The organism is Pedobacter sp. Bi126, assembly GCF_918698245.1.
Taxonomy (GTDB): domain Bacteria; phylum Bacteroidota; class Bacteroidia; order Sphingobacteriales; family Sphingobacteriaceae; genus Pedobacter.
This window is the reverse complement of the sequence record NZ_CAKKMS010000004.1, coordinates 576,030-806,715: the sequence shown is the minus strand read 5'-3', so window position 1 is coordinate 806,715 and position 230,686 is coordinate 576,030. Positions and strand designations below refer to the sequence as shown.

The following is a 230,686-nucleotide window of genomic DNA, read 5'->3' as shown; positions in this document are numbered from 1 at the left end:
CGGGGCTTAAAAATACAATGATTGTTGTTTTGTTTAAATTAATTCGACTTTCTTTACCTGTTAAATTGATTAATTTAATCGCATTTATTTTTGCAGGGGATACTAAATTTTCCTGAGCTTTTATAAAAACAGGAAAAATAACGATAGCGAGTAAAAAACTCAGTCGAATAATAACATTAGCTAATTTCATTGCTTTTAATTAAAAAGAACCCTTAGTAAAATGACTAAGGGTTCTTTTAATTTAGTGATTATTTTTTATCCCACCAAACACGACCAAAAGGATCATTTGGACCGGCACCAAAATCAGGATTTTTAGCCATTTCAGCAATCGCAGTCTGCTGATTTGCATAGTTTAAGTTGGTTGGACTTAATAAATCTATACCTGCTCTACGTGCTAAAGTAAGTGGCGTTCCGTTGGCCTTTAATTCAGACCACGCCAACACCGAGGTGGTATTGGGAAAGCCAGTTCTTTTCCACCAGGCCCAGGCTTCTAAAGGTTGTCTAAAGAAATCAAGGTAAGCCTGACAAGCGATTTGATCAGTTGCTTTAGCCGGATCAAAATTAACTCCAACTTTAGCATAGTAAGCATCAATTGCTGCAGGAGTTACAGCGGTAAAATCTTTTACATTCGCATCAACTGCTCTATCACTATAAAATTGAACAGATGCATATACACCTTTTTTATACCATGTTTCAGCAACGTCTGTAGTAATATTACGGGCCGCAAGATCTGCACGTATAAAGCAATACTCGGCATATGTTAGCACAGGAAAAAAACCTTTGCCTGTACCAGCTTTTAAGCCATCATTATTGTCGAAATTAGGCGTAAACAATCGGTGTTGCAACTGTGATAAATTATCTAATGAAGCATACAACGGCGCATTAGCTGGTAATTTTGCTTCATCAGGACTGGTAAAACTTCCCACGTAATTTCCAGCTGCATTTGGACGATAATATATCGCTAATCTAGGATCCCCTTTTGCAACAAGAAAGTCTAAAACGGGTTTACCTGCTGCAAAGTTCGATGGGCTAAAGTTTCCGCTTGCATCTGCATAAGATGGGCCAACCTTAAGCATCCAGGAATCGTTAACATTTGCCATCTGTACTGGATCTGCTAAAACTTCGGTAGCAATTGCTTTCATTTTAGTTGGATCAACTTTCATTAAGCGAATAGCGATTTTCAGACGTAAAGCGTTTGCTGCTTTAGTCCAAAGTGTTGCATCTCCATTGAAATATGGATCATTTCCACCAAGACTGATCTGACCGGTGGTCGAGCCTTTTAAAGTAGCAACAGCTGCTTTCAATTCTGCATCTACTTTTGCAAATATTTCCTGTTGCGTATCATAACGTGGGGTTTTAGTACCACCATACCTCCCTTGGAAAGCTTCAGTATATGGTATACTTCCATTGATATCGCTCACATAAAATGCATAATATGATAAGAGTATTTGTGAAATTGCTTTCATCTGAACCCTTGCATTTTTATCAGCATCGGGCATTGATTCTATGTTTTTTATCCCATCAATCAAAGCTGGGCCTAATCTGCCATAAAATATTTTACCATAACGCGTATTAAATTGCGAGCCAACATTATTAAAGTTTAGTCCGTTTCCAGTACTTAGTGTGCTATACTGCATCCATAGGTTTGCGGCACGGTACACATCTGCAAAGTACTCGAAATCATCCTGGGACCCTACTGCAGCTCTAAGAAATTGATCTTCAGGCTTAACTTCATATATTGTATTAGGGTTTAAATTTGCTTCTACAAAGCTTTCCTTTTTACAACCGCCCACTACAAGCAAAGCTGAAATTATCAGGAAATATATTTTTGTTTTATTTATAGTCTTCATATCTCTATTATTTAAATAATTAAAACGATGCCCTGATATTAAAACCTAAGCTTCTTACCAAAGGAAAACCGCCATATTCAGCAAAAGCACCTGCCCTGTTGCTAAAAATACTTTCAGGATTTACACCATCTTTAGCTGTTTTATACAAATAGGCTATATTTCTACCGGTTAAATTTAGGCTTAAAGTATTTATTTTTAATTTACTTAAATATTTACTTGGTACAGTGTAGCCTACTGTTACTTCGCGAAGTGCTACCCAAGAATTTTCAAATACTGAATATTCCCTGATACCACTAGACCATTGACTTAAGTTTTCATAATAAGCGTAAGCCGGTACTGGTTTTAACAAACCTTGTTTAACTGCATCTGCATAGGTCATTCCGCCTAAGTCTACTCCATTTGCTTTTAATCCATCATTCAATACACCATCAGGAATAATACCATCATGCTGTACTACACCGTTTGCATCGGTATAAGTTACACCACCTGATGCTTCATCCCTGCCAAAAAGTGAATTGGCAAACGAACCATTAGCTGATCCATATTGATGCGTTCCAGAGGCCATTAAACCACCAATTTTAGCATCAATTTGAAAACTGAATGTAAAGTTTTTATAAGATAATTCTTGTCTGGTACTGGCAAGATAATCCTCCATCATAGTACCCAAATTTTTTCTGGTACCATCATAATCCTGGGATCTTACAAAAGTGTAATAACCACCGGTGGTTCCATAACCCGTATTACCTAATACTTTTTTACCATTACTTGCACTGGCAATTGGATTACCGTTTGCATCTTTCTTTTGATAATATGAATAACCATACCCTGTAATCAAAGAACCATATTGTTCGCCTACTCTGGCTACCGAGGTTATATCATTACCAAAAGCTAGATCTAAGTCATAATTTTCAACCCCTGGTGCCAATTCCAATATTTTGTTCCGGTTACGTGTAAAAGTAACTGAAGCATTCCAATTAAAATCTTTTGACACGATTGGTTTACCAGTTACCAGAACCTCGATACCCTGGTTCTGGATGTTACCGGCATTTAAAGCTTGCGAAGTAACTCCTGATTCCTGTGGTAAAGAAAAGCTTAAAATTTGATTGTAGGAATTTTTCTTATAGTAAGCAAAATCAATGTTTATACGGTTTTTGAAGAAGCCTAAATTGGTACCAATTTCGAGTTCCTTGGTTAACTCATTTTTTAAATTGTCATTTCTAAGAATGTTATCACTAAATCCATAAACCGATTGATTGCCTCCATTAGCATTACTGAAACTACCGTCTTGTAACCTATAGTAGCCGGCTGTATTCGTATATTGTGGCTGAGCCGATAAACCTGTGTAAGAATATGATGCTCTTAACTTACCAAAAGATAATATCGAACTATTTTTGAATGCTGGTAACTCGGTAAATATCCAGGCTAAACCTATGCTTGGATAGAAATATGAATAATTACCGTGCCCATCTCTATAAGTAAGCGCCGATGACCAATCATTTCTTCCGCTAACATTTAAGGTCAACATATTTTTCCAGGTAAGATCGCCATACAAGTAAACTGCGTCTGTACGTTCACCCAAATTTGGATAAGCGGTTGTTGATGAAGGGTTAACGGAATTCGAAATGGAATAAAGATCCGGAACCTTAAGTCCGCCATTGGTAACCGACCTGTTATAAAATGCAGCGTCGCCAAGGTTTTTTTGATAAGTTTCCGCTCCGATTGAAGCATTTAACTCAAAATCACTTGAAAGTTGTTTACTCGCATTTAACAAACCTTGAACACGATAGGATTTATTGGTATTTTGCGTGATCTCGTAATCGCCACCGGCGAAGCCAACACCAGCTCCTCTATTTTTTCTTTCGTAAGCAATATTGTAAAAATTAGTGTTAGCTCTCACCAAAGCCGAAAGCCAAGGAAGAATTTTAATATTTACATCAATATTGGCCAATAAATTATTTTCCTTTTGCGTTCTATTATCATTTTGAAGTCCATATGCAAACGATCCTATACCATAAGGGTCATAAAGATTTCGATTACTAGAACCCAAAGCGCCTCCGGTTACCGGATTGATATTGTTATCAATATAAGCACTTAAATCAACGTTTCTAGGCTTATAATAAGTAAATGCAAATAATGGGTTATTGGCACTTCCCTGTCTTGCCGGATTCAATGAATTCGACATGGTGTAGTTTACACTGGCATCAACTGAAATTGATTTTGAAATTTCTCTGGTTACCCTAAATGCAAATGCATCTCTTTTTAAGCTGTTTCCAGGTTCAACACTTGAATTATTCAAATTGGTATAGGCTAACCGGTAAGTTGTGTTTTCGTTAGCACCTTCAACCGATACGTTTGTATTGATGAACTTTCCAGTATTAAAATAATCTAATGGATTATTGGCTACCCATGGCCTAACAACCCCATCTAAATCTTTAACCATTCTTCCATCCAATTTAGGACCAAAAGAATATCCACCTACGTAATAACTGGCCTGCTGATCAACAACATCCATCCCATTTGCATCTTTTGCAAAAACAGGTGAAATTCCACCTCCATATTCATTCTGAAGATCTACAAATTTATAGGCATTATCAAAAGAGCTGGTTTGCGATACAGTTACGCCCAAGCCTTTGGTAGTTTTACCCTTTTTTGAAGTGATTAATAACACTCCTCCTGCTGCTTTAGAACCGTATAATGCTGATGCAGCAGCCCCTTTTAACACACTAATACTTTCTATATCGTCAGAGTTAATGTTTTTCATAATATTACCAAAATCTGCAGCATCACCCCATGAGTCTGCTCCAGAAGTACCTGGTTCCAACAATATTCCGTCATAAACAACTAAAGGTTGTGTGTTTGTACTTAACGACGAGTTGCCTCTAATTCTAATTCTTGAAGAAGAAGTAGGGCCGCTGGCACCTTGATTAATCATAACACCCGCAACCTTACCCTGCAAAGCATTTACCACATTGGCATTATTTGCTTGCGCTAATTCTGTACCACCAACGGCTGTTGCTGAATAACTTAGCCTTTTGACTTCTTTTTTAACACCAAAGCCAGTAACAATAACTTCGTTTAGTGATTTTGAATCATCAAGCATTACAATAGCCAGATTTGATGAAGCAGCAACTTCTTGAGTGGCTAAACCAATAGATTTAAAAATCAATCTAGCGCCGTCTTTTACCGTAAGGGTAAATCTACCTTCGCCGTTGGTAGAAGTTCCATTTTGAGTTCCCTTTTCGAGAACACTCACCCCAGGAATGGGATCACCGGACGCGTCTTTAACGGTACCAGTAATATTCTTCTGTGCAAAAGCGGTTATTGTTAAAAAACATAACAATAGCACACTTAGACACTTTAAGTACATTTTTTTCATAATTTTATTTGTTTAGTTGATATTAGTTTGAAATAATTCGGGACTTAGTTGAGGGTCATTTCTTTCATTTACGCATACAGTTCGGTTATTAGTTAAAAACTTGTTTAATTCTTTATTCAATTGAAATTAGCTTAATCAAATAAGCTATTTTCGACCATCAAACTGGCAGCAGCCAATAATTCAGCCTCATCACTTAAACTAGAGCATTTAATTTCTGTTTGTTCGGCTACCCGAGGTATACAAAACTCGTTAATTGCCTGTTGTATTGGCGGCAGAAGCATTTTTCCAGCTTTTGCACCACGGCCACTTAATACAATCCGTTCAGGATTCATAATATGGATTAAAGTGGCTAATCCTTTACCAATCTGAAATGCAGCATCAGCTAAAATAGAAATAGCGACAGGATCTTGTTTTACAACTGCATTCAAGAAATGATCTACATGGCTTTTACTTTTATCATTAAAAAGTGTTCTTAAACTTGTTTCTTCTCCATTTTTTACCGCTGCTTCTGCTTTTTGAACCATCACCAAAAGGGACGTTTCCACTTCAAGGCATCCCCGCTTACCACAAGAGCATAAGGTATTGGAATTAGATAAAGGGATATGGCTAAATTCGCCAGCATAACCGCTACTCCCCCGATATAATTTGCCATTAATAATCATCCCTAAACCTGTACCCCAGCCAATATTAACTACGAGTACATCTTTTAAATTTCTTGCTTCACCAAAATTTAATTCAGCTAAGGCAATCAAACTCGAGTCGTTATCTATGTAAACCGGTAAACTTAATTTTTTAGCGAGATAGTCTTGCAGGCTTATATCGTTTTCAACCTGCATAAATGAATAGTTCATTCCCTTCTCTGCATTTACAAAACCCGGCATACCAATACCAATTCCCAATAAATTTTCTTTATCGATTGTTGATTTCTTTATGCAGTGGTCAATAAATTCAATTAAAGTATCAGCACTTTTACTCTCGGTCATGTCTAAATCAATCACCTGCGTGGGTAAAACCTGATGATTTGACAAATCATATATGGTTAATTGACTGGTTAACTGATCCATTGCTACTGCTATTATATACCTTTTGTAATCAGGATTTAATAAAAAATTTAAAGGGCGGCGGCCCCCGGTAGATGGTGCCAATCCTTGCTCTATAATTAAACCATCTTCTATCAAAGCATTTACAGTCGACGTAATTAGAGGCAGGCTCTTTTTAGTACGTTTACTTAAATCGGTAAGCGATGATTTTTTTTTATAATAAAGTAGCTTAATAATGTCGGCCCTTAGTCGTTGTGCTTTCTTAATAGTTGCTGACATTTTTTCAATTTGGTTATATAAAAATATAAAAAAAAACAAAAGAAATGCAATCTTTTTAAAAAAATTAAAAAGAAAGTTGTTTTATATACATATCCACAAAAACATGATACTGGTTTGTTTCATAATCTATTTGGTAATGGTTAGTTAAATTGGCTAGTTACTTTATCAGTATTATTCGATTAGTAGAATTTGAACTGTTTAATCATGGGAAAACTGAACCCATTAATTTTATCAGAAGATGTAAATTGAATATACAGTTAGATTTTTACATGTTTTTTACCAACCGCTGACATAACAAACTTATGAAAAAAAAATATAAATAATGAAAACTTTTTAATTTTTTTAAAAAGGTGATTTTGGCATAAAAAAAAGCCTGCATAAAGCAAGCTTTTTCTAAAAAATATCGTATAAATTAATGGATGCCCATAAACAACCTGCTCCATCTTATTTTATGCAAGAAAGATGCAGTACTATCCCAGCTCATCCAAACAAATAAAGCTTTACCTACAATATGGTCTTCGGGTACAAAACCCCAATAACGCGAATCGGCCGAATTATGGCGGTTATCACCCATCATCCAATAGTAGTCCATTTTAAAAGTATAAGTAATGGCTACTTTATCATTAATATACCAAATACCTGCTTTTTGCTCTACTTTATTTCCTTCGTAAGTTCTAATAGCCCTGTAGTACAGCGGCATGGTATTGCTATCGATTTTAACGGTCCATCCTTTTGAAGGGATTTTAATCGGCCCGAAATTATCCCTGTTCCATACCCTGTTTGGATCGTTCGGAAAAACACCTCCCGGAACAGCGCCTGCAGGATCTGGGCTTAAGGTAACTGATTTCACAAAATCAAATGTTTTTAATTTATCGGCAATTTCTGGCGAGGCATCTACAATGTAGGTCTTATCTGCAACAGCAGGTGTTCCGCCTAAATTAAGTTTAAATTCATCAAGTACAGAATAATTAAAATCCATGGTTTTGAACTCGATGCGATATGGCATCATGCCTGTGTTTTTTAAAGGCTCATTTTTGCCATTTACATTGGCAACGCCATTGCTCATCGAAATTACATCGCCCGGAATCCCAATACATCTTTTAATAAAGTTCTCCCGTTTATCTACCGGGCGGTCTATTATCGTAAATGTGCTTCTAACCTGCTGCCGGCCCATGCTTCTTTCTAATGCATAATAACTTTCTGCCTGGTTTTCTACGGCTACAGTATCTCCTTCGGGAAAGTTGAATACAACAACATCGTTTCTCTTAATTTTGGATAAACCCGGTAAACGATGATATTTCCACTGCACACCATCCCAATAAGCTTTGGTAGAAGTGGTTAAAGGCATAGTATGGTGGGCAAAGGGAAAAGCAACCGGAGTCATCGGGATACGTGCACCGTAATTAACTTTACTCACAAAAAGGAAATCGCCAATAAGCAAAGATCTTTCCATCGAACCAGATGGAATGGTGTAAGCCTCAATAAAAAATACGCGGATGATGGTTGCTGCTACTACTGCAAAAACAATTGCATCAACCCACTCACGGGTTTTAGTTTTTTTCTTCTTTGGGGCATCTTTTTTTCGTTGCCAGAATTTATAATTCATATATCTTATTTTTGGTTTGCGATTTATTAATCGGTTACCTGTTATCCTTCGGTGTGATTTCACAGATTATGTGATTACACAGATTATTATCTGTTTGGTTATTCAGTTAATTGCATAAATCGCTTAACTGAAAACTGCCAATTTTCAACTGAAAACTATTTCCTATTCAAAAATATCAGTAATGCTGAAAAATCCTTTTTTATCTTTCAACCATTCTGCCGCTACAACTGCACCTAAAGCAAAACCAGCTCTATTATGCGCAGTGTGTTTAATTTCTATTTCATCCACTTCACTACTGTAAATTACAGTATGTGTACCTGGAATATTTTCTATCCTATGCGATTCTATCAGCAATTGCTCTGCTTTCGGAAACAATTCAACATCAGTCCCAACCACTTCGTTTAACCACTCCTGTTTTCTATCCAGGTTGTCTACGATCCCTTCCGCAAGGGTAATGGCTGTACCACTTGGTGCATCCAGTTTCTGTGTGTGGTGAATTTCTTCCACCTGAACCTCATAGGCAGGGTAATTATTCATCAGCTTGGCCAAAGTTTGGTTCAGCTTAAAGAATAAATTTACGCCAATACTAAAGTTAGACCCATAAAGCAAGGTATTGTTACTGTTGTTGCAATCGTCTTTTACTTCCTGGAGTTTGCCGTACCAGCCTGTTGTACCTACAACTATGGGCACATTGGCATCAAAGCAGGCATCAATATTTTTTAAAACCGAATCAGGCGTACTAAAATCGATGGCTACATCAGCCGATTTTAAATTTTGTCTGGTTAAATCGTCCTGATTATCGATCGTTATTTTTAAAACAATTTCGTGGCCACGTTCCACTGCAAATTTCTCGATAATCTGCCCCATTTTACCATATCCTAAAAGCGCAATTTTCATGTGTTTATAGTTTAGTTTTAATTGTTATGAAGCTATCAGATTTTTCATTAATGTAGATGTTTTAATGGTGTTTCAAGAAGGCCTGAGCCATTTATTCACCCAAGTTTGGTTTGAAAAATCATGATGGTTTCATCTGTTTATATTTATTTTCAGTTTTTATTCTTGTTGTATCTAACCTTTAGTAGCGGATAAACAATTATGATTTCAAATGTAGTGTCCTATATTGAATATTCATGATGGTTTCTACATTAAAATGTTAGTGATAATTTTAATGCGGGTGTTGCATTGAAACCATACATTGAATTAGTATTAATCATAGATGGCATTACCTTAAAAGAAAGGTTATCATCAATATTAAAGAAATGCAAACGGGCTGCGACATAAGCATCAACTATATTAGCAAAATAAACCAAACCGTAAGAGAACAATACAATTTGCTTATTTCTTCTATAGGTATCTTTACGCTGGGTTATGCCTGTAGTAGAATAACGGCTACCAAAAGGGCCGTTAGGATCAGGCTGATTGTTATGCGAGTCGCGATACTGTAATTCTGTTAGTGCTAAATTATATTGCTTGCTACTTTCGATGTACGACATGGTAAGTACGGTTATACCACCATAAATAGCTGCGATTTTACCACCGGTATATAGCTTTTGAAAAAACTGGCTTTTTCCGGCTCTTGTACCATAACCGTCGTTAAGCAGTTGCATATTGTACAATTGCCCCCACCCTGGTATAATCATCGATCTGAAAACCGCTTTTCTACCGGCAACCTTACCCGGATTAACATACTTGGCTTTCATCGAATCCTTTCTGGTCATCGGTTTTTTAGCCGCAGTATCTAACGATTTAGATAATTTAATTTTCGAAGTATCAGCAGGTTTTAATACCGTATCCTTAACCTGCGCCGAGGCTAAGTTTACAAGAAAAAATGTAAATGCAGCAACCAGTATTAAAAGCTTAGTCTTTTGCATTACCAGTCTAATAACTCTAAAATTCGGTTTAAGTCGTCATCACTCATAAAAGGTATTTCTATAGCGCCTTTACCGTTCTGACTTACTTTTAACTTTACGCGGGTAGCAAATTTAGAGGCCAGATCGTCCTGTAATTTTTGATATTGAAAAGAAACAGCTTTTTCTTTCGATTTTTCGCTGCCTTTTAAAGGTACATGCTGCAAATTACGTACAAGTTCTTCTACCTTACGTACCGATAATCCTTTTTCTAAAATTTCCTGGTGGATAAACAATTGTTTGTCAACACCATCAACATTAATTAAGGCTCTTGCATGCCCCATGCTAATTTTCTGATCTCGGATGGAAGCCTGAATAGCTGGCGGAAGTTTTAACAAACGCAGGTAATTGGTAACCGTTGTACGGTTTTTGCCTACACGTTCGCCTAATTGCTCTTGTTTTAAGCCTACCTCGTCAATCATCCGCTGGAAACTCAAGGCCACCTCAATGGCATTTAAATTTTCGCGCTGAATATTTTCGATCAAGGCCATTTCCAACATCTGTTGGTCGTTGGCACTGCGGATGTAAGCAGGAATCTGTGTTAAACCAGCTAGTTTCGAAGCCCTGAACCTACGTTCACCAGAAATGAGCTGGTATTTGTTGGCGCCAAGTTTTCTAACCGTAATCGGTTGTATTAAACCTTGTATCTTAATCGAATCGGCAAGCTCGTTTAAAGCTACCTGGTCAAATTCGGTACGTGGCTGGTATGGATTGGTTTCAACTTCAGTTAAACTTACGTGACTGATATTGCCAATCTGCTCGGTTTCGCTCACAGCATTTACCTGCTGTTTTGGCGGATGAGAAGATTCGCTATCATCTAAAAGCGCACTTAACCCTCTTCCTAAACCTGTTTTTCGCTGAAAAGATGTCATCTATAGTTTATAAAGTTGCTGTTCCTATGTTTTCTTCTTCCTTTAGAAGGCCGTTTTTCTTTACAATTTCGCGCGCAAGATTAAGGTAGTTAATGGCACCTTTGCAATTGGCATCGTGCATAATTACCGAAACGCCATAACTAGGTGCTTCACTTAAACGTGTATTACGCTGAATAATGGTATCGAAAACCAGTTCGTGGAAATGTGTTCTCACCTCTTCTACCACCTGGTTTGATAAACGTAAACGCACATCGTACATGGTAAGTAAAATACCTTCAATTTCCAGATCAGGGTTTAAACGGTTCTGAACAATTTTTATAGTATTTAATAACTTACCCAAACCTTCTAGCGCGAAATACTCACACTGAACAGGAATAATAACCGAATCGGCCGCTGTTAAAGCATTGATGGTGATTAAACCTAAAGATGGTGAACAATCGATGATAATAAAATCATACTGATCTTTAATTTTCTCCAAAACCGCTTTCATTTTGTACTCGCGGTTGTTCAGGTTAATCATCTCGATTTCTGCACCAACCAGATCGATGTGAGCGGGCAGTAAATCTAAATTTGGTGTATCCGTTTTTTGGATGGCCTGTAAAGGATCGATATCATTAATGATACACTCATAAATACTATCTTTAATATTCCGGGGATCGAAACCGATTCCTGAAGTCGAATTTGCCTGAGGATCAGCATCAACCAGTAAAGTTTTGTATTCTAATACGGCCAAACTCGCAGCCAGGTTTATAGATGAAGTTGTTTTACCAACACCACCTTTTTGATTTGCTAATGCAATAATTTTGCTCATCTATGTATCCGAAATTTACTTAACGTTTATTTGGGCTGTGTTATTTATGCGTTTTAATTGGCAAAAAGTTCTATTTTTGCGTTGTTTACGGCCTTTTTCACAATCAGCTAAGATACAAACTATATGGCAATTTTAGCAAGAAGCGTGTTTGGGTTTTACACATCTTATTAACAATTATCCATGATCACAATTATAGCCGCTACCAACAGGCCCAATAGCAATACGCTAAAAGTTGCTAAATATTACCAAAGGCAACTAAAAGAAAAAGGAGCCGATGCCAGTTTGTTCAGCCTGGAGCACCTGCCTATAGATGTTTTGAATACGGATATGTATGGCAAACGATCAGCAGCTTTTCAAGAAATCCAGAACATGATTAATAACACTGAAAAGTTTTTATTTATCATGCCAGAGTACAATGGAAGCTACCCAGGGGTGTTAAAAGTGTTAATAGATGCCTGTAATTTCCCCGATAGCTTTTATGATAAAAAGGCCGCTTTAGTCGGAATTTCTTCTGGTAAATATGGTAATATCCGCGGTGTAGATCATTTCACAGGCGTTTGTCATTATATTCATCTGCATATTTTACCCTTACGTTTGCACATTCCTAATATTAAAACCGAGTTAGATGCCGAAGGTAATTTCAATCATCCAGATACGATTAAGTTTACAAACGAGCAGATAGATAAGTTTATCAAATTCTAATCGTCATTCATTTTTTCCTGCATCCTGCAACCCTAAATCACGGTACAGACCGCGCCACCTAAACCTGATGGAAGCGGCACGCAGTAAAGCGTACAGCGGGATTGCACCAGCCTAAATGTTACCAAACCTGCTTTCAAAAAAAATAGAGCTCTATTCTTCTTTTGGAAAGCCCAGCCTGCATTTCATAGGAGCGTCAGCCCCGCTTTTCATTCCAAGTCCGCCCCGATGAATCGGGATACCTCGCTTACGGGCTTTCCATTGCAATCAGGTTTAGGGAACAAAAGGCAGCGCCATAACCTTAAAAATCGTTCAGTCTAAATTAAATTTTCATTTTCTGCACCCTACAGCCCCAAATCTTATTACCGGCCGCGCCACCTAAACCTGATGGGAAGCGGCACGCAGTAAAGCGGACAGCGGGGCTGCACCAGCCTAAATGTTACCAAACCTGCTTTCCGAAAAAACAAACTCTATTCTTTTTTTGAAAAGCAAACCCTGTGTTTCATATAGCGTCACTCCTGCTTTCTGTTGCAAGTCCTCTCTGCGCTGCGGGCTTTCCTTTGCAATCAGGTCTAGAAACGTAGAACAGCGCATTAAACCTCCAGAAGCAATGGTTCAAAATGATAAAAACCCTTCCAAAATGAAAAGGTTTTTTGCTTAAAACATTTTTAGAAACACCATAAAATACTATAAAACAACAACTTAAACAATAACCCAATCTACTGGCATAGCTATTGACTACAGGCTAAATGAATAACTATTTATTTAACCTTGGTTATATAATTTAGTTAATCAGGAAACAGATTTAATATAACCTATTTTTACAAAAAAAAGAGAGAAATTGCTTTGCATTAATAGCGAAAATCTCTCCGCCTTTGCGGTTAAACAAAAAAGTCATGAAACCATCAATGATTTTCAAATATCACACAATAAAATAAGCAAATCATGATAGCTTCATCACCATTAAAAAAAAACATAAACAGATGAAAATAAAAACCAAGCTCCGCCTCGGATTCGGGTTTCTCTTTATACTTGTTTTGTCCTTCGGATTAATCGCGCTCTTTTTCTTAAACGAGCTTTCAGATAAATCGAAGGCAATCCTTAAAGACAACTACAAATCACTGAAATACGTTGCTGCTATGCGCAATGTAATCGATCAGAACCAATTTCCATTAAGCAGTACTCAACTGGCTGTATTTAAGGAAAACTTAAAAAACGAAGGGTTAAACATTACCGAACCCGGCGAAAAAGTGGCTTTCCAGAAATTGGAAACGGCTTTTGCCATGCTAAACGGTCCACAATCGTTAAGCATTAAAGAAAATAGCATTAAAAATTTGCGCGTTGCACTACAAAATATCGAACAGGTAAACATGAAGGCCATTTACGATAAGAATGAATTGGCCAATGAAACCTCATCTAGGGCAAACCTCTACATCATGATTGCCGCTACCCTGAGTTTTATTATCCTCTTTACGTTCATTGTAAACTTTCCAGGTTTTGTAGCCAACCCCCTTGCCGAATTTGGTGCAGCGATTAAACAGATCAGTCGTAAAAATTATAAACAGCGCCTGCATTTCGAAAACGAAGATGAGTTTACAGAACTGGCAGATTCCTTTAACGGAATGGTGGTTAAACTAAACGAATGGGAAAACAGCAACTTATCTAAAATTAAATCCGAAAAATCACGTATTGAAGCCATTATTGCACAAATGCAGGATGCCATAATCGGCCTAAATGAAAAAGGTGAAGTACTCTTTCTAAATCATCTGGCGGCAAAACTGATGAGCCTTGATGAAGATAAGGTTATTGGCCAGAACGTGGCCGAACTGATGCAAAAGAACGAGCTGCTTAAACGGATTATTAAACCCGAAACCAATGATAATACCCTAAAAATTTATGCTGATGATAAGGAATCTTATTTCCTGTTGGAAAACCGCGAAATCATCATCCCAAATTATGAAGAACAGGATGAAAACACTTTAATTGCCTCTTCTAAATCTGCAGGAAGCGTTTACACGTTAAAAAATATTACGCAGTTTAAAGAGCTCGATGAAGCCAAAACAAATTTTATCGCTACAGTTTCGCACGAGTTAAAAACACCCCTATCATCTATCAAAATGAGTTTGAAATTGCTAAACGATGAGCGTGTGGGTGCCATGAATGAAGAACAGCATGAACTGCTCAACCATATCAAAGAAGATAGCGACAGACTGCTAAAAATCACCAGCGAACTTTTAGATCTTTCGCAAGTAGAAACCGGTAATTTAAAACTCACTTTTGCCATAACCAAACCAGAAGAAATTGTAAGTTATGCCGTTGATGCTGTTAAATTTCAGGCCGAACAAAAATCGATTCAACTGGTACTTAACTGCAACCAGAACTTGCGGGATGTGAATGCCGATATCCAGAAAACAGCCTGGGTACTGGTTAACTTTTTATCTAATGCATTGCGGTACAGTGCAGAAAAATCGAAGGTAATCATCGATGTTTTCCAAAAAGACAAGTTTATCGAATTTTCTGTGCGCGATTTTGGAAAAGGCATTGACGAAAAATACCAGAAAAGATTATTCGACAGGTACTTTCAGGTACCAACCGATGGACAGAATAAATCGGGCTCCGGATTGGGCCTCGCCATTTCTAAAGATTTTATTGAAGCCGAAAACGGAAAAATATGGGTGGTAAGCGCCATTGGCGAAGGCAGTAAGTTTTGTTTCAGCTTGCCGATTGTAGAATAGATTCCGCTTTTTTTTACCACAGAGGACACCGAGTTTTGCACTGAGGTACACAGAGTATAAAACAAATACAATAGCTATGCGCTTAACTCGGTGTGCTCCGTGGCCTACCCTCTGTTTTCTCTGTGGTTAAGCTGAATCGCCAACCGCTCAACGCCTCACGCTTACACAATATACGGTTCCATTTCTTTATCAATGCTTTTACGCAGTTCCATTAATTTAATGGCGTAGCCATGCATGGCAATTTCTTTTTCGGTTTTTGGCTTAAAGGCTGGGATTCCTTTTGGCTGGCCATCGTCGTCTACCGCAACAAAAACAATAATACAGTGTGTATTCTTAACAAAATCGGTTTGCCCTACTGGTTTTGAAAAAGCATCAACGGCAATATGCATACTGGTTTTACCCGTGTAAATAATGCGTGCTTCCATTTTAACCAAGTGCCCGATATGAACAGGATGAAAAAAACGGATTCCCCCAACATAAACTGTTACACAATAAGTCTGGCTCCACTGTAAAGCACAGGCAAAAGCAGCCTGATCGATCCATTTCATCATCATCCCACCATGTACCTTACCTCCATAATTAACATCAGAGGGTTCACTTAAAAATTGAAGTTCGATATGGTTTTTGGTTCTGGGCATAGTAATATTTTGTTAAGAATTGCTTGGTTTTAATGTCTTTGCTAAGATATTATAAAATAAGATATTTTCCTGCAGTCAGCTGTTATGATCTGTTAAGATAACTCAGCACAATTAACTGCCAATTACAAAAACAGTCCCGCAGGTTTAAGATGATTAACGCAAATTAATTGTTTTTTTTTGCGACTATCAGTAAGATCTGCGGGAAAGAACTCTACTAGGGCCATCATCCTGAGAGGTTAGTTTTAAAAAAACAAAGGAAGGGTGATGACAGGCCTGTAGGATCGTCATTTCGACTGATTTTCTAAACCTGTCACTGGTAGATCAGCTCAGAATCTGACTAACATGATAGATATTGAAATAAATTTTAATCCGTATTTATCTGTGTACATCCGTGGCAAAAAAACAATAAAAAAGTCGCAGCGGGGGCTGCGACTAGAAGAGAAGAGTGTCAGCTGGCAACACTGACATTCACTAACTTAACTTATTTCGCCATAATACTAATCGCGTATCCCCCACCTGGTGCACAATACTGCGATAATGTAGTTTTACTGGTTACCTCCATTTTACGGATGGTATAGGCTTTAGGATTGGTTTCGTAATGGGCATCTTTTGCATCGGCATAAATGGTTGCAGCATATTTTTTACCAGGATCCAAAAAGCTAAAATCAATTTTAGATGTTCGGCCCACTTCATCATTGGTGCGGCCAACAAACCAGTTGTTTTTACCTTTCGCTTTACGCGCAAAAGTGATATAATCGCCAGGTTCTGCTTCTAAAACTTTGGTATCGTCCCAATCTACCGCCACATCTTTAATAAACTGAAAAGCATCCATGTACTTGTTATAAGTTTCAGGCAAATCGGCAGCCATTTGCAGCGGACTATACATGGTAACGTAAAGTGCCAGCTGGCGGGCCAATGTACTGTGCACAAAAGAAGTATTTTCAGGGTTATAAACACTTACTTTAGTCTCGAAAATACCTGGGGTATAATCCATTGGCCCACCTATTAAACGTGTAAAGGGCAAAATAGTGGTATGATCGGCATTATTGCCCCCAAAAGCTTCATATTCTGTTCCCCTTGCCGATTCGTTTCCGATTAAGTTCGGATAAGTACGCGCCAGGCCTGTTGGGCGAACAGCCTCATGTGCATTCACCATAATTTTATATTCCGCTGCTTTTTGGATGGCATACAGGTAATGATTATTTAACCATTGGCCATAATGATGCTCTCCCCTTGGGATTATGTTGCCTACATAACCGCTTTTAACGGCATCGTAACCATTGGCTTTCATAAATTTATAAGCGGTATCTAAATGGCGCTCATAATTACGTACCGACGAAGAAGTTTCATGGTGCATAATCATTTTAACACCTTTACTTGCGGCGTAACGGTGTAATTCTTTTACATCGAAATCGGGATAGGGCGTTACAAAATCAAATACATAATCTTTTGTTTTACCAAACCAATCCTCCCAGCCCTCGTTCCAGCCTTCAACCAAAACAGCATCTAATCCATTTTTAGCTGCAAAATCGATGTATTCTTTTACATGTGCAGTATTTGCAGCATGTTTCCCATTGGGTTTTGTTTTGGCATAATCGGTTACGCCCAATTGCACACTGGTTAAATCATTATAGGCCCAGGTACTTTTACCTGTAATCATTTCCCACCAAACACCTACATACTTGGTTGGTTTTATCCACGATACATCTTTAAATTTTGTTGGCTCGTTTAAGTTATAGGTTAGCTTTGAGGTTAAAATGTCACCTGCTTTATCACTCACAATAATGGTTCTCCAGGGCGATAAACAGGGTGCCTGCAAATAACCTTTATCGCCAACTGCATCTGGCGTTAGCCACGATTCTAAAACCATATTTTTATCGTCGAGATTTAACGACATTAGCGAATAGTTGATCAATGCCGCTTCATGGATATTGATGTACAAACCATCTTTACTCTTCATCATTAAAGGCGTTTGTAAACCTGTTGGCGAAAAAGTAGTTTGCGACGCATTTGGTGTAACCGCAGCTTTCATTTTACTGCGTACTTCTGATAAGTTTGAGGTTACCGTACTGTATTCCTGTGTATCGTAATCGCCAGGAAGCCAAAAAGCTTTATGATCGCCAGCTAAGGCAAACTGGGTTTTCTCTTCTTTAATTACGAAATAATCTAAGTTTTTTTGTTCAGGAAATTCATATCTAAAACCCAAACCATCGTTAAACAAACGTAACCGCACAATGATATAGCGGTTAGTTTCTTTTTGCGTTAAAGTTACCGCCAGTTCGTTGTAATGATTTACAATTTCTTTTACTTCGCCCCAAACCGGTTTCCAGGTTTCGTTAAAAGTATTGGTTTTAGTATCGGTTATGGTAAAACCTTTCATTAAAGATTTACCATCTTTAAGTTCAAGCCCCAGCTTGCTGGCTTTAATAACGTCTTTTCCTTTGTACTTTAAGCTATAGGTAGGTACTCCCCCTTCGGCCAAAGCAAAACTGGCGACTAAATTGCCATCCGGCGACTTCAAATCCTTTTCGGGAACGTTCCCGAAAACATTCCCAAAAAATAGCAAAGTGCCTATTAAAGTAAGGATTTTAAAGCGGTTAAAGGATTGGTTAAGTTTCTTATTCATGTTATCATTTATTTTTTGTTATTACTATTTATATAACTTGCAGGTTTGGTTTCTCTAATATAAAAACGCATTTAATTAAATACAATTTATATTTAATTAGATACTAAGCAGGTATAACCTCATGCGAAAAGTATTTCTAATTACTATGTTTCGGTTCGTGACGACACCAATGCTATTAAGTTAAGCTATTTATATGCTTGGTGCAACCTGCTTTTATTTTGCCGAACTTTAATTCTGGGAAAGCTTCTTGTTGGCTTTACCGCAACTACAGTTTTAGAAATTTGCTCTATTAGCTGTTTAATTATTGTTTTCAGTTTTGATCCCATTACTAACTCAATTAGGCTGTTCCTAACAAATCTGAATGCATTTTGCCAGTTGAAGATATAACCGTATCTTCTTTTATCCATGTTTTTTTCAATCTTGTCCTGTGCGGTAATCCCCAGTAAAGCAACGAGATTCATCATGAAAATATGGGCCTCAAATTCCTGGTTTATGCCTTCTGGCTTACGGCTACCAAACTGCTCGAGTTTCATTTTGGGCTTGAGCTTTTTAAAACCCTCTTCAATCCTCCATCTGAGCGTATAAAGCTGGTTAATATCTGCTAAGCTGATATTCTTAGGCTCAAGTGAGGATATCAATAGTTCGATCTCACCTGTTGTTAGTTTGATTTTCGAAACTCTTACTTTTATGGGTTCGCAATCTTGCCCATGCTCGGCACAGGTCCTTTTTTCCCTTAAACTTGGTTGCCACTCCGTAATAAAATCCTCAGATGGATTATTCATTACCTGTTTGGCAAAGGTAGAATTCGATGAGCTAACCCTGATACAAAAGTCACTTTTCTCTTCGATAAGCCTCTTGAATATATTGAAGTAACCAAATCCCCTGTCTAAGATAAAAATAGCCTTATTGACAGCAAGGTTGTTTAGGCAATCCTTGAAAAGAGTTCTCTCTGAGTTCTTCATCTCGCTTATCCGACTCGCCAATACCGTCTTTGTGTTGATGTCAAAAAGCATAAACAATTGGGCAAGACAACTTTTGGCACCATTTTCATTTTCAGAATAAACGCCAAAGTGTTTTTTTATACCCGGTGATGCAGGCAGCGAGACCGTTGAGCCATCGCCGGCGATCAACTGAAAGCCTTTCCAACGTCTAACATAGTGTCGTTGATGAAAATCCACAAGTATGCTGTTCAGATCCTTAAAAAATGAAATTTCGACCTTATAACGAGCCAGTGAGAAAGCTGCCCCAGTAACTGTTTTGACTTTGAATTTGGGCAATAGAGTTGAAATATTGTACTCAACAGATTCCTTGAATAGATTCAAAATTGAGGTAACTACGATAGGAAAGGTAAGTGAGCGCTTTCTGATGAAAAACTTTGCTTTGGTAATATACTTCGCAGGGGTCGGATTTTTTTGAATAAAATCACATGTTTTTTTTAGGAGAAACGATATGTTTCTCCTTGGAAATATTGCTGGAAATTAAACTCATGTATCTTTTTTGATTGTATATAAATATACTAAAAAAAACTATCTCAAAATCCAAAAACCCTTAACTTAATAGCATTGGTGACGACACGAACCGCAGCGGAGGTTAATATCAATGGGCTCATTGAGCGCTACGCCGTTTAAAACCTGCGAGGTTTAGTCACGCAATATCTCCGCGTTAGGGACTGTAAGGGTCTAGTGCCGATCCTTTATCGGTACTGGAGCGAAGCGTAGCCCTGAAAAGCCCGTCCCCTTTCCCGTTTTTCACGGGATGGGGAACGCCCAAATAACTGGTAGCTTGCAGTTCACACCTGGCGATGAGCAACGTCGGTCATTCAAACACATCCTGAAACAAGTTCAGGATGACAATTAATCGAGGACAGGATGATGATGCAATAAGTTACTCTAAAAGCAAGGTATCATCATCTTCATCGGTTAAGCTCAACTGCACACTATCGCTACCGGCAATACCTTCTATTGAACCGCGGATATGGGTCGCATTTAACAATACTTTTTCTAACTGCTTTTCACGTGCTTTCCATAAACGTTCCATGGCATCACGCTCGCGTTGTATGGATAGTTTCATACTCATAAAACCTTCCCTAATGGCTTTCCATTGTTCTGAGAACTCTGCTCCCATTAAATAATCGTAAAGCATGTGCATTTTTTCGCCGCGGTTTTCCTGCGATTTTACTGCACCTGCCAAGCGCAAAATACCTTCGCGCAACACGTATGCCACAGCATTTACTTCTTCGAAAGAGCAGATCCAAACCCCATCGCGCTGCCCGAAACAATCCATGCCTTTTGGGTAACATTGACTCACGATTACCGCTACATCAATGCCCATACTGCGCATATCTTTTTTCAGTTTTTCGATCCAGTCGCCACCAAAATCTTTGGTACGCTTGCTTTCGTAAATAATTTTACCGCATTCCTGTCCGAATTGATTACGCACTACCTGTACACAATCTGCACCACGCACTCCTTTGCCAACTTCTTCAATTAAATCGAAAGGATAATTGGTACGAAGCAATTCCTCCAAAATCAGTTCCTGAACTTCGCCCTGCAATTGCATACTGCCCTGCTCAGCCTTACGTTTCATTTCTTCAGCCAATTTTTTCTGGTCGTCGAGCTGTTTTTCCAATTCCTTTAAACGCAATTGGTGTTCGGTATCTTTAATACTATTTTTTTCCGCCTCTTGCTTACGGATCTGTTCTACCAACTCGTTACGCTGCTCTTGCATTTTACGTTGAAAGGCAAGTTCCATTTCTTCTTCCTTTACCTTAAGGCTTTCCTCGCGGCGTAAAAACTCCAATTCTTTTTCGCGGGCCAACTTTAGTTTTTCGGCATTATCTTTCGCATTACCTTCCAGCATTTGCAGTTTTGTTTCAAAATCGGCCGAAATGCTTTTACGCAGGTTTTCCTCCAGACTATCCTTAAGCTTGGTTTTCTCTTCAGCAAGTTTGGCATCAAAAGCTTTCAATTGCTGTTGTTTTTCTGATTCGAAAATTTGCAGTTTACGTTGATATTCTTCATCTTTCTGCCTTGCATAAGCAGCCGCTTTCTCACGTAACTCTTTCTTATAATCTTCGGCCATGGCTTCTTCCATCGGAAAAACATGGGCACAGTTGGGGCATTTTATTTCGGTAGGCATTGATTATTGTTTTAACCACCAAGGCGCAAAGCACACCACGGTTTTTTTATTGGTAAAGATATTAAAGCTTTTTATCAATGTACAAACGAGTTTTGCACCGTTAGCATTAAAGTACCTTCGATCTGATTTCGTGACCGGATGCTAAAATCTTACTTACCGGGCATTTTGCGGCAATTTCTTCCAATCTGATTTTTTGTTCCTCGGTAAGTATTCCTGTACATACAATTTCTTCAAAAAATATGGTCTCCCCATTTTCGGTATCAATATTTACTTCTACCTCAATTTTATCAATTGGCCATTCCTTTCTATCGGCATACATTCTTAAGGTAATGGCTACACACGATGCTAAAGAGGCCATTAACAATCCTTTTGGGGCAAAACCTTTATGTGTACCACCCAATTCTAAAGGCTCGTCTACTATAATATCATGAGAACCATTTGTTACAGAACATGCATAATGCTCTTTATTTATTGTCGCTTTTACCATATAATTAGTTTTAGTACCTCAAATATTGTGCTTTAACTTTAAACTTAGGTAAAAGTCTGGTCTTTTTTTGAAAACGATAGAGAAGTTGTACCGCTTTAGCAAAAAACTATAACATTGCTTTCCAAATCAAAAAACATCAAACATTATATCAAGCGAATTGTTCATTTATTAAAACCGCATAATTATGAAATACAGAAAGTTAATCGGAAAATATTTAAAGCACGAATCGGATAACAGTGCAAAAATAGCACTGGCCTTAGTTGCTGGTTTAGCGGCCGGCGCAGTTATTAGTATTTTATTTGCTCCTGATAGCGGCGCAGGTACGCGTGGAAAAATTGTTGGCGGAGCTAAAAATCTACGTTACGGCTTTCAAGACAAATACAACCTTTTAAAAGAGAAGGTTTTTGGCGTAGAAGCCATCGAAGAAGATATTATTGAACATGAAGTGCCTCATTTTAAACATACTGTTGCTAAGAAACGTAAATCAGATGTGAAAGAAATTTTAGAAAGTGCCCATGAAAATGGCCAGGTACAAGAAGGCCAAGGATAAAATGTGGCAAGGTATTAATTGATTATATTTTAATCAATTAATACCTTGCCTCCCCCCCTTTATCATTTAAACAAATTCTTAGTTTTGCAGGATAATATCTGTATATGATTTTTATCCTCTCAAAGATTTTGCTTTTCCTCATTAAACCTATAGTTTGGATTTTTGTGCTTTTGATTTTTGCAATTGCAACAAAACAATCTAAACAAAGGAAAAGGTATTTAATCTGTAGTTTGATTATTTTCTTCTTTTTCTCTAATGGCTTTATTGTTGGAAAAATAATAAACAGTTATGAAGCCGACTATCCAAGGGCAGGTAAATTCGATGTCGGAATAGTGCTTGGGGGCTTCTCTGGCTTAAACAAACGAAACAATGAAATTGCTTTTAATTGGGCAGGAGATAGATTATTCCAAGCAATCGCACTTTATAAAAAAGGACAGATTAAGCAGATACTACTTAGCGGTGGGAGCGCAAATTTAATAGACCGAAAAATTAAAGAAGCTGATTTAGTCATTCAGTACTTAAAACTGATCGGAATTCCTGATTCTGCAATCCTGATTGAAAACCAAAGCAGAAATACCATCGAAAATGCCAGGTACAGCCTGGCACTCATTGCGAAAAACAAGCCTAAAGCTAAAATTTTGGTGATTACCAGTGCATGGCACATCCCAAGGGCAAAACTGATTTTTGATAAACAAGCCAAACAGAAAATTGAATATTACCCAACAAGTTTTTCTGGAGATACTGAATTCGACTTAAGTGATTTTATCATCCCAAATGCCAGTGCATTAGGCGCATGGGAAATGTTATTTAAAGAATGGATTGGTTTGACGGTAGACGGTTTGAGAACCTAGTTTGATTAATAGTTAAGGTTCATTAGTCACGAGTAGAACTAATGAACAACTGACACTATTGAACTGCTTTATCCTTCAATCGCTTTCCAAAGCATATCTTTCAGTTCTAAAATATTTTTTTCAGCTACTGATGAAATGAATATAGATGGAATGTTTGGCAGATCCTGTTTCATTTCTTCCATTAATTCTTCATCTAACATATCTGATTTGGTAATGGCTAAAACATGCGGTTTCTGCATTAATTCAGGATTGTAAGATTCCAGTTCGCTTTTAAGGATTTCGTATTCTTCTTTAATTGAACGGCTTGTATCAGCTGGGACCATGAATAACAATACGGAGTTACGCTCAATGTGGCGTAAGAAACGATAGCCCAAACCTTTACCTTTTGATGCACCTTCAATAATCCCAGGGATATCGGCCATTACAAAAGATTTCCCACCTCTGTAACTTACAATACCCAGATTAGGAACAATGGTAGTAAAAGGATAATCGGCAATTTCTGGCTTAGCAGCCGAAACTACTGAAAGCAATGTAGATTTTCCAGCATTTGGGAAACCAACCAAGCCAACATCGGCCAAAACTTTTAATTCTAAAATGTTCCAAACCTCTTGTCCTTGCTCACCCGGTTGTGCAAAACGCGGTGTTTGCTGAACCGAATTTTTAAAGTGTGCATTACCCAAGCCACCACGGCCACCGGCTGTTAAAATCTTAGTTTCGCCATCTTTGGTAATTTCGAAAAGGATTTCTCCAGTTTCAGCATCTTTAGCAATGGTACCAAGCGGAACCTCCAGGATTTCATCCTTACCTTGTTTACCGAATTTATGGGAACTACCGCCTGCTCCCCCATCTTCAGCAATAATGTGCTTACGGTATTTAAGGTGCAATAATGTCCAGATATGGATACTGCCTTTAACGATAATGTGGCCACCACGACCGCCATCACCACCATCGGGGCCACCCATTGATGTTAAAATATCACGATGTAAATGTGCCGAACCTGCCCCGCCCTTACCAGAACGGCAACAAATTTTTACATAATCTACGAAATTCGAACCCTGTGACATATTTTAATATTGAAATGTTAATACTGGAATGTCAAAACAACAATTCCTTTAAAATTAAAGAGTTATAACGTTTTAACATTATAACTCTTTTTATGTTTTTGAATATTGGATCGGGAATTAATTAAAACCGTCTCTTTTATATCCGCTACTTGAACTTTATACCTTATACTGATCAATTACAGCGCAAAGATCATTATATACTGTTTCTATTTCACCTATTCCGTTTACTTTATTCAACTTTCCTTGCTCCTCATAATAAGGTAATACATGGATGGTTTTATCAAAGTATTCTGAAATCCGTTTTTTTAATTTTTCAGCATCGTCATCAGGACGACCGCTGGTTTTGTGACGTTCGGCAATACGTTTTGTTAACTCGTCCTGGTCAACATCTAAAGCAATAACACCAGCAATTTTACTGCCTTTACGCTCCAAAAATAGATCGAGCTCAATTGCTTGCGGAACGGTACGCGGAAATCCATCAAACACAAATCCTTTAGCATCAGGATTTTTATCTACCTCTTCTTCAAGCATGGCAATTGTAATGACATCTGGAACCAATTCTCCATCAGCTAACAATTGACTTACTTTTTTTCCTAATTCGGTTTCTCCTTTAACGTGTGCTCTAAAAAGATCGCCTGTTGAAACGTGTACCAACTGATATTTTGTAATCAGCTTTTCAGATTGGGTGCCTTTACCCGCCCCTGGAGGGCCAAAGAGAACTAAATTAAGCATTCAAGTTGTTTAGGTTGTCTTCAAAAATTAAAAAAGCCTTATTCCTATGGCTCTGTTAAAAGTAATCTTCAAATCACTGATTAATAGGATTAGACATTGTTACTTTCAAGGCTGCAAATATATAATTATTAATTTAGATGCCATTTAAAATTGATGATTTATTTAAAAATGGGCTATTTTAATGACATTTATCTCCTTCTAAGAAGAATCTTGTGCCATTTTTATATTTAACAGAATTTTCTTCAAATACTAGAGGGCCTAACCAAACAATCCTTTTACATTTTTATTAAATTTTACAAAAAACTTAAGTATCTCTAACCTTACTGGACTGATATTTCCAATATACCTAAATTGCAAAAAACGAAATGCCGTGATGTTGCCATCAACAAAAAAACATTTATCGCTTAGCATAGAAGAACCATTTTTATTGATCCTCATATTTAAAGTCTGTGATATCAAGAGCCCTCTTGCTAAATTTCAGATAAGTAACAATAACTTTCGATCCAATTTTGTAGCGGCTATAATCTTCTTGCTTAACCTCAATCCTTATTTTTTCATTTTTAATTGGACCCGAAAAAGTCAGGTATTCTGCATGCTCTGTTTTGTCCCGACCGATAACTACACTCGTTAATCTGTTTTTTCCGTTTAATTTATCTTTCTTCCAATTGTATTTGCTGTACCTATCTACTAACCAGGCAATGCAGTAACAAAAACTAAACATTAATAATCCTATTGCTGCAAAAGCGATATAGTCGTAATACTTCAGATTGTTGAGCGTTTCCTTTTCTACAGCTAAAGCAGCGATTATCCCAAGAAAGAATATACCAGCAACAAGCGTAATTACAGCGATTCTCATCACTGCTTTTTGCGCTGTTTCCATTTGCGCTATTTCTTCTTCAGTTAATGGAATATTTTCCTGTAACTGTATTTGCATATAGTCTATTTGATGATTCTCCATTTATTCCTTAGATCTGTAGTATATTAAATAATTGTTCTCAACCAATGTCATTATGGAGTAGTGGTTATACCCTCTCAGTTAGATTGCGCTTTTGCCAGCACAAACATTAACATCAGAATAATTAAGTAAAAACATTTTTCATTTGTATTTTTCGACAAAGTAGATGAATTAAATTTTTCCATTTTTATTTCAGAAATTCAATTCCAGGTGATTGACGACCAAAATAAAAACGCGCTCCAATTTCAACAACTGAAAACTATTCTTTCAGCTTCCGGTTTATGGCTAAATTAAAAATTTTAACAATTAATTTCTCTTTCGTTACTGCAATAATTTCCGAAATTGTGGTTTGATATTTATCCAATTAGTTATTTATGAATACCTATCGCTTCCATTTTAATAACGGCAAAAAAAACGCAACTATTCTGTTTTGGTTTTTTACCACCTTGCTGACTATTTCATTAACAGCCATCGTTTTACTGCTACATCCGGATCCGCTTTTCCCCGCCTGGCTATTGCTGATCTCCTTACCGTTAATGTTTATGGCCATTTACAGGTTATTTAAAGTGGCCTCCGAAAGGCGGTCAGGAGAAATTGTTTCACTAAGTAAAGAAGGCTTTACCAGTTCCAGTTTCGGTTCCGTTTTGTTTTCAGAAATACACTCCATTCAGGTTCCCGTAAAGCAAATAGGCCTTTTGGGTGGACTACAGCAGGACTATTACAAAAACACAGACGTAAATATTCCTTACCTGGAATTTTCGATCACCACTCAGAATGGAAAAATGTTAAATTGGAGGTTGAATGAGTGGGGCGGAATTTATAACTCAGAAGAAGAATTTTTAATTTTCTTTAACTTTCTTACAGCGTTAACCAATCAGCTGTATCAACTTTATCACGTTAATGAGCCATATAACAGCTATTTAAAAATTCTTGGCGAGAAAGGTTCTTGGGAAAAGCGGGGTTAAGCTAAAAAAGATCTTTCAAACTGAACAACAAAAAAGGGAGAATTTTTCAATTCTCCCTTCAGGTGCACTTGTAGGGATTCGAACCCCAAACCTTCTCATCCGTAGTGAGATGCTCTATCCAATTGAGCTACAAATGCGTTTCCGTATCGTTAACGGACTGCAAAGGTATAATTTGATATTTTAATTTCCAATTAAATTTTAAAAAAATCTCAAAATAATTCTTTGCAGAATATGCTTTATGCGCTTAATGCATCATTAATTGCTTTAAAATCAGGCAAATCATGTGCATCTTCCAAAACTTCTGCATAAGCTATTTTTCCTTCTTCATTGATCACAAAAGCCGCTCTTTTAGAAACACCTTTCAATCCGAACACAAATTCATCATAAAAAGCACCGTAAGCTGCTGACACTTCTTTGTTAAAATCAGACAATAAAAGGAACTGGTAACTTTGAACTTCTTTAAATTTAGCCAAAGAGAATGGAGAATCAACTGAGATGCCAATTACCTGTGCATCTATCCCTTCGTAATAGCTAAAATTATCGCGCATGGTACATAATTGTTCTGTACACGTCCCGGTAAAAGCCATCGGGAAAAAGTGGATAATTACTTTTTTACCTTTGAAACCAGAAAGCGCGATTTCGGTTAAATCAGAACTGTATAATTTGAAATCAGGGGCGTTATCGCCAACTTGTAATGCCATACTATAATTAATTGGTTAATGTATTGTTAAATTGTTTTATTGCTTAATTGTTTTTAACTCTCAACTCAAGACCGCGGACTCAAAACTAACCTTTTATCTGCTGATCTAAAATTGCTAAGCCTTCTTCAAAACTATGTGGACAGTAATTTAGATCTTTAATGGTCTTATCTAAAACAAAACCAGTTCTAACCGGTCGTTTAGCCGTTTGGTTTAAACTTGTCGAACTTATTTCATTAATAAATGATTGATCAAGACTCCAAAACTCGGCAACTTTTCGCACTAAATCTGCAATACTCATGTAATCTTTACCCGATACATGGTAAATTCCTTTTGCATTTTTTTCTATAGCCAACAAGCAGGCTTCAGCTAAATCCTCAGCTAAAGTGGGCATACGCCATTGATCGTTTACTACATTAATAGGCGATGCTTTTTCCAATGCCTCTTTGGCCCAAAGTACAATATTGCTCCGGCTCATATCACTGCTTATCCCATATACCAATATTGTTCTTAAGATCGCCCAGTTCGCTTTTGAGTTCTTCACCAGCTCTTCCGCCAGTACTTTCGATTCGCCATAATAACTTACCGGATTAACTGCATCCTCTTCTTTATATGGTCCGTTGGCACCATCAAAAACAAAATCGGTACTTAAATGAATAAGCTGAATGTTTTTTTCTTCACATATTGCTATCAGCGTTTGAACTGCATCTACATTTAATTGACGACAGAGCGACTTATTGGCTTCACAAATATCAACATTGGTCATTGCGGCGGTGTGCACAATGGCATCAGGGCTGTATCTTTCGATAACTTCCCTAACCTGAGCAGTATTTAAAATATCCATTTCTGCATATCCATAGCCATTCTTTACGGGATAGCGATTTGTTCCTTTAGCAGTAGCAACAAGCTTTACCCTGCCTTCGGCGAGAATTTTTTCAGTTAATTTCTGCCCTAAAAGACCGTTGCTACCTGTTGTTAAAATGGTTTTCATATGCCTTATTTATGGCTCTAAATTATCTATAAAAACCATGTTGAAAAAATTTATAATATATATTTAAAATTAAGTAAGAAAAACTTAACTTTGCCAACCGAATTGGAGCCCCTTTAAACAGCTTTAATTCATTGACTGTAATAAATTTACTCACAACAGATATGCCTAACTTAGGAAAAATAGCACAAATTATCGGCCCTGTGGTTGACGTTAGCTTTGCTAATGATGCCCATCTACCTAAAATTTTTGATGCGTTAGAGATAACGAAAGAAAATGGACAAAAAATTGTTTTAGAAGTTCAACAGCACTTAGGTGAAGATCGTGTACGCGCAATCTCGATGGACTCTACAGACGGTTTAGTTCGTGGAATGGACGTAGTTGACACTGGTGCTGCAATTAAAATGCCAGTTGGCGACCAAATTAAAGGTCGTTTATTTAATGTAGTTGGTGAAGCGATTGACGGTATCAACACAGTTGATAAAACTGATGGTCGTCCTATCCATGCTACTCCTCCTAAGTTTGAAGATTTATCAACTGAAACTGAGGTACTTTTTACAGGTATTAAAGTTATCGATTTATTAGAGCCATATGCAAAAGGTGGTAAAATCGGTTTATTCGGTGGTGCTGGTGTAGGTAAAACGGTATTAATTATGGAGTTGGTAAACAACATCGCTAAAGCTTATGCTGGTTTGTCAGTATTCGCAGGTGTTGGTGAGCGTACTCGTGAGGGTAACGATTTACTTCGTGAGTTTATTGAGTCAGGCGTTATCAACTATGGTGACGAATTCTTACACTCAATGGAAAAAGGTGGATGGGATTTGAAAGCTGTTGATACTGAAAAATTAAAAGAATCTAAAGCAACATTGGTTTTCGGACAAATGAACGAGCCTCCTGGTGCACGTGCACGTGTAGCATTATCAGGATTAACAGTTGCAGAATATTTCCGTGATGGAGATGGCGAAGGCGCTGGAAAAGACATCCTTTTCTTCGTTGATAACATCTTCCGTTTTACGCAGGCAGGTTCTGAGGTATCGGCTTTATTAGGTCGTATGCCATCAGCTGTAGGTTACCAACCAACATTGGCAACTGAGATGGGTTTAATGCAAGAGCGTATTACTTCAACAAAACGTGGATCAATTACATCAGTACAAGCGGTATACGTACCAGCGGATGATTTAACTGACCCGGCTCCGGCAACAACTTTTGCCCACTTAGATGCTACTACAGTACTTTCGCGTAAAATTGCTGAGCTAGGTATTTATCCTGCGGTAGATCCATTGGATTCTACTTCACGTATCCTTTCTCCTGCTGTTTTAGGTGACGAGCACTATAACACTGCACAACGTGTTAAAGAAACTTTACAACGTTACAAAGAATTACAAGATATCATCGCGATCTTAGGTATGGACGAATTGTCTGAAGAAGATAAATTAGTTGTATCAAGAGCACGTCGTGTTCAGCGTTTCTTATCTCAACCTTTCCACGTAGCTGAGCAATTTACTGGCTTAAAAGGTGTATTGGTTGACATTAAAGATACCATCAAAGGATTTAACATGATCATGGATGGTGAAGTTGATGAGTATCCAGAAGCTGCATTTAACTTGGTTGGTAGCATTGAAGATGCGATCGAAAAAGGTAAAAAATTATTAGCAGAAGCGAACTAAGAAACGCGACAAGCGTAAGGCGACAAGCGTGTAAACGCCCCACGCCTTACGCTCTACGCTAAACAAAAAAAACATGAATTTAGAAATATTAACTCCAGATAAAAAAGTTTTCGAAGGTGAAGTAACAGCAGTTACGGTGCCTGGTACTTTAGGCTCTTTCCAGATTTTAAAAGACCATGCCCCTATCATCTCTACTTTAGAAGATGGAGAAGTTATTATAAAAGCAAACAAAGCTGATGAGCAGCGCTTTTTTATTAAAGGCGGTGTAGTAGAAGCTATTCACAACAAAATTGTGGTTTTAGCCGAAGGCGTCGCTTAAGCAAAATAATTAACTCATTTAAAAAGCCTCCCGATTTAAAATCAGGGAGGCTTTTTGTTTTATATTATTGTTTAGCAAAATCACAAACTGTTGCCGTAAATTCTTTATTGTTTTCATAATAAAGCATGTGCGAGCCGTTTAACTGTACTACCTTTTGGTTTTTAAACTTATAATTTTTGTAATAGTCCCGTCCAACAGCGTGATCATCTTTACCCGTTATAATCAAGGCAGGTATTTTAATTTCACTGGTAAGTAACGCATAATCTTTAAAATATTCTGGATACTTCTGCACCTTTGTGCTATCCATTAAAGGCATAAAAAGTGTCATTCCGAAATCTGATGTGCGTTTATAGGAATTTTCGATGCTGTCCATTTTGATAACGGTATTTACATCATTGACAATATATTTATATCCAAGATGCACCGTGCTTAACTTTTTTCTAACCAGCGCCGCTCCATTCATTAATTTTTTAAAATCTGTTTCATTTATAGTGGTATCCTTTTTTAGTAACCGATATCCATATTCAATTTGTTCCTTAATCTGATTTGGATTCATGAAGTGGGCTATTGTATTCGCCATGATGATGCCCGATAAATGTTCTGGATACTTCAAGGCATAGTTAATGGCCAGAATACCACCAAATGAATGACTAAGTAAGTACACTTTTTCTACGCCCAATTTCAACCGCAGTTCTTCAACATCTCGAACAATCCGGTTTAAACTATAATTCTTTGCATTTTGCGAATGACCAGATCCTCTTTGATCCAGATAAACCATTGTTAAACATTTCTCCAGATTTGCTCCACCCATTTTTTCAAAGGAAAGAAAGTCCTGACCAGGGCCTCCATGCAAGTAGATACAAACAGGTCCTTTGCCTGCTACCTTAACAGATAACCTTACTGTATCAGAAGTTAAAATGGTCTGGTTCCCCATTTTGAGATGTGAGGTTGAATCTGACGGGGAACAACCACTAAATAATACGATTAAAACAACAAAAAAGATATAAATTGTTTTCATAAGAATAGTTTCTAATATTAAATTACACCACTTTACAATAGCAATCAAGCAAGTTTAATAATACTTTAATATCCACAAAAAAACACTAATAATTCTTCGCATTTTAACATCAAAATCTGACCTGATTTTTAAATTTCATACAGCCTTTAACTCGTTTTAGGCAGAAAAATAGAAAATTTATAATGCAAGCATAACAAACAGACTGTATACCGTTTTGATATTTGGTCTACGGCTATCGGCATTAAATAACTAATCCAACTCTATTTAAGAACAATATTCTGATTATTAATATATTTTCGGAATAATATTCTTATTTAACTTTTTTCTGATTTCTCTTGCATATTAATGAACCAAAAACTAAATTGGTTTTTATAAACAATAAGATAACAATGACTATTCAGAACAACATATTTTCTACCACTACTCCTGCAAAAGCAGCTGGTAATGTAGTGTTGTTACCTGTCATTTTACTTAACCTCCTACTCCTAAACATTTTATGGGGTAATAAGCGGACGCAGTTTAAATAGATTTTAAAAAACTAAATACACCTAAAGCGTCCCGATACAAACGGGACGCTTTTTTTAAATAACAAAAAGACAGTATTATGAACCGTCCATAATAAATAGTCAAAATAAAAAATGGAATGCTTATTTATTGTGGTAAGCTCCATCTGACGGTTAAAAAACAACAAGAATAAACAGATGAAATACTATAATTCTAATACGATTATTTACCTTGATGGACAGTTCGAAAAAGCTGTAAATAGCAGTACTGACCTTTACGGGCAGTCGCTACACTACGGCTATGCTGCTTTCGAGGGTATTAGAGCCTATAAAACACACAACGGCAACCGCATATTCAAAGCCGCGGCCCATTTCAATCGCTTAGAGTGTTCTTGCCAGTTGGCAAACATTCCTTTCCCATGGGATAAACAGGAATTAATTGCAGCAACCTATAAATTACTTCAGTTGAATAAACTGAAAGATGCTTATATCCGTCCCTTGGTATTTTGCCACCCGAACATGAAATTAAACGAGCCGAGTGGGGTTTCGATCTTAATCTGTGCCTGGGAATGGGATGCATATTCTGGCAACAAATTGTTAAAATTAACGGTTTCTGATTATGAAAGGCCAAACCCAAAATCCATTCCAATGGAGGCGAAATTGAGTGGAAACTATGTTAATTCTATTTTAGCTACTACTGCGGCAAATATTAAAGGCTATGACGAGGCTTTGCTTTTGGATATGCACGGTTTTGTTGCCGAGGCATCTGGAGCAAACATCTTTCTTGAAAAAGACGGAAAACTGTTTACACCATCTTTAGGAAATATTTTACCAGGAATTACACGTGCAACCGTAAAAGAACTTTGCACCGTTCTCGATATAGAATGCATTGAGAAAAAATTAACTACAGAAGATTTAAAAAATGCCGACAACGCTTTCTTATGTGGAACAGCAACCGAGATAGCAGGTATAGCATCAATTGATGATATTGTATATCGCCCGTTGTGGAGAGAATCTCTCGGTTATACCATACAGCGAGCTTATAAAAACCTGGTACTGGAAAAAGTGAATTACGAAGTGATTATATAGTCCAAAGTCGAAAAATCAATAAAATAACCTAAACATTAAGTAAAAAGAAGCATCCAAGCAGTAAAAACAGATGACTGAAGAAATCAATCAACACTTCCCGAAGGCCTACCAGCAAATTAATGGTGCAACAAAAGCATCAGGATTTGACATGGCATCTGATGTGCTGACCTGCTCTTTGCTCAGAACACTTGCTTCTACCAAGCCTTCAGGTAAATTTCTGGAACTTGGAACAGGAACAGGTTTATCTACTTCCTGGATATTAGATGGTTTAGATCAAAATAGTAAACTTACCTCGATAGATAACGACGCTAAATTTTTAGCGATTGCCAAAACTTTTCTTGGTGAGGATGAACGCTTAACATTAGTTGATACCGATGGTGCGGAATGGATTGAAAAGAATAAAGACAAAAAGTTCGATTATATTTTTGCTGATACCTGGCATGGAAAATATTTGCTTTTAGATGAGGCGATATCTATGCTTAATACCGGCGGACTTTACATCATCGATGATATGTTGCCACAATCGAATTGGCCTGATGGCCACCAGGATAAGGCTATAAAATTGATCAAAGATTTAGAATCCCGTGATGATCTGCACTTAACCAAGCAGGTTTGGGCAACAGGAATCGTGATCGGAGTAAAAAATAAATAAGATTAAATAGTTCTTTACTTTTTTAAATAGTTAGTATGTTTGTGATTCATCAAAGACATGAATATAAACACAAACATTATTAGCAACCTAATTATTGTCATTTCTCAAAAGAGAGGTGGAAATCGTTGCGTATAATATTAAAAATATACCATATCGAAACCGCCTCCCACAAGAGGCGGTTTTTTTTTGCCTCAAAAAGAAATAATTGAAATACAACAGAATACATACAATTTAAACAATGAGCGAATTAAACAAGTACAGTAAAACATTTACACAAGACCCTACACAACCGGCAGCGCAAGCTATGCTTTATGGAATCGGATTAACTGATGCTGATATGGCTAAAGCGCAGGTCGGTATTGCAAGTATGGGTTACGATGGTAACACCTGCAATATGCACCTTAACGATCTTGCAAAAGACGTCAAAGCTGGGGTCTGGAAAAATGATTTAGTCGGCTTGGTTTTTAATACCATTGGTGTAAGTGATGGGATGAGCAACGGTACTGATGGAATGCGTTATTCGTTGGTAAGCCGTGATGTAATTGCTGATAGTATCGAAACCATTTGTGGTGGCCAATATTACGATGGAATTATCTCTATCCCTGGCTGTGATAAAAACATGCCTGGCGCGATTATGGCCATGGCACGTTTAGATCGCCCTTCAATTATGGTTTATGGTGGTACGATTGCGCCTGGCCATTACAAAGGCGAAGAATTGAACATTGTTTCAGCTTTCGAAGCGCTGGGGCAGAAAATATGTGGTAACCTTTCTGAAGAAGACTATCAGGGCATCATAAAACATACCTGCCCTGGTGCAGGTGCTTGTGGAGGGATGTATACTGCAAACACAATGGCATCAGCAATTGAGGCTTTAGGTATGAGTTTGCCTTATTCATCTTCGAATCCAGCAATCAGCGAGGAGAAAAAACAAGAATGTTTAGATGCAGGTAAATACATCAAAATTTTATTAGAGAAAGATATCAAACCATCAGATATCATGACGAGAAAAGCATTCGAAAATGCCATTCGTTCAATTATTATTTTAGGTGGCAGTACGAATGCAGTATTACATTTTATTGCAATGGGTAAAGCTATCGGTATCGAAATCTCCCAAGATGATTTCCAGCGCATGAGTGATGTAACACCCGTACTTGCCGATTTCAAACCTAGTGGAAAATACTTAATGCAGGATTTACATCAATATGGAGGTATCCCGGCAGTATTGAAATATTTATTAAACGAGGGTTTATTACATGGCGATTGTTTAACTGTTACCGGAAAAACCATGGCTGAGAATTTAGCCGATGTAAAATCGATCATGGATTATGATCAAAAAATCATCCAGAAACTAAGTGAGCCGATTAAAGCCACTGGTCACCTACAGATTCTTTACGGAAACCTGGCTGAAAAAGGTTCTGTTGCAAAAATAAGTGGAAAAGAAGGTGAGAAATTTGAAGGCCCTGCACGTGTATTCGACGGCGAACACGATTTAATTGCCGGAATTTCTAGCGGACGTGTTCAACCTGGCGATGTAATCGTAATTAAAAATTCTGGTCCGGTAGGTGCGCCAGGTATGCCAGAAATGTTAAAACCAACCTCAGCAATTATTGGTGCTGGTTTAGGCAAATCAGTGGCTTTAATTACCGACGGACGTTTCTCTGGTGGTACGCATGGATTTGTGGTTGGTCACATTACACCTGAATCTTACAAAGGTGGCTTAATAGGCTTGGTAGAAGATGAAGACCGGATTTTGATCGATGCGGTAAACAACATCATTAGCCTGCAAGTTAGCGAAGAAGTGATTGCCGAGCGTAGAAAAAACTATGTACAACCAGCATTAAAAGTAACAAAAGGTGTTTTATATAAATATGCTAAAACCGTTTCAGACGCAGCTAGTGGTTGCGTAACTGACGAATACTAAAATCAAAAAATCATCCCCCAGATTAATTGATTACTAATAAAATAGATTATGCAAATAATTAAAAGTATTCAGAATAGGATTTATGAAATCCGGGGAGAAAGAGTAATGCTGGATTTCGATTTGGCATCGCTTTATGAAGTTGAAACGAAGGCACTGAATCAGGCGGTAAAACGTAACATAAAGCGTTTTCCTGAAGATTTTATGTTTCAGTTAACTTCTGCTGAGTTTGAAGAGATAAGACTTCAGATTGATGCAAGTAGTCAAGGTAGATCATCACAAATTGTGATGAAAGGCGGAACCAACTTGAAGTCACAATTTGTGACTTCAAGTTGGGGAGGTACTCGAAAATTGCCCTACGCTTTTACTGAGCAAGGGGTAGCCATGCTGAGTGGTGTTTTGAAAAGTGATAAGGCGATTAATATGAACATTGCCATTATGAGAGCCTTTGTTGATGTTCGTAAAATTTTGCTGAAGCAAAGCAACCTTAACGAACAATTGATAGAAATTAAAGAACGGATTGGTGAACATGATGTTCAGCTCAACGAGCTGTATGATGCAATGGAAAATTTAATAGACGAGAAAGTTGCTCAATTAAAATGGAACGACAGACAAAGAATTGGGTTTAAAATTAAAGAATAGTAGAACCGCAAAAACATAACTATGGAAACTGCACAAGATACAATACAACAAAACGAGGCGAAAGCAGAAACCTCAAAAACCTTATTCAAAGGAACAGGCTCGCAGGTTTTGTTGAATGGATTAATTGAAGAAGGTGTAACCACCATTTTCGGTTATCCGGGAGGAGCAATCATGCCTATTTATGATGCTCTTTATGATTATGCCGATAAATTAGAACACATCTTAGTTCGCCATGAGCAAGGTGGTATCCACGCTGCTCAGGGTTTTGCAAGAGCAAGCGGCGAAGTTGGTGTTGTTTTCGCAACCAGCGGGCCAGGTGCAACCAATTTGGTTACTGGTTTGGCAGATGCACAAATCGATAGTACGCCATTGGTTTGTATCACCGGACAGGTTTTCGCCCACTTATTGGGAACGGATGCTTTTCAGGAAACTGACGTGATTAACATTACTACTCCGGTTACAAAATGGAACTATCAGGTTACTGATGCCAAAGAAATTCAAGAGGTATTGGCTAAAGCTTTTTATATCGCTAAAAGTGGTAGACCAGGTCCTGTTTTAATCGATATTACCAAAAATGCACAATTACAACTGGAGGAATTCCCTGAATATGTAAAGTGCAACCACATCCGCAGTTATCGCCCGAAGCCAAAAGTTAGGGTAGAATATATCGAGCAGGCAGCCGAATTAATCAATTCAGCAAAAAAACCTTTCATTTTATTTGGACAAGGTGTTATTTTGGGAAAAGCTGAAGAAGAATTCAAAGCTTTTATCAATAAATCAGGAATCCCTGCTGCATGGACCATTATGGGCGAAGGTGCTATCCCAACTTCACACCCACTAAATGTAGGTATGTTAGGGATGCATGGTAATTACGGGCCAAACGTATTAACGAACGAAGCTGATGTAATTATTGCCATCGGTATGCGTTTTGATGACCGTGTAACCGGTCGTTTAGATAAATATGCCAAACAAGCTAAAGTTGTACATTTAGATATCGACCCTGCCGAAATTGATAAAAATGTTAAAGCAGAAGTTGGTGTTTGGGGCGACTGTAAAGAAACTTTACCCCTATTAACCAATTTAGTTAACGAAAACAAACACGAAGATTGGTTAGCTAAGTTCAGACAATATAACCAGGAGGAAATAGATCAAGTCATTACTCCCGAACTTTATCCAACTGGTGATGAAATGACCATGGGCGAAGTATTGCGCAACATCAACGAAATCTGTGGTGGTGATGCCGTAATCGTTACCGATGTTGGTCAGCACCAAATGGTAGCCTGTCGCTATGCTAAATTTAACAATACCCGCAGCAACATTACTTCTGGTGGTTTAGGTACAATGGGCTTTGGTTTACCAGCAGCAATTGGCGCTAAATATGGCGCACCTGATAAAACCGTTATCGCTATTATCGGTGATGGTGGTTTCCAGATGACGCCTCAGGAATTGGGTACCATTATGCAATTTGGCGCAGCAGTGAAGATTCTGATCTTGAACAACCGCTTTTTAGGTATGGTTCGTCAATGGCAACAGCTTTTTCATGATAAGCGTTATTCTTTCGTGAATATCACAAGTCCTGACTTTGTTGCTTTAGCAAAATCATATTATATCGAAGCGGGCAAAGTTGATGAGCGTGCAAACTTAAGACAGGCACTAGAAACTATGATCAACCATGAAGGTTCTTACCTATTAGAGGTTATGGTGGGCAGAGAAAATAATGTTTTCCCAATGGTTCCACAAGGAATGAGTGTAAGCGAAATCAGGTTGAAGTAAGGTAGAGGTTTAAGATAAAAAAGAAACTATCATGAGTACTGAAGATAAAATAAAATATACAGAAGACACCGTTGACCTAGAAGGAAAACAGGAATATACCATTACGGTGTACGCCGAAAACCGCATTGGTTTACTCAACAGGATTGCGATTATTTTCTCGAAAAGAAAAATCAATATCGAAAGTTTAAACAGTTCCGCATCTGAAATTGAAGGAATACACCGTTTCAACATCGTCATCCACGAAGGTTACGAAGTAGTGAGGAAGCTGGCCCGTCAGATAGAAAAACAGATTGAGGTATTGAAAGTTTATTTCAACACCAACGAAGAAATTATCTGGCAGGAATTGGCGCTTTACAAAGTTTCTACAGATGAAATTGCAGAAAAAGTAACTGTAGAGCGTTTATTAAGACAATACGGTGCAAGTGCAGTAGTGATCCGTAAAGACTATACCGTTTTTGCAGTAACTGGTCACCGCGAAGAAACTGATGCTTTGGTAAAAGCTTTAGAACCTTACGAATTAATTGAATTTGTACGATCTGCAAGAGTAGCCATTATTAAAGACAGTGCCGGTTTCCACGAAAAACTAAAGGAATTCGAAGCTTTCGAACCAGGTGAAGAATTGGTAGAAAACGAGTTTTTAGAAAAAGGACAGAAGATTTTTACGATGTAAGGTCTATAACAAATCCGTCATTGCGAGGAGGAAAGACGAAGCAATCTTTTAAGAAAAATCGAGAACATGAAATGCAATAAAGCCATACCGATTTTAAGAATTTTCGATTACGATAAAGCAGTAGAGTTTTACGTAAACTGGTTGGGCTTTAAAATAGACTGGGAACACACGTTTGAAGAAAATACCCCTGTTTATATGCAGATTTCATTAGGTGACATCGAACTCCATTTAAGTGAGCACCATGGAGATAGTTCTCCCGGTGCAAATGTATATGTAGATTGTACAGGATTGAAAGCATTTCATAAAGAAATAATAGATAAAAAATATAAGTACAACAGGCCAGGTTTAGAGAAAACTTTTTACGGAACCTGGGCAGTAACAGTAAACGACCCGTTCTTTAACAAGATTACCTTTAACGAAACATTAACCGAAGCTGAAAAACAAAACGATAATTAGATAGATACGAAGTATAATATGATGAACGAGGTATTTGATTTTATAATAAACTCACGCAAGGCATTTATTAAGTTAATAGAAGGTTTAACAATTGAAGAATTAAATAAAATTCCCGATGGTTACAACAATAACATTATCTGGAATTTTGGCCATGTTGTAGTGAGCACACAAACGCTTTGTTATGTTCGCACAGGTGTATTGCAAGATGCTGTTTCGGTAAAATTTAACGAGTATTATAAAAAAGATACGAAGCCAACTTACACCGTAACAGAAGAAGAAGTAGCAGAATTGAAAGTTATAGCATTGGAAAGCATTGAAAAAATAAAGGAAGATTATGCAAACGGAAAATTCTCAAACATCACTCCTTTTACAACAGCTACCTATGGCGTACAGATGAACAGCATTGAAGAAATTCTGATCACAACTATTGGTCATGATAATGTACACCAAGGTTATGCATGGGCACTGAAAAGACAGATATAAAAAGATGTAAGATGGATGAGGGTTTTGAAAAACAGGCCCAACTAAAATAAACCCGATAGCAGTAAAAATTTTAGACTGTGCTTCGACTACGCTCAGCATGACATTCTAAATTTTTTACGGAAAGCGGGACTGAAACAACCGAAAAGCACAGGAACCTGCTTTTCAAATAAAAAACCGGTGAAATCACTATATCTGTGAAATCAAACCGAAGAAAAAAAATGGATGATGGAAACGGATGAGATATGAACCGATAATAAAAAAATCAGTGTAATCACCTCATCTGTGTAATCAATCCGCAGGAAAAAAATGGATGATGGAAACGGATGAGATATGAACCGATAATAAAAAAAATCAGTGTAATCACCTCATCTGTGTAATCAACCTGCAGAAAAAAAGAATATATAACGATAATTAAATAGAAATTAACCAATAAAAAACAATGGCAAATTATTTTAACACATTACCTCTTAGAGAAAAATTAAACCAATTAGGTGTTTGCGACTTCATGGACAGTTCTGAATTTTTAGATGGCGTTAGCGCATTAAAAGGTAAAAAACTGGTAATTGTAGGTTGTGGCGCACAAGGCTTAAACCAAGGTTTAAATTTAAGAGATAGTGGTTTAGATGTAAGCTACACTTTACGTAAGGAAGCAATTGAAGGCAAACGCGATTCGTGGAAAAATGCAACTGAAAACAATTTTACAGTTGGCACTTACGAAGAACTGATTCCAAATGCAGATGTAGTAATTAACCTTACTCCAGATAAACAACATACTGCTGTTGTAAATGCAATTATGCCGTTAATGAAAGAAGGAGCTACTTTGTTATATTCTCACGGTTTCAATATCGTTGAAGAGGGTATGCAGATCCGTAAAGATTTAACCGTTATTATGGTTGCGCCTAAATGCCCAGGTAGCGAAGTTAGAGCAGAATATGTTCGTGGTTTTGGTGTTCCTACCTTAATTGCAGTTCACCCTGAAAACGATCCTCAAGGTAAAGGATTGGCACAGGCAAAAGCATATTGCGCAGGTACAGGCGGTCACAGAGCTGGTGTATTAAAATCATCTTTCGTAGCTGAGGTAAAATCAGATTTAATGGGCGAGCAAACCATCCTTTGTGGTTTATTGCAAACAGGTTCTATCCTATCTTTCGATAAAATGGTAGAAAAAGGAATCGATGCAGGTTACGCTTCTAAATTGGTTCAATATGGTGTTGAGGTAATTACCGAAGCCTTAAAACAAGGTGGTATTACGGCCATGATGGACAGATTAAGCAATGTGGCTAAAATCAAAGCTTTCGAAATTTCGGAAGAATTAAAAGATATTATGCGCCCATTATTCCAAAAACACCAGGATGATATTATGAGTGGCGAATTTAGCCGTACCATGATGGAAGATTGGGCAAACGGAGATAAAAATTTATTAAAATGGAGAGCTGAAACAGGTGAAACTGCTTTCGAAAAAACGCCTGCTGGTGATGTTAAAATCGGTGAGCAGGAATATTTCGATAACTATACTTTAATGGTTGCTTTTGTTCGTGCTGGTGTTGAATTGGCTTTCGAAACCATGGTACAGGCAGGTATCAAACCAGAATCGGCTTACTACGAATCGTTACACGAAACACCACTTATTGCCAACACCATTGCACGTAAGAAGTTGTTCGAAATGAACCGTGTTATTTCTGATACTGCTGAATACGGTTGTTATTTGTTCGATCAGGCTTGTAAACCGCTTTTGGGCGATTTCATGAAAAAAGTAGACACTGATTTAGTTGGTAAAAACTTCAACGAAGGTAAAGATGGCGCTGTTGATAACAGACAATTAATCGATATCAATGAGGCTATCCGTTCTCACCAGGTAGAACAGATTGGAGCAACCTTGCGTAAAGCAATGACTGCAATGAAAGCGATTAAAACAGCATAGAAACAAAAAGAATGTCATCCTGAGCCTGTCGAAGGAACTCATTTTGTTTATAACGAAAAAATCTTCGACAAGTTCGGACTGACAAACATTAAATAATAATAAAATGTCAAAAACATTAGTAGAAAAAATTTGGGATGCTCACGTTGTAAAAAGTGAAGAAGGATTTCCTGATATTTTATACATTGATACACACTTAATACACGAGGTAACCTCTCCGCAGGCATTTGATGGTTTGCGCAAAAGAGGATTACCTGTTTTCCGTCCGAAACAAACTGTAGCAACGGCCGATCATAACGTACCTACATTAAATCAGTTATTGCCAATTAAAGAGGAGCTTTCACGCTATCAGGTGGACATGTTAACCAAAAATTGTGCAGAATTCGGTGTAGAACTGTATGGTTTAGGGCATCCTTTTCAAGGCATTGTACATGTTATCGGCCCTGAGTTGGGTATCACCTTACCTGGTAAAACAATGGTTTGCGGCGATAGCCATACCTCAACCCATGGTGCCTTTGGTGCCATCGCATTTGGTATCGGTACTTCGCAGGTAGAGCAGGTGTTTGCAACGCAATGTTTATTGCAGTCGAAACCTAAAACCATGAAAATTGAGGTAAACGGCGAGCTTGGAAAAGGTGTTGGCGCGAAAGACATTATCTTATACATTATTGCCAAAATCTCTGCCGCAGGCGGTACAGGTTATTTTATAGAATATGCAGGTTCGGCAATCGAAGCTTTAAGTATGGAAGCTCGTATGACGATCTGTAACATGAGTATCGAAATGGGTGCACGCGGTGGATTAATTGCACCTGACCAAACTACTTTCGATTACATTAAAGGAAGAGAATTTGCTCCAGCCGGCGAAGAGTGGGATAAAGCCTTAGCTTATTGGAAAACATTATATAGTGATGCTGATGCAAAATTCGATAGTGTTTTAACTTTTGATGCCGCAGATATTGCACCTATGATTACCTATGGTACAAACCCAGGAATGGGTATGGGTATTCAGGAACATATTCCGGCAACTGGTGCACAACCAGAAAAAGAGAAACTTTCGTACCAGAAAGCGTTAGATTATATGGGCTTTGATGACGACTCTTCATTAATCGGGAAACCGGTTGATTATGTATTCATTGGAAGCTGTACCAACTCACGCATTGAAGATTTACGCGAAGTTGCCGATTTTGTTAAAGATAAACGCAAAGCTGATAATGTTACGGTTTGGATAGTTCCAGGATCAAAACAAGTTGAGCAACAAGCTAAAAACGAAGGTTTGGATAAAATTTTCGAAGCTGCTGGTTTCCAGTTACGCGAACCAGGCTGTAGTGCCTGTTTAGGTATGAACGAAGATAAAATCCCGGCAGGTAAATATTGTGTATCTACATCAAACAGAAACTTTGAAGGCAGACAAGGGCAAAATGCACGTACGTTATTGGCCAGTCCACTTACTGCAGCAGCAGCAGCCGTAACCGGAAAAATTACCGATGTAAGGGATTTGTTGGAGAAGGCTTAAAATAAAGTCATACTGACGAAGGAAGCATCTGCAAGCTAAGAAACAGATTCTTCGTTCCTCAGAATGACAACTTTTAAAATATATGATACTAGAAGTTGCCATACTAAATGTAAAAGCCGGATTATCGGCTGATTTTGAAAAAGCTTTTAGTGAAGCGGAAAAAATCATTTCCTCAATGGAAGGTTATATTTCGCATCAGCTTCAAAAATGTATAGCGGTAGAAAATAAATATATCCTGTTGGTAAACTGGAAAACACTGGAGGCACATACCGAAGGTTTCAGAGGATCAGCAGCATATCAGGATTGGAAAAAGTTATTGCATCACTTTTATGATCCTTTCCCAACAGTTGAACACTTTGAAATGGTAGAGGGTTGTAAGGCTTAAGGTGGAGGGTAAAAACATGGAGCATAAAACTACCACCATTAAGTAAAAGGCTTAAAGAATAAAGATAAAAAGTGGAATACAAGTCTCGCTACTTGATACTCCTTACTTGATACTAATTGACATGAAAAAATTCACAAAATTAACATCGGCAGTAGTGCCATTAAACATAGAGAACATTGATACCGATCAGATTATCCCTGCGAGGTTTCTAAAAGCGACTACCCGCGAGGGTTTTGGCGAAAACTTGTTCCGCGATTGGCGTTATGAAAACGATAACCAGCCTAAAGCTGATTTCGTGATGAACAACCCAACCTATAGCGGTCAGGTTTTAGTAGCAGGAAAAAACTTTGGATGTGGCAGCAGTCGCGAGCACGCTGCATGGGCTATTCAAGATGCTGGTTTTGACGCGGTAATCAGCAGTTTCTTTGCCGATATCTTTAAAGGAAATGCTTTGAACAATGGTTTATTACCCATCCAGGTAAGTGATGAGTTCTTGGCGCAGATTTTCAACGCGGTTGACAACAATCCAAAATCAGCCCTAGAAGTTGATTTAGAAAATCAAACGGTTACCATTGTAGAAACCGGTGCTCAGGAATCATTTGAGATCAATCCTTACAAAAAATCGTGTTTGATAAACGGTTATGATGATATCGATTTCATCTTAGCCCAAAAAGAATTAATCGCAGAATTTGAAGAGGCAAAATAATGCTTAAACCATTTGTCTACATACAAAACCTAAACTTAAGTTACCGCAATAAAGCGGTGCTAAAGGATTTGTATTGGGAAGTAAATGTGTGCCAAAACTGGGTTTTATGGGGTGAAAGTGGGAGCGGAAAAACTTCTTTGGCTAAAGCGATTGCAGGTTTAATTCCTTCACAGGGTAGCATTGAAATCAATTACGACGCCCAAAGTAAATTACCGGCCGAAGTTTTATTTGTAGAAAGCTGGTATCAGTTTAAAAATCTCGAAGGTATTGCAAACTTTTATTATCAGCAACGCTACACCAGTTTACAGGCCAATGATACTTTGACAGTACATGCAGAACTGGTAGCTTACGGCAAAGAAAAAGGACTTCATTTCGATCTGGTTGAACCCATTTTAGAAGCACTGGGCTTTGCTACTTTTGCCAGTTCACAGCTAATCGAATTATCAAGCGGCGAACATAAAAAACTGCAGCTTGTTAAAGCCTTATGGTTAAAACCTCAATTGTTAATTATCGATCAGCCTTATACCGGTTTAGATAAAGCATCGCGAAAAAACCTGAATGTACTTTTAGACCAGATTACAGCAGAAGGTGTACAATTAATTTTAATCTGTAATGATTTAGAATTTCCAGAAAGCATCGATTCTTTTGCGGAGATTATAGACGGGCAGATTGTTAGCTCATTTTCAAGAGAAATTGGAGATCTTCCACCCGAAATACATAAAAGGAAGATCCCCGCTTTTTTAAAGGAGTCGCCAATTTATTCATCAACTGATATGGTAAAGATGGTTGATGTAAACATCAGCTATGGAGAAAAACAGGTGCTAAAAAATATCAACTGGGAAGTTAAGGCTGGCGAAAAATGGTTATTGCAAGGCCCTAATGGCTCAGGAAAGTCCACTTTATTGAGTTTAATCAATGGCGATCACCCCCAATCTTACGCCAACGAGCTTTATTTGTTTGGCAACAGGCGTGGAACAGGCGAAAGCATTTGGGATATTAAGCAGCATATTGGTTTAATATCGCCAGAATTTCATTGGTATTTCGATGCCACTTCAACCGTTTGGAAGTGTATTGCTTCGGGCTTTTACGATACCGTGGGCTTGTTTCAGCAACTACCTTATAGCAAAAGAGCTCAAGTTGATGAGCTGATTGAATATTTTGGATTAACCGATAACAAAAATGAATTATTAACCGCACTTCCACTCGGTAAACAGCGATTGGTATTATTAGCGCGAACGATTATAAAAAATCCGGAACTATTAATTCTGGATGAACCTTGCCAGGGTTTAGACCAACAGCAAACAAGACATTTTAACCAATTGGTTGATGAATTGTGCAGCAACGGGATGACCTTAATTTACGTTGGCCATTTTGAATCGCAGCTGCCAACCTGCATAGAAAAAAGAATATTGTTAGAAAAAGGCGAGGTAAAAGTCGTCGAAAGTTTAAACACAGAAATATTAAGCTGATGCAAGCTTAGCCACGGAAAGACGGTGACCACGGAAACAAAATTTTTCTGTGATTTCTGTGCTTCCGTGGCAACCAATAAGCAATTGTAAAGCAAAAGAGGAGTCAACAATGAAGAAGAACATTTTAGTAATACCTGGAGACGGTATTGGGCCCGAGGTTACCACTTGGGGAAAAGCAGCATTAGAGAAAATTGCCGAAATTTTTGGCCATGAATTTGTGTTCGAGGAAGCTTTAATGGGCCATGCGGCTATTGAAGTTACTGGCGAGCCTTTGCCAGATGAAACCTTAGAAAAAGCAAGACAAAGTGATGCTATCCTTTTTGGCGCAATTGGCCACGCCAAATACGACAACGACCCAAGTTTAAAAGTTAGACCGGAACAAGGCCTGTTAAAAATCCGTAAGGAACTGGGTTTATTCGCTAATCTCCGTCCGATATTACTATTTGATGAACTTCTTCAGGCATCGAGCATCAAACCGGAAATTTTAAGAGGAACCGATATTTTGTTCTTCCGCGAATTAACGGGTGATGTTTACTTTGGTGAAAAAATTCGTTCTGAGGACCGTAATACGGCTTCAGATTTAATGATTTACCACCGTTATGAAGTAGAACGCATTGCACATAAAGCTTACCAGGCTGCACAGCAACGTAACAAAAGATTATGTTCGGTAGATAAAGCCAATGTTTTAGAAAGCTCTCGCTTATGGCGCGAAACTGTTCAGGAAATTGCAAAACAATATCCCGATGTAGAAACAGAGCATATGTTCATCGATAATGCAGCCATGCAGTTGATCAAAAACCCTAAGAAATTCGATGTGGTTTTAACGGCCAATTTATTTGGAGATATTTTGACAGATGAAGCTTCGCAGATTGCAGGTTCAATGGGTATGCTGGCTTCAGCATCTGTTGGCGAAAGCACAGGTTTCTTCGAGCCGATCCACGGTTCTGCACATGATATTGCAGGTAAAGATTTAGCTAATCCATTGGCTTCTATCCTATCGGCAGCATTAATGTTGGAAATTGGCTTCGGACTAAAAGAAGAAGCCAAATTATTGGTTGACACCATCGACCAGGTATTGAAAGAAGGTTTTAGAACACATGACATTGCCGACCAAAATACAAACCGGTTTAAAGTTTTAGGCACAGCCGAAATGGGCAAATTGGTTCTTAAATTCTTATCACAAAAATTAATCACTTCCTAAACTTAAGATTATGATTCACGACCCGAACAAAGTTTATATTTTCGACACGACATTGCGTGACGGGGAGCAGGTTCCAGGCTGCCAGTTAGATACAAACCAAAAAGTAGAAATCGCTAAATCACTTGAGCTTTTAGGTGTTGATGTGATTGAAGCTGGTTTCCCGGTATCTAGTCCAGGAGATTTTAACAGTGTAATTGAATTATCAAAAGCAGTTACCAACCCAATTATCTGCGCGTTAACCCGTGCAAATAAAAATGATATTGATGTTGCTGCAGATGCTTTACGTTATGCAAAAAGACCTCGTATCCATACTGGGATTGGTTCATCCGATTTCCACATTAAACATAAATTTAACAGTACCCGCGAAGAAATTTTAGAACGTGCTGTTGAAGCCGTAAGGTATTCGAAAAAATTTGTGGAAGATGTTGAATTCTACGCAGAGGATGCCGGCCGTGCCGATATCGAATTTTTAGCTAAAATGGTTGAAGCAGTAATTGCTGCCGGTGCTACCGTGGTAAATATTCCAGATACCAACGGTTATTGCTTACCAGATCAATACGGCTCGAAAATTCTTTTTTTGAAAGAGAACGTAAAAAATATCGATAAAGCCATTATCTCTGTGCACTGCCACAATGATTTAGGCTTAGCTACAGCGAATTCTATCGCAGGCTTACAAAATGGTGCCCGTCAGGTAGAATGTACGATAAACGGCATCGGAGAGCGCGCAGGGAATACATCAATGGAAGAAGTCGTCATGATTTTGAAAACCCACAAGATTTTGGGCTTAAATACCCAGATTGATGCTACCCGTTTTTATGAAATGAGCCACATGGTGCGGAACCAGATGAATATGCCGGTACAACCGAATAAAGCAATTGTTGGTGGAAATGCATTTTCTCATAGCTCAGGTATCCACCAGGATGGTTTCTTGAAAAACCGCGAGAACTACGAAATTATTAAACCAGAAGATGTTGGTTTCCCTGATGCAACCATTGTATTAACTGCAAGAAGCGGACGCCATGCTTTAAAACACCATTTAGACCGTTTAGGCCATAAATTGGAAAAAGATCATTTAGATATTGTTTACAAACAATTTTTGGTTTTAGCCGATAGCAAACAAGGTATTAACGATTACGATTTAAACCAATTGGTTGCTTTGCATTTGGCTTAAAAGCTGAAAGGTTAAAGACTAAAGCTAAAAGCAAGCTGAGAATTGCCTTAAAAACTTTGAGGGTGTACCCCTTTGGAGAGTTTATCCCGTCTTTTCGGGAGGGCAAGTGGAGGATTTAAATTTGGAATACAAACTTAGCCCACCTAAACCTGATTGGAATGAACATGAAGCGCAGCGAAATAAAATGTAAAGCAGGACAGCTGCAACCGATGGAACACCAAACCGTGCTTTACAAAAAAATACAAGTGAAATATTAGTCTCGATACTCATATCTCTCTTCTTGATACTAAATTATGAATACTACAACACCGAATACATTAGATTTTTTATCTGCATCGCAAAGGTTAAAAGGGGTGGTAAAACGTACGCCTTTAGAGTTTAACGCCGGACTTTCTGCTCATTACAATGCCAATATTTATTTAAAAAGAGAAGACCTGCAGATTGTACGCTCGTATAAATTGCGTGGTGCCTACAATAAAATTAGCTCCTTGCCACAAGATGCATTAATTAACGGTGTAGTTTGTGCAAGTGCTGGTAACCATGCACAAGGTGTGGCCTATTCATGTAAAAAACTCGGCATTAAAGGGGTGATTTTTATGCCAGAGATTACACCGAAACAAAAGGTTAAACAAACTTACATGTTTGGTGGCGACAATGTTGAAGTGGTTTTAGTAGGCGATACTTTTGATGATTGTTTAAAGGAAGCTTTGGCTTATAGTGCCGAAAAATCAGCTACTTTTATTCCACCTTTCGATGATGAAAAAGTAATTGAAGGACAGGCAACGGTTGGTGTAGAAATTTACGAAGATCTACCTGAACTAGATATGATTGTAATGCCGGTTGGCGGAGGCGGTTTAGCATCGGGTGTAAGCGCTTACATGAAAACCGTTAAACCTGAAGTGAAATTAGTTGGTGTTGAACCACTTGGTGCACCATCAATGGTTACGGCAATGGAATATGGCGGTCCTTTTACTTTAGAAGAAATAGACCGCTTTGTGGATGGTGCAGCTGTAAAAAGAATTGGCCATATCACTTACGAATATTGTAAGGAACTGCTGGATCAGATGCATTTAATCCCTGAAGGAAAAATCTGTACAACCATTTTAAAATTGTATAACGAAGATGCCATTGTGGTTGAGCCTGCAGGAGCACTCTCTGTGGCCGCATTAGATCAGCTTAAAGACCAGATTGCAGGTAAAACGGTAGTTTGTATCGTAAGTGGCGGGAATAACGATATTGAGCGCATGCAAGAGATTAAAGAGAAATCTTTGCTTTTTGAAGGCTTAAAACATTATTTCATTGTACGTTTCCCACAAAGACCAGGTGCTTTAAAGTTATTTGTGAATGAAGTTTTAGGTCCACAGGACGACATTACCCGTTTCGAGTTTATTAAAAAAACAAATAAAGAAAATGGCCCTGCATTGGTTGGTATCGAACTTTCTAATAAAAACGATTATGCAAGTTTATTGCAACGCATGAAAGATTTTAAATTTGAAATTATTGAGCTAAACCAGGACCAGACTTTGTTTGAATATTTGGTTTAAGGTTCTTTAACCGCGAAGGGCGCAAAGTTTTTTCGCTAAGCACACAAAGTATAATTTAATTTCTTTGTCATCCTGAGCCTGTCGAAGGACAATTAAAGTGTTTCGACAAGCTCAACATGACACATCTTAATAGAAAAATGAATTTCAAAGACTTAAACAACAAGGCATTAATTTCTGACAGCGATATTGATTGGGAAGATTTAGGAGCAGGTGTTAAACGCAAAATTATGGCTTACGATGACCAGTTGATGTTGGTTAAAGTAGAATTTGAAAAAGATGCCATTGGTACCATCCACAATCATCCTCATTTACAAATGAGTTATGTAGCAAAAGGAAGTTTTGAAGTAACCATGGGCGATGATAAGAAAATTTTAAATGAAGGTGATGTTTTCTTTGCCCCATCAAACGTATTTCATGGCGTTGTATGTTTAGAAGCCGGATTATTGATCGATATTTTTAATCCGCATAGGGAAGATTTTTTGAAGTAAAACCGATAGCCGTCATTCGAGCGGAGTGCAACGCAGTCGAGAACCACGAAGTGCTCAGCGAAGCTAAATCTATCTCGAGGCAGATCTCTCCACTCCACTGCTTTCCGGTCGAGATGACGACACTATGTGACGATCGCTTAACCCTAAACCCTCCACCTTAAACCCTACTCAAAAGTAAACCTCACATTCTTATAGCCCAAACCTTCTATAATCGGTTTAAGTACCGTTGTAGCATTGGTTTTAGTCTGCGTTAAAATACTCGATTTTTTAACCTCAGCAGTTACTTGTCTTTCGGCTGCTTTATATGCTTCATCTACCAAACCAGCCTCGCGGAAGAAAGCCATTTTGGTATCGTAAACACGCGAGTTTTTATGGTCGATTTTTACATAACATATTTCAGGCTGTGGCAAATTTACTACAGCGGTGTCCGCATCAATATTAATATCTTCACGGGTAATTTTTGTTAAGTCGATACAGCCTACCGCTTCAGCTTTAACAATCAACAAAACACTGGCTTCGGGTAAAAAGTCTGTTTTATTTTTGTGTTCTAAAACATCGCTGATCTGGTACCTTACCAGCTCTAATTTACCAATTGCCTCAATTTTCTCTACCAGAAGCTGATGTTTGCTCTCTACGGAGGTATTAATACTGAACTTTTTGGAAATAAATAAATACCCTGCAACGATTAAAATTAACCAGGGTAAGAGGCGAAAAAAGAACTTCATGTTTAAAAAAATAAGGTACCAACATTTATGTATTTAATCTGTTGCACAATAATTAATCCATTAATCCACAATTATATTTTTTTGGCAACAGATTTGTAATACCAATATCACACACACAAATAAACACTAATCAACATGAAAAAATTTACCATCTTAATGCTTTGCATTGCCACACTAGGTCTGGCTTCTTGCAAAAAAGACACGATTGTTCAACCAGCCAATGCCATTTTAACTGTCGTTAAAGATATATCTCCCAACGCATGGGTATTAAGTAATGATCAAAAAACATTTACTGCAGATATTTCTGTACCTGAAATCGACCAGTATCATGTCGACAATGAAGGAACTTTGGTTTACATTTCCTACAATAGTGGTGCAAGTTATATTGCATTACCATTTGTTTATAATGTTGATGCATACAGCTTCGAAGTATACAAAGGTGGAGTATCTATCGATGTACAAAGTTCAGATTACCAGGCAACAACTCCAATAAAACCTACATCAACAGTAAGGGTAAAAATAGTTCTTGTTGGAAACGATTTATAACTAGTATTTAAAATTCCAAAAAACGACTGATGTTCAATTGAACGTGGTCGTTTTTTTTATGCTCTCCCCTGTTTAGCTGCAAAGCACGGATGTTAACACCATTTCTTTCTAAAAGCAGTTCATCATAAAAACCTTTGTAGTACACATCCTTTACCTCATAGCGCCTGCTGCTCCAACTATTGCTTATTTCAGCCCATTCGGGATAAAACACAACGAATTCTTTTTCCGTTTTTAAACCAATTTTTTCGGCATCAGTTTTCGATAAAACCACGGCATTGCCTAAAATCTGAGCGGTATAAATGTGTTTGGGATGCTGGTAAATGTCAGCTGGTTTTCCAGTTTGCAGCAATTCTCCATTTTTTATTATAAGTAACAGGTCTGCTAAGAATAAACCGTCGGCCGGATCGTGAGAAACCAAAATTACGGTAACCCCAGTTTCGGAGGCTACTCGTTTAATATCGGCACGCAGTTGATTCTTAAGTAACGCATCAACCTGACTAAAAGGTTCATCTAAAAGTAAAACCTGTGTATCGGCAACCATTGCTTTTGCTATGGCCACGCGCTGTTGCTCTCCGCCGCTCAGTTCGATAATTTTTTTGTTCTGCAGTGGCGAAATCCGAAGATGTTCCATAATCTGAAGCGTTTTTTCGGCTTTGGTTTTAAGGTCTGTGTTCGATAGCTGTGAGGCAATATTATCGTAAACCTTCGCATAAATATTTAACGAAAAATCCTGCGTAACCATTTTCATCTGTTTGTGGCCTGGGATGAGTTGTTCATCGGGACCTTTAACCCTTTGATCTTCGAAAAAGATTTCACCCTCATCGGTCTTGAGCAATCCGTAAATGGATTTCAGCAAGGTCGATTTTCCACTGCCACTCTCTCCGATTATGGCCACTATATCGCCTCTTTTGATTTCAAAACTTACATTTTTAATCCCTCCGGCCTGTTCTGCCTGATATTGCTTGGTTAAATTTTTAACGTTGATTATGGTATTGCTCACGTGGTAAAGATAAGAAAAAGGTAGAGGGTTTTAAGGTGGAAGATTTAAGGTGCAAACAAAATTACACGTGTGTTATATTTTATTTTTGCACGTATCCAAGCATCTATGTATCTTTACATCAATACATCTTGACATCAGCAATTATAAGGCCATGAACACTAAACTAACCTTAACTATAGATAAGTCTGTTATTAAACAGGCAAAAGCTTATGCAGAACAGCAAGGCAGAAGCCTATCTGCAGTGGTAGAAAATTATTTAAAAGCTGTTATCAAAAAAGAAGAGATTGTAAGAGACGATGATGAGCTTTCTCCGATCATAAAATCTTTGATGCTCCGCCCGAAAGTAGAACTACCTGATGATTATGATTATAAAAAAGAACTACAGAAAGTCAAGGATGAGAAATATCAAAAATATTTAAATAATAATGAAAGATAACATTCTCATTGATTCTGATGTTTTACTTGATTTTTTTCTGAAACGAGAACCATTTTTTATTGATTCATCAAAAATTCTGAATTTATGTGTCAACCAAAAAATCAATGGTTTTGTTTCGGGTTTAATAATAGCCAACACGTATTATTTGTTGAGAAAACACTTTAGTCATAAAGATATTTTGGCCGACTTTAAGATATTATTTACTTTTTTAGATATTTTAATAATTGACAAAAATGTTATTTTGACTTCAATCGATTCTGAATTCACAGATTTTGAAGATGCACTCCAAAATTTTTCGGCTGAAAACCATGGATCAATTAATGCTATAATTACGCGAAATATTAAAGACTACAAAAGGAGTAAGCTAAGTGTATTAACGCCTACAATGTTTCTAAAAACATTATAAAATAAAAAATCCTGTCTCGCCTAACCGAAACAGGATCTGTTTATTTGTGTGTCAACCTCTCCTTTTCTTTTTGAGAGAATTTTAAGTCCTCCTTCAGGGGGATTTAGGGGCGTTAATTTAATCCAAATGTAACCCCGAAACTCATATTTTTTAAGCCAGCTTGTTGCGAGGTAGTAAACATGTCGTTAAAATAATACTTGGTAAATAATCCTATACCACCATAACCAAATCTAACTGTACCTCCGTAACGAACCGATTGAAAGTGGTAGCTATCATACTGTTTCTCTTTACCACGTTCTTCGCTTATCTGTTTAATTTTTCCGTTTAACAAAAAGCTAACCTCCGGACCTAAAACCAGGTAAAATCTTTTGCTGTTTTTGTTTTCGCTGGTACGGAATTCGAAGTTTAAGGGAATGTGTACATAACTGCTCGAGAATCGGTTTTTTGAAAAATGTACAGGTGCCTGATCGGTATATACAAATTCGTTGGAGTTTTTAGCAATAGTAATGTCTTTTCGCAAGCGGATCAATGTCCAGTCGAAACCACCGGCTACATAAACCTTAAAGTTAGAGTTGAAACGGTAGCCCAATTGCAAAACATCGAAAGAGAAAGTACTGGTTTTGCCACCTTTATAATCCAAAAAATCGTTGTTTGGCGATAAGTTGAAACTGCCATTGTCGATTAATCTGGAGAAACCTAAATCAACTCTGGTAAAAGTAATTCCGCCTACAAAACGGCCTTTTTTAACTGAATCTGTAGATTTGGTTTTAATGATGATACCATGTCCTTCACTGTAATCCATTTTCTTCTTGGTACTATCTTGTTGTGCAAAAGCACCTGGAGCCATAACACCGGCAAGCACGCTTACCAAAAGTGTTGTATAAATTAGACGTTTCATATATGTGTGTGTTATTGAGTTATTGAATGAGTGAATTATTGAATAGTGAGTGAATGACTTAAATGAGTGAATGGTTTGAATCCTAAAATCTGTAAATCCTGATCAATCCTGGCTTACTTCTTATTTCGTTTACCTATTTTAAATGGACCAATATTGATCGATGCCAAAGAAGAATCATCATCATCCGTACGGAACTGGATCAGTTTATCTTTTCTTTTGTCCATTTTATTAACAATGAGGTTTACCACATCGCCAACATTACGGATGCCTTTATTACTTTGTTCGTTATCGTTAATAGGTGCATCCGTTTTAACTGGCGTTGCAACAAGCGCAGTTACAACCTCTTCTTTTGGCTGTAAAATTGCCTCTTCGATTTCTGCTTTAATATCTTTTTTTGGTTCTACAACTTTAGCTACAACTGTTTCTTGCTTTTGCATTTCAGGGGCAGTAACTATCCGCTGTTGCTCCACAGCAGGTTTAACTTCATGTTTCACCTTTGTTTTGGCAATAACACTTACCGCCTTAGGTTGAACTGGCAAAACTGGTGCGATATTTTCAACTGGTGCAACAATTGTAGCCGAAGAATCTTTAATGGTCTGTACCCGCACCGCTGGTTTCTTTTTTTCAATTGTATTATTCGCCAATTTTTTATCTCCGTTAGTACTGTCTTGTTGTTGATAAACCAAAATCCCAATCGTAGCGATCAATAATACAGCGGCTGCCGATAACCAATAAATCGGTATGATTCTTTTTTTCTTAGGTGCTATTTCGCTTTCAATATTGCTCCATAAATCCCTCGAAGGCGTTACTTCCGCATCAGCAAAAGCATCCTTAAATAACTGATCAAAATCCTTATCCCGTATAGGTTGCATAACCAAATCCCTCCATTTTTATAATTTCTTCTTTTAATATTGCTCTTGCCCTCGACAGTTGCGATTTACTCGCGCCTTCTGAGATCCCAAGCGTTTCTCCAATTTCTTTGTGCGAATAGCCTTCAATTACGTACATGTTAAAAACCATGCGGTAACCATCTGCCAATTTTTGTATCACCTTCATTAAATCCTGCATCCCTAAAGTGCCAAAATCAAATCCGGTTGATGGTTGCTCGTAAGCTTCATCTATTTCAACCACATTTAAGCTGCGTAAATTTTTACGGTAACTTTCAATTGCAGTGTTCACCATAACCCTTCTAATCCAGCCTTCAAAAGAACCATCCCCCCTATACTCTTTTATTTTTTGAAAGATTTTGATGTAACCCATCTGCAGCACATCCTCTGCCTCCATCCTATCTTTGGCGTAGCGCATACAAACGGCCAACATCTTCGATGCAGTTTGCTTATAAAGCAGCTCCTGCATCTTCCGGTCGCCAGCTTTGCAGCCTTCCATCAAATCGTTTATCGTATAGCTTCGCGTCAATTTCATTGTGTGTTTGTAAATAGAAGATGGCAGATTACAAACAATGGTTGCATGAGGTGAGAAAAAAAGTTAAATAAAGTTAAAATAAGCATTTTACCTACTGATTATCAGAAAGATATAGCACTGATTTTTTTTCAAGAAAGATATAGATTTTTTATTTGAAAATGAACATTCAGCATTTCATCGGGAGCAGCAGTCCCGTGCCAAAGGCACTCCTTTGGAGCTATCTGCTTCAAAGCCTCGGTTCGTTCCTCACCTTCGTGTTTTCCGCTGCTATCGGGTTTAGAAACATAGGACAGGCTTAAAACAATAAAACCCCGCAGGTTTTAGATACCTACAGGGTTTGTAATGGATTAGTTAAATTACCTTCAACCTTCCTAACTTCTACCTTCCATCCTTTTTCACCTTAAACAATTTAAAATCTTGTTTATAAGTTAAGAAGAATGAGTGGTTAAACTGAAGTTGCTTATCGGTATGATCAAGATCGATATGCGGTTCGAAACGTACATCAAGGTATAAATGTGGAATTAATTCTTTTTGATACGCATAACGCAACGAAACAATGTTTCTAGCACTTTGCTTCAAACCTGGACTGTACAGGTTATCTGAAACCGATTCATAAAGTGGCATTCCTTTAATCGAAATAAAATTGTTGCCTTTCCAGTAAGAAGCCACCAAACTGCCCCATTTACTTTCTACACCCGCATTTAACCATAAACCAAAGCCACCTTGGTAAGCTCTTCTTTTATCAGGAGAAAAATCTTTATACACCGCAATATAGTTGTCGGTATATACCTGTTTAATGTTGGCATTAATTGCTTTGTGCAGTTTTAAACCAGTTGCTCCATTAAACATGGTGGTAATCGGAATTTCTTTAAGTACATCTATTTGCCCACCTTGATGGAAAGCCAAAAATTGGGCAGGCAAACTAAACTTCCAGCCATTACCTTCTGAAATGGTGCTTTCTGTAGATAAACCACCAATAATTTCCTCTTTGGCTGGATCACCCTTATAAATCATTTTCTGCCAGGCAATCCAGGCATCTAAAGTAAATTTCTTGCGCTCTACCAATAACTGTGTTCCATATTCAATTGGCGTGGTTAAGGTTCTTTCAAAATCGTATAATGGCTCGATATACTTATGTTGAATATTGCCCTCTAAACTTCCAAAAATTAAAGTAAGGTTTCTTTTATGATATTTTACGCTAAACAAAGGTTTAGCATCCGAAATTCCGTTTCTACCAAAATCCTTTCTGATAAAAGCACCGGCGGTAATCGCCAGGTTAGGATGCGCATAATAAACGATCTGAGGCTGCAACTGTGTTCCGTACAAAGTATAACCATCATGAAAATCGTTGGTATACTCGTAATTACGGACATAGTTTAAATTGTAAAAATTAAAATGAACCTCATTGGTTAAGCTGCTATCTGGACGGATCCGGTTTTCGAAAGCCGATTGATCAAACTGTGCCGAAGCGAAATAAGCACTAAAAAGAAATGGTATTAAGAGTAAGGTCTTTTTCAGACCTGTATTTGTAAACATGCGCTTTGATTTTATCGCCCAAATTTAGAATAGTTTTTTATTAAATTATCAAGTACAGGGTATCAAGTATAAAGAAGTCGGTGCAAGTTTACGCAAAGGAAACAAAGTTATTTATCCAATCACCATTAAGGCACAAAGGACTCAAAGATTTTGAAACTTAGTATTAAAGAATATTCTTATTGTTTTAGTGTCTTTGTGATACAAAAATTATTCACCTCGCTTTTTACGATAATTTTTATACAGTTTAACCGCAATCATAATGGCCATTGCTATGCCCATTATCCCTATTAAACCGTAAATCCAATTAATGGCACTTTTTAGGATGACCACAAATACAATGGCAATCATAAAAATCGTCGCCAGCTCACGCCATAACCTCAACTGAAAGCTCGTTAGCTTGTATTGGTTATTTTTAAGCTGTTTAACGATGTTTTGACAGATGAAATGATAAATGAGTAAACCGACAACAAAACCTAGCTTAACCCACATCCAATCGGCTTGAAGCAAACCTTGGTTTAAAGTTAGCATAGATACCCCTGCCAAAACAGAAATGATCATGGCCGGCATGGCGATAATTTTCCATAAAGTAGCCTCCATTTTAACAAACTGTTTTTGGAGGATAGTTTTTTCAGGTTCGGGTTTATCTTTAGCCTCGGTATGGTAAATAAAAAGACTCAGGATATAAAACAGTCCTGCCATCCAGCTAATTACAAATACAATGTGTACTGCAAGAAAATAGTGATAATATGGCAATAAGGTTTCTATCATTATTTTATTTTATTCAAAATATAGGTCTCTATCCAATTCGGGATATTCAAAAATTCAAGATTTAAAATTCCACGTTTAATATTTCCAACATAAATATGTTTACCCGCCGAATTATCCCAAAGATAAGTTTCATCAACTTCTTTTAACATATCTATAAGTAAATCCATTGTAAGAAAATAACGCTTCTCTATCCTATCTCCATCAACAAAATGGCCTCCTTTTTTTACCCTATCTTTTACTCGTTCTAAATTTATTATTGGCGTCTCTGTTCCAATGAAATATAAATAAACCTTATAGTTGTTTTGATGTGCAAATTCGATTAGTTCCAATTTCGACGGATGAGAAAAAACCGTTTCGAAAGAAAATGATTTTTTAGACTCAATCAATTTATGGCGAATAAAGTCAGCTATTATTGCGAAATGATAAGAATTATAATTAAGGTAATCATATTCTTCTTTTACAATAACATTTTCTTTTACAACTAAATTCCAGCTTTTTTTTGAGAAACAAGCCTTAGCATATAATCCATTTGAGGTATTGAATTTTTCAAATTCGGCTTGTGAGCAACTTATATCGAACTCTGAAAGATTTAAAAAATTATTCTTCTTAAAATCTGACTCTAAATTATCAGCATTTACAAAAAGTTTAGTAGAAAAATAAATTGGCTTAATTGAATTATAAAGCGTTGTTTTACCAGCCCCATTTGGTCCTGCAAAAATTCTTAGCTTAGGCTTGATGGCCATTATCAAAAAAGTTTAATCTTTTTCTTTTCAACTCTTTTTTTTGAAAAATTTCCAGAAGAAATTTTTACAGTCTCGCCATTATTGAAAGTTCTGTAAACGCCATCGGTTTTCACCTCGGTTCTACCTAAATCCATAGCATCCACTACGCGAAGAACATCATCCATCGTTTTATTTATGGCATTAATTACCTTTTTTATTGGCAATTTATCTTCGTCGCGTAATGATTTAACTGTCATGAATGATAAAATAATTTAAGCTAATATAAGCAAATGAGTTTGAATTTAGGTTTTAATACCTAAACTCCTTTACCACCTCAATTGCATACTTCACATTATCGAAAGGAATATCTGGCATTATACCATGGCCCAAATTGAAGATAAAACCTTCGGTACCACGCATGCGTTCAAATAATTTATGGATCTGTGCTTTAATTACGGCTTTGTCAGCATATAAAATATGTGGATCTAAATTTCCCTGAACGGCAATGCCTGCTGGCAAAGCATTTTTAATGTTCAATAAATCAGCGTTCCAATCAACTGAAATTACATCGGGTTTAGCTTCTGCCATAATCGGAGCAAAAACTGAGCTTCCTTTACAAAAAGAAATCACCGGAATATCTTTTCTGTTTAGGTTAGCAATAATTTCCTGAATATAACGGTGAGAAAACTCCTGATAATCATTCCATGATAAAGCAAGTGCCCAACTGTCGAAAATCTGAACAGCATTAACACCAGCAGCAATCTGAAGATTCAGGTAGTCAGCCGTTACTTTAGCAATTTTAGCCAAAAGTTTGTGTGCCAATTCTGGCTGATTGTGTATAAAGAGCTTGGTTAATTTAAAATCTTTAGATGAACCACCTTCAATTAAATAACTCATTACCGTAAATGGTGCACCTGCAAAACCGATCAATGGAATTCTGCTATCCAATCGTTGTTGAATCACTTTAATCGCATCAGCAACATATTGCAATTCGTCCAGACAATCAACATTTAAGTTTTCGATGTCTTGAGCGGTACGTACGGGGTTTGCAAATTTAGGTCCAACGCCTTGAGTAAAACTCAAATCACCACCCATAGCCTCGCCGGTTACCAAAATATCACAGAATAAAATGGCGGCGTCAATATCCAACAAATCGACAGGTAACATGGTCACATCTGCTGCAATTTCTGGATTTTTACACATCTCTAAAAAAGAGTATTTGTTTTTAATTTCCCAATATTGTGGCATAAAACGACCTGCCTGACGCATCATCCATACTGGTGGGCGTTCGGTTTGTTTTGAAAATGCTGCGTCTAAAAATAAGTTATTCTTCATGATTGTATTTGGTGTTGCACTACGCGTCATGCTGAATTTATTTCAGCATCTTTCTTTAGTTAGATCCAGAACTGAGTTCAGGATGACGGACTGCCTAAAATTTAATTTTGCAAAGGTATAAATAAAAAAAAAACGAAGTACCTTTTTATCCCTAAACTGGTGCTTCGTTATTCAAAATGACAATATTAATATTATAACTTGCTTATTTCTTTTTCAATTTTAACGATAATGTCTTTCGAGCGTTGCGTTTCGGCAAACTCTTTGGCCAATTTCGTATAAGCTTCTGCCCTTTCTCTATCTTTCTTCCGCAAGGCGAGATTAGCCAAATGGATCAGTACATACGATTTCTCATTTTTACCTCCCACCGGAAAGCGGCTTGCCAACTGAAAGTGATACTCTGCCTTATCATAGTCTTCTTCCTTCAAAGCCATATTGCCTTGCATGAATTCGTAATAACCCCTTCGGCTTTTAGCCAAGCGCTCTGGCTTAACCACCTCAGCCAATAAGGCTTTGGTTTTACCGAATTCGTTATTCTTGAAATGTTTTGATGCCATCAAAACCGAACTATGCTTAAAATGGCTCCAAATAACAAAGACAAACAACAGTCCTGAAACAGCGGCCAGCTGATATTGATTGTAAAATACACAAACCAATGCAGCAAGCGCAAAAACTGCCATTAAAGCATATCTGCCTTTATTATTGTACATTAATGACTATCAGTAAATTTATAGCCTACACCACGGATAGAGTGGAAATAAACTGGATTTTTTTGATCTGGTTCGAAATACTTACGGAAAGTTAAAATGAAGTTATCGATTGTTCTTGTTGAAGGATAAACATCATAATTCCAAACAGTTTCTAAAATCTGCTCTCTTGAAACCGCATCGTTTTTACGCTCGATCAATAGCTTCAACAACATCGTTTCCTTTTTGGTTAACGGAGTGATGGTACCATCATCGTGTTTTAATTCGAAAGAGTTAAAATAGATTGTTTTATCACCGATTTTGTAAGAATTCAATTCTTTTAAATCATCAGATTTTAAACTGCGTTTAACCAAAATACCAACACGAAGAATTAATTCTTCTAAGTTGAAAGGTTTAACCAAATAATCGTCAGCTCCTTTTTTCAAACCTAAAACACGGTCTTCCGAAGTGTTTTTAGCTGTTAAAAACATAATCGGAACTTCTGCATTCTCTAAACGGATTGTTTCGCAAACCTGGAAACCATCCATTTCAGGCAACATTACGTCTAAAATAATTAGATTAAAGCGTTCTTCTTTAAAAATTTTAAGAGCGGTTTTGCCATCTTTAACGGCGTGAACTTTATAACCCTCAAGTTCGAGGTTTAATTTGATAGCATCTAACAAGTGATCCTCGTCTTCTACCAATAGAATTCTTAATTTTTGTGACATAATTGAGATTAACTAAATGTTACTTCAAAAATACTTCCTTGAGGCAAATTGTCTTTTACTGTAATATCTGCATCATGGTATTGTAAAACCTCTTTCACAATAAACAAGCCTAAACCTGTTCCTTTCGCTTTTCTGACATTCTCGTTACCAACGCGGTAGAACTTATCAAATATCAACATTTTTTCGGCATCTGAAATACCCGGCCCCTGATCCACCACACTTAATTGAATATGCCCGTCAACTTTGTTTAAATGCACATTTATCTCATCACAAGGGTTCGAATACTTCACCGCATTCTCAATTAAATTGGTTACTACTGACGATAAGGCAAATTTGTCACCCACTAACTGCAAATTTGGCTGAATTTTAGCATTTATAATCTGCTCGCATCCACAAGAATGAACCTGTAACCTATCCGTGATTTTATATACCAGCTCCGAGAAGTTAAATTCTTCCTTCGGAAAAGTATAGGAACGGTTTTCAATTTTGGTGGCCAACAACATATTTTCAACCAGATCATCCAAACGCTCAATATCTTTTAGCGAATTGTTAAGCAATGAAGTTTGGCGTGCCTTATCCAAATCACGTTTAACAATGGTTTGGATAGAAAGTTTTATCGCCGCCAAAGGTGATTTCAGCTCATGTGTAATCGACATCAGAAAGTTTTGCTGCTGTTCCCTCAATTTATCTTCACGTTTTAACGATTGATGAAGGAAATAACCGCCGATACAGAGCAAAAACAAAAACACCGAACCTTCGCCCATAATCATGGTCATGCGGCTTGGCTGCAAACGCACCACCAATGTTCCCCACGAAATGAGCTGAATCAGTGCGTAAAGCAATAATGCGTAAAATATAATTATAGATTTCTTCATACCCCAACCCCTAAAGGGGCTTTTAATTTTAAATATCTTTTCCTTCGGGTTGATTACACAGATAATGTGATTTCACCGATTATTTTATATCGCCATGGTTTGTGTCCTCACGAACCATTTTTCCTCCGGGTTGATTACACAGATTTTTGGATTTCACAGATTGTTTTATTGCCCCACTTTTCCAGGTAGTCCTCATTGAAATTAAGGATGGTACCATTCTCTCAAAGTTTATAGCCCAACTTATTATTTTTTATATGTCTTTTATGGTTAACAACTTCTTACTCTCTATGGAAACTCAGCGTCCTCTGTGGTTAAACAAAAAAGCCTTACTTCTTAAACACTAAATCTAATGCTTCAAAAATAGCACGTTTCGCTTTCTCCAATTCGATCTTAGTATGTGCTGAAGATACGAAACCAACTTCATATCCCGATGGGCCTAAATAAATTCCTCTATTCAATAACTCGCGGTGCATAATTTTGAATTTCTCCATGCTGCTGGCATCAATATCATCAGCCGATTGGATTTTATCTTTATCGGTAAAAGCAAACCAGAAGATAGAACCAATGGTAAATACCTTAAATTTATAGTTACGTGCGGTTGCAAAACGCTGAATACTGGCTACAAATTCTTGCGCTTTGGCATTTAAATCTTTGTAAAAGCTTGATTTGTTCAACTCTGTTAATGTTGCAATGCCTGCTGCCATAGCCACCGGGTTTCCAGACAAGGTACCTGCCTGATACACACCACCATCAGGAGAGATATGTGCCATAATTTCAGCACGTGCACCATACATCCCAACAGGTAAGCCGCCACCAATGATTTTGCCATAAGTAACAATATCAGGTGTAATGCCATAATGTGCAGCAGCTCCTTCAAAACCTACCCTGAAACCGGTAATAACTTCATCAAAAATCAGAAGAGAACCGTTATCCGTACAAATTTTACGTAAAAAATGAATATATTCTTCATCTTGAATAATCAAACCATTATTTGCCGGAATACCCTCAATAATTACCGCAGCAATCTGGTCTTTGAACTGAGCAAAAGCTTGTTCGATAGCTGTTTTATCATTTAGGGGTACAACGATGGTTTCTTCAGCAAAAGATTTTGGCACACCCGCAGAAGAGGTTTCACCAAAAGTAACCAAACCAGAACCTGCTTTAACCAAAAGCGAATCGCTATGACCGTGGTAACAGCCTTCGAACTTTAAAATCTTATCGCGACCGGTAAAACCTCTTGCCAAACGAATGGCCGACATTACCGCTTCGGTACCTGAACTCGTAAAACGGATTTTCTCTACAAAACGGTTGTTTTTAATAATCAGCTCAGCCAATTCATTTTCTAAAGCTGTTGGCGCACCAAAGCTCATTCCGTTCTGCATTACCTCGGCAACTTTCTCGCGGATTTTAGGATTGTTATGTCCCAAAATTAATGGCCCCCAACTGCCACAGAAATCAATAAACTGATTACCATCGGCATCCCATATATAACAGCCATCACCTTTTTCGATAAAAAGTGGTGTACCGTAAACAGATTTAAAAGCCCTAACAGGTGAGTTTACCCCACCTGGGAAATACGTTTTTGATTTTTCGTACAATTCAGCAGATTTTACTCTCGAAATATCAGGTTTACTACCTGTATTTACCGGAATATCGGCTTCGTTGCCTGAAAACATTTTCTTTAATGAATCTAACATTTTTATTAAGCTTAAAGCTGAAAGACTAAAGCTTAAAGCGAAAAGTAAAGCGCTATAAAATGGCTTTGGTCTTTTTGCTTTAAGCTTTCAGCTTATCTAAATCCAGTTGTTATTTAAAATATCTTTAATATGGTAAGTGGTAATAATACTTGCGCCTGCGCGGGCGAAGGCATGCATGGTCTCCATTACTACTTTTTGTTCATCTATCCAACCGCGTTCGGCAGCTGCTTTTACCATGGAGTATTCGCCTGATACATTATAAACCGCAATAGGCAAATTGGTATCCTGTTTTAACCTTTGGATAATATCCAGATAAGCTAAACCTGGTTTCACCATTAACACATCAGCACCCTCTTGTTCATCCAGCTGCGCTTCTCGTAAAGCCTCTAATGGATTTCTGAAGTCCATCTGATATGCTTTCCTATCCCCTTTGCTTGGTGCACAGTCTGCAGCCTCTCTAAAAGGACCATAATATGCAGAAGCAAATTTTGTGGCATGGCTCATAATAGCTGCATTTACAAAGCCATTCTCATCTAAGAGATTACGTATGGCTTCAATCCTTCCGTCCATCATGTCAGACGGCGCAAACATATCAGCACCAGCTTCGGCATGTGTTAAAGCCATTTTAGCGATTACCGCTACTGTTTTATCGTTTTGAACATAATCGTTCTCTAAAATACCGCAATGGCCATGGGTGGTATAAGAACAAACGCAAACATCGGTAATTACATATAAATCATCACCGAACTGTTTTTTTAATTCACGAACAGCAGTTGGAACCAATGAATGATCATGATAAGCAGATTTCGCGTCTTCAGATTTTTCATCGCCCACACCGAAAAGCATAATTTTGTTGAGTCCTTTTTTCAATCCGGCCGCTACATCCTTAACCAGGGTATCAACCGAATAATGGTTCACCCCTGGCATGGCATCAATGGCGTGTGTAACATTGCTGCCTGGCACTATAAAATAAGGGTACACAAACATATCTTTCGATAACCGGGTTTCGGCTACCATCTCTCTCACCAATGGGTTTTTCCTTAATCTACGCGGACGATTTAACATTTTATTAGTATCAAGTATTTAGTATCAAGTATCGAGACTTGAATATCTTTCTATTTTTTCCTTCGGGATGATTGCACAGATTTTTAGATTTAGTATCCAGATTATAGTATCGGGTATCAAGACTTAACTATTTTGAACCTTAAACGCTAAACTTCCCCCCCTAAACCTTCTACCCCAAACCTTACCTAATCTCTATTCCAAACACTGCCTCAGCTAGTCCAATTTCATCAGGCGAATAAGGCAAGGCATACTTCACGCCCATTTCATCAAATTTCTTACCGGTAGAGTTTCCAATGGCAATTACCTGTTGGCCAGGTTCCAATAAATTATCAGCGAAATAGGCATCAACATTTGATGGACTGGTAAAAATCAGCACATCGGCATAACTTTGGTCAATATCATCTTCGATTACCGTTTCGTAAATCGGCAGATCGATTATTTTAGCATCAGCTGGTAATGATTTCTGAATCGATTGTAAAGAATCCTGTGCTCTTGGAAACAGGATTTGCTGACCGCCAACCAATTGCGCAAAATCTTCTGCAACTTCGGTAATATCGCCACTCTCGCCAACAAAATCGGCAATATGGCCAAATTTACGCAGGGCATCTTCTGATCCTCTTCCTACCACGCCAAACCTTGCTTTCTTTGGCAATACCGGTTTTAAGTTGAAAAAATATTCTACACTATTGCGGCTGCTGAAGAAAACCCAGTCTACGTGTCTTAAGATAAACTGATCTAAAACCGTTACTATCGGAAATGTACGGATCAACGAACGTCCTTCTATTTCAATATTATTATTTTCTAATGCTCTACGGAAATAACTGTGTTCGCCAATTTCGCGTGAGATGAAAACCTTCGCTGGTTTCTTTCTTTCTACATTAAACTTGGCCACAATTTTTTCTGCCAAACCTTCGGTACTTTCTGCACGTAAAAACAAACGCTCAGGAAAATGGTCGGCCGTTTCGGCTTTTGAAGTCCATATTTCGAATTTTCCGTTTTCTTTTTTACAATAACAGCCCAATGGCATATGGCAACCGCCTTCGAAAAGGTTTAACACCTTACGCTCTACAGTTACAGTCTCTGCCGTTTCCGGGTCGTGCAATTTTTGCAATGCATCAAAAAGCTCGGTATCATTTTCCCTGATCTGAATAGCCAAAGCCCCCTGAGCGGGTGCCGGGATAAACTCTGTAGTTTCTAATTCTTCTACATGCAAATCGCTCACATCAAGATTTAAGCGTTTAACGCCAGCTTTTGCAATCAGAATGGCATCATAATCTTCATCACGAAGTTTTTGGATACGGGTGGGTACATTTCCGCGTAAATCTTCAACCTCCAAATCGGGACGTAAACCCAATAACTGAGCTTTGCGGCGATTAGATGAAGTGCCAACCATTGCGCCTTTTTTTAACGAAAGCTTTTGCGAAACATCTACACAATCTTTTAAAATCAATAGGTATTCGCTTGCTTCTTCACGTGGTGGTAAAGCGGCAATGATCAATCCTTCAGGGTGTGTAGTAGGTAAATCTTTAAGGCAATGTACAGCCAGATCAATCGTTCCACCCAAAAGCTCTTCTTCCAATTCTTTGGTAAAAAAGCCTTTGCCTTCCAGTTTATCCAATCTTAAATTCAGGATTTTATCGCCCTGCGTTTTAATGATTTTTATTTCTGCTTCTATTCCAATAGCAGCCAATTCATCTTTTATATGATTTGCTTGCCATAAAGCCAGGTCGCTACCGCGTGTTCCAATGGTTAATTTCTTCACTATAAAGGTTAAATGAGTTGCAAATTTAATTTAATTAGTGGTTTATACCATGAATTGTTTAAAAATGAGACAGTGAGGTTACAGAAGGGATAATTTAAAGGATTTCTATGACATTACGGAATCGGTATCACATTTTTTAGTCATTCGGAAAGTTTATTGGAGTGATAAGCGAATCTAAATCGGTCTATAAAGATCTCTCCATTTCGCTGCGCTTCAGTCGAGATGACGATTTTTCTATTGGGCCTCCACTAAATATTGAGGAAGCGAATGACAGAAAAAAATGATGGAAACGAGACTTAGCGTTTTTAGCGCCTGCCCTTAGCAATCTTTGCGGGATAATTAAGGTTGATTTACCAGGATTTCTTTTGCCATTACCATTGGAACGCTGATGTATTTTTTCTCCATGTAGTTCATTACACGTTCTAAAACTTCGCGTGAGGCTTCATCCATCTGACTAATTTCATCGGCAAATACACCATTTATGGCTGTATTTTTGATCTCTTTAATCTTTCTTGGCACTTCCTGCATCGCTAATTCGATACGGCGTTGTTTTAAAACAGAGAAAAATTCGGTAATGTTATTGCTTATAATTTCTTCGGCATGTACCAGTTCGTTGTAACGTTCCTGGATATTTTTGCGCGCTACCTCTTTTAGCGATTCTACCTCAATATAATGTACAGGGTTGTTATGGATCACAGCAGGCGTAACATCATTCGGAATGGCTAAATCTACAATTACCTTTTTACCCTGATCGCCATTTAAAAGTTTGGCGTATAAGGCTTCGTTAATAATTGCCTCGGTTGAGCCGGTACAGGTAATGATCACATCAAATCCTTCATTAAAATCTTCAAGGGCTGCTAAAGGATAAGCCTTACCACCTAGTTCTTGTGCCAAAGATTCAGCCTTAGAAAACGTACGGTTGAAAATCGAGAAATTGGAGTATTTATGTTTGTTGAGGTATTTTGCAATGTTCTGATTGGTTTCGCCGGCGCCAATAATCAAGATACGTGAGTTGCCACACATATTTAATTCCTTTAGCTTACGGTAGGCCAATGAAACAACAGAAACCGGATTTTTTGAAATATTGGTGTGCGTATAAACTTCTTTTGCGGTTTTAACCACACGGTCCATAATCATACGCATGTAATCGCCAGTAAAACCTGCATCGCGGCAGTTTTCGTAAGCTTTACGGATCTGGGCAAGAATTTCCTTTTCACCAACCACTAAACTCTCTAAAGAGCACGATGTTCTGAGCAAATGGTTAAAAGCTTCTTCGTTTTCGTATACTGTAACATTATCAAGAAAACGCTCCATAAATTCAGGAGGCAGTCCCATGTCTAAAACAGTTAGGAATCTGGTTACAAATTCTTTGTCGGTTTTCTCTTTGGTAAGGAAAACAAACTCCACACGGTTACAGGTTCCAATATAGAAGATTTCACTAACGGGAAGTTCTGCTTGAACATTCTTCAACCTGCTATCTAAACTCTGATCACAAATAACTAATTTCCCTAAAGATTTCAGGTCGATGTGGTGATGCGTAAAAGCTATTACTTTTAAATATTCCAAGTGCTTCCGTTATTAACTATTATCGGGATACAAAAGTAACAGGGTGAACGCATGTGACTGTCATTAACCTGTAATTTACATCAATTTAGAACGGTTTTAAATAAAGAACTTAAAGATTAATCAAAGCATATTGATTTATATGAACAAACCAATCGTAAAATTTTTCTCTGAATTTACGCCCTCTTCTACGCCCTGACTGAATGTAACCACTTTTTATCCACTGCAGTATATTACGTGAATATGCCAAAATGGTTGCCTTCACCTGGCTTTTAATTTATTTTTATGGAATATTAGAAATTGTTTTTGGAGTTTTATTGTTGGTTAAGAAGACGAGAAAGCTTGCAGTAGTGTTAATTTCCTGATGGAATATATGCTCCATTTTTGAAGCGCAGTCCCAGTGCCGATGGGAAAGGTTCTCTCCTGCTGTACATTTCAATCCTTTTGGATAAAATTTATAAACGACAATTCAACTGTTCCAAAAGGGATTTCCATTTTCATCAGGGCTATTTAATAGGGGTTGTGATTAATATTCCTCTGATCTAAACACCAAACATCACAACAAAATTAGATTTCGTAGGTTTATATTTTATACCAATTCCTTTAAATTATGATTACACAAAGCAATTTTAGCCTTAGCGGTTCTGACGGAAAATTAATTATTGGTGATATCACTTTCGATGAGAAAAACCCTAATACGCCCATTGTACTTTTTGTTCATGGCTTTAAAGGTTTTAAAGATTGGGGTGCTCACAATTTAGTGGCCAGGCATTTTGCCAGCAATGGTTACCGTTACATTAAGTTCAATTTATCGCATAGCGGTGTGCCAGTTAATGACCCAAAAGATGTAACCGATATTGATACTTTTGCCAATAATACCGTATCAAAAGAACTTTTTGATTTAAATGCGGTACTAGATTTTATCGAAAAAGCATACGGTAAGGATACAAAGGTAAACCTGATAGGTCATAGCCGCGGTGGCGGATTATCAATTATTGAGGCTGCGAATGATTTAAGGATCAACAAACTGGTAACCTGGAGTGCCATTGGCGATTTTGCCAGTCTGTGGAAAAAAGAACAGGAAGCCGAATGGAAAAAAAATGGCAGAATCTTCGTTACTAATGCCCGTACCAAAGAGCAAATGCCTTTAAATGTTGGTTTATTGGAAGATCTGGAAGAGAATGCTGCAGCATTGAATATTTTAGATGCTGCAAAACGGGTAAACATCCCCTGGTTGATTATCCATGGCAATGATGATGTAAATGTTCCTTTTGAAACCGCACAGACTTTGGCGGAGGCCAATCCGAATAGCAGATTAGTTAAAATTGAAGGCGCTAACCATGTTTACGGCGCTACGCAACCTTATACCAATGAAACTTTGCCACCGCTGTTGTTTAAGGTTTGTGAAAAGGTTTTGTTATTTTTGGATGAAGGATAATTATTACCCAAGCGGTCGTCACCCTGAATTTATTTCAGGGTCTATATTGCAGGAAACATGTATAAATAAATCCAGGGTGACGACCACCTAAATTGATTGCCATCAAACCCTAATTATCTAATCATCCCCTCTCCTTACAAAATTTCGCATATCGCTGCCACTAGGGCTTTGGAAAATTTCGAGGTCGAAGTATGGTACTGCTGCCAACAAATGATCAAAAATATCTGCGGCAACTTCTTCAAAACGTTTTAAGCCTTTTTCTTTCGAGAAAACATAAATTTCGATCGGCAATCCGTTTTCTGTAGCCTGTAACTGGCGCACCATAAACGTTAAATCGGTATTGATATAAGGGTTACTCTCCAGGTATTTCTCTGCATAAACCCTAAAAGTGCCAATATTGGTCATGTGGCGGCCGTTAACCAGATTATTGGGATTTACTGTATTTTCGGCATTATACCTCTCTATAAAAGCCTGCGTTTCTTTAAGGTAATCTTTCAAAAAATCGATGCTCTGCAACCTTCCAATCAGCTCTTCATCGCAGAATTTAATACTTGAAATCTTGATATTTATGTGGCGTTTAATCCTTCGCCCCTCACTTTCTTCCATCGCACGCCAGTTCTTAAACGACTCACTAACAATGGCATAACTCGGCACAATGGTTACCGTTTTATCCCAATTACGCACTTTAATGGTTGTTAAATTTATTTCAGTTACTTCACCATCTGCACCATATTTCTCTACGGTAATCCAATCGCCTACCCTAACCAGGTCAATGGCGCTCATTTGTACAGAAGCTACAAAACCTAAAATCGGATCTCTGAAAACCAAAATAAAAACAGCGGTAACTGCGCCAAAACCACCGAAAACATACAGCGGTGATTCGCCAAGAATAATGGACAGGATGAGCACAAAACCAACAATATAAAATACAATTTTGGCTACCTGTTTATAACTTCTAATGGGTTTATCGGCATATTTCTTTGATGATTCCATGATGGATACCAAAGCATTCAGAAATGCATTTACAGCAAACATCACAGCTAAAACCATGTAGATTTTAGCGAATATTAACGCATAAAATAACCCGTTTTTAAAATCGATAAAAAGATAAGGAACAACATTATAGATGATATAGGCCCCAAATATTAAAGCAAATGCCCTGAAAACCCTAAATTCGAATAAAGCTTTTTGCCAGTCTGACTTTGTTTTTGCACTTTTTACCACACCAATAAAAAGCTGTCGGGTTAAAAATATGGTGATGAACAGAAATAGAATAACGCCAAGCAGCCCAATAAAAAAGTAAGAATAAACGAGTTCGCCATCAGCAAGGCCTTTGCCAGCAAGCCAGTTTCTAAGTTCGTTAAACAGGGGTTGAAACTCCGGGATGTTCATTAAGGCAATTTAGGATTTATTGGTTAGAAAATTAAATGGTGCTCTAGCCTTTGTCATTCTGAATGCAATGAAGAATCTGCTGTGAGCATATTGTTGCTGTTAAAACTATGCTGGTATTGATAATGGCGCAGTAGTTTGTAATTCTGTGCACCAGCATATAGATTCTTCGCTGCGCTCAGAATGACAGTATAGTGGTTTGTGGGGACACAAACCACGGTGCACAGTATTAATTATTAAACCTTCTCTACCCAGTTGCCATCATCTTTAATGATGTCGATCAGTTCATCAAGCGCATAGGCAGTAGTTACATTTTTCTTTACCACTTCTTTGCCACGGTACAGGGTAATTTTATCTGGCCCGGTGCCCACATAACCGTAATCTGCATCGGCCATTTCGCCTGGCCCATTAACAATACAGCCCATGATACCGATTTTTATTCCTTTTAAATGGTCGGTGCGTGAACGGATCAACTGCGTGGTTTCTTGTAAATCGAAAAGTGTTCTGCCACAGCTTGGGCAAGATATATATTCTGTTTTACTGATGCGTGTGCGTGTAGCCTGTAAAATCCCAAAACTGGTAGAATTAATCAACGAAAGATTTTGACCTTCTGCATCAATCCATACCCCATCTCCAAAGCCATCCGTAAATAAAGCGCCAATATCGGTTGCAGCATAAAGCATTAGATGATCTGCGTCAGCATCCTGATAAGTTCTCTTAATAATTACAGGGGTCTGAATATTTTTCTCCTGCAAAGCAACAAAAAATGCCCTTTGCTCGGCCATTCCGTGTGTTGCATCGGTTTCGAGGATTAGAACAACGGTGTTATCCAATTGTGCAATTGTTGTATTGCTAAATTGTTTTGAATTAATCTGTACGAAATTCAAAAATTCATCTTTAACATCCGCAGAAACATATTCAGTAAGCGTATATAAAGGATGACAGTTGTTTTTATTTTTAAGCTTTAACCAGGTTTTGTAATTGTAAATTTGCTTTAAATTCCCAGGGAAAGAGAACGATGGCAAATTATCACCTAAAAAGGCTAAATCGCAAGCCTGATCGGCCAGATTATATTTATCTAAACCTGCACTGTAGTTATAACCAATTGAACTTAAAAAGTAAGGATCTTTTAAGTTTTCTTTCGAAACGTCGATCATCACTACCGGATGGTGATGACCACCAATATGCTGTACAGTAGTGGTAATACGGCGATTGTACTCGTAGGGATTGTAAGTTGAGCGTAGGGCGTGGGGCGTAGAGCGTAATGTAATCGACTCGAGACTTCCGACTTCAAACTTCGGACTCCTTAAAGCATAACGGTCTGCCAGGGCTTTAGCAACCGGTGCTTCAAATTCAGGGTCTTCGGTTAAGGAAACACGAATGGTATCGCCCAAACCATCTTCTAATAAGGTTCCAATACCAACGGCTGATTTAATGCGGCCATCTTCTCCATCACCTGCTTCGGTAACGCCTAAATGCAAAGGATAATTCATCCCTTCTTTAGCCATAGTTTCTACCAGCAAACGGTAAGCCTGAACCATCACCTGGGTATTACTGGCTTTCATTGAGATCACCAGGTTATAATAATTCTGGTCTTCGCACATGCGGATAAACTCCATGGCCGATTCAACCATTCCACGGGGAGTATCGCCGTAATGACTCATAATCCTGTCGGACAGTGATCCATGATTAGTGCCGATACGCATGGCGGTGCCGTACTCTTTACAGATTTTAACTAAAGGAATAAACTTTTTGTAAATCCGGCTTAACTCTGCATTGTAAGCATCCTGTGTATATTCTAGATTTTCGAATTTCTTTTTATCTGCGTAATTGCCTGGGTTAACCCTTACTTTTTCTACAATACGTGCAGCCATTTCGGCAGCATTAGGCGTAAAATGGATATCGGCAATTAATGGCACATTATAACCTCGGAAACGTAGTTCTTTTTTAATATTGGCCAGATTTTCGGCTTCTTTAATGCTCGGTGCGGTAATACGAACATATTCGCAACCAGATTCTACCATACGGATCGTCTGCGCTACAGTACCCAATGTATCCATGGTATCGGTAGTGGTCATCGATTGAATCCGGATTGGATTGTGCCCGCCTAAAGCAATATCACCTATGTTAACTTCTCGGGTTAAATACCTCGAATAAGTTGTTAAACTGTTGCAATATCCGCCTGCCAGATCATGTTTTGCCAATATATTTTCCATCTGTTTGCAAAGATAAGGATTGTTGGAATGTTTTAATGTTGGAATGTTGTAAAAGATAAAGCTAGGGAAAGGCGAATAGCTTAATTGTTTTTTATTCATCCAAAAACAAAAGTACCTTGGTATTAAATTCGGAAACCATTTCTACAGGCACATAATGCGAAGCGCCCTTAAAAATAAACAGTTGTGATTTAGAGATATTAGCCGCAATAAATTTAGTGTGCTTCTCTAAAATCATATCCTTCTCACCTGCCATTACCAAAACTGGTGCTTTAATCTTCTTCAGGTCAAAAGCAGTAATATGCGGTTCGGTAAGCAACATGGTAAATAACCTAACCTGATACTTAGATTTAACATCTTGTCTGGTTTTCAAACTTTCAATTGCTTTGCTAACCTCTTCTAAAGTACTGGCCGAAACTGCTTCATTTGGGTTTGTACATGCTCCGGTAACCGCGAGTTTCTTTATATATGTAGGATATTTAGCCGCCATGATCAACCCCGTATTTCCGCCGTCGCTCCAACCTAAAATATTGGTTTTTCGGATATGTAAAGAGTCAAGTAATGTTTTCATATCCTCAGCGTAGAGGTCATATGAAAGTGGCTGAGTACTAGAATCGGTACTTTTCCCTTGTCCACGGGTATCTACAGCAATAACCTTATAAATTTTTGAGAATGCTTTAATCTGTTTTTTAAAAACGCTGATCGATTGGCTGTTTCCATGCAATAATAACAGGGGTTCGCCTCTTCCATAGGTTTCATAATACAATTCGGCATCCTTTACTTTCACTTTACCTGATGCCGCTGTATTGTTTCCATAATTAATTAGTTGTGGACCATTGGGATTATAATCTGTTTTAATTTTTGCCTGACTGATATCTACACCATCAATCAATATTTGAATATCATCAACCCATAGCTTACCTGTGCCGTAAAGCGCTGGAAAAAGGTAAATTTTTGAGGCCTCTTTATGAAGCGATAATTTCAGGCGGTATAGCTGCCATTCTTTTGTGCCTTTAATTTTGGTGGTCAATAAATTCGTATATTGTAGCATGCCATTGTCCTCGTCTTCAATCCAGAAAGGAAAATCTACATACTTATCTACGTTTTCTAATTTCATATAGAATTTAATTTCGATTTCGCTCCCCTCATATTTCGCCGGAAGAATAAGCTTTGAAAAATCATAAGCCGATTTTATTTTTTCATCAACTTTTGCAATTAACAACGCGTATTTGCCATCATGTTTTTCAGTAGAATCTATTGCGACTTTGTAGCCGCTACCCGAAGTACCTAAACTCCACCCCTCCAGAAGTTTTGTTCCTGGTTTTAACTTTTCAAAACCTAAATTATACTCATCCTTTGCATATTTTAATGAGTCTGATGAGGTTTGGCAAAAAGATATAAGTTGATAAAAAACAAAAAATGTGGTGAGAAGGATACGTAGCATGTTAGATTAATTTTACTAAAACTAATCAATAGAATAATAGCTTAATTCTTATTTAACATCTTTTAACTGAAAGCAGAAATTGAAATTGGTTTATTTTTTAGCGGTAAGTGGGTTTGGCATCATTGCACAGACCCAAGTTTCATAAACGGGATGGCAGCGGCATCCTTTGGCTGTAAGCCTGAGCTTAGTCTAAGGAAAGTCAAAGATATAGCGTACAGCCCGAGTAACAAAAATAGTTGTATTGACTTTGCTTTTCTAACTTATATCAACCTATCCTTTATCACCAACGTATTGGCTGCAATATCGTGCCAACACTGGTTTTTCTTATTGAGGAAACTGTATAAATAGCCAAAGAAAACAGGAATTACAGATAAGATTTTAGAAAAATTCCTCACCAGGGAAATACCAAAAGAAACCCGGCTACCTTCTAAATCGGTTACTTTGATATTGAGCAGCTTTTTACCAATGGTAGCCTGACTTTTAGATGCCTCGGCAATACTGCCATAAATGAGCTTAATGATAAATATGGATGGAAATGGGATTAGAAAAGCCATAATCCGCTGGTCTTTGCCTTCGATAAAAATATAGCTCGTTAAAATAATGATGCTATATATTCCAAAAATAATAAAATGATCAATCACTGATGCCAACAGCCTTTGATCGAAAGCGGCAAAATATTGGGGTGCTGTTTTTTGATAACTAAAACCCAAAAGCTCACGCAATTCGGGAATTGCGTGAGCTTCTTTATAATCGTCCATTCCGGGTTTACGTATAAAAGTATTCGCACTGATGTTTAAATCTTTCAGTCCGGTTAAACTATACGGCCCTTGTGGCTTTCCATTAATTACAACTATATATTCTTTATCAGGATTCATTGGATTATAAGATTTCAAGATCAGTGTTTTATAAAAGTTAGACCGACTAAAGCCTTACACCCTCCACCTTAAAACCTTCTGCCTTATTAATATCTGCTTACTTCAAAGTTACTCAATCCGCCATCTAAATTAATAAAGATTTTTTTGGTTGAGGTTTTATAGTTTGACGTTTCGTAAACACCATCGCTCAATTTCTCAAAACCATCGAAATCTTTAGCTGATAAACCTGTTTTGGTTTTAATTCGGCAGCCTGAATTAGTTGGCACCTTAATTTTAACATCGGCCACGCCAGATTTCACAATTACGTCGGTTATTGGCAATAAATCTCCGAATTTAATATCCAAAGCTGCTGCTCCACCATCAAAGCGGAAGGTACGCACTTTGTAATTGGCAAAATCAAAGTTTGCTTCGCCAGCGCCCAGTTTCATTAAAATATCCCAGTTGGCTTCTTTATTCAATTTAAAGTTAACATCGTTACCACCATCACCAAAATTCCATTTACTCTTTTTATCATCCATTTGGAAAGTAAGTACGGTGGCGCTATCGGTAAGCAACTTCTTTAAAGAGAAGTTACCATGTCTTTTCTTTATGTCGGCATTAATCAACTCGGTTGTTTCACCATCGAGATTAAATGAAATGCCACCTCCGGAAATATTTAGTACTGTTTTTTTGGCATTATCTGCAGCTACAAATGGCTCAGATAAACTTAAGTGATTATATGAGGTATCACTATCGTTATCATCATCGTCGTTGTCGCCATCATTATGGTCGATATTAACATCGATATCTTTTTTGAAATGGTGTCCCCACCAGTTACCACGCTCGGGCACTTGCTGTCCTTTGTAAAAAAGGAACGACAAAGCCACTACTAAAACGCCAATAGAAATGATACTGCCAGTTTGCGAGTTGTTTTTATTGAACAGGATATTTAAACCTGCTATAATTAAGAACACTGGCCAAAAGCTCCAAACGTTGCGCCAATAAAAGTTGATTACACCAAAGTTTTCGAGTAGAAGTACACCGCCAATAAAAAGCAGGATAATACCCCAAATTAATCTATCTAATTTCATTTTATTTATACTTGAGGGTTAGCGGATGTTGAATTGTCATCTTTGTTAACTGGTGCTGTAGGTTCATTTTCTACAATGGTTTCAGAAAAATCAGCTGTTTTTTGTTGTTCAGCCTCCTGTTGGTTCTGAAAAGCAGCCCAGTCATTCTTCCTTTTTGATTTAGCAATGATACTTACACCTAAGGCAATAAATATCAATGGCCACATGTACTTGAATAAATTGTGGATACTAAACCAGTCGGGTATAAAATCCATTTCGCGCATCAGGAAAAAACATCCTATCACTAGCAATACCAATCCGCCTATGGTGCGGCCAGTATCGTTAGATTTATTGAATTTGTCGAAATTCGGCTGTGTTTCGAAAGGTGTTTTTTGTCCACCATCAACAGGTTGTGTCCAATTCTGGTTTCCCTGGTTCGCAGATCCCGCAAAAGGATCGGCAGTCCCAAAGGGTTGTGCATTTGGGTTTTGCTTGCCAAAGTAATCGTTAAATTTAGAAAATCTTGCTGCCGGATCATTATTAACCGGAACAATAATCCACATTATTATATAGGCAACTAAGCCACCCCCAGCCATAAATATAGCCGATAATGCAAACAATAATCTAATTATGGTAACCTCCACCTGCATATAATCTGCAAGTCCCGAAGCTACACCAGCAATCATCTTATCGTGTTCGTTTCTAAAAAGCTTCTTTTCCATAACGTTGTTCATTTTGTGTTTAAAAATCAAGCGGAGTAATCAAAACCTCGTCTACATTTACCCCTTTACTTAAGTTTAAAATGGTAAACAAAGTTTCTGCAATATCTTCAGGCTGTACAAATTTTTCATCCGGAATTGTTGTTCCTTCCCAGGATGAAGTTTTAGTAGAGCCCGGCAAAAATGCAGTTACTTTAACATTGTGAGGCGCTAACTCTTGCCGCAATACATGATTAAGACTTAACATCGCTGCTTTTGTTACACTATAACTGCCTCCATTTTTCACAGGTGCTTTACTGGCCACCGAACAGATGTTGAATATATGGCCTCGCTTGGCTGAACGCATTTTTTTTCCAAAAAATTTACTGATGTAATAACAGGCATTTGTATTTATGTGCTGCTGTTTTTCGAAGGTTTCGTCATCCTCATCGAGCATGCTGCCAGGCAAAAAGATCCCCACATTATTTACTAAAACATCTACTTGATCAAGATTTATAGCAGTCGAATTTAAAAAAGCATACACCTCTTCTTTAACTGAACAATCTGCTACCTGGATAAAAATAGCATTCCCATAAGGAGTTAATTCCTGTCGAAGCCTGTCGAGTTCATCTAAACCCCTTGCTACCAAAACTAAATCGTACCCATTTTGGGCTAATTTAGTCGCAATAGCTCTACCAATTCCTTTAGTTGCTCCGGTTATTACAGCTTTCATTTATTTATGGTTTAATTTTTGTTAACAAAAAACCATATTTATATTCAAAACCACGAATATTTTTACAATTAGCAAAGTGCTCCAAATTTTTATTGTTTCTTTGTAGTAGTATAGAACGATCATTTAAATTAAGCAAATATATACGGAATGAATTTTACCAATTTCGGCAGATACATCCTGCTACTCAAGTCTGTATTCAGAAGGCCGGAAAAACTGAAAATATACCTAAAAGAAATCGCCAAACAAATGGATTATGTTGGTGTAGGCTCTTTAGGTTTAATCGCTATCATCTCTACTTTTATTGGTGCAGTAATGACGCTACAAATTGCTTTCCAGCTGGTTAGTGATTTTATTCCAAAAACAATTATCGGTTCTGTAAACCGCGACTCGAGTATATTAGAGTTAAGCCCAACCATTAGTGCAATTGTACTGGCAGGAAAAATCGGATCGGCCATTTCATCAGAAATTGGTTCGATGCGTGTTACTGAACAGATTGACGCTTTAGAAATTATGGGTATAAATGCACCTGGCTACCTCATCCTTCCTAAAATTATTTCGGGCATAACCATGGTACCCATGCTGGTAATCATTTCTATGTTTTTAAGTATTACCGGTGGATATATTGGCGGTTCTATTTCGGGTGCTGTTACTCCTGCAGAATATATTCAAGGTATAACAACTGATTTTAATCCTTACACCATCACAGTTGCTTTGGTAAAGGCATTTGTATTTGGTTTCATTATTACATCAGTTCCAGCTTACGAAGGTTTTTACGTTCGTGGTGGTGCTTTAGAAGTTTCGCAGGCCAGTACAAGAGCAGTTGTAATTAGCTGTATCTCTATTCTTGTTTGCGATTATTTAGTTACTCAACTTTTATTGTAATGATCGAAATTAAAGATATTTATAAATCTTTCTCCGGAAATGATGTATTACAAGGCATTTCTGGAAAGTTTGAAGAAGGTGTAACCAATTTAATTATCGGTGGTTCCGGATCAGGAAAAACAACTTTATTGAAATGCATGGTTGGTTTGCATCAGCCAGATTCAGGTTCGGTATTGTACGATGGCCGCGATTTTACACCGATGACCTACGAGCAGCGGATTGAGGTGCGTAAAGAAATTGGCATGTTGTTTCAAGGCTCTGCCCTGTTCGATAGTATGACTGTTGAAGAAAACATCATGTTTCCCTTAAACATGTTTACTGATCAGAGCAGAAAAGAAAAGCTTGAAAGAGTTGATTTTTGTTTGGAAAGGGTAAACCTTGCAGGTAAAAACAAATTATTCCCGGCAGAATTATCGGGAGGAATGAAAAAACGTGTAGGTATTGCACGTGCCATTTCTATGAACCCTAAGTATTTATTCTGTGATGAGCCGAACTCAGGTTTAGATCCAAAAACTTCCATTGTAATTGATGAATTGATTCAGGAAATTACCGAAGAATACAAAACCACTACTATTGTAGTAACACACGATATGAACTCAGTTATGGGTATTGGCGATTATATTTTGTTCTTACACGAAGGAAAAAAATTCTGGGAAGGCAGCAACAAAGAAATTGCCCATACTGATATCCAAGAATTGAACGATTTCGTATTTGCCAGCCGCTTCATGAAGGCAGCAAAAGATAAGTTTTAAGAAAATTCTTATATTTGTTTAGTTATGACAACGGCTACAAAAAATATCATTCACAAATTGGAAACCTTACCAGAAAGCATGGTAAATGAGGTAGAAGATTTTATTGATTTTTTAAAAGCTAAACATTCGAAGAGCTTTCCTAAATCAGCAAGTGAAAAAGCAAATGTTGTTGAAGAACCAAAAAGCTTATATGGCGCTGCAAAAGGTTTATTTATCATCCCTAAAGATTTTAATGATCCAATAGACGATTTAAAAGATTATATGTAATGCGTCTTTTACTCGATACGCATATTTTCATTTCATTAATTAATGAAGATCATAATCTTGATCAGTCAACAATAAACAGCATTATTGATTCTGAAAATGAAAAATTTATAAGCATTGCCAGTTTATGGGAAATCATTATAAAGCTTAACATAGGAAAACTGATTGTTACCAGAAACCTAGAAGAGATGTATGAGGTAATAAGCAATTTCAGTATATCAGTATTGAATATCCAAAAACAACATCTTGACGAGTATTTAGCGTTACCGTTGATCCACAGAGACCCATTTGACAGATTGATTATTGCACAGGCATTAGCAGACAAGCTCACTTTGATCACTGACGATCAATACATTATAAATTACCCAAATTTAAAGTTATTTTAAATACATGATACAATTACTTGCCCCAACCCACTGGAAAGATTATGAACTGATTGATTGCGGGGATTTTGAAAAATTAGAACGTTTTGGAAATGTAACCCTTATCCGTCCTGAACCTCAGGCGGTATGGAAAAAAACATATTCAGAGCAAGATTGGAAAAAAACAGCCAACATTACTTTCAGAGGCCGTTCAGCTACTTCTGGCGAATGGGTAAAGAAAAATCAATCTATTCCCGATCGTTGGCATGTAGAATATAAAAATGATGAAGTGGCCATTAAACTCCGCTTAGGTTTAACTTCTTTTAAACACGTGGGCGTATTCCCCGAGCAGGCAGTAAACTGGGATTTCATCTCTTCGTCTATTAAAAAATTTAAAACGCCACAGCCTAAAGTTTTAAATCTTTTCGCCTACACCGGTGCGGCATCACTAATTGCCAATGCAGCAGGTGCTGAAACTACGCACGTAGATTCGATTAAACAGGTAGTTACCTGGGCAAACGAAAACCAGGAGCTTTCAGGCTTGAAGGATACCCGTTGGATGGTAGAGGATGCCTTAAAGTTTGTAAAAAAAGAATTAAAAAGAGGCAAAAAATACAACGGAATCATTTTAGATCCTCCTGCTTACGGCCATGGCCCTAATGGCGAAAAATGGAAATTGGAAGATCATATCCAGGAAATGATGCAGGATGTGGTACAGCTGCTGGATGAAAAAGAACACTTCTTAATCCTAAATACTTATTCATTAGGGTTTTCGTCGGTAATTGTAGAAAACCTTATCCGTACCTCATTCCCATCAGTTAAAAACCTCGAAACTGGAGAACTTTTTCTACAGGCTACTTCGGGCATTAAATTGCCATTGGGGGTTTTTGGCAAATTCTGTAATGTGTAAATGTTGATTACTTTATTTTAAACTACGAGATTTCCACCCTACTTTCATCAAAACAGATTCGGAAACTGTCTAAACTTTAATTATCTATATAATATCTATGAAATTTCCTCAATTAGCAGGCACACTAATACTTGGTTTTGCCGCAATCAGCTTATTTGCCAACTGTAATTCAGACGGTAAGAGCAGTGGCGGTATCGGTAAAATCTTCTCTTCTGATTCAACTAAAAAGAAAACGGACTCGACGGTAAACGTAATGAAACCGGTTGATCCAAAGCTTTACGATTCGTTGGTAAAAAAACTGGCAAACGGAGATACTACCGGAAGATGGCCAGTAAAAAAACAACCATATCCTTTGGCGGGAGCCATTTTACCTTTTAAACGCATAGTTGTTTATTATGGAAACCTGCATTCGAAAAAAATGGGTGCGCTTGGCGAATATGCGCCTAAAGAAATGTGGAAACGTTTAAATGCTGAGGTTAAACATTGGGAAAAGGCTGATCCCTCTACCCCTGTACAACCAGGATTACACTATATTGCTGCAGTAGCAAGTGGAACACCGGGGAAAGATGGAAAATACATCAACAGAATGGGCAATAAACAGATTGATTCTGTTTTGAAAATTGCCAAAATGCAACCCAATACCATTGTATTTTTAGATCTTCAGGTAGCTTTAAGTACCATAAAAGCAGAGTTACCTCACATCGCAAAATACCTGGAATTGCCATACGTTCATTTAGGTATCGACCCTGAATTTTCAATGAAAGACGGAACATTGCCAGGCAAAAAGATAGGCACCTATGATGCTGCCGATATTAATTATGTAACCGGATATTTAGCAGATATTGTTAAAAAACACAATTTACCTCCAAAAGTATTTGTATTGCACCGTTTTACGAAGAAGATGGTAACCAATTCTCCGAGTATCAAATTACGTCCAGAAGTGCAGGTTGTAATGCATATGGATGGATGGGGCGAGCCTGAATTAAAAAAAGGCACCTACCGCCATTTTATACAAGGCGAACCTGTACAGTTTACCGGCTTTAAATTGTTTTACAAAAATGATCTAAAGAAAGATCCGAAGCGTTTGATGACTCCAGAAGAGCTGTTAAAGCTTACACCAAAACCGATATATATTCAATATCAATAAAAGTAGAAGCCTGTAATTACGATTACAGGCTTTTTTGTTTTCATGCTATATAGGATACATTTTGTGATGTATTTATCAATTCCATTTAGTTAAGTTTTTTAATCACAGATACACAAAGATTCTATATCTGTGTGCATCCTTTTTTATCTGCTGTTAATTAAGACTACCTAATCCTAAGGACATTGAAGTATTTACCCTAAAGCGCTGTCTAACAGCATCTCCTTAAAACTTATAGGAATAATCGGTGTCCGACCAATCTTTAATATCAAAAAAATGTCTTTTTTTGATTGATCTAAAAATTGGAATAGATTTTATATACGTAGGATATGCAAACAGCAACATTTGGCGGCGGCTGCTTTTGGTGCACCGAAGCCGTTTTTCAGACGTTAAATGGAGTAAGCCAGGTTACATCAGGCTATATGGGGGGAGATTTAAAGCATCCTACCTATATGGAAATTTGTAACGGCGATACCGGACACGCAGAAGTAATTAGAATCTCATTCGATGAAAGTGTTATTTCGTTCAATGAGCTTTTATTGGTATTCTTTAAAACCCATAATCCAACAACTTTAAATAGACAGGGTAATGATGTTGGCACGCAATACCGCTCGGTGGTTTTTTATGAAAATGAAGATCAGAAAAAACAGACGGAGAAAATGATCGAAGATTTAACCCAACAACATATTTTCGATAAGCCCATTGCGACAGAAGTTTCTCCTATAGCCGAATTTTATGAAGCTGAAGATTATCATCAAAACTATTTTAACAATAATCAGGGGAAACCTTATTGTGCATTTGTGATACAACCTAAACTTAATAAGTTTGCTACTGATTTTAAAGATAAAATTAAACCAGCGCTTTTGGAATAATTAAATTTCGAAAGTAAGTAAAGCGTGTTGGCTCGCTGTATGAATATCTCTCCAAACCCTATTAATTTCTGATTCCTTTTTTGCAGCCTCCAAGCCACAGTATGGGAATAATGTAGCTGCCGATTTCCAACAGGCATGGGCCAATTTACGACTGATTGAACTCACCTCCATTAAGGTATCCTCATCAATTTCGCCATCATCCATTAATTGATTCCAGGACTCCTCAAACGCATGGTAGAATTTTGTACGAAGATTTAGTACTTCTTCTTTACAACGGTTAAGTTCGTTGTTGAAAAACAAAATTTGCGCTTCATTATATCTCCCCAATCCAGAACGTGAATAAAAAGATTGCTCTACCAGTTTAATAAAATGATTGGTCATCCCTAAACTATTTACTGTTAACGTGGTTTCTGCGAGCTGTAAAAAGGGATAATCAAAGCCAGAATCTGCCACTTCGATATGCTGGTTAATTTTAAAGGTCCTATTTTCGTCGACGTTTAAATCACAGACTTCAAAAGCATGACTGCCCGTTGCAATTAAACCAAAGTAAGACCATCCGGGTAAAATATTTACTTCCTCCTTTTTAAGGATAAATGATTTTATTTCAGGTTCTCCATTTTCATCTAAAATATCATCACCATTTTCGTTTTTAAGCGTGCAGTTGGCTGTAAATATAGTGGCGTGCAATGCCCCACTGGCATAGCTCCATTTTCCATTAAGCAGATATCCACTTTGCGTTTTAATGGCCACCCCACCAACGGCACCACTCCCGGCAAAACAAACTTCACGATCAGCAAAAATCTCTGCAGCCAGTTCAGGATTTAGAAACCCGGCAAACCAGCCTGCACCGGCGCAAAGTGTAATGGTCCAACCTAAACTTCCATCAGCTTCAGCCAATTCTTCTTCCAATCTTAAAATTTCAGGAAGTTTTTTGTTTGGTCCGCCATAAATTTCGGGTACAAAAAGCTTAAACCAGTTTTCCTGATAGGCAAGTTCTAAAATTTCGGGATGAAGTTTTCCCATTTCTTCAGAAATTGCTGCATAAGCTTTTACTTTTTCCTGCCAGGTGATGGTTAATGTTTCTTGCATGATTATTTTTTACTTTGTGTAGGAAAGCAACTAAGCCAGTTTGAGTCTGCTTTTGTCAATGATCTTCTTCCAGTCTAAAAACCCAAATATGGCTACAGTGAACAAAAACGTAGTTAAACAGGCCATAAGTGGAAGCTTTTTATGAAACAGCAACGGAATGGCCACAATATTAGAAATGTTCAGGAATATCCAGTTTTCTATTTTACGCTTGGCCAACAGCCACATACCTGCCCATGCCGTTGAAGATACAAAGGCATCAAAAACTGGCACATCCGAATCGGTATAATGCCTCAATACAAGGTAAAGGACACCGAAACCAATCACAGAAATTAAAACAGCAATGGTTAATTCTTTATTGCTCGACCATGAAACCTGATTTTCTCCCTCCTGTTTTCTTTTCTTCCAGATTATCCATCCGTAAACGCTCATCACCAAATAATAAATGCTCAGCAAGGTTTCTGCATACAGCTTTACATTTAAGAGTAGAAACATCGATAACAGGATCGAAATTATTCCTGTTGGATAAAGCCAGATACTATTCTTCTTCGCCAATAAAACTTCAGATACCCCAAAACCCACAGCCAACCATTCGATTAATGAGGTGTGTAAAATCTGCTCCTGAAAAAGCCTAAACCAATCTTGAAAATTCATTTACAATAATTTGCCTTCTGGCCGGTAAAATAATTAGATACCGTTTTCGGGGCGAAACAGTTTTGTAAATTTTAACCTCTTCCTACGGCGGCATTACCCGCATCAGGTTCATTAGAAGGTGTAAGGTTTGAGGTATAGGGTGTAAGGTTAAACCCTATACCTTGAACCTTTTGGCTTAAACCTCTAAATGGGTATAATCTCAGCAAATTGATGGCAACAGACATTGCAACATCAAAAGCACCCCTTTGAGCAAGGCAAATATAGGTTTAAAAATGAAATGTTTTGATTGAAATGTGAAGAGTTGTCAACTTTCTTGCTACCAGGCCATTAAAGTTGACAACTCTCAAATCTATTTAGAACAACCCTAACTGTCCTTTGTCATCAATATCGATATCGTCAGGATTAGTGATCTCGAAATCTATCTTTTTGGCAGGTTTTTCTTCTGCTTCGGGTTTATCTCCGGTTTTAACTTCTTTTTTAACAGGTTCGGCTTCTGGCTTAGACTTTTCTACTAATGGCTTTTCTACAGTAACAGGTTTTTCTTTTACCTCTGGTTTTTCTGGCTTAACCACAGGCACTTCTTGAGGTTCTTCTTTGCGTTCGAATTTTGGTTTTGGCTGCGCTACAACAGGTTTGTCTATTACCTCTTCCGGCACTTCTGGTTCTGTTACGGTTTCCTCGTTCGCAATTGCTTTTTCGTTTGTAACCACCTCATCTAGTGCTTCTTCAGCACCCTCTTCCTCGTCAATTGTTGCTTCCTCAACCGCCTCAATTTCTATCTCAGGCTCTTCTAATACTACTTTTTGAACATCGTGGGGTGACAGTCTATTGCCATTTGCTTTTAGTCCTTTAACGTCAATCAGTTCTGCTAAGGTTAAATCCAATGTTTCCGGAATTTGGGTTTTACCCTTTAAAACATCAACAATAATTTTTGCTCCCGGATTTGATGTAAGGAACAGCAACCTTGATTTCTGCTCCTCACTAATGAAAATGGTTTTCCTACCATTAGCTTGCAGTTCGAATGCAAAACGTTTAATAAAATAATTTTGTGCTTTACCTTCAAAATGGACCGCGGCAAAAATCTTTTCCGGATCAAACTTCTGGATCAAGATCAGGCCATCATCAAAGTGGTTACTCAATTCGAAAGAACTTAACTCATAGAAGCCATCCTTGTGTACCTGTAAAATGCGGTCGTCGCCATCAAATTCGCCCAGGTATTTTCCGCGACCATCAACATTTAAGCGTTTTAATAAATCATCGTACCAGATTTTTAGTCCTGATAAAGTAGAAACTCCTTTGCTCTTCAGAATGATTTTCTTAACCGGATATTTAGAAATGATATTCCCCTGTGAGCCACGTCCTTTAATGGCCACTTCTGCAAAATCCTGATCGAACTGAAGCTTGCGCAATTTAGAATGCGGTTTTAATGCAACATTCACTACTTCAGCCTCACCATTAGGGTTGGCGGTAAAATATAAAACCTTCGAGCCTTTCGATCCCTTGGTTAAATCGTATTCTTTATCACGTGTTACGCCAACTACGGCAAACCTTTTAATATAGGAAGTACCACTTGCACCGTCTTTATAAACCATATTGTAAATGGTGCGCTCATCGTTTTTCTTAAATACCTGTGCGTGTATAATATTTTTACCCACGAAGGTTTTTTCGGCAACTTTGGTGATGATGCATTTACCATCCTCACGGAAAACAATTACCTCATCAATATCCGAACAATCGGCAACATGTTTATCTTTCCTTAATCCTGATCCTGTCCCAATAAAACCATCTTCTGCATTCATGTACAGTTTCACATTCGCCAATGCAACTTTTGAAGCTTCTACGCGATCGAACAAACGGATTTCGGTTTTACGTTCTCTTCCTTTTCCGTATTTATCTTTCAGTTTCTGGTACCAGGCAATGGCATAATCGGTAAGGTGTTTTAAATGATTTTTAACCACTTTAATTTCATCTTCCAGATTTTTCATCTGCTCATCGGCCTTTTTCACATCAAAACGAGTGATGCTACTCATTGGCTTATCAATCAGCTTCTTAAAATCCTCAGGTAAAATTTCGCGGTAAAGCGATGGCTTAAACGGATCAAATAAAATGTGTAATACCTCAACTACGGTATCAAAATTGGTTGAGTTTTCATATTCAGGATTTTTGTACATCCCCTCCTGAATAAATATTTTAAGTAAAGAACTAAAGAAAATCTTTTCCTGCAACTCGTGCAAGCGGATCTCCAACTCTCTTTTTAATAAATTTTTAGTGTGTTTTGTATTTTCAATCAGGATATCGTTTACACTCAAAAAGAGTGGCTTATCCCCTTGAATAATACAGGTATTTGGCGAAATAGACACCTCACAAGCGGTAAAAGCATATAGTGCGTCAATGGTTACATCAGGCGAAATACCTGGTGCCAGGTGCACTACAATTTCTACATTAGCCGCGGTATTATCCTCAATCTTTTTAATCTTGATTTTGCCTTTATCATTGGCCGATAAAATACTATCAATAACAGAGCCCGTTGTGGTACTGAACGGGACTTCGGTAATCACTAAAGTCTTTTTATCCTTCTCGGTTATTTTTGCGCGCACGCGGATTTTACCTCCACGCTGCCCTTCATTATAATTCGAGAAATCGGCCATACCGCCCGTAAAGAAATCGGGCAATATATTCGGCCGCACACCTTTCAGCGCTTCTATCGAGGCATCCAGCAATTCGATAAAATTGTGCGGCATTACCTTGGTAGCCAAACCCACGGCAATCCCCTCAGCACCTTGTGCCAATAACAAAGGGAATTTAACCGGTAAAGTTATTGGCTCGTTATTACGCCCGTCATAACTTAACTGCCACTCGGTCGTATCAGGGTTAAACACCACATCGTTGGCAAATTTTGATAAACGTGCCTCGATATAACGTGGTGCCGCAGCACTATCGCCAGTAATCGGATCGCCCCAGTTACCCTGCATATCAATCAATAAATCTTTTTGACCGATCTGCACCATCGCATCGCCAATAGATGCATCACCGTGCGGGTGATATTTCATGGTGTTACCGATTACATTCGCCGCCTTATTAAAACGTCCATCATCCATCTCCTTAAGCGAGTGCATAATACGCCGTTGAACAGGCTTTAGCCCATCGTTGATGTGCGGAACTGCCCTATCGAGAATTACATAAGACGCATAATCGAGAAACCAGTTTTCGTATAAACCGTTGATTGGGGTTATGGTATGTTTGTGCTCTTCGTTTACGTTTTGATCTAATTCTTCACTCATTTATTTACAAAAATTGGCAGCCGTAAATATAATAAAAATGATTCCATAGAATGAAGAGAGGTTATTCACATTTCGAGATGGGAAATTTGTTTTTAATGACCTGACGATTTATGTATTGGCCACGGAGGCACGGAAATCACGGAGTATATTTCGCCATCTCGACCGTAGCGGAGAGATCTTTAAATTCAAATTAAACAATTTCATCCTATCGGCAGGTGTCTCACCTGCCGAAATCTAAATTTATTTGTGTTGATTTGGAAAGCAGGGTTCCGTAGGTTTTGTTTAATGTTTCCTCCGGCTTTCCGATGCGATCTTTTTTGCCCTCCAGCTCGGCCCAAGGCAGCAAAAAAGGATCTCCTCTTCAATCCGGTTCAGAAAAATAGTTTTGTGGTGCTATTTAGGGTTGCAAGGTGTATAGAATCAAACCATAGACGCTATTTGAAATTAAAAATAAAAAAACCATTATAGGGTCAACCGAGCTTATATTCCCTTATATAATCTTATATGGTAAAAGAGGAAAGAAAAAGATCCTTCACTGCGTTCAGGATGACAGATTGATTAATTATTCAACCCCCAACAACACACCCGAAACATTCCATGCGCTTGAGCTCGAGCCTTCTGGTTTACCCATTGGGATGGTTACTTTTATGGTATGTGCACCGGCTTTTAAATCACCCAAACTTATCCATTCGGGATTGGTAACTGTGCCTGGACACCAGTTAGAACGGCTTAAATCTGACGAGGAAAGACCCGTTTCAAAATTTCCAGAGGCAGGATTCAATAATCGGTATGAACCGCAATCCTGGCGCCATGGTGTAAAAGCGAATGTTTCTTTTTCATCCAGCCAGATGGTGTTTTTCCGTGGCACAAACTCATCGCCATTTCCCCAACCACCGTGCCCGGTTGTAATGTATCGCAGTTTTGCATCTTTTAGGTCTTTTGCTAAGGTAAAAGAGACTTCCAAACCCTTATCACTGCTAAACATGGTTGCATATTCTTGTCCAGCCATTTCCATTACGTTGGTCGAATTAAATAAAGGCAAAATCACTTCTTTGGCTTCTTTTTGTCTTCCTCCAGTATGCAGTGTTATATTTAAAGAAACTTTATGGCCGCCCTTATCATAGTTACCAACAAAAACAGCTATCCAAACTTCTTTTCCATTTATGAGCGGAAACAACTCTGAAACATCCTGCCTGTAATAAACTTTCTCCGCCCAATTTTTATCCTTTAATTTTAAAGTATTGTATTTACCCACACCGAAAGGGGTAAAAAAGCGCATCAATTCTATAACAGGATTATAATTTGCTGTAGCCACAACACCCTGGTATTTCTTTCCATTACCATTGTCGTAAACCGGCAGGTCTTTAACAGAATTTTTAAGTGCATCCATTAAACTGATCTGTTTATCGGTTGGGATGATAAATACAGATCCTGTTCTATCATAGGCATCGCCGTTCGATTGTTCGGTTAAATCGATAAAAACATTGGGGTTGGACTGAAGCTCAGGAAATTTAACTTTCCTGGCAATCACGGTCCCTCCCGCAAAGCGGAATACAGAATCGTTCGATTGTGGTTTATCTATAAAATTGATCGTTTCGTTATTAAAAACACTTAATGTGGTAAACCTGCTTTTCCAAAGCAAATCTTTGTACGTTAATGCATCGGTAAGCTTAGCACTTATTTTTTGCAGATCGATCAATTTCGAATTTTTAACTTCTTCAATTTTTGTAGCCGTTACAAAGCTACCGCCGTTACGCACCTGCTCTAAAACCAAACCAAGGTTCTGGCCCAAATTGGTTGGTGCCGCTTTAATACCTGCTTCAGTAGTGTACCACAGCTCAATTCTATTCGAATTAACTACCGTGGTGGCCTTTTTGCAGGTATAACCCAAAATCACTTTGGTTTCGTTGCTCAACTCAAAAGTTTGCTTGCCAATGGCAAGGCTATCGGCAGTTGAAATCTGCTTATCTACACCTAAATCGGCAACCTGAAATAAAATTTGTGCAGGTTTCGCAACAATGCTTTGTTCGTAAGGATACTTTGCTTTACGATCGAGAATAGCAGCATTGCTAATTAAATTCTGGCTTGCTGAAGCCATTACCACAGTTGGATTACGGTCTTCCTTTGGCTTTCCATCAGCGGAGCGAAAGTAAACTATTTTATAAACCGCATTATTTTTAAGGACGGCCTGCGCATTTGCGCCAAAAGAAATTAAAAGGGAGAAAACGAGGGTGTAGAGTTGCTTCATTATGGTTAAAAAACCAAATATAAGCATAAAAGTCGGAGGTCCGAGGTTGGGCGAAGGAAGGGAGAATTACATTCTAATAGAAATTCGTCATTGCGAGGAGGAATCCCGAATGTTCGGGAAAGCAATCTTACAACTATCGCTATTAGCGACCGCATTAAGATTGCTTCGTCGGCTGAAAAAGCCTTCTCGCAAAGACGACCTGTCGAGAGATGCCTCCCCCGCCTATCTTTCCAACCGATCCTCTACAAAAGCAAAAGGCAGTAAACTCTTCACGCTCGGAACTTTTAATACTTCTCCGTTCAAACAGTAAAAAATCACTTCAATCGGCGTATTTTGCTTGCGCTCAAACTCTGCCATCACCTGCAAACAGCCCCCGCAAGAAGTAACGGGCTTTAAAATCTCAAAATTATCAGTTTGGGCAGTAATAGCCATACTTTCAATAACTGCGTTTGGATAGGTAGCACCAATGGTAAAAAGGGCAACACGCTCTGCACAAAGTCCAGATGGGTAGGCTAAATTTTCCTGGTTGCTGCCTAATATCGTTTCGCCAGAGGCCAAACGGATTGCTGTACCAACCCTGAATTTAGAATAAGGAGAATATGAAGTATTTAAAGCCTCTGCTGCAAGTTCGCAAAGCGTTCTGTCTGCCTCTGTTAATTCTGTAATACTTTCGTATTGTTCAAAAGTTATATTTAGATTTATTGAATTCATTTGTAACTAATTAGGAAACCGCCAATATTAAATTTTTATAGCGGGCGAACAATTTAAGTTATTTTTTGTATTATTTAGTAAAACGTGCCTTAAAATTAATTTTAATGGCATGCTTTTGGCATTTATCAAACACCAAACACGCTTAGCTTTGAATAAATACGTACGCAAAAGTCTAAAAATTTTATTGTGGGTAATTGCTTCCATCATCATTCTGGTTGTTGGTTTGGCGCTATCTTTAAATATTCCGGCAGTTCAGAATTTTGTTAAAGACAAAGCCATAAACTATCTTAAAAACAAAACCAAAACAGAGGTAAGTTTAGAAAGCATTAAAATTGCGCTGCCAAAAGATGTGGTTTTAAATAAATTCTATATCGAAGATCGCAAAGGCGATACCTTATTATATGCTGAAAAACTTGCGGTTGATATCAGCTTATTCAAACTGTTAAAAAACACCATTGAGATCAATAATATTGAACTAAAGAATGTACGCGCCAATGTGAAACGCATTACTCCTGATACTACATTTAATTTTTCATTTCTGGTTGATGCCTTTGCAAGCGATCAGAAAAAACCCGAAGAAAAAATAAAAAAAGATACCACCTCTACCCTCAAATTCTCTGTTGATAAAGTTTCATTTGAAGATATAGGCATTAACTATCGTGATGATGTTGCGGGTAATGATGTGAAATTATACCTGGGTGCCTTTAAAACCAAAATCAAAGATTTCGATTTAGCCAATCAGCACTACGTAATTAAAGAATTAAGTTTAGTGAACACTTCTTTACGTTATCTGCAGCAAAAACCACTAGTCCACCTGGTGCAGCATATTACAAACAGTGTTGATAGCAGCGAGAAAGAACAGGGCAAACTGCCATTAATAGAAGTGCAAAACTTCATTTTTAGTAAGGTAAAGGTAAATTACGACGATCAGTTATCGACCACCAAAGCCGTTGCCGATGTAAACGATCTGGGCCTGGTAAACCTACAAGTAGATTTAACCAACAGTAAGTATGCTGTTGATGATGCCCATTTAAATAAATCGAATATTCTTTTTGCTTTTAAACCAGCGCCAAGTAACGATTTAAAAAAAGTTAAGGATACCGTAGTACCTGAGAAATCTAATTTAGACTTGATCATCAAAAACATCAGTTTGGCCGATAACAATGTACAGTTTGATAATATTGGGGCAAAGCCTGTCCTTAAAGGCATGGATTTTAACCACCTTAAAATTACCCAGCTCAACTTAGGCGCCAGTAATGTAAGTTATAGCGCCGCTGGTATAAAAGCCAATGTTAAAAATGGATCGTTAAAGGAAAAAAGCGGATTTGTACTGGATCAGCTGAGGGGCGATGCGGTATATAACGACAAACAGATCAAACTGAGCAATTTCATTTTAAAAACACCCAATACTTCAATCGAAAATGCTACAGAGCTAAATTTTACGTCAATGGAGGATTTAACCAAACATCCGGAGCGTGTTAAATTGAATTTAGCTTTTAAAAATACAACCATAGGCTTAAAAGATGCTGGCTTTTTCAGCGATGCCATCCCATCAAATTACCGCAACGAAAAAATAAAATTAACAGCAGATGTTAATGGCTATCTGAATAACCTGAATATCCCAAAACTGCAGATCAGTGGGTTAAAAAACACGCAGATAGATATCAGTGGAAAAGCGAAAGGTCTACCTGATATCAAAAAAACCTATCTCGATTTAAATATCAAAAAGTTTCATCTAACCAAAGGAGATATTTTGGTGGTAGTACCCAAAAAATCGCTACCGCCGACGATCGAATTACCAAATGTAGTTGATGCGAAAGGCACATTTAAGGGTTCAATGACCGATTTCAACACTAACCTGAATATCAACACCGATATGGGTGGAGCGATTCTGGTAGCAGGTATGAAAGGGCCAAAAGGTAAGGAAAGTTATAAGGCCGACATTAACTTAAACAATTTTAACGTTGGCAGGCTATTAAAAATGCAACCTAAACTGGGTAGGATTTCGGTTAAGGCAAATGTGGCAGGCACAGGACTCGATCCTAAAAAAATTAATGCAAAGTTTAATGCCAAAGTGATTAGTGCTTATTACAACAAATATACCTACCGTAATTTAAGCCTTGCCGGGAATTACAGCAATCAGAACATCAGTATTAAGAGTAGCATGCCCGATAGCAATGCCAACTTTAATTTAGATGCTAAAGTGAATCTGGCAGGAAAATATTCTGCTATAAAAGCCGACTTAAACTTAAAGCAGGTAAACTTACAGGCACTAAACTTTAGTCCAACGGTATTAAGTGCAGCAGGTATAGTTAAAGTAGACCTCGCTACCGCCGATGCTGATTATTTAAATGGGTCGGTTGATATTACGGGCTTACAATTGGTTAAAGACAAACAAAAAATCAATGTAGATACGATTTCCATTCGGGCTAAATCAACCGCGACAGAAAACGAGCTGACCTTAAAATCTGAAATACTATCAGCAAAAATTGATGGCAAGTACCAGCTCACTAAAGTTGGCGATGCTATTATCAACGAAATTAACAAATACTATGCTTTTGGCACCGTTGCGAAAGTTCCCGACCAAAGGTTAAGGTTTTTTGTACAGGTTTACGATTCTAAATTATTAAAGGAGTTTGTACCCGAGTTAACCGTATTCAAGCAATCGCAGTTTTATGGATTAATCGATACGCAAAAAGATAGCCTGCAGATTAAAGGTAATTTCCCGCAGGTAGTGTATGGCGATTTTAAGGTAGATACTACGGTTTTAAACATCAATAACGATAACAATAAACTGGCTTATAATTTAAGGGTTAAAAGTCTCCAAAGCCCAGCTATTGCACTCTTTAATACGGAAGTAAGTGGCGATGCTTCAAATAATAATTTAGGCGTTAACATCTTCCTGCGCGATAGGCAGCTTAAAAATAAATATGTAATTGGTGGTACCTTTCAATCGATTAATAAGGATTTCAAATTCACTTTAGATCCACAAAAGCTATTGCTCGATTATCAAAAATGGGTGGTCTCGCAGGATAACTATATTCAATTTGGTGCTTCAGGCATATTGGTTAACCAGTTTCAGATTAGTAACAGCGGTCAATCGCTTTCCATCAATAGTAATCCTACCGAACCAAATGCACCCCTGGCAGTAGAATTTAAAGATTTCCAGTTAGAAACTTTAACCAAATTTGCAGAAACCGATACCACTTTGGTTGGTGGCCGTTTAAATGGAACGGCGAATGTTAAAGATTTGGCCAGCACACCAAAATTTGAAGCAAATTTAACCATCGATCAGTTGCGTTATCAAAAAGATCAACTGGGCACTTTACGCCTTGCCGTAAATAACAATACCGAAAATGCTTTCGAAGTAAATGTTGCTTTAACTGGGGTGCACGAGTTAAGGGTTAACGGCTTCTATTATACTGCACCAGAAAGCGCTTTAGATCTTACGGTAAACATCGATAAGATTGAAATGAAAAACATAGAGAGTTTATCTGCCGGTCAGCTTAAACGTGGTACTGGCACCTTAACAGGCGCGTTAACAGTTAAAGGTGCACTAACAGCCCCGAAAATACTGGGCGATTTAACTTTCAATAATGCAGGCTTTAATGTGGCTTATGTAAACTCGTTTTTCCGTATGCCGAATGAGAAAATATCGTTTACAGATGAAGGCATCAGTTTTAACAACTTTACATTGATCGATTCTTTAAATCAAAAAGCAACCGTCAATGGAAAAGTTTATACCACCGATTTTAGAAATTATCGCTTTGGTTTAGATATTCGTACGAACAATTTCAGGGCAATTAATTCGACCGCAGCTGATAATGACATGATTTACGGAACTGTATTCTTAACAAGCAATATTAAAGTACGCGGAGATTTGAACCAGCCAGATGTAAACATGAATGTTAATGTAAATAAGGGTACAAAATTCTTCTTTGCGTTGCCTTCAAGTGATCCGGCGATTATTGATCAGGAAGGTATAGTACAGTTTATTGATGCTGATGCACCTCCGTTTAACGGACAAAAAGCTTTAAAGGTTGATAGCATCAGTAAATCACCGATTAAAGGTTTAAACCTCGTAGCAGCTGTAAAAGTAGACCCCGAAGCAGAACTGAACGTGGTTGTAGATCCATCTACTGGCGATAACTTAAAAGTTAGAGGCGATGCAGACTTAAATGTAACGATGGATCCAAGCGGTAAAATTAGCATGACTGGTCGCTATGAAATAGTTGATGGTTCATACAATTTAACGCTGGCTGTTGTAAAAAAAGAATTTAAACTGGTTAAAGGCAGTACCATTGTCTGGACAGGTGAACCTACTTCAGCTACTGCAAATATTACGGCTTTATACGAAGTTAACGCTGCACCTATCGATCTCTTAAACCAGCCAGATCTTTACGAAGCGAGAACAAAATTGCCTTTTCAGGTTTATTTGATGATAAAAGGGGAATTATTAAAGCCAGCCATTTCATTTAAGCTCGATCTGCCAGAAAATGAGCGCGGCGCTTTAAATGGCCAGGTTTACACCAAATTAATTAATGTAAACCGCGATGAAAGTGAGTTGAACAAACAGGTCCTTTCTTTACTTGCCCTAAACAGGTTTATTGCCAATAATCCTTTTCAAAGTTTGGCCGGCGGTGGTGGCGGCGTTTCTACCCTTGCCCGTTCGAGTGTAAGTAAGCTGTTAACGGAACAATTGAATAATTTAACCTCCGATTTAATCCAGGGTGTTGATCTTAACTTCGGTGTAAATTCTTCTGAAGATTACTCAACAGGTTCGATGCAGCAAAAAACAGATCTGGAGGTTGGCTTATCGAAAAAACTGCTAAACGATAGATTAACCGTTAGCGTAGGAAGCTCTTTTGCTTTAGAAGGACCACAGGCACCGGGGGAAAAATCGACCAATATTGCAGGAAACGTGAACGTAGAATATGCGCTCTCTGCTGATGGACGATACCGTTTAAGGGCTTACCGCCGAAACCAGAACGATATGATTGTACAGGGACAGATTGTTGAAACAGGTTTAGGTTTTACGTTGGTGGTAGATTACAATAAATTTAGAGAGATATTCCAAAAGAAAAGAATAAGAAGAATAAGAAACATTGAACAGAAAGCACAAGATGAGAAAACTAACTAGACCGCTTTTATTTTTACTGGCCTGTTTAGTTTGGGCGGCTTGCAGCAGTACCAAATCCTTAAAACCAGGACAGATTTTGTATACTGGTGCTGATGTAAAAATCAATCCAGACTCATCAGGCAAAATTGACAATGAAAAACAGGTTAAAACCGATCTTGAAGCTAAAACAAGACCGCGCCCCAATAAATCTATACTTGGTATTAAATATAAACTGGGCATCTACAATCTTGCTGGCCAACCTAAAAAGCCAAAGGGTTTTAGAAATTGGCTACGCCGACAAGGAGAAGCACCTGTATTATTAAGCGAGGTAAAGTTGAAATACAACAATGATGTATTATCCAGCTATCTTATTAGCGAAGGATATTTGCAGGCGAATGTTAGCGGCGATACCGTTGTAAAAGGGAAAAAAGGCAAGGCCATTTATACTGCAGTTACTGGGCAACGATATAAAATCAACAAGATTAATTTCCCTCCGGATACCGGGGCGCTCACCAAAATCATCAATGCCAATAAAGATAAAACCTTGTTAAAAGTTGGCGATTATTATGACATCGATACCTACAAAAATGAACGGATCAGGATTGATAACGACTTAAAAGAAAATGGCTATTTCTATTTCAGTCCCGATTATTTAATTATGCAGGTGGATAGCACCATAGGCAAAAACCTGGTTAATGTTTCAGTTAAAGTAAAAGACATCGCTCCCGACGCTGGATTAAAACCTTATACCATTAAAAACATTAACATCTACCCTAATTATTCGTTAAGGAGAGACAGTACATTAAGAAAACTAAAGCCGTTACAATATAACGATTTCAATATTTACGAGGACCGGAACACCTTTAAACCAAGGCTTTTCGACCGCTTGGTATTCTTTCAAAAAGGTGAACCTTATAACCGTAAAGACCATAACCAATCGTTAAACCGAATGGTAAATGTAGGTGCCTTTCAGGATGTAAGGGCTGAATTTTTACCCGTTGATAGTTTCAAAAACAATCAGCTCGATTTAAATATCTATTTAACCCCTTTAAAGAAAAATTCACTTACCTTTTCGGTTGTAGGAACGAGTAAATCGAACAATTTCGTCGGTTCAGAGGTAAAAGTAACGCAAACCACCAGAAACTTATTTAGAAATGCAGAACAATTAGATTTGAGTGTTAGCGGTGGTTTCGAAACGCAAACTAAAGGAACTTCTTTAGGCAAAAACTCCTTGTCGTTAACTGCCGAAGGAAAACTGACTTTCCCCAGGTTTATTGTGCCGTTTTACAAACCGAATAGCACCAATGCTTTTATCCCGAAAACCATTGCCTCGCTCTCTTACCAGATGTTAAACCGTGGTTCTGAATATACTTTACATGCAGTTAAAGGGCAATATGGTTATAACTTTAAAGAGAATTTATACAAAGAGCATAATTTCAATCCTATCTCGATAAGTTATGTTTCTACGAGTTTTCCTGATACAAATACAAGAGATAGTCTGTATACTGCTAATCCACTATTAAGAACCACTTTAGAAAACCAATTTATCATAGGTAGCAATTATAATTTTACTTATACTAACCAGATGGAAGATAGCCGGAGAAATAATATATATTTCTTTGGAGGATTAGAAACCGGAGGTAACGTATGGGGTTTGTTTACCGCTAAGAATAATGAAGGAAAACGCACTATTTTTAATATTCCTTTAACACAGTTTATCAGGGCAGAGGCTGATTTAAGGGATTATTATAAAATTACCAAAAACTTAATCTGGGCAAACAGATTAAACTTAGGTTATGGTTATGCCTATGGAAACTCTACCTCACTGCCATTTGTTAGGCAGTTTTTTGCCGGCGGCAGTAACGACATCAGAGCTTTTCCGGCCAGAACTTTGGGCCCTGGAACTTTTAAGGTTAAAGAAGACGCTATTTTTGCCGATCAGGGTGGTGATATTAAGTTAATGCTCAACTCAGAACTGCGTTTTAAAATAGTAAGCGTACTTTATGGCGCATTGTTTGTTGATGCCGGAAATATTTGGCTGAGAAAGGAGGACCTTGGTGTGCCAGGCATCCCTGACTCTGGAAGACCTGGATCTGGTTTTAAGCTAAAAAATGCTTTTAACGAGCTTGCTGTGGGTACTGGTGCAGGTTTACGGGTAGATGTCAGCATTTTTGTAGTCCGTTTAGATGTGGCTTTTCCGGTACGTAAACCATACCTGCCAGAAGGACAAAGATGGGTGTTCGATGATATTGCCTTCGGTAATAAAGACTGGCGTAAACAGAATTTAATTTTTAACATTGGGATAGGATATCCGTTTTAATTTTTCAATGAGAGTAATTCATAAGGTCAAATATTTCTTTATTGCGCTTTATCATCTTTTTGTTGCTGCCGGAAAAGGTTTTATGGAAGATAGGGTAACTAAATTAAGTGCTTCGCTTGCTTACTACACTATTTTTTCACTTACCCCACTCATCATTATCATGCTATCTGCCGCTACCCTATTTTTTGGCGACAAAAGAAATGAGGAAACAAGAGTTCAGTTTTATGGGCAGGTTACCAAAATGGTTGGCAAAGAGGCAGCTACACAAATCCAAGGTTTTGTAGAACATGCCAACAAATCCGGGCAATCTACCATTGGTTTAATTATCGGGATTGGCACATTGATTATTGGCTCAACTGCTATTTTTATTGAGATACAAGATAGTATCAACATGATCTGGAAAGTGAAGGCTGTGCCCAAAAAAGGCTGGATAAAAATGCTTTCTAACAGGTTATTGTCTTTCTCTTTAATTGTTTCGATGGGCTTTTTGTTGCTTGTTTCACTAGTGGTTAACACTGTAGTAGTAGGTTTGGGTTCTAAATTAGGCCACCTACTTTCACAAAGTAAAATAGATGAAGTAATCCCCGTTGCAAACGATACAATGGCCATTCTAATTTATATTTTAAATAATGTAATAACCCTTGCTGCCGTTACAGCTGTATTTGCCGTTATATTTAAGGTATTGCCCGATGTGATCATCCGATGGAAATCGGCAATAATTGGCGCACTATTTACTGCAGTTCTTTTCAGTCTAGGTAAATACCTGATCGGGATTTATATTGAAAAAGGCAATCCAGGTTCGGCTTTTGGTGCAGCCAGTTCGATCATCGTTATTTTATTGTGGATTTATTATACCTCAATTATACTCTACTTCGGCGCTGAATTTACACAAGCTTATGCAGAGAAGTACGATAATGGCATCTCTCCTAGTAAGTATGCCGTGTTTACCAAAATTACCATTGTAGAGAAAAAGGTAGATGTATTGCCTCCACAACACCCAGAAGATACGGTAAATGTACCTAAAGAATAATGCTGTCGTCATCCTGAACTTGTTTCAGGATCTTCAAAAATGCGGTCTTCATTCTCTCACAGGCGGGAATATTAAGGCCATAAAACGGTTATAACCAAGGAAGTCAAGCTTTAAAAGCTTGACTTCCTTTTATGTTATAGATAAAAGCTGCTTCCTGGAGACATTAACCAAGGCATAACAAGTAGATGCTGAAACAAGTTCAGCAGGACACCGCAATTGATTCACCGCAAGCATCCAAACGCGATTGTCATCCTGAGCGTAGTCGAAGGATCTTTTTTATGCCACTTCTTCAGTAATCACTTTAGGTTCTTCAGTTACCTCATCCTTCTCTACCCTTAGGTTACGGATAATGTGCTGCTGTCTATCAGGCGTATTTTTGCCCATGTAATATTCCAGCAAACTTTTAATTGTTTGATCTTTCAAAATAACGGGGTCTAACCTGATATCTTTCCCGATAAACAAACCGAATTCATCAGGAGAAATTTCGCCCAAACCTTTAAATCGGGTAATTTCTGGTTTATTACCCAGTTTTTCGATCGCATTTTTACGTTCTTCGTCACTGTAACAATAAATCGTTTCTTTCTTGTTTCTTACCCTGAAAAGCGGCGTTTGTAGAATATACACATGGCCTGCTTTTACCAGATCGGGGAAAAACTGAAGGAAGAAAGTCATCATTAACAAACGGATGTGCATACCATCCACATCGGCATCTGTTGCAATTACAATATTGTTATAATGAAGCCCTTCTAAACCATCTTCGATATTTAAAGCATGCTGCAGCAGGTTAAATTCTTCATTTTCGTAAACTACTTTTTTGGTAAGCTCATAACAGTTAAGCGGCTTACCTTTTAAACTAAACACAGCCTGACAATCTACATCGCGCGATTTTGTGATCGAACCCGATGCCGAATCTCCTTCAGTAATGAACAAGGTAGTTTCATATCGTTTCTCGTGCGTGGTATTAAAATGCACCTTACAATCGCGCAGTTTTTTATTGTGTAAAGATGCCTTTTTCGCCCTATCGTTTGCCAGTTTTTTAATCCCCGCAATATCTTTACGTTCCCTTTCTGATTGGAGAATTCTTTTCTCTAGTGCATCAGCAACCTCTTTGTTCTTATGCAGATAATCATCCAATTCTTTTTTAACAAAATCGTTGATAAAAGTAGCTACCGATGGGCCTTCTGGTCCCATATTTTGCGAACCTAGTTTTGTTTTGGTCTGCGATTCGAAAACGGGCTCCTGTACACGCACAGAAATTGCTGCAATAATAGATGAACGAACATCGGCGGCATCAAACTCTTTTTTGAAAAACTCCCTAACGGTTTTCACTACCGCTGCCCTAAAAGCCGCCTGGTGTGTACCACCCTGTGTAGTATGCTGTCCGTTTACAAACGAATGGTAATCTTCGCCATATTGCTGCCCATGGGTCATTGCAATTTCGATATCCGGTCCAATCATATGGATAATTGGGTAACGGATTTCTTCTGGCTTATTAAATTTAGAAAGTAGATCGTACAGCCCTCTTTCCGAAAAATATTTCTGATTATTAAAATTTATGGTTAAACCTGTGTTCAAGAAAACATAGTTCCAAACCATGCTCTCTACAAAATCAGGGATATAATGGTAGTTCCTGAAAATGGTTTCATCTGGGTAAAAAGTAATCGCCGTACCATTGCGTTGAGTGGTATCGATAATTGGCTGCTCATTTACAATTTCCCCTTTGGAAAATTCTACTTTTTTCGTTTTTCCATCACGGTACGACTGCACCATAAAACTGGTAGAAAGTGCATTTACAGCCTTAGTACCTACCCCATTTAAACCAACAGATTTCTGGAAAGCATTGCTATCGTATTTACCACCGGTATTGATCTTGCTTACACAATCGATTACCTTGCCGAGTGGAATACCACGACCGTAATCACGTATATTTACCTTTTGTTCGGAAACAGTAATTTCGATGGTTTTTCCGGTACCCATTACAAACTCATCAATAGAGTTATCTACAATTTCTTTTAGCAAAACGTAAATACCGTCATCCTGCGCAGAACCATCGCCAAGTTTACCAATGTACATCCCCGGACGAAGCCTGATGTGCTCTTTCCAATCTAATGAACGGATACTATCGTCGTTATAAATTACTTCTGCCATACTGTATTTATCTGTTCTTCAATGAAAAACCTTACATTTTTTGGTTGCAAAGCGATGAAGAATTTGTAGAAATAACCCTGATGATTGAAATAAAAATATTTTCAAATACCTTCTTCAGAATTATTATACAATAATAGATTTATTCTGTGAGGCTCGCAAAAGAAAATTTCCACATGTCAACAGTCAGAAGTATAGGGTTGATGACACGTGGTCTATTGCCAATAGCCTGTGGTCAATTAAACCAGGCTATCAACTATGAGCTATCAAACCATCAGCCATTTTTCACCACCTTAGAAACCTAAGCCAATATTATCCATTCAATCATTCTCTCACTCAATCATTCAATCATTCTCTCACTCAACCATTCAAATTTCCCTATCTTCAACCCAATATTCATAATTCTATTTAATGCAACAAAAGAAACAACTTTCGCTATTCGATTTATCCATGATTGTGGTGAGTTTGGTTATTGGCATGGGTGTATTCCGTACACCTGTAAACGTTGCAGCTAAGGCACAAATTCCCGAACTGTTTTATTTGGCCTGGTTTATCGGTGGTTTTGTAGCCTTTTGTGGCGCGTTAACTTATGCCGAAATTGGTTCCCGCTTTCCGGTAACAGGAGGATACTATAAAATATTTTCAGCAGCTTATCACCCATCCATTGCCTTTGCCATTAATTGTATTGTAATCATTTCAAGTGCAGCATCGGTAGCAGCTATTTCGATTATTGGGGCAGAATACCTGAGCAAAATTATTTTACCCATTGATAAACAGAATGAAACCTATCGGGTTGCCATAGCCATTACCACCATTTTGGTGTTTTATTTTATAAATCTGTTAGGTTTAAAAGCGAGTTCTAAAACACAAAATGTGTTAACGGTAATTAAAATCGGAATGATTTTAACACTCATTTGTGCTGTATTTTTCGGCGGACAAACACAAACCGTTACCCCAATTTTTAAAACAGCAACTGGTGCTTTACCAACCTGGTCTGATTATGGAAAAGCCCTGGGCCTGTGTTTAATTGCGGTTTCTTTTTCTTACGCAGGTTATGCGCAAACCATCAACTTTGGTGGCGAAGTTAAAGAAGCCAAAAAAGTAATTCCACGTTCCATTATTATTGGCTTAACTATTATTGTTATTCTTTACCTGTCCATCAACTATGTATATGTAGAGGTGATCGGTTTTGAAGAATTAAAATCGGCAGAAAGCATAGCCGCGATATTGGCGTCGAAGATATTTGGTCCTGCCGGATTTAACGCACTTTCTGTAATCATCTTTTTCTCGGTAATGGGTTATGTAAATGTAAATCTGCTAAGCAACCCAAGGGCCATGTTTGCCATGGGCGAAGAAGGTGCCCTGCCAAAAATATTCAGCAGGATGAACAAAAAAACAGAGGTAATTACCATTAGCTTAACCGTTTTTACATTAATTGCTGTGGTAATTATTTTTTATGCCAAAACCTTCGACAAGATTTTAAACTATACTATTTTCTTAGAAAGCATTAGCATGGCCAGTTCGGCAGCTACGATTTTCATTCTCCGGAAAAGAACAGCACATCTTGATAAAAAAACCATCTATACTGTTCCTTTATATCCTATATTGCCTATTATTTTTATTGCTGCTTATACTTTCGTGGCCTTCAGCATTTATGCCGACGACCCAAATGCGGCACTGAACGGATTATACATTTTTGTTGGCTTTCTGGTAATCTATTTTGTGAGCAGATGGTTTAATAAGAAATAATTTTGATTTGAAAAGCAGTTGCGGTGCTGGTCGGTTTCGATAGTCCCGCCATACGCTACAATCTTTTTGTCATTTTCATCCTGAGCCTGTCGAAGGAACTACAAAAAGTATTTCTGCTACTGTCGGGTTTAAGATAGAAAGGCAGACCGATTAAAATAAACCTGATTGGAATGGACATGAAGCGCAGCGGAATAAAATGGAAAGCAGGGCTGATCTAACCAATTAACACAGAAACCAGCTTTACAAAAAACATAAAAGAACATAAAATAATTAATGAACAAAACTCTCTCCTTAAAACAAGAAATTGCTTACGCTGCTGGTATGATTGGTTGGAGCACGATGACAAACATTATCATCGTAATGCTTCCCTATTTCTATCTTCCCCCAAGCAACGCTGGCCTGCCACCTTTGGTACCACAACTCGTTTTATTGGGTGCGTTTAATATCCTTTCTATTATTGCTGCCTCAGGAAGGCTGGTAGATGCCATTTACGATCCGTTTATTGCGTCTAAAAGTGATGCATGCACCGATAAAAACGGTCGCAGGATGCCCTTTATGAAATGGGCAATTGTTCCTGCTATGCTTTTTTGCGGACTGGTTTTCTACCCGATCCAAAAAACGGAGAGCCTGCATAATGCCTGGTGGTTAACCATAACACTTTGTTTATTTTTTGTATCGGTTACTACCTATATTATTCCTTATAATGCGCTGCTGGCCGAAGTAACCAATACGCCAAAACAAAAAGTTAAATTATCGAGTTATCAGCAGGTTGGTTTTGTAATTGGAATCATTTTATCGGCCTGTACCAACAACTTTGCCGATCTGGTTGAGGCTCATTTTCATGTAGTCAACCGCAGCGAAGCCATCCAGACCGCGATATGGGGTTTGTGTATCTTATCCGGACTGGTGATGTTGTTGCCAATTTTTTTCATCAATGAAAAGGAATTTTCGATTGCGAAGCCTACTCATATCCCTTTATGGCCAGCAATTAAAAGCACCTTTAAAAACAGCAATTTTAAATATTACCTGATATCAGATTTCGCTTTTTATACGGCCCTGAGTATTATTTCAAGCGGTTTATTGTTTTTTTGTACGGTTTTATTGGGTCTACCAGAATCGGAAGGTGGAAAATTTATGGCTGCCATGGTTTTTGCGTCCTTGCTATTTTACCCGTTGGTTAATTTTGGTTCGGCTAAAATCGGCAAAAAACCTTTTGTATTACTTGCCTTTGGCGTGTTGTGTTTAATCTTCGTCACCATTTTCTTTTTAGGAAAATTACCATTTGGTCCACATACACAGATTTACATCCTAGTACTATCCGCTTCGTTTCCATTAGCTGCTCTTGGTATTTTACCAACGGCTATTTTGGCCGACATTGCCCAAAGAGATACCTTAAAAACCGGAGAAAACCACGAAGGCATGTTCTTCGCAGTAAAATACCTTTTTGTAAAACTCGGGCAAACATTGGGTATCGCTATTTTCGCCATGCTTACCATTTACGGGAAGGACCCCGGCAACGATTTCGGATTACGATTGAACGGAATTGTAGGCTTCGCACTTTGTTTGATTGCGCTGCTGTTTTTTAGCAGGTTTAAGGAGGAGAAATAGTTTGGGGTTGGGCGTTTTGAGTTAGGAGTCGACACAATCTAATAGATATGAACGAATTACTTGTACAAAAAGATTTAAGATTTAGATACAAATCATTTTTAATCACTGAAAACGGACTTGAGGTTAAACAGAAGAGTTTACTTAGTTCAAGTGAATATGTGATCGCTTACGAAAACGTAGGCACTAGAACTTATAAAAGCAATAAGGGTATTTATGGCCTCCTATTTTCATCAACAATATTAGGTATGGTGTCTATCCTATTGTATCTGTTAAGAAATGATGGAGAAGGCGTTGAAAGCTCGGTTTACTTCTTCTATTTTGGGTTATCGATAATACTGTTGATTTTGTTTTTAATCACCTATAAACGGATTTTTATTTGGTAAAACATGGGAACGTAGATGCTATTGAATTTTTTCAAAACAAACCATCAAAAGCGGAAGTCAATACCTTTATTGATATTTTAAAAGCAACAAGAAATATATTTTTACTCAATAAATACGGCCAGGTAAATTTTGGCCTCACCCGAGAAGAAAATTATAGAAACTTAGTGTGGCTAGCCAATAATGAGGTAATCAACAATGTAGAATTTAATAATATGGTGAATAAGCTAAATTTAGAAATGCAACAGCAGAATCCAGACAAAATGAACTTTGATTTTAGCTTAAATTAAAACCGATTGTCATTAAAGCCTGCAATAACCAGTTATCTAATTAAGCAAAAAATACATGAACGGAGGTAAGAAACGACCACCATCCCGCTCATGTATCTCATTTATAACCTAATAACCCGGGCTTTGTTTTAGGGTACCGTTACTTCTATCAATCTGATCTTGTGGTAAAGGGAAATAATCATCTCTGGTTTCGATGGTAATGCCTTTTAAGTAATTGAAGTACCCACCTTCAAAAGAAAAATAACTTTCCAGTGTTTGTTTTGCTACACCCCAGCGTACCAAATCGAAGAAGCGATGACCTTCCAATGCCAACTCTAACCTGCGTTCGAAACGCACCGCATTTCTTGCATAGGTATCATTTGGAAATGAGGTGTACTGGCTAACTTTGTAAGCCGCCGCCGGAGTCCCATTTATATCACGAGGGGTAATTTTAGCAGCACGGGCTCTAACTGCATTTACCAGTATTAAAGCTCTGCCCAAATCGCCCTTTTCCACTGCACATTCTGCCGCCATCAGGTAAACATCAGCTAAGCGGATCAGGTTTACGTTTAATCCGGTTACGTTGGAACTTCCTGGAGCTGTTCCGCTCGAAATCTGAGCAGCATCAATGGTATTCTTAACAGCCAGGAAAGGGCCGCCATTGCTGGCATCACGAATCCAGGTGTCACCAGGCATTAAACCCCAATCGCGATATGGAACGCCACGCCTTCCTATTGTCGATTCAATTCGTGGATCTAAAGGTAAAGTCTTATCTACTGCATAATTTGTTTTATCCGCTCCGGTTAATCCATAATCAGATTTATATGGGTTAGTACGATAGCTGCCATCCAATAGCGGCAAACCAAGGGCATCTACTTTAAAGGAGTTGGCCAGATCTATAGTTGGCTGGAAGAAACCACAACAGTTAATCGGTGCATTACCGTACGGAAAGTTAAGCATATCGCCTACATTACCATTATCGCCGCCTGTGCCATCAGTTCCAACCGAATGCTGAACAGACATAATCGTTTCTGGTCCGTCTTCTTTGGTAATGTCAAAATTATCGGTATAAGGCATGTCAACCAAGCTTGGTTTGGCCAATATTACCGCATTTAACAGATCATAAGCCTCTGTATATTTCTTTTGATATAAAAGTACCTTTCCAAGATAAGCCTGAGCAGCATATTTATCTACCCTACCTTTTTGATTCTTTGGTTTGGTTGTACTTAAATTGGCTACGGCGAACTGAAGATCATCTACAATATTAGGATAAATGTCTTTATCATTAGGAACAAAAGTACCACTATTGGCCTCGGTAACATAAGGAACCATTTTAAATATGCGAACCAAAAAGAAATAATAATGTCCACGTAACAATCGGGCTTCACCTTGAATTTCTTTTGCACGGGCATCATCAAATTTGGCCGATCCTGAACCTGCCTGTAAACTGGCAAGAACTTTTAAAGTACGGTTACAGCGTTGAATTCCTTCAAAACACCTGTTCCAAATATTCGATATATTATCATTTGTACTGGTTGGCGAATGCTGTTCAATGGCATTCATAGGCGGCTGATCTCCTGTGCTACTCCCTTTATGGGCATTATCAGATGCAACCTCGCCAAATAACCATTGGCTTGGTGCTGCACCATAATTACCCCATGTTCCGTCTAAATTGCCATTAAGTAAACTATAGGAACCTATTAAAAGTCCTTCAACCCCCTCTTGGCTCATTAACTGTTCCTCGGTGAGTTCACCCTGTGGTTGCAATTCTAAAAATTCTTTCTTGCAGGAAAAAGTACTGCAGATTAATAAGGAAAGAAGAATATATTTTATATGTTTCATTTTGATATTTTTAATTAAAAACCAACATTAATACCGATTAAAAACTGACGTGGTGATGGGTAAACCCCCTGATCTACCCCTGGCGCAGAGAAGCCATCTACAATTTGACTTATTTCCGGATCCAATCCTGTGTATTTAGTGATGGTAAATACATTGGTTGCACTAACATACACCCTAATCTTATTGATGCCAGAATTTGGTCCAAAAGCTTTGGCTGTTGGGATGGAGTAGCCGATTTGCAAATTTTTCAGCCTTAAAAAACTTCCGTTTTGAATATAATAACTCGAAGAAGCAAACTCCAGATCTGAGGCCCCGGCATAAGCAGAAGGAATCAGGCTTGATGTATTGGTTGGGCTCCAGGCATCAAGTAACCTAACACTTTTGGCTCCATCAAAGGAAGGGAAATCTGTAAAATAGCGTGTAGCTTCAAATATATCATTTCCTTTTACACCATATAAGAAAGCTGAGATATCAAAATTCTTGTAAGATGCGTTCAAATTTATACCATAAGTAAAATCAGGATGTGGACTCCCAATAATTGTCCGATCTTTTGGATCAATAATACCATCACCATTAATATCCTGATAACGTAATCCACCAACCCTGGCACCCGAATAAGAAGGGTTATTCTGAATATCAGTAGTACTCTGATAAATTCCTGCCGTTTTATATCCAAAAAATGACCCCAGTGGAGCACCTTCCTGTAAAACGCTGGTTTGTAGGCTTCTATAATTGCCATAAACCTGATTGAGAATACCTGGTGCCAACCTTACGATTTTATTGTTATTTTTTGAGAAATTTGCACCAATATCAAATTTAAAAGGGCTATCAGCGCTTCTTCCATAATGATAAGCGACATTAAATTCGACCCCTTTATTACTCATATCGCCAATATTTACAAAAGGTGAACTTCCCATTCCCACAATGCTTGCTGGCAGCGGTACCGGGTAAAGCATATCAGTCGTTTTCTTGTTATACCAATCTACTGATCCATCAACAGCCCCACCTAACAAAGTAAAATCAAGACCAATATTTAAAGAATTTACAGCTTCCCATTTTATATCAGGGTTTTGATAGGCATTTTGTCGCACACCAGTTGTAAGACCATTACCGCCACCAAGCGCATAAGCTGAATTAACAATAGAACTTTGAAATCTATTGATATATTGATATCCAGGTATCCGTTGATTTCCGGTTTGTCCGTATCCAACACGAAGTTTCAAATCGCTAACCCAATTGAGGCTTTTCATAAACTCCTCTTCAGATAACCTCCATGCAGCACTTGCTGCCGGAAAATTACCATACTTATTAGCAGAACCGAAGTTAGATGAACCATCCCTACGGATAGTAAAACTGGCGAGATAACGATCATTAAAGGAATAATCAAGCTTTGCAAACACGGAGAACAGTGAACCAATTGCTCCGGTACTGGCATTGCTGATATTTGAAGAACCTGTATTTAAATAATAATAATCCGGATTACCCAAAAGAAAAAAATCATTTCTTCCTGCAGTTAATTGTCTGGTCCTGGATCTGATTGCCTCTGTACCGATTAATGCATTTAAGCTGTGTTTTTCAGCAAATTTTTTATTATAATTTAAAGTATTAGTCCAGGTCCATTCTGTATTATACCCTTGGATTTCGCTTAAATTATTTGAATTATTACCTTCAGAGAATTCCAAATTCGGATAACGCATAGATAAGCTATTGTAATTTTCGTAACGTATCCCAAAATTGGTTTTTAATACTAAACCCGGAATAATATCACCCTCACCGAAGATATTCCCAAAAAAGAAGTTGTTTTTATTAACATTATCCTTTGCCCTGAATAGAAATGCGAGTGGGTTCTCTGCATTTCCCAACTGACTACCGCGGCTACCGGCAAAGTTTCCGGCAATGTCATAAACAGGGATAATTGTTGGGATGCGGTATGCCCATCCTAAAGCACTTCCCTGATCCTGATAACCACCGGGAGTATTCGGGTTAACGCCAAATCCGACGCCTTCAGAATAACTGTACTGTGCATTTTCTCCGAAACGCACCCTTTTATTAAAAGCAGATACCGCAGTATTGGATCTAAAACTATAACGTTTAAAACCTGTGTATTTTATCGTTCCTTTTTGGTTCAAGTATCCGGCACTAATAGAATAGGTTGCATTGTCTGAACCTCCCAGTGCACTAATATTATAATTCTGAACCGGTGCAGATTCGGTTATCTCATCAAACCAATTGGTACCTTGCTTATTTGCTTTTGTAATTTGATAAAACAGATTTGGATCACGGCTATAGTTGTACTTAGAAGGATCTGCATCTGCAGCAGTAACATTCTGACCGAGTTTTAAACCTGCCACCAAATATTCAGGTAATACCGGTACTGTGCCCGAACCATAGTTATCTCCAGCAGCAATAGGCTTTCCGGCATTAGTATACCCATTAAATACATATTGTGCATATTGTTGAGGATTCATCATTTGTGGGAAGCTATTTTTTCTTGGCGACTGTGTGCCATAGTAAGAATCGAGCGTAATTTTTGGTAGTCCTGCTGAGCCTTTTTTTGTGGTAATGATAACCACACCATTATTGGCTCTTGAACCATAGATAGAAGCTGAAGAAGCATCTTTCAATACTTGCATGCTTTCGATATCATTCTGGTTAAGCCAGGATAGTTTTCCCTCAAACGGAACCCCATCAATTACATAAAGTGGGTCATTGTTATTAATGGTACTAAAACCCCGGATTCTTATTTGTGGCGTTGAACCAGGAGCCCCGTCATTTACAATTTGTACCCCTGTTGCTTTTCCTTGCAACGCCTCTACAGCACTAGCTGCAGGCTGGGCCTTTAACAGTTCCATACTTACTACAGCTACAGAACCGGTTAAGTCTTTCTTCCGCTGAGAAGAATAACCTGTCACTACAACCTCTGTAAGGTTATTATTGTTGGCTTGTAATACAATTGAAATGTTGGTTTGGGTACCCACTGTTACTTCTTTATTGCCATAGCCAACAAAAGAAATAACCAACACATCAGTAGGTTTTACACTCAGCGAGAAGGCCCCATTTGCATCAGTAGCGGTACCACCACTACCATTTTTAATTTTGATCGTGGCGCCAACCACAGGGAGTTTATCATCACTTGCAATAACTTTACCAGTGATTTTTGATTGGGCCATTGCGCCGAGGGCAAATAACATCCCCAAACACAAGAGAAGAAAACTCCTCTTGATACAAGATAGATTTTGTTTCATAGGTTATAAATGATTAGGTGAATAATGCGTACTCAATACGACTGATGTACTTCTAGGTTAATAAACTTAGCAGTATCAGGTGATCTCCGTCAGTTATGACGAGGTGTTTAAGTGGTTTAGTTTTTTGCTGGATGATGCCAATGCACCAAAAAAGGCAGGCATGCAAGAAGAATGGATTTCTCCTGAAGGGTGGTAGATTTTTTCTCATAAGTAAGTGGTTAGATAGGTTGTTAGGTATTTTTATTGATGATTTACATAATGATATTTTTAATTAAGTAATGAATTAGTGTACAATATACACTTGATTAAAAATAAATATACATATAAAAATAATAATACTACAAAAAAACACATACACAAACAGACTATAAAATACTAACTAAAAGGATTAATGCATTAGATCAATAACAGATGTGAGTAATAGATAACGATTTGAGGTTACGTTTATCAAATAGTAAATTCTCATACATTTTTTGTATCTTTGCCGCCGAAGCAGGAATAAGGGCTTGCCATTCTGAATGGCATATTCTCTCCGCAAGTTAGTCCTTCAACAATTGATTGTTCTAGCTTCTTCGATAAATATTACACAGAAACATACATGTTATTCAAAGAATTAAACCTCATTGAGCCAATTTTAAAGGCCCTTGAGACCGAAGGTTATACACAACCGACACCAATACAGGAGCAATCCATTCCAACGATATTAAAAGGTAAAGATTTATTAGGCTGCGCGCAAACCGGTACCGGAAAAACCGCCGCCTTTGCTATCCCAATGTTGCAGTTATTGCACGAAAAACACATCAATACCAAGGCAACCAAAAACATAAAGGCTTTAATTTTAACGCCAACACGCGAGCTTGCCATCCAGATTGAAGAGAGTTTTAAGGCTTATGGCCGTCATTTAAATTTACGCCATTTAGTAATTTTTGGTGGTGTAAATCAACACTCACAAGTAGAAGCTTTAAGAAAAGGCGTTGACATTTTAGTTGCAACACCAGGCCGTTTATTAGATTTAATGAACCAGGGGTTTATCAGCTTAAATACTATCGAATTGTTCGTATTGGATGAAGCCGACCGTATGCTCGATATGGGCTTTATTCACGATGTGAAAAAAGTAGTGGCTAAATTGCCTGCAAAACGCCAGACTTTATTTTTCTCTGCAACCATGCCAGATGAAATCCAGAAGTTGGCAAATACGATTTTATCTAGTCCGACAAAAGTAGAGGTTACCCCCATTTCTTCTACAGCAGAAACAATTGTTCAATCGGTTTATTTTGTAGACAAACCTGATAAAAAGAAATTATTGATCCACCTTCTTGAGGATAAAAAGATCGAAACTGCTTTGGTTTTTACCCGGACCAAACATGGTGCAGACCGTATTGTTAAGGATTTGGCCCATGCAGGTATTAAAGCTGCTGCCATTCACGGCAATAAATCGCAAAATGCCAGACAACGGGCATTAACTGATTTTAAAGACCGTAAAATCCGCGTTTTGGTAGCTACCGATATTGCTGCACGTGGTATTGATATCGATCAGTTATCGCACGTTTTCAATTTCGAATTGCCGAATATTCCTGAATCTTATGTACACAGAATTGGCCGTACAGGCCGTGCTGGTGCAAACGGGATTGCCATTTCTTTCTGCGATGCAGAGGAAAACGAATACTTATTGGATATCCAGAAACTGATTAAAATTACGCTCCCGGTTGTTGATGATCATCCTTATCCATTAAGCTGGGAAAGTATGCTGGCCAAAAACCAGGTTAAACGTAAACCACAAGCCCAATCTAAAGGCGGTGGAGGCGCTAAAAAAGGCGGTGATGGTAATATGAGCGGCAAACCGCGCAATGCCAGCAACAATAGAAGATTTGGTGGAAACAGAAAAAGAGGGGAAAGATAGAACGCTGAAAGACTAAAGCAGAAAGACTAAAGTTTTCCTGCTTATCGTATAAAAACCCAAGTTGTAAAATACAGCTTGGGTTTTGTTTTTATACCTATCTACAGTTGAGGGGTGGAAAATAAGTAAAAGCAGTCGTCATTGCGATAAGGCTTTCAGCCAACAGAGCAACGACGATAAAACGAGAACCCCCGAATTGATCGTACAACTCGGGGGTTCCTTTTATAAAACTTTGCAGGAAAGCTTTCCGCTTTAGTCTTTAAGCTTTAGACTCCTTAAACCACCACATTAATAATCTTTCCTTTAACGAAAATGATCTTTTTGGTTGGTTTTCCGTCTAAGAATTTCTGGAATTGCTCGTCTGCCAATAAAATGCTTTCTACCTCTGGCTGAGCCAAAGTTAAGCTCAAATTCAGGTTCATTTTCATTTTACCATTGATCGAAACCGGATAGGCAAATTCATCTTCTACCAAATACTCAGGCTTAAATGTCGGGAAAGCCGTGTAGGATAAAGTTCCGGCTTCATTACCCAACAATACCCAAAGCTCTTCGCAGATATGTGGCGCATAAGGTGAAAGGATAATCACCATATCTTCCAAAATCTGACGGTTTTTGCATTTCAGATCGGTTAACTCGTTTACTGCAATCATGAAACTCGATACAGAAGTATTAAACGAGAAACGCTCGATATCATCCTGCACTTTTTTAATGATTTTATGCAACGATTTTAATTCGGCTTTTGTAGGAACAGCATCGTTTACATGGAAAGCCCATTCTTCGTTGTGGAACAAGCGCCAGAATTTACGCAAGAACTTAAATACACCTTCAATACCATTCGTATTCCAGGGTTTACTCTGCTCTAACGGACCTAAGAACATTTCGTACATCCGCAAAGTATCAGCACCATAACGTTCAATCAAATCATCGGGATTAACCACGTTGAATTTTGATTTCGACATTTTCTCTACTTCGACACCACAGATGTACTTCCCGCCTTCAAGAATAAATTCTGCGTTGGCATATTCCTCTCTCCAGGCTTTGAACTTAGCGATGTCTAAAGTGTCATTTTCAACAATGTTCACATCAACGTGCAATGCTGAAGTTTTATATTCTTTTCTTAATCCAGCTGATACATAAGTATTAGTAGGTTTTCCGTTCTCATCGTTAATGCGATAAACAAAATTACTTCTACCCTGAATCATGCCCTGGTTAATCAGTTTCTTGAAAGGTTCTTCTTCTTTGGTGTAACCTAAATCTTTCAAAAATTTATTCCAGAAACGGCTGTACAATAAGTGACCGGTTGCATGCTCAGAGCCACCAATGTATAAATCGACATCTTTCCAATATTCAACAGCTTCTTTTGAAGCAAAATCGTTGTTGTTGTTGGCATCCATGTAACGGTACCAGTACCAGCTGCTTCCAGCCCAACCTGGCATGGTGCTTAATTCGTAATGTCCGCCATCTTTTGGAACCCAGTCTTCAGCCCTCGCCAAAGGTGGTTCTCCCGTTTCTGTCGGTAAATATTTATCAATTTCAGGAAGTAACAATGGCAATTCTTCTTCATTTACCAAATAAGGCAATCCATCTTTAAAGTAAACCGGAATCGGCTCGCCCCAATAACGCTGACGACCAAAAATCGCATCACGTTGGCGGAAGTTTACTTTTGCTTTCCCTACTTTCTGTTCTTCCAACCAGTTATTCAAAAATGGAACAGCTTCTTTGTAAGTCATTCCGTTTATGAAACCAGAATTAATGTATTTTCCTTCTTTGGTTGGATCTGCCTGAACATCAATATCCTTTTGTCCATCCAAAATCTGGATAATCGGTAAATTAAAATGGGTAGCAAATAACCAATCGCGTTGATCGCCACTCGGAACGCCCATTACGGCACCAGTTCCGTAACCTGCCAACACATAATCAGCAATCCACAACTGTACGCGTTCACCACTTACAGGGTTAATTACATAGGTACCCGTAAAAGCACCAGACACCGTTTTGGTATCGGCCATACGGTCTAACTCTGATTTCTTTTTAGTTAAAGCGATGTAGTTTGCAATGTCCTCTTTTTGTTTAGGAGTAGTTAACTCTGCAACCCACTCATGCTCCGGAGCTAAAACCAGGTAAGAAACCCCAAAAATGGTATCTACTCGGGTGGTAAAAACTTCAATTTGTTTATCGTTTCCTTCAACCTGAAACTTTACGGATGCTCCAACACTTTTACCAATCCAGTTGCGTTGCATTTCTTTAATCGGCTCTGGCCAATCGATGGTATCCAAACCCTGCAAAAGTCTGTCAGAATAAGCGGTGATCCGCATGCTCCATTGCATCATTTTCTTTTGCTCAACAGGGAAACCGCCACGTTCCGAGAAACCATCTTTAACTTCATCATTCGCCAAAACGGTTCCTAAAGCAGGGCACCAGTTTACCGTACTCTCGCGAAGATAAGTTAAGCGGTATTTCAACAATTCGATCTGTTTCTCTTCATCGGTAAAGGTTGCCCAATCGCTCGGCATAAATTCTTTAGTATCTTCATCACAAACTGCTTTAACATCAGCAGTCCCAGAAGCATTAAATTTTTCGATCAGCGTGGTGATATCTTCTGCCCTATCGTTTTCGATATTGTACCATGAATTGAACAACTGCATAAAAATCCACTGTGTCCATTTATAATAAGATGGCTCACTGGTGCGTACTTCTCTGCTCCAATCGAAAGAAAAACCAATCTGATCTAACTGGCGGCGGTAGGTTGCAATGTTTGCCTCGGTGGTAATAGCAGGATGCTGCCCCGTTTGTATGGCGTATTGCTCTGCGGGTAATCCGAACGAATCGTATCCCATTGGATGCAATACATTGAAGCCTTTAAGGCGTTTATATCTTGAAAAAATATCTGATGCAATGTAACCCAGTGGGTGACCAACGTGCAGACCTGCTCCTGATGGGTAAGGAAACATATCTAACACATAATATTTTGGTTTATCAGAATTACTTTCGGCTTTAAACGTTTGATGATCTGCCCAAAATTTCTGCCACTTTTGTTCTATTTCTTTGAATTGGTAATCCATTGCAAGTTTTAAATTTTTAAAGGTGCGAAAATACGGAAATTAAGGGGCTTAAAAAAGCAGATTCATGATAATATTTTGCCAGCAGAAATGCAGAATTAGAAGAGGTTAAGGGTAAAACCTCGATGCCTTTGTGTAGTCAGATGTTATCATCTGACTATCGATTACTTAAATAAGGGAATATCTGGTGCCACTACAAAAAAATGCGCCATTGATGTTAAAAACCAATGGCGCAGCAAATAATCGGGGAATTAAGATCTTATCTTGATAAAGAATATACTTTAGTAACGTTTGTTTTATCAATTTTAGCAGTAAACTCTAATTTGTTTGCAGTAATACTGTTTACTTTACAATAGTTCAGCCCATCATTAATATCCATACTGAACTGATCAGAATAAATGATTACATAAGTTCCGATTGTTCTGTTACCTGATAAACTCAGCTCTACCTGATCATCGTTATTTGATTTGTAGTCAACATAATCACTTGTTGTACCATAGGTAACAGTTCCATTAATCTTTTTTGGATCTTTCAATGTTTCTTCAGCAGTATAACCGGAAGTTACAATTTTATTTAACGTCCATCGGCCTAACATCTGGGCTTTTAATGAAGTATCATCTTTTTTGCAAGAAATAATTGTTGAGGCGATAAGTAAGAATAGGCTTAGAAGAGTAACTTGTCTTTTCATAGTTAAATTTAGTTTTAAGATATCCATAATTAACGCCGTTTCAACAAATTTCGTACCGCGTTTTCACAAAAAGTAAATTTAATTAAAGAATTAATGCTCAAACTAAAAGCAAAAGCTTTGCGTTAATATTCATTTAGCAATCATTAATTGGTGTTTATCAGGTATAATTTATATTTTCGCAGAAACAAAAATGAAATACATGGAAGAATTCGAAGTAAGTGATGCATCTAAGAAAACCAAAACCGTTTATATCTCTACTATAATCAGTATTGCTTTGGTTTTATTAATGCTGGGGCTGCTTGGTTTGGTACTTGTACATGCCAAAAATCTGTCTAACTACGTTAAAGAAAACATCGTTTTAAACATTATTGTTGATGAAGGCGCAAAAGAAGCCGATGTTTTGGCCTTTCAGAAAGAATTAAATGCAAATCCTGCGGTAAAGCAAACTCAATATGTAAATAAAGAGCTTGCCGCAAGAAATTTAACGCAGGATTTAGGTGAGGATTTTGTTAACTTTTTAGGTTACAACCCACTAACATCTACTTTCGATGTGTATTTAAAAGCAGAATATGCGAACAATAAAAGCATTGATGCCTTAAAAGCCAGTATTTCTAAAAATCCTGTTGTTAAAGAAGTGGTTTACCAAAGCTCTTTAATTGATATGGTTAACAAAAATATCAGCACCATTGGCTTAATTATTTTAGCCTTTGCTGCACTCCTATTAATCATATCTATCGCACTGATTAACAACACAATAAGACTAGCAATCTACTCACAACGCTTTTTAATTAAAAGTATGCAGCTGGTTGGTGCAACGAAAAACTTTATTCGACGTCCTTTCTTATTATACGCTGCATTACACGGCTTAATTGCTGCATTTATTGCCATCATAATTTTATTGGCAACTTTAATTTACGCCCGCAAAGAGGTACCTGAGATTATTATTTTAAATAACTACCAGGAATTTGGCTTCGTATTTATAGGCCTTTTAATTGTGGGTATTTTTATAACAGGCATTAGTACTTGGTTTGCAGTAAGCAGATATTTACGTTTAAAATCTTATCATCTTTATAGATAATGGCAGAAAAAAAAACAGGTCCGGTTGTAAAGGACGTTAAAAGCGAATTGGTGTTTACCAAAAAAAACTATCAGTTATTGTTAATCAGCATTGCAATTGTAGCAGTTGGTTTTATATTAATGATGGGTACTACTGGCGATATTTATGATTTCAGAAGAACTTTATTGGCTCCGATAGTGGTGCTGGCGGGTTTTGCTTTTGGCATTTATGCTATCCTAAAAAAATAATTTTATCCTAAAGGATTATACTTGAAAACGCTTAATTTATTGATTAAGCGTTTTCTTTATTTCTTATCTTTTCAAAACATATGAACTCTTTTGAAGCCATTGTCCTTGCTATTGTTGAAGGATTAACTGAATTTTTGCCTGTATCGAGTACCGGACACATGATTATTGCATCATCGTTTATGGGCATTGCATCAGAACCATTTGTAAAACTTTTTACCATTGTGATACAATTGGGTGCAATACTTTCTGTTGTTGTACTCTATTTCAAAAGATTTTTCAAATCGATAAATTTCTACATTAAATTACTGGTTGCATTTATCCCAGCTGCCATATTTGGTCTGCTATTGAGCAAAAAAATCGACGAATTATTAGAAAGCCCAATGGCTGTTGGTATTTCGCTGTTAGTTGGCGGTGTGATCTTATTATTTGTAGACAAGTGGTTTAATAAACCAACTATTAATGAAGAGGAGGAAGTAACTTATTTAACAGCGCTGAAAATAGGTTTCTTTCAGTGTATTGCCATGCTACCAGGTGTATCGCGCTCAGGAGCCACTATTGTTGGCGGTATGAGTCAGAAATTAAGCAGAAAAGTTGCTGCAGAATTTTCATTCTTTTTAGCTGTACCTACCATGTTTGCTGCAACAGCAAAAAAACTTTACGATTTTTATAAAGAAGGGCACACCATTACCCACGAGCAGACTAATCTTTTAATTATTGGTAATCTTTTTGCTTTTATAGTGGCACTTTTGGCGATAAAAAGTTTTATCGGATACTTAAACAAACACGGTTTCAAGGTTTTTGGATGGTATAGAATTGCTGCTGGTTTAATCATTATCATCTTATTGCTGAGCGGGCACAACTTACAGATTATATAATTCAGAATATTAACCACAGATTTACACAGAAACACGGATGATTGTTATCTGTGTGCATCCTTTTCAGGGAAATCGCTTTTAAAACATGTGCAAAAATTAATTAGCCACGGAAACACAGAAATCACGGAATAGAATTAAAGTTTTTCCGTGTTTTTCGTGCTTCCGTGACAAACATAATGCAGGCATGCGAAGAAGGAGGAAAAATTACCAGAACAAAGTTAAAAACGATTTCCCTGGCATCCTTTTCATCTGTGTTAAAAAACGACATTGAATCCGTATCTTTGCGCAAAAAAGATTTGTGATTACCGAAAATTCAAAATTTAAAGACTTCAATTTTGCAGAAGGCGAATTGCTCTTAATTAACAAACCATACAAATGGACTTCGTTTGATGTAGTAGGCAAAATCCGTAATTCTTTAAAACCGCTAAAGCTAAAGGTTGGTCATGCCGGCACTTTAGACCCCCTTGCTACAGGCTTGCTAATCATCTGTACAGGCAAACTAACTAAGCAGATAGACACTTTCCAGGCAGAAGAGAAAGAATATACAGGCACCATGATTTTAGGTGCTACTACCCCATCATTCGATATGGAGACTGAAGTAGATCAAACTTTCGACATCAGTAACATCACCGAAGAAGATATATACGCTGCCTGTACACCATTTATTGGCGATATAGAACAATATCCACCAGCACACTCTGCTGTTAAGGTAAATGGAGAGCGTTTATACGTAAAAGCAAGGCTGGGTGAAGAGGTTGAGCTACGTAAACGTTTTGTAAGCGTTCCAGCGTTTGAAATCACGCGGATCGAACTGCCAGAGATCGATTTTAGAATTGTATGCAGTAAAGGCACTTACATCCGTTCATTAATATCCGATTTTGGTAAAACTTTAAACAGTGGTGCTTATCTTTCCAAACTTACCCGTACCCGGAGCGGAAACTTTTTGCTTAAAGATGCGTTTGAAGTATTAGAACTTGTTAATTATATTCGTAGCAAGAAAGAAGAAGCTAAAACTGCAGCAGAGGCATGAACCGCATCAAAAACAGAAACATCAGGTTTATAAAAGAAATTCTTTTAATTATTGCAGGTGTAACTTCGGCATGTTTTGGCTTAAAAAGCTTTTTAATGCCCAGTCATTTTATTGATGGTGGTGTAACGGGTATTTCTCTTTTGCTAAGCACCTTAACAGACTGGAATTTATCGTACCTTATTGTAATTATCAACATTCCCTTTGTAATTTTAGGTTATAGGCAGATTGGTAAAGGCTTTGCCCTTAAAACCGCTATTGCCATTGCTGCGCTCTCGTTGGCCTTAATTTTTCTTCCCTTTCAGCCCATTACCCACGATAAATTGCTCATCGCATTTTTCGGCGGGTTATTTTTAGGCGGTGGGATTGGATTGGCCATGCGCGGTGGCTGTGTTATCGACGGGACAGAGGTTTTGGCACTTTACATCAGTAAAAACAGCATTTTAACCGTTGGAAATATCATCCTGATTTTAAATATTATTATTTTTGCCTTCGCAGCTTATTTCCTAAACATCAATACTGCGTTGTATGCTATTTTAACCTACTTATCAGCATCAAGCACAATCGATTTCATTGTAAACGGTATAGAACAATACACTGGTGTAACCATTATCTCAGAGCACCAGGACGACATAAAAGGGTTCATCATTAACGATATGAAACGCGGGGTGACCGTTTATAAAGGCGAAGGTGGTTACGGAGAAAAGAAAGATATCGATATTATTTTTACCGTGGTTACCAAACTAGAAATGAGCAAATTACAAACCGCAATACGACAGATCGATCCGGATGCCTTTGTAATACAACAACAAATTGCCGATTTAAAAGGTGGGGTAGTGAAACGCCATGCTTTACATTAATAACAATAAATTTGGGCATGTCCCTAAGCTACGCAAAGGGTCGGGCTGTACGCTAAATCCCCGATAGAAAATCGGGGGATACCGCTTCCATCCCTCATGCAAAACCCAGATCAATAAAATAGATTTTACCATTGAAAATATATCATAACCTTTCCGATTTTAAAAAATTAGATAACGCCATTGTAACCATTGGCACTTTTGATGGCGTGCATTTCGGACACCAGAAAATCATTAAACAACTGGTAGAAAAGGCAAAAGCCGATAACGGAGAAAGCGTAATATTAACTTTTTTCCCCCACCCCAGAATGATTATAGATCCTGAAAACCAGGAGCTAAAAATGATCAATACCATTAATGAAAAAGCCGAAATTTTAAAAGGTTTAGGTGTAGATCATTTAATCATCACACCATTTACCAGAGATTTCTCTAATCAGCTGCCTGAAGATTATATAAAAAACACCTTAGTGAATAATATTGGCACTAAGCATATCATTATTGGTTACGACCACCGCTTTGGGAAAGACCGTTCTGGAAATTTAAGCGATTTAAAGGCCGCAGGTTTACATTATGGCTTTAGTGTTGAAGAAATTATGGAGCAGGATATTCATGATGTTGCAGTAAGTTCTACCAAAATCCGACAGGCACTCTTAGCGGGCGATGTAAGCTTGGCCAACGATTATCTGGGTTATCCGTTTTCTATTTTTGGAAGGGTAATTAAAGGCGATAAAATCGGAAGAACAATAGGTTTCCCAACAGCTAATATCTTTATAGAAGAAACTTATAAACTCATTCCGGGCGATGGCATTTATGCGGTTACCGTAGAAATGGACTCCGAAGTCCGAAGTCCGGAGTCCGGAATCCTAAACCCTCTACCCTCAACCTTAAACCCTCAACCATACAAGGGGATGGCCTACATCGGGCAACGCCCAACCATTAACGGAATGACCAGAAACATTGAAGTAAATATTTTCGATTTCAACCAGGAAATTTATGGGCAGGATATTAAGATGAACTTTTTGAAATTCCTTCGTCATGATGTAAAATTTACCGGATTAGAAGCTTTAACTGTTCAGTTACAAAAAGATAAGGAGGCTACTTTAGCTTATTTTGAATTTTTAAGTTAACAGATTTAAATCCAATTTTCCTTTCAAAAAAGCCTCATTTTCGTTATATTAGCGGCAATGAGGCTTTTTTACATCATCTTTTTCCTGTCTATCTCCATTAATTTTGCGGCCTTCGCATCGCTGGAAAAAAGAAATGATGTACCATTAAAAAACACCAGAATAAGTTTCATTTCATGCAAAAAAAATATCAAATCCAATTCCGATTTCAATCAGGATAGTGAAAGTTTGCAAAAAGATTTCATTAACAGTTCAATTATAAAAATATCATCCAGTGCGTTTGTACTGATCACTTTTTTGCTGTTCCATTTTTTCAAGAACAAAACCATCAATATAAAAGTTGTAATCAAGAGATTAAAATATAATTATTGGTGCCTGTTTAAGATGCTCTACCCAAAACATGTTTTTTGGTAAGTAATTTCATTTTTAACCACAAATGTGGAGTTTTCAATAAAATGCCGAGTAACAACACTTGGAAATAAATTATTTAATCATCAATACCCATTTTTTATAGATGCATTTACCTGACTTAATTGCCGATTTGGGATTAATCCTTGCTGCTGCAGGGATAACCACCCTCATATTTAAACGAATTAAACAACCGCTGGTTTTAGGTTATATACTGGCCGGCCTCTTGGTTGGCTCACATTTAGATTTTTTCCCTTCAGTTACCGATACAAAAAGCATCAATATTTGGGGCGAAATAGGCGTAATCTTCCTTTTATTCAGTTTAGGTTTAGAATTCAGTTTTAAAAAACTGGTTAAAGTTGGCGGTTCTGCTTCCATCACGGCGATCGTGAAAGTGCTTTTTATCATTCTGGCGGGCTACTTGGTCGGTAAAGCAATGGGCTGGAAAGACATGGATAGTTTATTTCTGGGGGGAATTTTGTCCATCTCATCAACAATGATTACCATTAAGGCTTTCGAAGAACTTGGTTTAAAACATAAAAAGTTTGCTGGCCTGGTTTTTGGTGTTTTAATTGTTGAAGATCTGGTGGCTATCTTGTTACTGGTATTATTCTCTACCCTGGCGGTTAGTCAGCAATCGGCAGGTACAGAAATGCTGTATTCCATTTTAAAACTGGCTTTTTTCCTGGTACTTTGGTTCTTGGGCGGAATATTCCTGGTTCCTTCGTTTCTTAAAGCAACCAAGAAATTAATGAACGACGAAACCATGTTGGTGGTATCTTTAGCGTTATGTTTGGTAATGGTATTACTGGCCGATAAGGTGGGCTTCTCTCCTGCCTTGGGTGCATTTATTATGGGATCCATTTTGGCAGAAACCACACAGGCAGAAAGAATCGAACATTTAACCAAATCGGTAAAGGATTTATTCGCAGCGGTATTTTTTGTTTCGGTTGGTATGCTGATTGATCCTGCTATGCTGGTTAAGTACGCTGTACCGATTATCGTTGCTACATTAGTGATTATTTTAGGGAAAATTATATTTACCATTTTGGGTGCGTTATTATCTGGTCAGCCGTTAAAAACTTCTGTACAATCGGGCATGAGTTTGGCGCAGATTGGTGAGTTTTCATTCATCATTGCCTCATTAGGCTTAACCCTTAAAGTAACAAGCGATTTCCTTTATCCTATTGCAGTAGCGGCAGCAGCGATCACTACATTTACTACGCCATATCTGATTAAACTATCTGAACCTTTTTACCGGTACTTGAACCGTGTTTTACCTAAAAAATGGTTAGATGGGATCGAAAGATACAGCTCCAGTACAGAAGGAATTACAACATTAAGCGATTGGAAGGTTTTATTGAGGTCTTATATTTTTAATACCATTATTCACTCCGTAATTATCATTGCGATCATCTTTTTAGCCTACAGGTACGTTCAGCCTTTTATTGTGAGCAATATTGCCAATAGTTTAACTTCTATTATTATCAGCGTAGTGGTTTCCTTCATTTTAATGTCGCCTTTTTTATGGGCATTATCTATCCGAAGAATCCAGCGAACAGCCTATTCCCACCTTTGGCTAAACAAAAAATATACCCGGGGCCCGTTAATCGCAATCGAGTTTTTCAGAATTGCCTTAGGCATTTTCTTTGTAGGTTTTTTAATGTATGAGTTTTTTGATACCTGGATTGCCGCTGTGATCGCATTAGCCCTGATTATCTTAGGTATGATCATCTTCTCCAGGAAACTACAGTCTTTTTACGATAAACTGGAAAGACGTTTCATGTTGAATTTAAATGCACGTGAGCATCAAAAACCTAATATTTTACCCTGGGATACCCACTTAACTGAACTCACTGTTTCCCCTGAATCGGAAGTAGTTGGAAAAACACTTACCGAATTAATGATCAGGGAAAAATATGGCGTTAACATTGCTTTAATAGAACGTGGAAGAAATAACATTCCAACACCGGGAAGAGATGAGCGGCTTTATCCAAACGATAAACTGCTATTAATTGGTGCTGATGATCAATTGGCTGCTGTTAAAGTACTTTTAGAAGTTGATGCGCCAGAAACAGCTGAAGAAAGTAATTTTCCGAATAAAGAAATGACCTTGCAAAAGGTGGTTGTGCATGCCGAATCGCCGGTTTATGGGTTAAGTATTAGAAATGCAGGTATCCGCGAAAAAGCACAGGCATTAATTGTCGGCATAGAAAGAGGTACTGATCGGATATTGAATCCTTCCTCAGACTTTGTATTCGATAACGGCGATGTAATTTGGATTGTTGGGAACAATAAGAAAATAAAAGAGGTTATTTAGTTAGTCCGAAGTCCTTAGTCAGCAGTCTTTAGTCGATATAGACTGCTGACTCGGGACTTTTGACTAAGGGCTAAAAAAGCTATCTTCGTATATAACCTAACCTATGAAAGTCGATAGAGAAAAGAGTGAGTTTCTTGATGATATGATTGAGCAATGGCAAAGTGACGGCTTAATTAATAACGAAACCGGCGATAAACTCCGTAAAAGTTATGAAGCCAAAAACTTCGATTGGTTACGCCTGGCACAGTATGCTTTTTGGGTAGCCCTGGCTTGCGGTTTTATTGCACTTGGATCGCTCCTCATTGATAATTCGATCTTAAACTATTTAAAACGGGTTTACAATACACCAAACATCGTAATTGCTATTGTTTCTGGCGGATTGGCAGCATGGCTTTATATCTTAGGTTTTAAGCGAAAAAAGAAACTGGCCCATTTAAAGTTTAGTAATGAAGCTATCGTTTTTTCTGCAATTTTACTCACGGCAAATGCCATTGCTTATTTTGGAAAGGCGCTAGACAATGGATCTGGCAACTTCTCCATCCTGATTTTAGTATCCGTTTTCATTTATGGTGCTTTAGGTTATATCTTCAATTCGCGTTTGATCTGGATTTTTGCTTTGATATCTCTAGGTGCTTGGTTTGGTACTGAAACAGGTTATTTGAGCCGTTGGAATTATTACTTTCTTGGTATGAATTACCCTTTACGCTTTGTGGTTTTTGGCGCTGCATTAACCGCAGCATCGTTTATTATGAAAGCTTTCCCCAAAACACACAACTTCTTTCAGGTTACTTATATTGCCGGAATGGTTTATTTGTTTGTTTCGCTTTGGGCCCTATCCGTATTTGGCAATTTTGCCAGTTTAGAAGAATGGTATAAGGTTAGGCAGTTAAGCTTATTTTATTGGGCATTAATTTCAGGCGCCATTTGTGTAGCGAGTACTTTATTTGGTTTAAAATACCGTGATGACATTGCCCGCGAATTTGGTATTACTTTTCTCTTTATTAACCTCTACACACGCTATTTTGAATACTTCTGGGACAGTTGGCATAAAGCTTTATTCTTTTCGGTACTGGCGGCCTCTTTTTGGCTGATTGGCAGAAAAGCAGAAAAGATATGGAATGTAGAGTTTTTGAAGTAAGGAAGATTATAAGCTCGCATTTAGGCATCGATTTTTAAAGGTTTTTAAAATGAAAATAAACAACCAAAATCTATACAGTAGGGTTGTTGAACTGCTAGTCCAGTCTCGACAAAAGGTATCGCAAACCATTAATAATATAATGGCTATGACCTACTACGAAATCGGTAAGATGATTGTTGAAGAGGAACAGGACGGCAAAGAAAAAGCCGAATATGGCAAACAAATTTTGAGTGAGCTTTCAGAAAAGCTAATTTCAGAGTTTGGCAAGGGCTTTTCTGAAACAAATTTAAAACAAATGAGGTATTTTTACCTTACATATTCAATTCGTCAGACAGTGTCTGACGAATTCGAAAACAATGAAATTTCCAAAACAGCGTCTCCTAAAACTTCAAATTCAATTCAGCAGACACTGTCTGCGCAATTCAAACTTACATGGTCTCACTACCTTAAGTTAATGAGAATAACCGATATAAACGAACGTAATTTTTACGAAATAGAAGCAATAAAAAATAATTGGAGTCTACGCGAGCTGCAGCGTCAATATGATTCAGCATTATATACACGTTTAGCAATAAGCAAAAACAAGGAAGAGATACGATCACTTGGCCAGAAAGGACAAATAATCGAAAAAAATAAGGATTTAATAAAAGACCCCTACGTACTAGAATTCCTAGGCCTACCAGAACAAAGTTTTTATTCAGAAAGCGAGTTAGAGCAAAAATTAATTGATAAACTCGAACATTTCTTATTAGAATTAGGCAATGGCTTTACCTTTGTAGCGCGTCAAAAAAGAATAACTTTCGAAGAAAAACATTTCAAAATAGATTTAGTCTTTTATAACCGTATTTTAAAGTGTTTTGTACTTATCGATTTAAAAATCGGAGAACTAAAACATCAAGACATAGGCCAGATGCAGATGTATGTGAACTACTTTGATAGAGAAGTAAGACTTGAGGATGAAAACAAAACCATCGGTATTATCCTTTGTCAGGATAAAAGTGAATCTGTGGTAAGATATACGCTTCCGGAAAACAATGAACAAATTTTCGCAAGTAAGTATTTAACGGTTTTACCTAGCGAAAAGGATTTCATTAGAATTATTGAGAATTAATTCAAATGAAAATATACCAACAAGCCTTAGCACTGAGAGAACGTAGAAGGGGTTTCCATATCATTACTGATGAGGTTGAGGATGCCCTGCCCCAAATTGACGAAATTAACATTGGCATTTGCCAGGTTTTTATACAGCATACTTCTGCTTCGCTCACCATCAACGAGAATGCAGATCCTACGGTTCGGGTTGATTTTGAAATGTTCTTCAATAAAACTGTAAAAGAAAATGATCCCGATTATAAGCACGACTATGAAGGATCGGACGACATGCCTGCGCATTTAAAGTCAGCACTTTTAGGTAGTTCTGTTACCATTCCGATTAGAAACGGCAGATTGGCGCTTGGTACCTGGCAGGGCATTTATCTTTGCGAACACCGCAACCATGGCGGCCAAAGAAGATTAATCATTACAGCCTGGGGTGAATAAATAATTTTAAGCTTTCTTAACCTCTTTTTTAATTTCGGGATGATTATCCTGAATGGATTTACTCCCCGTTTCTATCTCAATTTCTTTTGTGGTAACCGCATAATGAGAAGGGTAAATTTCAGATCCAAAAGCAACCGCATAAGCCTTGGTAAATTCGGCACCAAAATATAAAATAATAGAAGAATAATAAGTCCATAAAAGCACAACTACCAACGATCCTGTTGCACCATAAGTACTACCAACATTGCTTTGCCCTATATAAAGTGAAATGGCAAATTTACCGATCATAAATAGCAAAGCGGTAACTACTGCACCAGCAATTACATCACGCCATTTTATAATTGCATCAGGTAATACCTTAAATATTACGCCAAATATTAATGAAATAACAGCCAAGGTTACAATTTGATTAAGAACGTAAAATACAATAACAGATATTTCGGCAAAGCGGGCCTGCAAGCGATCACTAAAGGCATCGAGTACAGATGTAACCGCTAACGAAACCAACAGTACAAAACCCAGGCTAATAATTACCGAAAAGGACAAGAACCGGTTCTGGAGCATTTTTACCCATCCTCTTTTCGGCTTCGGTTTTAAACCCCAAATGGTATTAATAGAATCCTGGATATCGCCAAAAACGGTAGTTGCCCCAATTAATAGGGTTATGATACCGATAATTAAAGCGATGGTACTTTTTCCATCCAGATAAGCATTCTTGATTAACTGCTGCAAGGAAACAGCCGATTCTCTACCTAGAAAGCCTTCAAGCTGGGCATAAACCTGTCCTTCGGCTATTTCTCTCCCTAAAAATATACCACACAAAGAAATAATTACCACGAGCAACGGCGCCATAGAAAACACCGTATAATAGGCTAATGAGCCGCTAAGTTTCGTTACTTTATGATCATTAAAACCTGTAAACGATGCTTTTAAAATGCCCCATATTCCTTTTAAAGTGATTTTATGCTTTGCCATAACAAACGATTTAAGATGAGATGCTCTAAACTTAAACCACTCATATTTTGAATTGTTTGTTAATTAATGAGGCGAATACAGGATGTAAAGAAACTAAATGCACAAAAAAAGCTCCGAATTTTGGTCGGAGCTTTTTCTGTATCGATTAGATCATTTTATATTATTTGGCCTTAATCCATGAAGCAATATCGTTAACTAAAGTTTCTGACACACTTACCGCTGCTTGATACTGGGCCATTGTACCCTTTTCGGTTTGAGCACTTAACAGGTGGTTTAAGTCTGGGTAAAATTTAAGAACCACATTTTTCTTTTTACTTAAGGCAGTATTCCATAAATCAAAATCTACTTTACCCACCTGAAAATCATTACCGCCCTGCAATACGTATATTTTAGGTTTCGAAAGGCTTTTTGCTACAGCAACCTGATTGTAGGTATTTAAATCTGTCCAATATTTTGCAGGCAGTCCTAAAATTAAAGAATCAGGTTTTATGGTAGTTCCCAACTGCGAAATTCTGCTTTTATCAATTTCAACATAAGCATCTGCCAGTTGTTTTTTAAAGGCAGCTGTTGTATCGTTAGCCTGATCGAACATATACTTATTCTGATCAACAATAATATCTGTTAATTTTCTTGCAGGTGCTGCTGCCAAAATAATCCCTGCTAAATCAGGTGTAATAGTAGCCATTTTAGGTGCCAGCATTCCGCCCAAACTGTGGCCGAATACATAAACAGCTTTAGGATTAGCGCCAACAACAGTTTTTGCGAGTGCAATAGCTGCAGTTGCATCATCCAGCACTTCTTCTTTTACTGTAAATGCTTTATTAAATTCATTCGGATAGATTAAGGTCCGTTTTACGTAACGAACAGAAGCAATACCTTTGGTTGCTAAACCGCCAGCTAAATCTTTAAAGGGTTTATTCCCACCAACTGATTCATCCATATCTGCCGGACCAGAACCATGCACAAAGACCACTATAGGGAAATTTTTAGCATTTTTTGGCGTGGTGATAATGGCTGCCAACTGTTTTCCTGCCGGCCCAATGTAAACCGACTTTTCTTTGTATAAACTGGTATCAACATAAGTTGGTTTTAAATAAGCGGCTGCTTTTCGAGAAGGCGCGAGGAAGATTCCGACGATTTTCTGTAGTTTATTAAAACCTAAGATAAAGTTCTGATCACCGTTGGCAAATTTGCCTTCTACTGTTACTGCAAAAAACTCGCCCTGAGCTTTACTTTGAACGGCATCTAACGATTCTGCCTTTCCATATTTTGTTCCAATATCTCCCCAAAGTTTCTTTAAACTCTCTTCTGTTAATTTCGTTTTTAAAGTATCATCAAAGAAAGCGTGGGCATCTTTAAATTTCTCTTCCTGCAACAGTTTAAAAAAGTCGTTTGCACCGTTGAACAGCTGGATCACATTTTGAGAAAATGCTGTACTTGTAAATAATAAAGCAATTATAAATAAAAGGCTTTTTTTCATCCGTGTTTTGTTTTAATGGTAATGAGATTCAATGATTAATCCTTTTCTGGATTTAAAAAATCATGATGGTTCATGTATTGTGTTTGGTTGTTTACAATACCCAAAGTTAACAATATTTGGTTCTGAAAAGCCGCAACCTAAACTAGCCGTTTAGTTTTAACTAATTTTAACATTTGATGCCAGTTTCTTCCACAAAATGTATGGGATAAACATAATTACCAGGGCAATAAGTGGAGGGATTAAAAGCGACATGCCATCGCCAACAAATGCCCTGGAGGCAAAGGCGCCAATAAAATTAATCGCAAAACCTGCATAGGCCCATTCTTTAATGGTTGTAAATTTGTTTTGCAAGATGGACACCGCCCCAAGCAGTTTTGCGATACCAACAATGATGAGCAGATACATCGGATAACCGAGGTGTTTAAATACTTCTTTGCCTGCTTCCTGTTGAGTAATTCCGCCAACGCCATCCATAATCATCATTAATGCAAAAATAATGGTGGTAATCCAGTACCACGTTTTTAACTTCTTCATATTTATCTGTTTTTATCGTAATTTATTAACCAATTATTCCCAAAGCGATCTGTTAAATCGCCAAAAAGTGCTCCCCAAAATGTTTCCTGTAGCGGATGGGATGCCTTCCCCCCTGCTGAAAGTTTACGGTAAAAAGCATGGGCCTCTTCTTCCGAATTACAATTCAGCATCATAGAAATCGAATTTCCCTTAATTAACCCGCGTTCTTCTACCATATCTGTTGCCATAATCACCAAATCATCTTTAGCCAAAACAGCATGCATAATACTCCGCTTCATAATATTGGGCATTTTATCAACAATAACCGATTCTCCAATGGTTTCGAAGGTCAATTCTCCTCCCAAACAACCCTGATAGAATGTCATTGCCTCGCGGCAGTTGCCGTTAAAAGTGAGATAGGAATTTATACTTGCCAATTGATTTTATTTTTTGATGCCTACCATTAAGCGCACATCTGTTTCGTTAATATACATTTCAAGGCAATAGCCGTTTGGATCAATGTTGGATTGATTGAGCAGTTTTTCGAAGGTCTTTCCAATCTGGCTAACATCTTTCATAAAATCGGGAACCAGTTCACTAATAAATATTCCTTTCTTTATGGTAAAGGCCTCAATCCCAAATTTCTCAGCTTCGCCATCTGTTATTTCTTCAACGGCAGCCTTATAAATAATCTCCCGTTTTTCGTTAGGCCTGCTTATTCCAAAACACCTGCGTTGCTTATCAAGTGGAAACAGGGCATGAAGTTTTTCGTGCGCCGCTAAAACGCCGTTTGGGAAAGATTCGGCAGTAATGCACATTACCTTAATATCCTCATTTAAAATATACTCTTCCATTGTCATTATCGGCATTACCGCTTTAAAGATTCAATTGTAAACGATTAACAACACAAACATACGGGCAGAAATTAACAAGCTAAATATGTAGAAACGACAATTGCGGGGGTTGTTTACGACAATTAGCCTCGTTATATTTGGATTATGAAACATGTATCTATCTTAATTCCAGAGACTGCCGTGATTGAAGCCATTGCAGATCCCCGCTATCTATTTACCGCTGTTAACGAATTTTTACAGGCGTCGGGCAAGCTCCCACTTTTTAAAGTTGAGCTCGTAGGGATGACGAAAGAGGTGAGGTTGAACAATAGCCTTTTTTCTGTTCATGCCGATAAACTGCTGCACGAGGTTGATCACACCGATCTGATCTTTGTACCGGCCATCAGTGGCAATATTGGTTATGCGATGGAGTCGAATCAAGATCTATTGCCGTGGATTGTAAAACATCATGCAAAAGGTGCAGAAGTGGCTTCGCTCTGTATGGGTGCTTTTTTACTGGCCGCAACCGGTTTGTTAAATGGCAGAAAATGTTCTACGCATTGGCTGTTTGCCAACCAGTTTAGAGAGATGTTTCCCGAAGTAGAGTTGGTTGATGGGAGTATTATTACCGATGCGCAGGGTTTATACTCCAGCGGTGGTGCAAACTCTTACTGGAACTTACTTTTATACCTGGTTGAAAAACATACAGATAGAGATACCGCCATTTTAGCGGCAAAATACTTTGCTATTGATATCGATCGCGAAAGTCAGCTGGCTTTTATGATGTTTCAAGGACAGAAGGGGCATGAAGATGCAAAAATCAAAAAGGCACAGGAATTTATTGATGGCAATTACCAGGATCGGATTACGGTCGATCAACTGGCCGATATGCTGGCGTTGGGTAGAAGAAGTTTTGAGCGGAGATTTAAAAGTGCGACCAAAAACACAGTAATCGAATACATTCAAAGGGTTAAAATTGAGGCTGCCAAGCGGAGTTTCGAATCGAGCAGAAAAAACATAACTGAGGTAATGTTTGATGTAGGTTATACAGACACAAAATCGTTTAGAGATGTTTTCAAAAAAATTACCGGTTTAACACCGATTGAGTACCGGAACAAATACCATAAAGCCGTACCTGTTTTGCAGGTTTAACTCATTTATGGAAAAAAAATAAAAAAAATTAAGCTGCACACAATATATTCTATTTACAGCGTTTATGTATGTGAGAGCGTTAATTTAGATGACGGGGATACTGCCTAAGGGTGGAATCCCCGTTTCTTTTTTGTTTGTCATCCTGAGGGATAATTTATTGTATAAAATCAATACGAATTACAGGAGATTCTTTTCCCAGTAATAGGATGCGAGGAATCGTCATTGCGAGAAGGCTTTTTCAGCCGACGACGCAATCTTACAACGATCGCTATTAGCATGCGCTTTAAGATTCCCGCCTACGCGGGAATGACGATCATTATATTGGAGTCTATCGATAGTAACGTAGTCGAAGGATCTCTTGAACAGATTTCTCCGTTCCGCTTCACTTCAGTCGAAATGACGGTAAAGTTGCGAAATAACCTATCATGCATTTTAGACACATTTATTTCAAATAAAAAAAAGGGGGCATTGTTAAAAAATGTCCCTTTTTAAGATATATGATGGAGTTAAGAATTTTAGCTTTCTTTATCAGTAAAATCAACGGGTTTCTTTTCAAAATACTGATCGAAGTTTTGCACCTTTTTAGGTTTTAGAATTACATATATTCCTAATCCGATTAGTATTAAAGCCGTACTGATTCTTGACAGGTCGAAATCAAAAATGGTTATTGCTTTAAGGGTAAATAAACCACCTATAATTGTTAAGGCTAACCAGCTGCTGCCCTGGAAGTTTTTGCGGTAACCCATCCATAAACCTACGCCTAACATGATGGTATGCCATTTCAATATCCAGTATGGAACATCTATACCAGAATTTCTTAACAAGAACACCGAACCGATTGCTATGATTAAAACACCTAAACCAAATTGTTTATCTGCGTGATTTTTTTTGATTAAATTTTCCATGACTGTTTGTTTTTATAATTCAAATGTATCACGAATACCAATGCCGGGGAATGGCTTTTCCCTCAGTTGTGATGTTTTATCGGTGAGTGAAATAAAACTGTCGGTAAAAAAATTGTAAGACTTTAGGGAAGGAACGATTTATCGGTGAAAATGTTATTAGTCCGAAGTCAGTAGTCCTGAGTCAGAAGTCGATTAATCGATGTAAACAATAAACCAATGGCTAATGAACCAGTGAACCAACTATCATTCGAAAATGATTATATCCGTTCCTTCGCTCATAATTACTTTTGAAGTAATGTTAATGAATAATCCATGAGCCAATAATCCGTTAATCTGGTTCAGGTTAGCAGATAATTTTGCAGGATCATCAATGAGGCCAAAATCGGCGTCGATAATCAGGTTACCATTATCGGTTATAAATGTTTTGTTAGCTACAGATCTCAATATACCCTTTCCACCAAGCTTATTAATCTGATCGGACACATATTGATAGGCCAATGGAATTACTTCGATAGGAACAGTGAAAGCACCCAATTTTTTAACCTTTTTTGAAGCATCGGTAATGATAATGGCATTTTTACTCAGTGAAGCAATTATCTTCTCTCTAAACAATGCCCCGCCTCCACCTTTAATCAGGTCGAGTGATTCTGTAAATTCGTCGGCTCCATCGATACTGATATCAATTTTGCTTAAACGCCCAAGATCAAGAATTTCGATGCCCAGAGATTTCGCGAGTTCTTCTGTTCGGATGGAACTTGCAGCAGCCTTTATCTTAAGCCCTTCTTTTACACGTTTACCTAATTCTTTAATGGCAAAGGTTGTGGTAGATCCCGTACCCAGGCCTACGATATCACCATCTTTAACAAATTTTACTGCAGCCAGGGCAGCCGCTAATTTCTCTGCATCTTGTTGAGTTTTATCTATAGTAGCCATAACGTAAAAATAGATTTAAATGATAAACATCGCAAAAACGAAAAAAAATTTACTACTGATGCAATAAATCGTTTTTATAGCGTTTATGTATATGAGAGCGTTAATTTAGATGATGGGGATTCTGCAATAGTGGAATCCCCATTTCTTTTTTCCATGAATTATGTCATCCTGTCCAAAGGACTCCTACGGAGAGGTTAGTCGAAGGATCTTTTCATTTAATAGACCCCTAAAATAAATTACCTTTGGTGAGCTCGCTTAAGGCTCGGTTTACTGCGTAGCTTTCCGTTTTGCTACAGTTCAGAGGGACGGGCTAACTTGTAGATTTCTCCTCCGAAGGAGTCCCTTTGGAACATTCCGTTGCACTCCAGTCGAAATGACGATATTGTAATCTGTACTGAACTCCCCGCACATATCAAGGCAGAAAAATTTTACGCACAATACATTAAATCTTATTTACAGCGTTTATATATCTGAGAGCGTTAATTTAGATGATGGGGATTCTGCAATAGTGGAATCCCCATTTCTTTATTCCATGAATTATGTCATCCTGAGGAATAATTTATTTTATAAAAATCAATAAATGACAGAGTGCTAGGTGCCGCGAGGAATCGTCATTGCGAGGAGGCCTTTTCAGCCGACAAAGCAATCTTACAACTATCGCTAGTAGCGAGCGCTTTAAGATTGCTTCGTGCCTCGCAATGACGACCATTCTATTGGAGGGCTTGTCAGTGGTAGCGTAGTCGAAATGATGATGACTCACAACGACTCAACTACCTCACACATATCAAGGCAGAAAAATTTTACGCACAATACAATAAATCTTATTTACAGCGTTAATGTAGATGAGAGCGTTAATTTAGATGATGGGGATTCTGCAATAGTGGAATCCCCATTTCTTTTATAACAAAAAAACGGCTGGTATTTCTACCAACCGTTCCCTAACAATTAAACTCACTTATTTATTTAAAGAATTTATCCAGCCTGCAATTTTTAAAGCTTCTGCTTTCGTTACTTGCGGCATTGGAGGCATTTCTGTTGAGTAACCCGGCCAATTTTGTGGCTGTGGGTTGTGGATCAACTGAAATATTTTCTCTGCTGAATACTTACGTTTTGCAATTTCTACGAATGGCGGGCCAATCTGTCTTTTGGTTTGATTGTGGCAGGCCAGACAAGTATTTTTTGTTAATAAACCCTCAACTTCTTTAAAAGTAGGTGCTTTAGCCGTAGCAGCAGGTTTAGCCGGAGTAGCTGTTCCTTTTGCTTCAGGTGCTTTCCCGGTTGTTGCCTTTGGAGCAGTTGTTTTCTTAGCAGGAGCATTTACCGGTGCCGCAGAGTTTTTGGTACTTACTTCACTGGTAGAAAGTTTATTTCCATCAGGAATCTGGTTCAAGGTATAATAAGCTACCGGATGAACTAATGAATAAAAACCATCTTGAGATCTTAAACCATCTAATGTTAAGGTATGGATATAATACTGGCGAAGGTTTTGTACAATAATTCTGGCTTTTAAACCATCTGCCGAAACTTTAACACCAGAGATTTTTAATTTCTCTGTATTTACAGGAGGTGAACCATACACAGGGTGATATTTGTAAATAAAGCTTTCTGCATCATATGAAGCTAAATCTTCGGCCGATTTACGATCAACAGGCATGGTAAACTCCACTTCAAAACCATCGGGCATTGCCCTAACGGCTTTCATTTCAAAAGGGGTTTTATTATTGTATACCAGTCTTTCTAAACCTTCGTTAGCATCACCTGCCGATCCCCAACCACGGTTGGTTTCTCCAACAAACAATGAACCATCAGTTCCCCATTCTAACCTCAATACGCCTGAACGGAAACCTTTACGGAAAAGGAAGGCAGCACCTTGTTCCTCGCCTTTCACCGTTTCCATAAAAATCCTCGAAATGATACTCATTCCCTGATCGCCGACTAAAATCTGACCAGCAAACGGGCCGAATGTATTTGCTGGAATTTTAACAGGTTCTGCAGAAGAGATCCCCAAAATACCATAAGGCAACCAAACCGATGGCAAACGTAATTCAGGGAATACTTTCTTCATTTCGAATAAGGTTTTGAATGTTTCGTTTACCCTATTTTCTGGTTTAATGTATCTTCCTTGTTCGTTTTTGGTTCTACGCTCGTCTATTTGCGAGTAAAAGAAATCTGACTGCAGTTTAACTGGAGAGTTAGGTAAGTTGGTCCATCTTAAACTGGCTGGATGCCCCATAAAATCACCTTTATTTACTTTCCATAAACCACCTGAACCTACCCAGTCGCCCTGGTTTTCGGTATAATAAAACTGGCCATCAATAGTGCCAATCCCCGCTGGCGAACGGAAACCCGCAGCATAAGGACTCATTTTACCATCTTCTGTAATGTTCATGGCCCAACCACGCATCGGCACACGGCTTTCTGCTCTCCACCATTCTTCATCGCCAAAGGCCACGTTTCCGGTAACCATAAAAGTACCATCAGGCATTAACTTCGGCCCAAAACTATATTCATGGTAGTGCCCACTTAATGGCCACGCATAAATGGTTTCGTACACATCGGCTTTGCCATCCTGATCTTTATCAACCAGTTTGGTCAACTCGCCACGCTGTGCCACATATAATGCACCATTTTTATAGGCGATGCCCAAAATTTCGTGCAAACCATAAGCAAACCTGCGCCAGTAAGGCTTGGCACTTGTAGGGTTTTCTACAATGTACACTTCTCCTCTACGGGTAGAAATACCTAAATCGCCATTTGGCAAAGTAATCAGACCCCCAACTTCTAAAATGGGGCCTTCGGGTACGCGTACTTTATTAATTCTGAAAAAATCTTCTTCTTTCGGTGTTTCTTGTGCAAAAACTGTAGTAAAGCTAAAACTTAATGCCAGTATTGCTAATTTTTTAAATGTATTTCTCATTGTCATTCCAATTAAAACAAAATGGTATAATTTAACTTAGTTCCAATAGCTACGATAACTTCTTTCTTGCCATCAACTTCTCTGATTACTGGTTTAGCAGAACCTTCAGCAAGTTGGATATAGTAAGATTTATCATCAATCAGGTATAAACCTTTGGCTACTTCCTCTATATCAGAAGCGGTTGCCAATAAGAAATACAGATCTTTTGATGGTTTATCAACAGCAATCTCCCTCGTTAAACCTTGTCCATTTTCCATCACCTTAACGGCATCTATAACATTTGTTCCATTAATGATGTACTTAAACTCCGGACGGTCTTGTTTATCCATTACATAACCTTTGGTTCTGAAACCAGTACCAGCAGTATCAGCTATCCATTTAGCCTGATCGTTCGCTAATTTTGCAATGGCCAAAATTGGTTTTTTAGTGAAACGGGTAACACTGCCCAATGCACGAGAAGTTCCATTTCCACGGCCATCCCACATTGGTGTAGCATCGATAAAATCGCCATGCCATCCCTGTAATAATGTACCATTATCTAAATCGTAGCTATAGGCAACTTTTTCTGGTCCGCCTACCGAAATAGCATGTACCGAACGTACTCTTGGCGCAACATCAACAAAACTTCTGATCATGTTGTTGCTTGCTGCTTCAATGTAAATTGGATCTGCCCCACCGTTTTGGTTTGGTTTTGGAATTTCTGATAGTTCGTTAATCTGGATATTTCTGAACGCTACCGAACCATGATCGCCCTGTAAACGTAAAGGTCCTTTTGCTTTTTCAGCTCCTGCAGCTCCTCTCGTTGCACCAAATAACTCAACATTTTCGTGAATCACCACCCCGTTTAGTTCTGCACTGATAATTTTAGCATTTTGCGTTTTCTTTCCTGATGCATCAAATTTTGGTGCCTGGAAGATAATTTTAATGTGCTGCCATAAACCTGGCGCTTTACTTGCATTTTGACGGGGAGCAACACCTCCAAACCCTTTTTCGGCTTCAGGTTTGCTATCGTCCCAACGTTGGTAAATACCACCATTGTTTGATGAACTTGGGTTTTTCAGTCCCCATGCGTCATCAATCTGAATTTCGTAATTACCTTGAAGATAAATACCAGAATTTGTTCCTTTTGCAGTTAAATAATCTAATTCTACTGCTACGTCCCCGTATTCGTTTACGGTATATAAGTCAGAACCCGCTTTTTTTGCTGTAGATTGATTAATCAATATCCCTCCACCTTTGGTTGTTTTTAAAACATTTTCGGCGTTTAGGTCGGCCACCACATTTTGAGCGATCGACCATGAATTTGAAGGATTTTTAAAGGCTGAAAGATCTTTGAGATCAATACGCTGGCCAAATGCCAACAGGGTTCCGCAAAGCCAGAAAATGGCTGTAAAACCCGTCTTTGAAATATTCATATACTTGGTTTGTTAGTTTTAGCCCAATCAGGACTAAAGGTTTTTCCTAAATATGAGACTGTATCATAAAGCGTCAACTTAATCCATCCTTCTACAGGCTCTCCGTAGGAGTCCTTTAGACAGGATGAAAATTCTATATTTATGATACAGTCTCTATTGTTTTTTCTATTTTTCTGTTGATAATGAATAAGGGAAATCAGCCGGATTTGAACCTCTGGTTTTATTCGGCGTTGCTGTCATATTGAAGTTTAACACCGCACCTTTTTGCAAACCACTATGGCTGATCCAGTTTTTAGAATATGGTTTACCGTTCATCTGTAACGACTGAACATAACGGTTGTTATCGCTATTGGCAGCTGCATTAATCACCACAGTTTTACCATTTTCTAAAGTAACAGTTACTTTTTTAAACAAAGGAGCACCCAAAACATACTGATCAACTGCAGGTGTTACCGGATAGAAGCCCATTGCCGAGAAAACGTACCAGGCAGAAGTTTGCCCGTTATCTTCGTCACCACAATATCCATCAGGAGTAGGTTTGTACATTCTGTTCATGGTTTCTCTTACCCAATATTGTGTTTTATAAGGCGCACCACCGTAGTTATACAGGTAAATCATGTGCTGGATCGGTTGGTTACCATGTGCATACTGGCCCATGTTTGCAATCTGCATTTCGCGGATTTCGTGAATTACACCACCGTAGGCACTCTCATCAAATACCGGAGGCATAGAGAACACAGAATCCAATTTGGTTACAAATTTACTATGGCCACCCATTAATTTGGCTAAGCCATCAACATCCTGAAAAACAGACCAGGTATAATGCCAGCTGTTGCCTTCGGTAAATGCACCGCCCCATTTAAATGGACTGAATGGGCTTTGGAAAGTTCCATCCTGATTTTTACCGCGCATTAAACCCGAAGCCGGATCGAAAAGATTCTTGTAGTTCATGGCTCTTTTCTTATAAATATCGATCGCCGAAGCCGGTTTGCCTAAAGCTCTTCCCAATTGATAAATGGTAAAGTCATCGTAAGCATACTCCAATGTTTTAGCGGCATTTTCATTCTTTTTCACATCGAAAGGCACATAACCCAATTCATTGTAATATTTAACACCATCGCGACCAACGGCTTCCATAGGGCCCTCGTTGTTTGCGCCATGTTTTAAAGCCTGCCATAACGTTTCAATGTCATAACCGCGCATACCTTTGATATAAGCATCAGAAACTACCGAAGCAGAGTTGTTACCCACCATAATGTTTGCATAACCCGGACTGCTCCACTCTGGCAACCAACCGCCTTCTTTGTAATCGTTGATTAAGCCTTGTTGCATTTCCTTGTTGATTGAAGGATAAACCAGGTTTAAGAATGGATATAATGCCCTAAAAGTGTCCCAGAAACCCGTACCAGCGAACATGTATCCTGGTAAAACCTGTCCGTTGTAAGGACTCCAGTGTACAATCTGGTTTTGTGCATCAATCTCATATAATTTATTCGGGAAGAATAAGGTACGGTACATCGCTGAGTAGAAAGTACGGGTTTGATCAATCGTACCCCCTTCAACCGATATTTTACTTAAAGTTTTGTTCCAAGTTGCTCTGCCTTTTGCTTTCGTGGCATCGAAACCATCGCTAGCTAATTCTCTTTTTAGGTTCAAATCGGCCTGTTCAAAACTGATAAATGAAGAGGCTACTTTTGCAATTACCTGCTCGCCTTTTTGTGTGGCGAAACCAATAACAGCGCCGGCATGATCTACAGTTAATTCTAAATCTTTATCGTTAAGTTTTTTATCATCCCAGGTTTTAGCCAATTTGAAATCTTTGTTGAAATAGATTACAAAGTAATTTTTGAAATTTTTAGGCAGTGGACCGCGGGCATATTTAGTGGTATAACCGATAATTTTTCTTTCTGCCGGTATAATTTTAATGTAAGAACCTTTATTCTGTGCATCTACTACCACATAAGCGCTATCCGTTTTAGGGAAGGTAAACCTGAACTGCGCAGCACGTTCTGTTGGGGTAATTTCGGTGGTTACATCAGCATCGGCTAAATAAACACTGTAATAATATGGCTTAGAAACCTCTGCTTTATGGCTGAACCAACTGGCACGGTCATCATCTGTGAATCTTAATTTGCCAGTAACAGGCATAATTGAAAAAGCGCCGTAATCGTTCATCCAGGGCGAAGGCTGATGTGTTTGTTTAAAGCCGCGGATTTTGTCGGCATCGTAAACATAAGCCCATCCATCGCCACTTTTACCGGTTTGTGGCGTCCACATGTTCATTCCCCATGGCAAACCAATTGCCGGATAGGTGTTTCCGTTAGATAATGATGGCTTGGATGCCGTCCCCATTAAAGGGTTTATCCAATCTACCGGATCTGTAATTTTGCCTATTGTTTGCGCGAAGCTGGTTGACGCCGCAACACTCAATAAAGCGATAAATAATCTTTTCATTTGTTGTGTTTGTGTTTTATATGCTTGTATTTATTTTAAACTTCCGAATTTTTAACGTAATCTGCCCAAAGCGCATCTAAATCTTTACCCGTTAATTTTGTCCAGATATCTTTGGTATAAGTGTGGTCTCTTAAAGAAGCGTCAACCGTTTTGATTATACCCGGTTTTACACTTTTCTCCATCCAGGCAAAAAAACCTGCAGTAATGCGGTAGCTATTTTTATAACTATGTTCTGGTTTTAAAGCAGGTAGCGACCATTTGGCACCTTCATTATCTACGCCAAATTTATAGCGTGCATAATCGGCAATACCTTCTGTTAACCAGCCCGGGCCAACACTTCGGCCATAATCTTGTACAATGTGCATTACCTCATGGGTTACTACATCAATGTCTTCAGGATGTTTCACCATCCAGATCGAACTGAAGGTTACTTTACCATCAGCAGTTGCCGCCACGCCTTTGTAAGCTGTATCTACAAAAAATTTCACTTCTTTTATGGTAGCTGGATTATACGCTTTGGCCAGTTTTGGGTAAACTTCGAAAAAAGTTTTGATTAACCGTTTCTTCAATTGAGGGTCTAATTCCTTAAAATTGCTCTCGAACGATAATGTATAACCACTTTTCTTTGTGATTTCCTGTGCTTTTAAATGAGCTGAAAAAGCCGAAACAAACATTAGGAAGATTGAAAAAGTAAATATTTTTTTCATCTGATTATATTTTTATTGTGATGGATTGTTACTTTGGTTAGCCTGTTTAGTTCTGCAAAATAAATATAATATGTAAAACGATTTAGTAAATGATCAAAAATTTTACTTTAGTGATGATTATTTTTACAAAGCAGAGGTCGTCATTTTCGAGCAACTTGCAACAGAGTCGAGAACCCGAAGGCTCAGCGAAGCTAATCTGTATAGATCGATCTCTCCTCCGAAGGAGTTCCTTTGGAACATTCCACTGCGTTTCATCCGATAGCTATCGGATCGAGATGACGACCGTTCCATCTAGATAAATTTCTTATTTTTTGCTGCTGTAACTAAGGCTTACCTTTTGTGGTTCTTTGCTATAATCTTCCCATAGTTGGTCGATAGTTTTCCCGGTTAAGGCTGCCCAAGATTCTTCCTTGTATTGATGCGCTCTTAACTGTTGATCTAAAGTAGCAATTAAGCCAGGTTTCACATTTTGCTCCAACCATGCAAAAAACCTTGCGGTAATGCGGTAACTATTTTTATAACTCTGCTTTGCATTATAATCCGGCAAACTCCATTTCGAGCCTACATTATCAACACCATATTTATAACGTACATAATCAGCAATACCTTCGGTTAACCAAACCGGGCCAGCACTATAGCCATAACCCTGAACAATGTGCATGGTTTCGTGTGTTACCACATCAATATCGGTTGGATGCGCTTTCATGTAAGCCGCACTAAACAAAATTCTGTTTCCGCTTGCTTCTGCAACTGCTTTGTATGCTGTATCTACCACAAATAACACATCGTGCGTAGATTTATCGTTAAATGTTTTAACCAGGGTTGGATAGATTTCGAAATAAGTAGCAATTAACTTCTTTCTTACCGTTGGATCTAAATTTGGATCTTTGCTAATAAAGGTTAACTCATAACCTTTGTGTTTTTCTTTACTGTAAGAAACCCAGTTTTTTGAAAGTGCATTAAATAGTTCTTTATCGATCTTAGACTGCGATTTACCTTTTACCCAACCGCTGTTAACCTTAATTTCTCCTGCTTTGGCTTTAATGGTTTCGGTTTCGTTGTTGGCAAATGTTAGCTCAACCTTTCTCTTGGTACGATACCCATCGGCCATGGCAAATTTTGGGTAAACGTGGATAAAAGCAGTATCCAATCTGGCTTTGGTTATGGCATCAGCTATATTGCTTTCACCGTTGAAGGTTAATTCATAACCTTTATTCTGTGCAAAAGTACTTATAGCGCTCGCCAGCAACGCGATTATTAAAAACTTCTTAATCATGGTTTGTTGGTGTATTTTATGAAATATTTTAAAAATTTAAACGTGATCTAACGCCATACTAAAACGTTTTATCAAGCAATAATAAGCATAATATCGCAGATGAAAAATTAATTCCATTTTTTTAATAAACTGAGACAAAAAGATCAATAACTAAAATACACGAATGATAAACAGGATTGCCATGAAAAAGGGCATTACGCTGTAGAGAAAGACAAAAGAGGAACAGACTGCAGGTCTAGTTATGTTAAGTCACCTGCAGTCTTCTCCTTATTAAGTTAAGCTTAAATCGCAGCAACTTGCAGCACCAATTAACGCTGCATGTTCTTTAAGTTCGGATATTTTTATTTCCGTGTCGATGTCGTTACCTTTTAAGGTTGCGATCAACTCGGGTGCAAAAGCACTAAAAGATTGCGCAATATTACCACCAACAATCACAGTATCGATTTTGTGTTTCTTAATAATAGGGATCAGGAACTGGGCAAGATTATAACCAAATTCCATAAATACCCGGGTAGCAAAATGATCGGTTTCTACCATTTCCACCAATTCTTTCACGCCATCTACCGTTTTACCGCTAAGCTTGTTAAAACGTTTTACGAACCAGCGCGTAGAAAGGTAATCTTCCGCAATTCCGTCTAAAAATTCGGAGTTCCAGAGGTCAGCATCAAAAGCTTTATCATTGAGACAAAGCGATGATCCCAGGCCCGTACCAAGCGTTAAGCCCAACACACTGGCATTTCCTTTGGCAGCGCCTGCAAAAACCTCACCTTGTAAAAAACCTGCTGCATCGTTTATAAAATGAATATGCGCTGCAGGGATATCCAACCTTTCAGCCAGTTCTTCCTTTACATTGATCTGGTAAAGTGATTTAAACTTATCCTGGTCTTTAATTAATGAAATGCCTTCACTATAATTAAAAGGACCAGGCATGGCAATCCCAACATTCCGGGCACCGTTTTTAATGTTTTTAAAAGCCTTATTGATGATATCGCACCACGCGGATAAAATCACTTCTTTACTCTCCTGCGAATTCACAGGGCTACGTTTGATGGAATCCTTCACCAAAGTTCTCGTTTCTAAATCCACCAATGCGGCCGTAATATGCGAGCCGCCAATATCTACACCTAATGCAACAGGCTTTTCCATTCTATATATATTTCTGTTATCTATTCTTTATAATCTGAATTAATTCGCCAAAAGTAGCTATTTACTAAGTGAAAATGGCTTATCTTCTTCTAATCCCCCCCTATTTAACGAAGGTTTAACATTCATCTCTAATTTTAACACCCCTCCTTTTAACAAATCGCTATGGTTTATAAAATTTTTGGTGTAATTTTTACCATTTAAGCTTGCCGATGTTATATAAACATTGGCAGCATTATTGGCGGGTGCCTCAATCACGAATTTTTTGCCGTTTTCTAAATTAATAGTCGTTTTTTTAAACATTGGGCTTCCTAAAACGTACTCCCCCGTACCTGGAGTTACGCTGTAAAACCCTAACGCGCTTAACACATACCACGATGAAGTTTGCCCCTGGTCTTCGTCTCCAGGATAACCATTTTCTGTGGCATTGTACAGTTCATGCATCACCTTACGGGCATAAAACTGGGCCTTCCAGGGTTGGTCGGCATAATTATACAAATACACCATATGCTGTATCGGTTGATTTCCATGTGCATATTGACCCATATTGGCCATTACCATTTCGGTCATTTCATGGATCATCCCGCCATACGAACCCACATTTACTTTATTAGGTTCGCTGAAAACAGAATCGAGTTTGGCGATAAAATTACTTTTCCCTCCCATCAAATTAATTAAACCTTTGGTATCTTGAAAAACCGACCATTGCCAATGCCAGGCATTTCCTTCGGTGAACGGGCCTCCCCATTCCGTTGGGTCGAAATTTGGCGACCATTTTCCTTCTGCGTTCCTACCCCTCATAAAACGGGTAGAAGGATCATAAACATTTTTATAATTGAACATAGGTTTCTCAAAAACCTTCATATAATGCTTATCTCCAATCATTTCTGCCAAATGGTAAGCGCAATAGTCATCGTAGGCATACTCTAGTGTTTTGGCTGTAGCTTCTCTGTATTTTGGATAAGGTACATAACCTAATTGGTTATATTCTGTTACGCCATCCCTACCATTTGCAGGGCCCCATGGCCCCTTATTCATTGCTTCGTGATAATAAGCATCTAGCGCCTTTTTCGGATCAAACGTTCTGATTCCTTTCGCCCATGCATCGGTTAACAAAGAAATAGCGTGGTTACCAATCATACTTCCAGCTTCGCTGGGAAAAGACCACGATGGCAACCAACCACATTGCTCATAGGCATCGAGCATGGCCTGCATATAGCGACCGTGCATTTCTGGCTGCACCAGTGTGTTTAGTGGAAATTGCGCACGGAAGGTATCCCAGAAACCCGTATCGGTAAACATATATCCATCATGCACTTTACCGTCATACGGACTAAAGTAATATGGTTTTCCGGCTTCATTTATTTCATAAAACTTTCTGGAGAACAGGCTTGCCCTAAAAAAGCAAGAATAAAAAGTTTCCATATCTGCTTTAGATCCGCCTTCTACTTCTATCTTGCCGAGCGATTTATTCCACGCCGCAGCAGCATGGGCTTTGGTATCTTCTAAGGTCTTATCATTGCCCAGTTCTCTTTTTAAATTAAGTTCGGCCTGTTGTAAACTAATATAAGATGAAGCAGTTTTCACCTGCACCTTTGTACCAGATTCGAACTGTACAAATGCACCTTTTCCCAATCCTTCAGCAGAAATAGAATCTTTTGCAATAGTATTACGTTTATTCTCCCAGGTACCGTAAGATTTAATCGGTTGATCGAACTGAATTACAAAATAACTTTTCCAACCTCTTTTAAAACCTTCGCCATTGTTTACCCAACCCGTTATTTTATTTTCTTTAGGATAGATCTGAACACCACTTAATCTGTTGTATCCGTCTAAAATTAAAAAGCTTCTTTTGCCTTTTGGATAGCTGAACCTGAGGTGTGCGCCACGCTCTGACGGTGAAATTTCGGTGGTAATATCATTTTCGAATGTTACCTTATAATAGTTTGGTTTAGCAATCTCGTCCTGATGACTAAATTTAGTTTCGCGTTTATCTTCATTTACTATCAGTTCATCAACCATTGGCATTAAAGAAAATACGGCATAGTCTCTCGTCCACGAACTGCATTGATGCGCTTGCTGAAAGCCTCTGATTTTATCTTTAAAATATTGATATTTCCAACCATCGCCATTTCTACCCGTTTGGGGTGTCCAGGTGTGCATACCAAATGGCAGTGCGGTTGTTGGGTACGTATTCCCCCTGGTAAGTTCGTGCTTGGAGTTTGTGCCCTGAAGTGTGTTAACGTAGTGAACCCAATCTTTCTGCTGCGCCATTAAACTTTTGGCAGCAAGGCAGCATAAAATGGATGCGATTAATTTAAATTTCATTTGTTTGTGTGTTTATTCTTTCCAGCTGATATAACCAAGACCAGTCTGCGTATTTAAAAAATCAGCATTTGTGAGCGCAGTTATGCGCTTACAACCGCTGATTATATGATTATTTAATATTCCATTTATCGGCTAACATCTTGATGAAATAACCGCCAACAACACTTCTCGCCTGAAAGCCTGTCATTTTCCCATTGGTAGTTTCATGCCAGTCGCTCAATGGCACCTTACTCTCCGTTTCGGTTGCAAAACGATATATCGGACTTACAAATTTTTGAAAATCGGCTTGGTTATCAGCCAAAGTGGCTGTCCACATAATCCAATCAGATTTGGTGTAAGTTCTACGGCTGTCCAACGGTAATCCGAAATCTTTTTGTTTGGTTAAATAAAAGTTAATTTCCTTTTTGTATACTTCTTTAGGAAAAAGATCAAGTTTTAAAAGTTTGTCCCAAACGAGGTTGTACTTCTGGCTCCAGGTATTTTTATCATTAAAAGTTAAAGCGTAATGATCGCCATCATCGGCAAGTTTCATCCAGTTCTGGGCCATCTGTAAGGCAGCTGTTCTGTATTTTGTAGCTATATCGGCCTTGCCTAATAATTGCGCCATTTGTGCATAAGCGCCTAAAGCGACAATGGCTTTAACCGATAAATTCGAGTTTCTGGCCAAGTGGCCAGCAAAATCGTCCGTACATAATTGATTGGCCGGATCGAAACCTTCCCTTAGCAGATAGTTTGCCCATACAGACATTACCTCCCAATGTTTCTCGGCATACTTTGCATTTCCTTCAGCTTTGGTTATGGCAGCTGTTAAGATGATCATATTACCCGCCTCTTCTACTGGCATATCTTCACCATAGGTTTGGCCGTTGGCTAAAGGATAAGTACCTAAATCATGTGCGGCAAATGGTTTCTCCCATTTTCCGCTTTCTGAATAATAGAAAATACCATTAAGCATTCCTTTTAACAATTCCGGATTGTACACTAAAAATTGTGGTGCTGACGGATAAGTTACATCCACTGTATTGATTGATCCATTACTAAAATTTTCTTTCGATAGAAACAGAATATCGCCATTTGGTGCGTATACAATTTTGTGCGCCGCAATAGCCTGCCTATAAGCCAGTTTACATAGATCTGCATATTCTTTGCCACCTGCTTTTTCGGCGTCGGTGTATAGTTTGGCATCAAAGATGGCACACTTGGTTTTTAACGAAGGGTATTGGGTATTCGCCTCGGCCAGCTGATCTTCGAATTGCTGTGAACCAGCCTGTCGCCAAACGGGCTGTAGCTTTTCGCCAAAGTATTCAACCGATTTTAGGTCATCATAGCCCAATATCATATATTTATCTACCGGGCTTGAAGAAACCGAACCGAAAGAAATAATACTGCTTAGGTTTAGGTTTTTCGAATTTAAAACCTGTGTTTGTGTTGGATATTTGGAATCGACGAAACTTTTTAAGCTTTCGTTCTGCTTACCTATAAATTGAGTGGCATTAAACTTAGCGGGAACGGCCACATATAAATAGCCCCAATCGATACGCAGATCATCGCCCCGTTTCTTTAATACTGGCTGTTCTACAGTCCCTGTTTTTAAGATGGAGAGATTGTTCTTCGAACGCTTCCAGGCCGATACACTTTGGCTTGGTGTATTTACAGCCAGGTTTGATGACGCGCCAAAGAAAATATCAACATTATGCGGCTTAGCATCAGTAGATTTTACGGTATAGTTGATATAACTGATCGGCCTGGCGGTTAATTTAATATCGTTAAGCAATAATGGGGAGGTAAAAGCTACCTGTAATTCTACATGGCCACAGCTAAAAGTATATTTGGTAGTGGTGGCCTCTATGGATACGTTGGTTTGAGTGGCGGGAGCAATTTTTATCTTGTCTGCAGCTTCTTCTACAAGCCCGGCATCTAAATGCCTGCCACCGGCTGTATTTTTGCAATGGATGGCCAATACATTTTTTCCTGTTTTTAAAATACCATCTTCAATTGGCACATAAATATAATCAGAAACCCATCCATTCTTTTTGTAAATTACTTTACCGTTTAAATAAACAATTACATTATCATCATGATTGAGTTTTAAGTATTTTTTTGCAGCCGATACATTGTCTATATCGAAGGTTCTTCTAAAATAAAGATTGTCGCTATTCCATTTTGTTTTGGCAGAATTATCGTCTCCAAAAGGGGCTTCGGCTTTTTTCCAGGTGTTATCGTTGTAACTATCGCTTTCCCAACCTGCTTCAGGTTTGTCGAAACTGTAACTCGCCTGATATTTTAAAACATCAGCAGCAGGGAGTATTTCTTTGAAGGTTTTGCTTTCTTCGCCTAAAAACCGATAAAACTTACCATCTACTTTAATAACACCTATCAAAGATTGCTCTTTCCCTGTCCAATGTTTAGTTACCGATTGGTTAAGCCCATCACCGAAAGACCAAATACTAAAATATGCATCATGTGTAATTAAGGGATAAGCGGGTGCTTTATCTTGTGCTTTTGTAATTAAATTAAAAAAAAGACAAAGTGCTACTAAGGAAAGTTTTCTCATAAATTAATATTTGGTTCGTTCATAAATCGTTTTACCTAATTTTCCCGGCTAGATTTTCTAATTCTGATCACAGAAAAAACGTAAAAATGACCGTAAATTAAGTGGATTATTGCTGCTCGGTAGTCGATTAAAGTAAAACGTTTTACTAATTCAATATTAATAAAAAAATGTACATCTTTTACCCTTTAAATTCGTAACATATAGGTTACAAAGAGCTTGAGCAAAAATAACAAAAAAAGGTGCCCAAATTGGACACCTTTTTTTGTTATTTTTTATTGATAACCAGGATTTTGTTTTAGATTGGTATTCAATGTTAATTGCCTTAAAGGAATTGGGTAGAGCGCCTTTGTCGCTGTTGATGGCGTATGATCCCACCAGCTACCTGATGCAAATTTGCCAAAGCGGATCAGGTCATCTCTTCTCATGCCTTCAAAAATAAACTCTCTTCCCCTTTCAGCCAAAAGCTCATCTAAAGTTAAACTTGTTGTAGTGTAGGCACGGGTAGCAAAATCTGCCTCACTAAACGCGCGTTTTTTACAATCGTTAATTAACTGAACAGCTTCTGCTGTAGCTACTCCCCCATTTTTACGCATAATTGCTTCTGCTTTAGCAAAATAAATCATAGTTAAACGATAGATATTCCAATCGCCATTGTTGTAATTCACATCAATGGCAGGCACTCCGCCAGGGCCAGGAAACTGATTACCTAATTTATATTTGTTAAAACGTACACCAGAATTTTCTTCACCTTCGCTCATGTTGCTTACAGTAGAGCCCACTTTGTTTTTCCTGATATTATCAACAAATTCCAACTGCGATCCATTGTATTCTTCAGATGCAAGAACTGGTTGGGTTGGAGCAACAAACTGGAACATAGGCCCTTCTAAAAGCCAACCTCTTTTTCTCAAGTCAGCGTCTCCGTAAGTTGTAAAAACACCGGGAATCAACACAATACCATCGTTACCATTTCTACCACCACCATAAATTTGCTGTTGTTTAAAGTGATAGAATTCTGCTGGCCAAGAAGGCTGAAAATTGGCAATTGAATAATTATAAGCAATAGAGAAAATAACCTCTTTAGATAAGTCGTTTGTGGTTTTAAACTGGTCGGTAATGTTAGGATCAAGCGCCATAACGCCGTTCTGTGCTCCTGCTTCGCCAGAGATTAGTTTATTTGCTGCAGCAATGCAATCATCCCAGCGTGGAGTCCCTGTCCATACCTCTGCATTTAGATAAAGTTCTACCAACATGGCATAACCAGCAGCCTGGCTTATCCTGCCCACCATTGCACGTGAAAGTTTAGGTGCTTTATCGATATTGGTTTTGATCTCCGACTCGATAAAGTTGAATACCTCTTTTCTCGGCATGGTTTCAGGCCTTTCAGGAAACCCTACTTTGGTTACTACAGGGATATTTCCAAACAGATCCATTAATTTAAGATAATGAAATGCCCTTAAAAGTTTTAATTCAGCAATATAAGCTTCCTTTTCCACCTGCGTAATGCCCATCTGTCCAATATCACGTTTTTCGATATTTTCAATCGGATCATTACATAAGCCCATTCCCCAGTTCATTAATACCCATGCCTGGTTAATTCCACCTTCATCAACGGTCCAGGTATGGTAATGTAACCTTTTCCATTTACCTCCATCCTCACCATGGCGGCCTTTGGTAGGCCATGCCAGTTGATCACCAGATAATTCGGCAAGGCGCCACCAACCATCCTGGCCAGATGGGGTAACCCATGCATTTGCGTGTGTATAGGGTCTTAACACGGCCGATAATACCTCTGTTTTGTTATTATAAAAATTATCAGTTAATAACTGATCGTATGCATTTTCATCAAGTTTGGTACAAGCACTAATGCTTAATACGCCAGCAAGCATACCATATATAATTGATTTATTTTTCATTTTTAAGTTTTTAGAATCCAACATTTAATCCGATTACAAATGATCTGGTACTTGGGTATGGGCCTCTTGTATCAATACCTAAACTCTTACCATCAATTTCGTTTCCGATACCATTATCCTGTACAAAATCAGGATCATTTCCGGTATAACCCGTAATGGTTCCAAGGTTTTGTCCGGTTGCATAAAGGCGCAGCTTGCGGATGTACTTATTCTTAAATTTAAAGTTGTAACCTAAAGTAACCTCATCAAGTTTAACAAAACTTCCACTTTCTAAATAGTAATCGGAATACATGTAGGTATCGTTAATATCTTTGTATTTATCGAAAGTGCTCCTCAATAAATTACCAGACCATGTTCTGTTGGCGTAGGTTAATGCCGTGGTGTTTAATACATCAAAACCAAATTTACCTCTCAAAAATATACGAAGGTCGAAATTCTTATAGGTAAAGCTATTTGTCCACGAAGCATAGTATTTAGGAATGGCGTTACCGATAACGGCTAAATCTGTTGCATTTAAATCGTTGCGTGAGGTATTGATCTGGCCATTTAAAACCTTTTCGCCGTTTCTGTTATAGAATAACCATTTGCCTTCAGGTGTGAAACCAGCAAACCTTTTCCCATAGAATTCGCCGATTTTTCCGCCTTCAAATATGGTAAAGGCATCACCCAAATCTCCCGCACCGCCAATGCCTCCGCGGGTAATAAATTTAACTTTAAATACATCATTTGAGTAGCTATCCAGCTTATTGCTTAATGTACTTGCTGTAGCATCCATGTTCCAACTGAAGTTATCATTTTTAATTACCATGTAACTTAAGCCCAACTCTATGCCTTTAGAGGAGATCTGACCAACATTGGTTTGCAGATTATCGCGAACGTACGGTGGCTGAGGTGTTGTATAACTATCCAGAAGATCTTTTGTTGTTCTTTTAAATACATCAATCGAACCCGTTAAGCGGCTGTTAAGCAAGGTAAAATCTAAACCGATGTTTGCCTCCTGTTTACGTTCCCATCTTAAATTCGGATTTGGGTTTCTATCTGGTCCATAAGTTTCGTAGTAGTTACCATCAGGATATAGGTATTTACCGCCACCGCCAAGCGTAACACGGGATACGTTATTAACAGTAGGTGAATTACCGGTAACCCCATAACCAGCCCGTAATTTCAGGTAGTTAACAAAAGGAATATTTTTCATAAAACTTTCTTCAGTAATATTCCATCCGGCAGAAACAGCAGGGAAGTTACCCCACTTGTTATTTGCCCCAAACCTTGATGAACCCTCTCTTCTTAAGATAAACTGAACCAGGTATTTATTATCGAAAGCATAGTTTACCCTTCCGAAGAATGCAATTAAAGTATTGTCGTTTTTACCGCTGGCCATTGTTGCTTTACCAACACCCAATGCAGCTCCCTGTGATATATTATCCTCATGAAAAAGGTCGTTGATGAACCCGCGGTTAGACAGGTTTGAGCTCTCTTCCATATAATAACGGTAGCTATAACCTGCCAATGCCGTAATATTATGCTTTTGAGCAAATGTATTGGTATAATTTAAGGTAGGTTCAAGCGCGTAAGCCTGTGAAAGAAAATCTCCTTTGTAAGCATAACCGCCATTAGGGAAATCGGTATTTTCAACAGAGTTCTCACTGGCTTTTAAGCGGTATTGACCATCCACATATGAATTTCGCACTACCGACCCAAAAATTGAAGCCTTTAATCCTTTAATGATATCTAAATCAGCCTTTACGTCACCAGAAGTCGTTTGCTGCTTTCTGTAATTCGTTTCCTGGAATAAACGCGCATACTCGTTGGTACTCGTTAAATCAAAACGATATGAACCATCTGGTTTGAAGTTAGAAAGCGTAGGGTTTTTTGCCGATTCACTTTCCCATCCGCCACCGCCCAATAAATTGGCTTTATTAAAATTGGTAACCAAGTTCATCTGAATATTCAAGCGGTCATCCAATCCTTTCTGGTTTACATTTAATCTTAAGGTGTATTCCTCTCTACCATTCTCTTTAGCAATACCTTCTAAATCGCGATAGTTTAAACTCGCTCTGTAGTTTGTTTTATCGGTTCCCCCGCTGAAAGAAAGATTGTGATTCTGCGAAAGATTATCGTGATTGATCAAATCATTATAAAAGTCGGTTGAACTACCAAAATTCTGCTGTTTAATCTGTCCTGATGTTATTTTTTCGCGATATTCGTCAGCGGTTAAATAATCTGGACGGTTCTGCAGATATTCCTTTCTCAAATAACTAGAATATTCGAACACGCCAGGGCCTGCTTTACCCTTCTTGGTCGTAATCAAAATTACACCGGCATTGGCGCTGGTACCATATATTGCTGCTCCCGAACCATCCTTCAATACATCGATTGAAGCAATATCGTCCTGCTGCAATAAATCTGGGTTACCACCCGGTATGCCATCAATTACAAATAAAGGACTACGACTTCCGGTCACCGTTACGGATCCCCTAAGCTGTACAGAAACACCACTATTTGGATTACTACCACCTGGTCTGGTTAAGTTTAAACCGGCAATTTTGCCCTGGATAAGATCTAAAGGATTTCTTGATCCACTTTGTCTAAAATCTTCAATACCGGCATGGCCTACTGCAGAAGTAGTTTCTTTAATGCCCTGTGTACCATAACCAACAGCAACAACGGTTACCTCCTTTAGGTTTGTATTTTTTGATACTGCAAATTTTACGTTGATAACTGATGATTGGCCAACAGTTATATCTTGGGTATCGTAACCAATATAAGTAAAACGGAGCACCTGCCCCTCACTGGCTTCGATAGCAAATTTACCGTTAGCATCGGTAACAGTTGTTTTACCTGTTGTTTGGTTTTTGATACCTGCCCCTGGAACTGGCAGGCCACTATCATCCACCACTGTTCCGGTAACATTCTTTTGCGCCTGAACCCGCCCATTGAGCTTGTTATCATTCAAGAACCTCCGTGTACCTTCCCACTCCAAATTCATTGAAAACGCCGGACTATTTAGCAATATAATTGCAGCAGACAGCCCCGTGATTTTAAGTAAATTAATTTTCATTAACGGTTTTGTTAAATTATAAATTGATTAGTTATTTTTTTTCCTGGTAATATTTTATCTGCTATGGAAATGACCGGATGGATTAGTTGCCGAACATTTTCAGGTATCTTATCGATTTAAAAGGTTTGATTTGATCATGATAGAAAAAACTCCGGCGACCAAAATCTATTTCTGCGGTTTGGTAAAAACGGTTAAAATCCAGTAAGGAGCTGCTGTAATTCTCATAATAATAGATCGGCTATGCTAAAACGTTTTAGTCGGTCAATTATAAGAATTTTAAATTATAATAAAACGTTTTAGTAAGTAAAAAAAATATTACAATGCAGCGAGGGATGATTTTTTTCCTAGTCTCTGATGACTAAACGGGCGGGGATAATTACCTCTTCAACAGGCGATTTACCTTTTGAAGAAAGCTGATTTAAGATGAGTTTAATAATGGTTTCAGCTATTTCTTCCAGGGGTTGTTGGACAGCAGAAATACGGGGGGTATGCAGTTCGAATGCTTCATGGTCATCATATGCGATAACTCCTAAATCATCTCCTACTTTTTTATTGATTTGTTTTAATGCTTTTAAACCACTAATTGCTAAATAATTGGTTGCAAATAACACTGCATCGATTTTTTTATTTTCGAAGAGTTCTTGAATCTGAGCAATCGTTTCGCGCTCTTCCTGATTAAAGTGGATCTTTAAAACCAGGTTGTCATCATATTTGATTCCATTATCTTCCAGTGCTTTTTTATAACCATCGCATCGCTCTATAATTTGTTCCACATTTATATCAGTGGTAACCAGGGCGATATTCTTTTTACCCTGATCGATAAAACTCTGTATGGATTGGTGCGAGGCATTAAAATGATCTGCGCCAACATAACTGGTATTAATGTCTGACAAATTTCTATCGAACAGGATTACCGGGTTACCATCATCAAGGAGCATTTGTATATCTTCTTCTATTCCTTTTATCGGAGAAATGATATACGCATCAACCTTGCGCGATTTGAACATGTTGATCAGTTCTTTCGCTTTATCTACATTGTTTTCGGTGCTGGAATAAATGATTTTATAGCCTCTTTTATAGGCTTTGTCTTCGATTAACCTTGCAATCCTGGAGAAGAATGAATTGGAGATGTCTTCGATAATTAAACCGATGATATTGGAGTTACCAGTTCTTAAGCTTCTTGCAATCTGATTAGGCTTATAACCGCTTTCTTCGATAATTTTTTCAACTTTCTCTATTACTGCTTCGCTTATTGATTTCTCTTTTGCTTTACCGTTAATAATGAATGAAACTGTGGTAATGGATACATTTGCTTTTACGGCTATATCTTTAATAGAAAGCGATTTCATCTGGTTGGAGTTTCTTTAAGTTAATCAATTCAAAGCTAAATAAAAATTGCAGCTTTTAATTTTTTGCCCATTATAAAGACGCAATTTAACATTTTTTATGTTAATCGTTTTAGAAACACTTGTTAAAGGATGGTACAAGGTAAATATGAAAGCTTAAAACAACAAAAGGCGCCATTAAAGCGTCTTTTGTATCAAAATTAATATCCTGTAAAAGTAAATAAGTTCATCATCAGGCCCCTCTATCCTGTTAAATTGTTTTGTGCAAATAGGTCGTAATCAATCTGGCCGTTTTTGCCGAAGCGCCTGGTTTTCCCATAAGTAAAAGCAGCTCATCATAATGTTTTAACATCTCATTCCTGCCCTCGCCTGTCAAGATAATTTCGAGTTCTCCGTTCACCTTTTGGGTGTTACAATCTTCCTGGATAAGTTCGGTTACAATCTTCTTGTTTACAATAAGATTAACCAGTGAAATAAACTTAATTTTTACCAACATCCTGGCAATGGCAATTGAAATGGTTCCACCCTTATAAATCACCACTTGTGGCACTTTAAACAAAGCAGTTTCTAGCGTAGCTGTTCCTGAAGCAACAATTGCAGCATGCGCATGGTGCAATAAATTATAGGTACTGTTAAAAAGCAAGTGAATTTTTTTATCTCCCGTAAACTGGCGATAATAACTTTCGGTAAAGGTTGGTGCGGCTGCTATGGCGAAAATATAATCGGGATGGTTTTCGGTAACGCTCAACATCACCGAGAGTAAACGTTCTATTTCCTGCTTGCGGCTACCAGGCAGCAGGACGATAATTTTTCCATCTCCCAATTGATGGTTTTCCCGAAAATTTAGATCTGGCGTAAACTGCGCAATTTCGTCTAATAATGGGTTGCCTACATAATCTACCTGCATGCCCCATTCTTTGTAGAAATCTACTTCGAAAGGTAAGATGCAGAACATATGGTCGACAACTTTTTTGATTTTCAGCACCCGTTTTTGGTTCCATGCCCAAACTTTAGGCGAAATATAATAACATACTTTAATGCCGTTGGCCTTTGCAAACTCCGCGATTTTTAAGTTAAACCCCGGAAAATCGATCAGGATCAGTACATCGGGCTTCCATTGTATAATATCGTTCTTGCAGGCTTTAAGATTTTTGAAAATGGTCCTTAAATTTAGAATTACCTCTGTAAAGCCCATAAAAGCCATATCGGCATAGTGTTTAACCAACTCGCCACCCTCGGCCTGCATTTTATCCCCCCCGAAATACCTGAACACAGCTTCGCCGTCCTCCGCTTTTAAGGCTTTCATTAAGTTGGCGCCATGTAAATCGCCTGAGGCTTCTCCGGCTACGAGGTAGTATTTCATATTTTCTTATGTTATAACAAAGTCGTCATTGCGAGGAGGCACGACGAGGCAATCTTTTATGTTATTGTCTATCCTTTAATTCTCCGTTGTTCTGGAAAGATTGCTTCACCCCAGCTCACCATCCCCTTCTTCGGTTCGCAATGACGCCCGTTTTAAAAAACTTTATAAGCAAAAAATACAAAAGCGCATAAAAACGTTGCGGCCAATATACCCCTGCCAATATTTTCTTTATTGTATTTAAAAAAGTATTGCATGGTATAAGCATTTATGGCAATACCACCAATATATAACAAATCTGCTTTGGCGAGAGAAGCTACATGAGCAATAATGTACCAGGCAATGGAACAAAATACTGCTGGCACAAGCAAACCAATACCCAAACCTATCCACACCGAATTATTTAATTTTTTCAACCGATCAATCATAATGGCAAGCGCTTAACCTAAATTAATGCCATCTGGCGCTGAAACTTTAGTGCCGGCGCTTGTAGATTTAGCCGCATTGTTACCAATAAAATCCCAACTGTTTATGGCTTGTATGGCATGGTGCGCCGTTAAATCAAACTTGACCGGAACAATAGAAATATAATTGTTTTCCAATGCCCAAACATCAGTATCTTCTCCTTTGTCGAAATTTTCGAAAACACCGGTTAACCAATAGTATGGCCGCTTGTAAGGATCAGTTCTTTCATCAAATTCTTCCATCCACTTCGCATTGGCCTGGCGGCAAACCTTAACGCCTTTTAGGTGATCGCCTTTTGGGAAATTCACATTTAACAAGGTTCCTTCTGGTAAACCATTCAACAAAACCTGCTCACAGATATTTTTAATGTATTTTTTGGTATGACTAAAATCGGCATCAGCTGCAAAATCATCTAATGAGAAACCAATAGATGGAATTTTTTCAATTGCGCCTTCTACTGCTGCAGACATGGTACCTGAATAAAGTACATTAATCGAATTATTTAGTCCATGGTTAATTCCCGAAACGCATAAATCAGGTTTTTTACCTTTAAAAATCTTATTTACAGCAATTTTAACACAATCAACCGGGGTTCCACTGCATTTATACATTTCTACACCTGCATAAAGATCAACCTTATCAAAACGGATAGGTTTGCCTATGGTAATGGCATGTCCCATTCCGCTCTGCGGACTATCTGGTGCAACCACCACTACATTGCCCAGCTCCTGCATTACTTCCATTAAATTCTTTATGCCCGTAGCTGTAATCCCGTCATCATTTACAACTAAAATATTTGGTTTTGTGCCCTGCTTTGTCATGCCGGTAAAAATACAGATTATAAATTCAAGGCACAATAAGCCATGATTTATATGCTAAAATCATTTATTCCTAGATTTTTAGTTTTGAAATCAAAATTATTTCATTCCCTGCCAGAAAGCATATATATTTGGATAAATAACTTATTAAAAATGAAGGCTGTATTTAAGATCACGCTTAAAGCAACAGCTACACACTCATTATCATAAACCAAAACCAATTCAATGAAATTCAAACTATTTACTTTGGCTTGTTTTCTAATTACAGGTGCTTTAGCGAAGGCGCAAACCACCTATCAATGGAAAACAGGAACATCTGGCGGCTTTAGCTACAGGTATGTAACCAACGATCCGACCAAAACACGTTTTTATACTTTAAAAAACGGTTTGACAGTAATTTTATCTCAGAACAATAAAGAGCCAAATATTACCTATAAAATGGCCGTAAGAGCGGGCAGTAATACCGATCCGCGTACCAATACCGGCCTGGCGCATTATTTAGAACACCTTTTATTTAAAGGAACGGATAAATTTGGAACCTTAAACTACGCCAAAGAAAAACCGCTTTTAGATAAGATCGAAGCACTTTACGAAACGTACAACAAAACTACCGATCCGGCCAAACGTAAAGAGATTTACAAGGAAATTGATAAAACTTCGGGCGAAGCTTCTAATTATTCTATCGCAAACGAATACGATAAAATGATGAAATCGATCGGGAGCAATTCTACCAACGCCCACACCGCGGTAGAAGAAACCGTGTACGAGGAAGATCTTCCATCAAATGCCATTGATAAATTTTTGGCCGTACAGGCAGAACGTTTCCGTGCCCCTGTTTTCCGCATCTTCCATACAGAGTTAGAAGCTGTTTACGAAGAGAAAAACATCGGTATGGATAACGATGGCCGTAAAATGTATGAAAAAATGCTGTATGCTTTGTTCCCGACACATAACTACGGACAACAAACCACCATTGGTACCATCGAGCATTTAAAAAATCCATCCTTAATCGAAATCAGAAAATATTACAACAAATATTATGTGCCCAATAATATGGCCTTAATTATGAGCGGCGATATTAATTATGATGATTTAATTAAAAAAATCGACAAGGACTTCGCTTATATGGCACCTAAACCTTTGTCGCTTTACAACCCGGCACCAGAAAAACCATTAACACAGGTTCAAACAGTTGACATTTATGGCCCAAGTGCCGAAAATTTATATGTTGCTTACAGGGGTTTTGCTCAAAATACACACCAAAGTTTATTGTTAGATTTAATCGGCAGCATTTTAGCCAACGGTAAAGCGGGTTTAATGGATATCAACATCAATAAACAGCAAAAAATGTTGCGGGCAAGCGCTGGTTATAACTCGATGAAAGATTACGGAATCTTCATTTTATCTGGCTCACCTAAAGCCGGCCAAAGTTTAGAAGAAGCACAAAAATTATTGTTAGAACAGGTGGAACTGCTTAAAAAAGGCGAGTTTGATGAAAGCCTGATTAAAGCAACTGTTGCAAACATCAAATTAGCAGAGTTACAAAGTTTCGATAATAACGATGTGCGTGCAGATTTCGCGATGAATGCCTTTATCCAAAACCGTGGTACCGAGTGGGATAAAACCCTGGCATCAACCGATGCAATGGCTAAAGTAACCAAAAAGGAAATTGTAGATTTTGCCAATAAATTTTTCGTCAACAACTATGTTTCTATCTTAAAACATAAAGGCGAAGATAAAAGTATTGTTAAAGTAGAAAAACCAGCCATTACCGCGGTAAAAACCAATGCCAATGAGGTTTCTCCATTTACGAAAGATATTATTGCTGCGCCGGTAAAACCCATAGCCCCTAAGTTTTTAGATTATACCAAAGACCTTAATTTCGGTAAAGCCGGCATTGCTGATGTAATTGCGGTTCAAAACACCGAAAACGGAATTTTCCGTTTAGGCTACCGTTTTGATATGGGCTCGTACAACTATAAATTGTTGCCTTATGCCGCTCAATATTTGGCCTTCTTAAGTACCGATAAATATTCGGCAGAAGATATTAGTAAAGCATTTTACAACATTGCCTGCAGCTATAGCATAAACGTAGGTACCGATGTAACCACAGTTTCCATCAGTGGTTTACAAGAAAACTTTGATAAAGCTGTTGCCCTGGTAGAAGATGTACTGGCCAATTGCAAAGCAAACGAAAAAGCCTTAGAAGATTTAAAAGGCCGTTTGTTAAAATCGAGAGATAACGCAAAATTAAACAAATCATCAATTCTTGGTGGTTTAATGAGTTATGCACAGTACGGTGCAGATAATCCTTTCAATTACGGATTAAGCAATGATGAGATCAAAAATATGAAATCGGCAGATTTGATCTATATCTTGCACAACCTTACCAATTACAAACACACCATTACTTATTATGGCCCTAAAACTTTAACCGCATTTTCTGCTGATATTGTAAAAGCACACCCATTGGCCAAAGCATTTACTGATGCCGCACCAATCAAAAAATTTGTATACACCAAAACCGATTCGACCAAAGTTTACTTTGCCGATTACGATATGGTGCAGGCAGAAATCCGTTGGGTACGCAACGGTGGCTTGTACGATCCGGCCAATGCTGCAAAAATCGCCTTGTTTAACAACTATTTTGGCGGCGGCATGGGCTCAGTAGTATTCCAAACCATCCGAGAATCTAAAGCTTTGGCTTATTCTACTTTTGCAGTATATTCTTCTCCAAATACCAAAGAAAAAGAAAATACCATTATTGCTTATGTAGGTACACAGGCCGATAAAATGAATGAAGCCGTTGCCGGTATGAATGAGTTATTAACCACTTTACCAGAGTCTGATAAATCATTTGCATTATCAAAAACCAACTCGTTAAATGGCCTGGAAACCAGCCGCATCACCAAAGATGGAATTATCTATAGCTATTTGGCCGATAAAAAATTAGGTTTCGATCACGACTCGAGAGCTGATGAATACGCCAACTTAAAACCATTAACTTTTAATGATGTAAAATCATTCCACCAAACCAATCTTTCGGGCAAACCTTACAGTTATTGTATCGTAGCCTCAGAGAAAAAAATCAACATGGCCGATTTAGCAAAATTTGGTCCGGTAACTAAATTAAGCCTGGAGCAGATTTTTGGATACTAATAAGCTGAAAGACCAAAGCTAAAAGTCTAAAGCTGAAAAATCAAAGCGATTCCCGGAACGGGGATCGCTTTTTTTGTTAATTGGTTAATTAGTTCATTGGCCATTGGTTCATTGCCTAGGGGTTATTTAATTTATCTTAACTGTCAGCTTAAGTCTTGGATAATTTAAGTAATGTGAAATAAATGCTCCCCTTAAGCTGGTTTTACAGGGAGCATTTTAATATCCAGGCGAAGACCCGTTTTTCTCATTTGCCAGCAAGCCAGACCCATACCACAACTTGCCCTATGTACATCAAGGTTACTGATTAAGGATCTTCCTTTTACTGCTTTTCTGTTTAACAGGATTTTTTCGCCCTTGCTTCGAAACTATTTTCGGCACTGTAGCGGAATTTCCCCAATAGTGGCATTTAATGTTCAGGTAAACAGCCGTTTTCTTATTAACCAATAAGCCAGGCCAAGTGCCGCCACCAGCCCAATGCACATCGCGGCCCAACGTGGCTTCCTGCTTTTATCTATGTGCTGCAACTTCTTTTTTACCTGTTTGCTTTCAAGGCTGCGCTTTTGGCGCTGAAGCTGGTGGCTCGCTTGCTTTTGCTTATGAAGGGTCTTCCTTTTACCAACTTTCCCGCTTACCAGAACTTTTTCGGCCACTCCTTCGAAACCATTTTCAGCACTGTAGCGGAATTTCCCCACTGGGGTAATTTGTACCACATATTCGCTATTACTGGTATCGAGTAATAAGGTGTTTTCTTTTGCCCAGCTTTGCAGATCGGTATGTTCCTGGTAATCGCTGTTCGATTGAAGGTTTTCCGTATGCAGCGTCTTCTTGCTTTTTAAGCTCCCACAGGCCGAAAGCAGCATATTACAGGCCATCAATAAGATTAACTCAGTTTTCATTGCCCGCTCCTTTCTTGCTGGTCCAATCGGCAAAGTATTTCATGGCTTTTAATGGCCGCCGTTTGCGGTACACCCCATCGCCTTCCCGGCTGCCCGCTATATTGGTATTCCCTTCAATGGTAATGAGCCAATCGCCCTCCTGCCGCTCCACCAGGCCACAATGGGCAATGCGCTTTAGGTGGCTAAAGTAAATGCCGAATACCACTGCAGGGCCTATCTCTTTGGTACGTTTATTTAACGGAAATAAGGCCGGGCTCCAGGGGGTGCGTGGTGCGCGGTACCCGGCCTGGCCAAAAACCCAGCTTACAAAAGCCGCACACCAGGGGCTGCCCTGTTCAACACCTGTATAACGCAGGTACGCAGCTACCCGGGGCCCATCGTTATGGCCTGAAACTTCGCGCACGCCTATTTCGTTTTTTGCAATGCACAACAGTTTGGCCCTATCGGCAAATGCCCGGTTCGGCGCCTGGTTTATGTTATAGCGGCCAGGCAGGCTATCCCCGCTAAAAAGAGCAAAGCAAACGATGCCCAAAAAAATCTTAACTGTTGCCATGATGTAAGTTGTTTAAAGCGTAAAACCATATCTGTTAAATTAAGCAGGCCTAGGCCGAGCCAAAAGCGGTACAAGAGCCACCAGGAAATTTGCAATAAGGCCACATAACACAACAGGCCGAGCATAAGCAACTGCCAGATGCCTGCATCCAGCAGGGCAGCGGTGGGTTCGAAGGTCCTTAATAAATTGGGGAGTGTAAGCCAGCCCAAAACCAAAATGGTGGCCAGCATCAGTTTTTCGAGTATTTGCCTTTTTGGCATCAGTGCCGTTAAAGCCAGTTTTAATGTTTTCATATCTCTTCTTTTTAAAAAAGCCCAAACCTGCGGCTTTGCAAGGTTTGGGCGGGTTAATTAACTAGATAAACTAAGGAATGGTATAAGTGCCCAGGTACTGGCTGCTTGATACCGAAGTGGCATCGCGCTTAACCGCAAAAGCCCATCCGTAAAAAACATCACCCGTAAAGCCGGCACCAATTGCCGCGGTATAAGTAAGCGCGCCGCGCTGCGCTTCTTCGTACACCAGGTACATCTTTTTGGTATCGTTAAAGAGCACTACCGTTAGCAGGTCATCGGTAAAGGCACTGTAGCGGTTTAAAATGCTCTGCCAGTTCAGTACCAGGTCTGCACCCTGCAAACCCGCGTTAAGCCCATGAAAAACCGAAAGCGAACCTTTGCTTAGCACCACCTGCGAAAAATCGATAGTATAATCAGGATAGTCACCTACAATCGCCTGGTTTAAAAAGACCTTAACTGCCGCATTGTAACCTGTAAGTTTGCTCAGCTGTTTATCTTTAAAGCCAATGTTTAAAATGTCTTTAATAGGGCTCAGGTACATCGGTGCCAGGGCAAATTTACTGCGCTGGGCCAATTGCGGTTGGGTACTGGGTTTACTGCTCTTTTTGGGCAGGCCCTTTAGGTAATCTACACTGCGCCAGTTGCTGCCGACTACACTGCCTACTTTGCCCGAGAATGCGCCATTTGCGCCTTTTGAATACGTTGCCATAATTTTTGTTTTTTTAAGTGAAAAAATGTTTCTATAAAAGGATTTCTGTTTATACCGGTATGTTTAAATCCATGTCCAAACCTAGCGGCTTAGCAGCACTGGCGCCCCATTTTGAGCTAAAATGAGCTAAATTGAGCTAAATACGACCGTTTTTGAGCTAAAATGAGCCATTATAATTGTGGCAGGCGGCGCAAAAACCTTGGCGCTTGTGGCGGCACAATACCTTTAAATTAAACCATGGGGCACGAAAAATAATTTAACCGCAGATAGAAAGGATGCACACAGATATAAAAATCTGTGTTTACCTGTGCGCATCTGTGGTTAAAAATTCTCAACTAATTACATTGGGTGGCGCCCTGCTCAAGGGCAGCATAACCATCGGCGGTGGTGCCATTCTGCGAAAGCAGGCGCTGGCTTTACCTTTTAGGTAGAGAAAAGGTGACGCCGGGGTAACCCTGGGGTAACCTTGGGGTTAACTTGGTAGCAACAAAGGGTACAGAACAGGTAATGCAGGGGTAATTAAATACGGCCCTTTTGCTGGCTCTCCAGGTAGGCAGCCAGCAAATCTTTCGCGTAAAAACGATCGCCACCAGGAAGTTTTATAGGCTTTAACGTGCCATCTTTTACCTTACGTTTGTAGGTACTTTCGCTGATGTTCAGGTAGTCTTTAACCTGTTGGCGGGTAAGTTGCGCATTAGGGTCGCCAAGGAGATCGATAAAAGTAAAGGCTAGTTGTTCTTTGTTCAGTACGAGGTAAATGTTGTACATTACCTGTACAAGTGCATCAAGGTTATTCATGGAGCGTAAAATTAAATCATGAAACCGTACTACGAAAAGTTAATGAGGCGTTCCGCAATCCGGATCCGAAAAATGTTTCTGTGCTATAATTCAGGCGGTTAAACCCGTAGTGCTGTAGTGGCTAAAATCGGTTAGAAAGTGTGGTATTCACCTTTAAATTTTTGCGACAAACAACATCAACACGGTTTAACAAGCCTGGTAAAATTCGAGTTAATTGTGGTGTGTATATTGTAATTTATTGCAGGGGCAGCTTGCCCCAAATTTATGGGTAGCCCCGGCTGCTGCAGATGAGCCCCAGGTTGAAAGGAATACAAGCTACCCGTTGGGGGCGGTTTTGCCGTGCACAAATGAGCGGTTTATGCACCGTATTAGATAATTTAATTGATAGGGCTGAAAAAGTAACTGGTGTTAGTTTTTCCATCGAGCGTAAATTTAATCAGTAATTAAAGACGTAGTATTATTACATATTATATCCTGTATAACGACAACTTATTTCAAATCGTATATCAAAAACAGCAATTTATTGCAACCAGGTAGGTTTGTGTCATCAAAAACGGAACATTAAAAACCTGCCCCAAGCGAAAAAACCAAAGTTTGCCATCCCCTCTCAGCAGCTCAATCTAGCTTTCGAGCTGGAAATTAGAGGTATTTGGTACAAGGAATGACCTGATGCTATGTAGAGCCCACTTGCCTGAACCGCCACCGCTGTTTGTTCCTTTTTATAATGGTGATCGGGATGATGACCTGCCATTCTAAATTAGCTATGCTATTTCACAATATGTAATTATCTTATACTCAATTATGAGTAATCGATCCGATATGACTTGACATTTGTCCTATTTGGTTTCGAATAATGGATTTTCTGCTTACCTTGAGCATGCGCTCTCTGACGATCTATTTTCTCTGCCTCCAATAATTTGCCAGGTAAAATGCCAGAAGATTGATTACTAAGCGGCGTTACATAAGCTAACTAAAGACAGGTTTATCCTATAGTCAGTGGGGATTATCCCAAAAATGGTCACTCATTCCTATCTAAAATGGTCACTTATTTCGCTCCAAAATGTGCACTGATTACCGCTTAAAGTGTGCAGTCGACTGATTTTTAGCGTTTTTAAACTTGGTTCTAAGGCTTCCGGAATCTTCGTCTGAGCAATAAAACGCGCCGTAGATGCTTTAAAATTGGCTAAAAAAAGAAAGAGTAGGTTGTTCTGGGTGATATAGTTTTGATGGACCGTTTTTTCAGGTTTGGATAGTTTCTGAATGACGAATGGAAGCCGTTAAAGGGATTCAGGGAACTAAAAGCTATTTGGGAACCCCGGCAGAGTAGATTGCCATGTTCAAAAAACTGAAAGCTGAAAGTTCGGATGATCTTTTATCTTTGGGACAGATTGATTCAAATCTCCCTTTATTCAGGGACTAAAGCCGGGTGCACAGTTTGGATTGAAATCCGGTGTCTACTATCCCTGAAATCCCCAAGTGAGCAGATAAAAGATCATTAAATATACATATCTACCTCAAAAAACCATTAATGAATCTTTAACTTACAAAAACAGTATAAGGACTGAGCGCCCTATATCCAGCGAAAACCTGAACGTGTTAATTTAGATGGGGAGGTAATCATGAACTTGATTAATAAGGTTGAGCAAAATATCATTATTCGCATCCGTTTTTTTTAAAATCGTACAATGCCTAAAAAGTGCGAATGTTTAAATAACTTGCAGTCAATTTAGATAATTAAAACCAGATCAATATGCTTAGAAATATAAATTATCTACATTTATAACAGCTAAACTGTATTCTTCAACCAACAAACTAATTACCGAATAAATTTTAGGATCCTTCAAGACACTAAATACCCTATTATTAAATTTAATACTCCATGAAATTCTATCTTTTCAAAGAAGCTTGTAGCACTAAAGAAACTGGCCCAAATTATCCACAAATTCAGAAATGGAAACCTGGTTATAACGAAGACAAACCTGATTCATATTATTCTTATTACGAAGCATCTTCAAAGGGGAGCAATTTCCCACCCTTTGTGCCTGATCTAGATGGATTGGTAATGTGCAACAGCGCTAAACCCACAGATATAATTAGTTCTATTTTATCGATTGGTTATATTATAAATGAAAAAACTAAAATAATAATTGAGCAGTTCAAATTTCCATCATATAAACTTTACCCAACTAAAATCATACACAAAAACCTAGAACTGAAAAATTATTACCTATTACACATTGCTTCGGACAATAAAGACTATTTGGATTTTGTAGACTACGAACGATCTATCTTTATTACGGCAGGAGTCGCACGGGACCACCCACAAAACATTGCCCTCACCTCCAAACAACACTACCTTGACACTTCCAAAAAGTTACAAAACGACTTTTCCGTAAACAAAAATATTTATCGCACCATTTTTGCAGAAAAAATTTGCTTTACCTCAGAATTTGATAAAAATTTAGATTTCTTTACAGCTCCTTTTGGAGTCGACAATTATATTAGTTACAATTTAAAATGTGCATTAATCGAAAACGGTATAACAGGATGCGATATCGAGGCAACAAATAGAATTTTGATCTAGATTTTATGTAGGTTTCAAAGACTGTTTGTATACCAAAAGGAACAGCGATACTTCATTGAGTTTCGACATCTGAGCACAAGAAGCCTGTGATCAAATGATGCCTTTGTTTTAAAAATTGAGGTAATCCTATAAGTTTTCTGACCATCAGGAATACCTTACAAAGAATAAAGAGCCGACAGATGCTAGCTCTTTATTCTTTGTGTAGGCACCACATTGTGCATAACAAATTGCTTTAATAAGACTCTTCACCCATAAAGAGTCTCGGTTTTTAACTACATTTCTATATTAATTTCTTGTCGCTGGTTTATCGTCTGGCAAAATAACCCCAGGAGATATTGGACCCACTGTAATTATTGGGTTGATTTTTGGAGCAAAAAGAAAAGGATTAAAACCATACAAATCATTAAGTTTAGTATATGGATTATCTGATATCTTTTGCCGAGAATCTTTAGAGACCGTCCTTAAAATATCAGCAGCAGAGGCTCCCGGATTCGCTTTTTCGGCTTCAGCTAGTTGCTGTCTTATTGCTCTAGTTAATTTTGGAGCATTTCCATGAACTCCTTTACCTGTTTTTGCCCCGAGCTGGTGCGAGCTTGTAGCTCGTATCCAAATTAACTTAAATTATATCAATTTCTAACAAACCCTTTTCTCTAGAAAAGTCTATTGCACTACCATACTTCCAATGGTAATCTTCTTTTACAAAGCCTGCCTCAACTGCATTGTTGTGAATATAATCGACTTTTGATCAATTACTTCATTTGACCACAGCTTAATAGGCTTGTCATGCTCTTGCCAAAACCGGCCATTTGTTACATTCCTGTTTTTTCTCCTGCTCATTTAAACATCCAAAGCAGCCATTGCAACTTTCTAAATTTTAGAACTATGGCATTTCTATATTGGTACGAGTTAAAAACTCGCACCAGCACATTTTATCTAATTGCAATCCGCTCGGACTAGCAGGGGAGGCCAAAACAAGACTCACTTTTGGATAACAACCGACACCTGGAGATCCTTCAGGCTCTGGCCGCTGGTACCGACCCCGTAACCGGAGAAGTATTCCCTGCCGATAGCCCGTACAACCAGCCCGAAATCATAAGGGCGCTATCCTTTGCACTTAATGAACTTAGGGCGGTAGCTGAAAAAGGTAACCAGGGAATGCCATGGAGTGAAGAAGAAGATAACCTGCTCACACAACGTTTCAGCGAAGGCGCCAAGATTACCCAACTCGCCAAACTCCATTCTCGCACTTACGGAGCAATAAAAGCAAGGCTCATTAAACTGGAACTGGTACAGAAATAACGAAGCCCAGCAATTTTTAAACTGCTGGGCTTGTTATTTAACTTACATTTTTGTCTTAGCGAGGCTAAGACCAGATAGAGTCTAATTATGTCCACATTTTGATAATTGATTTTGCTTGCTCCGAAATTGCAATCCATTTAGGATCTGTGATAATTTCTTGATCAGTTTCTTTTTCAACGTAACCATCCAGAGCATTTCTAAGTGTTTTGAGCGCAAAAATGAGTTCGGGTTCTAAATCTAAAGCAATTGCCTCGTTTTCTATCACATAACTAAAATTATTATCATCAAATAATCTATTCATTAATTCAACATATGATGATATTAAGCCAGTGTCATTATTTTCATTCAGCCACATTTTTTTCTGCATATTTATATCCGATATTTCTAAAATATCATTAAATATATCTTCTAAGACCTTTTTCATTTTTTGTTATTCGAATTTAGGCATTTTAGTAATATCAAATATATCTCTTGGAATATGTGAAGCTGGATCCCTAGTATCTACCGGTCTACCCAATGCATCATAACTTACCCCGTCTTTCCTATAGATTACGTAAGGTTTCTGCTGTGCAGGATTAATACTATTTGGATTTCCAGGCATTTCTCTTATTGAATTATGTGGGCTATTTGGATCTCGTGTTATAGTACCATTACCTTTTTGACTTGGTTCAGTTCTCCATCCTTGTGGCTTTTCAATTTCATTACTCTTTTCTGGAAATTTAATTTTAGGTGCATCGTAGCGATTATCAGCTGGATATAAAGCATTAACAATTTCTCCAAGGAGTCTCATTCCAACAGATTTCATGCTTAACATAGCTAAATCTTGTCCCATTGAATTCATAGAACGCATGGATGAAGCCTCTAGATTCGCCTCAATTTTAGTGTTACCACTTATTGAAGAAGTTGCAAATTCACCAGTTTGCGCATTCGTTGCTGAACCATCATCATTTAGATTTACTGAACCAAGAACCGCTCCGGTAGCCTTATTAGTCGTTGTGATGACATTCGATGCCCCAATATTATTATAACCTTCCTGGTATCCATCTCCATCAAACCATTTTACTGTTGTATTATCTGTAGATTTATACCAATCCCATCGACCATCTGGGTCTATCCTGTTGATGGGATTATTGCTGGTATAATGATAAGGAGTCATCTCAGCCCTGCCTTCCGCCAGTGGGTCAACCACATTCCACCTTCCAATAACCGGGTCATAGAACCTTGCACCATAATCATACTGTCCTTGTCCCGGGCTTCCCAGCTCTTCCTGCAACTCCTTGCCATTGTAAAGATATTTATTTGTTCCGCCACTTGCAACCTTTCTCAAACCAAAAGCATAATAATCATCCCGCTGGATCGGATCCACGGTGCCCGATACCGGGTTCTTCTGGAAACTCACCCTCACATTCCCCAAATGGTCTACCTGGTTGTATTCGTAACTATAAACACCGCTGCTGTTACGCGCGATCCCCTCTTCGGTCTGGATAAAGTCAATGGTACCATCGGGCTTATAAACAATTCCATCAAAGTAGTCGACCCTGCCGTTTACAGAACTTACCTTGATCAGTTTCCTGCCCGTTGCGTCATAGGTATAATTCACGTTCTGGCTCCCGCTCACCTGTACCGGCAGGTTCAGGTAATTATAGCCAATTGTATTCCCGTTAGGGCCGTCAATGGTGAGGTTCCCGTTTTCATTATAGGTATAACTTCCATTGGTAAAGCCGCTGATGGTCTTTAACTGGTTGCCTTGATACTGATCGATATGATAGTCATTGGTCTCGTAGTTATCCCTGCCCAGGGTTTTGATGTTCCCCATCACATCATAGCTCAGGCTTTCACCCAAACTGTTCCCGGCACTGGACACCGTCAAACGGTTCAACCTGTCATAACTATAGATAAAAGTATTGGAAGCTCCTCCATTGGTGTAGGTCTGCGCGGAGATATTCCCGTTGTACTGCGGGGCAATGCCACTGTTATAGCCCAGTGTAAAACTGAACAGCGAACCGGCCTGGCTGGTCAGCCAGCCCCGCTCGTTATAGGTATAGCCAGTCTGCTGCGCAAAATTCACATCATCGGTACTATGCTGTCCCTTACCCTTCAATTGCCCGATCTCATTGTAGGTTAAGCTGCTTAAAGTCACCAGGTCTCCGCCATTGATCCGGGACTTGGTCGTTTTCTTCCTGCCCACATGGTCATAGGCATAACTGTTAACAATCGTCGTCAGCGTGCCGTTCCCCACATGCGCCCGTGTACTGTTCTTTAAGCTACCATCAAAGTTCCACTCATTGTCCACCACATCGCTGCCCCCAATATGGTTCTCGCTCTTGGCCGTGATTACCCGTCCGTCCCCATCATAGTAGTTTACGCTCAGCAGCATCGTCCCGGTACCCAGTACCGTCGTCCTGCTTCCGGTCAGCAGCGTTTTGGTACGCCCACCGCTGACCTGCGGCAGTATCGGCAGGCCAAAAGTATTGTTATAGAAGTTATAGTCATCGTAATAACTGATACTATGGTAATAGGTTACACTTTTTGGAAAAGCATTGTTGCTATAGCCCGTATAGGTGTTGCTTTCATTGCTGTTGTTCCGCACATCCCATAACTGGTAGGTGTTATCAGCTAACAGCCCATTCACATAATCCTGCATAGGCCCGCGTTCCCTTGAATCGCTATACAGCCCCGTTATGATCGTCCTACCTAAGGCATCATATTTGGTAAACAGCCATTGGCTGGAATTACGCTGTATCTTATCCTGGGTCAGTACCACCTGGTCCAGGGTATTGTACACCATATATTCCCAGTCCTTGCCGGGGATCTTTTTCTCGGTCAACCGTTTCCGGCCATCGTAATGATAACCGTACATAAAATCCTTGAAGACATCATCCGATTCGGTAAAACCAGCGATCTCAGCGGATAACCTATCAGTGTTCAGGTTGACTGCCGGTGGTAGTACATAGCGCAAATTACCCAGGTCATCATATACATAATAGGTCGAAAGGCTTTTAATATCCGTTTCCCAGACACGCTTCAGCACTACCCGTCCCTCCAGGTCCTTATATTCATCTGTTGTACCCGTCTTTACATCCCCAGGTACCCAGTTCTCATCTTTTATAGTAGATTTATAAAGTTTTCCGGCATCATAATAACTACTTCCAGAACTCGCACCGGAACTGTTCACCGTCCATTTCCTGACATCCCCCGCCACATTGGCCCCGTATTCACTTACTACTGTCCGGCCTGTAACAGGTTGCCAGTCTGCACCCGGCGAACCTTGTTGCTCCACGCGGTTCAATGGTGAAGCCTCGAACACCGTTACACTGTAAGGTACCGGCGTTTTAACCACATTTGCATCCCAGCCGGTGCTAATACCGTAATAATCCGACTGCTGGATCAAAGCATCAGCTTTATAAGCTCCGTTGTTTGCCGATTGCGCCGCATAAGGCAGGTATTTTACTGTTTCCCTCCCGTAGGCATCATAAGCTGTGGGCTGCACAATATCCTTTCCGCCTGGACTTGCCTGTACCTGCACGGCCTGCATAGGCCTGCCCAGCCCGTCAAAATATTGAATGTTTCGGTTCGCCTGAGCAACAGGCAAACTGCCTACCTGTGCCAAACTGGTTGCACCGGCCTCTTTTACAACGGTCTCCATAACAAAATTTTGGCTGTAACTCGGCTGGATGCCCGCAACACTTCCACCTATTATCGTAATGTTCAGCGCAAAGGCCGAACTGCTCTGGGCGGTATTGTAGGCCGTAATATAATAGTTGGCTGCAGCAGACGCTGTCGTTGGAACCCCACTGATGTTGCCGTTCGTATTGTTGAAGTTCAGACCGCCCGGAAGCACTGGTGCAACCGTAAAAGCAGCCGTGGCGAGCTTGCGGATATAGTGACTTCCGATCTCCGCCACATAAAGCGTCCCCTGGCTATCGATACTTAAGCCGTAGGGTGAACTCAGCCTTACCCCCGAACCCGTACCGTTTACCGTACCCGAAGAGGTCGCGCCCGCAAAGGCCGAAACATAACCTGAAGCATCGATCTTGCGGACCATATTGTTCTGTTGGTCGGCCACATAGATATTTCCCGAGCCATCCACCGCCAGGTTGTTGGGGTACTGGAAAGTAGCAGATGTACCATAACCACTCGCCGAGCCCATCGATCCGTTACCGGCAACCGTGCTCACCGTGCCCCCGCTGATCTTGCGGATCATATGGTTCAGCCTGTCGGCCACATAAACATTGCCCGAGGCATCCACCGCCACACCCATCGGATTGCGAAAGGTGGCCGATAAGGCACTGCCATTGGAAGACCCTGCCGTACCCGTGCCCGCAAAGGTACTCACCACACCTGATGGCGTAATCACGCGGATCCGGTTGTTCGAATAATCGGCCACATAAAGGTTGCCCGAAGCATCAAAGGCCAGGCCTATCGGACTGTAAAAACTTGCACCCGTCCCCGTTCCGTTCGCAAAGCCAGGTGATCCGCTGCCCGCAAAGGTCGTCACTACCCCTGCCGGGGTAATCTTACGGATCCGGTGGTTCTGCTGATCGGAAACAAACACATTGCCCGAAGCATCAACAGCAAGTGCAGAAGGGTGCTGGAAACTTGCCCCCGTACCCGTACCATCTGCTGATCCCGCAGATCCGGAACCGGCCAATATGCTCATGGTACCCAATGGTGTAACTTTTTGGATCTGGTTGTGGTCCGAATCAGCAATGTACACATTGCCCGCCGCATCCACTGCAGTGTTCAGCGGGTTATACAGCCCGCTGCTGACAAAAGTAGTCGTCGTCTGTCCGCCCGCTGATGCGGCACCTCCGCTAACTGTCGGGGAAAGTGTAGAGATAGCGCTCCCTGTACTATAGCTCTGGCTTGAAGGCGAATAGCTGACCGAAAGCTGCGCATGGCCTGCAAGGCCTGCACAGAGGGCTAAAAGCCCGGTAAATATGACGGTAATCTTTATTCCTGTTTTCATCTGGAGAGGCATTAATTCTTTAGTTTAACTTTAGTGCTGTCAACGGCCAATCTCTTGTCCTTTTTCCCGGGAAGCCTGGATTCCATTTCTTTCCGGTGTGCCGCTGTTCGGGCCCCGTTCCGTGAACTGATCGCAGCCGACATCTTTTCCCGTTGCTGGGGGCTCAAAAGGATATTGAGCGCTGCGCTCTGCTCCCGGGCCAGTGCCTTTAAACTGGCACTGCGCTGCTGGGGGCGCAGGCTGGTATCCTGCAGCACAGCCGTCACCTGCACACGGTATTTCTCCTGCCGTTCCACCAATCTGGCAGTTTTATCTTTGTCGAGGCCCAGTTCCCTGCCCACCGTCTCTTCTTTCTCTTTTTTGCTCCTCCTGGCTTCCTGGCCAGATGAATTTGATATTCCTGTCACCATCAGCAACAGGATGAATAATGGAAAATATAAATGTCTGCTCATGGTTTTCTAATAAGTTGGTGATGGGATATAAACATTTGCGCCGTTGTCCTCCACCTGGTAGGTGTAGTTTTCTGAATTGATTATCGTGCCATAATAAGGATCGTAATAAGAGTACCACGAATCGGTGACATAACGGCCAAGCAGCACTCGGCTGGTATTGGCTGGCACACTATAGGTATTCGGCCAGCTCGAAACCGAAGAACTGTTATTGTAAAAATAAGTGCCCGTAGTACTTACATTCACATCAAAGCCCTGCGGCAGAGAAACCGGCTGCGTACAGGCCGCATCACTATAAAGGGCAAGGTAGATATCCGCCTCTGTCGTACTTCCATCAATCGGAACGCTCCAGCTCGGGTTCAGTACCTCGATACGTGCATAGACCTGGCTAGGCTGAGGAGTTGTCGTCCCTCCGCCAGCATTACAGTCGGTGACCTGGCCTGCATAGTTGTAACAATAGGTCTTGACAATATTATTGTTCTGGTCACGGATCAGTTTCAACCGCTGGAAAGCATCATACTCATAATAAACGGTCATACCCTTTGCGTCCGTCTGGCTCACCATACCAACAAGTGGCTTGTACACATAGCTCGAAATGAATGCATCGGGAAGATTGTTCCTCAGCGGCAAAAGAAAGTTATCGATCGCCGTTTTGTCGGGACTGACCAGATTACTAAAAGCAGTAACAGCCGGACTACCTCCCAATAACGACTCTACTGTCGTATAGTCTGCATTCTTGATCTCAGCAATAGGATGCTGTGACCTGTAACTGTAGAGATAGCATGTTTTTGAAGCTCCTGTTTTAGAGACACCCTTTATCTTCCCATGATCATCATAGCCCTCAAAAGTTACCCGGGATTCATAGTTTCCCGTTCCGGTCTTGCCCGCAATAGTTATCGGTGCAACAATATTATTCCCCCAATTGTAATAGTTGTTCTTAACTGCACTCAATGGGGTAACCGAATTCTTGTAATCTAGCTGTTCAACTACAGGTGCCCACATATGATAGGTATCTACCATATCGGTGTAGGGCTGCGTTCCGGTAAAATCATGGGGATATTTCATCTCTGTTGTGATGTTGCCTCCTTTGCTATCTGTAACAGTTTTTTTGGTAGGCAGCAGGTGATCAAGATTATCGTAATTGTAGACAGTAGTTTGACTCACCGGATTATTTAGATCTGAAAGATCCGTTATTATCGTGGTATCAAGTGTCGTTACATCTTCATACCCTTTTGTCGCTTCCCAAGTATATGAGTTTAAATATTCCAACCAATATGGCGTGTCGTAATCATCAGGAGAGAAGTACCCTGTTAGATCCCTAAACTGAACCTCCTGATCGACACGTATGCCAGTTAGAAATTCGTTCATTCTTCTGGGAGAATACCGGTTTTCTATCTGGTTTACCTTGGTATATAAACCGTTGATATTCTTATAGACTGTTTTAGACGCTAGCAATGGGTTCATTGTACCCCTGTCGATCGTAAATTCATTGATAAATTTTGGAGCACTTAATATATTTGTAGATTCCAGCCTAGTGTCAAAAGGTAGATAGTAAGTAAAGACCGATTTTCCTGTATTTTCTGTTAATGTCCCATTGTATTCTGACACCTGTCCGTAGACAACAGGGGAACCCGACAGGACTGACAATGGATAAAGACTTGAGGAGGTTGCAACATTACTGCTAATTACTCCTATAGGGATATGTCCTGTATAGCTTCCTATATCATTTATTACACTTCTACCATAGTTTATTGGCTGTTGGTACCTGAACAGTATAGATGAAATGGTGTGCTCAGATCCTACCCAATCATAAGTATATGTTTTTTGAAATGCCAGCGAATTTTCAGCCGAATAATTTTTTATTGTTTTTATCCTCAGGCCGCCCACTATGCCATTATTCGCATTGGTCTGATTTGGATAATCATAAAATTTTGGGTTTTCTGACCTGTTATTTTCGAATTCGAATACCGTCTTACCACCTGTCGGATACTTTATCTGTTGCAGGATGCAATCCTGGACCGAGGCCGCCACAGGATTTCTACTACCTCCATATAGGTTTGATTCCGAAGAATTTAAAAAACCCAGAAACTCACTGGGAATCCCACTACCCCCTCCGCTGTACCCCCAATAATCTTCTAATATGTAGGGCGGGAATGAACTTCCGCCAGGAAAAACATACCCACTGGTAGTATAGTATCCCGGAGGTACATTATTGTTGTACAAATAGGAATAGTTCTCTGGTTGTGAACCTGGACCACCTTTCACCTGGATCGCATCGAGCCGCATCCTCAAGGTATGGTCTGTCGAGGTACCAAAATAACTTTGTCCCAAAGTAACTTCTTTTATCGCATCGTTAGATACCCTGTTGTTTACAGTAACCTTTACCAAGCGCATCTGTCTTCCATCCACCCGATCACCGCTGTACTCAAATTTAACAATTGCGTCTGTAGTGGTTATGCTGTCCAGCCGCTTAGGGTAATTCTGGCTGCCTATAGGGGTCCTGACAAATTCCGTTGATGATGGGACTTGCGAGGCTCCACTAAGCCCGTTGCCCGGATTTCTCGCCACGGTAGTAACTTCCGAGAGCTGAACAATAACCTCACCAGAAGAATAATGCAGCTTTATCTCATCCTTTTGGTCAGCGGAAACGACTCTTGTTAGGTTCCATGCAGTAGTCGGCGACATTCCGCCCTGTGTGGTCGACTCTGCTGCCTGAAAATAATATTTTGTACCACTTTCATCCGTTATGGCATAATAAAGATTCTGGGGAGCTACATTATTGTCAATATATTCCTTTGTAATTTTAAGTGGGGCATACGGAATCAACCTTACAGAACCATTAATCCAGTCAAACCTAAAAAATCCTGACTTACCTCCAAAATTATAGGCATACCTATCACTCTGTGTCTCAAAATTATTTTTGTTCATGTTCTGAAAATGATTCATCAGATTGATCGCATCACCTTCACTGGTAACAGAGGTTCGGGCAGTCTGGAGGTCATCTGTAGTTTTGTAAGGCGAGATATAGTCAAGGCTCTCGTCTCTTCTACCCAAAACTGTCCTTGCTACTGTTCCCCCGGCATTCAGGGCCCAGCCAAGGCCTACCACGCTTGCAATATCCCTAACCTTTATCCCGCTTGCATGATAGGAAATGCTTATTGGCAGCGAAATGCTCCCTGTCTTAACCGTATAGATAGGCACACTTACATCAGGCACACCGGTACTGTAGCTAACGGGAATTTCCGCATACCTTGTTAAGGATGCTACATCAGGTGATGGTGGAATGACCTTTGGCACTTCAAACTGTCCAAAAGAAAGTTGATGTTTTAGGAATAAAAACAACAGCGCAAAAAGAAATTTATAGTTATTCTTCATAGAGAGTGAATTTTATTTTTGAGAATATAAAGTGAGACTGGCCAAAGCTTATGCCTGCACTGTTCCAATTTGCTTTGAAACAATGCTAAAAAAAATAATAAGATCCTAGATGGAATCTTCAGGAGGTCGAAACAAAAACCGCTACTGCAAAAACGAACTCAGCACCAGGTAAAAGCCGTAGTATTTTTTGTTCTTTAAGATCGGGGCAGTAAATACCCATTGGAAGGAAGTGGAGAGCCGAAAATTTAGATACCATATTTAAATGTTTTGATGTGATCAATTTCTCTTGATAATCAACATTTAGCAAAAAAATTACACCAACGTACCGTTTTACATGACAAACCTCCCATTATTTATTCCAAATTATAAAAAACGTTATATAAACGGTTATCATTCTATCGATATCGACTCCAATCTATTCTGCTCATTAAATACAAGATCTAAAATTACAGCAATTATTACAAGCCCAACCACAACCGATCCGCGTCTATTTCTCTTTTATCGGCAAGGTTTCAAATTCTTTAACTATAACTTTCCATTGATTTTTATGGTGAAAAATGAAATAGTTAAAGATTGATATTGAAATACAGACAATAATAACAGGTAAGTTAGAATCACTTAAATGGAAGTATCTATTGATAAATACCTTGTAATAAACCAAAACAGATGCTCCCAAAATAGCAATAAACATCAGTACAAAATTCCGCTTTCCAATCGCTCCAAAACTCTAGGTATTGATACCGCTTCCCAAAATTTATATAGTTTATAAAACAGATAATAATAAGCTCTTTTCATATTCATGATGACTAAAATTAAAAACTAAACCTGGGATAATAGCTAGGGTTACTGCGGTAAACTTCTCCATAATCTGTTAGGTAACCATTCCTTCCGCGAGGATAAGGTTTCCTAGGTAATATTACAATACTTGTACCCTCAGTCATCCGCTTCATAAATATGGGCGATTGTTTATTGAGCGAAAAGAAAAAGGTCTTAGCGAGACACTAAGACCAGTGCGGTCTTTTTTGCCCAATACCCAATTGCTCAGGCCGCAAAAAAGGATCTTCCCTTCAAGCCGGTTTAAAAACGAAATTTTGTGATACTATCAGGACTATAAAGTGTATAAAAAAACTCTTCCCTTCCTGCCTAAAAGTTCATTAATTCCTACTACAAAGTATAAAAACACAAATCGTGTCTTGGTGGTAAAAAAACAAAGTTCATTGGTTGCATGATGCAGAAAATTGTGTCTTTGTGTCTTAGTGGTAAAAAGCCAACACCTCCAAAATTTCTTTCAACGAAAACTTGGCCCCGCAAACGAACTCATCAGCTGCACCATAATAAATTGTTAATTCATCTCCGTTAACGATGTGGCCGTTTGTAAATACCACCTCACCAAAGAAACCATGCAGCTCGTAATCTGCTGTTGTTACCATAATCGGTTCTTCGGTTCTGGCCAGTACTTTGGATGGATCATTTAAATCCATTAGAAAAGCGCCTAAACAATATTGACGTTTTCCGTTTGCACCATGATAGATTTCGAGCCATCCTGCTGCGGTTTTTATGGGGGCAGCGCCGGCACCAACACGGGCACTATCCCAGTGCTTTAGGCCTGATTTTGATGATACATTTGTGTTTGCCCCAATGAATGCCATCCGGAGATTCGGCCAACCAGATATAATTACCACCCAGCGCCACACTACTAGGCCGGTGTAAGGCGTAAAATTTATCGTTAATGCGTTCTTCAAATATAGCACAGTCTTTATTGTGTGGCGGGATAATTATGCCGTGTTTCTCAAAACACTTCCAATCTTTTGTCGTCCTTAATCCAACCCCTACCCCATGGGCAGATACCGAAGTAAAAGTTAAATAGTAGGTTTTATCGATTAAGGATACACGGCAATCTTCAATGCCAAAAGTTTCATCTTCTCCCTCACCCTGTAATAAAGGATAACCGGCCGGTTGATAAAAATGCACGCCATCATCACTGCAAACGAGCCTTAAATGCGATAAGGTGGTTAAATAATCGGCACCCTGATAATTGATCCCCTTGGATCATTAGCTACCAAAGCAGGGTCTGCCTCTGCTATCTCGATAATTTCGATGCCGTTTTTCCTTAAAACCGGAAAAGAGATAAGTCCCTGTTTTTGCGCGGGCCGTTCTGCTACCCGCACCAGAAGCCATATTTTATTTTGAAAGGTAAAAACACCAGGATTTAAAAGGCATGCGATTTCCAGGCCCGTTGTACTCGGCACTAAATCTTTTGGACAAAGTATTGGATTTTGAATAAACCGTTGTGCAATATCACTCATGACATAAGGTTTTAAACCAAACAGGCGACCAAAATTGGCCGCCTGTATATGATTAATAAAATTGATGTTATAATGAATTGATCCATTTTACAAGTTCATCTCTTCCTTTTCCTGTTTTTTGTTGCAGTTTCCCCAACAATTCATCGTCTTGCCCCTCTTCGTGTTTTAAATCATCGTCGGTTAAATCGGCATAAGCTTGTTTAACCTTTCCTTTTATTTCATTCCACTTCCCTTTTAATTCTAACTTATCCATGCTCGTGTTTTTTTGTGGTAAATAATATGCTTTTTTAAATGTATCAACACTTTTTACCGCTTTTTGTTTTGATTTAAGCTCAAAAAACCAAACAACTATCCGATTTTGCTTCACTACAGCAGGTTTTATAAAAATTTTTAATTATATTAAAAAATCGTTTTTACGAACTACTAAACATTACTAACTAAACTACCAATTTGATGAAAAAACTACTCTTAAGTATGCTTTTGTATCTCGGTACAATTTCGTTTGCTTTCGCACAAGGCAAAGTGATTACCGGGAAAGTTACGTCAGCCTCAGGACCAATTCCGGGCGTTAGCGTATTTGTAAAAGGCTCACCAGCTAACGGCACGCAGAGTGATGCCTCGGGCGCCTTTAAATTAACCGTTTCGGATGATGCCAAAACACTTGTTTTTAGCTTTATCGGTTACAAAACCAAAGAAGTGCCTATTACCGGGCAAAGCATTAACGTAAATCTTGATGAAGAAAACAATACGCTATCGGATGTGGTGGTGGTGGGTTATGGAACGCAGAATAAACGTGATGTGACAGGATCTGTAGCCTCTGTTAAATCTAAAGACCTGGAAAACTTACCAGTAACAAGTTTTGAACAGGCCTTACAAGGAAAAGCAGCAGGTGTTCAGATTGCCGCTCAAAATGGAAAATTAGGGCAGGGAATAACGGTAAGGGTAAGGGGCGCTGCATCAGTAACAGCAGGTAGCGAGCCACTATACATCGTTGATGGAATACCAATTACCTCGGGAGATTTTTCGAGTACTACTGCGCCTACGAGTGCGCTGGCAGATATAAACACCAATGATATCGAATCTATAGAAGTATTAAAGGATGCATCGGCATCGGCAATTTATGGCGCAAGAGCTTCAAACGGTGTGGTATTGATCACAACCAAACAGGGTAAGGCAGGCAAAACACTTATCCAGTTTAACGCACTTGGTGGCATAAGCTCACCTTCTAACCATAGGGATTTTTTAAATGCAGAACAGTACGTTCAAATAGAGCGCAGGGCTGGGCAGGGCCAGGCGAATCAGGATTTCCTCAATGGAGATTACGCAACCCTGCAAGAAGCATTAGATGATTATAGCGCAAGTGTAGAGGCGCGTTTAAACCGGTATTCGGCGGGCAACAACGATTATCAAACTTATAAGGTAAACTCTAACTGGGAAGCTGCTTCTTTTCAGGATAAACCTGTTACGCAACAATACGACCTTAATTTAACAGGAGGAAATGAAAAAACGAAATTTTACATCGGTGGCCAGGCCTTAGATCAACAAGGAATTGTGATAGGCAACAGTTATAAACGCTATAGCGGCCGGTTAAACCTGACCAATAAAGTAACCGATTTTTTAGAAGTGGGTATTAACCTTAATTTTTCAAACAGCATTAATAACAGGCTATCAAATGATAATGCCTTTTCAAGTCCGTTACAATCTGTAGCGCTCTCTCCCATTACGCCTTTTATAGACCCAAGGTCGGGTTTAATAAGTGGAACTTTACCCGGAGCAGCTTCAAACTATCCGTTATACTATAATCCATTTATAAGTGTCGATAATGCTTTTTATAAAGCAACCGTGTACCGGACAATTGGCAAAGCTTTTGCGAATATAAACATTGCCAAGGGCTTAAAATTCAGCACTGATTTTTCTATTGATAACTTAAATCAAAACGAAGAAAGTTATTATGGTTCATTAACTTTTAGAAATACAGGTACATCAAATGGCTACGGGCAAAATATTTCAACTTTTGTAATTAATGCCAATACCAATAATTTCTTCAGTTACAATACAACTATCGGAAAAAGTGCTTTTGATGTGATTTTGGGTACAAGTTATCAAAAATCAACCACCAAGTACAGCACCATTGAAGGACAGGATTTCCCGAGTGATTCTTACATTAAATTAGGTTCTGCTGCAACAAAAGTAATTGCAACCAGTAATGAAGGTGCTTTTAGCTTTCTGTCTTATTTCTTTAGGGCCAATTATAAATACAACGACCGTTATTTAGTGGGCTTTAGTGTAAGGGCTGATGGTTCATCACGATTTGGAACCAATAATAGATATGGGTATTTCCCGGCAGGTTCAGTGGCTTGGATTGCATCTGAAGAAGATTTCTTAAAACAAAGTGAAACCATCAGTTTGTTAAAATTCAGGGCCAGTTATGGTTTAACGGGTAATGCCGAAATTGGTAATTATTCTGCCCGTGGTTTATTCGCTGGAACAGGGGCATATGGTGGTTTGCCTGGGCAGATTCCTTCGCGGATAGCCAATCCGGATTTAACATGGGAAAAAACGAAGCAACTCGATATCGGCTTTGATTTTGGTATTTTAAAGAATAGAATTACGGGAATTTTTGATTTTTATCAAAAAAACACCACCGATTTATTATTAGATGTGCCTATCCCGCAAACAACAGGTTTCTCTACTAAAACCCAAAATTTAGGGTCATTAAAAAATACCGGGTTTGAATTGGGCATCAATACAGAAAATTTTGTAGGCGCGTTTAAATGGTCAACCGCAATAACAGGAGCAATTAACAACAATAAGATTACAAATTTAGGCGGGCAGATTTTAAATAGCAATGAAATAAATGCGGCTATTTCAGGGCAACCGATCGGCGTATTTTACATCCCGGAATATGCGGGGGTAAATCCGGCTAATGGTGATGCGATTTATTACAAAAACACAGTTGATGCAAATGGCAATGTAGACAGGAGTACAACAAATAACATTAACGATGCACAACGGATTTTTGCAGGCAACCCAAACCCAAAATATACATTTGGCTTAAACAACACTTTTTCGTACAAGAATTTTGATTTAGGTATATTTTTTCAAGGTGTAAAAGGCAATAAAATTTTCAATGCCGGCGGCCAGTATATGAGCGCCAATGCATCAAACGGTTATGATAACCAAACTGCAGATCAAATGAGTTATTGGGATAAACCGGGTGATGTTACATCTGTTCCGGAACCCCGTCTGTTTGCAGGCAATGGTATTGGAAACTCAACAAGATATTTATCTGATGGTTCTTATGTCCGCTTGAAAACATTAACGCTTGGCTATACTTTTCCGGTTTCGGTATTAACCAAAATTAAGTTAAGCAAATTAAGGTTATATGCTACGGCACAAAATCTGCTTACCATAACTGGTTACAAAGGATGGGATCCCGAGGTTAATGCAGATTATCAATCGACAAACATTAATCAAGGCGTAGATTTTTACTCAGCACCACAACCACGGGTAATTTCATTAGGTATTAACATTGGCCTATAATTAAAAAAAGAATCAAAATGAAAAAGACATATATAAATAATATCGTATTTGCTTGCATGTTTTTGATGGCTTTATCATCGTGCAAGAAAGCACTCGATATAAATCCTGTTGATACCATTGAGCAAAAGAATGCTTTACTCACATCAAAGGATGTTGAAGGAGCCTTGGTTGGTGCTTACTCAGATCTCGGTAGCCGTAATTTTTTTGGCGGCCGTTCGTTTTTAATGGCTGATTTCTTAGCGAATACTGATGCCATTGAATGGGGCGGAACATATGAGGAACTGACCCAGGCCATCAATAAACAGCTTTTAAAAACAAATACCTTTGTAGATAATGTTTGGGCTGCAGGCTATACCGCAATTAATGATGCCAATAATGTAATTGCTGCCCTCGACAAAGTAGAGCCTGCGAAAAAGAATAGAGTAGAGGGAGAAGCTAAATTTATCCGGGGGTCGGCATATTTCGAACTCGTTAGGGTATTTGCAAAAGCCTACAATGATGGCTCTCCAAGCACGAATTTGGGCGTACCAATTGTGTTAACACCAACCAATCTCATAAGCGAAGCGAATTATGTAAGCAGGGCCACAGTAGCTGCCGTTTACAATCAGGCGATAACAGATTTGACAGAGGCAGAAGCTAAACTTCCGGCCACTAATGGTTTTTTCGCAACTAAATCTGCTGCGGCAGCCATGCTGGCCAGACTGTATCTGCAAATAGGTAATTATACTGCAGCCGGAACAGCTGCAAACCGGGTAATTACATCTGGAAATTATCATTTAACAGATACTTATCTGAGTGCTTTCCCTAAAATGCCAGAAAGTGGAAGACCCGCAAAACCTGGAGACAATACTACTGAAGATGTTTTTGCCGTGCAGGTAACAACGCTTACCGGATTTAATGGTTTTAATGAATTTTATGGTTCATCTACATTTGGTGGCCGCGGGGATGCGGTAATTTCACAAGATTGGATTGATGCAACCTATGCTCCAAATGATGACAGGATTAATGCTTTTTATGACGATGACGATATGTTTACGGCGAAATTTGGTAATCAATTCGGAAATGTTCCGGTTATCAGGTTGGCAGAAATGTATTTAATCAGGGCAGAATCTAATGCACGCTTAGCTCCGGCTGCTCCTATTGGAGGCGTTACACCACTACAAGATTTAACCACCGTTAGAAGCAGGGCTGGCTTAACAACACTAACCGCTACCCTGGCAAATATTCTAAATGAAAGAAAACTAGAATTTGCTTTTGAAGGCTTTTCATTACATGATGCAAAAAGAACGCAAACCAACATTGGTAGCTTACCCTGGAATTCTACCAGATTAGTTTTCCCAATTCCACAACGTGAAATTGATGCAAATACTAAATTGGTTCAGAACCCAGGTTACTAGAAACAGCATAAAAGAAATGGCCCCGATTTTTCGGGGCCATTTCTTTTTCTTAAAATTATGGTTAAAGCTTTTTGGCCGCCGCTATAATTTCTTCTACCACACCTGGATCAAGCAGTGTAGACGTATCGCCTAAATTAGTGGTATCCCCTTCGGCAATTTTACGCAGAATTCTACGCATAATTTTGCCCGAGCGTGTTTTGGGTAAACCAGAAACAAACAATATTTTATCGGGCTTGGCAATCGCCCCAATTACACGGGTAACCGTTTGTAAAATATCTTTTTTAGATAATTCTGCTTCACCATGCATTTCAGGGTAAATTACAAAAGCGTAAATGCCCTGCCCTTTTACATCATGCGGATAACCCACAACTGCGCTTTCTACCACACCAGCGTGCATATTAATGGCATTTTCCACTTCAGCGGTACCAATTCTATGTCCAGAAACATTTAATACATCATCAACACGACCTGTGATCCGATAATAACCATCTTCATCACGCAAACAGCCATCACCGGTAAAATATAAATTCTCGTAAGTAGAGAAATAAGTCTGTTTGCAACGTTCGTGATCGCCATAAGTGGTACGCAACATGCCCGGCCAGGGGAATTTGATACAAAGATTTCCCATTACGCCATTTCCTTCAATTTCATTACCATTTTCATCAACTAAAATTGGCTGAATTCCTGGTAAAGGCAATGTAGCAAAACTAGGTTTGGTTGGTGTTACCGTGGCAATAGGTGAAATCATAATGCCTCCCGTTTCCGTTTGCCACCAGGTATCAACAATAGGCGCTTTACCGTGCCCGATTTTCTCATCGAACCAATGCCATGCTTCTTCGTTGATCGGCTCTCCTACCGAGCCTAAAACGCGGATTGAGCTTAAATCTTTGCCGTTTAATGGATCTTCACCATAACTCATTAATGAGCGGATAGCCGTTGGCGCAGTATATAAAGTATTTACTTTATGTTTTTCTACAATATCCCAAAAACGTGATGGTGTAGGGTAAGTAGGAATCCCTTCGAAAAGAACCGAAGTAGCACCTTGCGAAAGCGGTCCGTAAACAATATAAGAGTGACCGGTAATCCAGCCAATATCGGCGGTACAGAAATAAACCTCACCAGGCTGATAGTTAAATACATTCGAAAAAGTATAACCCGCATAAACCATATAACCACCACAGGTATGCACCACACCTTTGGGTTTTCCGGTAGAGCCGGATGTGTAGAGAATGAACAGCATATCTTCCGCATCCATTTCTTCCGCTTCACAAATATCATTTACGTGTTTAACTTCATCTTCCCACCACACGTCCCTGCCTTTCAGCATCGAAACAGGTGTACGGATATGGGTTAACACGATACATTTTTCAACGGTTGGGCAACCAATTAATGCATCGTCAATTACATCTTTTAAAGGAATCTGTTTATTGCCACGATAAGAACCATCGGCCGTAATCACTACTTTACATTGCGAATCGTTAATCCTGTCGGCAATAGATTTAGCAGAAAACCCGCCAAAAATAACCGAGTGAACGGCACCAATTCTGGCACAGGCCAAAACAGCAATAGCCAGCTCGGGCACCATAGGCATATAAATACAGATCCGGTCGCCCTTTTTTGCACCATTACGTTTTAAAACGTTGGCAAAACGGCAAACGCGTTCGTGCAACATTTTATAAGTATAAGTAACACTTTCTTCTTCAGGATTATTAGGTTCCCAAACAATAGCAGGTTTATCTCCATTGGTGGCCAAGTGCCGATCTAAACAATTTTCGGTAATATTAAGTTTAGCGCCTTCGAACCACTTGATATTTGGTTCGTTAAAGTTCCAGGATAATACTTTGAACCAAGGCTTGCGCCATTGAAAGTTTTGCGCCACTTCGCCCCAAAACTGCTCTGGGTTTTCTACGCTTTTCTTATAATCTTCTTCGTATTGCTTAAAAGATGTAATTTGCATTGCTCGTTCTATATTTTGGATTAGTGGGGGCTAATTTAAATAAATAATAATAAGGAGAAACAGTCTAATCGTATCAAAATGAATATCAAACGTTTGATAAGAAATAATTTATTTTAAATAGATGTAATATAGGAAGAATTTAAGATTTGGCATTAACAAACATTGCACAAACCTTTTCTGCCCATAAATATTATTATAAAAATAATTAGCTAAGCTATTGCTGTTTACAATTATTATTCAGATATTTGCACACTCTTAAAAAAATTAAGCGGACGATATTAACAACTATATTTACAAGTCATGTCAAGAGTTTGTGATTTAACAGGAAAAAAAGCAATGGTAGGTAACAACGTTTCTCACTCAAACGTTAAAACCAAACGCAAATTTTACCCAAACCTACAACTTCAGAAATTTTATATTCCTGAAGAAAACCGTTGGATTACGTTGAAAGTTTCTACTTCAGCGATTAAAACCATCAATAAAGTGGGCATTAGCGAAGCAATTAACCGTTTCGTAAAAAAAGGATTTTTGTAAAAAACATTAACTGTTGAGATTAACAGTTTTCAATTTATATTAAAATGGCAAAAAAAGGTAACAGAGTTCAGGTTATTTTAGAATGTACTGAACATAAAGAAAGTGGCATGCCAGGTATGTCTAGATATATTTCTACCAAAAACCGTAAAAACACTACTGAGAGATTAGAATTGAAAAAATTCAATCCAGTATTGAGAAAAGTAACCGTACATAAAGAAATTAAATAGGTTAGAAATAAAAGACCAAAGCTTAAAGACTAAAGCATTTTGCAAGTCTCAAATCTAATGTCTGATATCTCAAATCTAATAATTAAAATTATAAGAACATGGCAAAGAAAGTAGTTGCAACCCTTAAAACAGGTACAGGTAAAGAATATTCGAAAGTAATTACAATGGTAAAATCACCAAAAACCGGTGCTTACTCATTCAAAGAACTTATCGTACACAACGACCACGTAAAAGATGCTATTGCATCTAAATAAGGTTAATATTTTTTAATATTAAAAATATTAAAGGCCGTTCCGTTTTAACCGGAAGGGCTTTTTTTGTTATATAAAAATTTAGATATGGGTTTATTCGATTTTTTCAAAAAGAAAGAAACTGCACCTGAAGCTCAGGAAGCACTGGATAAAGGTTTAGAGAAAACTAAAGACGGTTTCTTTAATAAAATTACCAAAGCTGTAGCAGGAAAATCTTCTGTTGATGATGAAGTGCTCGATAATCTGGAAGAAGTTTTGGTTACTTCTGATGTTGGCGTAAGTACTACATTAAAAATTATCAAACGTATCGAAGAACGTGTTGCCAAAGATAAATACCTCAATACCTCAGAACTAAATTTTATCCTTCGTGATGAAATCCAGTTGCTTTTATCCGAAAACAACAGTAACGATTTCCGCCAGTTCGAATACGGCGATCATAAACCTTATGTAATTATGGTGGTTGGCGTAAATGGTGTTGGTAAAACCACTACCATTGGAAAGCTGGCCCATAAACTTAAAGAATCGGGACTTAAAGTAGTATTAGGTGCTGCCGATACCTTTAGGGCTGCGGCCGTTGACCAGATTAAACTCTGGGGAGAACGCGTTGGCGTGAGGGTTGTGGCACAGGCTATGGGCTCAGATCCTGCTTCTGTTGCTTTTGATACCTTACAATCGGCTGTTGCTAACGATGAAGATGTAGTGATTATTGATACTGCCGGACGTTTACACAACAAAATCGGTTTGATGAATGAGTTGGGTAAAATTAAACAGGTGATGCAAAAGGTAGTGCCAGGTGCACCGCATGAAATTTTATTGGTGTTAGATGCCTCGACCGGACAAAACGCCTTTGAACAATGCAAACAGTTTACCGAAGCGACTGATGTTAATGCATTGGCCATTACAAAATTAGACGGAACAGCAAAAGGTGGAGTAGTAATCGGAATTTCAGATCAGTTCAGGATTCCTGTTAAATATATCGGCGTAGGAGAAAAAATTGGCGACTTACAGCTTTTTGATAAGAAAGAGTTTGTGAATAGTTTGTTTAAATAACACTTCGTGGTCGATTACACCGAGGATTTAGCCTACAATTCACTTCGTGGTTGATTACACAGATTACAGGATTACACAGATTATTATGTAATTTTAGTAATGGAAGAATATGAAAACCATGAGCTTACCAAAATTATAATTGGTTGTTGCTACAATGTCCATACGCAATTAGGTCCAGGTTTTTTAGAGAAGATCTATGTTAATGCCCTTAAAATAAAACTTCAGCAAGCTGGGTTAAAATTTGATGTTGAGAAGGAGTTTATAGTGATGTTTGAAGACCAAATTATTGGTAAATTTAGATGTGACCTGGTTGTAGAGCAAAAGGTAATTGTTGAATTAAAATCTGTAACCGGGTATCAACCTAAATTATTTCAGAACCAACTTATATCTTATTTAAAAGCCAGTAAAATTAAGACAGGATTACTGATTAACTTTGGCAACACAAGCTGTGAGGTAAAAAGAATAGCTGTGTAGTCCTTTAAATATCCACACCAGAATCAGTGGAATCACCAAATCTGTGGAATCAAGCCGCAAGGAAGGTGTAAATAAAATTAATATGAATACCAAAATAGTAAGAAGTAAAAGCGCAATTAAACAACCAAAAATTAATGTAATTACATTAGGTTGTTCAAAAAACATATACGATTCGGAAGTATTGATGGGGCAGCTGCGTGGCAACAATTTAAATGTTGTGCACGAATCAGACAAGATGGGCAAAGATGATATCGTTGTAATTAACACCTGCGGTTTTATCGATAATGCTAAACAAGAATCAATCGATACCATTCTACAGTTCAGTGAACTAAAAGAAGCCGGTAAAATTGGCAAAGTAGTGGTTACAGGTTGTTTATCTGAACGTTACAAACCCGAACTTGAATCAGAAATCACCAACGTTGATGCCTTTTTTGGCACTAACGATCTACAGAATATTTTACATGAGTTAGGTGCCAATTATAAGCACGAACTTATTGGCGAGCGTTTGCTCACCACTCCTTCTCATTTCGCTTATTTCAAAATTGCCGAAGGCTGTAACCGTCCGTGTTCTTTCTGTGCCATCCCATTAATGCGTGGCAAACACTTGAGTAAACCAATGGAAGAATTGGTTAACGAGGCCAAAATCTTAGCTAAAAACGGCACAAAAGAATTGATTTTAATTGCTCAGGACCTTACCTATTATGGCTTAGACCTTTATGGTGTGCGCAAGTTAGATGAATTGATGCGCCGTTTATCGGATGTTCCCGGAATCGAATGGATCCGTTTGCAATACGCCTACCCTTCTGGTTTCCCCATGGAAATTTTAGATGCCATGAACGAGCGCGATAACATCTGCAAATACCTGGATATGCCATTACAGCACATTACCGATAATATGTTGAAATCGATGCGCCGTGGTACCACCAAACAAAAAACCATCGATTTAGTCAATCAGATCCGTGATAAAGTGCCAAACATCGCTATGCGTACCACGCTAATCTGTGGTTATCCTGGCGAAACTGAACATGATTTCGAAGAAATGAAGGAATGGGTTGCAGAAACCAAATTCGATCGTTTGGGTTGCTTTACGTATTCGCATGAAGAAAAAACACATGCACATACCTTAGTTGATGATATTACTGATGAAGTAAAACAACAACGTGTTGATGATATTATGGAAATACAACAAGGTATTTCGTTCGATATTAATCAAGAAAAAGTAGGCAAAACCTTCAAGGTGCTGGTAGATAAAAAAGAAGGCGATTTCTTTGTAGGCAGAACCGAATTTGACTCGCCTGAGGTTGATAATGAGGTTTTAATCGATGCAGCTACAGGTTATGCCGCTAACGGAAGCTTTGTTAATGTGAAAATTGACCGGGCTGAAGATTTCGATCTTTACGGAACGATAGTATAGATTAAACCCTCCGTTTTGTTTATAAAAAAGAAGTCAGGTTTTTAAAAACTTGACTTCTTTAAATTACATTCTTCTATTTCTTAGGCTCAGGTCTATTTTTAATCTGACTAGGTTTTAACCAGATTTTAGCACCTTTCGAGTTTACATAATATTTTTCATTCTTGGCATTGATGTAAACATTAGATCCATCTGGAGCCATTTTACCTTTCCAGGTTTTATCTGCAACTTTCGAACTGCCTTTTACTGCTACTTCGGCAGTTTTATTACCTACAGATTTAGCACCTTTACCAATTGCTTTTCCGGTATGATCTAATGCTTTACCAACCTCAGTTTTTTTCTTTTCCTGAGCATTTACGGTTAAGGCTGCACCTCCAAATAAGGCCAGCGTTAATAAACCCATTACTAATTTTCTTTTCATGACAGCTATATTTTATTTAAGTGATAACAGTTTATCGCTGTATTTGTTTTATCGCAGATAATATTAAATAAACCATATTTACGTGGCTAAGCATAAGCATAATTGAGATAAAAAATAAATCATTTTTGGAGCACAAAGACAGTGACAACTATTAGGGTTTGTTCCCGTTCTTCGCTGTATCCTTTCGCTGCGCTTCAGGGATGCCGCTTCGCCCGGGGCTAAGCAATTGGTGCTGCAAGAAGTACAAAACACCTAATTACTTCCTTTCCTCAAGCAAAAATTATTTTTTTCGTTTTTTTGCACTGCCTCCCGTTAAATAAACCTTATTGAAGCGGTTATCCTTTTTGTTGCACTGCCAAAAAAATCCCCACTAACGGATCGCAAAAAGATAATAGCGAAAAGAAGGACTACCCTAACCGAAAAGCACCAAACCTGCTTTACAAAAGATTTAAATTGTTTTTTTGGAGCGCATGGGCACAGCATCTATTTAAGTTTGTTCCCGTTCTACGCTGTATCCTTCCACTGCGCTTCAGGGATACCGCTTTGCCCGGGGCTAAACAGCTACGGTTGCAAGGAAACATGAAGCTGGCTACAAATTTAAGTAGAGCGGTTTTCAGTCTATCCAAAGGACTCCTGTGGAGAGCGTAGTCGAAGACTTCCAGAGGCTGATAAATTAAATAGATCTTTTGACTATACTAGCATTGACAGATTCCTATAGAAAGGTCGTCATTGCGAGGAGGCACGACGAAGCAATCTTAATGCGCACGCTAGTAGCGATCGTTGTAAGATTGCTTCGTCGGCTGAAAAAGCCTTCTCGCAATGACGATTCTTTGAAGCTTAAAATACGATAAAAACCCATTATGTCATTTATATCCATTTTACACCATAAATTATCCCTCAGGGCGACACTAATTTAATTTCTCGGCCAGTAATTTCATTTCGATATGCGGCGAACGGTTTTCATAAATAATACTGTGCACCGCCTTACAAATTGGCATATCCACATTGTACGCCTGATTTTTAATATGCATACATTTAACTGCATAGTAGCCTTCGGCCACCATATTCATCTCCAATTGGGCCGATTTTACGGTATAACCTTTGCCTACCATATTACCAAACGTACGGTTGCGGCTGAACTGCGAATAGGCTGTAACCAACAAATCGCCAAGATATGCCGACTCCATAATATCCCTATTGATGGGGTGAACGGCATCAACAAAACGTTTAATCTCACGGATGGCATTGCTGATCAATACGGCCTGAAAATTATCGCCATAACCAATGCCATGACAAATACCACTGGCTACGGCATAAATATTTTTTAAAACCGCAGCATATTCCGTCCCGAAAATATCGTCTGATACGTTTGTTTTAATGTAACGGGTATTTAAAAATGAAGCGAAAGTGGATGCCTTTTCTACATCGGTACAAGCTATGGTTAGGTATGATAATTTTTCTAAAGCTACTTCTTCGGCATGGCATGGTCCGCTAACCACCAAAATATCATCGTATGGGATATTATAATTTTCGTGCAAAAATTCGCCGATAATCAGATTATCTTCCGGTACTATGCCTTTTATGGCTGAAATGATTTTTTTGCCCTTTAAATCTTCAGCGGTGATGGAAGTTAAAGTGTCTTTTAAAAATGCTGCAGGAACGTTTAGAATTACAAATTCGGCAGATTTTATGATGGAATTGATATCTGAAGAGATATGGTCGTCCTGAGTAAGTTTAATCTCAACAGAACTAATATAATTGGGGTTATGCTTAAATTTTTTAATGTGCGCTATGGCAGCCTCGTTGCGCATCCACCAAAAAATTTCCTTTTCAGATAAATTATCTGCAAGCATTTTAACAATGGCAGTCGCCCAGCTCCCGCCCCCAATCATTGCTATTTTAGGTACCATGTTTATAAAAAATATTTAAGGTAAAAGGTGTAAGGCCTTTTAAAGGCTTAAGGCAAAAGGTGTAAGGTGTAAAGCTAGGACCAATTGCCCTCAACCTTAAACCTTACACCCTAAACCCTTAGGAATACACCTTAAACAACGCAAGTTACTATTTCTTGCTATTAATTATAAACTACTTCTTAGCGTCTTTGCTAAACAATTGGTCTTTAGATGTTTTTTCTACAATCATTCCGTCTTTTAACTTGTTCTGGATGGCAGAATAAGGACCGGTAACAATTTCCTGACCAGCTTTAACACCAGATTTTACAATAATAAACTGGTCATTTTGGATGCCTGTGGTTACCTCTGTCTTTTTAACCTTTTTAGTTTTAGCATCGTAAGCATAAATATATTGCTTCACTTTTTTATCGGTTAATTTAGATTTCTGCTTATCGGTGTTTTCCTGATTGCCCTGGTTTTGACCAGCATCACCAGATTTACCATTATCGGTAAATACAGCCTGAATTGGAATAGCTAAACCTGTTAACGATTCGCTTTCAATATCAACTGTGGCCGACATGCCCGGGCGGAAAATAGATTGTTGTTTACCAGCTAGTTCTTCAGTAATTCTAATTTTTACAGAGAAATTGGTTACCTGATCTACTGAAGTAGATACCGCAGTACCAACAGCTGTTGATGAACTTGCAATTTCGGTTACTACACCCCTAAATTTTTTATCTGAGAAAGCATCAACTTCAATCGAAGCTTTATCGCCAACTTTTACACGGGTAATATCGTTTTCGTTAACATCAACATTAACTTCCATTGATGATAGGTTAGAGATACGCATAATTTCTGTACCTGCCATTTGCGAAGTTCCTAAAATACGGTCTCCCAATTCGATTGACAATTTTGAAACCACTCCATCAACCGGAGCATAAATTGTTGTTTTAGCTAAGTTTGCACCTGCTTCTTTAACATTTGCCCCTGTTTGCTCTAGCGTAAATTTAGCACCGGTTACATTTTCTTTTGCACTGGCCAGATTTGCTTTAGCAGTTAGATAAGACGCCTTGGCAGCATCGAACTCTGATGCAGAAATTACCTTTTTATTAAAAAGCTCTACATTACGTTTGTAAGTTGCTTCTGCATTTACAAAGTTAGCCTGGTTTTGTATCAATTGCTGTTGCGCTGCAGCCACACTGGCCCTTTGCGCATTAAAGGTAGCAACTGTTCTTTCGTAACCCGATTGCAAAACATCCGGACGTACTTTACAAAGCAATTGGCCTGCTTTAACAATATCTCCTTCTTTCACCTTTAATTCTACTACCTCTCCCGATACTTCAGAACTTAATTTAACCTCAGTTTCTGGTTGAATTTTACCACTTGCAGTAACTGTTTCAACAACAGTTTTATCTGATGCTTTTTCTGTAGTTACTTTTTCGGTTTTGTTCCCGCCTATAACTCCAGTTAGCTTTAGTATAACTAGAAGAGCTACGATAGCAACTACGGTAATAATAATATGCTTCAGTTTCATAATTTATTGATTGTATTTCGTTTGTTGTATTATGTTGTAATGTTTTAAAATTAAAACGTTGTAATGTTATGGTATAAAACTAAAGCTTCCGTTTTCTATTTTCAGCTTTTAATCTTAAAATGTGATCTGTTTACCCAAATAATAATCAATTACTTTAGCCCTGAACAAAAGATCATATTTAGCCTGGATAAAATCTATCTCCGCTTTATTTCTATTGGTTTGAGCCGTGCTGTAATCTAAAGAGTTTACCAAACCAACATTATAACGCTGCTCAATTACATAAAAGGCATCTTTTTGTGCCTGAAATGCATTCTGCGTTGATGAATAACGGCTTTCTGCTGCTTTTAAATCATAAACAGCCTGAGAGATTACCTTGCTTAAATTATTCTTGGTAAGTTGTTCTTGTACCTGTGTATTCTGATAGTTAATTTTTGCTTTTCTAACATTTGTTCTTGCCTGAAACCCATTAAAAATAGGAATAGAAAGATTTAATCCAATATATTGGTTAAAGTTATCTTCTATTTGTGAACCAAAGGCTTGTTTGCCTAAAACAGTTACAAAATCTGGTGCAACAACAGATTCGTTTGTTGTTAAGGTTCTTCCAATTTCAGAGAATCCATTTGGGGTAATAGAAACTACCTTACTTCTACCGCTTGAAAAATTAGATCCTAAACCAGCTCCGATTGATAGTCTTGGGTAATAAGAAGATTTTGCAACACTAATTCCTCTTAATGCAGCTTCAGTTCTCAATGATGCTAACTTAATATCAGGGAAATTAGTTACCGCACTGGTAAAAATTGTATTAATATCATAACTGTTCTGCAAAGAATAATTTTCTGCAACAACAGGTGCCTTTACTTCAAATCTGTTTTCTGGCTGCATTTCCATCAATTGATTTAAAGTTAAATAAGATACCGACAATGTATTTTGAGCATTTGTAGTATTTAACTCGGCAGTAGCTACCTGAGATTTTGCCTGCGAAATATCGGCTAAGGTTTTATTGCCAGCATCTAACAAAGCTTGTTCCCTTTTTAAGGTCTGTTTAGCTACATCTAACTGTTGTTGCGAAGCTGCCAACAAATCTTTGTTGTACAAAATCTGCATGTATGAGGTAACCACCTGTAAAATTAAATCGTTTTTGATTTTCTCTACATTGGTTTGATCGGCAGCAAGCAAAAGTTTGTTCTGTCTGATCTGGTTTATTTTCTGAAAGCCCTGAAAAAGATCGGCACTTGCACTTACACTACCATTGGCTGATGAAAATTGCTGTGAAATAAACTGATTGGTTGATGGATCGATGCTACGGCCAAAGTTTTTATTATAACTTGCTGATCCGTTAAGCGTTGGTAAAAGCGCATTTTTAGATTGACTTAGCGTTTCATTGCTTAACGCAGCACTAAATGCGGCCTGTTTAATCTGTAAATTATTTCTAAGGGTATTATCTACTGCCTGTTGGATGGTTAAAACTTGCTGGGCATTAGCCTTATTGGCAAAACTGAGCGCGATAACAAAAGCAAAACCGGTAATTAACTTATTCTTGGTAAACATCTTCATAATTTGTTTCAAATCTATATAAACAACTTTAATAATTTCAATCTGTACAGGCATTTAGTAACTTTGTAGCTAAAATGTACCTGATCAAATCACCGCTTCTGCTAAAATGGTATTATCCATCACTATTATGGAATAAATCCCGCACCGAAAAAGTTATTTATTTGACCTTTGACGATGGACCCATACCCAATGTTACAGATTTTGTATTAAAAACTTTAAAAGTCTTTAATGCTAAAGCTACATTTTTTTGCATTGGCGATAATATTGTAAAACACCCCGCAGTTTTTGAACGTGTAAAAAACGACGGACATGCCATTGGCAACCATACTTTCAATCATTTAAAAGGCTGGAAAACCGATAATGAAACCTACCTTCAAAATACGCTAAAATGCCAGGAACTTACACAAACAAACCTGTTTCGCCCACCTTATGGAAGGATTAGGAAGAGCCAGATTCGTAGCTTGGAGCTTGGCGTTTGGAGCTCGGAGTTTAAAGCGCCCAGCAACTCCCAACCCACAACTCTCAACTCCCAACTGCAAATTGTAATGTGGGATGTACTCAGCGGTGATTTCGACACTCAGCTTTCGCCCGAAAAATGTTATCAAAACGTGATTAAACATACCGAAAATGGTTCTATAATTGTATTTCATGATAGTTTAAAAGCATTCGACCGTTTATCTTACGCACTTCCTAAAGTATTGGCTTATTTTAGTGAAAAAGGTTTTACATTTTCAACGCTTTAGCCTTAAGCTAATCTTATGCCAAGGCATTAAACACAATACAACAAACTGATTATCAATAAATTAATTTATAAAACAACAAATAACTGTTCAAAATCGCACAAATCTGTCCGATAACGAACGGTTATGGAAAAGCCTATAATTATCCATCATCAGTTAAAAGAGCCACATGTTCCATAAACTGACAAGATATTATCTTTTTATTGTTCCATTACTACTGTTATCATGCAACAGAAAGGTTGAACAAGGTTTTGAAAAAATCCCGCCGGGGCTGAATGCAATCGAAGCACTAATCAGGGCTATTCAACCTGATAAAAAATTTGAGCATTGGGTGTGTTTTCGTCAGGATTTTCCGGAGAAAATTAATGCAGAAACGGAGGTTATTACAGCTAAGGGTGAAATATCAAAAATCATGAATATTAAGTTTAACCTCCCTAAATCTGGTTTCAAAAGCGAAATCTTACATGGATACTATTACATTGCTTACCTCGAAAATGATAGTGTAAAACTGGTCATAAACGAAAAACAACTCATCAAATTTATTGGCAATATAAATAGTATCGAAGAAAGCTTGTTAATTGCCAGTATAAGAGGACTTACTATAGATTACAGCCAGCCAATTGGAGGTTCGTACAAAAAGGTTAAAAACGGTTATGAGTTCTATTTAGTTAAGTTTCACAACTGTACAGTAAGAACAGAACCTTTTAAGGTTTGCATTAATACATCAGGCAATTACAAAGCTAAAAGCTTGGGCTTTTTCTATGATGTTAATAACAACAAATGCTTTGATTAATAGCTCAATTTATGTGATTTTACGACCTTTAATCCCGCTCTTTTACTGTTATTTAGAATAATTCCAAATTGTTTAATCGCCTGCCTAAATTACATTTAAGGGTTGTTTTTTGCTATTTTTGTTTTAACCAAAAAACTCGGCCCTATTGGCTCAGTAAACGCAAATTAATATACAAAACAGTATTCTTTTTTTGTAAAAGCGGGTGTACATTTTGTTGCACAATCTTATAACAAAAAGAATAAAATAGCTAAGATGAGTATTTATAACGATTATATCCAGGAGATTGAAGACAGAAAAGTTCAAGGTCTTCACCCTAAACCTATTGATGGAGCAGAATTATTGAGTGAAATCATCGATCAAATCAAAAATGTAAATAATTTTAACAGGGCAGATGCTGTTAATTTTTTCATCTACAACACCTTGCCGGGTACTACCGGAGCTGCTGGTGTAAAAGCAGAATTTTTAAAAGAAATTATTTTAGGTGGAACTATCGTTGCAGAAATTACACCTGATTTTGCTTTCGAATTGTTATCGCATATGAAAGGTGGAGCCTCTATCAAAGTGTTGTTAGACATTGCGCTGGCCGATAATGGTGATAAAGCCCATAAAGCTGCAGATGTACTTAAAACACAGGTTTTCTTATACGATGCAGATACCGATCGTTTAAAAGAAGCTTATAACAATGGCAATGCCATTGCTAAAGAAATTTTAGAAAGTTATGCCAGGGCTGAGTTCTTCACTAATCTTCCAGAAGTACCAGAAGAAATCAAAGTGGTAACTTTTATCGCTGGTATTGGCGATATTTCTACAGATTTATTGTCTCCAGGTAACCAGGCACACTCTCGTTCAGATCGCGAATTGCATGGCAAATGCATGATTACGCCAGAGGCTCAGGAGGAAATTAAAGCGTTGCAAGCGCAACACCCTGATAAAAGTGTAATGCTGGTAGCTGAAAAAGGTACCATGGGTGTAGGTTCTTCACGTATGTCGGGGGTAAACAATGTTGCACTTTGGACGGGTAAAAAATCTAGCCCTTATATTCCATTTGTGAACATCGCTCCAATTGTAGGTGGCACCAATGGTATTTCTCCAATTTTCTTAACAACAGTTGATGTAACAGGCGGTATTGGTATCGACCTTAAAAACTGGGTAAAGAAAACGGATGAAAATGGCAATGTTATCCGTAACGAAAATGACGAGCCAGTTTTAGAGCAGGTTTATTCTATAGAAACGGGCACAGTACTTACCATTAATACAAAAACTAAAAAATTATACAATGGAGATCAAGAGCTGATCGACATTTCAAAAGCGTTGACACCGCAAAAAATGGAATTTATCAAAGCTGGTAGTTCTTACGCTATCGTTTTTGGTAAAAAAATCCAAACTTTTGCAGCTAAAACTTTAGCTATCGAACCTTCGCCAGTATTCGCCCCTGCTAAAGAGGTATCTATTGAAGGTCAGGGTTTAACGGCTGTGGAAAAAATCTTCAATAGAAATGCGGTAGGTTTAACACAGGGCAAGGTTTTACATGCCGGCTCTGACGTTCGTGTAGAAGTAAATATTGTAGGCTCTCAAGATACAACAGGTTTGATGACCGCTCAGGAATTAGAAGCGATGGCTGCTACAGTTATTTCTCCGATTGTTGATGGCGCTTATCAATCTGGCTGTCATACCGCATCTGTTTGGGACAAAAAAGCACAGGCAAACATCCCTAAATTGATGAAGTTCATGAATGACTTCGGTGTGATTACTGCCCGCGACCCTAAAGGCGAATATCATTCAATGACAGATGTTATTCACAAGGTATTGAATGACATTACTATTGATGAATGGGCAATTATCATCGGTGGTGATTCGCACACCCGTATGTCTAAAGGCGTAGCTTTCGGTGCAGATTCTGGTACGGTGGCATTGGCATTGGCAACAGGTGAGGCTTCTATGCCAATTCCTGAGTCGGTAAAAGTAACATTCAAAGGTCAAATGAAAGAACACATGGATTTCCGTGATGTAGTTCATGCGACACAATTGCAGATGTTGCAACAGTTTGATGGCGAAAATGTATTCCAGGGGCGTATTATCGAGGTACACATTGGTACTTTATTAGCTGATCAGGCTTTTACCTTTACAGACTGGACAGCAGAGATGAAAGCAAAAGCATCTATCTGTATTTCGCAAGATGATACTTTGATCCAATCGTTAGAAATTGCTAAAAACCGTATTCAAATCATGATAGACAAGGGTATGGACAATCATAACCAGGTTTTACAAGGATTGATCAATAAAGCAAACAAACGTATTGAAGAAATTAAAACCGGTATCAAGCCAGCTTTAATGCCAGATGATAATGCCAAATACTATGCAGAAGTAGTTATCGACCTGGATATTATCAACGAGCCAATGATTGCCGATCCTGATGTGAACAACGCAGATGTTTCTAAACGTTATACGCATGATACCATCAGAGACTTAACTTTTTATGGTGGAGATAAAAAAGTAGACCTTGGTTTCGTAGGTTCTTGTATGGTACATAAAGATGACTTAAAAATCGTATCTCAGATGTTGAGAAACGTAGAGACACTTACTGGTAAAGTAGAGTTCAAAGCACCGTTGGTGGTTGCGGCTCCTACTTACAATATCATCGATGAGCTGAAAGCAGAAGGCGATTGGGAATACTTACAAAAATACTCTGGATTTGAGTTCAGCGATGCTTTACCTAAAGCTGCAGCGCGTACCGAATATGAGAACATCATGTACTTGGAACGTCCGGGTTGTAACCTTTGTATGGGTAACCAGGAGAAAGCGGCCAAAGGCGATACTGTAATGGCTACGTCAACCCGTTTATTTCAGGGTCGCGTAGTGGAAGATAAAGATGGTAAAAAAGGAGAGTCTTTATTGGCATCTACGCCGGTAGTGGTTCTTTCTGCTATTTTAGGTCGTATTCCAAGCATTGAGGAGTATAAAGTAGCTGTAGAAGGCATCAATTTAACCAAATTTACGCCTATTTCTACAAAACAATAAGAAACAAATAAACATATTTTTTGTTAATCAACAACGAGGCTATCTGGTAAACCGGATAGCCTTTTTGTTTAATGTAAAAATTGAATAGAATGTTTTTAAATAACACAATTTGACAATTCACAAAAACAAGTCTGTTAAAAATTGTTTAATTTAGTTAGTCTCATTATTGACAATAATTATAAAAAATAAAGTATGGCTTTTGATATAGACATGATTAAAAAGGTTTATGCAAACTTTGGCAGCCGCGTTGAGGCTGCACGTAAAGTGGTTGGCAGGCCTTTAACATTATCTGAAAAAATATTGTATACACACCTTTGGGATGGAGATCCTAAAACGGCGTTTAAACGTGGCTCTGACTACGTAGATTTTGCACCAGATCGGGTTGCGATGCAGGATGCAACAGCTCAAATGGCATTATTGCAATTTATGCAGGCTGGTCGCCCGCAAGTGGCTGTACCTTCTACAGTTCATTGCGATCACTTAATTACGGCTAAAGAAGGTGCTGCAATAGATTTACCTCATGCTAAAACCGAAAGTGCCGAAGTTTTTGATTTCTTATCTTCTGTATCGAACAAATACGGTATCGGTTTCTGGAAACCAGGTGCTGGTATTATTCACCAGGTAGTTTTAGAGAATTATGCTTTTCCAGGTGGAATGATGATCGGAACCGACTCGCACACCGTAAATGCGGGTGGCTTGGGTATGGTTGCTATTGGAGTTGGTGGTGCTGATGCCTGCGATGTAATGGCGGGTTTACCTTGGGAGCTTAAATTCCCTAAGTTAATCGGTGTTAAGTTAACAGGAAAATTAAACGGCTGGACTGCCGCTAAAGATGTAATTCTTAAAGTTGCGGGTATCCTTACCGTAAAAGGTGGTACAGGTGCAATTGTAGAATATTTTGGCGATGGCGCCACCTCAATGAGCTGTACGGGTAAAGGCACCATTTGTAACATGGGCGCTGAAATTGGTGCAACCACTTCTACTTTTGGTTATGACGAAAGTATGGAACGTTATTTACGCGCAACGGGTAGAAATGAAGTTGCTGATGAAGCAAATAAAATAAAGGAATATTTAACTGGCGATGCTGAAGTTTATGCTGACCCGGAAAACTATTTCGATCAGGTTATTGAGATCGATTTGGATACTTTAGAGCCATACCTAAATGGCCCTTTTACACCAGATTTAGCTACTCCTGTTTCGCAGATGAAAGTGGAGGCAGAGAAAAACGGCTGGCCTTTAAAAGTAGAATGGGGATTGATCGGTTCTTGTACCAATTCTTCTTACGAGGATTTATCAAGAGCGGCATCTATCGCAAACCAGGCTATTGCAAAAGGTTTGGTAACCAAATCGGCTTTCGGTATCAACCCAGGATCTGAACAGGTACGTTATACTGCAGACCGTGATGGTTTCCTAAAAACTTTCGAAGATTTAGACGCAACAATTTTTACCAATGCCTGCGGACCATGTATTGGGATGTGGGACCGTACCGGGGCAGAAAAAGCAGAAAAAAACACGATCGTACACTCGTTTAACAGAAACTTTGCTAAACGCGCAGATGGGAACCCTAATACTTTCGCTTTCGTGGCTTCGCCAGAAATGGTTGCTGCAATTGCAATTTCAGGTAATTTAGGCTTTAATCCATTAACCGATACTTTAACAAACGATAAAGGCGAACAGGTTAAATTGGATCCACCTACAGGTTTTGAACTGCCAACAAAAGGTTTCGCTGTAGAAGATGCAGGTTATCAGGCTCCGGCAGCTGATGGTTCATCCGTTCAGGTTTTGGTTTCTCCAACTTCACACCGTTTACAATTGTTAGATCCATTTACCCCTTGGGAAGGTACCGACTTAAAAGGTTTAAAACTTTTAATCAAAGCCAAAGGTAAATGTACAACAGATCATATCTCAATGGCTGGCCCATGGTTAAAATTCCGTGGTCACTTAGATAACATTTCTAACAACATGCTCATTGGGGCGGTTAACTATTTCAACGATAAAACCGATAACGTTAAAAATGAATTAACTGGTGAATATGGCCCGGTTCCTGCAACGCAACGCGATTATAAAGCCGCTGGCTTAGGATCTATTGTTGTTGGGGACGAAAACTATGGCGAAGGTTCATCACGCGAACATGCCGCTATGGAACCTCGACACTTAGGTGTTCGTGCTGTATTGGTAAAATCTTTTGCCCGTATCCACGAAACTAACCTGAAGAAACAAGGTATGTTAGGTTTAACCTTTGCAGATAAAGATGATTATGATAAAATCTTAGAGGATGATACCATCGATATCGTAGGCTTAACAGAGTTCGCTCCAGATAAACCATTAACATTAGTATTACACCATGCTGATGGCACCCAGGAGCAATTCCCGGTTAACCACAGTTATAACGATCAACAAATCGAGTGGTTTAAAGCTGGTGGTGCACTAAATATTATTCGGGCTGAAGCAGCGGCTAAGGCAGCGCTTTAGTAGACTGAAGTCCGAAGTCCGGAATCGGAAGTTCGAGATTTGGATGACATTGTATCAATCCCGTTTTGTTGAATCAGAACGGGATTTTTTGTTTTCAGATAATTTTAAGTTTTCTTTCTTTTTTTGGAAAGCAATTGCAGTAGGTCTTATGTTGGGGCTAGTCCCGCTAATGCTGCTGCTGGTTGAAGGAACCAGCATTCGCGTATATCGGGTTTAGATGGCAGAGACAGCGGTGCTTTTCACACAAAGATTCCCTGGATGCCATGAGGGAGATTTTGCCTTCCTTGCAGGAAATGAGTTTTCTAGCCCCAGGCGCAGCGGCATCCCTGAAGCGCAGCGTAAGGATATAGCGAAGCATGGGAACAAACTTTAATAGCTGCTACTGGCCTTGCGCTTCAAAAGATGCAATCAGTAATTTTCTTCTTTTTGGAAAGCTTTGCAGTAATTCTTAGCTTGGGGTTAGTCCCCGCTAATGCTGCTGCTGGTTGGAGGAACCAGCATTCGCGTATATCGGGTTTAGATGGCAGAGACAGCGGTGCTTTTCACACAAAGATTCCCTGGATGCCATGAGGGAGATTTTGCCTTCCTTGCAGAAAATGAGCATTCTAGCTCCAGGCGCAGCGGCATCCCTGAAGCGCAGCGTAAGGATATAGCGAAGCATGGGAACAAACCTTAATAGCTGTTACAGATCCTGCGCTTCAAAAAACAAAGACTCATTTTGTTAATTTTTGTTTGAGAATTAAGGCTACATGATGCTCACAACTTCGATAATTCCATTATCAGGCATAGGCATTTTATAACAGGACATCTCTTTAAAACCTCCACTACAAGCAGTTATCTTAACATATTTAATAGATACCGTTGCCTGGTTCGCGAATGAATTTGTTTTATCAATATTACAAACCCGATATAATTTAGCTCCTTCAGTTTGTATATATGTCCCTACGCAATCGCGAATTATTTTTGCTTTTGTATCTAAAACGCCTTCAACTTTTTCTCTTTTTTTACAGCCGAGTCCAATAATCAATAAACAGGCAATTGCAAGTTGTATTCTTTTCATCTATCTAATTGCTAATAACACGTTACTTAAACGCAATAATTAACAGTAACGCTACAATCATTCAAACTCATAACCGCAATCGTCGCAGTGGTGACATTTATTGGCCTTAATGGGCGTAGTTAGGGTTAAAAAGGCAAGTATGGTGGCCCAAATACTGTATTTTTTATCGGTAGCCATTCCATAACCCACATTGGTAGAGCCACATTTCTCGCAAACTATTTGACCTTCCGCTGATTCTTCTTCATCAACAATTTCATCTGATGATTCAAAAGCCAAACTATTGTCTTCAGCTAATAAAGCATTAATGGCCGCTACATCTCTTTCAAAAACAATGAGTTTTACACCGCCAATGGCCTGATTGTAAAGTGGATTTAAGGTTGCAACATTTTCATCCGCCAGGAAACAGGCAAATCCACTATCTTCCAATTTAGCTTTAATAATATTGGCCTCCATCGGATTGTAATAAGTGCTGTAAACTACTGTTCTATCATTCATCAACCAAACTTAAGAATTTGTTTAATAATGAAGAAAAAAACAGCCATATATCAACTAACTTTTTAGGAAATTTTGCCACCAATAGCCCGAATCTTTAATGCTGCGCTCCTGTGTTTTAAAATCGTTATAAATCAATCCAAAGCGGGCAGTAAATCCTTCAGCCCATTCAAAATTATCCATTAATGTCCAGGCCATATAACCAGTTACGTTTACACCTTCCTTTTTGAGCTTCAACAGTGCATTTAAATAAAGTTTGAAATACTCGATCCGCTCAGGGTCTTCTACCCTACCATTGATCAATTTATCATGATAAGCAGCACCATTTTCCGTGATTATGATATTTTTGACATTTGGGTAAGCAGCAAACTGTTTCACGATATTATAGAAACTATCAGCATTTACCTCCCATCCCATTGCGGTATGAGGTTTTTTTCTGCTCTTGGCTTTTACCTCCCAGGCCTGAATAACCGGAATAAAGGCATTATACTTAACCACCAAAGGGAAATAGTTCTGAAGACCAATAAAGTCAAAATCAAATTTCATCCGTTCGTGAAGCCGCCAGGTACCATATTCGATCTGAAATTTTTCTAACACATCCCAATTGGCAGTGGGAAACCCCATGCCCTGTGTAGGTTCTACAAAAAGGCGGTTCATTAGGCAATCTACCCGTTTTGCAGCAAGGATATCGCTATCACTCTGGGTACTTGGGATTACTTCCGAACAAGAAAAAGTAGTTCCGATATTAGCCTTGCTAATTTCTGCGCGTAAAATCTTGCCCCCATCTGCCTGGGCCAGTGCAGTATGTAATACCGCTGAAAAGAAATTACCTAATCCTGTTTTCCCTGGGGCATGAACGCCTAACATATAGCCCAAAGAAGTATAACCGAAAGGTTCATTCAACACAATCCAGTTTTTCACTTTATCGCCATATTCTAAGGCACAGATACTCACAAAAGCATTAAAAGCAGCATTGATGCTAAAGCTTGTCCAGCCGCCCTCATCTTCTAAAGCCTGCGGCAAATCCCAATGGTAAAGCGTGATGTAAGGTGTTATTCCATGGGTTAAACATTCATCGATAAGATTGTGATAAAAACGGATGCCTTCCTGATTAATCTCTCCCCTACCTGCAGGTAAAATGCGCGACCAGGCAATAGAAAACCTAAACACTTTAAAGCCAAGCAGTTTAACTAAAGCTATATCTTCAGCATAGCGGTGATAAAAATCGCAAGCAGGATCTAATTTGTGATTCTTTTTTATTTTTCCATTTTTCGCCGTAAAGGTGTCCCAAATGGAAGGACCTTTACCGTACTGGGTAGCTGTACCTTCTATTTGAGCAGCAGCAGTAGCCACGCCCCATAAAAAATTTTGGCCAAAATCACTTGCATTAATCATTCGCTATCAATTAATTGCCATAAGTTGCAAGTTTAATATTAACAAATCATTAACAAGGAATAGAAAAGACTTTTTACCTACATTTTACTTGTTAGCGCTCTTAATGGCAGATACACGACCTGATACGATACCCAAATCAGTACCTTTGAAAGGAACGCTTTTATTATTGCTTAATCCTGCGGGATCAGTCAGATGGTAACATCCGACTGCACATTTTTGGCATGACATCAGCTATTACGATCTGACATCCTATCTAAATTAGCGATACCATTTAGTTAATTCAATTCATTGATCGAGCAACTACGGTGCTTTAACCACGGTAGTATCCTGCGCTATCATTGGTACTTTATAGTTTCCGGTATCTAAACTTACTTTAGGCAATAGTTTTTTTATACTGGCTAAATCTACTTTACCTATCCCGGTATGATATACATACAGAAATTTTAAATTTTTCAGTTTCTTTAATTGATTAATCCCTTTTGCAGTAATTTTTGTCCCGACAAGACTCAATGATTGTAACTGATCTAAATCTTTCAGCGATGCTAAACCTGCATCTGTGATCTGGGTATTATTTAGGTTTAACCTGGTTAAGTTTTTGCAATCTTTTATTGCAGTTAAGGTTTGATCGTTTATTTTATTGTTTTCTAACTTAAGCCAAAGGAGCTGTTTTTCGATTGATTTTATCAGGTCCAAAACATCTTTACCCATCGATTGTGCATTGATAAAATTGGCCGAAAGGTAATTGGTATGCTGGGCAACCGGGAATACGGTAATCCCTGCATCGGTAAATTTTTTCAATACTTTATTATCAACTGCCGATACCTCTTCAGTTGGAATATCACTGGCTTTGATTTGCTCGGCCCCGCTTTCGCCTTTCTGTAGGCTGGCTAAAATTGTTTTTATATTTTCTGGCTGGGGAAGGTCTTTAAATTTCTTTTTAAAATCGGCGCCATTATCAATCCACCATTTTAATAAGGCAATCTCATTGTTAGTGAGTTGAGGTTTTTCTTTAGGTGCCATGTGGTCTTCATCATTCAACGGCAATAAAACCCGCTTCATCAGCTCACTATCATCAGCTTTACCCTTTACTATGGTGCGTCCATCTTTTCCACCTTTTAAAATATATTCTTCTTGGTCTAACCTTAGCTTGCCTTTCTGCTTTTCGCTGCCATGGCAACTATAACACCTGTTCTGAAAAAGTGGTTGAATAGCATTTTGGTAAACAAAGGCTTCCTGAACATTTGGAATTGGTGGTATGGCTGCACCACCTTTTGTACTGCCCGATTTTAACGGCGCGGTTAAATAATCAGAACCGTGGGTTAAAGAACCTCCTAAATGCCCTGTAATGGAAATGAGCACGATGAGAACCACCGCTATTGTACCCAGTATGGCATTTGATTTAACCTTTTGGTAAATAATCCACAATATAAAAGATATAACAGCAACACTGATTCCCATCCATTGATGATTACTCACGAGTTTTCCATCATAGTCGCCACCATTGGCCAATAAATAGCCAGTAATGCAAGATACTGCAGCACTTAACGCACCTAGAAGCAGCATAACAGGAATGGCTGGTTTTAGGTTGATAAACTTTGCAACAAATGATAAGAGAATACAAATACAGCCAAGTAACAAAATTCCGATAGGAAGGTGGACAAAAACTGGGTGAAAGCGGCCGAAAAACTCTAACATCTTATTGATATCTCTTTCTTAATAAATTCATCATGTAAACATTTATTGCCCATTGATCGGCAAGGGGTTGGCGCGTATAAGGCAGGGTAGGCATATAATCAGCCGGGCCAAATTCGGTAAGAATGGTCATACGCTCGCCGTTTTTCTTTTTGCGTTCTATAATTTTATCCCACCAGGCCAGGTGTGCTTCTACCACTTTTGCCCATTCTGGTGCCCGTGGATCGTTTACCTGTGGTCCTTCGGGGTGCCCAACCCGCGAGTGGATATGTTCTGCCTTTTCTAAAATAAAATCGATGGTCTGTTTCTGGTCAGATAATAAACTTTCGTGCACATTGCACCAATGCGAAATATCTAAAGTGAATTTCAATTCTGGATTTTTCTCCGCAAAATTTTTAGCAACATGTGCAGCAAACATCATACGGCTACGATGCGTTTCGTGATAAACCGGTATGCCCGACGATTTGCTCTTGGCCGTTGCGTAATCGATAATCTGTTTATTTTCTTCGTAAGTGAAATAATCTTTTCCAGAATGGCAATTAATGTAAACCGGTTTTTGATAAGTATTGGCACAAATGGTATCTAAACTTTTTTTGAAAGAAGCGAAGTGCTCAGTTATGTTCGACTGCGATCCAGCGCATAAAAACCCGATTTCCAGTTTATATTTCTTAACCGCATCAAAAAGTTCTTTTATCGCTTTGTCCTCACCAGGCCACCATACTTCAATGCCTTCATATCCTTCTTTTTTGGCTGCTGCGCAAAACTCATCTCTTGTACCTCCAAAACCCCAATCAGTTTGCATAAATAATAGTTCGTAGCCAGCTTTTGCTTTTGTATTTTTAAGTTCGTTGGCGCTCATGTTTTGAATGGGGGCTAAAATTGATGCTGCCGTTACAACAGCTGTATTTTGTAAGAATTTCCTTCTGGTTTGGTTCATTGGTTCACTTGTTGTTGGTTCATTTGTAGATTCGTCATTCGGTTAATCGGTTAATAGACTGTGGACTCAGGACTTCCGACTCCTGACTTAAGCTACAATCTCTGAGATCACCTTACCTGCCACATCGGTTAACCTAAATGGCCTCCCCTGAAAAGGATAGGTAAATTGTTCGTGATCGAAGCCCAACTGGTTTAAAATAGTGGCTTGAATATCAAAAGCATCAACTTTTCCACTTACGGCACTATAGCCAATTTCGTCTGTTTCGCCGTGTGTAAATCCTTTTTTTACACCTCCACCGGCCATCCAAATGGTAAATGCTTCTGTATGGTGATCTCTACCTTTAAATGGATTTTGAATACCATTTCTGTTTTCCATCATTGGCGTACGCCCGAATTCACCACCCCAAACAACCAGGGTTTCCTCTAATAAACCACGTTGTTTTAAATCGAGTAATAAAGCGGTAATTGGCCTGTCAATGGTTCTGCATTTATTCTTCAGTCCGATGTTAAGTGAGTTGTTTGGATTATCGCCGTGCGCATCCCATCCCCAATCGAATAACTGCACATAACGTACTCCTTTTTCTACCAGTTTACGGGCAAGCAACACATTATTGGCAAAACATGCTTTACCTGGTTGTGTACCATACATTTCGTGAATGTAGGCTGGTTCATCATTGATGTTCATCACCTCTGGTGCCGATATCTGCATGCGGTAAGCCATTTCATACTGTGCTATCCGCGATAAAATCTCAGGATCGTTATACTCTTGATATTGCTGCTCGTTAGCTTTATTAATGGCTTCGATAGATGCTTTTCTCAAATCCCGGTTCATTCCATCGGGATCTTTTATAAACAGTACCGGATCTCCCTCACTTCTACATTGTACACCCTGATAAACAGAGGGCAAGAAACCACTTCCCCAAACACTTTTTCCGGCATCAGGAAAACTCCCTCCACTGGTCAATACTACATATCCCGGTAAATTCTGGTTTTCTGATCCCAAACCGTAAGTTACCCAGCTGCCCATGCTTGGTCTGCCCAATCGCGGTGACCCTGTATGTACCAACAGCTGCGCCGGAGCATGGTTAAACTGATCTGTTTTAACAGCTTTTAAAAAGCTTACCTCATCTACCATAGTAGAAAAGTGCGGTAAATTATCACTCACCAAGGCACCTGATTGGCCATATTTGGCAAAATTAGCCTGTGGACCCAACATTTTAGGCACCCCGGTAATAAAAGCAAATTTTTTCCCGGCAAGTAATGATGGAGGGCAATCCTGGCCGTCCATTTTCATGAGCTCTGGTTTAAAATCAAACAATTCTAATTGAGATGGAGCACCTGCCATGTGCAAATAAATTACACTTCGGGCCTTGCCTACAAGTGGTGGCGATTTTGGCAATAAGGGGTGTGCAGGATCGTAAGCAATCTTTGTTTGTGGACTCGAAAAAAGATTACCGCAGCTACCCAATAACGAACCCATTGCCAAAGCACCCAAACCCATCGCACTTTCTTTTAAAAAATGGCGCCGCGAGTTTAGGCGTGCATTTGCTTCATGTGCTTCTTTAATTAACCTATGTGCATTTAATTCGTCTCTTGTCATAACTGATCAAATCAATTTTTGGTAACCACTTCATCCAGGTTAAGCATTACATTGGCTACTAGTACCATTGCTGCTTCTTCTGGCTTAAATTTCTTTTGTTTATCGCCCATAAATGCCGATACACTTGCCGAATTTTTTCTAAACTCGCCAAAAGCCTTGGCATACAGGTCTTCGAATACTTTTAACCTATTTTGAGGGATCGTTTTATATAAGATCAATTCATAGCCCTTGGCAATTTTAGATCTGCTGGTACCTCCTCCTACTTTTTCCATGCGTAGCGCCAGTTTTCTTGCCAGATCGATATAAACACTATCATTTAAGGTTACCAGGGCCTGAAGTGGGGTATTGGTTCGGATACGCCGCGGACTACAAACCACTCTCGATGCGCCATCAAAGGCAATAGCTGATGGATATGGGGCTGTTCTTTTCCAATAGGTATAAATTCCCCTGCGGTATTGTTCTTCCCCACCACTGAGCACCCATTTAGCACCATTATAAGGCGAAAACCAAATTCCTTCGGGTTGCCAGGGCATTACGGGTGGTCCGTACATTTTATTACTTAATACTCCACAAACAGCAAGGCTCTGATCTCTGATTTGCTCAGCACTTAACCTGATCCGCGAACCCCTGGCGTAAAACTTATTAAACAGATCTTTTTCTTTCAGTTCTTCGGTTACCTTACTATCTTGTCTGTAAGTACCCATCATCACCAGTTCCTTCAACATTTTTTTAACGCTCCAGTTGTATTTGTACATAAACTGATAAGCCATAAAATCCAAAAGTTCCTGATGGGTAGGCGCCATTCCCTGGGTGCCCATATCTTCTAAAGTTTCTACCAAACCGGCTCCGTATAACTGCTCCCATAATCGGTTCACCATTGTTCTCGATACAAGAGGATTTCTTTTATCGGTAAGCCACATGGCTAAACCCATCCGGTTATCAGGTGCGTTTTTAGGCATAGCAAAAGCCAAAGAATTAGGTACACCAACTTTAACATCTTTGCCTTTCGAAGTCCATGCACCACGCTCAAATACATAGTTTTTGCGCTGCATGCTCAATGGGTTTTCGACCATAATCGGTGTTGTTGGCACCTTTGCATTCATTAAATCAGTAAATCTTTTTTTATTGGCCACATACTCAGGCTTGCCTTTTCCGGGAAACTGCTTGGTAAAATAAAACCAATCGAAGTACACCATAAATTCGTCAGGATTTTTTACCGAAGGATTGGTATACTTTAAATACACATCCTTTAACCCACTTTGCTTTGCAAAATCTATTTCTACATTTTCATAACCTTCAGTTTGGGCGAGTTTCCACGATTTTACAACAGGGCCGTTTGGTGAGCCTAAATGTAAACTCATTGTACCACCAGGTTTGCTGCAGTTGTAGCGGAAAATCAATTGGTCAACATTTTCAAGGTTTACAGATTTTAACCTTGCAGATGAACTATTTTTAAAATAAAGTGCAATGTTATGATTACCGATTACTGAATTTACCAATTCATCGGCCGTTGTAGAGTTTATTGCCGGCTGACCAGTTTTTAAGAATAAATCAACTTCGGCAGCTCTTTCTTTACCTGCAACCGTTTTAACCCAGCTGGTTAAATGATCGAGCTCGTTTTTAAGGCTATCATTAAAATCTTTAAGTAATGGGTATTCTGCAGAAACGTCTTCATCTCTTGTATTATTAAAATACGACATGAATTTATAATACTCATCATGTTTAAAAGGATCGTATGGGTGGCTATGGCATTGTACACAAGAGAAAGTTGTACTCATTAACCCTTCCCAGGTGGCATTTACACGATCTAAAACCGCTGCCGTTCTAAATTCTTCATTATTGGTTCCCCCCTCATCGTTGGTTGGCGTATTTCTGCTAAAAGCCGTAGCAATATATTGGGCATCAGTTGGATTTGGAAATAAATCACCGGCAATCTGATCGGTAATAAATCGATCATATGGCATATCGCGGTTAAAGGCTTTAATCACCCAGTCGCGATAACTCCAGATATTTCGGTTAGGATCACTCTCGTAGCCTTTAGTATCGGCATAACGTGCTATATCCAGCCACATCGATGCCCAGCGCTCGCCAAATTTAGGCGAAGCCAGCAAACTATCAACCAGCACATTGTAGGCTGCCTGTTCGTCTTTACTGTTCAAATAGAATTTGGCCAGCTTATCAGATGGGTAAGTACCGATCAGATCTAAACTTACTCTTCTTAATAGGGTAGCCTTATCAGCAGTTTTAGATGGCTCAAGTTTATTTTCCTCAAGTTTTGCAAAAATAAATTTATCCAGATCGTTGCGTATCCAATCATTATCCACATCTGGCAATTCAGTCGGTTTTACACTAACATAAGCCCAATGGTTGCCCCATTTTGCACCTTGTTTTATCCAGCCACTCAAAATGTCAATTTCATCATTATTTAAAGCGGGGTGCTTATATGGCATCCTTTCTTCAGGATCGTTTGATTTTAAGCGTTTGATAAATTCGCTATCCTCCGGATTGCCTGGAATAATTGCCGGTTTGCCGCTTTTAGTTTTAGCCAAAGCCTCTTCCCTAAACAATACGCTAAAACCGCCTTGCTGTTTAACCCCTCCGTGACAGGAGATACATTTTTTATTTAAAATGGGCTTAACCTGCGTGTTAAAATCGATCGGTTTCTCCGACGAAAAAAGCGAAAAGGCTATTAAGGTAATCACAACCAGTACGAAGCCTGATGCAAATAATATTTTCTTTTTCAATAACATTTTGGTTAGAATAAATTTAAGCTAATTTTTAGGCTTCTTAACTGTATACAAAGTTAAATTAAGCTAAACATTTATCAAAAATTACAATAGAGGCGGCTATTAGACTAAATCGCTAAGATTTCGCTCCCTTTAAACCAAAGATCAATAAAAAAATAAAACACAAAAATGTATTAACTTGCTCAAAAAATGGATTATCTTACTTTTTATCAAGAATCACAATGGAGAAACGCCAAGTAGGACAGAAAAATAGTTTTGATTTTCAAAAAGCCTTTATCATCCCCAGGAATGTACTTATAAAACAGTGCACTAAAAATGAAATCATAAACAATTTATTTATTACCGATATTGGTTATTACCGTAAGGCATTGAATCACTATATAAAAAGAAATAATGGTTCAGAACAGCATATTTTGATTTATTGCATAGAAGGAAAAGGAAACGTAGAATTTCAGGATACCAATTATCATATTGAAGCCGGTAATTTCATTATTATCCCAAAAGAAATAGCACATACTTACCAAGCTGACCCAGCGTTACCATGGACTATTTATTGGTTCCATTTTTCCGGAACCGGTGCTGATCAACTGGTTGCTTCGTTACAGAATTATAAGGCTTATGCGGGTTTTAGTGAAGAACGGAACATGTTGTTCGACACGATTTACAACCGACTGGAAAGAGGTTTTAGTAGAGAAAATATAATTTATGCCAATTTATGTTTCCACCAATACATTGCTGAAGTTGTTTATACCGATAAACATCTCGTTAACGATAAAATTATGGAACCTGATAAAGTTGAAGAGGTTATAGATTTTATGCGGAAAAACATTGAAAAGATGCTTAGTTTAAAGGAAATGGCACTGGCTGTCTACCTTTCACCTTCCTATTTATCGGCCATTTTTAAAAAGAAAACCGGAACCTCACCGATCGATTATTTTAACCAGCTCAAAATTCAGAAAACCACACAATATTTACTGTTCACCAACCTGCGGATTAACGAAATTGCACAAAAAGTCGGCATTAACGATCCTTACTATTTTAGCCGGCTCTTTTCAAGCATCATGGGCATTTCGCCGAAACAATACCGCGATAATAGGTTTAACTGATGTTTTTATTGTCAGACAGATGTTCGATGTACAGTCGGATGGTAACATCTGACAGCACATTAATCCAAGGTTAAGCCAATTTCCTTCAGCAAAATAGCTGCGTTAAAAGTCTTGCACGGTCCGTGTTTTAGTAAATAATCAAATTTCATTTCACCTTCGGTGATCTGGATATCAAAATGAAAATTACGGACGGTTTCGGGGTAATCGATAATCAGATCTGCCAGTTGTAAATCGTGTGTAGCAAAAAGTGCAGGTGTTTTTTCGGTAATCAGCTTTTGTATAAAAACCTTCGAGCCCAAATATTTATCCCTACTGTTTGTACCCCGCAGCATTTCGTCAATCAATACAAAGGTATCTTTGTCTTTAACTACATTATCTAAAATCATTTTCAGGCGGTTTAACTCTGCCTTAAAAGTAGAGGTGCTTTCGTTCAGTGAATCTTTAATCCGCATATAAGTATTGATCGAAAAAACCGATAATTGCATGGTTTTGGCACAAACCGGTGCACCAGTATAAGCCAATATCATATTAATACCCAAAGTACGTAGAAAAGTGCTTTTGCCGGCCATGTTAGAACCCGTTACAATATCTACAGTTGGTTTGGTTTCTAAATGAAAATCATTATCCACCCGAACCTGCTCGTTAATAAGCGGATGGCCAATATGAGTGGTGGCTAATGCAAATTGATCTGCTACCATTGGAAAAACCCAATCTGGCTGATTATAGGCTGTTGTGGCCAATGAAATCAGTTCTTCAAAATCGCCTAAATGGTCAAGGGCCGAAATCACATCCTCGGATGATGATTTGTACCAAATATCTAAACTGATGCAGCACTTTAAATCCCAAAGCAAAAGTGCGTTCAATATACCGCCAACCAGGATATTCAGCCTGGCATCAAAATTCTGGATAATTTTGGATAAGCCTTTAATTTCTTTGCTTACCGGGATTTTTGAATCTAATAAACCTAAGGTATACGAACTTTTCCAGTTTTGATTCTCTGTCCATAAAATAGCACTGGCATAACCGTTTAACAGACTCGAACTTCCGCCAAAAGTGTAAAAAACCTTGTTAATTTTTGAGCCTAATAAAACGTTCCACCCTGTATGTATTACAAATAGAAGTGCCAGTATTTTCCAAAAAGCAGCGCTGATAAGAAGTGCCGCCAAAATTAAACCAACAGAAATATAAGGTACCAGCTTGACGTAAAACCTCAAAAAACTGCCCTTTACAAATTCCAATTGTGCGCCCAATTGGTGCTTAAGCTGTATTTTAATCTGCTCTATTTTATCTGGGTCGTAACCATGCAGATTAGCCCTGAAACTATAAGTTTCTGCTATCTTATCTGTTATTTCTTTTATGGCTTCCTGACGGAGTAATATCTTATCTCTGGTCGGTTTTTCTGCGAAATTTTTAGCCAGGAGGTTATTTCCGCTTTTGGTACTACAACGGTTGATCAGTGCAAACAGCGATGCACTTCCAAAAATATCAAGGTCGGAAGTATAGGGATGCAGTTCAGATTCGAAAGCCTTACCATGATCATAGCCATTCGCTGTTCCGTTTAAAACATTCCATTCATTCTGATAAACCCATAAGAGTTGCTTTTTAAAATCGATTTCGCGGTCTAGCTTACTTTGCCTGCGCACAATAAAGGCAAAGGCAATAATCGGCACCAATAATGCAAGCTGAATTAATGTGCGTAATCCATCATCTGCAGAACGTAACAGTAGAATAAAGAATAAAATTTCGGCCAGGAACAGGCCTATCCGGATGAAAGAAAGTTGATCGATTATTTTTTTGGTCTCTGCTATATCAGCAGTAACCTGCTTAATTTTTTGATCGTAATCGGCTATTATTTCTACTTGTTGTTTTAACATGATATCGCTTCGGTGTATATATTTTCGAAGGTATAAGATCGATAGATTGTCTTTTTTGTTACAATTTTCTCTAAGTTTGAATCTCGAAATTCTAAAGATAGGCAAAATATTAAATGAAGATTACACTGATCGCCATTGGCAAAACAGAAGATAAATATCTAATTGAAGGAATTGATAAATACATCAACCGTTTAAAGCACTATATTAACTTTAGTTTTGTGGCTTTGCCAGATGTAAAGAATGTTAAAAACCTAAGCGAGGCCCAGCAAAAGGCAAAAGAAGCAGAGTTGCTGCATAAACAAATTAACAATGGCGATGTTGTTATTTTATTGGATGAAAAAGGAAAAAAATATTCATCCGTAGAATTTTCAAACTACTTAAATAAACAGATGGTTGGTAGCGTGCAGCATTTAATTTTTATTATTGGCGGCCCTTATGGATTTGATGAAACCATTTACAAAAGGGCAAACGGGTTAATTTCGCTGTCTGACATGACCTTTTCTCACCAAATGATCAGATTGTTTTTTGTAGAGCAGCTTTACCGGGGATTTAGCATTTTAAAAGGAGAACCTTATCATCACGCTTAGAACAATGCCATTAAGTTAAGGGTTTTAACCACAGATGCACACAGATAAACACGGATTTTATATCTGTGTGCATCCTTTTTATCTGTGGTTAAATTATGTTTACCTCGGGCATATTATATAATGACATCACGCTTAGCAATGACAATGGTTATAGTAAGATGGGAATATGGAAAACGCGAATAAAAATCATCATTAAATAAAAGAAATTATGTTATTAGATAAATATAAACGGGAGTATAGATATAAAAGCAATCAGAATGGCAACAATAAATACCTATGGATCAGCATTATTGCATCATTGGTTATTATAGCTTTGCTTTATTATTTCTTCGATTAAACCCATAAAAAAACACCAGACAAATTGCCTGGTGTTCGCTATAATTTCGGTAAATAAAGCTTAAACGCCTTTTTTACTCGTCATGCTTGCTTTTTTAGCTGGCGCTGAAGTTTTAGTAGTTGCTTTAGCACTTGCTGATGCTTTAGATCCTGTAGCTTTTTGTTTTTTATCTGAAGCTGCTTTTTCTTCTGATAACTTAACCTCTGCTGGTGTACCCGGCGTTTCTGGAGTTTCTTCAGTAAACAATGGCAGGTCTTTTAATAAGTTATACCAAGTGATAATTTTCTTCATATCAGAAGCATAAACTTTCTCTTGATCGTGACCTGGTGCTACTTCAAGAAAGTAAGCACGTAAATCGCCTTTCAAATCCGGAGTAGATCCTTTTGCTGAAATTTTAGCAAAAATATCTGCCAATTTAATTTCCTCATCTTCGCCATACACAGTAATATCTTCTAACGAAGCTAATTTTGTGTTGGTGATGTTGGCAACAACTTTAGTTTTTTGAGCATCTAAGCCTTCTAAAATGTAACCTACTTTATTTTGTCCAACCAGTTTAAATAAACCCGGTCTGCCAGATACGGCAACAATTCCTCTTAAATTCATATTATGTGTGTTTAGCGGTTAGTGTTTGGCGTTTAGCGTTATAACACGCCTGCCACCAAACGCATCGCGTTTTCTAATGTTTTAAAACCTAAATATTGAGCAATTGGTATTAGCGCTAAACGCTTATCGCCAAACGCATTGCGCACTAATCTTCTAAAACTTCTATGTTTAAAATTTTATCACCTTGGCGAATATCATCTACAAGGTCTACATTCTCAACTACTTTACCAAAACAAGTATGATTACGGTCTAAGTGAGCGGTATTTGTTCTGCTATGGCAGATAAAAAACTGTGAACCACCAGTATTGCGGCCAGCGTGAGCCATAGATAAAACACCACGATCGTGATATTGATTTTCTCCGTCCAGTTCGCAGTCAATTTTGTAACCTGGGCCACCAGTACCTGCCAAATGTGCTTTAGCTGGGTCTTTTGAATTTGGGCATCCGCCCTGAACCATAAAGTTAGGAATTACACGGTGAAAAGTTACACCATCATAAAAGCCTTCTTTAGCTAATTTTTTAAAGTTTGCAACGGCTTTCGGCGCATCATTATCGTAGAATTCTACAGTCATTTCGCCTTTTTCTGTTTTTATTATTGCTTTACTCATATCAATATCGGTACTAATTTTAAATTTTATTCACTAAAAAAACAATCGTATTTTTTTAGTAGAGGGCAAAAATAACAAAATTGTATAACTTATAACATCATTAAATTTTTCTATACAGTTTAAATGCGGTATTTTAGTGTTTTAAGCATACCGATTTGATAAAGAAATATTATATCCTGCTCATTTGCCTGCTTTGCTCCTTGGGGCTAAGGGCTTCTTCTTTGTTAATTTACATGGATGAAGACCAAAAGAACCACCTTAAAGCATATGGTATTGCCTATTGGACAATCAGCAAACAACTGGAGGTTGATTGGCTTTTAAACTATCGCGGCGGAAGTTTTTTAATTAAATACAATAAAACAGTTGAAGACGAGCTTAAAATCCGTGGCGTATCTTACGAAGTAATGGCCGATGGAAAGGCAACCAACCTTTTAAACGAAATCAGCGATCCTGCGGTGAATATGGAGATGGTTAAGCTGGAGAAAACACCAAAAATTGCGGTTTACTCTCCAAAAAGCAAATTACCATGGGATGATGCCGTTACACTCGTTTTAACCTACGCCGAAATCCCGTACGATGTAATTTATGATGATGATATTTTACAGGATAAATTGAGCAAATACGATTGGTTACATTTGCACCATGAAGATTTTACCGGCCAGTACGGCCGTTTCTGGGCTAATTTCAGGTACGCAACCTGGTACCAGGAAGATGTAAAAAACCAGGAAACCTTAGCTAAGCGCATGGGATACAAAAAGGTTTCTGAAATGAAATTAGCCGTTGCCAAACACATCAAAGAATATTGTGCTGGTGGAGGCTTTTTGTTTGCAATGTGTTCGGGCACTGATAGTTTCGACATTGCCCTTGCTGCTGATGGGGTAGATATTTGCGCCCAAATGTTTGATGGTGATGCTGCAGACCCAAATGCACAAAGTAAACTGGATTTTAATAAAACCTTGGCCTTCCAGAATTTTAAGTTAGATAACAACCCAATGAACTATGAATTTTCGGATATCGACGCTACTCAAACCCGTACACTGAACCAAACCAACGATTACTTTACTTTATTCGATTTTTCAGCCAAATGGGATCTTGTCCCAACCATGCTTACCCAAGATCATGATAAAGTGATTAAAGGTTTTATGGGGCAAACCACGGCTTTCAGAAAGAGTTTAGTTAAAACAAGTGTGACTGTTTTGGGTGAAAATAAAGGTGCTGCAGAGGTAAGGTATTTACATGGAGAAATTGGCAAAGGCCAGTTTACTTTTTATGGCGGGCACGATCCGGAAGATTATCAACATGCCGTAGGCGATCCGCCAACAGATTTAAATCTACATCCTAATTCACCAGGATACCGCTTGATCTTAAATAATGTTCTTTTCCCCGCAGCGAAAAAGAAACCTCAAAAAACATAATTTTAGCGTAATCGCCTTTTGGCATCTTTTCTTTTAGGGTTAAAAAATTAGTAATTCTACTAGATATTCCTATTATGTAGACAGTAAATCATATCTATCGGCATAACTAATTGCTATCGTAATTATACTGAAACCGCTCAAAAAAGCCCCTGTAAACCAATAGATTACCAAATAAACTGTAACAGACTTGATACTTTGGCACAGCTTTTGGAATTGAGGCTTGTAATTAACAGCAGGTTAAAGCCTGAAATTTTAAACAAGATTCTTCTAAAAGAAAAATATTATGAAAAAGTTATTATTAAGCGCTTCAGTTTTATTATTAGCAACAGGTGCATTTGCACAAACAAAAATGACTAGTGAAACTGCTCGCTTTGGAATAAAAGCTGGTGTTAACCTTTCAAAGTTTCACGCTGGTGGCGATGATGCCGCAGCCAATAATTTTAATGATAATGCAAAAAACAATGTTGGCTTTAATGTGACCGCATTCGGTGATTTCGGTGTAGGAAATAATTTCTTCATTCAACCAGGCGTATCATTACAGAATAAGGGTAATAAATTTGAATCCGTAAGCACAGCAACCGCAGGAAGTAATACCATTACAACCACATCTTCAATTAAAACCAATTTAATGACCATTGAAGTACCTGTAAATGCAGTATTCAGAATTCCTACTGGCGATGCCGGCGCCGTTCAGATCAGTGCTGGTCCGTATATCGGCTTTAACATCTCTGGTAAAGACAAAGGAGAAAACACGGTTACAACAGTGAACAACTCCAACAATACCAGTGCTACCGTTACGACTTCTAATGATAAAGACCTAACATTTGGTAGTGCCAGCGATAAAAACTATAATAGTACCGAATTTGGTGCAAACTTTGGTTTAGCTTATCGCACAAATTCAGGATTTTTAGTAGGTGCAAACTATGGCTTGGGTTTAACAGATTTAACACCTAAAGACAGACAGGCCAATTCTAATAAATTGACCAACCGTGTAATTGGTTTATCTGTAGGTTATTCTTTCTAAGCGAAAGGCCTTAAAAACAAAAGCCTCCCAGATTATTAAATCGGGAGGCTTTTTTATGCTTTATTATTTAGTCGTAAAAGTTCCAGCTTACCCCAAATTTTAATAGGGCATCTTGCATGGGGTACCTGTTTACAGTGTAATAACCCGGTTGGAATAAACCCTGATTTACAAAATCATATTTAACAAAAATATTGGCCCTTTTTAAATTTGCTTTAAAAAAGACATCAATTACTGGTTTTGAAGCCAGGTTTGTTGGATTGCGCTCATCAATATAAAACTGCGCTGTTGCAGGTGAATATAAATAGTTTCCATACTCAGAATTGTACCTTACATCAAATCCTACATTAGCCTTTAATACTTTAAAAAAAGTATTATCAAAATAAATACTGTTATAAGTATAAAGTTCCGGTGTTCTTAACACTGCATTTTTATCTGTTTTTTGATAAGCGATATAATTTTCCATCACAAACTTACCAAACCTCGATTTCTTTGATACATCCAACCTGATTAAGCTAATATCGGCAGTAGCCTGTTTTGGTAAAATTGCAGTTGTACCATTGGTATGGTCGGCAGCAAAATAAACATAGTTACTGGTTAAGAAATATTTGGCTCCGGCAGTAAAACCATACTTATCATTGATATAGTTAAATGATAAATTGGCAATTTTAATGTTCTTAAAATCGCTGTTTGTCCATTGGTAATGGTTGCCATGATAGTAATTAAAAATAGCCGCTGGCGATTGGTTTTGTACATAAGCACCCAACTCGATTCTTCCTATGGTTTTACCTAAAAGGATTTTACTTTTTGCCTCGTATAAATAATCGCCTGCATTTTCACCTTGCAAAATTTGCTGAACATCTAAATTGAAATCGATATTATTAGAGAACCGATAGCCCGCTGCACCTAAAATGGTAATGTTTTGATGAGCAAACCTACTGCGCTCGTAATTGGTTGCATCTTGTTTTATACCAAAATATTCGTGCTTGTAATAATCATGCCTTACACCTGCATCAACCTTCAGTTCATTTTTAATAACCGAACTATTTTTTGGTCTTAAAAAGAAACTATAAATAAATTCATTTTTAATGTGTTGTACATGGGTCGAATCATTTGTAAATATTGTACTCGCAATTCCGGGAGGCAGTACATGATTAACATCCGTTCCATTTTTGTAAAAATCGAAGCTGTCGTTATTATACTCAAACGTATACGAAACCTTGTTGGTTGGTAAAACAGCATTGTTCACATTTGCAGAGGTATCTATCCTACCTACATAATAGGTTTGCTTTAAGAAAACGGTGTTTTTACGGTACAGATTTCTTGAGTCTGATAAATTTACCGGTTCAGCCTCTCTTGCAATTTTAGTATAATCAGGGTCGAATAAACCTGTAGCTACGGTAGAGCCATTCTCGTAGGCACGCATGGTATTAAAAATTGCTGATGCCCACATATTATAACGTTTGCTTGGCGATTGGTACCATGAAAATACGGCAACATTCAAATTATCGCCACGTTGTCTGGCGTAAAAGCCTCTGGAATCGCCACGGTTAAAATTAACCCCAACATTCCAGTTTTTTTTAATATTCTGTGTGTGGATAGCCCTAAAAAGCTGCTCTTTTTGTCCGGCACTAACAAAATATAAGCTGGTAAAAGGGGTCCTGGCCTGATAGTAAATAATATCTTCGGGCGTTAAAGCATAATAATCAAGCGAATGAAATCCTGCGTCAAAGCCGATCCTTTTACTAGGCTCGTATAATAATGGCCTTGCTGCCAAGCCCATGTTACCATTGTTTATGGTTGGGTGCAAGGGCTGTAAAAGCGGGCTGTAATTCTGGATATTCGTAGTTGAGGTATCTAAAGGCAGCAACACAATGCTGTCTTTAGTTAACGACAGCTTGGTAAACCTGATATATTTTGCGGTAAAAACGACAGAATCCTTCCCCGAGTCTAGTTTCTTCCGAACAGAATCCAATTCTTTGTTGGTACCAACACTTGTTTTTAAATCTTGTGCGAAGGTTTTGTTAATGCCTAACAGCAGTAAGAGAAAAAAACAGATTTTAACGACTTTATGCATCTTATAGTTCAGAAATTAATCGGGTTAAAATCTCCGTCATTTTAGGCTCAGCTTTGGCGGCGGCTGCTAAAATTTCTTCTAAATTAAAAGGTTGCAGATCTTCCGGGAAACCCTCATCCGTTAACACAGAGATGGCAAAAACAGGTAAACCAGCGTGATTGGCTACAATAACTTCAGGCACAGTACTCATACCAACGGCATCAGCGCCAATTAAACGCAGGTATTTATACTCAGCTTTGGTTTCTAAATTCGGTCCGGAAACGGCAACATATACCCCTTTATGACAATTAATATCTACATCTTTAGCTATTTCCAGCGCTTTAGCTATGATATCGCGTTTATAGGGCTGGCTCATATCCGGGAAACGGGGGCCTAATTCACTTTCAATTAAACCACGCAATGGGTTATCTGGCTGCAAATTAATATGATCGTCGATAATCATTAAATCGCCCTTTTTAAACTCAGGATTTAACGAGCCCGCAGCATTAGATACAATTAAGTTTTCTATACCCAAACCTTTCATTACCCTAACCGGGAAGGTGATCTGTTGCATGCTGTAACCTTCATAATAATGTAGGCGCCCTTGCATGGCAATAATTTTCTTTCCGTTCAATGTTCCAAAAATCAGTTTCCCACTATGAAATTCTAAAGTAGAAATTGGAAAATTTGGAATATTAGAATACATCAATTGATGCTCAACTTCGATTTCTTTTACCAAGCCACCCAAGCCAGTACCTAAAATAATACCTATTTCTGGCTTAAAGTTCTCTGTTTTACGTTTTATATATTCAACGGTTTCTTCTATTGCTCTTAACATAGTTTAAAATGAGTTCGTCAAAGGTAATCTTATCTTCTTCAAATAATTCAACCTCTATGGGTAAATAATATACAGGTAAATCTACCAGTAAATCTTCAAATCCGGTAGCTCTTAAACGCTTGCTATCCTTTTCTGTTGTGATAATGATTTTATCTTTTTTAGTCCCTGCCAAAAAAACAGATTTAAACTTCTTAATATCATCATTTTTAAAAGCATAATGATCCCGGAATTCTTCGTGTTTAATGGTTTTGGTATATTTTTCAAGCTCTTCTATTAACGGAGCAGGATTTGCAATTCCGGTGAGCAGGAAAATTTCGAAATCTTTAATCGACTCGAGCGTACGGCTTTCATTATGGTATAAATGAATAAGATCGCCGTACTTGAGATAAGAATGTAATACAGGTTGATTGGCATTTGGTTGCAATTCATTTATAGCAGCCTGCTGGGCAACATGTAACAGGGGAACCGGCGATTTTGTAACCAATAATACATCGGCCCTTTTACGCGAGGAGAAAACATCCCTTAAGTTTCCTGCTGGCAATAAAAACTGCAAAGTACCCAACTTTCTAAATTCGAAAAGCAGAATATTAAAACCTGCCCTTACCGCGCGGTGTTGAAAGGCATCATCAAGAATAACTAAATCGTGATTCTCTTCCAATTGCTTAATCCCATTTAAACGGTCTTCGCAAACAGCAACGGTAACACCTGCAAATTTTTGATGGTACTGTAATGGCTCATCCCCTATCGTTTCGGCTGTCGCAGCGCCATCGGCAACAATAAAACCTTTCGTTTTCCGGCCATACCCCCTACTGAGTATGGCGATTTTATAACCGGCCAGCAACTTCACCAAATATTCTGTTGTTGGTGTTTTGCCCGATCCGCCAACGGCTAAATTGCCTACACAGATTACTGGCAAATCGAACTTTACAGATCGCATCAATCCCCAATCATAAAGTTTTTTACGGAGAAGAATAGCCATTCCATAAATGATCGAAAAAGGAAGCAGTAAAAGGCGTAGATAGTTCAGTAGCATATCGTGGTTTCAAAAATACTGATTATTTAAAAAAGAAAGGCATGGCTAAGCCGATCCCCAATAAAGCAACCCTTAATCAATGAAATGGTTTGTAGGAAGATGATTTAGTCTGGAGTTGAGAGTTTGGCGTTTGGAGTCAATTAACCGGTTTAAACAATAACCCGATGAACGAATGAACAGATAGATTTAAAATTGTTCCAAAATATTTTTATCCGATTTGTAGGTTTCGACAATTATCTCCGGAATCTTTAAGTTATGCTTTTGATAAAGTACTGCCCAAAATTCGGCATTGTTCTTTTTAGGATATTGATAAAAATCCTGTCTAAGTTTTAGGGTAGAATAGTTGTCGCTGTTTTTTAATTCCAGATCAATATTTTCCAGAAAAATCAGTTCCATCTCTGCCGAAGGTTCTCCTTCCGAAAATAAGCCGGCCACTACATTACACTTTAAATACGTAGAAGATAACTTCGACAAACCATTATCGATGGTGTAGTTTTGCCTGTTTATCCAGATCATGCTTTTGTTTATCGTAGCGATATTACTTTCCATTCCTTTAATCAGGTGTTTATCTACCGTGATATAAATCCAGCCATTCTTGCGTTTGTACAATACATTTCTTGCCCTTGTGAAAGAGATCTTGTAACATTTTGTCCCTTCATATTCAACCTGTCCTTCAATTTCGTAATCATTATCTCCGCTGAGCATATTATCGTTAAGATTACTTACAAAATAAGATTTAAGCTCAATTCTTAAATCAACAGCATAATTAATCTTCACACCTCCTGTTTTTTTGAGCTCCTTAAGCCTTCTTAGTCCCTCAAGCTGTAACCTGATATCGTTTTTATATTCATCGGTATGAAGGTTAAATAATCCTTCGGCATAACTATAATATTTGCCATCCTTTACCATATACTGCCTACACAACAATTTTTCGCTTACCACACCGGTATCGGCAAGGTGCGCGACCGCATTTTTAATTAAGGCAGAAGCAAAATTGGCAGCATAAATATGCACATCGTCCAATTTAGTGTATTTGTCTTTTAGCTTAACTATGAGGTCACTTGTACTGCTTCGCTCATCAACTTTAACCGAATGGCTTTCGTAACCCACCGAACTGAAAGAAAGCGATTGACCTTTATTTAAGGAATCTATTTTAAAGCTGAAGTTTCCTTCAGGATCGCTCAGGGCAATTAATTTCTGCTTATTATAAATCGATACGGATGCGATACCTTTATTGGCTTCGTTAACCACTTGTCCTTTAATAAGCTGTTGCGCCAAGGCGCGCGGGGAGATGAAAAAGCAGCCTATTACGATTGAGATTATGATTTTTGAGTGATATGACATAGGTAGATTTGAGGCTTTATTTAGCTAATATTTGATTATTTAGGTGTAAAATAATTATTCTCTTTAAATAACAAAATATACTGGATTAAGTTGGGTATTCGGCGCAGGGCGTTCGGGTCGGTTAAGTATTAAACAATGAACTAACAAAAGTTATTCGACCATATTATCTTTTTTTATTATCATTGTTATCTATCAAAAACATATTTTAATGTCTCCGAACAAAAGATTAGTAGTGGGCCAAGGCCAGATTAGTGGATATATTTCTATTTTTTTAGCCGTATTGGCCTTATTTGGCATTCTCTGTTTTCATTATCCAGAGAAGTTAACCACGCCTGAATTCCGTGAAATATACACAAAAAACAGTATGGAAGCCCTAATGCTTGGAGGCGTTATTGCAGCATTCTTCTTTTCATTGTTAAGTTTAATCCTTAGTAAAAAACTAAAATGGGCCTGGCCAGGCTTTGCACTCGGTGCTTTAGCTGTAATATTGGGGGCTTTGAGTGTAGAAGGTAGAGATGTAGCCAAATCGGGCTGGCATTTTGGCCTTGATTGGATGATTTTAGATCTCCTATTAATGGTTGCCATTTTTGTCCCTTTAGAATTGTTTTTCCCAAAAAATAATGAGCAAACCAAATTCCACGAAGAATGGCGTACCGATTTAACCTATTTTGTAATCAGTCACCTATTTATTCAGTTTTTTGGCATTGTAACCCAAAAACCTGCCGTATTATTTTTCGGTTGGATAGGTTTAGATAAATTGCACACCTGGGTACAGGGTCTTCCATTTATAGTGGCTTTGTTTTTGGCTTTTTTCAGTACCGATTTGTTTCAATACTGGGCACATCGTTTTTTCCATACCCGGGTATCCTTATGGCGTTTCCATTCCATACACCATTCTACACAAAATATGGATTGGCTGGCGGGAAGCCGTACCCATTTTATTGATATATTTTTCACCAGGGCAATGACTTTCATCCCGCTTTATGTTTTGGGCTTTTCATCTACCGTTTTCAATGTATACATTATATTTATTGCAATACATGCAGTACTCATCCATGCCAATACCAGGATTAATTTTGGTCCGTTAAAATACATTTTTACAACACCCCAATATCACCATTGGCACCATTGCGAAGACCCTAAATATTATGGACATAACTTCGCCTCAATATTTCCCTTTATCGATATGATGTTTGGCACCTATTATTTACCAGGCAAAGAATGGCCCGCCGGAACAGGTGTACATGAAGCTTCGTATCCGAAAGGTTTTGTTAAACAAACCATTTATCCATTTACAAAAAGTCCGTTTGATACCGACTTGAATATGGAAGAAAGAAGTGACAGATAAGCTGGCTTTCATTTGAAAATCAAAGCAGATTGGATTATATTTCATCGGGTTTTTAGGAAAGTAATACCCGCAAATATTATCAACGTTAGTCGGGCTTTCCGCTAAATCTTTTGTTTTGAAGGAAAACAAAAGGATACCGCTACAATCCCGTTTAAATCTGGAACAGTGGTGCTACTATTTAAGTTTTGAACCTCCCAGAAAAGACAATCAATCGTCACAAACGACAAAATCGTAAAGCTGTTGTGCACTCGTTTGGGAACGAGCGCAAATGAAACTGTCAGATGGTAACATCTGACAGCATGTTAGTACATTACACACCCAACTCAGTGCACTTTGTGTTTTTCTCTCCATGACCTCTGTGGTTAAAGAAGCTTAAATGGAACAAACCCGAGTTTTAAATGTTATATTGGGGTTCCATCTTATCATATGCAGGCCGAAACAGAAATTTTAATTATTGGTGGTGGATTGGCAGGTTTAACAGCAGCACTCCACCTGAATAAGGCGGGTTTAAATGTTACGTTGATCGAAAAAGATACCTATCCCCACCATAAAGTTTGCGGCGAATATATTTCTAATGAAGTGCTCCCCTATTTTGAATGGCTCGGTCTGGATATTGAAAATCTGGCACCCACATTAATAAGCGAATTGCTTTTCACTTCCCTTTCTGGCAAAAGCATCAAAACTAAATTACCCCTTGGCGGCTTTGGTTTAAGCAGATACACCATCGATCATTATCTCTATACCGAACTGATCAGGAGAAAAATAAACATAATTCATGATCGCGTTGTACAGATTAACTTTGCCAACAATCAATTTACAGTAACAACTGCTAAAAACGCTTTTGTAGCAACTTACGTTATTGGCGCTTATGGAAAAAGGTCAGCAATTGATGTTAAGCTAAACCGGAATTTCATCAACAAACAATCACCTTACCTGGCAGTTAAAGCCCATTACAAAGCCGATTTTCCGAGTAATCTGGTAAGCCTTCATAATTTTGAAGGTGGCTATTGTGGCGTTTCGAACGTTGAAAATGATCGATTGAATATCTGTTACCTAGCTAACTATGAGCATTTCAAAAAACACAAAAACCTGCTTGCTTTCCAGGAAAACGCACTCTATAAAAACAGGCATTTGAAAGCTATTTTCGAAAATGCCACCTGTTTATTCGATACACCATTAACCATCAGTCAGATTTCTTTCGAAACTAAAGAACCTGTGTATAACCATATTTTAATGATTGGCGATACTGCCGGATTAATTCATCCACTTTGTGGAAATGGCATGGCCATGGCCATCCACAGTGCTAAAATTGTTTCAGAACTTTTGCATCAAAGAATAGAGGGAAAAATTGGTTCGCGTGTAGCATTAGAAAAAACTTATACTTTACACTGGAATAAAGAATTTAAAAGCCGCTTAAAAGTGGGCAGCGTATTATCTTCTTTGCTGAGGAACAATAAATTCGAAAATTTGGCCATGAGTGCGTTGACTAAAATGCCCTTTCTTCTCCACAAAATAATTAAGCAGACACATGGTAAACCGATCAAGATTTTATAATAAATGCCAGTAGATACCACATATAGAAGTACAGCGCCGGAGATTATGGATGACTTTGCCATGGAAGGTGAGATATTACGCGATGCACTGGATAAAATAGCCAGTATCAATCAACTCCTTGGTGGTAATAAAGTTACACTCGAAGGAGTTAAAAGCTTAATCACCAGCAAACCAAAGGACGAGGTTATTCGTATTACTGATATTGGTTGTGGAAATGGAGATATGTTGCGCTCTTTGGCAGATTATGCAAATAAACAAGGTTTACATTTTATTTTAAAAGGGATAGATGCCAATAGGTTCACGATAAATCATGCGCAAAGTTTATCCAAAAACTATCCCAATATAACCTACGCCTGTAGCGATATTTTTGAGGATTTAAGTAAAACAGAACCTTGCGACATTATGCTTTGTACTTTAACCCTACATCATTTTAAAGATGAAGAAATTATTAATCTGCTTGAGAATTTTAAAAGGTTGGCAACAATGGGCATTGTAATAAACGACCTGCAAAGAAGTGCAGTAGCGTATTACTTGTTTAAAGCTTTGTGTTATGTATTCCGTTTAAATGACATGTCTAGAGAAGACGGCTTAGTATCAATTCTGCGTGGGTTTAAAAGGGCAGATTTGCTTAAATATAGCAAACAATTAAAGCTGAAATCGAGTTCAATAAAATGGAAATGGGCTTTCCGCTACCAATGGATAATTAAAACAATATGAGCGTAACCGTAAAAGCAGTAAGTAAAGCCTTGCCCGAATTCTGGAGATCAACTGATGAGATTTTACCATTTCTAGATATTTGGCTAAAAGATCAGGATGATCGCTTTATCCGAAAGGTAAAAAAGATTTTTGAAAGCGCCGCGGTAGATAAAAGATACTCGATCATGTCGCCCGAAGCGGTTTTTAGTGATTTAAGTTTTGAGGAGCGAAACAATATTTATGTAAGAGAAGGAATAAAGCTGGGTGCCAAATGTTTGGAAACCGCACTCGAAAAAGCCAACTGGCAAGCTCAGGATTTAGACTACATCATTACGGTGAGCTGCACCGGTATCATGATCCCTTCTTTAGATGCTTATCTGATCAACTTACTTAAACTCCGCCAGGATATTGTGCGCCTGCCGGTTACTGAAATGGGCTGTGCCGCTGGTGTATCAGGCATGATTTATGCCAAGAATTTTCTGAAAGCAAATCCTGGTAAACGGGCCGCAGTTGTTGCGGTAGAATCGCCAACGGCAACTTTTCAATTAAACGATTTTTCGATGGCCAACATTGTAAGTGCAGCAATATTTGGCGATGGTGCCGCCTGTGTACTGTTAAGTTCGAATGAAGAAGATAGTGGGCCAGAGATTTTGGCTGAAGAAATGTACCATTTTTATGATGCTGAAGAGATGATGGGATTTAAACTTACCAATACCGGATTGCAAATGGTACTGGATGTGGCAGTTCCGGAAACCATTGCCAATCATTTTCCAGCTATTATTCATCCTTTTCTTTCCAAAAATGGCCTCGACATTAATAATATAAACCATTTAATCTTTCATCCGGGTGGAAAAAAAATTATCCAGATTGTTGAAGAATTATTTGGCCAGCTAGGCAAAAATATAAACGAAACGAAAGAAGTTTTAAGGCTTTATGGAAACATGAGCAGCGCAACAGTTCTCTATGTTTTAGAACGGATTATAGATAAAAAGCCAATGCCTGGAGAAAAAGGACTGATGTTAAGCTTTGGCCCTGGATTTTCGGCACAGCGCATACTTTTACAATGGTAATCATTCAACTCATCACTAATGAAAAAAAAGATTCTAGCTAAACTCCCTTACGGCAAATCTTTTCTATTTGTTGATGAGTTGCTGCATGTTGACGAAAATGGAACGAAAGGCACTTATACTTACGCTAAAGACCTTCCCTTTTACAAAGGTCACTTTAAAAACCACCCTGTTACCCCGGCAGTAATCCTCACTGAAACCATGGCGCAGATTGGATTGGTCTGTTTAGGTATTTACCTGTTAAAAGATATTGATCAAAATATATCCATCGCCATGACTTCAAACGCTATTGACTTTTTAAAACCGGTTTACCCTGGTGAGCGGGTTACGGTAACGAGTGAGAAAGTGTATTTTAGGTTTAATAAACTGAGTTGCAAAGTAAAAATGGAAAATGCAGCAGGCGAAATAATTTGCAAAGGCAGCATTTCGGGCATGTTAATATCAAAAGGAAATGGGTAACAGAGTCGTAATTACCGGTTTAGGCGTATGCGCACCCAATGGCACTAC

Annotated in this window: 188 protein-coding genes and 1 tRNA gene (2 of these 189 only partly in view); 81 read left to right on the top strand and 108 right to left on the bottom strand. The window is 38.5% G+C overall.

The window, feature by feature from the left end:
* The 9 genes from LQ201_RS18290 to LQ201_RS18250 all read right to left on the bottom strand — a co-directional run.
* Nucleotides 1–190: the start of a redoxin domain-containing protein gene (locus LQ201_RS18290; protein ID WP_230146260.1), read on the bottom strand. Its footprint begins 398 nt before the window's first position; the window shows 190 of its 588 coding nt (coding positions 1–190); the start codon lies at nt 188–190; its stop codon lies off the left edge, out of view.
* A gap of 58 nt (nt 191–248) precedes the next feature.
* A complete protein-coding gene (locus LQ201_RS18285) occupies nt 249–1,850 on the bottom strand; it encodes a SusD/RagB family nutrient-binding outer membrane lipoprotein (RefSeq protein WP_230146259.1) in 1,602 nt (533 codons plus the stop codon).
* Between the two features lie 19 nt (nt 1,851–1,869).
* On the bottom strand, nt 1,870–5,226 hold the full coding sequence (locus LQ201_RS18280) for a SusC/RagA family TonB-linked outer membrane protein (RefSeq protein ID WP_230146258.1): 3,357 nt from the start codon (nt 5,224–5,226) through the stop codon (nt 1,870–1,872).
* A 131-nt stretch (nt 5,227–5,357) separates the two neighbouring features.
* Complete coding sequence (locus LQ201_RS18275; protein WP_215132417.1) at nt 5,358–6,545, bottom strand: ROK family protein; 1,188 nt, start codon at nt 6,543–6,545, stop codon at nt 5,358–5,360.
* 412 nt (nt 6,546–6,957) lie between these two features.
* Nucleotides 6,958–8,151, bottom strand: coding sequence for a signal peptidase I (gene lepB, locus LQ201_RS18270; RefSeq protein ID WP_230146257.1), 1,194 nt, complete (start codon nt 8,149–8,151; stop codon nt 6,958–6,960).
* A 162-nt stretch (nt 8,152–8,313) separates the two neighbouring features.
* On the bottom strand, nt 8,314–9,048 hold the full coding sequence (gene dapB / locus LQ201_RS18265; protein ID WP_230146256.1) for a 4-hydroxy-tetrahydrodipicolinate reductase: 735 nt from the start codon (nt 9,046–9,048) through the stop codon (nt 8,314–8,316).
* Nucleotides 9,049–9,296: 248 nt separating this feature from the next.
* Nucleotides 9,297–10,022, bottom strand: coding sequence for a DUF5683 domain-containing protein (locus LQ201_RS18260; protein WP_230146255.1), 726 nt, complete (start codon nt 10,020–10,022; stop codon nt 9,297–9,299).
* Nucleotides 10,022–10,930: a ParB/RepB/Spo0J family partition protein gene (locus tag LQ201_RS18255; protein ID WP_029280116.1), complete on the bottom strand. Its 909-nt coding sequence runs from the start codon at nt 10,928–10,930 to the stop codon at nt 10,022–10,024. The genes LQ201_RS18260 and LQ201_RS18255 overlap by 1 nt, the downstream gene beginning before the upstream one ends.
* Before the next feature lie 7 nt (nt 10,931–10,937).
* Nucleotides 10,938–11,741, bottom strand: coding sequence for a ParA family protein (locus LQ201_RS18250; protein ID WP_055912555.1), 804 nt, complete (start codon nt 11,739–11,741; stop codon nt 10,938–10,940).
* 180 nt (nt 11,742–11,921) lie between these two features.
* On the opposite strand from LQ201_RS18250, the gene LQ201_RS18245 reads away from it, so the two are divergent.
* Entirely contained in the window at nt 11,922–12,443 is a 522-nt protein-coding gene (locus LQ201_RS18245; protein WP_230146254.1) for an NADPH-dependent FMN reductase, read from the top strand.
* Nucleotides 12,444–13,423: 980 nt separating this feature from the next.
* Nucleotides 13,424–15,175, top strand: coding sequence for an ATP-binding protein (locus LQ201_RS18240; protein WP_230146253.1), 1,752 nt, complete (start codon nt 13,424–13,426; stop codon nt 15,173–15,175).
* A 161-nt stretch (nt 15,176–15,336) separates the two neighbouring features.
* On the opposite strand, the gene LQ201_RS18235 is transcribed toward LQ201_RS18240, so the two are convergent.
* From LQ201_RS18235 to LQ201_RS18215, 5 genes are all read right to left on the bottom strand, one after another.
* Complete coding sequence (locus tag LQ201_RS18235) at nt 15,337–15,813, bottom strand: acyl-CoA thioesterase (protein WP_029280108.1); 477 nt, start codon at nt 15,811–15,813, stop codon at nt 15,337–15,339.
* A gap of 481 nt (nt 15,814–16,294) precedes the next feature.
* On the bottom strand, nt 16,295–18,439 hold the full coding sequence (locus LQ201_RS18230; RefSeq protein WP_230146252.1) for a glycoside hydrolase family 97 protein: 2,145 nt from the start codon (nt 18,437–18,439) through the stop codon (nt 16,295–16,297).
* Between the two features lie 185 nt (nt 18,440–18,624).
* On the bottom strand, nt 18,625–19,806 hold the full coding sequence (locus LQ201_RS18225) for an IS4 family transposase (protein ID WP_256449213.1): 1,182 nt from the start codon (nt 19,804–19,806) through the stop codon (nt 18,625–18,627).
* A gap of 517 nt (nt 19,807–20,323) precedes the next feature.
* Nucleotides 20,324–21,577: a DUF2130 domain-containing protein gene (locus tag LQ201_RS18220; protein ID WP_230144808.1), complete on the bottom strand. Its 1,254-nt coding sequence runs from the start codon at nt 21,575–21,577 to the stop codon at nt 20,324–20,326.
* 106 nt (nt 21,578–21,683) lie between these two features.
* Nucleotides 21,684–22,064, bottom strand: coding sequence for an OsmC family protein (locus LQ201_RS18215; RefSeq protein ID WP_057932237.1), 381 nt, complete (start codon nt 22,062–22,064; stop codon nt 21,684–21,686).
* A 184-nt stretch (nt 22,065–22,248) separates the two neighbouring features.
* On the opposite strand from LQ201_RS18215, the gene LQ201_RS18210 reads away from it, so the two are divergent.
* On the top strand, nt 22,249–22,614 hold the full coding sequence (locus tag LQ201_RS18210; RefSeq protein WP_230144807.1) for a YtxH domain-containing protein: 366 nt from the start codon (nt 22,249–22,251) through the stop codon (nt 22,612–22,614).
* A 104-nt stretch (nt 22,615–22,718) separates the two neighbouring features.
* Nucleotides 22,719–23,465, top strand: a complete 747-nt coding sequence (locus tag LQ201_RS18205) for a YdcF family protein (protein ID WP_230144806.1) — start codon at nt 22,719–22,721, stop codon at nt 23,463–23,465.
* Nucleotides 23,466–23,533: 68 nt separating this feature from the next.
* Here the strand turns inward: LQ201_RS18205 and obgE are convergent, their stop codons facing one another.
* The 3 genes from obgE to LQ201_RS18190 form a co-directional block, all read right to left on the bottom strand.
* Complete coding sequence (gene obgE / locus LQ201_RS18200) at nt 23,534–24,529, bottom strand: GTPase ObgE (RefSeq protein WP_029277724.1); 996 nt, start codon at nt 24,527–24,529, stop codon at nt 23,534–23,536.
* Between the two features lie 156 nt (nt 24,530–24,685).
* Entirely contained in the window at nt 24,686–25,261 is a 576-nt protein-coding gene (locus LQ201_RS18195; RefSeq protein WP_230144805.1) for an adenylate kinase, read from the bottom strand.
* A gap of 424 nt (nt 25,262–25,685) precedes the next feature.
* On the bottom strand, nt 25,686–26,195 hold the full coding sequence (locus LQ201_RS18190) for a hypothetical protein (RefSeq protein WP_230144804.1): 510 nt from the start codon (nt 26,193–26,195) through the stop codon (nt 25,686–25,688).
* A gap of 395 nt (nt 26,196–26,590) precedes the next feature.
* Here LQ201_RS18190 and LQ201_RS18185 point away from each other — a divergent pair, with 395 nt between their 5' ends.
* Nucleotides 26,591–27,181: a hypothetical protein gene (locus LQ201_RS18185; protein WP_230144803.1), complete on the top strand. Its 591-nt coding sequence runs from the start codon at nt 26,591–26,593 to the stop codon at nt 27,179–27,181.
* A 63-nt stretch (nt 27,182–27,244) separates the two neighbouring features.
* On the opposite strand, the gene LQ201_RS18180 is transcribed toward LQ201_RS18185, so the two are convergent.
* The 3 genes from LQ201_RS18180 to LQ201_RS18170 form a co-directional block, all read right to left on the bottom strand.
* Nucleotides 27,245–27,318, bottom strand: a tRNA-Arg gene (locus LQ201_RS18180).
* A gap of 99 nt (nt 27,319–27,417) precedes the next feature.
* Nucleotides 27,418–27,882 (bottom strand): redoxin domain-containing protein, encoded by a 465-nt coding sequence (locus LQ201_RS18175; protein ID WP_230144802.1) that lies wholly within the window; start codon nt 27,880–27,882, stop codon nt 27,418–27,420.
* Nucleotides 27,883–27,967: 85 nt separating this feature from the next.
* The gene (locus LQ201_RS18170) at nt 27,968–28,870 is read right to left on the bottom strand and encodes an SDR family oxidoreductase (RefSeq protein WP_230144801.1); all 903 of its coding nucleotides are present in this window, start codon (nt 28,868–28,870) and stop codon (nt 27,968–27,970) included.
* A gap of 161 nt (nt 28,871–29,031) precedes the next feature.
* On the opposite strand from LQ201_RS18170, the gene atpD reads away from it, so the two are divergent.
* Both atpD and atpC read left to right on the top strand, forming a co-directional pair.
* Nucleotides 29,032–30,534, top strand: a complete 1,503-nt coding sequence (gene atpD, locus LQ201_RS18165) for a F0F1 ATP synthase subunit beta (RefSeq protein WP_029276465.1) — start codon at nt 29,032–29,034, stop codon at nt 30,532–30,534.
* A 73-nt stretch (nt 30,535–30,607) separates the two neighbouring features.
* The gene (gene atpC, locus LQ201_RS18160) at nt 30,608–30,853 is read left to right on the top strand and encodes an ATP synthase F1 subunit epsilon (protein ID WP_029276466.1); all 246 of its coding nucleotides are present in this window, start codon (nt 30,608–30,610) and stop codon (nt 30,851–30,853) included.
* A 64-nt stretch (nt 30,854–30,917) separates the two neighbouring features.
* Here the strand turns inward: atpC and LQ201_RS18155 are convergent, their stop codons facing one another.
* Nucleotides 30,918–31,871 carry an alpha/beta fold hydrolase gene (locus tag LQ201_RS18155; protein WP_230144800.1) on the bottom strand — a complete coding sequence of 318 codons (954 nt, stop codon included), beginning with the start codon at nt 31,869–31,871 and terminating at the stop codon, nt 30,918–30,920.
* Between the two features lie 701 nt (nt 31,872–32,572).
* Here LQ201_RS18155 and ilvE point away from each other — a divergent pair.
* From ilvE to LQ201_RS18070, 17 genes are all read left to right on the top strand, one after another.
* A complete protein-coding gene (ilvE, locus tag LQ201_RS18150; RefSeq protein WP_230144798.1) occupies nt 32,573–33,463 on the top strand; it encodes a branched-chain-amino-acid transaminase in 891 nt (296 codons plus the stop codon).
* Between the two features lie 70 nt (nt 33,464–33,533).
* Nucleotides 33,534–34,115, top strand: coding sequence for an O-methyltransferase (locus LQ201_RS18145; protein ID WP_230144797.1), 582 nt, complete (start codon nt 33,534–33,536; stop codon nt 34,113–34,115).
* Nucleotides 34,116–34,353: 238 nt separating this feature from the next.
* Nucleotides 34,354–36,036 carry a dihydroxy-acid dehydratase gene (gene ilvD / locus LQ201_RS18140; protein WP_230144796.1) on the top strand — a complete coding sequence of 561 codons (1,683 nt, stop codon included), beginning with the start codon at nt 34,354–34,356 and terminating at the stop codon, nt 36,034–36,036.
* 48 nt (nt 36,037–36,084) lie between these two features.
* Nucleotides 36,085–36,675, top strand: a complete 591-nt coding sequence (locus tag LQ201_RS18135; protein WP_230144795.1) for an ORF6N domain-containing protein — start codon at nt 36,085–36,087, stop codon at nt 36,673–36,675.
* A gap of 21 nt (nt 36,676–36,696) precedes the next feature.
* Nucleotides 36,697–38,448: a biosynthetic-type acetolactate synthase large subunit gene (ilvB, locus tag LQ201_RS18130; protein WP_230144794.1), complete on the top strand. Its 1,752-nt coding sequence runs from the start codon at nt 36,697–36,699 to the stop codon at nt 38,446–38,448.
* 31 nt (nt 38,449–38,479) lie between these two features.
* The gene (gene ilvN / locus LQ201_RS18125; protein WP_057931987.1) at nt 38,480–39,118 is read left to right on the top strand and encodes an acetolactate synthase small subunit; all 639 of its coding nucleotides are present in this window, start codon (nt 38,480–38,482) and stop codon (nt 39,116–39,118) included.
* Nucleotides 39,119–39,184: 66 nt separating this feature from the next.
* A complete protein-coding gene (locus LQ201_RS18120; RefSeq protein ID WP_230144793.1) occupies nt 39,185–39,574 on the top strand; it encodes a glyoxalase superfamily protein in 390 nt (129 codons plus the stop codon).
* Between the two features lie 18 nt (nt 39,575–39,592).
* Nucleotides 39,593–40,057, top strand: a complete 465-nt coding sequence (locus LQ201_RS18115) for a DinB family protein (protein WP_230144792.1) — start codon at nt 39,593–39,595, stop codon at nt 40,055–40,057.
* Nucleotides 40,058–40,496: 439 nt separating this feature from the next.
* Nucleotides 40,497–41,978, top strand: coding sequence for a ketol-acid reductoisomerase (gene ilvC, locus LQ201_RS18110; RefSeq protein WP_116251731.1), 1,482 nt, complete (start codon nt 40,497–40,499; stop codon nt 41,976–41,978).
* A gap of 103 nt (nt 41,979–42,081) precedes the next feature.
* On the top strand, nt 42,082–43,488 hold the full coding sequence (leuC, locus tag LQ201_RS18105; protein ID WP_230144791.1) for a 3-isopropylmalate dehydratase large subunit: 1,407 nt from the start codon (nt 42,082–42,084) through the stop codon (nt 43,486–43,488).
* 82 nt (nt 43,489–43,570) lie between these two features.
* On the top strand, nt 43,571–43,873 hold the full coding sequence (locus LQ201_RS18100) for an antibiotic biosynthesis monooxygenase (RefSeq protein ID WP_230144790.1): 303 nt from the start codon (nt 43,571–43,573) through the stop codon (nt 43,871–43,873).
* Nucleotides 43,874–43,994: 121 nt separating this feature from the next.
* Nucleotides 43,995–44,579, top strand: coding sequence for a 3-isopropylmalate dehydratase small subunit (gene leuD, locus LQ201_RS18095; protein WP_230144789.1), 585 nt, complete (start codon nt 43,995–43,997; stop codon nt 44,577–44,579).
* A complete protein-coding gene (locus LQ201_RS18090; RefSeq protein WP_230144788.1) occupies nt 44,579–46,048 on the top strand; it encodes an ATP-binding cassette domain-containing protein in 1,470 nt (489 codons plus the stop codon). The genes leuD and LQ201_RS18090 overlap by 1 nt, the downstream gene beginning before the upstream one ends.
* A 109-nt stretch (nt 46,049–46,157) precedes the next feature.
* Entirely contained in the window at nt 46,158–47,249 is a 1,092-nt protein-coding gene (leuB, locus tag LQ201_RS18085) for a 3-isopropylmalate dehydrogenase (RefSeq protein ID WP_057931994.1), read from the top strand.
* 10 nt (nt 47,250–47,259) lie between these two features.
* Nucleotides 47,260–48,420: a 2-isopropylmalate synthase gene (locus LQ201_RS18080; protein ID WP_083488690.1), complete on the top strand. Its 1,161-nt coding sequence runs from the start codon at nt 47,260–47,262 to the stop codon at nt 48,418–48,420.
* 293 nt (nt 48,421–48,713) lie between these two features.
* Nucleotides 48,714–49,964 carry a threonine ammonia-lyase IlvA gene (gene ilvA, locus LQ201_RS18075; protein ID WP_230144787.1) on the top strand — a complete coding sequence of 417 codons (1,251 nt, stop codon included), beginning with the start codon at nt 48,714–48,716 and terminating at the stop codon, nt 49,962–49,964.
* Nucleotides 49,965–50,101: 137 nt separating this feature from the next.
* Nucleotides 50,102–50,452, top strand: a complete 351-nt coding sequence (locus tag LQ201_RS18070; RefSeq protein ID WP_230144786.1) for a cupin domain-containing protein — start codon at nt 50,102–50,104, stop codon at nt 50,450–50,452.
* Nucleotides 50,453–50,616: 164 nt separating this feature from the next.
* Here the strand turns inward: LQ201_RS18070 and LQ201_RS18065 are convergent, their stop codons facing one another.
* Nucleotides 50,617–51,177 (bottom strand): DUF4230 domain-containing protein, encoded by a 561-nt coding sequence (locus LQ201_RS18065; protein WP_230144785.1) that lies wholly within the window; start codon nt 51,175–51,177, stop codon nt 50,617–50,619.
* A gap of 135 nt (nt 51,178–51,312) precedes the next feature.
* Between LQ201_RS18065 and LQ201_RS18060 the strand changes: the two genes are divergently transcribed.
* Nucleotides 51,313–51,723 (top strand): hypothetical protein, encoded by a 411-nt coding sequence (locus LQ201_RS18060; protein ID WP_230144784.1) that lies wholly within the window; start codon nt 51,313–51,315, stop codon nt 51,721–51,723.
* A 7-nt stretch (nt 51,724–51,730) separates the two neighbouring features.
* Here LQ201_RS18060 and LQ201_RS18055 read toward each other — a convergent pair whose 3' ends face one another.
* Nucleotides 51,731–52,723: an ABC transporter ATP-binding protein gene (locus LQ201_RS18055; protein ID WP_230144783.1), complete on the bottom strand. Its 993-nt coding sequence runs from the start codon at nt 52,721–52,723 to the stop codon at nt 51,731–51,733.
* Nucleotides 52,724–52,874: 151 nt separating this feature from the next.
* On the opposite strand from LQ201_RS18055, the gene LQ201_RS18050 reads away from it, so the two are divergent.
* Together LQ201_RS18050 and LQ201_RS18045 are read left to right on the top strand one after the other, a co-directional pair.
* Nucleotides 52,875–53,159, top strand: a complete 285-nt coding sequence (locus LQ201_RS18050; RefSeq protein WP_230144782.1) for a DUF6364 family protein — start codon at nt 52,875–52,877, stop codon at nt 53,157–53,159.
* Complete coding sequence (locus tag LQ201_RS18045; protein ID WP_230144781.1) at nt 53,149–53,565, top strand: PIN domain-containing protein; 417 nt, start codon at nt 53,149–53,151, stop codon at nt 53,563–53,565. Before LQ201_RS18050 ends, LQ201_RS18045 begins: the two co-directional genes overlap by 11 nt.
* A 112-nt stretch (nt 53,566–53,677) precedes the next feature.
* On the opposite strand, the gene LQ201_RS18040 is transcribed toward LQ201_RS18045, so the two are convergent.
* From LQ201_RS18040 to hemA, 15 genes are all read right to left on the bottom strand, one after another.
* Nucleotides 53,678–54,463 carry an outer membrane beta-barrel protein gene (locus LQ201_RS18040; protein WP_230144780.1) on the bottom strand — a complete coding sequence of 262 codons (786 nt, stop codon included), beginning with the start codon at nt 54,461–54,463 and terminating at the stop codon, nt 53,678–53,680.
* A 113-nt stretch (nt 54,464–54,576) separates the two neighbouring features.
* The gene (locus LQ201_RS18035) at nt 54,577–55,335 is read right to left on the bottom strand and encodes a hypothetical protein (protein WP_230144779.1); all 759 of its coding nucleotides are present in this window, start codon (nt 55,333–55,335) and stop codon (nt 54,577–54,579) included.
* Complete coding sequence (locus LQ201_RS18030; protein ID WP_025146912.1) at nt 55,316–55,885, bottom strand: RNA polymerase sigma factor; 570 nt, start codon at nt 55,883–55,885, stop codon at nt 55,316–55,318. The genes LQ201_RS18035 and LQ201_RS18030 overlap by 20 nt, the downstream gene beginning before the upstream one ends.
* 378 nt (nt 55,886–56,263) lie before the next feature.
* Nucleotides 56,264–57,421 carry a hypothetical protein gene (locus LQ201_RS18025; protein WP_230144778.1) on the bottom strand — a complete coding sequence of 386 codons (1,158 nt, stop codon included), beginning with the start codon at nt 57,419–57,421 and terminating at the stop codon, nt 56,264–56,266.
* Between the two features lie 207 nt (nt 57,422–57,628).
* On the bottom strand, nt 57,629–58,189 hold the full coding sequence (locus LQ201_RS18020; RefSeq protein WP_230144777.1) for a CopD family protein: 561 nt from the start codon (nt 58,187–58,189) through the stop codon (nt 57,629–57,631).
* Nucleotides 58,189–58,932, bottom strand: a complete 744-nt coding sequence (locus LQ201_RS18015; RefSeq protein WP_230144776.1) for a hypothetical protein — start codon at nt 58,930–58,932, stop codon at nt 58,189–58,191. The genes LQ201_RS18020 and LQ201_RS18015 overlap by 1 nt, the downstream gene beginning before the upstream one ends.
* 2 nt (nt 58,933–58,934) lie before the next feature.
* Nucleotides 58,935–59,168: a hypothetical protein gene (locus LQ201_RS18010; RefSeq protein ID WP_230144775.1), complete on the bottom strand. Its 234-nt coding sequence runs from the start codon at nt 59,166–59,168 to the stop codon at nt 58,935–58,937.
* 52 nt (nt 59,169–59,220) lie between these two features.
* A complete protein-coding gene (gene hemE / locus LQ201_RS18005) occupies nt 59,221–60,246 on the bottom strand; it encodes a uroporphyrinogen decarboxylase (protein ID WP_230144774.1) in 1,026 nt (341 codons plus the stop codon).
* 191 nt (nt 60,247–60,437) lie between these two features.
* Entirely contained in the window at nt 60,438–60,953 is a 516-nt protein-coding gene (locus LQ201_RS18000) for a hypothetical protein (RefSeq protein ID WP_230144773.1), read from the bottom strand.
* Entirely contained in the window at nt 60,953–61,657 is a 705-nt protein-coding gene (locus LQ201_RS17995) for a response regulator transcription factor (protein ID WP_025146905.1), read from the bottom strand. Before LQ201_RS17995 ends, LQ201_RS18000 begins: the two co-directional genes overlap by 1 nt.
* A gap of 8 nt (nt 61,658–61,665) precedes the next feature.
* Complete coding sequence (locus LQ201_RS17990; protein ID WP_230144772.1) at nt 61,666–62,532, bottom strand: sensor histidine kinase KdpD; 867 nt, start codon at nt 62,530–62,532, stop codon at nt 61,666–61,668.
* A gap of 326 nt (nt 62,533–62,858) precedes the next feature.
* On the bottom strand, nt 62,859–64,229 hold the full coding sequence (gene hemL / locus LQ201_RS17985) for a glutamate-1-semialdehyde 2,1-aminomutase (protein ID WP_230144771.1): 1,371 nt from the start codon (nt 64,227–64,229) through the stop codon (nt 62,859–62,861).
* A gap of 96 nt (nt 64,230–64,325) precedes the next feature.
* Nucleotides 64,326–65,294 carry a porphobilinogen synthase gene (hemB, locus tag LQ201_RS17980; protein ID WP_230144770.1) on the bottom strand — a complete coding sequence of 323 codons (969 nt, stop codon included), beginning with the start codon at nt 65,292–65,294 and terminating at the stop codon, nt 64,326–64,328.
* 181 nt (nt 65,295–65,475) lie between these two features.
* On the bottom strand, nt 65,476–67,056 hold the full coding sequence (gene hemC, locus LQ201_RS17975; RefSeq protein WP_230144769.1) for a hydroxymethylbilane synthase: 1,581 nt from the start codon (nt 67,054–67,056) through the stop codon (nt 65,476–65,478).
* A 339-nt stretch (nt 67,057–67,395) separates the two neighbouring features.
* On the bottom strand, nt 67,396–68,622 hold the full coding sequence (gene hemA, locus LQ201_RS17970; protein WP_230144768.1) for a glutamyl-tRNA reductase: 1,227 nt from the start codon (nt 68,620–68,622) through the stop codon (nt 67,396–67,398).
* A gap of 607 nt (nt 68,623–69,229) precedes the next feature.
* Between hemA and LQ201_RS17965 the strand changes: the two genes are divergently transcribed.
* Nucleotides 69,230–70,057, top strand: coding sequence for a S9 family peptidase (locus LQ201_RS17965; protein ID WP_230144767.1), 828 nt, complete (start codon nt 69,230–69,232; stop codon nt 70,055–70,057).
* Nucleotides 70,058–70,174: 117 nt separating this feature from the next.
* Here the strand turns inward: LQ201_RS17965 and LQ201_RS17960 are convergent, their stop codons facing one another.
* The 7 genes from LQ201_RS17960 to LQ201_RS17930 form a co-directional block, all read right to left on the bottom strand.
* Nucleotides 70,175–71,449, bottom strand: a complete 1,275-nt coding sequence (locus LQ201_RS17960; protein ID WP_230144766.1) for a mechanosensitive ion channel family protein — start codon at nt 71,447–71,449, stop codon at nt 70,175–70,177.
* Nucleotides 71,450–71,682: 233 nt separating this feature from the next.
* A complete protein-coding gene (gene ispG, locus LQ201_RS17955; protein WP_230144816.1) occupies nt 71,683–73,662 on the bottom strand; it encodes a (E)-4-hydroxy-3-methylbut-2-enyl-diphosphate synthase in 1,980 nt (659 codons plus the stop codon).
* A gap of 91 nt (nt 73,663–73,753) precedes the next feature.
* Entirely contained in the window at nt 73,754–75,103 is a 1,350-nt protein-coding gene (locus LQ201_RS17950) for an alpha/beta fold hydrolase (RefSeq protein ID WP_230144765.1), read from the bottom strand.
* A gap of 260 nt (nt 75,104–75,363) precedes the next feature.
* A complete protein-coding gene (locus LQ201_RS17945) occupies nt 75,364–75,996 on the bottom strand; it encodes an RDD family protein (RefSeq protein ID WP_230146659.1) in 633 nt (210 codons plus the stop codon).
* Between the two features lie 68 nt (nt 75,997–76,064).
* Entirely contained in the window at nt 76,065–77,048 is a 984-nt protein-coding gene (locus tag LQ201_RS17940) for a LiaI-LiaF-like domain-containing protein (protein ID WP_230144763.1), read from the bottom strand.
* 5 nt (nt 77,049–77,053) lie between these two features.
* Nucleotides 77,054–77,749: a PspC domain-containing protein gene (locus LQ201_RS17935; RefSeq protein WP_230144762.1), complete on the bottom strand. Its 696-nt coding sequence runs from the start codon at nt 77,747–77,749 to the stop codon at nt 77,054–77,056.
* Between the two features lie 19 nt (nt 77,750–77,768).
* A complete protein-coding gene (locus LQ201_RS17930) occupies nt 77,769–78,458 on the bottom strand; it encodes an SDR family oxidoreductase (protein WP_230144761.1) in 690 nt (229 codons plus the stop codon).
* 147 nt (nt 78,459–78,605) lie between these two features.
* On the opposite strand from LQ201_RS17930, the gene LQ201_RS17925 reads away from it, so the two are divergent.
* From LQ201_RS17925 to msrA, 7 genes are all read left to right on the top strand, one after another.
* Nucleotides 78,606–79,340: an ABC transporter permease gene (locus tag LQ201_RS17925; RefSeq protein WP_057932019.1), complete on the top strand. Its 735-nt coding sequence runs from the start codon at nt 78,606–78,608 to the stop codon at nt 79,338–79,340.
* A complete protein-coding gene (locus tag LQ201_RS17920; protein ID WP_057932020.1) occupies nt 79,340–80,092 on the top strand; it encodes an ABC transporter ATP-binding protein in 753 nt (250 codons plus the stop codon). Before LQ201_RS17925 ends, LQ201_RS17920 begins: the two co-directional genes overlap by 1 nt.
* Before the next feature lie 24 nt (nt 80,093–80,116).
* Nucleotides 80,117–80,359, top strand: a complete 243-nt coding sequence (locus LQ201_RS17915) for a DUF2281 domain-containing protein (protein WP_230144760.1) — start codon at nt 80,117–80,119, stop codon at nt 80,357–80,359.
* Entirely contained in the window at nt 80,359–80,742 is a 384-nt protein-coding gene (locus LQ201_RS17910) for a type II toxin-antitoxin system VapC family toxin (RefSeq protein WP_230144759.1), read from the top strand. Before LQ201_RS17915 ends, LQ201_RS17910 begins: the two co-directional genes overlap by 1 nt.
* 4 nt (nt 80,743–80,746) lie before the next feature.
* A complete protein-coding gene (locus LQ201_RS17905) occupies nt 80,747–81,628 on the top strand; it encodes a class I SAM-dependent methyltransferase (RefSeq protein ID WP_193420498.1) in 882 nt (293 codons plus the stop codon).
* 97 nt (nt 81,629–81,725) lie between these two features.
* On the top strand, nt 81,726–82,775 hold the full coding sequence (locus LQ201_RS17900) for a hypothetical protein (RefSeq protein ID WP_230144758.1): 1,050 nt from the start codon (nt 81,726–81,728) through the stop codon (nt 82,773–82,775).
* A 326-nt stretch (nt 82,776–83,101) separates the two neighbouring features.
* Nucleotides 83,102–83,644 carry a peptide-methionine (S)-S-oxide reductase MsrA gene (msrA, locus tag LQ201_RS17895; RefSeq protein WP_230144757.1) on the top strand — a complete coding sequence of 181 codons (543 nt, stop codon included), beginning with the start codon at nt 83,102–83,104 and terminating at the stop codon, nt 83,642–83,644.
* Here the strand turns inward: msrA and LQ201_RS17890 are convergent, their stop codons facing one another.
* From LQ201_RS17890 to LQ201_RS17870, 5 genes are all read right to left on the bottom strand, one after another.
* The gene (locus tag LQ201_RS17890; protein ID WP_230144756.1) at nt 83,645–84,733 is read right to left on the bottom strand and encodes an acyl-CoA dehydrogenase; all 1,089 of its coding nucleotides are present in this window, start codon (nt 84,731–84,733) and stop codon (nt 83,645–83,647) included. It lies immediately after the preceding gene.
* Nucleotides 84,734–84,763: 30 nt separating this feature from the next.
* Nucleotides 84,764–85,384: a nicotinamide riboside transporter PnuC gene (gene pnuC, locus LQ201_RS17885; RefSeq protein WP_230144755.1), complete on the bottom strand. Its 621-nt coding sequence runs from the start codon at nt 85,382–85,384 to the stop codon at nt 84,764–84,766.
* Between the two features lie 353 nt (nt 85,385–85,737).
* Nucleotides 85,738–88,665: a DNA gyrase/topoisomerase IV subunit A gene (locus LQ201_RS17880; RefSeq protein ID WP_230144754.1), complete on the bottom strand. Its 2,928-nt coding sequence runs from the start codon at nt 88,663–88,665 to the stop codon at nt 85,738–85,740.
* 562 nt (nt 88,666–89,227) lie between these two features.
* Nucleotides 89,228–90,913, bottom strand: coding sequence for a PNGase F N-terminal domain-containing protein (locus LQ201_RS17875; RefSeq protein ID WP_230144753.1), 1,686 nt, complete (start codon nt 90,911–90,913; stop codon nt 89,228–89,230).
* A 222-nt stretch (nt 90,914–91,135) separates the two neighbouring features.
* Complete coding sequence (locus LQ201_RS17870; RefSeq protein WP_230144752.1) at nt 91,136–91,624, bottom strand: cytidine deaminase; 489 nt, start codon at nt 91,622–91,624, stop codon at nt 91,136–91,138.
* 109 nt (nt 91,625–91,733) lie between these two features.
* Between LQ201_RS17870 and LQ201_RS17865 the strand changes: the two genes are divergently transcribed.
* Genes LQ201_RS17865 through LQ201_RS17855 form a run of 3 tightly spaced genes read left to right on the top strand, consistent with a single transcriptional unit; the run spans nt 91,734 to nt 100,093 of the window.
* The gene (locus tag LQ201_RS17865) at nt 91,734–96,764 is read left to right on the top strand and encodes a translocation/assembly module TamB domain-containing protein (protein WP_230144751.1); all 5,031 of its coding nucleotides are present in this window, start codon (nt 91,734–91,736) and stop codon (nt 96,762–96,764) included.
* Nucleotides 96,748–99,063: a BamA/TamA family outer membrane protein gene (locus LQ201_RS17860; RefSeq protein ID WP_230144750.1), complete on the top strand. Its 2,316-nt coding sequence runs from the start codon at nt 96,748–96,750 to the stop codon at nt 99,061–99,063. The genes LQ201_RS17865 and LQ201_RS17860 overlap by 17 nt, the downstream gene beginning before the upstream one ends.
* A gap of 7 nt (nt 99,064–99,070) precedes the next feature.
* Complete coding sequence (locus LQ201_RS17855; protein ID WP_230144749.1) at nt 99,071–100,093, top strand: YihY/virulence factor BrkB family protein; 1,023 nt, start codon at nt 99,071–99,073, stop codon at nt 100,091–100,093.
* Nucleotides 100,094–100,369: 276 nt separating this feature from the next.
* Here LQ201_RS17855 and LQ201_RS17850 read toward each other — a convergent pair whose 3' ends face one another.
* The gene (locus tag LQ201_RS17850) at nt 100,370–102,241 is read right to left on the bottom strand and encodes a DNA topoisomerase IV subunit B (protein ID WP_230144748.1); all 1,872 of its coding nucleotides are present in this window, start codon (nt 102,239–102,241) and stop codon (nt 100,370–100,372) included.
* A 408-nt stretch (nt 102,242–102,649) separates the two neighbouring features.
* On the opposite strand from LQ201_RS17850, the gene LQ201_RS17845 reads away from it, so the two are divergent.
* The 4 genes from LQ201_RS17845 to LQ201_RS17830 all read left to right on the top strand — a co-directional run bounded on the left by LQ201_RS17845 (nt 102,650) and on the right by LQ201_RS17830 (nt 106,265).
* Nucleotides 102,650–103,987 carry an APC family permease gene (locus LQ201_RS17845; protein WP_230144747.1) on the top strand — a complete coding sequence of 446 codons (1,338 nt, stop codon included), beginning with the start codon at nt 102,650–102,652 and terminating at the stop codon, nt 103,985–103,987.
* Nucleotides 103,988–104,260: 273 nt separating this feature from the next.
* Nucleotides 104,261–105,595, top strand: coding sequence for an MFS transporter (locus LQ201_RS17840; protein WP_230144746.1), 1,335 nt, complete (start codon nt 104,261–104,263; stop codon nt 105,593–105,595).
* Between the two features lie 47 nt (nt 105,596–105,642).
* Nucleotides 105,643–105,978, top strand: coding sequence for a hypothetical protein (locus tag LQ201_RS17835; RefSeq protein WP_230144745.1), 336 nt, complete (start codon nt 105,643–105,645; stop codon nt 105,976–105,978).
* Complete coding sequence (locus tag LQ201_RS17830; RefSeq protein ID WP_230144744.1) at nt 105,972–106,265, top strand: hypothetical protein; 294 nt, start codon at nt 105,972–105,974, stop codon at nt 106,263–106,265. Before LQ201_RS17835 ends, LQ201_RS17830 begins: the two co-directional genes overlap by 7 nt.
* A gap of 108 nt (nt 106,266–106,373) precedes the next feature.
* Here the strand turns inward: LQ201_RS17830 and LQ201_RS17825 are convergent, their stop codons facing one another.
* Together LQ201_RS17825 and LQ201_RS17820 are read right to left on the bottom strand one after the other, a co-directional pair.
* Nucleotides 106,374–108,086 (bottom strand): RagB/SusD family nutrient uptake outer membrane protein, encoded by a 1,713-nt coding sequence (locus LQ201_RS17825; RefSeq protein WP_230144743.1) that lies wholly within the window; start codon nt 108,084–108,086, stop codon nt 106,374–106,376.
* 14 nt (nt 108,087–108,100) lie between these two features.
* Nucleotides 108,101–111,331 carry a TonB-dependent receptor gene (locus LQ201_RS17820; protein WP_230144742.1) on the bottom strand — a complete coding sequence of 1,077 codons (3,231 nt, stop codon included), beginning with the start codon at nt 111,329–111,331 and terminating at the stop codon, nt 108,101–108,103.
* 598 nt (nt 111,332–111,929) lie between these two features.
* Between LQ201_RS17820 and LQ201_RS17815 the strand changes: the two genes are divergently transcribed.
* Nucleotides 111,930–113,231, top strand: a complete 1,302-nt coding sequence (locus LQ201_RS17815; RefSeq protein ID WP_230144741.1) for a DEAD/DEAH box helicase — start codon at nt 111,930–111,932, stop codon at nt 113,229–113,231.
* Between the two features lie 272 nt (nt 113,232–113,503).
* Here the strand turns inward: LQ201_RS17815 and leuS are convergent, their stop codons facing one another.
* Entirely contained in the window at nt 113,504–116,290 is a 2,787-nt protein-coding gene (gene leuS / locus LQ201_RS17810) for a leucine--tRNA ligase (RefSeq protein WP_230144740.1), read from the bottom strand.
* A 256-nt stretch (nt 116,291–116,546) separates the two neighbouring features.
* On the bottom strand, nt 116,547–116,975 hold the full coding sequence (locus tag LQ201_RS17805; RefSeq protein ID WP_230144739.1) for a hypothetical protein: 429 nt from the start codon (nt 116,973–116,975) through the stop codon (nt 116,547–116,549).
* 199 nt (nt 116,976–117,174) lie between these two features.
* On the opposite strand from LQ201_RS17805, the gene LQ201_RS17800 reads away from it, so the two are divergent.
* The 10 genes from LQ201_RS17800 (at nt 117,175) to LQ201_RS17755 (ending at nt 127,568) form a co-directional block, all read left to right on the top strand.
* The gene (locus LQ201_RS17800) at nt 117,175–118,053 is read left to right on the top strand and encodes an ABC transporter permease (protein WP_029275800.1); all 879 of its coding nucleotides are present in this window, start codon (nt 117,175–117,177) and stop codon (nt 118,051–118,053) included.
* Nucleotides 118,053–118,280, top strand: coding sequence for a DUF3098 domain-containing protein (locus tag LQ201_RS17795; protein WP_029275801.1), 228 nt, complete (start codon nt 118,053–118,055; stop codon nt 118,278–118,280). Before LQ201_RS17800 ends, LQ201_RS17795 begins: the two co-directional genes overlap by 1 nt.
* A gap of 80 nt (nt 118,281–118,360) precedes the next feature.
* Nucleotides 118,361–119,155, top strand: coding sequence for an undecaprenyl-diphosphate phosphatase (locus tag LQ201_RS17790; protein ID WP_230144738.1), 795 nt, complete (start codon nt 118,361–118,363; stop codon nt 119,153–119,155).
* 298 nt (nt 119,156–119,453) lie between these two features.
* On the top strand, nt 119,454–120,185 hold the full coding sequence (gene truB / locus LQ201_RS17785) for a tRNA pseudouridine(55) synthase TruB (RefSeq protein ID WP_230144737.1): 732 nt from the start codon (nt 119,454–119,456) through the stop codon (nt 120,183–120,185).
* Nucleotides 120,182–121,042, top strand: a complete 861-nt coding sequence (locus LQ201_RS17780; protein ID WP_230144736.1) for a YitT family protein — start codon at nt 120,182–120,184, stop codon at nt 121,040–121,042. The genes truB and LQ201_RS17780 overlap by 4 nt, the downstream gene beginning before the upstream one ends.
* A 131-nt stretch (nt 121,043–121,173) precedes the next feature.
* Nucleotides 121,174–122,166, top strand: a complete 993-nt coding sequence (locus LQ201_RS17775) for a bifunctional riboflavin kinase/FAD synthetase (protein ID WP_230144735.1) — start codon at nt 121,174–121,176, stop codon at nt 122,164–122,166.
* A 511-nt stretch (nt 122,167–122,677) separates the two neighbouring features.
* Complete coding sequence (locus tag LQ201_RS17770; RefSeq protein ID WP_230144734.1) at nt 122,678–124,891, top strand: cation:proton antiporter; 2,214 nt, start codon at nt 122,678–122,680, stop codon at nt 124,889–124,891.
* A 103-nt stretch (nt 124,892–124,994) separates the two neighbouring features.
* Complete coding sequence (locus tag LQ201_RS17765; RefSeq protein ID WP_230144733.1) at nt 124,995–126,029, top strand: DUF2157 domain-containing protein; 1,035 nt, start codon at nt 124,995–124,997, stop codon at nt 126,027–126,029.
* A 49-nt stretch (nt 126,030–126,078) separates the two neighbouring features.
* Nucleotides 126,079–127,140, top strand: coding sequence for a YhcG family protein (locus LQ201_RS17760; protein WP_230144732.1), 1,062 nt, complete (start codon nt 126,079–126,081; stop codon nt 127,138–127,140).
* 5 nt (nt 127,141–127,145) lie between these two features.
* A complete protein-coding gene (locus tag LQ201_RS17755; protein ID WP_230144731.1) occupies nt 127,146–127,568 on the top strand; it encodes a secondary thiamine-phosphate synthase enzyme YjbQ in 423 nt (140 codons plus the stop codon).
* 6 nt (nt 127,569–127,574) lie between these two features.
* Here LQ201_RS17755 and LQ201_RS17750 read toward each other — a convergent pair whose 3' ends face one another.
* The 5 genes from LQ201_RS17750 to LQ201_RS17730 all read right to left on the bottom strand — a co-directional run bounded on the left by LQ201_RS17750 (nt 127,575) and on the right by LQ201_RS17730 (nt 131,390).
* Entirely contained in the window at nt 127,575–128,543 is a 969-nt protein-coding gene (locus LQ201_RS17750; RefSeq protein ID WP_230144730.1) for a YihY/virulence factor BrkB family protein, read from the bottom strand.
* A gap of 160 nt (nt 128,544–128,703) precedes the next feature.
* Nucleotides 128,704–130,023, bottom strand: a complete 1,320-nt coding sequence (locus LQ201_RS17745) for a DUF3887 domain-containing protein (RefSeq protein ID WP_230144729.1) — start codon at nt 130,021–130,023, stop codon at nt 128,704–128,706.
* Between the two features lie 156 nt (nt 130,024–130,179).
* Nucleotides 130,180–130,557, bottom strand: a complete 378-nt coding sequence (locus LQ201_RS17740) for a DoxX family protein (RefSeq protein WP_230144728.1) — start codon at nt 130,555–130,557, stop codon at nt 130,180–130,182.
* 2 nt (nt 130,558–130,559) lie between these two features.
* Entirely contained in the window at nt 130,560–130,973 is a 414-nt protein-coding gene (locus LQ201_RS17735) for a VOC family protein (RefSeq protein WP_230144727.1), read from the bottom strand.
* Nucleotides 130,974–130,979: 6 nt separating this feature from the next.
* Entirely contained in the window at nt 130,980–131,390 is a 411-nt protein-coding gene (locus tag LQ201_RS17730; protein ID WP_230144726.1) for a transcriptional regulator, read from the bottom strand.
* A gap of 144 nt (nt 131,391–131,534) precedes the next feature.
* On the opposite strand from LQ201_RS17730, the gene LQ201_RS17725 reads away from it, so the two are divergent.
* Nucleotides 131,535–132,521, top strand: a complete 987-nt coding sequence (locus tag LQ201_RS17725; protein ID WP_230144725.1) for a GlxA family transcriptional regulator — start codon at nt 131,535–131,537, stop codon at nt 132,519–132,521.
* A 515-nt stretch (nt 132,522–133,036) separates the two neighbouring features.
* On the opposite strand, the gene LQ201_RS17720 is transcribed toward LQ201_RS17725, so the two are convergent.
* From LQ201_RS17720 to surE, 16 genes are all read right to left on the bottom strand, one after another.
* Entirely contained in the window at nt 133,037–133,426 is a 390-nt protein-coding gene (locus LQ201_RS17720) for a hypothetical protein (RefSeq protein WP_230144724.1), read from the bottom strand.
* Between the two features lie 243 nt (nt 133,427–133,669).
* Nucleotides 133,670–134,359, bottom strand: a complete 690-nt coding sequence (rpiA, locus tag LQ201_RS17715; protein WP_230144723.1) for a ribose-5-phosphate isomerase RpiA — start codon at nt 134,357–134,359, stop codon at nt 133,670–133,672.
* A gap of 955 nt (nt 134,360–135,314) precedes the next feature.
* The gene (locus tag LQ201_RS17710; RefSeq protein ID WP_230144722.1) at nt 135,315–137,276 is read right to left on the bottom strand and encodes a hypothetical protein; all 1,962 of its coding nucleotides are present in this window, start codon (nt 137,274–137,276) and stop codon (nt 135,315–135,317) included.
* Between the two features lie 11 nt (nt 137,277–137,287).
* Nucleotides 137,288–138,691 carry a DUF1080 domain-containing protein gene (locus LQ201_RS17705; protein WP_230144721.1) on the bottom strand — a complete coding sequence of 468 codons (1,404 nt, stop codon included), beginning with the start codon at nt 138,689–138,691 and terminating at the stop codon, nt 137,288–137,290.
* 165 nt (nt 138,692–138,856) lie between these two features.
* Entirely contained in the window at nt 138,857–141,145 is a 2,289-nt protein-coding gene (locus tag LQ201_RS17700; protein ID WP_230144720.1) for a GH92 family glycosyl hydrolase, read from the bottom strand.
* Between the two features lie 35 nt (nt 141,146–141,180).
* Nucleotides 141,181–141,852 (bottom strand): basic secretory protein-like protein, encoded by a 672-nt coding sequence (locus LQ201_RS17695; protein WP_215125491.1) that lies wholly within the window; start codon nt 141,850–141,852, stop codon nt 141,181–141,183.
* A 304-nt stretch (nt 141,853–142,156) separates the two neighbouring features.
* The gene (locus LQ201_RS17690; protein ID WP_230144719.1) at nt 142,157–143,128 is read right to left on the bottom strand and encodes a basic secretory family protein; all 972 of its coding nucleotides are present in this window, start codon (nt 143,126–143,128) and stop codon (nt 142,157–142,159) included.
* Nucleotides 143,129–143,398: 270 nt separating this feature from the next.
* Nucleotides 143,399–144,274, bottom strand: a complete 876-nt coding sequence (locus LQ201_RS17685) for an ROK family protein (protein ID WP_230144718.1) — start codon at nt 144,272–144,274, stop codon at nt 143,399–143,401.
* 57 nt (nt 144,275–144,331) lie between these two features.
* Nucleotides 144,332–146,599, bottom strand: coding sequence for a GH92 family glycosyl hydrolase (locus LQ201_RS17680; RefSeq protein WP_230144717.1), 2,268 nt, complete (start codon nt 146,597–146,599; stop codon nt 144,332–144,334).
* Nucleotides 146,600–146,708: 109 nt separating this feature from the next.
* Nucleotides 146,709–149,153 carry a glutaminase family protein gene (locus LQ201_RS17675; protein WP_230144716.1) on the bottom strand — a complete coding sequence of 815 codons (2,445 nt, stop codon included), beginning with the start codon at nt 149,151–149,153 and terminating at the stop codon, nt 146,709–146,711.
* Between the two features lie 272 nt (nt 149,154–149,425).
* Nucleotides 149,426–151,066: a RagB/SusD family nutrient uptake outer membrane protein gene (locus tag LQ201_RS17670; RefSeq protein ID WP_230144715.1), complete on the bottom strand. Its 1,641-nt coding sequence runs from the start codon at nt 151,064–151,066 to the stop codon at nt 149,426–149,428.
* A 10-nt stretch (nt 151,067–151,076) separates the two neighbouring features.
* Nucleotides 151,077–154,127, bottom strand: a complete 3,051-nt coding sequence (locus LQ201_RS17665; RefSeq protein WP_230144714.1) for a SusC/RagA family TonB-linked outer membrane protein — start codon at nt 154,125–154,127, stop codon at nt 151,077–151,079.
* A 344-nt stretch (nt 154,128–154,471) separates the two neighbouring features.
* The gene (locus tag LQ201_RS17660) at nt 154,472–155,476 is read right to left on the bottom strand and encodes a LacI family DNA-binding transcriptional regulator (RefSeq protein ID WP_230144713.1); all 1,005 of its coding nucleotides are present in this window, start codon (nt 155,474–155,476) and stop codon (nt 154,472–154,474) included.
* A 247-nt stretch (nt 155,477–155,723) separates the two neighbouring features.
* Nucleotides 155,724–156,836 carry a lipid-A-disaccharide synthase gene (gene lpxB, locus LQ201_RS17655; protein WP_230144712.1) on the bottom strand — a complete coding sequence of 371 codons (1,113 nt, stop codon included), beginning with the start codon at nt 156,834–156,836 and terminating at the stop codon, nt 155,724–155,726.
* Nucleotides 156,837–156,988: 152 nt separating this feature from the next.
* Entirely contained in the window at nt 156,989–157,249 is a 261-nt protein-coding gene (locus LQ201_RS17650) for a stationary phase survival protein SurE (protein ID WP_230144711.1), read from the bottom strand.
* A gap of 24 nt (nt 157,250–157,273) precedes the next feature.
* On the bottom strand, nt 157,274–158,119 hold the full coding sequence (gene surE, locus LQ201_RS17645; protein ID WP_230144710.1) for a 5'/3'-nucleotidase SurE: 846 nt from the start codon (nt 158,117–158,119) through the stop codon (nt 157,274–157,276).
* Between the two features lie 222 nt (nt 158,120–158,341).
* On the opposite strand from surE, the gene LQ201_RS17640 reads away from it, so the two are divergent.
* Entirely contained in the window at nt 158,342–161,275 is a 2,934-nt protein-coding gene (locus tag LQ201_RS17640) for a pitrilysin family protein (RefSeq protein WP_230144709.1), read from the top strand.
* 413 nt (nt 161,276–161,688) lie between these two features.
* Here the strand turns inward: LQ201_RS17640 and LQ201_RS17635 are convergent, their stop codons facing one another.
* From LQ201_RS17635 to LQ201_RS17620, 4 genes are all read right to left on the bottom strand, one after another.
* Nucleotides 161,689–162,171, bottom strand: coding sequence for a hypothetical protein (locus LQ201_RS17635; protein ID WP_230144708.1), 483 nt, complete (start codon nt 162,169–162,171; stop codon nt 161,689–161,691).
* A complete protein-coding gene (locus tag LQ201_RS17630; protein ID WP_230144707.1) occupies nt 162,161–162,724 on the bottom strand; it encodes a peptidoglycan-binding protein in 564 nt (187 codons plus the stop codon). The genes LQ201_RS17635 and LQ201_RS17630 overlap by 11 nt, the downstream gene beginning before the upstream one ends.
* Nucleotides 162,643–163,017 carry a hypothetical protein gene (locus tag LQ201_RS17625; protein WP_230144706.1) on the bottom strand — a complete coding sequence of 125 codons (375 nt, stop codon included), beginning with the start codon at nt 163,015–163,017 and terminating at the stop codon, nt 162,643–162,645. The genes LQ201_RS17630 and LQ201_RS17625 overlap by 82 nt, the downstream gene beginning before the upstream one ends.
* 70 nt (nt 163,018–163,087) lie before the next feature.
* On the bottom strand, nt 163,088–163,726 hold the full coding sequence (locus LQ201_RS17620; RefSeq protein ID WP_230144705.1) for a DUF6266 family protein: 639 nt from the start codon (nt 163,724–163,726) through the stop codon (nt 163,088–163,090).
* 275 nt (nt 163,727–164,001) lie between these two features.
* Between LQ201_RS17620 and LQ201_RS17615 the strand changes: the two genes are divergently transcribed.
* Complete coding sequence (locus tag LQ201_RS17615; RefSeq protein WP_230144704.1) at nt 164,002–164,157, top strand: hypothetical protein; 156 nt, start codon at nt 164,002–164,004, stop codon at nt 164,155–164,157.
* Between the two features lie 88 nt (nt 164,158–164,245).
* Here LQ201_RS17615 and LQ201_RS17610 read toward each other — a convergent pair whose 3' ends face one another.
* A complete protein-coding gene (locus LQ201_RS17610) occupies nt 164,246–164,524 on the bottom strand; it encodes a helix-turn-helix domain-containing protein (RefSeq protein ID WP_230144703.1) in 279 nt (92 codons plus the stop codon).
* 1,879 nt (nt 164,525–166,403) lie between these two features.
* Between LQ201_RS17610 and LQ201_RS17605 the strand changes: the two genes are divergently transcribed.
* Both LQ201_RS17605 and LQ201_RS17600 read left to right on the top strand, forming a co-directional pair.
* Complete coding sequence (locus LQ201_RS17605; protein ID WP_230144702.1) at nt 166,404–167,108, top strand: hypothetical protein; 705 nt, start codon at nt 166,404–166,406, stop codon at nt 167,106–167,108.
* A gap of 984 nt (nt 167,109–168,092) precedes the next feature.
* Nucleotides 168,093–168,407, top strand: a complete 315-nt coding sequence (locus LQ201_RS17600; RefSeq protein ID WP_230144701.1) for a hypothetical protein — start codon at nt 168,093–168,095, stop codon at nt 168,405–168,407.
* 85 nt (nt 168,408–168,492) lie between these two features.
* On the opposite strand, the gene LQ201_RS17595 is transcribed toward LQ201_RS17600, so the two are convergent.
* The 8 genes from LQ201_RS17595 to LQ201_RS17565 all read right to left on the bottom strand — a co-directional run bounded on the left by LQ201_RS17595 (nt 168,493) and on the right by LQ201_RS17565 (nt 179,759).
* Nucleotides 168,493–168,831 (bottom strand): hypothetical protein, encoded by a 339-nt coding sequence (locus tag LQ201_RS17595; protein ID WP_230144700.1) that lies wholly within the window; start codon nt 168,829–168,831, stop codon nt 168,493–168,495.
* A gap of 6 nt (nt 168,832–168,837) precedes the next feature.
* Entirely contained in the window at nt 168,838–173,376 is a 4,539-nt protein-coding gene (locus LQ201_RS17590; protein WP_230144699.1) for a DUF6443 domain-containing protein, read from the bottom strand.
* 11 nt (nt 173,377–173,387) lie between these two features.
* Nucleotides 173,388–173,828 carry a hypothetical protein gene (locus tag LQ201_RS17585; protein ID WP_230144698.1) on the bottom strand — a complete coding sequence of 147 codons (441 nt, stop codon included), beginning with the start codon at nt 173,826–173,828 and terminating at the stop codon, nt 173,388–173,390.
* 6 nt (nt 173,829–173,834) lie between these two features.
* A complete protein-coding gene (locus LQ201_RS17580; RefSeq protein ID WP_230144697.1) occupies nt 173,835–177,200 on the bottom strand; it encodes a hypothetical protein in 3,366 nt (1,121 codons plus the stop codon).
* Nucleotides 177,201–178,453: 1,253 nt separating this feature from the next.
* On the bottom strand, nt 178,454–178,849 hold the full coding sequence (locus LQ201_RS25645; protein ID WP_253074031.1) for a hypothetical protein: 396 nt from the start codon (nt 178,847–178,849) through the stop codon (nt 178,454–178,456).
* The gene (locus LQ201_RS25640; RefSeq protein WP_253074030.1) at nt 178,788–179,171 is read right to left on the bottom strand and encodes a hypothetical protein; all 384 of its coding nucleotides are present in this window, start codon (nt 179,169–179,171) and stop codon (nt 178,788–178,790) included. The genes LQ201_RS25645 and LQ201_RS25640 overlap by 62 nt, the downstream gene beginning before the upstream one ends.
* 41 nt (nt 179,172–179,212) lie before the next feature.
* Nucleotides 179,213–179,506, bottom strand: a complete 294-nt coding sequence (locus LQ201_RS17570; protein ID WP_230144696.1) for a hypothetical protein — start codon at nt 179,504–179,506, stop codon at nt 179,213–179,215.
* Nucleotides 179,507–179,573: 67 nt separating this feature from the next.
* Complete coding sequence (locus tag LQ201_RS17565; protein WP_029276197.1) at nt 179,574–179,759, bottom strand: CsbD family protein; 186 nt, start codon at nt 179,757–179,759, stop codon at nt 179,574–179,576.
* A gap of 200 nt (nt 179,760–179,959) precedes the next feature.
* Between LQ201_RS17565 and LQ201_RS17560 the strand changes: the two genes are divergently transcribed.
* Both LQ201_RS17560 and LQ201_RS17555 read left to right on the top strand, forming a co-directional pair.
* Nucleotides 179,960–183,049: a TonB-dependent receptor gene (locus tag LQ201_RS17560; protein WP_230144695.1), complete on the top strand. Its 3,090-nt coding sequence runs from the start codon at nt 179,960–179,962 to the stop codon at nt 183,047–183,049.
* Nucleotides 183,050–183,066: 17 nt separating this feature from the next.
* Nucleotides 183,067–184,446 (top strand): RagB/SusD family nutrient uptake outer membrane protein, encoded by a 1,380-nt coding sequence (locus LQ201_RS17555; protein ID WP_230144694.1) that lies wholly within the window; start codon nt 183,067–183,069, stop codon nt 184,444–184,446.
* A gap of 61 nt (nt 184,447–184,507) precedes the next feature.
* Here LQ201_RS17555 and acs read toward each other — a convergent pair whose 3' ends face one another.
* Complete coding sequence (acs, locus tag LQ201_RS17550) at nt 184,508–186,403, bottom strand: acetate--CoA ligase (protein ID WP_057932078.1); 1,896 nt, start codon at nt 186,401–186,403, stop codon at nt 184,508–184,510.
* A gap of 300 nt (nt 186,404–186,703) precedes the next feature.
* Between acs and rpmB the strand changes: the two genes are divergently transcribed.
* The 6 genes from rpmB (at nt 186,704) to rimO (ending at nt 190,353) form a co-directional block, all read left to right on the top strand.
* The gene (rpmB, locus tag LQ201_RS17545) at nt 186,704–186,937 is read left to right on the top strand and encodes a 50S ribosomal protein L28 (protein WP_025145121.1); all 234 of its coding nucleotides are present in this window, start codon (nt 186,704–186,706) and stop codon (nt 186,935–186,937) included.
* A 44-nt stretch (nt 186,938–186,981) separates the two neighbouring features.
* A complete protein-coding gene (gene rpmG / locus LQ201_RS17540) occupies nt 186,982–187,164 on the top strand; it encodes a 50S ribosomal protein L33 (protein WP_010599807.1) in 183 nt (60 codons plus the stop codon).
* 98 nt (nt 187,165–187,262) lie between these two features.
* A complete protein-coding gene (locus LQ201_RS17535) occupies nt 187,263–187,418 on the top strand; it encodes a DUF4295 domain-containing protein (RefSeq protein ID WP_010599808.1) in 156 nt (51 codons plus the stop codon).
* An 84-nt stretch (nt 187,419–187,502) separates the two neighbouring features.
* The gene (ftsY, locus tag LQ201_RS17530) at nt 187,503–188,465 is read left to right on the top strand and encodes a signal recognition particle-docking protein FtsY (RefSeq protein ID WP_057932079.1); all 963 of its coding nucleotides are present in this window, start codon (nt 187,503–187,505) and stop codon (nt 188,463–188,465) included.
* 99 nt (nt 188,466–188,564) lie between these two features.
* On the top strand, nt 188,565–188,939 hold the full coding sequence (locus LQ201_RS17525; protein WP_230144693.1) for a GxxExxY protein: 375 nt from the start codon (nt 188,565–188,567) through the stop codon (nt 188,937–188,939).
* Between the two features lie 82 nt (nt 188,940–189,021).
* Nucleotides 189,022–190,353, top strand: a complete 1,332-nt coding sequence (gene rimO / locus LQ201_RS17520; protein ID WP_230144692.1) for a 30S ribosomal protein S12 methylthiotransferase RimO — start codon at nt 189,022–189,024, stop codon at nt 190,351–190,353.
* Nucleotides 190,354–190,426: 73 nt separating this feature from the next.
* On the opposite strand, the gene LQ201_RS17515 is transcribed toward rimO, so the two are convergent.
* The 4 genes from LQ201_RS17515 to LQ201_RS17500 all read right to left on the bottom strand — a co-directional run bounded on the left by LQ201_RS17515 (nt 190,427) and on the right by LQ201_RS17500 (nt 195,802).
* The gene (locus tag LQ201_RS17515; RefSeq protein WP_230144691.1) at nt 190,427–190,771 is read right to left on the bottom strand and encodes a hypothetical protein; all 345 of its coding nucleotides are present in this window, start codon (nt 190,769–190,771) and stop codon (nt 190,427–190,429) included.
* Between the two features lie 908 nt (nt 190,772–191,679).
* Nucleotides 191,680–192,681, bottom strand: a complete 1,002-nt coding sequence (locus LQ201_RS17510) for an NAD(P)H-dependent glycerol-3-phosphate dehydrogenase (protein WP_230144690.1) — start codon at nt 192,679–192,681, stop codon at nt 191,680–191,682.
* 172 nt (nt 192,682–192,853) lie between these two features.
* Nucleotides 192,854–194,194, bottom strand: coding sequence for an efflux RND transporter periplasmic adaptor subunit (locus LQ201_RS17505; protein ID WP_230144689.1), 1,341 nt, complete (start codon nt 194,192–194,194; stop codon nt 192,854–192,856).
* Between the two features lie 114 nt (nt 194,195–194,308).
* Entirely contained in the window at nt 194,309–195,802 is a 1,494-nt protein-coding gene (locus LQ201_RS17500) for a TolC family protein (RefSeq protein WP_230146658.1), read from the bottom strand.
* Nucleotides 195,803–195,822: 20 nt separating this feature from the next.
* On the opposite strand from LQ201_RS17500, the gene LQ201_RS17495 reads away from it, so the two are divergent.
* From LQ201_RS17495 to LQ201_RS17480, 4 genes are all read left to right on the top strand, one after another.
* Nucleotides 195,823–196,491, top strand: a complete 669-nt coding sequence (locus tag LQ201_RS17495; RefSeq protein ID WP_230144687.1) for a polysaccharide deacetylase family protein — start codon at nt 195,823–195,825, stop codon at nt 196,489–196,491.
* A gap of 166 nt (nt 196,492–196,657) precedes the next feature.
* Complete coding sequence (locus LQ201_RS17490; RefSeq protein WP_230144686.1) at nt 196,658–197,281, top strand: hypothetical protein; 624 nt, start codon at nt 196,658–196,660, stop codon at nt 197,279–197,281.
* 252 nt (nt 197,282–197,533) lie between these two features.
* Nucleotides 197,534–200,299, top strand: coding sequence for a bifunctional aconitate hydratase 2/2-methylisocitrate dehydratase (locus tag LQ201_RS17485; RefSeq protein ID WP_230144685.1), 2,766 nt, complete (start codon nt 197,534–197,536; stop codon nt 200,297–200,299).
* A gap of 192 nt (nt 200,300–200,491) precedes the next feature.
* Nucleotides 200,492–202,771 (top strand): aconitate hydratase, encoded by a 2,280-nt coding sequence (locus LQ201_RS17480; RefSeq protein ID WP_230144684.1) that lies wholly within the window; start codon nt 200,492–200,494, stop codon nt 202,769–202,771.
* Between the two features lie 745 nt (nt 202,772–203,516).
* Here LQ201_RS17480 and LQ201_RS17475 read toward each other — a convergent pair.
* The 7 genes from LQ201_RS17475 to LQ201_RS17445 all read right to left on the bottom strand — a co-directional run bounded on the left by LQ201_RS17475 (nt 203,517) and on the right by LQ201_RS17445 (nt 212,696).
* Entirely contained in the window at nt 203,517–203,831 is a 315-nt protein-coding gene (locus LQ201_RS17475) for a hypothetical protein (RefSeq protein WP_230144683.1), read from the bottom strand.
* 57 nt (nt 203,832–203,888) lie between these two features.
* Nucleotides 203,889–204,326: a putative signal transducing protein gene (locus LQ201_RS17470; protein ID WP_230144682.1), complete on the bottom strand. Its 438-nt coding sequence runs from the start codon at nt 204,324–204,326 to the stop codon at nt 203,889–203,891.
* Nucleotides 204,327–204,380: 54 nt separating this feature from the next.
* Nucleotides 204,381–205,718 (bottom strand): GH1 family beta-glucosidase, encoded by a 1,338-nt coding sequence (locus LQ201_RS17465; protein ID WP_230144681.1) that lies wholly within the window; start codon nt 205,716–205,718, stop codon nt 204,381–204,383.
* A 300-nt stretch (nt 205,719–206,018) separates the two neighbouring features.
* The gene (locus tag LQ201_RS17460) at nt 206,019–207,413 is read right to left on the bottom strand and encodes a c-type cytochrome domain-containing protein (protein ID WP_230144680.1); all 1,395 of its coding nucleotides are present in this window, start codon (nt 207,411–207,413) and stop codon (nt 206,019–206,021) included.
* 1 nt (nt 207,414) lies between these two features.
* Nucleotides 207,415–208,347: a sugar phosphate isomerase/epimerase gene (locus LQ201_RS17455; protein WP_230144679.1), complete on the bottom strand. Its 933-nt coding sequence runs from the start codon at nt 208,345–208,347 to the stop codon at nt 207,415–207,417.
* Nucleotides 208,348–208,434: 87 nt separating this feature from the next.
* Complete coding sequence (locus LQ201_RS17450; RefSeq protein WP_230144678.1) at nt 208,435–209,946, bottom strand: DUF1501 domain-containing protein; 1,512 nt, start codon at nt 209,944–209,946, stop codon at nt 208,435–208,437.
* An 11-nt stretch (nt 209,947–209,957) separates the two neighbouring features.
* A complete protein-coding gene (locus tag LQ201_RS17445) occupies nt 209,958–212,696 on the bottom strand; it encodes a DUF1553 domain-containing protein (RefSeq protein ID WP_230144677.1) in 2,739 nt (912 codons plus the stop codon).
* Nucleotides 212,697–212,914: 218 nt separating this feature from the next.
* On the opposite strand from LQ201_RS17445, the gene LQ201_RS17440 reads away from it, so the two are divergent.
* On the top strand, nt 212,915–213,799 hold the full coding sequence (locus tag LQ201_RS17440) for an AraC family transcriptional regulator (protein WP_230144676.1): 885 nt from the start codon (nt 212,915–212,917) through the stop codon (nt 213,797–213,799).
* A gap of 59 nt (nt 213,800–213,858) precedes the next feature.
* Here the strand turns inward: LQ201_RS17440 and LQ201_RS17435 are convergent, their stop codons facing one another.
* Nucleotides 213,859–215,673, bottom strand: a complete 1,815-nt coding sequence (locus tag LQ201_RS17435) for a DNA mismatch repair protein MutS (RefSeq protein WP_230144675.1) — start codon at nt 215,671–215,673, stop codon at nt 213,859–213,861.
* A gap of 113 nt (nt 215,674–215,786) precedes the next feature.
* Between LQ201_RS17435 and rlmH the strand changes: the two genes are divergently transcribed.
* On the top strand, nt 215,787–216,260 hold the full coding sequence (rlmH, locus tag LQ201_RS17430) for a 23S rRNA (pseudouridine(1915)-N(3))-methyltransferase RlmH (protein ID WP_108198206.1): 474 nt from the start codon (nt 215,787–215,789) through the stop codon (nt 216,258–216,260).
* A gap of 208 nt (nt 216,261–216,468) precedes the next feature.
* Complete coding sequence (locus tag LQ201_RS25675) at nt 216,469–216,597, top strand: hypothetical protein (protein WP_256449212.1); 129 nt, start codon at nt 216,469–216,471, stop codon at nt 216,595–216,597.
* A gap of 60 nt (nt 216,598–216,657) precedes the next feature.
* Here the strand turns inward: LQ201_RS25675 and LQ201_RS17425 are convergent, their stop codons facing one another.
* The gene (locus LQ201_RS17425) at nt 216,658–217,200 is read right to left on the bottom strand and encodes a DUF5606 domain-containing protein (RefSeq protein ID WP_057932097.1); all 543 of its coding nucleotides are present in this window, start codon (nt 217,198–217,200) and stop codon (nt 216,658–216,660) included.
* 145 nt (nt 217,201–217,345) lie between these two features.
* On the bottom strand, nt 217,346–217,807 hold the full coding sequence (locus LQ201_RS17420) for a peptidylprolyl isomerase (RefSeq protein WP_029275450.1): 462 nt from the start codon (nt 217,805–217,807) through the stop codon (nt 217,346–217,348).
* A gap of 233 nt (nt 217,808–218,040) precedes the next feature.
* Between LQ201_RS17420 and LQ201_RS17415 the strand changes: the two genes are divergently transcribed.
* Together LQ201_RS17415 and LQ201_RS17410 are read left to right on the top strand one after the other, a co-directional pair.
* Nucleotides 218,041–219,222, top strand: a complete 1,182-nt coding sequence (locus LQ201_RS17415; RefSeq protein WP_230144815.1) for an asparagine synthetase B — start codon at nt 218,041–218,043, stop codon at nt 219,220–219,222.
* 283 nt (nt 219,223–219,505) lie between these two features.
* Nucleotides 219,506–220,246 carry an outer membrane beta-barrel protein gene (locus LQ201_RS17410; protein ID WP_230144674.1) on the top strand — a complete coding sequence of 247 codons (741 nt, stop codon included), beginning with the start codon at nt 219,506–219,508 and terminating at the stop codon, nt 220,244–220,246.
* Between the two features lie 67 nt (nt 220,247–220,313).
* Here the strand turns inward: LQ201_RS17410 and LQ201_RS17405 are convergent, their stop codons facing one another.
* The 4 genes from LQ201_RS17405 to LQ201_RS17390 all read right to left on the bottom strand — a co-directional run bounded on the left by LQ201_RS17405 (nt 220,314) and on the right by LQ201_RS17390 (nt 225,514).
* Nucleotides 220,314–222,320 carry a putative porin gene (locus tag LQ201_RS17405; RefSeq protein WP_230144673.1) on the bottom strand — a complete coding sequence of 669 codons (2,007 nt, stop codon included), beginning with the start codon at nt 222,318–222,320 and terminating at the stop codon, nt 220,314–220,316.
* 1 nt (nt 222,321) lies between these two features.
* Entirely contained in the window at nt 222,322–223,137 is an 816-nt protein-coding gene (locus tag LQ201_RS17400; RefSeq protein WP_029275454.1) for a purine-nucleoside phosphorylase, read from the bottom strand.
* Nucleotides 223,109–224,170 (bottom strand): tetraacyldisaccharide 4'-kinase, encoded by a 1,062-nt coding sequence (gene lpxK / locus LQ201_RS17395; protein ID WP_230144672.1) that lies wholly within the window; start codon nt 224,168–224,170, stop codon nt 223,109–223,111. The genes LQ201_RS17400 and lpxK overlap by 29 nt, the downstream gene beginning before the upstream one ends.
* Before the next feature lie 186 nt (nt 224,171–224,356).
* A complete protein-coding gene (locus LQ201_RS17390) occupies nt 224,357–225,514 on the bottom strand; it encodes a carboxypeptidase-like regulatory domain-containing protein (protein WP_230146656.1) in 1,158 nt (385 codons plus the stop codon).
* Nucleotides 225,515–225,722: 208 nt separating this feature from the next.
* Here LQ201_RS17390 and LQ201_RS17385 point away from each other — a divergent pair, with 208 nt between their 5' ends.
* The 6 genes from LQ201_RS17385 to LQ201_RS17360 all read left to right on the top strand — a co-directional run.
* Entirely contained in the window at nt 225,723–226,862 is a 1,140-nt protein-coding gene (locus tag LQ201_RS17385; RefSeq protein ID WP_230144670.1) for a sterol desaturase family protein, read from the top strand.
* Between the two features lie 426 nt (nt 226,863–227,288).
* Nucleotides 227,289–228,416, top strand: a complete 1,128-nt coding sequence (locus LQ201_RS17380; protein WP_230144669.1) for an NAD(P)/FAD-dependent oxidoreductase — start codon at nt 227,289–227,291, stop codon at nt 228,414–228,416.
* A gap of 3 nt (nt 228,417–228,419) precedes the next feature.
* Nucleotides 228,420–229,133, top strand: a complete 714-nt coding sequence (locus LQ201_RS17375) for a methyltransferase domain-containing protein (protein WP_230144668.1) — start codon at nt 228,420–228,422, stop codon at nt 229,131–229,133.
* Nucleotides 229,130–230,182 (top strand): type III polyketide synthase, encoded by a 1,053-nt coding sequence (locus tag LQ201_RS17370; protein ID WP_230144667.1) that lies wholly within the window; start codon nt 229,130–229,132, stop codon nt 230,180–230,182. Before LQ201_RS17375 ends, LQ201_RS17370 begins: the two co-directional genes overlap by 4 nt.
* A gap of 18 nt (nt 230,183–230,200) precedes the next feature.
* Nucleotides 230,201–230,638, top strand: coding sequence for a 3-hydroxyacyl-ACP dehydratase FabZ family protein (locus tag LQ201_RS17365; protein WP_230144666.1), 438 nt, complete (start codon nt 230,201–230,203; stop codon nt 230,636–230,638).
* On the top strand, nt 230,631–230,686 hold the 5' end (the start) of the coding sequence (locus LQ201_RS17360; RefSeq protein ID WP_230144665.1) for a beta-ketoacyl synthase. 1,222 nt of this gene lie beyond the right edge of the window; 56 of the gene's 1,278 nt are visible here — the first part of the coding sequence; it begins with the start codon at nt 230,631–230,633; the stop codon falls past the right edge of the window. Before LQ201_RS17365 ends, LQ201_RS17360 begins: the two co-directional genes overlap by 8 nt.

What these genes read in the sequence shown, in the direction of transcription:
- LQ201_RS18285 (WP_230146259.1), bottom strand. Translation starts at nt 1,850, where the DNA reads ATGAAGACTATAAATAAAACAAAAATATATTTCCTGATAATTTCAGCT.
- LQ201_RS18280 (WP_230146258.1), bottom strand. Translation starts at nt 5,226, where the DNA reads ATGAAAAAAATGTACTTAAAGTGTCTAAGTGTGCTATTGTTATGTTTT.
- LQ201_RS18275 (WP_215132417.1), bottom strand. Translation starts at nt 6,545, where the DNA reads ATGTCAGCAACTATTAAGAAAGCACAACGACTAAGGGCCGACATTATT.
- lepB (WP_230146257.1), bottom strand. Translation starts at nt 8,151, where the DNA reads ATGAATTATAAATTCTGGCAACGAAAAAAAGATGCCCCAAAGAAGAAA.
- dapB (WP_230146256.1), bottom strand. Translation starts at nt 9,048, where the DNA reads ATGAAAATTGCGCTTTTAGGATATGGTAAAATGGGGCAGATTATCGAG.
- LQ201_RS18260 (WP_230146255.1), bottom strand. Translation starts at nt 10,022, where the DNA reads ATGCAAAAGACTAAGCTTTTAATACTGGTTGCTGCATTTACATTTTTT.
- LQ201_RS18255 (WP_029280116.1), bottom strand. Translation starts at nt 10,930, where the DNA reads ATGACATCTTTTCAGCGAAAAACAGGTTTAGGAAGAGGGTTAAGTGCG.
- LQ201_RS18250 (WP_055912555.1), bottom strand. Translation starts at nt 11,741, where the DNA reads ATGAGCAAAATTATTGCATTAGCAAATCAAAAAGGTGGTGTTGGTAAA.
- LQ201_RS18245 (WP_230146254.1), top strand. Translation starts at nt 11,922, where the DNA reads ATGATCACAATTATAGCCGCTACCAACAGGCCCAATAGCAATACGCTA.
- LQ201_RS18240 (WP_230146253.1), top strand. Translation starts at nt 13,424, where the DNA reads ATGAAAATAAAAACCAAGCTCCGCCTCGGATTCGGGTTTCTCTTTATA.
- LQ201_RS18235 (WP_029280108.1), bottom strand. Translation starts at nt 15,813, where the DNA reads ATGCCCAGAACCAAAAACCATATCGAACTTCAATTTTTAAGTGAACCC.
- LQ201_RS18230 (WP_230146252.1), bottom strand. Translation starts at nt 18,439, where the DNA reads ATGAATAAGAAACTTAACCAATCCTTTAACCGCTTTAAAATCCTTACT.
- LQ201_RS18220 (WP_230144808.1), bottom strand. Translation starts at nt 21,577, where the DNA reads ATGCCTACCGAAATAAAATGCCCCAACTGTGCCCATGTTTTTCCGATG.
- LQ201_RS18215 (WP_057932237.1), bottom strand. Translation starts at nt 22,064, where the DNA reads ATGGTAAAAGCGACAATAAATAAAGAGCATTATGCATGTTCTGTAACA.
- LQ201_RS18210 (WP_230144807.1), top strand. Translation starts at nt 22,249, where the DNA reads ATGAAATACAGAAAGTTAATCGGAAAATATTTAAAGCACGAATCGGAT.
- LQ201_RS18205 (WP_230144806.1), top strand. Translation starts at nt 22,719, where the DNA reads ATGATTTTTATCCTCTCAAAGATTTTGCTTTTCCTCATTAAACCTATA.
- obgE (WP_029277724.1), bottom strand. Translation starts at nt 24,529, where the DNA reads ATGTCACAGGGTTCGAATTTCGTAGATTATGTAAAAATTTGTTGCCGT.
- LQ201_RS18195 (WP_230144805.1), bottom strand. Translation starts at nt 25,261, where the DNA reads ATGCTTAATTTAGTTCTCTTTGGCCCTCCAGGGGCGGGTAAAGGCACC.
- LQ201_RS18190 (WP_230144804.1), bottom strand. Translation starts at nt 26,195, where the DNA reads ATGCAAATACAGTTACAGGAAAATATTCCATTAACTGAAGAAGAAATA.
- LQ201_RS18185 (WP_230144803.1), top strand. Translation starts at nt 26,591, where the DNA reads ATGAATACCTATCGCTTCCATTTTAATAACGGCAAAAAAAACGCAACT.
- LQ201_RS18175 (WP_230144802.1), bottom strand. Translation starts at nt 27,882, where the DNA reads ATGGCATTACAAGTTGGCGATAACGCCCCTGATTTCAAATTATACAGT.
- LQ201_RS18170 (WP_230144801.1), bottom strand. Translation starts at nt 28,870, where the DNA reads ATGAAAACCATTTTAACAACAGGTAGCAACGGTCTTTTAGGGCAGAAA.
- atpD (WP_029276465.1), top strand. Translation starts at nt 29,032, where the DNA reads ATGCCTAACTTAGGAAAAATAGCACAAATTATCGGCCCTGTGGTTGAC.
- atpC (WP_029276466.1), top strand. Translation starts at nt 30,608, where the DNA reads ATGAATTTAGAAATATTAACTCCAGATAAAAAAGTTTTCGAAGGTGAA.
- LQ201_RS18155 (WP_230144800.1), bottom strand. Translation starts at nt 31,871, where the DNA reads ATGAAAACAATTTATATCTTTTTTGTTGTTTTAATCGTATTATTTAGT.
- ilvE (WP_230144798.1), top strand. Translation starts at nt 32,573, where the DNA reads ATGAAATACTATAATTCTAATACGATTATTTACCTTGATGGACAGTTC.
- LQ201_RS18145 (WP_230144797.1), top strand. Translation starts at nt 33,534, where the DNA reads ATGACTGAAGAAATCAATCAACACTTCCCGAAGGCCTACCAGCAAATT.
- ilvD (WP_230144796.1), top strand. Translation starts at nt 34,354, where the DNA reads ATGAGCGAATTAAACAAGTACAGTAAAACATTTACACAAGACCCTACA.
- LQ201_RS18135 (WP_230144795.1), top strand. Translation starts at nt 36,085, where the DNA reads ATGCAAATAATTAAAAGTATTCAGAATAGGATTTATGAAATCCGGGGA.
- ilvB (WP_230144794.1), top strand. Translation starts at nt 36,697, where the DNA reads ATGGAAACTGCACAAGATACAATACAACAAAACGAGGCGAAAGCAGAA.
- ilvN (WP_057931987.1), top strand. Translation starts at nt 38,480, where the DNA reads ATGAGTACTGAAGATAAAATAAAATATACAGAAGACACCGTTGACCTA.
- LQ201_RS18120 (WP_230144793.1), top strand. Translation starts at nt 39,185, where the DNA reads ATGAAATGCAATAAAGCCATACCGATTTTAAGAATTTTCGATTACGAT.
- LQ201_RS18115 (WP_230144792.1), top strand. Translation starts at nt 39,593, where the DNA reads ATGATGAACGAGGTATTTGATTTTATAATAAACTCACGCAAGGCATTT.
- ilvC (WP_116251731.1), top strand. Translation starts at nt 40,497, where the DNA reads ATGGCAAATTATTTTAACACATTACCTCTTAGAGAAAAATTAAACCAA.
- leuC (WP_230144791.1), top strand. Translation starts at nt 42,082, where the DNA reads ATGTCAAAAACATTAGTAGAAAAAATTTGGGATGCTCACGTTGTAAAA.
- LQ201_RS18100 (WP_230144790.1), top strand. Translation starts at nt 43,571, where the DNA reads ATGATACTAGAAGTTGCCATACTAAATGTAAAAGCCGGATTATCGGCT.
- leuD (WP_230144789.1), top strand. Translation starts at nt 43,995, where the DNA reads ATGAAAAAATTCACAAAATTAACATCGGCAGTAGTGCCATTAAACATA.
- LQ201_RS18090 (WP_230144788.1), top strand. Translation starts at nt 44,579, where the DNA reads ATGCTTAAACCATTTGTCTACATACAAAACCTAAACTTAAGTTACCGC.
- leuB (WP_057931994.1), top strand. Translation starts at nt 46,158, where the DNA reads ATGAAGAAGAACATTTTAGTAATACCTGGAGACGGTATTGGGCCCGAG.
- LQ201_RS18080 (WP_083488690.1), top strand. Translation starts at nt 47,260, where the DNA reads ATGATTCACGACCCGAACAAAGTTTATATTTTCGACACGACATTGCGT.
- ilvA (WP_230144787.1), top strand. Translation starts at nt 48,714, where the DNA reads ATGAATACTACAACACCGAATACATTAGATTTTTTATCTGCATCGCAA.
- LQ201_RS18070 (WP_230144786.1), top strand. Translation starts at nt 50,102, where the DNA reads ATGAATTTCAAAGACTTAAACAACAAGGCATTAATTTCTGACAGCGAT.
- LQ201_RS18065 (WP_230144785.1), bottom strand. Translation starts at nt 51,177, where the DNA reads ATGAAGTTCTTTTTTCGCCTCTTACCCTGGTTAATTTTAATCGTTGCA.
- LQ201_RS18060 (WP_230144784.1), top strand. Translation starts at nt 51,313, where the DNA reads ATGAAAAAATTTACCATCTTAATGCTTTGCATTGCCACACTAGGTCTG.
- LQ201_RS18050 (WP_230144782.1), top strand. Translation starts at nt 52,875, where the DNA reads ATGAACACTAAACTAACCTTAACTATAGATAAGTCTGTTATTAAACAG.
- LQ201_RS18045 (WP_230144781.1), top strand. Translation starts at nt 53,149, where the DNA reads ATGAAAGATAACATTCTCATTGATTCTGATGTTTTACTTGATTTTTTT.
- LQ201_RS18040 (WP_230144780.1), bottom strand. Translation starts at nt 54,463, where the DNA reads ATGAAACGTCTAATTTATACAACACTTTTGGTAAGCGTGCTTGCCGGT.
- LQ201_RS18035 (WP_230144779.1), bottom strand. Translation starts at nt 55,335, where the DNA reads ATGCAACCTATACGGGATAAGGATTTTGATCAGTTATTTAAGGATGCT.
- LQ201_RS18030 (WP_025146912.1), bottom strand. Translation starts at nt 55,885, where the DNA reads ATGAAATTGACGCGAAGCTATACGATAAACGATTTGATGGAAGGCTGC.
- LQ201_RS18025 (WP_230144778.1), bottom strand. Translation starts at nt 57,421, where the DNA reads ATGTTTACAAATACAGGTCTGAAAAAGACCTTACTCTTAATACCATTT.
- LQ201_RS18020 (WP_230144777.1), bottom strand. Translation starts at nt 58,189, where the DNA reads ATGATAGAAACCTTATTGCCATATTATCACTATTTTCTTGCAGTACAC.
- LQ201_RS18015 (WP_230144776.1), bottom strand. Translation starts at nt 58,932, where the DNA reads ATGGCCATCAAGCCTAAGCTAAGAATTTTTGCAGGACCAAATGGGGCT.
- LQ201_RS18010 (WP_230144775.1), bottom strand. Translation starts at nt 59,168, where the DNA reads ATGACAGTTAAATCATTACGCGACGAAGATAAATTGCCAATAAAAAAG.
- hemE (WP_230144774.1), bottom strand. Translation starts at nt 60,246, where the DNA reads ATGAAGAATAACTTATTTTTAGACGCAGCATTTTCAAAACAAACCGAA.
- LQ201_RS18000 (WP_230144773.1), bottom strand. Translation starts at nt 60,953, where the DNA reads ATGTACAATAATAAAGGCAGATATGCTTTAATGGCAGTTTTTGCGCTT.
- LQ201_RS17995 (WP_025146905.1), bottom strand. Translation starts at nt 61,657, where the DNA reads ATGTCACAAAAATTAAGAATTCTATTGGTAGAAGACGAGGATCACTTG.
- LQ201_RS17990 (WP_230144772.1), bottom strand. Translation starts at nt 62,532, where the DNA reads ATGAAGAAATCTATAATTATATTTTACGCATTATTGCTTTACGCACTG.
- hemL (WP_230144771.1), bottom strand. Translation starts at nt 64,229, where the DNA reads ATGTTAGATTCATTAAAGAAAATGTTTTCAGGCAACGAAGCCGATATT.
- hemB (WP_230144770.1), bottom strand. Translation starts at nt 65,294, where the DNA reads ATGTTAAATCGTCCGCGTAGATTAAGGAAAAACCCATTGGTGAGAGAG.
- LQ201_RS17965 (WP_230144767.1), top strand. Translation starts at nt 69,230, where the DNA reads ATGATTACACAAAGCAATTTTAGCCTTAGCGGTTCTGACGGAAAATTA.
- LQ201_RS17960 (WP_230144766.1), bottom strand. Translation starts at nt 71,449, where the DNA reads ATGAACATCCCGGAGTTTCAACCCCTGTTTAACGAACTTAGAAACTGG.
- ispG (WP_230144816.1), bottom strand. Translation starts at nt 73,662, where the DNA reads ATGGAAAATATATTGGCAAAACATGATCTGGCAGGCGGATATTGCAAC.
- LQ201_RS17950 (WP_230144765.1), bottom strand. Translation starts at nt 75,103, where the DNA reads ATGCTACGTATCCTTCTCACCACATTTTTTGTTTTTTATCAACTTATA.
- LQ201_RS17940 (WP_230144763.1), bottom strand. Translation starts at nt 77,048, where the DNA reads ATGAAATTAGATAGATTAATTTGGGGTATTATCCTGCTTTTTATTGGC.
- LQ201_RS17935 (WP_230144762.1), bottom strand. Translation starts at nt 77,749, where the DNA reads ATGGAAAAGAAGCTTTTTAGAAACGAACACGATAAGATGATTGCTGGT.
- LQ201_RS17930 (WP_230144761.1), bottom strand. Translation starts at nt 78,458, where the DNA reads ATGAAAGCTGTAATAACCGGAGCAACTAAAGGAATTGGTAGAGCTATT.
- LQ201_RS17925 (WP_057932019.1), top strand. Translation starts at nt 78,606, where the DNA reads ATGAATTTTACCAATTTCGGCAGATACATCCTGCTACTCAAGTCTGTA.
- LQ201_RS17920 (WP_057932020.1), top strand. Translation starts at nt 79,340, where the DNA reads ATGATCGAAATTAAAGATATTTATAAATCTTTCTCCGGAAATGATGTA.
- LQ201_RS17915 (WP_230144760.1), top strand. Translation starts at nt 80,117, where the DNA reads ATGACAACGGCTACAAAAAATATCATTCACAAATTGGAAACCTTACCA.
- LQ201_RS17910 (WP_230144759.1), top strand. Translation starts at nt 80,359, where the DNA reads ATGCGTCTTTTACTCGATACGCATATTTTCATTTCATTAATTAATGAA.
- LQ201_RS17905 (WP_193420498.1), top strand. Translation starts at nt 80,747, where the DNA reads ATGATACAATTACTTGCCCCAACCCACTGGAAAGATTATGAACTGATT.
- LQ201_RS17900 (WP_230144758.1), top strand. Translation starts at nt 81,726, where the DNA reads ATGAAATTTCCTCAATTAGCAGGCACACTAATACTTGGTTTTGCCGCA.
- msrA (WP_230144757.1), top strand. Translation starts at nt 83,102, where the DNA reads ATGCAAACAGCAACATTTGGCGGCGGCTGCTTTTGGTGCACCGAAGCC.
- LQ201_RS17890 (WP_230144756.1), bottom strand. Translation starts at nt 84,733, where the DNA reads ATGCAAGAAACATTAACCATCACCTGGCAGGAAAAAGTAAAAGCTTAT.
- pnuC (WP_230144755.1), bottom strand. Translation starts at nt 85,384, where the DNA reads ATGAATTTTCAAGATTGGTTTAGGCTTTTTCAGGAGCAGATTTTACAC.
- LQ201_RS17880 (WP_230144754.1), bottom strand. Translation starts at nt 88,665, where the DNA reads ATGAGTGAAGAATTAGATCAAAACGTAAACGAAGAGCACAAACATACC.
- LQ201_RS17875 (WP_230144753.1), bottom strand. Translation starts at nt 90,913, where the DNA reads ATGAAGCAACTCTACACCCTCGTTTTCTCCCTTTTAATTTCTTTTGGC.
- LQ201_RS17870 (WP_230144752.1), bottom strand. Translation starts at nt 91,624, where the DNA reads ATGAATTCAATAAATCTAAATATAACTTTTGAACAATACGAAAGTATT.
- LQ201_RS17865 (WP_230144751.1), top strand. Translation starts at nt 91,734, where the DNA reads ATGCTTTTGGCATTTATCAAACACCAAACACGCTTAGCTTTGAATAAA.
- LQ201_RS17860 (WP_230144750.1), top strand. Translation starts at nt 96,748, where the DNA reads ATGAGAAAACTAACTAGACCGCTTTTATTTTTACTGGCCTGTTTAGTT.
- LQ201_RS17855 (WP_230144749.1), top strand. Translation starts at nt 99,071, where the DNA reads ATGAGAGTAATTCATAAGGTCAAATATTTCTTTATTGCGCTTTATCAT.
- LQ201_RS17850 (WP_230144748.1), bottom strand. Translation starts at nt 102,241, where the DNA reads ATGGCAGAAGTAATTTATAACGACGATAGTATCCGTTCATTAGATTGG.
- LQ201_RS17845 (WP_230144747.1), top strand. Translation starts at nt 102,650, where the DNA reads ATGCAACAAAAGAAACAACTTTCGCTATTCGATTTATCCATGATTGTG.
- LQ201_RS17840 (WP_230144746.1), top strand. Translation starts at nt 104,261, where the DNA reads ATGAACAAAACTCTCTCCTTAAAACAAGAAATTGCTTACGCTGCTGGT.
- LQ201_RS17835 (WP_230144745.1), top strand. Translation starts at nt 105,643, where the DNA reads ATGAACGAATTACTTGTACAAAAAGATTTAAGATTTAGATACAAATCA.
- LQ201_RS17825 (WP_230144743.1), bottom strand. Translation starts at nt 108,086, where the DNA reads ATGAAACATATAAAATATATTCTTCTTTCCTTATTAATCTGCAGTACT.
- LQ201_RS17820 (WP_230144742.1), bottom strand. Translation starts at nt 111,331, where the DNA reads ATGAAACAAAATCTATCTTGTATCAAGAGGAGTTTTCTTCTCTTGTGT.
- LQ201_RS17815 (WP_230144741.1), top strand. Translation starts at nt 111,930, where the DNA reads ATGTTATTCAAAGAATTAAACCTCATTGAGCCAATTTTAAAGGCCCTT.
- leuS (WP_230144740.1), bottom strand. Translation starts at nt 116,290, where the DNA reads ATGGATTACCAATTCAAAGAAATAGAACAAAAGTGGCAGAAATTTTGG.
- LQ201_RS17805 (WP_230144739.1), bottom strand. Translation starts at nt 116,975, where the DNA reads ATGAAAAGACAAGTTACTCTTCTAAGCCTATTCTTACTTATCGCCTCA.
- LQ201_RS17800 (WP_029275800.1), top strand. Translation starts at nt 117,175, where the DNA reads ATGGAAGAATTCGAAGTAAGTGATGCATCTAAGAAAACCAAAACCGTT.
- LQ201_RS17795 (WP_029275801.1), top strand. Translation starts at nt 118,053, where the DNA reads ATGGCAGAAAAAAAAACAGGTCCGGTTGTAAAGGACGTTAAAAGCGAA.
- LQ201_RS17790 (WP_230144738.1), top strand. Translation starts at nt 118,361, where the DNA reads ATGAACTCTTTTGAAGCCATTGTCCTTGCTATTGTTGAAGGATTAACT.
- LQ201_RS17780 (WP_230144736.1), top strand. Translation starts at nt 120,182, where the DNA reads ATGAACCGCATCAAAAACAGAAACATCAGGTTTATAAAAGAAATTCTT.
- LQ201_RS17770 (WP_230144734.1), top strand. Translation starts at nt 122,678, where the DNA reads ATGCATTTACCTGACTTAATTGCCGATTTGGGATTAATCCTTGCTGCT.
- LQ201_RS17765 (WP_230144733.1), top strand. Translation starts at nt 124,995, where the DNA reads ATGAAAGTCGATAGAGAAAAGAGTGAGTTTCTTGATGATATGATTGAG.
- LQ201_RS17760 (WP_230144732.1), top strand. Translation starts at nt 126,079, where the DNA reads ATGAAAATAAACAACCAAAATCTATACAGTAGGGTTGTTGAACTGCTA.
- LQ201_RS17755 (WP_230144731.1), top strand. Translation starts at nt 127,146, where the DNA reads ATGAAAATATACCAACAAGCCTTAGCACTGAGAGAACGTAGAAGGGGT.
- LQ201_RS17750 (WP_230144730.1), bottom strand. Translation starts at nt 128,543, where the DNA reads ATGGCAAAGCATAAAATCACTTTAAAAGGAATATGGGGCATTTTAAAA.
- LQ201_RS17745 (WP_230144729.1), bottom strand. Translation starts at nt 130,023, where the DNA reads ATGAAAAAAAGCCTTTTATTTATAATTGCTTTATTATTTACAAGTACA.
- LQ201_RS17740 (WP_230144728.1), bottom strand. Translation starts at nt 130,557, where the DNA reads ATGAAGAAGTTAAAAACGTGGTACTGGATTACCACCATTATTTTTGCA.
- LQ201_RS17730 (WP_230144726.1), bottom strand. Translation starts at nt 131,390, where the DNA reads ATGGAAGAGTATATTTTAAATGAGGATATTAAGGTAATGTGCATTACT.
- LQ201_RS17725 (WP_230144725.1), top strand. Translation starts at nt 131,535, where the DNA reads ATGAAACATGTATCTATCTTAATTCCAGAGACTGCCGTGATTGAAGCC.
- LQ201_RS17720 (WP_230144724.1), bottom strand. Translation starts at nt 133,426, where the DNA reads ATGGAAAATTTAATCAAAAAAAATCACGCAGATAAACAATTTGGTTTA.
- rpiA (WP_230144723.1), bottom strand. Translation starts at nt 134,359, where the DNA reads ATGGCTACTATAGATAAAACTCAACAAGATGCAGAGAAATTAGCGGCT.
- LQ201_RS17710 (WP_230144722.1), bottom strand. Translation starts at nt 137,276, where the DNA reads ATGAGAAATACATTTAAAAAATTAGCAATACTGGCATTAAGTTTTAGC.
- LQ201_RS17705 (WP_230144721.1), bottom strand. Translation starts at nt 138,691, where the DNA reads ATGAATATTTCAAAGACGGGTTTTACAGCCATTTTCTGGCTTTGCGGA.
- LQ201_RS17700 (WP_230144720.1), bottom strand. Translation starts at nt 141,145, where the DNA reads ATGAAAAGATTATTTATCGCTTTATTGAGTGTTGCGGCGTCAACCAGC.
- LQ201_RS17695 (WP_215125491.1), bottom strand. Translation starts at nt 141,852, where the DNA reads ATGAAAAAAATATTTACTTTTTCAATCTTCCTAATGTTTGTTTCGGCT.
- LQ201_RS17690 (WP_230144719.1), bottom strand. Translation starts at nt 143,128, where the DNA reads ATGATTAAGAAGTTTTTAATAATCGCGTTGCTGGCGAGCGCTATAAGT.
- LQ201_RS17685 (WP_230144718.1), bottom strand. Translation starts at nt 144,274, where the DNA reads ATGGAAAAGCCTGTTGCATTAGGTGTAGATATTGGCGGCTCGCATATT.
- LQ201_RS17680 (WP_230144717.1), bottom strand. Translation starts at nt 146,599, where the DNA reads ATGAAATTTAAATTAATCGCATCCATTTTATGCTGCCTTGCTGCCAAA.
- LQ201_RS17675 (WP_230144716.1), bottom strand. Translation starts at nt 149,153, where the DNA reads ATGAGAAAACTTTCCTTAGTAGCACTTTGTCTTTTTTTTAATTTAATT.
- LQ201_RS17670 (WP_230144715.1), bottom strand. Translation starts at nt 151,066, where the DNA reads ATGAAAAATAAATCAATTATATATGGTATGCTTGCTGGCGTATTAAGC.
- LQ201_RS17665 (WP_230144714.1), bottom strand. Translation starts at nt 154,127, where the DNA reads ATGAAAATTAATTTACTTAAAATCACGGGGCTGTCTGCTGCAATTATA.
- LQ201_RS17660 (WP_230144713.1), bottom strand. Translation starts at nt 155,476, where the DNA reads ATGAAATCGCTTTCTATTAAAGATATAGCCGTAAAAGCAAATGTATCC.
- lpxB (WP_230144712.1), bottom strand. Translation starts at nt 156,836, where the DNA reads ATGAAATACTACCTCGTAGCCGGAGAAGCCTCAGGCGATTTACATGGC.
- surE (WP_230144710.1), bottom strand. Translation starts at nt 158,119, where the DNA reads ATGACAAAGCAGGGCACAAAACCAAATATTTTAGTTGTAAATGATGAC.
- LQ201_RS17640 (WP_230144709.1), top strand. Translation starts at nt 158,342, where the DNA reads ATGAAATTCAAACTATTTACTTTGGCTTGTTTTCTAATTACAGGTGCT.
- LQ201_RS17635 (WP_230144708.1), bottom strand. Translation starts at nt 162,171, where the DNA reads ATGAAAACTGAGTTAATCTTATTGATGGCCTGTAATATGCTGCTTTCG.
- LQ201_RS17630 (WP_230144707.1), bottom strand. Translation starts at nt 162,724, where the DNA reads ATGGCAACAGTTAAGATTTTTTTGGGCATCGTTTGCTTTGCTCTTTTT.
- LQ201_RS17625 (WP_230144706.1), bottom strand. Translation starts at nt 163,017, where the DNA reads ATGAAAACATTAAAACTGGCTTTAACGGCACTGATGCCAAAAAGGCAA.
- LQ201_RS17620 (WP_230144705.1), bottom strand. Translation starts at nt 163,726, where the DNA reads ATGGCAACGTATTCAAAAGGCGCAAATGGCGCATTCTCGGGCAAAGTA.
- LQ201_RS17615 (WP_230144704.1), top strand. Translation starts at nt 164,002, where the DNA reads ATGCACACAGATATAAAAATCTGTGTTTACCTGTGCGCATCTGTGGTT.
- LQ201_RS17610 (WP_230144703.1), bottom strand. Translation starts at nt 164,524, where the DNA reads ATGAATAACCTTGATGCACTTGTACAGGTAATGTACAACATTTACCTC.
- LQ201_RS17605 (WP_230144702.1), top strand. Translation starts at nt 166,404, where the DNA reads ATGAAATTCTATCTTTTCAAAGAAGCTTGTAGCACTAAAGAAACTGGC.
- LQ201_RS17595 (WP_230144700.1), bottom strand. Translation starts at nt 168,831, where the DNA reads ATGAAAAAGGTCTTAGAAGATATATTTAATGATATTTTAGAAATATCG.
- LQ201_RS17590 (WP_230144699.1), bottom strand. Translation starts at nt 173,376, where the DNA reads ATGAAAACAGGAATAAAGATTACCGTCATATTTACCGGGCTTTTAGCC.
- LQ201_RS17585 (WP_230144698.1), bottom strand. Translation starts at nt 173,828, where the DNA reads ATGAGCAGACATTTATATTTTCCATTATTCATCCTGTTGCTGATGGTG.
- LQ201_RS17580 (WP_230144697.1), bottom strand. Translation starts at nt 177,200, where the DNA reads ATGAAGAATAACTATAAATTTCTTTTTGCGCTGTTGTTTTTATTCCTA.
- LQ201_RS25645 (WP_253074031.1), bottom strand. Translation starts at nt 178,849, where the DNA reads ATGGCATTCATTGGGGCAAACACAAATGTATCATCAAAATCAGGCCTA.
- LQ201_RS17570 (WP_230144696.1), bottom strand. Translation starts at nt 179,506, where the DNA reads ATGAGTGATATTGCACAACGGTTTATTCAAAATCCAATACTTTGTCCA.
- LQ201_RS17565 (WP_029276197.1), bottom strand. Translation starts at nt 179,759, where the DNA reads ATGGATAAGTTAGAATTAAAAGGGAAGTGGAATGAAATAAAAGGAAAG.
- LQ201_RS17560 (WP_230144695.1), top strand. Translation starts at nt 179,960, where the DNA reads ATGAAAAAACTACTCTTAAGTATGCTTTTGTATCTCGGTACAATTTCG.
- LQ201_RS17555 (WP_230144694.1), top strand. Translation starts at nt 183,067, where the DNA reads ATGAAAAAGACATATATAAATAATATCGTATTTGCTTGCATGTTTTTG.
- acs (WP_057932078.1), bottom strand. Translation starts at nt 186,403, where the DNA reads ATGCAAATTACATCTTTTAAGCAATACGAAGAAGATTATAAGAAAAGC.
- rpmB (WP_025145121.1), top strand. Translation starts at nt 186,704, where the DNA reads ATGTCAAGAGTTTGTGATTTAACAGGAAAAAAAGCAATGGTAGGTAAC.
- rpmG (WP_010599807.1), top strand. Translation starts at nt 186,982, where the DNA reads ATGGCAAAAAAAGGTAACAGAGTTCAGGTTATTTTAGAATGTACTGAA.
- LQ201_RS17535 (WP_010599808.1), top strand. Translation starts at nt 187,263, where the DNA reads ATGGCAAAGAAAGTAGTTGCAACCCTTAAAACAGGTACAGGTAAAGAA.
- ftsY (WP_057932079.1), top strand. Translation starts at nt 187,503, where the DNA reads ATGGGTTTATTCGATTTTTTCAAAAAGAAAGAAACTGCACCTGAAGCT.
- LQ201_RS17525 (WP_230144693.1), top strand. Translation starts at nt 188,565, where the DNA reads ATGGAAGAATATGAAAACCATGAGCTTACCAAAATTATAATTGGTTGT.
- rimO (WP_230144692.1), top strand. Translation starts at nt 189,022, where the DNA reads ATGAATACCAAAATAGTAAGAAGTAAAAGCGCAATTAAACAACCAAAA.
- LQ201_RS17515 (WP_230144691.1), bottom strand. Translation starts at nt 190,771, where the DNA reads ATGAAAAGAAAATTAGTAATGGGTTTATTAACGCTGGCCTTATTTGGA.
- LQ201_RS17510 (WP_230144690.1), bottom strand. Translation starts at nt 192,681, where the DNA reads ATGGTACCTAAAATAGCAATGATTGGGGGCGGGAGCTGGGCGACTGCC.
- LQ201_RS17505 (WP_230144689.1), bottom strand. Translation starts at nt 194,194, where the DNA reads ATGAAACTGAAGCATATTATTATTACCGTAGTTGCTATCGTAGCTCTT.
- LQ201_RS17500 (WP_230146658.1), bottom strand. Translation starts at nt 195,802, where the DNA reads ATGCCTGTACAGATTGAAATTATTAAAGTTGTTTATATAGATTTGAAA.
- LQ201_RS17495 (WP_230144687.1), top strand. Translation starts at nt 195,823, where the DNA reads ATGTACCTGATCAAATCACCGCTTCTGCTAAAATGGTATTATCCATCA.
- LQ201_RS17490 (WP_230144686.1), top strand. Translation starts at nt 196,658, where the DNA reads ATGTTCCATAAACTGACAAGATATTATCTTTTTATTGTTCCATTACTA.
- LQ201_RS17485 (WP_230144685.1), top strand. Translation starts at nt 197,534, where the DNA reads ATGAGTATTTATAACGATTATATCCAGGAGATTGAAGACAGAAAAGTT.
- LQ201_RS17480 (WP_230144684.1), top strand. Translation starts at nt 200,492, where the DNA reads ATGGCTTTTGATATAGACATGATTAAAAAGGTTTATGCAAACTTTGGC.
- LQ201_RS17475 (WP_230144683.1), bottom strand. Translation starts at nt 203,831, where the DNA reads ATGAAAAGAATACAACTTGCAATTGCCTGTTTATTGATTATTGGACTC.
- LQ201_RS17470 (WP_230144682.1), bottom strand. Translation starts at nt 204,326, where the DNA reads ATGAATGATAGAACAGTAGTTTACAGCACTTATTACAATCCGATGGAG.
- LQ201_RS17465 (WP_230144681.1), bottom strand. Translation starts at nt 205,718, where the DNA reads ATGATTAATGCAAGTGATTTTGGCCAAAATTTTTTATGGGGCGTGGCT.
- LQ201_RS17460 (WP_230144680.1), bottom strand. Translation starts at nt 207,413, where the DNA reads ATGTTAGAGTTTTTCGGCCGCTTTCACCCAGTTTTTGTCCACCTTCCT.
- LQ201_RS17455 (WP_230144679.1), bottom strand. Translation starts at nt 208,347, where the DNA reads ATGAACCAAACCAGAAGGAAATTCTTACAAAATACAGCTGTTGTAACG.
- LQ201_RS17450 (WP_230144678.1), bottom strand. Translation starts at nt 209,946, where the DNA reads ATGACAAGAGACGAATTAAATGCACATAGGTTAATTAAAGAAGCACAT.
- LQ201_RS17445 (WP_230144677.1), bottom strand. Translation starts at nt 212,696, where the DNA reads ATGTTATTGAAAAAGAAAATATTATTTGCATCAGGCTTCGTACTGGTT.
- LQ201_RS17440 (WP_230144676.1), top strand. Translation starts at nt 212,915, where the DNA reads ATGGAGAAACGCCAAGTAGGACAGAAAAATAGTTTTGATTTTCAAAAA.
- LQ201_RS17435 (WP_230144675.1), bottom strand. Translation starts at nt 215,673, where the DNA reads ATGTTAAAACAACAAGTAGAAATAATAGCCGATTACGATCAAAAAATT.
- rlmH (WP_108198206.1), top strand. Translation starts at nt 215,787, where the DNA reads ATGAAGATTACACTGATCGCCATTGGCAAAACAGAAGATAAATATCTA.
- LQ201_RS25675 (WP_256449212.1), top strand. Translation starts at nt 216,469, where the DNA reads ATGTTATTAGATAAATATAAACGGGAGTATAGATATAAAAGCAATCAG.
- LQ201_RS17425 (WP_057932097.1), bottom strand. Translation starts at nt 217,200, where the DNA reads ATGAATTTAAGAGGAATTGTTGCCGTATCTGGCAGACCGGGTTTATTT.
- LQ201_RS17420 (WP_029275450.1), bottom strand. Translation starts at nt 217,807, where the DNA reads ATGAGTAAAGCAATAATAAAAACAGAAAAAGGCGAAATGACTGTAGAA.
- LQ201_RS17415 (WP_230144815.1), top strand. Translation starts at nt 218,041, where the DNA reads ATGGATGAAGACCAAAAGAACCACCTTAAAGCATATGGTATTGCCTAT.
- LQ201_RS17410 (WP_230144674.1), top strand. Translation starts at nt 219,506, where the DNA reads ATGAAAAAGTTATTATTAAGCGCTTCAGTTTTATTATTAGCAACAGGT.
- LQ201_RS17405 (WP_230144673.1), bottom strand. Translation starts at nt 222,320, where the DNA reads ATGCATAAAGTCGTTAAAATCTGTTTTTTTCTCTTACTGCTGTTAGGC.
- LQ201_RS17400 (WP_029275454.1), bottom strand. Translation starts at nt 223,137, where the DNA reads ATGTTAAGAGCAATAGAAGAAACCGTTGAATATATAAAACGTAAAACA.
- lpxK (WP_230144672.1), bottom strand. Translation starts at nt 224,170, where the DNA reads ATGCTACTGAACTATCTACGCCTTTTACTGCTTCCTTTTTCGATCATT.
- LQ201_RS17390 (WP_230146656.1), bottom strand. Translation starts at nt 225,514, where the DNA reads ATGTCATATCACTCAAAAATCATAATCTCAATCGTAATAGGCTGCTTT.
- LQ201_RS17385 (WP_230144670.1), top strand. Translation starts at nt 225,723, where the DNA reads ATGTCTCCGAACAAAAGATTAGTAGTGGGCCAAGGCCAGATTAGTGGA.
- LQ201_RS17380 (WP_230144669.1), top strand. Translation starts at nt 227,289, where the DNA reads ATGCAGGCCGAAACAGAAATTTTAATTATTGGTGGTGGATTGGCAGGT.
- LQ201_RS17375 (WP_230144668.1), top strand. Translation starts at nt 228,420, where the DNA reads ATGCCAGTAGATACCACATATAGAAGTACAGCGCCGGAGATTATGGAT.
- LQ201_RS17370 (WP_230144667.1), top strand. Translation starts at nt 229,130, where the DNA reads ATGAGCGTAACCGTAAAAGCAGTAAGTAAAGCCTTGCCCGAATTCTGG.
- LQ201_RS17365 (WP_230144666.1), top strand. Translation starts at nt 230,201, where the DNA reads ATGAAAAAAAAGATTCTAGCTAAACTCCCTTACGGCAAATCTTTTCTA.